This is a genomic window from Paludisphaera mucosa, assembly GCF_029589435.1.
Lineage (GTDB): Bacteria > Planctomycetota > Planctomycetia > Isosphaerales > Isosphaeraceae > Paludisphaera > Paludisphaera mucosa.
Genome location: NZ_JARRAG010000002.1, coordinates 973,221 through 1,203,906, shown reverse-complemented (window position 1 = coordinate 1,203,906; position 230,686 = coordinate 973,221). Strand labels below are relative to the sequence as shown.

The following is a 230,686-nucleotide window of genomic DNA, read 5'->3' as shown; positions in this document are numbered from 1 at the left end:
GTCGACTGGAACACGACGTCCGAGATCGTCTCGCCGACGGCACCGGTGGCGCCCGTGGCACCCGGATCACCCTGAGTTCCGGTGGCGCCCGTCGAGCCGGTGGCCCCGGTGGCGCCCGTCGCGCCGGTAGCCCCCGTCGCACCCTGGTCGCCCGTGGCACCGGTGGCCCCGGTGGCACCTGTGGCTCCGGTGGCCCCCGTCGCGCCAGTCGACCCCGTGGCTCCGAAGTCCCCGGTGGCCCCCGTGGCTCCCGTCGCGCCCGTGGCTCCCGTCGCCCCGACGTCCCCGGTCGCGCCCGTGGCTCCGGTGGCGCCCGTGGCTCCGGTGGCGCCCAGGCCGCCGATGTCGCCCGTGGCTCCGGTCGCACCAGTCGCGCCCGTGGCTCCGGTCGCTCCGATGCCGATTCCGGTGGCTCCCGTGGCTCCGGTGGCTCCCGGGTCGCCCGGACTCCCGGTGGCACCCGTCGCGCCGGTGGCGCCCGTGGCCCCGGTGGCTCCCATGGCCCCGGTGGCCCCCGTCGCGCCGTTAAGCCCGCTGGAGCCGTTCAGGCCGTTCGCCCCGTTGGGCCCGGTGGCTCCCGTCGCGCCGGTGGCCCCCGTCGCGCCGGTCGCGCCGGGGAGGTTCACGTACGTCAGGCCGACCGGTTGGAGTCGACCGGTGCCGCTGATCCGCGAGGAGCCTTCGCGGGTGTAGCTCACGAATCGGGCCGCGCCGCTGGCGTAGACGCTGGACGGGACGCCGCCCGGCGTGACGGCGCCGAGCGAGACGTTGAACGTCCGGCGGCTGACCATCACCGCCTGCGTCTCTTCGAAGAGGACGTTGGTCCGGCTGCGGTCGTAGACCCGGAACGTCAGCGTGACCTGGCCGTCGGCCACGCCCGTGATCCGGCCCCGGAACGCGACGACCGGGGTGGCCGTCGAACCCGGGGACGCGCTCAGGGCGGCCATCGAGACGCCAGGCTGCGCCGAGTCGCTCAGCAGGCCCTGGATCTGGACACGCCGCACCGCCCACGGCCGGACCTCGGCCGCGAGCAGTCCCGACTCGACCAGCGGATTCGAGGCGTTCAGGACCATGCGCTGTTCCAGAACGCCCTGGAAATTCGCGCGATACTTGAGGCTGCGTCGCTTCTTCATGGTGGCAATCCTGAAAGGTGCAGTCGTGCGGCCCCTCTCCTCGGGGTGGGATCAACTGCCGAGAACCCTAGAACGTCTTCTTGCGAGTCATGATGTCGGAAGCGAACATGATCGGATTTTCATGATTGCCCGCCCCTCGGCGAGAATTCTCCGCGGCCGGTTCATCCCCGGGCGGGGACGTCGTATGCTCCCAATCGGGCGTCCGAGCGGCCCGTCGCCGCACGGGCGGGACGCGCCGCGGGCGGGCCCGAAGCAACGACCGGAGAGGACGATGAACGCCCAGGATTTGACCGTCTGCCTCGGCATGATCGTGAAGGACGAGGCCCCGGTGATCCGCCGCTGCCTGGAGTCGGTCCGCCCCTTCATCGACTCGTGGGTGATCGCCGACACCGGCTCGAGCGACGGCACCCAGGACCTGATCCGCGAGGCGCTCGGCGACCTGCCGGGGACGCTCCTCCAGCGGCCGTGGGTCGACTTCGCCCACAATCGCAACGAGGTGCTCGCCGCCGCCCGCGACCGCGGCGCGTACACCTTCACCATCGACGCCGACGAGACCCTGGCGATCGACGACGGCTTCGCCCGGCCGAGCCTCGCGGCCGACTCGTACAACATGACGGTCCACTACGGCTCGACCTGCTACCACCGCAAGCAGCTCGTCCGCAGCGCCCTGCCGTGGAAGTATCGGGGCGTGCTCCACGAGTACCTGACCTGCCCGACCGCGCGGACCGAGGCGCACCTGCCCGGCCTCCGCACGATCGTCAGCCACGACGGCGCGCGGGCCCACGACCCGTTGACCTACCGCCGCGACGCCCTCCTGCTGGAGAAGGCCCTGCTCGACGAGCCCGACGACGCCCGCTACGTCTTCTACCTCGCCCAGAGCTACCGCGACGCCGGCGACGTCGACCTCGCCGTCCGGAACTACCAGCGCCGGCTGGCGCTGGGCGGGTGGGCCGAGGAGGTCTGGTACTCGCTCTTCCAGATCGGCGTCCTGAAGGAACGCCGGGGCGACCCCTGGCCCGAGGTGATGGCGGCCTACCTGACCGCCTTCGAGCACTCGCCCGACCGCGCCGAGCCGCTCTACCAGGTCGGGATGCACTACCAGGCCGCCCGCGAGTTCCACACGGCGCGGATGTTCTTCCGCTTCGCCCTCGACGCGCCGCGGCCCGACCCTCAGCGGCTCTTCGTCTGGCGGACCGTGTACGACTACCTGCTGGAGCTGGAATACGGCGTGTCGCTCTACTACACCGGCGGCCACGACGAGGCGATCGCCGTCGCCGACCGGCTGCTGGCGCGCGGGACCATGCCGCCCGACCTCGCCCGGCAGGTCGCGACCAACCGACGGCTCAGCGTCGAGAAGCTGGCCGCCGGCCGGGCGTGAGGCGGACTGCGGTCACGCCTCGTCCTCCTCGGCGAGGTCCCGGATGAAGGCCAGGGCCTCGTCCAGCTCGCAGACGATCGCGCCGGGCCGGCGGCCGCGCGAGTCCAGCTCGCGGAGGAGCATCAGGTCCTCGAACTCCTCGGACTGCTCCAGCCGCGATCGGGCGCGGGCTCCGAGGGTCCCCTGGCGGTAGGCCAGGGCGTCCATGTGCAGGGCGATCAGGGTCTCGGTCCGCGGGGTGATCGTCCCTTCCAGGGCTTGCAGGCCCGCGCCGACGTGGTTCGACGGGTCGATCGCCTTGCCGACGTCGTGCAGCAGCGCGGCGAGGAGGAACTCCTCGTCGTACCCGCGCTCGTCGCGGGCCAGCTCGAAGACCTGCAGGCTGTGGTAGAGCGCGTCGCCCTCGGGGTGGTGCTTGGGGTTCTGCTTCACCGCTTCGAGCGGCCGCAGCAGCAGGCGGTACAGCTCGAAGCGGTCGACGTGGTCCTCGACGCGCTCGACCTCGAAGTCCAGGTCGATCTCGGGGTCCTCGGCCTTCAGGAACGCCTCCAGCGCGGCGATCGAGGCCCGTTCGATGGGCTTGCCGGTGATGGAGCTCTTGAAGACGTAGTGGACCTTGTCCTCGGGGTAGAGCGTCAGCTCGAACGGGAAGCGGTCGTCGACGTGGATGTGCGTGAAGACGCGCTCCTCGCCGTACTTGACGATCCGCTTGTGCTGCACCTCGTAGGCCAGGCCGTGCTCGTCGAGCGCGTCGGTCACGAGCGCCTGCGAGTCGCAGAAGACGTGCAGGTCGATGTCCGACCCCTCGCGGACGTGGCCGGTCCAGACGCTGCCGATCAGCCGGGGCCGGAACCGCGCGAGCTTGCGCATCATGCGGAGCGCCTCCAGCCGCATGGCGCGGAGCTTGTCGAGCCGCTTCGGCCCCTCGTGCATCCGGGCCATGGCCTGGATCTGGTCGCGGATCTCGGCGTTGGAGGGGAGGTCGCCGGGCCGGAACCGGTACTCGACCCCGAGCTGCTTGGCGGCCTTGCGCTTGGCGGTGAAGTACTCGGACTCGGTCCTTCGGTACATCAGCTGGGCGGCGAGGAAGGCGATCTGCCGCCGGATGCGTTCGTCGGCCATGGGGGGAAGGTGCGTCGATTCAGGCCCATCAAGGCGACGCCGGGCTGAGACGCCGCGCGGCCCGAGATGGGGGCGGCGGGCGGCTCGAACGGGTGGAAACGTCCTCGCTCGAACCTACCAGCGGCCTCTCCCGGCGTCAAGCCGATGGGCCGAAGGGCTGCCGGCCCGCGATCGACCTTGATTTCCCCGGCGGGCTGCCGCATTGTGAGTGACCATTCGTGAGGAACTCGGCAGGGACGCCGACGCCGCGGGATCGATGAAGGATGACGTGATCATGGCGGACGCCGCAGAGACGACCGGAGGGCGCCCGTGGCGCGGGGACGGCTGGGGCTTCCGGATGGCGGCCTTCGCCTGGGTCGTGATGGCCGTCGCGCCCTGGTATCTGGGCTTCGTCCTGTCGTTCGCCTCGGACGGCGTCAAGGTCGACCAGGGAGGGCCCCCGAAGCCCTCGGTCGACGCGCAGAAGCTGATGTCGGTCGCGCGGGGGGGGGCGTCGGCGGCCGACTCGAACCTGCCGACGGTCGCGCGCATCTTCCTCGACTCGCAGTGGACGATCCTGGTCGTCGTCCTGGGGCTGACGGCCGTCTCGACGTGGCGGCTGTACCCGATCCTCTGGCGGGCGGTCCACACCGGCCTGGCGAACTATCTGCTGCTCCTCACCGTCGTGTTCGTGCTCTGGATGATCTACGGCGGGCTCTCCAGCATGGGGATGCCCGGCCTCTTCTGGAGCCCCGAGCGGGGCGACCAGTTCATGGCCGGCCTGGGCGTGACGCTGTTCATGTTCTGGATGCTCTACCTGCTGTTCGTCAGCGACTACGAGGCGCATCGCGAGGATCCCGAGCATCGGGCCTGGGGCCGGCTGGATCACGCGCTTCGGGCCTTCCTGCCCCCCGCGCTCGACCGGCTGGTCCCCGAGAGCCCGACGGCCAGCGTGCAGATGGGCTGGTTCGTGTTCTTCGCGGCCCAGCCGATCGTGACGATGCTGGCCCTGCCCGCGGTGCTCCCCTCGATGCGCTCGGGGGCCCTGCAGACGGTGGTGGCGAGGGGATGGATCCTGGGCGTGGCGGCGGCCGTGGCGACGGCCCTCGTGGTGGTCGCGACCCGGATCCCGACCCGGCTCAACGAGCTGAGGCGGCAGGTCCTGCACCGGCGCCTGGACTTCGGCCAGCTCTGGCGGCTGGACAACGACCGGCTCGACCCGCAGGGCAACGCCAAGAACATGCTGATCATCGTCGGGATCCTGTACCTTGTGGCCTGGGTCTTCCCGGCGGCCACGCAGCGGCTGTTCCCGCCCGCCTTCTCGCTCTGCATCCTGCTGGGCGTGCTGGCGACGTTCCTGGTCTGGCTGGGGATGCGGCAGCACTGGAAGTCGCGGGCGATCGCCGCGGCGGCGATCCTGGGCCTGGTGGCGGCCTCGGGCATGCTCGACTACGACGTGCTGGTCCGCGACCTGGCCGGCGGGTCGCCGGGAGGCCCCGACCTCTACCCGACGCCCCTGGAGCAGTACCGCTACCACCTGAGCCTCAGCGAGGCCAAGCCCCAGACCTACGCCCGGGTCGTCGACCTGGCGGCGTTCCAGAAGGAGCGCAAGCTCACCGAGGGCCGCGCCGACTTCGAGGCCCGCCAGAAGCTCCTGGACCGCTGGCAGGCCGGCATGCGCTGGGGGGGGTCGGGATCGGGCTCGGGCCCGGCCGGCGCGGGCAAGCCGATCGTGGTGGTGGTGACGACCAGCGGCGGGGCCCTCCGCGCCGGGGTCTGGACCCAGACGGTCCTCCGCAAGCTCGACGAGGCCTTCCCCGGCTTCCACCGCCACGCCCGCCTGATCACCGGGGCCTCCGGCGGCATGCTCGGCGCGGCGCGCTACGTCGCCCTGCACGCCGAGAAGGCCGGCGACCACGTCCTGCAGGAGGGGGGGCGGCAGCCCGACTTCCTCGGCCCCATCGCCTGGCAGATCGCCTTCCGCGACTTCCTCCCCAACGCCCTCACGCCGTTCGCGGTGTACAACCGGGGCGACAAGCTGGAGGACGTCTGGCGCGAGTACGCCCCCGAGCTGGGCAAGACCTTCGGCGACCTCGCCGAGAAGGAGCGGGCCGGGGCGATCCCCTCGATCGTCTTCTCGCCCATGCTCGTCGAGGACGGCCGCCGCATCCTGATCGGCAACCTGCCCATGGCCGACCTGACCGTCCACCTCAACGGCGTCCTGCTCGACGAGAGCCGCGACGAGCTGATGAGGCGCTACCTGGAAGGGAAGCCCAAGAACAAGGACGGCCGCCTCAAGACCGCGAAGGACGTCGACGACTACGACCTGGAGTACCCGGCCCTCAGCTCCTTCTCGTCGATGGAGTTCTCCAAGCTCTTCGCCGAGCACCAGGCGCTCGACCACCTGCGGCTGGCCTCGGCCGTGCGGATGAGCGCGACCTTCCCGTTCATCACCTCGGTCGTCGCCCTGCCGACCTTCCCGGCGCGGCACGTAGTCGACGCCGGCTATTACGACAACTACGGCGTGAACCTGGCCTCGGCCTGGATCAACAGCCACCGCGACTGGCTCCGCCGCAACGCCTCCGGCGTGCTGGTCGTCCAGGTCCGCGCCTTCCGCAACGAGAAGCGGCTGAAGATCCTCGACCAGGAAGTCTACGCGCCGTCCAAGCCCCAGGCCGAGGTCGAGGCCGGCGGCGTCCCGCTCTACGACTGGGTCGCCTGGGGCGTCGGCCTGATCCCCCACGTCCTCACCCTGCTCCACGACGGGGCCGCCTCGCTCGCCATCCCGGCCCAGGGGGTCGCCATGGCGCGCGAGTCGTCGATGTTCTTCCGCAACGACGAGAACCTGGAGGTCCTCCACGCCCTCTTCAAGCGCGAGACCGGCGACGACGCCTTCTTCCGGACCGTCGTCTTCACCTGCGACACCATCCAGGTCGGCCAGGCCTCGCAGAACGTCGAGACCCTGAACTGGTACATCGACCCGGTCGAGTACCGCCAGATCGAGCGCAACATGGACGGCTTCGACGCCGCCAGCCAGACCGGCCGCGAGCGCAACCACCTGCGCCTGAAACGCCTCAAGGACTGGTGGCGGTCCCGCGGCGGGGCCGTCGCGCCCGACTGACGGCCGGCCGGCCGGGGCCCCCTCAGCGGCTCTGGGTCACGCCGACCCGGCGGCACATCGCCAGCAGCGGGCAGGTCGAGCACCGGGGCGAGACGCCCGTGCAGACGAACTTGCCGAACGGGACCAGCAACTCGTTGGTCTCGATCCAGTAGCGCTCGGGGAGGGCGGCCTCCAGGGCCCTCATCGTCTGCTCGGGGGTGCGGGTCGCGACCAGCCCCCAGCGGTTGGCGATGCGGTGGACGTGGACGTCGACCGGCACGATCGGGACGCCGAAGGCCGCGGCCAGCGTCAGGGCGGCGATCTTGGGCCCGACCCCGCGGAAGGCCGTCAGCCCCTCCATCGTCGCCGGGACCTCGCCGCCGTGGCCGTCGAGGATCCGCCGCGACAGCTCGACGACGTCGCGAGCCTTGGGCTCGGGGAAGGTCGCCGGCCGGATCAGCTCGGCCAGCCGGGCCTCGCCCAGCTCGACCATCGCCGCCGGCGTCGCCGCGACCGGGAAGAGCCGCAAGCCGACCGCGAGGGTCGTCTCGTCGCGGGTCCGGGCGGAGATCAGGCTGGCGACGAGGACCTCGAACGGGCTGCCGAACCCGCGATCGCGGAGGTCGAAGACCGCCGCCTTGGGACGCCCGCGCACCGCCTCGCGCAGCCGCCGGAAGGCCTCGTCGGCGTCCCAGGGCTCGGCGCCCGCCGGGGGTGCGGCCTGGCGGCGTGCGGGCATCGGTCCTCCTCAGCCCGCGCCGAGGCGGCCCTGCATTGCGGCCCGCCAGCGGACGTATTCGCGGAGGCCCTCGGCGAAGGTCGTCTTGGGGCGGTAGCCCAGCTCGGCCTCGGCGCGCGAGACGTCGGCGAAGGTCTGGCGGACGTCGCCCGGCTGCTCGGGCTGGCGGTCGATGATCGGCTCCTTGCCCAGCGCCTCGCCGATCGCCGCGATCATGGCGTGCAGCTCGATCGGGCTGGAGTTGCCGAGGTTGTAAATCTGGTGCGAGCGGCAGCGATCGACCGCGGCGACGATCCCGGCGACGATGTCGCCGACGTAGGTGTAGTCGCGCCGGGTCGAGCCGTCGCCGAACATGGGGACGGGCCGACCTCGATCGATCAGGTCGGTGAACTTGGCGATGGCCAGGTCCGGCCGGTTGCGGGGGCCGTAGGCGGTGAAGAACCGGAGCCCGGTGACGGGCAGGCCGTGGAGGTGGTGGAAGGTGTGGGCCAGCAGCTCGCACGCCTTCTTGGTAGCGGCGTAGGGGCTCACGGGCAGGTCCACCGAGTCGGTCTCGCGGAAGGGGGCCGTGTCGCGATCGCCGTAGACGCTGGAGCTGGAGGCGTAGACGAACCTCGGCCGGGGCTCGATCCGGCAGGCGGCCTCCAGCAGGTTCACGGTGCCGACGACGTTGACGTCGGCGTAGAGGGCCGGCTGCTCGATGCTGGGCCTCACCCCGGCCCGCGCGGCGAGGTGGACGACGGCGTCGGGGGCGAACTCGCGGAACAGGCCGGCGACCGCCGAGGCGTCGCGGATGTCGGCCTCGACCAGGCGGAAGCCCGGCGATCGCGAGGCGTCCTCGAGGTTCGACCGCTTGCGGGCCTCGGGATAGTACGCGTCGAAGTTGTCCAGGACCGTCACCTCGCCGCCGTCGGCGAGCAGGCGGTCGACGAGATGCGAGCCGATGAACCCGGCGCCGCCGGTGACCAGGGTCTTCATGACGCCGCCCTCCCGCGAGCCGGGACGGCCCGCGTCGAGGGGCGACCTCGACCGGATGCGTCCGCCGATCCGCCGCCCATGCCGTCGCCCCTTGCCGTCGAGTCGCTCATACGCCGGCCTCGACCCGTCCGGCGTCGCCGACGCCGAGGTACGTCTTGATCAGTTCGCTGCGATGCCGGAAGACGGCGCGGTCCGAGTAGTGGCCCCCCAGCTCGTAGCATCGCTCCATGAGGGCGACCAGGGCCTGGCGGTCGGCGTCGAACCCCGCGACCCGCCGGGCCAGCGCGTCCGGGTCGTCGAGGGGGGTCAACGCGAGGTCGGCCGAGTCTTCGAGCAGGTCTCGGGCGAACGCGCTGTCGTAGCCGACGATCGGGCTGGCCGCGATCAGCGCCTCGATCAGGCAGCGCGGCGATTCCGGCGTCTTGTGGCAGAACAGGAAGAGGTCCGAGTCGCGCATCGCCTGCATCACCCGCCGCCGGTCGCCGACGAACCCCGGCAGGTCGACGCGATCGGCCAGGCCGTGCCGCGCGACCTCCTCGCGCATCTCGGCGAGCAGGGGGCCGTCGCCCAGCCACGTGGCGTGGAAGGCCACCCCGCGGCCGTGCAGGTCCGCCAGGACCCGGACCCAGTCGAGCGGCCCCTTCATGCCCGCGGCCCGGCCGGTGTAGACGATCCGCAGCGGTTCGCCGGCCCGCGCCCGGCGGAGCTTCTCGCGCAGCGCGGCCTCATCGATCCGGTCCTCGGGCTTCGTGTGGATGTTGTGGACGACGAAGGGTCGGCGGCTGATGGGCGCGTAGCCGTCGTAGCAGTCCCGGCCGTGGAAGAGCCCGAGGTCGGCCCGGCTGACCACGCGGCGCTCCATCGATGCCATCATGGGCGAGATGACCAGGTTGTTCTTGACCCATCGCAGGAACCGCCTGGGCCCCCGCGATTCGAGGTAGGCCTTCTTGATCACCTGATGCTCCACGCGGTCGGTCCACACCGAGAAGGGCCGCCCCTGGCGGTGCGCCTCGAGCGCGGCGACGCTCGCCCAGTCGCCGAACAGGCCGCCGATCGCAAAGCAGAGATACTGGCAGCGGGGGATGGCCGCGGCCAGCGCCGCCCGGGCGCCGCGATACGCCTTCGCGAAGGCGAGCATGCGGTAGGCCGTGGGGAGGGTGATGAACTCGATGCGGTCGCGCGAAGGCAGGTCGTCGACCGGGAGATAGATTTCGGAAGTCTCGTCGCCATCCCGGGCGACCCCCGGGGCCAGCGGGCAGGCGACCACGAGGCGCCCGAAATTCTCGGCCCAGCGTTCCAGGCCGTTGCAAGCCTGCGACTCGAACAGGAGCCGGCCCGCCTGATCGCGACGGAAGGAGACGGGCAGCACGAGCAGAAGCGAGTCGGTTTCGACGCCCATGAATCCTGACACTCCCGACGCCCGGAGCTGGACCGGGCGCCCCACGACCGAGGCGGCCGCCCGTCGCATCGCCGATTTCGAATCCGTGGAAGCCGCGGAGGAATTCGGGATGGAGTCCGAGCCGGGCCGGACGAGCCGATGCGGGGATGCAGCCGAGATCGGTCGATCGACGGCTGTGAGGCGGCCTCACAGCCGAAGAAGCCTCGCCGAATCGCGGCCGTACGACTGAACACGATTGAGGATGCGGAATGCCCCAATGCTACCCCGCAATAGGCGTCGAAAGCAACCGACGTGGCCGGCCCGAGGCGTTTTCCGCGCGGCTGTTGCGGGCCCGCCTCACTCGCGCCGGGCGGGAAACCCGAGAAGCGCGGGGGTTCGGCCGAGCACGCCGAGGTCGGCGGGACGCTCGCGGGTCGGCTCGACGGCCGGGCCGGGCGGCCGGGGAGGGCGTCGCGAAACCGGGCGACGCCCCCGGCTGGACCGTTCGCCGCGATCAGCGAGTGGCGTTCGCCGTCACGCCCGGCCAGTCGTCGGTGCGGAACGGGGTGAGGGGGAGGCCGACGCCGCTGTAGAGGTTGCAGACAGGGTTGTCGGCCCAGGCGTAGCGCACGGACTCGGGCTGGGAGACCTTGTCCGACCAGACCTCGATCTTGTCCGGGCCGACGATCTTGGCCTGGGCCCAGACGAACTTCTTGTCGGCCCCGGCGATGGCGAAGCCGCGGGGCTCGGCGACGTCGAAGGGCGCGAAGCCGCCGGCGACGTGGTCGAACGTCAGCACGACCTTGCCGTCGTGCTTCTCCATCGCCTTGTAGGTCGGGCTCTGGTAGGGGATGTTCACGCCGTAGTCGCGGGCCAGGGCCCAGCGGGCGAGCCTCTGGGCGACGTCCAGCTTGTTCTTGGGGTGGATGTCCTTGGCCTCGCCGAGGTCGATGATGACGGCCTCGCCGGTGTTGGGCAGGCGCCGGATCGTCATCGTCTGGGCCTCGCGCAGCTCGGCCCACGAGCTGTCGCCGGGCTCGGGCTTCTCGGGCAGGAAGTCGGCGAGCTGGACCCAGTAGAACGGGAAGTTGCCCTGGCCCCACAGCTCGCGCCACGCCTGGATCATCAGCGGGAAGAGGTCGCGGTACTGGTAGGCGCGGCCCGCGTTGGACTCGCCCTGGTACCAGATCGCGCCCTTGATGCCGTAGCCGATGGTGGGCAGCAGGACGCCGTTGAAGATGTTGCCGGGGCGGTGGTTCCCCTTCATCAGGCCGTCGGGGTCGTCCTGGGGCTTCGGCCCGGGCTTGCCCTCGGCCTTGGCCTGGGCCTTGGCGTCCTCATAGGCCTTCTTGGCGGCCTCGTAGCCCTTCTCGCGCTCTTCCCACGAGGCGAGCAGGTCCTTGTACTTGGGGTCGGCGGCGAGCTTCTCGCGGGGGACCCAGGCCTCGCAGGCCGAGCCGCCCCAGGCGTCGTTGATCAGGCCGACGGGGACGCCGAGCGTCTCGTAGAGCTGACGGCCGAAGAAGTAGCCGACCGCCGAGAACGGCCCAACGGTCTCGGGCGAGCAGACCTTCCACTGGCCCTTGAAGTCCTTCTGCGGCTCCTGCGTGCCGACCTGCGGCACCGAGATCAGCCGGATGTTCGGGAACTTCGCCGCCGCGATCTCCAGGTCGGCGTCGGTCGAGCCGGCCACCGACCACTGCATGTTCGACTGGCCCGAGCAGACCCAGACCTCGCCCACGAGCACGTCGTTGAACGTGACCGTGTTCTTGCCCGAGACGACCATCTCGAACGGCCCGCCGGCCGCCACCGGCTCCAGGACGACGCTCCACTTGCCGTCGCCGCCCCCCTTGGTCGTCCGCGTCTGGCCGTGGAACTTGACCGTGACGTCCTCGCCCGGCTCGGCCCAGCCCCAGACGTTCAGCGGCAGGCTGCGCTGGAGGACCATGTGGTCGCCGAAGATCGCCGGCAGCTTGACGTCCGCCCGCGCCGGCCCGGCCCAGCCGCCGACGACCGCCACGGCCGCCGCCAGCCCCGCCGCCCGGAGGTTTCTCATGCGAAGCATTTCCGGAACTCTCCCCGCATCAACACGCGTTGAAATCCTTGCACCACGCCGAGACGCCGCCGCCCCGACCCTCGGCCTGCACTATACGACGCGCCGAACCCGGAATGAAGACGCCGGCGGGCCGGCCCGGTATCGCGGACGCGAGCCCGCGACGGCCCGCCTACGCCAGCCGCCGCAGGTAATCCGCGACCTCCGAATGGCCGGCGCGCTCCGCACGGGCCAGGGGGGTGAGGCCGTCGCGGTCGGGCTGATTCGGGTCGTAGCCGCGAGAGACGAGGAGTTCGACGACGTCGAGCCCGCCCGATTCGGCGGCGGACCCGAGGAAAGTCGGGCAGCCGTAGTCATCCCATGGGGAAGGAGGGTCCGAATCCAGCAGGAGGGCGAGGATCTCCAGGTCGCCGGCCGCGACGGCCAGCTCACGACAGGCCTGGACCACGTAGAGGTCGCGCCCTTCCGGTCCATCGACCTCCGCGAGCAAGGCCGCGACGCGGGCCGCGTCCCCCAGCAGTACGGCGTCCAGGATCCCCCGCCGCGCGCCCCGTGCGATCAGCAGGCGGACGACGTCCAGCTTTCGTCTTTCGGCCGCGTGCGCCAGCGGCGTGAAACCGTGGACGTCCACATGGTCGATCTCGGCCCCGCGGTCCAGGAGCAAGGCGGCGACTTCCAGGCATCCGACGCAGGCCGCGACCCCGAGCGCCGTGAAGCCGACGTCTTCGTCGGTCGCCTCGATGGCCGCGCCGCGGTCGAGCAGGAAACGGGCCATTTCAGGGCGGCCGAACTCGGCGGCGACCATGAGAAAGGGGTAGGAATGGTACCAGTGGGCGTCGCCGGAGACGTCGATCGTCGGATCCGCGTCGAGGATCCGTCGAGCCAGGTCCACGTCTCCCAGGATCACGGCCTCGCGCAGCCCGAGTCGGCCCCCGGCGGCCAGGATCATCTCCAGCGTCCGGCGGTCGGACTCGCCGGCCGACCGCGCGACGGACCGGCGTACCGCGGCGGTCGTCGGCGTCCGCATCGACCGATCGGGAGCGTTCGGATCGGGACGCCGCGTTCGAGGCAGGCTCGAACCTTGTCGACGTCCAGGCGCCCGACGGCCGCCCACCACTCCTGGATCAGCGGAACGCGCCGCAGCGCTTCGGGTTCGAGTCGAGGGGAGACGCCCCGGAACACCTCCTCGACGTCTTTCGCCAGGGCCAGCCCGGACAGATCGTCGTCGAGCCAGAGGTCCTCCACGGCCTGACCAAGATAACCGGCCACCACGGCCTGCGGCTCGTAGAAGACGCGGCCGCGCGCGGCTCGCCCTGGATCTTCCATGGTCCTACCGTCCAGCCTCCAGGCGAGGCCCGCCAGGTCGGCGAGCAGGTCGTCGAGCGTCGCCTGGTCCGCCGCGATCCTCCGCACCGGGAACATGGCCAACGGGGAACCATCATACCACTCCAGGATCGCGACGGCGTCGGGACGCTGGCGGGCCTCCTCCAGGCTGCGGAATGCTTCGTACCGAACACGCCCTCCACTCAACTTCGCGTAAAAGCGGCGCGATTCGCTGTGGTGGGGCGGGATCAGATCCGACGGCTCATCCGTCATGAAGCAGGCCCTTAAGGGTTCCGGAACGTGCATCGATCGCGATTCATCCGTCGGGCTCGTCGATCCTCGCAGGATGCCGAGTCGTCTCGGTCATAACGACCTCACTGGCTCCCGGCGCGGCTGAAGAACAGGCTGAACTCCGAGATCGCGGGGCAGGCGGCGGCCTTGACGATGCGGAGGCGGACGCGGTCCGTCGTGGTGGGCTCGGAGAGGGCGATCAGGCGCTGGGCGCCGATGCTGGTGGCGGCGGCGAGCGGCTTCCAGGCGCGGCCGTCCCAGGCGTCGACGGCGACCTCGTCGACGCGCTGGCCGAGGGGGAGGAATTCGCGAAGGCGGACGACGTCGAAGGTGGTGGGCTTGCCCAGGTCGAGCGTCAGCTCGGCGGTGGTCGCGCCGTCGTCGGTCGACCAGTAGGTCGCGCGGTCGCCGTCGACGGCCTTGTCGGCCGCGAACGCCGGGTCGCCGCCGCGGGATTGGTCGGCGGCGGCCTTCGCGCCCTTCGCCAGGTCGGTCGCGAAGACCGCGTCGAGGCGGCGGCGCCAGTCCTTGATGGCGCGGGCGTCGGACTCGTGGATCCGGCCGCGGCGGTCGGGGGGGATGTTCAGGATCAGGTTGCAGCCCCGGCCGACGGAGTCGAAATAGAGCTTGTACAGGCGGTCGACCGACTTCACCGCCCTGTCCTCGGCCGCGTGGTGGAACCAGCCGGGACGGATGGAGACGTCGACCTCGGCCGGCAGCCAAACCGGGCCGTCGCGCATGCCGACGTTGAGGATCTCGCCCGGCGTCTTGCCGACGGCGTATCCCTTAGGGTCGAAGGTCGCCCAGCAGGTGTCGCCGGCCACGCCCGACTCGTTGCCCACCCAGCGCGTGTCCGGGCCCAGGTCGCTGAAGATGCAGGCGTCGGGCTGAAGCTCGCGGACCAGCGCGATCGTCTCGTCCCACCCGTAGTAGGTGATCGGGTCGATCTTCCGCGTCGTCCGCGCGCCGCCGTAGTAGCCGTCGCCGCCGTTGGCCCCGTCGAACCAGACCTCGAAAATCGGCCCGTACTCCGTCAGCAATTCGCGGAGCTGCTTGCGGTAGTACGCGACGTATTCGGGCTTGCCGTAATCTTGATGATTGCGGTCCCAGGGCGAGAGGTAGACGCCGAACCTCAGCCCCGCGCGCTTGCAGGCCTCGGAAAGCTCGCGGACGACGTCCCCCTTGCCGCCCTTCCACGGGCTGTTCTTGACCGAGTGCTCGGTGAACTTGCTGGGCCAGAGGCAGAAGCCGTCGTGGTGCTTGGCCGTCAGGACGAGTCCCCGCAGGCCGCCCGCCTTGAGGCTCGCGACGATCGCGTCGGCGTCGAAGTCGGTCGGCTGAAACAGGGCGGGGGACTCGTCGCCGTAGCCCCACTCCTTGTCGGTGAACGTGTTGGGCCCGAAGTGGAGGAAGGCGTAAGTCTCCAGCTCCTGCCAGCGGAGCTGCCGAGGGCTGGCGACCGGCGGTCTAGGCTCCGGCGGAGGGGCGGCCTCGATCGAGGCGGGACGGGAGGCCAGGATCAGCAGGGACGCGAGGAGAAGGCTGCGGGTGGGGTTCATCGCTCGACCGCCGTTCAAAGACTGCAGGCTCGCCGGCCGTCGCGGCCGGACGAATCCCATCCTCGCTTCCGCGTCGTCGGATCGCCACCCCCGGCCCGCGGCGGGCGGCCCGAACCTCGGGCGGCGGGATGATGTCGAGGCTCTCATAACCGGGATGGTCGTCCTTGCCGGGCGGGCCCGGGCGGGCGATCATTCGGAAGGCCACGAACCCGACCGAAGGAGGAACCGAACCATGGCGGCGCCGAAACCCGACGAGTCCATGTCGCACTTCGGGGATTACATCGCGCTCGTACCCGAGGACGACGTCCTGCCGGCGCTGCGGTCGGAACTCGCGGCGACGCTCGCCTCGCTGAGCGGGCTCGACGACGCCGAGGCGATGCGACGGCACCCGCCCTACACGTGGAGCATCAAGGAGGTGGTCGCTCACCTCATCGACGCCGAGCGGGTGTTCGGCTACCGGGCCCTCCGGTTCGCCCGTTCCGACGCGACGCCCTTGCCCGGGTTCGACGAGAACCTCTACGCCCAAACCTCCGGGGCCGACGCCCGACCCCTGGCCGACCTGCTGGACGAGTTCGAGGCGCTCCGCCGGTCGCACGTCCGATTCTTCGAAGGCCTTTCCCCGGAGGCGTGGGATCGTCGCGGCGTCGCCAGCGACGCGACCATCAGCGTCCGGGCCCTGGCCTACGTCATCGTCGGCCACGAGCGCCACCACGCGACGATCGTGCGGCGTCGGCTGGGCCCGGCCTGACGCCCGCTCGTCGCCCGGGCGGAGGGCGGTCATTGCATCGCCGGCCGGCGGGCCCTACGATGGCCCGGACCCGCCCCCCGCCTCAACGCACGGAGACATGTTCATGCCGACTCCCGCCCGCCCCACCCGCCGCGCCGCCCTCAAGGGCCTCGCCGCCGCGTTCGCGGCCCCCGCCGTCCTCCGCAGGCACGCCCTCGCCGCGCCGAGCGAGACCGTGCGCCACGCCAGCTTCGGCTGCTCGGGCATGGCGCTCGCCGACGTGCAGAGCCTGGCCGCGAGCAAGCACTTCAAGCTCGTCGCCGCGGCCGACGTCGACCTCTCCCGCACCGGCGAGATCAAGAAGCTCTTCCCCGACGTCAAGATCTACCAGGACTGGCGCGAGCTGCTCGACAAGGAGAAGGGGCTCGACTCCGTCAACGTCTCGACCCCCGACCACATGCACGCCCCGATCGCCATGAGCGCGCTGCAGCGCGGGCTGCACGTCTACGGCCAGAAGCCGCTCACGCAGACGATCTACGAGGCCCGGCGGCTCACCGAGGTCGCCGCCCGCTCGCCTAAGCTAGTCACCCAGATGGGCATCCAGATCCACTCGCACCCCGTCCACCGCCAGGTCGTCGCCGCGATCCGCTCGGGCGCGATCGGCAAGGTGAAGGAGGTCCACAGCTGGAGCGGCAAGGACTGGGGCGACCGCGACCCCCGGCCCGACCGCCAGGACCCCGTCCCGGACGGGCTGAACTGGGACGGCTGGCTGGGCGTCGCGGGCGCGCGGCCCTTCCTCGCCGGCTACTACCACCCCGGCAACTGGCGGAAGCGGCTCGACTTCGGCACCGGCACGTTCGGCGACATGGGCTGCCACATCCTCGACCCGGTGTACGAGGCCCTCGCCCTCACGGCGCCCAAATCCGTCCGCTCCGACGGCGACGTCCCCGGGGCCGACTCGTGGGGCCTGGACAACCGCGTCCACTACGTCTTCCCCGCGACCCCGCACACCGCCGAGGAGCTGTCGCTGCACTGGTACAACGGCGCGCACCGGCCGTCCGACGAGGTCAAGGCGCTGCTGGGCAAGCATGAGATGTCGGGCCAGGGCTCGGTCTACATCGGCACCGAGGGCGTCCTCTACTCGCCATACATCGACGCGCCGATCCTGCTGCCCGAGGACAAGTTCAAGGAGGTCAAGCTCCCCGAGGTCGCCGGCGCCGACCACTACGTCCAGTTCCTCGACGCCTGCCGCGGCGAGGGCGCGGCCTCGGCCCCCTTCGCCTACGCCGGCCCCCTGACCGAGATGGTCCTGCTCGGCTGCCTCGCCACCCGCTTCCCCCAGACGACCCTCGAATGGGACGCCGCGACGCTCAAGGTCGCGAACGTCCCCGAGGCCTCGGCGCTCGTCCGCAAGAAATACCGCGGCGGCTGGGAAGTCGAAGGGCTCTGACCCAGCGATCAGGCCCGCCTGGCGACGGCGTCGGCGACGATCCGGCTGCCGACGCATGAGGCGACGGTCCCCAGGCCCGGCCAGACGCCGTCGCCCGCCAGCCAGATCCCAGCGACGCCGACGTCGTGCGGGACGGCGTTCTGGTTGGCGTTCGCCAGGGTCAAGTGCGCGCCGCCGACGGCCCCCCGGGGCCGTCGGGTGTAGCGCTCGTACGTCCGGGGCGTGGCGACCTCGTAGACGAGGGCGTTTCGCCCCAGGTCGGGGTAGGCGCGGCGGGCGAGGCCGACCAGGCGATCGCCGGCCGCCCGCTTGCGCGCCTCGTAGTCCTCGGGCTTCAGCCCCTCCCACGGCGACAGCTCGCAGTGCGTCGACATCACGACCGCGCGGCAGCCCTCGGGCGCGGTGTCGAGGTCGCCCGCGGGCGACGCCGAGATGAACATGTTGTTGCCGTCGCCCAGCGGCCGGTCGTAGTCTTCCAGGACCAGGTGGTGCTGGAAGACCTGGCCGGCGACCTCGGACTCGGGGACGCCGAGGAAGACGACGATCGCCCCGCCCATCGCGGGGTCGTCGCGGCGGCGGTAGGGCGCGAGCGCCTCGGCCAGGGCGGGGGGGCCGATCCGCGAGGCCGACGCGACCGGGACGGCCAGCACGACCCGCGCCGCATCGAACGTCTCGCGGCGGGTGACGACCCGGAAGGCCCCCTCGCGGCCCTCGACCCGCTCGACCGCGCGGCCGACCCGCAGCTCGCCGCCGAGTTCCCGGTAACGGCTCACGAGCCCGTTCCAGAAGCCGCGCATGCCGCCCCGCACCCGGCTCTGGCCGGCCCCCCAGATCGTGACGCCGAGCGCGGCGTTGACCAGCGGGGCGTCTTCCACCGTGCTGTGCACCGCGTTCTCGACCAGCATCCCCAGCAGCGCGACGAGCGGCCGGTCGTCCTGCAGGCCTTCCCGCCGCAGGGCGTCGGCCAGGGTCCAGTTCAGGTAGCGGGCGAGGCCGACGTTCGCCAGGCCGAGCGATCGCACGGCCCGAAGCGCGTCGGACGGCCCGCGGATCGGCAGCTTGACGCCGCGACGGCTGGCCTGCCAGAACACGGCCGCCAGGTGGTCGAGCAGGGCCCAGAAGCGGCGGTGGGCCGGGGTCTCGCCGAACGCGCGGGCGCGCTCGGCCGCCCAGGCCGCCGGGTCGCGGTCGAGGGTCACGACGCGGTCGGGCATCCAGGCGACGTAGCCTTGCAGCTCGTCGCGGGCCAGAGGCGGCGCGCCGATCTCCTCCAGCAGCTCGCCGCCCACCCCGCCGGGGCCGAAGTCCACCAGCGTCGTCGCCCCGACGTCGAACGAGAACCCCCGCCGCCGGTAGTACCCCGCGCACCCGCCCGGCTGCCCGTGCGCCTCCAGGACGATCGTCGAGAGCCCCCGCCGCTGCAACCGCGCCGCCGTCGCCAGCCCGCCGATCCCGCCGCCCACGATCACCGCGTCGTACATTCCCGCCCCCCGCATCCCCCGGCCGCGTCGCCGGCATGAACTTCTCAACCGCATTATAGGTAGCCCGACGATACCGCGAACGGCATGCCGCCGGCTCGAACCGCGACGGGAAGCCTTCCCCCCTTGACGGCGACGGCCGATCGGTTAGATTCGACGAACCAAATTTGATTATCCAAATCACCGCGGACGAGGAGGAGCGGGGATGGCCAGGCCGCCGGCGAAGGACCTGACGGAGCGGGAGCTGGAGGTCATGCACGTCTTCTGGTCGCGGGGCGAGGCGACGGCCGCGGAGGCCCGCGACCGCCTGGAAGAGGCCGGGCTGGACCGGACGTACGCGACGATCGCGAACCTCGTCCGGGGCCTGCAGGAGAAGGGGTTCCTGGAGCAGGTGAACGCGGAGCGGCCGTTCGTCTATCGCGCGGCGAGGACGTTCGAGGACGTCTCCGGGAGGCTGCTGGGCGACCTGGTCAGCCGGGTCTTCCGGGGGTCGCGGGCGCAGCTCCTGCGGCGGCTGGTCGACGAGCGGAAGCTGACGGCCGAGGAGAAGGCCGTCCTCGAGAAGATCCTGAAGGAGGGGGGACGATGAACGACCTGGGGATCGCCCTGGCGTGGCTCGCCGTCCAGGTGGGGCTCGTGCTCGCCCCGACCCTGGCGCTGCACGCCTGGGCCTCGCGACGGGGCCCGGCGGCGGGCGCGTGGGTCGCGACGGCGGGCCTGGTGATGGTCGTCGCCCTGAGCCTCGCGTCCTGGTTCCAGGACCCCGGCCGCGGTCGGTCGGAGCCCCCGCCTCGGTCCTCGTCCGCCGCGCCGGGTCGGGTCGATGCGACGACGGACGAGGGCGAGCGCCGCCCCGTCGACGGCCCGTCCGCTCCGGGCGTGCGGTGGCGGCTTGCGAGCCTGCGGGTCGCCTGGGGGATCCTCGAACGCGGGGCCTCCGAGCCGGCGGAGCGGTGCAGGCCCTGGGGCGCCTGGCTGGCGGCCTCCGCCCTGGCCGGGGCGGGCCTGGGGCTGATCCGGCTGGCCCTGGGCCTCGCGGCCGTCCGGGCCTGCCGACGCCGCAGCCGACCCGTCGACGACCCGGCGATGCGGGCCCTGCTCGACGAGCTGGCGGCGGCGATGGGCCGCGCCCGGACGGTCGAGCTGCGGCAGGCGGACGACCTCTCGGGACCGGCCGCGGCGGGATGGCGACGCCCCGTCATCCTGCTGCCGGCCGACTGGCGGTCGTGGAGCCCCGCCGAGCGCCGGGCGGTCCTGGCGCACGAGCTGGCCCACGTCGTCCGGGGCGACTACGCGACGGCGCTGCTGGCGCGGCTGGCCGTCGCCTTGCACTTCTGCCACCCGATGGTCCGCTGGACCGCGGGCCGGCTGCTGTTGCAGCAGGAGCAGGCGGCCGACGCCCTGGGCGCCCGGTTCGCCGGCGGGCGGGCGAGCTACCTCGCGGCGCTCTCGCGCCTGGCCTTGATGCAGGACGGACGGTCCCCGGGATGGGCGGCGAGGGGGTTCCTCGCCGGCCGCGGGACCCTGATCAGGAGGATCGCCATGTTGCGTGAACAGGACGAAACCCGCGCCGACGACCGGCCGATGGTCGGGATCCGGCGAGTCGCCACGGCCCTCGCCCTCGCCTCACTGACCCTCGGAGTCGCGAGCCTCCGCGGCCCGGCGCGAGGAGATGAGCCGCCGCCCGCGTCGGCCCAAGAGGCCGGCTCGCCCATCGCGCTCCCCTACGTGGGCGACGACAAGTGCGGCCTGGTCGCCTTCCGACCGGCCGCGACCTTCCGCCGCGCCGGCATGCAGCGGTATACGTCGCTCCTCGAAACCGCCATGAGAGAAGCCCTGAGCGGCGAGTTCGCCCACGCCTACGGGGTTTTCAAGGATCGCCCCGGCCCGAGTTCCCGATTCGCCGAACTCTCCGAGGCCTTGAAGCCTGGCTCGGCCGCCACGGGGCGTCGAACGCTCAACCTGTCGGAGATCGAGTTGGTGACGGCCGGGCTGCGCTTCGGCCGCGGTCGCAACGCCGAGGAAGGAGACTTACACGCGTTCTCGCTCGGGGGGGCGACCATCCGCATGACCGCCCCGTTCGACTGGCCGGAGTTTCTCCGTCAGTGGGGATTCGAACTGAATGAGGCACACGAAGCCGGCCGCGGCTACTTCCGGGTCCGGGGTCCCTGGCGGCATATCCTGGGACCCGCCCCGTGCGTGCTCGTGTTGGACGACCGCACCATCGTCTATGACGAGGAGATGCCCATCGTCTCGGCGCTCCGGGGCGATTCGCCGACGCCGGACTACCTCCGCGGCCCGGAATGGGAGCGGGCCAGTCGTGGCCTCCTCGCGGTGGTGATCGGCAACCAGGACGGCGCCTTCGCCAAGCAATACGACCTGGGTCGGCCCAGCGATGTGGCACCGCTGTTCCAGGGGGTAGACCGGTGGGTGCTGGGCGTCGACGACGCCGATGCGCTCGCGGTCCGCGGCGTGGCCGCCTGCCGCGACGGCGAGGCCAGCCAGGCCGTCGGCCGCTTCATCGACTCGGCCATACCCGCGGCCCGCGCCGAGTGGCAGGCGGACCTCGACCGAACCCCGCCGCACACGAAGAGTCAGGCGCTCGGGATCGGGGTCCTCAGGGGCTTCCTGGACAAGATCCAAGTCCGGCGCGCCGACCGTTCGGTGGAACTCGTCGTGGACGGCTTCGCCAGCCTCGCCGACCTCGCCGCGGTCATCGAGAGTGAACTGGCCGAGAATTCCCGACGGCCCGAGGCGGAGAAGCCCGCCCCCAAGCCCTGAGCCTGCTTCAACGACTCCGCCGTTTGCAATCGCCGCCGTCGCGGCTGGAGCAGGCCTCCCCCGACGGCGGCCGGCCGGGGCCCTTCGGCGGCGAGGGCGTCTGGCTGGCGCCGGGGCAGGGGGCCCTGCTGCGGATCGTCGACCGAGGCGGCCGTCCCCTCCCGGCCGGCCGGGATTCCAGGCGGAACGGCGTGAACCCCCTTCGTCCCGGCGCGGCGGCGGAATAGGATGGACGCGTGGCGGGTCGTGTCGTTCGGGGGCGGGGAAAGGGGCGTTTCGGTGACGGTCTTCTGGATTGTGGCCGGGGTCGTGGCGCTGGCCCTGGCCTACCTGGGGTGGACGTACAATCGGCTAATCAGCCTGAGCCGGCGTGCGGACGGGGCGTGGAGCGACATCGACGTCCAGCTCAAGCGGCGCTGGGACCTCGTGCCGGCGCTCGTCGAGACGGTCAAGGGCTACGCCCGCCACGAGACGGGCACCCTCGAAGGGGTCGTCCAGGCCCGCACCCAGGCCGCGCAGGCGGCGACGGTCCCCGAGCGGGGCGCGACCGAGCTGGGGCTGTCGGGCGCCGTCGGCCGGCTGTTCGCGATCGCCGAGGCCTACCCCGAGCTGAAGGCCGGGCGGAACTTCCAGGAGCTGCACCGGTCGCTGGTCGACGTCGAGAACAACGTCCAGTACGCCCGGCGGTACTACAACGCGGTCGTCCGCGACCTGAACACGCTGATCGAGGCCTTCCCCACGTCGCTCGTGGCGTCGGCGGCCGGGTTCGCGCCCCGGCCCTTCTTCCAGATCGACGAGGCCCAGCGCGCCACGCCCCGCGTCGGGTTCGACGCCGCGGCCGGCCCCGGCGACGCGCCTCCGGCGGCGCCCCGGCAAGGGGAGGCACGGCCTTGAGGGCGTTCATGGGTCGGGCCGCCCGCCTGCTGACGGCGGCCCTGGCGCTGGCGGGGGTCGCGGCCTCGGCCCCCGCGCCGGCCCGGGCGCAGGGGGACGACGGCTGGTCGATCGCCGGCTTCGACGTCGACGTCACGATCCGGCCCGACGCGGGCCTCGACGTCGTCGAGACGGTCGACGCCGACTTCGCCTTCCCGAAGCACGGCATCCTCCGCGAGATCCCCGTCCGCTACGCCGTGGGCCTGCACCAGTACGCCCTGCGGTTCCGGCTGCTGGGGGTGGACGACGGCGCGGGCCGGGGCTATGCGACGTCGGTCTCGTACGAGTCGAACCTGGTCCGCATCCGGATCGGCGACCCCGAGCGGGTGGTCCAGGGGCGGAACCGGTACCGCATCCATTACCACGTCCAGCGCGCCATCCTCTGGGAGGGGAACCAGGCGTGGGAGGACGGCGGCCGGGCGGTCCTGCGCTGGAACGCCACGGGGACGGAGTGGCAGGTCCCCATGGAGCACACGCGGGTCACGGTCCACCTCCCCCGCGACCTCAACGATTCTCAGCTCTCGTACGACGCCTGGATGGGCCGCTACGGGGCCAGGGGCCGCGAGTTCCGCAAGCGCCGCGTCGACGCCCGCACCATCGAGTACGAGACCGGCCGGCTCGCCGCCCGCGAGGGGATCACGGTCGAGGTCGTCATGCCCGCCGACGCCGTCGCCCAGCCCGGACTCGCGCTGCGGCTGCGCTGGTGGCTGGTCGACAACTTCCCCTACGCCGTCTTCCCGATCACCGCCGCCCTCTGCTTCCTCGCCTGGTTCGTCCGGGGCCGCGACCAGCACGGCCTGGGGACGATCGTCGTCGGCTACGAGCCCCCCGACGGCCTCACGCCGGCCGAGGTCGGCACCCTGGTCGACGAGCGGGTCGACCTCAAGGACGTGTCGGCCACGATCATCGACCTCGCCGTCCGCGGCTACCTGCGGATCGAGGACGTCCCCCGCGGCGGCTGGTTCGCCTCCGGCGACGACTCCCGGTTCGTCCGCCTGCGAGGCTCCGACGGGCTGAAGCCGTTCGAGAAGCGGCTGTACGACCAGATCTTCCGCGGCGGCGAGGACTCGGTCCTCCTGAGCGACCTCCAGGAGAAGTTCTACCCGGTGCTGGCGAAGGTCAAGAACGAGCTGTACAGCACGCTCAACAAGGCCGGGTTCTTCGACGGCCACCCCGAGGTCGTGCGCTCCGGCTTCCTGGCGCTGGGGCTCATCGCGGTGGTCGCGGCGACGGGCCTGGCGGCGCTCCTGCAGCTCGCGATCCTGGACCGGATCTTCCCCCTGCCGGTGGTCGTGACCGTGATCCTCTCGGCCCTGACCGTGGTCCTGACGAGCCGCTACATGTCGCGGAAGACCCGCAAGGGGCGGATCGCCTGGGAGCGGATCGCGGGCCTGGAGGAGTACATCCGCCGGGCCGAGGTCGACGACCTCCGCGACCAGGAGCGGCGGGGGGTCTTCGAGCGGCTCCTGCCGTACGCGATCATCTTCGGCCTGTCCGACCGCTGGGGCAAGGCGTTCGCCGACCTCTACCGCCAGCCCCCCGACTGGTACCGCCCGGCGAACCCCGACGACTTCTCCACCTGGGTCCTCGTCAACGACATGGACCGCTCCATGTGGATGATGAACCGCACGTTCCCCACCCAGCCCCGCTCCACCGGCGACGGCGGATCCTCCGGCCGCGGCGGCGGCTACTCCTGGTCGTCCGGCGGATTCGGCGGCGGCGGCTCCTCGGGCGGCGGATTCGGCGGCGGCGGCGGCTCGTCGTGGTGACCCGAAAGGTGGCTTCGAATTGGCTTCATTCGTCGAATGGAGCCAATTTGAGATTCGACCCAAGTCTTGATTTTACATCATTTTGAGTCCGAAATACGAGAAGCGTTATTCCCATCGAGCGTTGTCGAATTCGTCGTCACTCTGCTTTCTCCTTCAGCCGCATGCTCGTTCAGGCGGGATCGTCCCCCATCTAGTACATTACATCCACTCGCGCAATTCGAAATCGAGATTCCGGGGGCGTTCGGCGGCGTGAGCCGAGGGCGGCGGCCGCCGGACGCCGGCGATCGATCCGCCCCCCGCCTAGCGGGAAGACGAGCACGAGATCCCTCCGAACCCTCGTGGCGCTCGCTTGCGAATCCCGCAGGTGCGTCTGCTCGTCTTCCCCCTCATCCGACCCCTGCGGGGTCTGCCTTCCCCGCGAGGGGGGAAGGCGTCGGAGGGCCCCGCCTGAACACCTTCAGGAACCGCCTCGCAGTTCGCCCGCCGCAAAAAGGGCGACGTCACAGCGAGTCGTCGACGGCGGGTCGGCCCCCCGGCGCTCCAGGAGGCTCGGGGCCCTTCGGGTCGCAGGTCGCCCCCGTGGAAGCGGCCGAACCGGTTCGCCAGCAGGAGCGCCGAGAGCAGCATGGCGAGGCCCACGACGAGGGCGTGCCTCGTCCGCCGCAGCTCGAAGCGGCCGACGCGGACCAGCAGGACGTAGGCGACGGCCAGATTGAACATCCCCCAAAGGACGTCCACCGTCGCCGACGACAGGCCCTCACCGGGCGGCGTCGCGAAGGGGCTCTGGAACGGGCTCCCCGAGATGCCGGCCGCCATGTGGGGGATCGTATTGGCGAGGACGAGCCCGCCAAGGAAGCACGAAACGTCGTGAGGCCGACGCGTCTTCAACTCCATGAGGCCTCCCGTCCTCCGGGGCCGGACGGCCGCCCCGGACGACGAGCGACGCAGCCTTCCGGCCCGATCGTCGAGCCATGTCCCAAACTCCGGGATACTTGACGGCGTCCTCAGATGAATCAAGGCTCGATCGGGCCTCGGCGTGGGGAGAGACGGCCGGCGGCGAAGACGAGGGCGCAGGGCGCCGAGATTCCGCGTCTTCTCTTCGGGGGTCGGGCCCGCGTCGGCCGCGAAGATTCGCCGCTTCCAGGGCGACCGGATCCGGGAGGACGTCGAACGTCCTGCGGCGGCGCCGGCCGTCGGCCCACGTCGACCCCGCGTGGCGCGCAATCGCGCAATTCACGGCGATGCGCTCATCGCGTGGATTCGCGGGTCATCATCCAATTCTATTCTATGATGATTATCCTGCTGCGCCCTAAGGACTAAGCGCGCATCGAGAAAAACCCGCAAACTCATTGCGTGGCGTTATTCATGGTGGTAATTGTGGCCGTCCAGCGGGCGAGAGAAGGATGAGAAGGGGTTTACGCCGCTCGATTCGGGCGGCTCGCTCGCAAGTCCGGCGGACGCGACGAAGCTCGCCCGGACGTGCGGGGAGGCGAGGTCGCCCCCCCGATCCCGGTCCTGACATGGGAGGGAATCACATGAAGAAGCATCAATTCGTTCCCGACCGCCTGGCGCCGATGGAAGAGCGCGCCCTCCTGAGCGGCTTCTCGTTCCCGGCCGCCCTGGGCGGCGCCAACACCCTGGGCCTGAAGGGGGCGTTCGTCCTCACCAGCCGGACCTACGCGACCGTGCAGCACGACGTGGACGTCGCCATCACGAGCTTCATCCGGAACGTGACGAACGTCTACAACCGCCAGCACGGCTTCACCGACGCCTTCTACGCCAAGGTCGGCCTGGGCACCTACGGCATGGGCGCCCAGAGCTACCAGTACCAGGCCGGCACGGGCCTGGCGAACCTCGACGCCCGGATGAGCGCCCTGGAAATCAAGTTGCCCTACGGCCGCGGCCTGGGCGCGACGAACCCCACCGGCGGGGTCGGCCTCTCCAACCAGACCGCCCTGACGAGCCTCAACCCCGCGCTGACCGACCCCGCGGAAGGGGCCCTCTCGGTCGCCGAGCTGATGGAGAACGCCATCGGCAACGCCACGACGCCCGCCGAACTCCAGGCGAACATGCAGGCCGTCCGCACCCAGGCCCTCGCGATCGGGTCGCACGGCGTCACGGGGATCCTGCCTTCCTACGTCGCGGCGTTCGGCCCCCTGGGCGGCGTCTTCGGCACCAGGAACACCTGACAGGGCCTCGTCCCCGCCAGGCCCGGGCTCCCGCCTCCCCCTTTCGGGATCCCGCCCGACCTGGCGCGCCGGCGGGAAGGGTCGCGCCGACGCCGCCCTTCCCGCCCCTTCGTCCCATGGCTTCGCTCGGCTCGGACCGGCCTTCGTCGAGGTCGGGTCCGGGGCGAGGCCGCCTCTCCGTCTATCGGACCCGGATGGTCCCGAAGACGGCGCGATCGTTGGTGGCGTCGCCGTCCTGGCCCTGGAAGATCGCGACGACGCGGTACTGCGACGGGGCGACGCTCGACGGCACCGTGTACGTGAGGTTCCCGGACCAGCCGGTGAAGGGCTCGAACCGTCCCCAGAAGAAGGTGCCGAGGTCGGTCGCCGCCCCCGAGCTCACCTCTTCCAAAACCAGTCGGTAGGTGGGGTTCTCGAACGGGAAGACGGAGCTGAGGTTCTCCACGCTGAAGTTCTGGATCGTCACATCCGCGCCGCGGGCGACCGTGGCGGGCGAGAGGGTGCTGTAGATCTTCGAGCCCGCGCCGTTGCGGATGGGGAAGACGCCCATGTCGTCGCGCGGGGTGGGCAGGGGGTTGAACTTCTGCGCCGCGGACCGGATCCAGCCGACCTTGTCGTTGTGATGCAGGACGTCGCTCACCGCGTTGTTCGTCGTCATGACCGAGAGGCCGCCGTCCTCGTGGTCCAGGGTCACCGCGTGGCCCAGCTCGTGGAGCGCGATCTCCTGGAAGCCCAGGCTGTAGGGCACGGTCGTCTGGGGCGTGAACAGGGTGACGGCCGGGTTGAAGAACATGTCGGATTCGAGGAACCGCCCGCATCGGCCGTCGGTCGTCGTGATGGTCCAGCCCACGCTGCCGACCCACGAGAGGCCGTACGCGCGGTTCAGGTCGGCCTCGGAGAGCCAGCCCATCACGCTCTGGCCGTCCTTGCCCACCGGGATGGTCCGGCTGAGGGTGCGGTCGATGCTGAGGACCGGATGCACGCGGTTCCACTTCTCGGCCTCGGCGACGAGCTGGTCGACCCAGAAGACCGAGTTGAAGTGGTAGGCCCGCATCTGGTACCGGCGGTCGTGGAAGCCGCAGTAGACGTAGGCGGAGGCCGTCGAGACGGCCAGCGAGCCGATCCCGAAGAGGACCGCCGCGAGGACGCGCTTGCGATTCGTCATGGAACGATCCTCCGGGATGCGGGCTATCGGCCCGCGACGATGGGGACGGCCTTGAGGAAGTCGTCGAGCCGCATCGGCGCCCCCGCCCCGTCGGCGGCCGCGCGTTCGGCCGAGACGATCGAGCCGCTGGTCTTGGGGTCGTCGGCCGTCGGGGCGGCCTTCTCGCGGGCCTGGCCCTCGCCCGGTTCCTCGGCGACCGCGTCGCCCGTCCGGGCCCGCCCCCCCTCCACGCCGACGACCGGCCGGCCCTCGTACGAATAGACGGCGCCGTCGACGATGCGGAAGACGCCCCGACGATTCCCGGTGATCGGGTTGTACGCGGTGCGCTTCAGGTCGGTGAAGACGAGGTACGTCCGGCCCGCCGCGAACGTCGGCATGCCCGACACCGTCGTCGTCTCGGCGCCCAGCGTCCCGCCCAGGGTCGTCAGGACGACGTCCTTCGTCGCCGGGTCGCCGACGACGACGCGCTCGACGGCGAACTTGTTGCGGGTGATGATCAGGCCCCGCGCATCCTTCTCGGCGGCCGCCGCGGACGCCTTGCCCACGAAGATGAAGGGCGATTCGGCGGCGAGCCCCGCCAGGTCGTCGTTCCGGCCGGCCATCGGGCGGTCTCCTCGCTCGGCCGTCGGCGGCGGGTCGGCGGACGCGGGCCCGGGCGCCTCGCGCGGCGGCTGTTCCGCGTCTTGCCGGCCGCACCCCGCGCAGGCGGACGCCGTCGCCATGATCAGGAGCCAGGTCGTCGGTCTCATTCGCGCGCCTCTCGTGAGCTGAGATCCCCGGGGCCGTCGCGGCGATCCGGATCCGCTCGGGTGATGTGAAGCGACGTGCGCTCCTGATCCTATCCGCGGCGCAGGCGGACGCCAAACGTTTTCGGCGCTTTCCGCCCGGAATGCTCGCGGCGTTTCGAGGCCGAGGCGTGCTACCGGCTCGCCGTCTGGGCCGCCGGCCATTTCCGCGCGAAGAGGCGCGACGCGCCGGACGGGATCGGCTTGCCGTGGCCGAAGCAGGCGACCTCGAACTCCAGGCCGGCGAGCTTGCTCAGGCTCCGTCGGCCCGCCTCGATGTCCTCGTACATGGGGCTGAGCGCCAGGCCGAAGACGTTCGCGGCGACGTCGGCCGCGATCAGCACGCCGCCGTGCTCGGCCCAGAGGAAGGCGACCTGGCCGGCGCAGTGGCCCGGAACGTGGATCGCCCGCAGGCCGCCGGGGAGCGCGTCGCCGTCCTCGACCTCGACCTCGATCTCGGCGGGCTCGACCGTCGTGGGGGCCGCGCCGATCAGGAACCGGCAGACCAGGGCGTTGATCAGGCCGGGCGCGGGGGTGAGCGGGCGGATCGCCCGACCTTCGCGGACCATCGCCGCGTCGACGGGGTGCATGACGGCCGGGGCGCCGGTCTCGCGCTTCAGCTCGGCCAGGCTCCCCGAGTGGTCGCTGTGGCAGTGCGTCACCAGGATGCGGCGGACGTCGTCGGGCCGCCCGCCGATCGCGCGGACGGCGTCGAGGATCTCCGGCGCGCCGCCCGGGACGCCGGCGTCGATCAGGGCCAGGCCGTCGCCGGCGTCGAGGATGAAGGCGTTGACGAAGCCGAGCTTCACCTGCCAGAGACCGGGAACCACCGGCGTCGCGTCCATCATCCGTCCCCCGGCCCGACGTTTCGACCTCTCCCCACGAGCCTCGATGCTACCGGATCCGGCCGCGCGTTCCACGGCCGCGCGCCCCGGAGCGTCGAGCTTAGCGCCCGACCCCGCTCATGTCCTCATAGCGCGCCCCGACGGCCGCGCCCTTCGGGGCCGCCTCCTCGATCCGTCTCAGGTCGTCGGCGGTGAGCGAGATGTCGGTTGCGGCCGCGTTCTCCTCCAGGTTCCGGCGCCGCTTGGTGCCGGGGATGGGGACCACGCCCTCCTGGGCGAGGAGCCAGGCCAGCGCCAGCTGGGCGGGCGTCGCGCCTTTCGACGCGGCGATCTCCTTCACCCGGTCCACGAGTTCGAGGTTCTTCTGGAAGTTCGCCCCCTGGAAGCGAGGCCTGTGCCGACGCCAGTCGTCCGGCGCCAGGTCCTCGAAGCGTCGCAGCCGGCCGGTCAGGAAGCCCCGCCCGAGGGGGCTGTAGGCGACGTAACCGATCCCCAACTCCCGGACGGTGGGGAGGACGTCGTCCTCGGGATCGCGGCTCCACAGCGAATATTCGGTCTGGAGGGCGGTGATCGGGTGGACGGCGTGCGCCCGGCGGATGGTCTCCGACGCCGCCTCGCAAAGGCCGAGATATTTGACCTTCCCCTGGCGCACCAGCTCCGCCATCGCGCCGACGGTCTCCTCGATGGGGACGTTGGGATCGACGCGGTGCTGGTAGTAGAGGTCGATGTGGTCGACCCCGAGCCGCCGGAGCGATCCCTCGCAGGCCTCGCGCACGTACTCCGGCCGGCCGTCGATGCTCCCGCCTCCCTTGCCGTCCGTGCCGCCCACGAAGCCGAACTTCGTGGCCACGCTCACCCGGTCGCGCCGGTCGCCGATCGCCTTGCCGACCAGCTCCTCGTTGGTGAACGGGCCGTAGGCGTCCGACGTGTCGAAGAGGGTGATTCCCAGCTCGATCGCCCGGTGGATGGTCGCGATCGACTCGGCCTCGTCGGCGGGCCCGTAGGCGTCGCTCATGCCCATGCAGCCGAGGCCCAGCCTGGAGACGACCAGACCCTGATTGCCAAGTCGTCGCGTCTCCATGTGCGTCCTCCTGGTGAAGGGTGACCTCTTTCCGCCGGCGTCCGCCCCGGGTTCATTCAGAGACATTACAAGTCGGCTGAATTCTCATATGCAAGGAAAATCGGCGCGACCGGCGTGATCGAGCGTCCTGGGCGCGACCGGGATCGTCGCGTCGATCCGACCGCATTCACGAGCGCGCGTCCTGCCGATTATTCCGCCGGCGAGCCCGACGGCGTCGCGGGACGGCCCGATGCGCTCACGGGCTCGGGCGGGCGGGTCGATCAGGATAGGGCGTCCGCGGGCTTCGTTCGGGGGTTTCGGCCGAGGCGTCAGGCTTATGGATGGGCTCGATCGCGGTGCCGCGACGGTTCGTGAATCCGCGGCGCGGCCGTCGCGGCGGTTCGCGGCGCGGGTCGGGGCCGCCCGGCCGCGGTCGGCCGTCGCGCTGGACGCCCTGATCTGGGCCGTCGCCCTGGCGGGGACGGCGGCCTGGCTGCGGGCGGGGACGAACGCGCGGTTCGGTCCGCTGCTCGGCCCGGTCGCGGCGGCCGCCCGATTCGCGATCAGCCCCGCGTACCGCCGCCGCGTCCGCGACTGGTCGGGCCGCGCGTGGCGCGAGGTGGAGGCGTGGGCCGAGGGCGGCGGCACGCTCCCCTGGCGGGCGGCGCTGGCGTTCGCGGCGGGTCCGTTCTTCCTGTTCGAGGCCGCGAACGGCACGCAGCTGGGGACGTTCGACACGCGGCCCGTGGTGCCGACGGCCGTCAGCCTGCTGCGCGACGGCGACGTCGACCTGGCCGAGTTCGAGGGCCTGCGGCCGCCCCTGCTGCGCGGGCCGGACGGGACCTCGTGCTACTGCTTCCAGGTGGTCGACGGCTGCATCGTCTCGACGTACCCGCCGGGGATGGTCCCGTTCGCCCTGGCGGCCGTCGCGCCGGCGTACGCGCTGGGGGCCGACCTGGATTCGACGCGGACGCTCCAGTACCTGGAGAAGGCGACCGGATCGGCCGTCGCGGCCCTGGCGCTGGGGCTCTTCTTCCTGACCGCGACCCGGCTGGGATCGACCCGGGGGGCGGTCGCGACGACCCTCTTCCTGGCGACCGGAAGCAGCCTGTTCACGACCGTCGGCCTGGGGCTCTGGCAGCACGGGGGCGTCGTCGCGTGGCTGCTCGCGGCGCTCCTCGTCGAGTTCGCCGCCCGGGGCGAGCCGGGCCGACGCGGGACGGCCTTCCAGGGGTTCGCCCTGGCGCAGATGCTCTCGTGCCGGCCGACGGCCGCGCTGCTGTTCGGCGTGTTCGGCCTGTGGGTCCTGATCCGCTCGCCGCGGCGGGGGCTGTGGCTGGGCCTCTTCGGCGTGCTCTCGCTGGCGCCCTGGCAGCTCTTCTACTGGTCGGTCTATCACAACCTGCTGGGCCCGGCGACGATCAACAACCACTCGACCGCCGCGCTCTGGTCGTTCTTCGCCCTGCGGCCGACGCTCGGCGTCCTGTTCAGCCCCGGGCGGGGGATCTTCGTGTACCAGCCCTGGGCGATCCTGGCGGTCGCCGGGGTCGTCGCCTGGATGCTGCGGGCGATCCGAGGCCGGCGCGAGGTGCTCGCGGGGCCGCCCGGCTGGCGCGCCTTCGGCCTGGCCGCCGTGACGCTCCACGTGGTCATGATCGCGGCCTGGTGGGACTGGCCCGGGGGGTATTGCTACGGCTCGAGGCTGGCGACGGACGTCGTCCCCTTGCTCGCCCTGCTGGCGACGCCCGCGGCCGCCGCGCTGGCGGCTCGCCGGCGCGGCGTCGCGCTGCTGGGCGGGCTCGCGCTGGCGGCCTTCCTGGTCCACGTCCCCTGCGTCGCCTTCGAGGCCCACCGCTGGAACCAGGTCCAGCCCCGAGACCATTGGAGCTGGTCGCACGCCCCGTTCCTCTACCGTCGTTGATCGCCGGCCGCGGGGCGGGGAGGTCCTTGTGATGGCGGCCGGGGCGGCGTAGGGTGCGAGCTGACGCTCCTCCGGAACGGGCCCGGGGCCTTCGACGTACGGCAGGCCCCGCGGGCGCGGCCGGCGACACGGGCGCTCCTCAGGATTTCCGCGGCCATGATCGTCAAGGCGACGGATCCCCCGACGGCCGATCAGGAACCGAAGGCGAAGAACTTGTGGCGGGACGGGCTCGCCGCCGCCCGACGCCGCAAGACCACGGTCATCGCGGCCTTCAGCATCCTGGCGATCCTCTTGCACCTCGCGCTCCGCTTCGCCCTCCGCGCGAGCCCGACGGCTTACCAGCTCCCGTTGCTGGCGACGCTGGTGCTGGGCGGGGTTCCCCTCCTTTATGAGCTGCTCCAGAAGGTCTGGAGGCGGGAATTCGGATCCGACCTGCTGGGGGGCGTCTCGATCATCACGTCGGTGCTCCTGGGCGAGTACCTGGCGGGCTCGATCATCGTCCTGATGCTGGCGGGGGGGGAGGCCCTCGAAGGCTACGCCTTGCGGAGCGCGTCGTCGGTCCTGGCCGCGCTGGCCAGGCGGACGCCCTCGATCGCCCACCGGAAGGAAGGCGGGCGGATCCTCGACGTGGCCCTGGCCGACGTCGCCGCCGGGGACGCGCTCGTGATCTTCCCGCACGACGTCTGTCCCGTCGACGGCGTGGTCGTCGAGGGCCGCGGCCTGATGGACGAGTCGTTCCTCACGGGCGAGCCGTTCCAGATGCGGAAGACCACCGGCTCGACGGTCATCTCGGGCGCGATCAACGGCGATTCGGCCCTGACCATCCGGGCGACCCGACGGGCCGCCGACTCGCGGTTCGCACGGATCATGGACGTCATGCGCGAGTCCGAGGAGAAGCGTCCGCGACTGCGTCGGCTCGGCGATCGCCTGGGGGCGATCTACACCCCGATCGCGATCGCGGTGGCCCTCGCGGCGTGGGCGCTGAGCGGCGACCCGGTCCGCTTCCTGGCGGTGCTGGTGATCGCCACGCCCTGCCCGCTGCTCATCGCCATCCCGATCGCCGTCATCGGCTCCATCTCCCTCTGCGCCCGGCGGGCCATCATCATCAAGAGCCCCGTCGTGCTCGAGCAGATCGCCGAGTGCCGGACCGCGATCTTCGACAAGACCGGGACCTTGACGTACGGCGAACCGAAGCTCACCGAACGCCTCGTCGCGCCCGGCTTCGACACCGACGAGGTGCTGAGCCTCGTGGCGAGTCTGGAGCGGTACTCCAAGCATCCGCTGGCGCGGGCCGTCCTCAGGGCCGCGGAGGAAGCCGGGCTCGCGCTCGCCGAGGCCGTCGAGGTGGGCGAGAAGCCGGGCCGGGGGCTGCTCGGGACCGTCTCCGGCCGCCGATTGCAGATCACGAGCCGCGGCAAGCTCATCGCCCAGGGGATCGCGGGCGTCGACCAGGTCGCTCCCGCCGCCGGGGGGCTGGAGTGCGTGGTGGCGATCGACGACCGTTACGCGGCGACCCTGCGGTTCCGCGACGCCCCGCGCGCCGAGAGCCGGTCGTTCATCAAGCACCTGGGGCCCCGGCACCAGTTCGATCGGCTGATGATCGTGTCGGGCGATCGCGAATCCGAGGTCCGCCACCTGGCCGGCCAGGTCGGCATCACCGTGATCGAGGCCGAGAAGAGCCCCGAGGAGAAGCTGGCCATCGTCCGCGACGAGACCGCGAGGGCGAAGACGCTCTACGTCGGCGACGGCGTCAACGACGCCCCGGCCATGATGGCCGCCACCGTCGGCATGGCGATCGGCCAGAACAGCGACGTGGCCGCCGAGGCGGCGGGCGTCGTCGTCATGGACGACTCCATCGCGAAGGTCGACGAGTTCATGCACATCAGCCGCCGCATGCGCGCGATCGCCCTCCAGAGCGCGGTGGGCGGCATGGCCCTGAGCCTCGTCGGCATGGCCTTCGCGGCGACCGGAAACCTGAGCCCGGTCGCCGGGGCGATCAGCCAGGAGGTCATCGACGTCCTCGCCGTGCTGAACGCCCTGAGGGCCGCCCTGCCGCCGCGGGAGATCTCGGATCTTTGACGGACCTGGAGACCATTCCCGAAGGTCGTCCCCGCCGCCGGATGAAGGCGAGGACGCGCGAGTCGGCCGCCGGCGTGACGATCGGCCTCATTTCGAATGGCGACGGCCCCCGCGCGCGACCTCCCCCTCGTCCGGCCCCTGCGGGGCCGGCCTTCCTCCCTCGCGGCATAGGTTGGTCACGACTTTTTGACGGGCGGATCGACGGCCCTCGGGGTAAGCCGGGCCGGCATGGCTGCCATCCCGGCCCCCCGGATCGTCGGCGTCGGGCCCGTCGCCCCGATGTCGCCGCGCGGCCTCGGCGGGGGCCGCGTGGTGGTCGATCGGCCCGGGAGTCGCCATAATGATCGATGGGTCGACCGCACGAATCCGCCAACCGCACAGCGAGGCGTCGGATGTCACGCAATCCCGAGCTTGATCGCATCGCCGCGTGGAACCTGGCCCGGACGCGCCGGCATTTCTTCCGCGACTGCGGCGTGGGCGTCGGCAAGATCGCCCTGGCGTCGATGCTGATGGAGGCCCAGGGGCGCTCCCTCGCGGGCGAGGCCGACGTCGCGAGGCCGGCGACGGCCGACCCGCTCGCGCCCCGGGCCCCGCATTTCGCCCCGAAGGCGAAGCGGGTGATCTTCCTGTTCATGGCCGGCGCCCCCAGCCAGCTCGACCTGTTCGACGCCAAGCCCGAGCTGACGCGGCACGACGGCAAGCCGATCCCGCCCGAGGTCGTCAAGGACCAGCGCTACGCCTTCATCCGGCCCGACGCCAGCCTGATGTCCTCGCGCTACCGCTTCGCCAGGCACGGCGCGTCGGGGGCCGAGCTGTCGGAGATGCTGCCGAACCTGGCGAAGGTCGTCGACGAGATCGCCATCGTCAAGTCGCTGCACACCGACCAGTTCAACCACGCCCCGGCGCAGATCTTCCTCAACACCGGCTCGCCGTTCCCGGGGCGGCCCAGCATCGGCGCCTGGACGGTCTACGGCCTGGGGAGCGAGTCGACCGACCTGCCGGGGTTCGTCGTCTTCTCGTCGGGCAGCGGCCTGAGCGGCGGCGCCTCGCTCTGGTCGAGCGGCTTCCTGCCCACCTCGTACCAGGGCGTCCCCTTCCGGTCCAAGGGGGATCCGATCCTCGACGTCGCCAGCCCGGCGGGGGTCGACCGCCGCTTCGACCGCGACTCGCTCGACCTGATCCGCGACCTCAACCGCGACCACCTCGGCGCCGTCGGCGACCCCGAGATCGCCACCCGCATCAGCGCGTACGAGATGGCCTTCCGCATGCAGGCCAGCGCCCCCGAATTGATGGACCTCGCCGGCGAGTCGCCCGCGACGCTCGCCCTGTACGGCGTCGAGCCGGGCAAGCCCTCGTTCGCGCTCAACTGCCTGCTCGCCCGCCGCCTGGTCGAGCGCGGGGTGCGGTTCGTCAACCTCTTCCACGAGGGCTGGGACCACCACTCCGACGTCGCCGGCGGCCTCAAGAACCAGTGCGGCCAGACCGACCGCGGGGCCGCGGCGCTCGTCATGGACCTCAAGCAGCGGGGCCTGCTGGAAGACACCCTGGTCGTCTGGGGCGGCGAGTTCGGCCGCACGCCGATGGTCGAGTCCAACGCCGCGCTCGGCCGCAGCATGGGCCGCGACCACCACCCCCAGGCGTTCACGATGTGGATGGCCGGCGGCGGGATCAAGGGGGGCCAGACCATCGGCCGGACCGACGACCTGGGCTTCCACGTCGTCGAGGACGCGGTCCACGTCCACGACCTCCAGGCGACGCTCATGCACCTCCTGGGCTTCGACCACACCCGGCTGACGTTCAAGTCGCAGGGCCGCCAGTTCCGCCTCACCGACGTCCACGGCGAGGTCGTCGAGAAGCTGCTGGCCTGACCGATGGATCGGGATGAGGCCCTGCGGGCCGAACTCCTGGCGATGGCGGCCGAGGACCAGGCCGTCCGGGCCGCCCTCGCCGCCGACGGGACGCTCTTCGACGGCTACCACCCGGCCATGCAGGCCGTGCACGACCGCAACGCCGCCCGCCTGGGCGAGATCGTCGCGCGCCTCGGCTGGCCGGGCCGCCGCCTCGCGGCCGAGGACGGCTCGCGCGCGGCCTGGCTCGTCCTCCAACACGCGATCGCCCACCCCGACCTCCAGCGGCGATGCCTGGCGCTGTTGCAGGACGCCGCGGCCCGGGGCGACGTCCCGGCCGTCGAGGCCGCGATGCTCGCGGATCGCATCTGCTTCTTCGAGGGCCGGCCCCAGGCTTACGGCACGCAGTACGACTGGGACGAGCACGGCGCGCTGAGCCCCCACCCCATCGAGGACGAGGATCGGGTCGACGAGCGGCGGCGGGCGCTCGGCCTGCCCCCGCTCGCCGAGAACACCCGACGCCTCCGCGAGGGCGTCGCCCGCGCCGGGGAGCGACGGCCGCAAGACTGGGAGGAGCGGCGGCGGACGTTCCGGGAGTGGGCCGCGGCGACCGGATGGCGGGGCGGCGGGGCGTAGGTCGCCCCACGCTCCACGATCAGGGCCGGCGACGGCCGCCGGTCAGGCCGAGGCCCACGGCCGTCCCGGCGGCGACGGCGGCGAGCAGGTGGGCCAGCAGCCGGGGCGCCCGCTCCGTCGCCAGCGCCTGGTCGGTCCCGGCCAGCGGGAAGCCGAACGCCCCGACCGCCCCGTAGATCAGGGCGCCGAGCGCGGTGCCCGCGAAGGCGAGGGTGGCGAACCGGGGGGCCGCCTTGACGCCCCCCTGCGCCACGCCGAAGGCCGCGCCGGCCGCGGCGGCGATCAGGCCCCACAGCACGGCCTGCGTGATCGTGCCGGCGACCAGCAAGTCGGGGTCGTGGCGTCGACGGAACCAGAAGGACGCCGGCAGGACCGCCGTCGGGGCGAGCCCGCCGACGATCCCGCCGAGGACCACGCCCACCACGCCCCCGACGGCCCCCCGTCGCGCGTCGCCCCGCACCAGCCCGCCGGCCAGGCCCAGGAACAGGCCCAGCAAGGCCCCCAGCCCGGCGTCGGCCAGCCTGGCGTTCTTGACCATCGCCGCGTCCTGGGTCTCGGGCGTGGGCAGGTTCGACGTCACGCCCTGGAACTGGCGGGCGACGGCCTTGGGCTCGTACGCGCCGTAGACGAACTCGCCGAACGCGAACGCCAGCAGCCCCGCCGCCAGGCCCGCCAGCAGGCCGGCGGCCAGGGGGGGGAACGCCGGCCGCGGCTCCGCGGCCGTCGCCTCGCCGATCCCGACCTTCGACTCGCCCGCGGCCTCGTGGGGCCCGCCCGACTCGGATCCCGTCGCCACGTCGTCACCTCGCCTCTCGGACGCCGCACCGGGGCATGCATCCCCCGGCGACGGCCTCGTCGCCTCGAAGGATGTGTCGATGGGCATACATCAATGAATTCCATAGGGGAGAAATCGAGTCGTCGTTCGACTTCACCTCTTGCTTCTGCCGCGACCCCGACTATACTCTGCGCTCGTGCGAGTCCACAGTCTAGAGGTCTCCGCGCCCGCTCGTCAGAAGGCGGAAGGGCGCGGGACGGCCGTCGTTTCGTCGGATCTCGACTTCGAAATCCCTGTTCAAAAGACGTTTCCAGGCTGAACGAAGCGGGTCGGCCCGTCCCCCCGAGGGGACGTTCCGTCCCTCGATCGTCTTCCTCGTCGTGCACCCGGACGCAGCCATGGCCGCCGTCGACCGAACCTTCGGTCGGCCCGCGTCGCGATGATCGCCGGGACGCCCTCGGGGACGCCGACGTCCCGCCCGCGTGCGCCGGCCGGTTTCGATCGCGTCTCTTGCCAGAAAGGTTCGTTCGACTCATGCAACCAAGACGTTTCGTGGGGCCGACGACGGCCCTCGCCGCCGTCCTCCTCGGGTCTCTCTTCCTGACGGGTTGCGGCGATTCGGGGAACACCGAGATCGCCGAGGAGAAGCCGATCACCGAGTCGATGAAGGATTCCATGAACTACATGCAGCAGAAGTATGCGAAGAAGGGCGGGGGCGGGGCCGCGGCGGCGCCGAAGAAGCCCTGACGTCCCGCCTCGCACGTCACGCAGGCCCGCGGCGATCGTATTTGTATCGCATATCCCGATCATCGATCGATCCGGCAGGCGTGGCCGACTTGCGTCGGCCTTCTCCCGGGGCCTCGCATCCTGTCGAAGTTTCGCCTCGTCGTCCTTTTTCACATCCAAGGGGTCGTAAATGCAGCAGATCCATCGTCGCGATCGGGGTTTCACCCTGATCGAGCTCCTGGTCGTGATCGCGATCATCGCGGTCCTGATCGCCCTCCTTTTGCCCGCCGTGCAGTCGGCCCGCGAGGCCGCCCGCCGCGCCCAGTGCATCAACAACCTGAAGCAGCTCGGGCTGGGGATGCACAACTACCACACGTCGAACAACTCGTTCCCCATGGGCGTGTCGTCGTCGTTCAACTCGACCAACGCGGGATGCATCGCGTGGGCCGGCTGGAGCGCGCAGGCCCTGCTGCTGGGCTACATGGAACAGCAGCAGATCTACAACGCCGCCAACTTCAACTTCGACCCGATCCTCGGCGGCGGCGACCAGCAGAACGCCACCGCGTGGCGGACCAAAGTCGCCTCGTTCCTCTGCCCGTCGGACGCGAACGCGGGCCGGCAGTATTACAACAACTACTACGCCAGCCGCGGCACGACGATCGACATCGACTGGGGCGTCCCCGGCGGCAACCCGCCGAACTGCGGCGGCAAGAAGAGCACCGGCCTCTTCTCGTACCAGATCACCTACGGGATCGCCGACATCACCGACGGCTCGTCGAACACCATCGCCTTCAGCGAAGGCCTCGTCGGCTCGGGCTCCCAGCGGGCCGCGCCGTACGTCGCGGGCGCCAACGTCGACAGCCTGGGGAGCTGGGGCAGCGGCAACAACCTGACCCTGCTCGGCGACCCTTACGGCATGCTGGCCCAGGGTGAGGTCGCCCCCGGGGCGACCATGTCCACGATCCTGCAGACGTGCAGCCAGGGCTTCCAGACCGCGACCGCCGGCAACGGCCTCTCGACCGACCGCGGCCGTCACTGGGCGTGGGGCTGCGAAACCTGGACGATGTTCAGCACGATCGTGCCGCCGAACTCGACCCAGTACAAGTGGACCGCCTGCCGGTTCGGCTGCCAGGGTTGCGGCGTGGAGTCCTCGGACCACTCGCACATCACCAACGCCAACAGCAACCACTCCGGCGGCGCCAACGTCCTCTTCGGCGACGGCTCCACCCGGTTCATGAAGAGCAGCGTCGCCATGAACATCTGGTGGTCGCTCGGCACCAAGGCCGGCGGCGAAGTCGTCAGCTCCGACTCCTACTGATCCCGACCGATCCGATCGCACGGCCTTCCGGCCCGACCGATCGTCGTCAAACCTCGCCGACCCGCCGCGGACCCGCCGTCCCCGGCGGGTCGGCCTTTTTCATGGCCTGTGGTCCCGCCGACCCCGGGCTGGTATGCTTCTTGCCCGTGATGGAATGCGTGGGCCCCGCCGACGAACCCGTCGGTCGGGCCCGTTCGAGACGGACACCCGAAAGGAGTCATCGGATGAACGGCATCAAGCGATTTGGCGCGGCGGCGGCCCTGGGGACCATGCTGGCGGTCGGCGGCCCGGCCGCCCGGGCGCAGGCGCAGCAGGAGCCGGGGGCCATCGAACGCGCCGGCGAGAAGCTCGACGAGGCCGGGCGGTCGCTCCGCCAGGGCCTGGAACGCGGCTTCAACCGGACCAAAGAGGTCGTCCGCGAGTCGTTCGAGAAGACCCGCGCCCGGGTGAACGACATGAACATCGAGGCCCGCGTCTACGGCCGCCTGCACTGGGACAAGATGCTGGAGACCAGCACCTTCGACCTCTCCTCCGAGGCCCAGGGCATCGTCACCCTGCGCGGGTCGGTCCCCACCGTCGAGGCCAGGAAGCACGCCGTCGCCCTGGCGGCCGACACCGTGGGCGTCACCCGCGTCATCGACCAGCTCGCCGTCCAGACCGGAAGCGAGACGACGACCGAGGTCGAGGTCCGCACGCCGGCCGCGGCCCCCGCGCCCAAGGTCCGCGTCCAGCCCCGGACGCCGGCCCCCGCGACCCCGGCCGACCCCCAGCGCTGACGGTCGGCGTCACGACTTGATGCGGCGACGCCCGGCCCCGCGCCGGGCGTCGTCGCGCGCCCGTCGATCAGACCCGCAGGAAGGTCTTCGTCCGGTAGAGGTGGTACAGGAACAGCCACTTGATCGCCAGCACGCCCAAGGCCCCGAGGATGAGGGCGACCGGCCGGCTCAGCATCGCGAGCGTCCCCGACAGGAAGTAGTCGCGGATCGTCGGGAACGGGATGATGCTCTGGGCCATGTAGATCGTGATCGCGTTCATGCCGATCACGACGAAGAAGAAGGCCCACCCGCGCAGCTTCCAGACGTCGATCACCGTGTAGAAGAGGCCCAGCAGGATCAGGCTGAAGCCCCCCGCGACCAGGACGAAGGAACTCGTCCAGAGGTTCTTGATGATCGGGAAGCTCTGGCCCCAGCCATAGCCCGCCGCGACGCTTAACACGCCCGCACCCACGAGCCCGACGGCCTTGATCCCGGGCCGCCGCGTCGAGAGCAGCCACTCGCCGGCCAGGACGCCGAGCAATGCGGTGGCCACGGCGGGGATGGTCGAGAGCAGGCCCTCGTTGTCGCCGGTGCCGTAATAGCCCTTGAAGATCCGACCCGGCAGGACGTGGCGGTCGACGTAGCCCGAGAGGTTCGTCGCCTTGCTGTAGTCGCCGCGGATCCCCGTCTCGGGCGCGGGGACGAGCGCCAGCAGCGCCCAGTAGCCGAGCAGGATCGCCGCGACGACGATCGCCTGCGTGCGCGCCTTCGTGAACAGGTAGATCACCGCGGCGATCCCGTAGCAGACCGCGATCCGCTGGAGCACGCCGACGTACCGCAGGTTCTTGAAGTCGAACTTGAGCACGCCGTTGTAGATGTACGCCAACGCGAGCAGGAGCGCCACCCGCCGCGCCGTCCGCCAGAGGGCCTGGGCCCGCGGATGCTCGCCGGTCTGGTACTTCTTGAGCGAGAACGGGATCACGGCCCCGACGACGAACAGGAACATCGGGAAGATCAGGTCGTAGAACCGGAACCCCTCCCACTCGACGTGCTCGAACTGCTCGCCGAGCACGGCGCTCTGGGGCGTCCCCCACCAGGCGCAGAGCGACCGCGCCAGGGCGTCGCCGCCGATGATCCAGAACATGTCGAACCCGCGCAGCGCGTCGATCGAGACCAGCCGCTCGGGCTTCGGCGGGGCCTCGACCGCGGCCTCGGCCAGGAGCGGGTCGTCGACGACGATCCCTCGGTCCTCGGGCTGCTCGTTCAGGTCGTCGCCGATCGGCGGCTCGGTCGCAATGCTCGACATAAGGCTCCCCCCATCATCGGGTGTAGATCTTCGCAGCGGACGATTTTAGCGGTTCGGGAGCCGCCGCGTCGATCGTCGCTCGCCCGGATCCTCCGGCCCCGACCCGAGGACGCGTTGAATCAATGACATCTAACGAGAAACATCATGTTATTAATTAAATTAGTTAAATAAGTTAATAACACAGGTTTGGTACGTAATTGTAGCGGCGATCGGATTCATCGCCGGAAGTATCGAACGCCCTCGATTCAACCTGGAAGGAGCGATCCCATGAGAGGCCGCCGGTGCGCCGCTTGCATTCTCTTCCTGCTCGCCCTCGGGCCCCCCGCGGAGGCCGGACCGCTCGGCTTCGCCGACGTGGTCCTCGACTATTTCGACAGCGGGGCCGGGCCCCTGGCGGGCCCCTACGGCGGGACGTTCCCGGACGGCCCGGGCTTCCCGATCCCCGTCTCCCTGGACGTGGTCCTGGGCGACGATCCGGGCCCGACCGGGTTCACCGACTTCCTCTCCCTGCCGATGGGCTCTTACATCACCGTCGGCTTCACCGACGAGGTCATCTTCGACGGGGTCGGGGACGACGTTTTCATCCGCGAGGTCGGCGCGAGCGGCGAGCGGGCCGAGGTCTACGTGAGCCCGGACGGCGTGACTTTTACGCTTCTCGGGATCGCCCAGGACGACGTGACGACCGCGCTCGACCTGGCCGCGATCGGCTACACCGATTTCGTCCGGGCGGTCAAGATCGTCGGCCTGGACAACTTCGGGGGCTCCCCCGGCTTCGACGTGGTGAGCGTCCAGGGCCTGCCCCAAAGCGTCTCGCCCAGCGTCCCCGAGCCGGGGAGCCTGGCCTTGCTGGCGATCGCGGGCCTCGGTTTCGCGGCCGTGGGCTCGGCGCGGCGGCTCCGCGAAGTGGGCCGGATCGGCGCGACCTCGCGGTGAGTGGGGCGTCGCCCCCCGGCCGCGGTGCGCGGCCGGGGGGTGGGGCGAAGGCGCTATGAGTTATTTCGCCGCCGTCGGGAAGTCGGCGGGGGGCGGCAGGGTGACGGCGCCGGTGGCGGCCCACTCGGCGGAGCGGACGATCAGGGCGCGGAAGTCGGGGGACTCGATCGCGACCAGGTCGTCGCCGGCGGTGTGGCCCATGACGTTGGTGACGACGCGGCCTTTGCCGAACGGGACGGTCCAGAGCATGGGCTCGTTCGTCCCGGTGCCCCCCTTGGCCTTGTCGGAGTAGGCCGAGGCGAGCACCTCCATGTCCTTCGCCGGCCCGCGCTGGCCGTGGTACAGCTCGTCGGTCGCGTGGGTCCACTCGTGGGGGAGGCCCTTGACGATCGGGTGGTCGGCCTTGCGGACGACGACCGTGTAGGCGTGCCGGGGGCCGTGGCCGGAGCCGGGCCCCTGCCCCTTGGGCGTGCGGACGACCTGGCCGGCGTCGTCGATCGTGATCCGGTCGCCGAAGCCCGGGTCGCGCCAGCCCAGGCCGATCATCTCGTTGTACGCCGGCCAGTCGGCGAAGGCGTTGTTCGCCGCGTGCATGACCACGAGCCCGCCGCCGCCGGCGACGAATTCCTCCAGCTCCTTGCGGATGGGGGCCGGCCAGGGATCGCCGTTGTAGTTGGTCAGGACGACGTCGTACGACTTGAACGCGGGGCGGAACGACTCCCAGGCCGACGCCGGGGCCTTGGACGGGGGCGTCGTCGCCACGGTCGCCGCGAACCGGCCCGACTTCTCCAGCTCGGCCTTCAGCAGCGGCGTCGTCGCCTTCCAGGCGTGGTTGTTCTGGCCCTCGACGATCAGGACCTTGAGCTTCTCCGCGGCCCCGGCGCTCCGCGTCGAGACCCCGAACGCCGTCCCGATCGCCGCCACGGCGACCGCCGCCTTCCACCCCATCGCTCGCGACATGCTCATCGTCCCCATCGTCGTCCCGGATTCCGATCGCTCCCGCCGAACCCCAAGATACCGCGTGGCCGGCCGAGCACAACGACCGGGGCGGCGCCGGGTCGGAAACGGACGAAGCCCCGGCCCCCCCCGACACCCGTCGCAGGCATCGCGCCGATGCCTTCAGTCATCATTTCGTACGAATAAGGACGGATTACGGCAGTTAATGATTTAAAATATTTGACACGACCGGCACCGATTGGTTGTGATTCTTAGCATGAGTGAGGGATCTTGGCGTGAGCTGGATACGACGATTCCCCTGAGAGGCACCCTGCGATGACGAATAGGACTCTGTGGACGTATCGGGGCCTGGTCCTCGCGCTCATGCTGGCCGCGACGCCCGCGGCCCGATCCGCGCCGGTCATCTGGACGGACTGGCGGAGCGGGACCGAAGGGACGAACGGGACGGCGTCCGGGGTCCTGATGATCGACGGCGAGGCGATCGACGTCACCTACACGGGCGAGATCCAGTTCCTCCAGACCGGGACCGGGACCAACTATTTCGAGCCCTCGGCACCCTATCTGAGCGCGACGGTCGACAACGCCCCGCCCGCGGCCGAGATGATCGCGCTGTCGCAGGCCTCCGTGAAGACGCTGACCTTCTCCAAGGCCGTCAGCAATCTCCTGTTCGCGGTCGTCAGCCTCAACGGCAACGGCTATCGGTTCGACAGCGATTTCGAGATCCTGAGCTACGGCCGGGGCTACTGGGGCGACGGCACGCTGGACAAGACGAATCCGTCCCCGGGCGTCTACCAGCTCAACGGCACGGGCGAGCCGCACGGCGTCATCGAGTTCCAGGGCGCGGTCACCACGATCACGTGGACCAGCCTGACCAACGAGAACTGGAACGGGTTCACCGTCGGCGTGCGGGGCCTGGCGCCGTCGGCCGTCCCCGAGCCCTCCTCGCTGGCCCTGGCGTGCCTCGGCGCGGCGGGGCTGGGCGGGGTCGTCGTGCGCCGTCGACGCGAAGACCGTTCCGCAAGGTCGTAGAGCGGGACCGTTCCGACGCCCCCCTCGCGGGGGAAGGCAGACCCCGCAGGGGTTGGATGAGGGGGAAGCTTCGACGGAATCCGCCGGCAGGCCGGATGTTATGACGACGGCATTTGTGCTCGTCTCCCCCTCATCCGGCCCTCCGGGCCACCTTCCCCCGCGAGGGGGGAAGGCCGTCGTTCGGGGACGCAGCCGACCCTTTGGAACAGCCGCTGAACGGGAAAAAAGCGCGACGCCTCGGAAACCCCCTCGCCGTCGCGGGGGTTCCGAGGCGTCTTTTTTTCATCTCATCCCGCGGTCTCGACGAGGTTCGTCGCGGGCCTCACTTCGGGGCGCGGGTCAGCTCGAAGGTGGTCGGGCCCACCTTTTCGGCGCCCTGATTGCAGTCCCATTCCGACACGATCTTGCCGTCGGGATGGAAGTTCATGACGAGGCCGCTGATGTACATGTCCTTGGACGGGTCGATGTTCGCGCCGCCGTCGAAGACGAAGACCAGGCGGTCGGCCGTCGACGCGGCCCTGTCCAGCTTCAGCCGGGGCTGGTTCTTGATGGCGCAGTAATGGGTCATCTTGAGGTCGTCGCCGTCGAGGTGGTAGACCGAGATCATCTCCATCGGGGTGTCGGGGGAGGAGGTCTCCACCAGGGCCGAGCCGGCGCCGGTGAGCTTGTACCGGACCACGTCGGAGCCCTCGCCTTCGCCGCCGTTGCAGGGCTTGGAGTTCTTCCACTCGCCCACGACCGTCTTGAGGCGGTCGAAGGCCGCCTTGGCCGTCACCGGCGAGGACTTCTTCCCCTCGTCCCCCGCGCCCAGGGCGGTGGCGACGAGGCTCGCGGACAGGACCAGGACGTTGAACGTAAAGATTCGCAGCATGAGAACCTCCCTATAATCCGTTTGGGACGCGTCTTGAATTTCGGCCGTCCGGGGCCACGCTCCGGTCGCTCCGCCACCAGGGACGCCGAAACATACATCGCTGGTGTACGGACGTCAAGTTCGCCGGGAGAATTTTCGAAAGATGGCTCAATTGAACATGTCGATCGAGCACGGCCAGCCGTGGGACGCCGCGCGGGCGAACTTCGAGACGGCGATCGAGAAGGCGCGCGAGGAGCATGCGCGGTGGATCCGGAGCGTGGAATGGTCGAATGACCGGACGTCGGCGACCCTGATCGGCCCGGCGTACGAGGTCGTGCTGAACCTCGATCCGACGCACGTCCATGCGCGCGGGAAGGTGCCCCTGGCGATCAAGCTGCTGGAGCCCTCGGTGCGGCGGTTCGTCGAGCGGACCTTGCGGAGCCAGAAGCCGGATCCGGCCTAATCCAGCGAGGGGTCGAAGGCGGCGCGGACGTGCTCGGCGACCTCGTCGGCGGACAGGACCCGGTCGTAGACGGCGACCTCGTCGAGCTTGCCTTCGAGGCTCTCGGCGTGGTCCCCCCGGTCGCCGAGGGTGAAGGTGGAGGCGGCGCCGCGCGGCAGCGGGTCGACGTCGGCGTCGGCCTCGACGTCCAGGGCCCCGTCGAGATAGACGAGCACGCGGCGGCCCTGGCGGACGAGCGCGAGGTGGTGCCACGCCTTCGGCGCGACGTCCGCCTTGCCCACGGTCGCCGGGGCGGACTTGGCGTCGCCGTGGGTGAAGACGAGGCGGTTGGGCGGAGTCCCCGCGACGGCCCCCGAGAGGTGGACCGCGTCGCCCGGCGCGGCGCTGCGGCCGCGCTCGAACAGCACGCCGGCGACGGCCCGGCCGGCGGGCTCGAGGCCGTTCCAGAACCAGAGGTCGACGGAGTAAACCTCGGGCGAGAGGGGGAGGTCGGCCGTGATCGCGCCGCCGGCCAGGTGCGAGGCCCGGTCGATCGCGCCGCCCGAGGCGCGGAAGCCCGGCAGGTCGGGTCCCGGGAGGAAGAGGGCGACCCCGCCTCGACGTCGCGCCGCGCGCTCGCGGCCGGTCGCGTCGAGGGCGTCGGCGCCGTCCATCTCGTCGAGCCGCCAGAAGGCCGCGGGCCGCGCGCCGAGGACGATCCCGGCGTACCGCGTCGCCGCGGGGCGTTCGCCGCGACGGGGCTTGCCGGCGACCCGCTCCAGCAGGCCGAGCGCGGCGTCGAGGATCTTCGGCTCGGCCTGGACCTCCAGCCCGGCGGTGCGGGCGGGCCACGTCGTGTAGCCGCCGAGGGCGTGCTGCTCGGGGGGCGGGATGTAGCCCTCGGAGCCGTTGGCCAGCTCGACGTTCATCGTCAGCGGGAGCGGGCTGCGGGCCTTGAGCTTCAGGCCGGTGAGGGCGTAGACCTCGTCGGGGATGGCGACGATCCCCAGGTCGCCGACGCGGACCGCCTGGAGCTTGAGCGTCCGCTCGGGCTCGTCGTGCAGGTGGACCGCTTCTTTAGGATAGACCTCGCCGATCGACTTGGGGGGACGGTCGCCCATGGCCGCGACGATCTTGCGGGCCCATTCCAGCCGCTCGGGGCCGGGCGTGCGGCGGCCGAGGGTGAGGGTGGTCTCGGCCATCGCCAGGGCGGGCCGGTCCTGATAGCTCTTGATGGTTTGATAGGCCCGGAAGGCCGACGCGGCGACCTGCTCGGCGTAGGCGTCGAGGCCGGGGTCGGCCTTGGGCTTGCCGTAGTCCATCCACTGCTGGTCGCCGCTGGTCCCCTGCGACATGATGCAGATCGGCGCGGGGCCGTCGGGGGCGATCTTCCTGGCCAGGGACGCGGCGAACCGGCCGTAGTAGTCGGCCGAGACGGGCGTGGCGCCGTAGTAGTGCATCGAGTAGTTCGCCAGCACGGCGATCGGCCGGCCGCCGGGCGCGCGGATCGCCAGCACGGTGAGCGCGGGGTCGGAAGGGCCCGAGGGGGCGATGGCGTCGGGGTTGACGTGGCCGGGGTGCATGTTGGCCCGGACGGTTTTGTCGCCGAACGGGTCCTCGCCGATCCGGTCGGGCCGGCGGATCCAGCGCCGGGTGTGGGTGTGCTCGGGATCGTCGACGACGCCCCAGCCGACCTCCGCCGGCGCGAGCGCGGCCGCGGCCTTCTCGATCGCCTCGGCGATCTTGCCGGGCAGGAAGGCCGCGTACGCGGGGTCGACGGGGGTCCCGAGCGCCCCCATGACCGAGGGGGCGGTGTGGGTGTGGGTCGCGGCGACGAGCATCCGGTCGACGGCGATGCCGGTCGACTTCGACGCCCGCGCCTTGGCGTCGTCGATCAGCTCGCGGGGCATCATGCAGCTGTCGACGATCACGATCGCCAGCCGGCTCGTCCCGTCGTCGAGGACGATGCAGCGAGCATGAAGGGGGTCCTCATTCGCGGTCGCCGTCGCCTGCAGGAAGCCGCCGTTGACGATCACCGGGAAGGCCGTCGGCGAGACGTCCACCGTCGCCGCCCCGGCGCGGAAGCCCGCCCCGTCCCCGGCCTGCGCCCCGGTCGCGCCCAGGATCGCCGTCGCCATCACCAACAGCCCGCGGATCGCCGTCTTCATCAAGGTGCCTCAATCATCGAGTTGTTCGCGCCAAGCTCAATCGACCGACTCGCCCAGCTCCCGAAGCCGCGCCGCGAGACGCTCGGCGCGGAGCCGTGCGGCCTCGGCGCGCCCTTCTGCGGCCTCGGCTCGCAGGCGTTCGGCCTCGGCGGCCTCCTGCATCTCCAGGGCCGTCCGGAACGGCGAGCCGTCGGGGTGGCGGATCGTGAGACTTTCCGATTCTTCGCCGGGCTCGAAGCGGACCCCCAGCCGGGGGCTGACCCAGCCTTTCAGGTCGGGAATTTCCCGGAGTCGGCCGCCCTCGTGAAGCCAGCCCTGGAGGACGCCGTCGTCGGGGTCGTAGATGTAGTATTCCTCGACGCCGCAGTCGTCATAGATGCGGAACTTGCGGTTCATCTCGAAGACCCGGTTGCCGGGCGAGAGGATCTCGAAAACGACCTGGGGCGCGATCCCGCCTTCCGCCCACTGCTTGTAGGAGCCGCGATCGCCCTTGGACCGGCCGAAGACGACCATGACGTCGGGCGCCGTGCGGGACTTGGGATCCCCTTCCTGGAAATACCACAGGAGGTCGCCGGCCACGAAGACGTCGGGGCGGTCGCGGAAGAGGAATTCGAGCCCTTCCTTGATCAGGACGATCCAGCGGAATTGCACCGTGTCGTCCGACATCGGCTGGCCATCGCTGTCCGGGTAGAGGAGCGAGTCGCTCCGGGGTGTCAGGGCCGACGTGCTCATGATCGCGTCCACCTCGGGGTCGTGGGCCTCCATCGGAGCTGCGCGACAGTATGGGCGCGAAGCCGCCGGCGGATCAAGGCGACGACGCGGGCCACTCCCCAGGCGACCGCCTTGGCTCGCCCCGTCGATCAGGGCGGATTTGCGTGCGCCGACGGCAGTTTCGATGGTCGAAACGAGAGGCCTTCCGACGCCTTCCTCCCTCGCGGCAAAGGTATCGCCACACCTCGTTCGACGGGCGGATTGACGGCCTTCGGGGTAAGCCGGGCCGGCATGGCTGCCATCTCGGCCCCCCGGATCGTCGGCGTCGGGCTCGGTCCCGGAAGCTCGCGAGCGAGCACGCGCACGCCGTCGTCGCGACGGCCGCGGGGATCTCGGCGTCGCCGGGGGCGGCGCGGGCCGGGGCCCGGTTCCTCGACCGTGACGAGATCCCCTTCCACGCCCCGATCGAGCCGGCCCGGGACGCCTCCGCCGCTCGAACGAGGCGGACCTGGGCCGCGAGCCGGGCTCGGCCCTGGTCGTCGACGCGGCCGACGGCCGGCCGACGGGGCCGATGGGGTTCCGGCTCCGCACCGCCGCCGGGATGCTCGCGACGCGCCTGCCGGGGCCCCGGATGGGGCGCGAGGTCGAGTCGACCGCCCCGGCCCCGCTCGCCGGCCCGGGGCGGCCGCCGGCGATCGACCACCTGACGCGCGCCGAGGACCTCGGCGTGATCCTCGCCCTCGCCCGCCGCGTCCTCCCCGGCCCATTCCCCCGACGCCCCGCAGGGCCGGCTCGAGAAGTCGCGCCCAAACCTATGCCGCGAAGGGGGGGGAAGGCGTCGGGCTCAGCCCGCGAAGCGGGCCTCGTGGTCGAGGAGCCAGCGCTTGCAATCGAGCCCGCCGGCGTATCCCGTGAGCGCGCCGCCCGAGCCGACGACGCGGTGGCAGGGGACGACGATCGAGATCGGGTTGCGGGCGTTGGCGTGGCCGACCGCCCGGCCGGACCCGGGCCGCCCGAGCCGCCGCGACAGCTCGCCGTAGCTGACGCGCTCGCCGAAGCGCAGGGCCCGCAGCGCGCCCCAGACGGCCTGCTGGAAGTCGGTCCCCCGGGGTGCCATCGGCAGGTCGAACAGGCGACGCTCGCCGCCGAAGTAAGCCTGGAGTTGGCCCTCGACCTGCCGGAAGGGGCCCGGATCCCGCCTCCAGGAGTCTTCGACGACCCCGCCGCGGCCGTGGTGCTCGGTGTACAGGTGCGAGAGGGCCTCGCCGTCCGACACGAGCAGCAGCTCGCCGACGGGGCTCGGCATGGTCGTGTAGTAGGTGGTCGCGGTCGTGGTCATCGCGTTCATCGCAATCGCTCCCGTTCAGCGGCCGTCGGTCGGCCTGTTCCACAAGTGCATCGCCGCGTAGGCCCGCCAGGGCCTCCAGGCTTCGGCCATCGCCAGGACCTCGCCGGCGGGCCTCCCCCCCAGGGCCTTGCGCAGGCCGAGGTCGGTGTGCGGGAAGGCGTCCGGCCACCGCCAGCCCCGCATGGCGATGTAGTGGGCCGTCCACGGCCCGACGCCCGGGATCGCCGTCAGCCGCTCCAGGCCGGCGGCCGGATCGGGCCCGGCGTCGAGCGACACGGCCCTGTCGCAAACGGCCCTCGCCAACGCCCGCACGCATTCGGCGCGGGCCGCGACCAGGCCCAGGCCGGTCAGCTCGTCGAGCCGGGCGTCGGCGACCCGCGCGGGCGAGGGGCTCAGCCGGCTCAACTGGGGGACGGGCGTCTCGACCGGCTCGCCGAAGGCCGCCGCGAGGCGGCCCGCGAGCGTCGTCGCCCCGCGCACCGAGACCTGCTGGCCCAGCACGGCGCGGACGGCCAGCTCGAAGCCGTCGAACGCCCCGGGGACGCGGAGCCCCGGGTTGCTCCGGACCTCCTCGCCCAGGTCGTCGTCACGGCCCAGATGCTCGGCGATCGCGTCGGGCCGGGCGTCGAGGTCGAAGAGGTTGCGCAGCCTCCCGAGCAGCGCGGGCAGGCCGCGCGCCGAGCCCATCGGCAGGTCGACCACCAGCGCGTGGCGGCCGGCGGCCGGCTCGACCTTGATCCAGCTCCGGACCTCGCCCAGGTCCACGGTCCGGTAGTACGAAGCGCCGACGACCGCCTCGACCCCCGCGGCGGCCCGGCCGGAGAGGAACCGGAGCAGGGCCGCCCAGTCGAGGGGCGGGCGATACGCGAGGGTCAGCCGGATCCGCCCGTCGCAGGACTTCGCGCCGCCGGACCTCCGGAAGTCGCGGGGCGTGAGGCGATACCGGGCCCGGAAGAGGGCGTTGAACCGCCGGACGCTGGCGAACCCGCTGGCGAAGGCGACGTCGATGATCGGCAGCCCCGTGTCGGTCAAAAGCTGCTTGGCGAGCAGGAGGCGGTGCGTCTGGGCCAGCTCGACCGGCGAGACTCCCAGCTCCTGCCGGAGGACTCGCCGGAGGTGCCGCGACCCGATCCCCATCTCGCCGGCCAGAGCCTCGAGGCCCCCCTCGTCGTCCATCGCCCCCGCACCGATCCGCTTCGCGGCGAGCCTCGCGGTCCGGCCGACCGCGTCCACGGGCGCATCGCCGGGGGCCAGCTCGGGGCGGCAGCGCAGGCAGGGCCGGTACCCCGCCCGCTCGGCGGCCGCTGCGCCCGGGAAGAACCGGCAGCGGTCCCGCCCCGGCGTGCGCGCCGGGCAGATCGGCCGGCAGTAGATGTGCGTCGACGTCACCCCGACGAAGAACAGCCCGTCGAATCGCGGGTCGCGGGCGGTCAACGCGCGATAGCAAAGGTCGGGTTCGATCTCCATGACCGAATCTTACGGGCTCCGCGGGCCGGAGTCTGGCCGTTTTCGGACCTGGCAAGAGAAGGTCGTTCGACCCGCCCGCGAATCCCTCATCGACCCTGGCGATAGGGCTTGTCGCCGCGTGCCGCGATCGCGGACCCGGCCTCCTCGACGGCCTTCCTCAGGCCGACGACGGTCTCGTCGAAGTAGGCGGGGCCGGCCTCGACTTCCCAACCTTCGAGCGTCCACGGCGCCGCCAGGCCCTGCGCCTGGAGCCGCTTCTCGGTGTCGTAGGCGAGGAAGGCCCCCCGAGCGACGGCCTGCGCGACGGCCCCGGTCGCGATCCGGGAATCCCCCTGGTCGCGGATCAGCGGGGCGAACGCGACCCGATCGGCGCGGAGCCGGACCGCCTCGCGGAGCGCGACCTTGCCGACCTGTTCCATCCGCTCCAGCGACAGCGAGCCCTCGTCGCCCAGGCCGATGAGCAGGAGCGATCGGGCCTTGATCGCGTCTTTCGGCGGGACGATCAGGATCGTCTCCAGCGCCTCGCCCGCGAACTCGCCCCGGTCGCGGAGCGCCGCGACGACCCCGCCGAGGTGCCTGTCCAGCTCGACCGCCGCCCCCTTCGTCACGTCGCCGGCCGGCTTGTGCCTGAAGTAGCAGACGATCTGGAGCGCGACGTCGGCCGTGTAGGGGCCCTCCATCCGGACCTTCACCGGCAGGCCGCCGGGGGCTTGCAAAGCCTCCTCGCGGACGGCGTCCTGCGCCGGGGCGGCGACGCAGGCGAATGCGAACATCGCGAGGAATGCGGGCGTGGGGCGATTCCGTCGGACGTGCGAATTCATGATGGCCTCGGCTGCCTCATCGCTGGCGGTGTGGGGTGGTGCGGCCGGCATCTCGGCGGCCGGTCCTTCGCGGGCGGTCTGGATCGTCACGATCGGCATGGTCGTCCCCCTTCGGCCTCACCAATGGCCGGCGTGCGCGCCGCCGTCGACGTGCAAGGTCTCGCCGGTGATGAACGCGGCCGACTCCAGATACAGCACCGCATCGACGATCTCCTGGACCTCGCCCAACCTCCCCAGCGGGTGCATCGCGGCGAGGGCGGCGAGCGTCTCCGGGGCGTGCATCGGCGTCTTGATGTTGCCCGGCGCCACGGCGTTCACGCGGATGCCCCTGTCCGCGTACTCGATCGCCAGCGACCTCGTCACGGCGTCCAGCCCCCCCTTGGTGAGGGAAGCCAGCGCCGACGGCGCGCCCTTCACGGGCTGGCCCACCAGCGTCGTCGTCATGTTTACGATGTGCCCGCCGCCCTGCGTGAGCATCTGCCGTAGGGCCCGTTGCGACACGTGGAAGAACCCCGCGAGGTTCACCGAGATCTTGCGGGCGAAGTCGGCCTCGGTGTAATCGGTGAACGGCTTGGAAATGAAGACGCCGGCGTTGTTGACCAGCGTATCGACCCGGCCGAACGTCTCGACGGCGCCTTCGATCACCCGGGCCGCGACTCCCGGATCGGCGATGTCGCCGGCGATCGCCAGCACGTCCGCCGAGGCGGAGTCCTCGATGGAACGCGAGTTGGCCACGACGCGGTAGCCGCGGTCGAGGAACCCGCGGACGAGCCCCGCCCCGATCCCCTGCGACGCGCCGGTGATGACGGCGACTTTGGGTGTGGAACTCACGGCGAACCTCCCACTTCGACGAGAACCGATTTCGAGCTTACTCCCCCGGGGGGGCCGGATCGCCGCTTCAGAGCACCGACGCCCGCAGCTCGGGGAAGACCTTGCCGACCTTGGCGAGCAGGTAGTCGCCGTAGGTCCCGTCGAACGCGTGGACGCTGGCGCGGTCCCAGCGCTCGTCCCGGTCGTCGTCGATCGCGCCCCGGCCCGGGACGTCGATCGGCCGGACCCGCGCCGTGAAGGCGGGGTCGAAGAAGAAGGGGAACGAGAGCCGGTCGCGGGGCGCGGGGTTGCGGACGCGGTGCGGCGTCGAGCGGTAGAGGCCGCCGGTCATGCGGTCGAGCATGTCGCCGATGTTGCAGACGAACGAGCCGGGCAGCGGCGGCGCGGGGACCCACCGCGACCGCGACTTGACCTCCAGCCCACCGGCGTCGTCCTGGAGCAAGATCGTCAGCAGGCCGTAGTCGGTGTGCTCGCCCACGCCCCAGAGGCCCGGGTCGGCGGGCGGCGGGTAGTTGAAGATGCGGAAGAGGGTCAGCGGCTCGCCAAGGATCCGCTCGGCGAAGTACGCCTCGTCGAAGCCCAGGCTCAGGGCGACGCCGGCCATCAGCCGATGGCCCAGCCCCGTGAGCGCGGCCATGTATTCGAGCACCGCCTCGCGGAAGCCGGCGGGCTCGTCCGGGAAGAGGTTGGGGCCGTGCAGCGGCGTCCCGGCCCGGACGCGAGGGTCGTCGGCCGGCAGCTCGGCGCCGAAATACACGCCCTCCTTCTGGTCCGGCTGACCGGACGTCAGCTCGTCGCCGACGCGGAAGTAGCCCCGCCAGGCGCGGCCCCCCAGGGCCATCCGGATGCGCATCTTGCGTTCCAGGTCGAGCGCGAAGAAGGCCCGGCTCAGCTCGCGCAGGCGGCCTTGCAGCCCCTCGTCGACGCCGTGGCCGACGACGTAGAAGAAGCCCGACTCGCGGCAGGCCGCGCCCAGGCGCGCCGCGATCTCGCGCCGGCCGGGCCCGCCGGCGACCAGCTCGGCCACGTCGATGATGGGGATGTGCGAGAAGTCGCCCGCCTCGTTCATGCGATCGTCCTCGGATGGTCAGAAGGCGAAGCAGTCGCAGCCCAGGCCCATGCCGCCGCGGCGGCCGGCGTCGACCGTCGCGCCCAGCCTGTGGAGCAGGGCGTGGAGCCGCGACGGCGAGGGGACGCAGCAGCTATGCGAGGACGCCTGCGCCCCGGCCGACTTCGCGGCGACGTTGTGGTAGCCGCCGTAGAGCTTCACCGGCGACCAGTCGGGCGTGACCGGGAGCGGCGGCGGGTCGAGGTCGCGGAACGGCCCCTTCGCGTAGACGGGCCGGCCGCCGAGGATCGTCAGGACGGATTCGATCCCCTTGATCCGTTCCTCGGGGACCGAGAAGTAGTCGTCCGAGAGCACGGCCAGGTCGGCGAGGTATCCGGGGGCGATAAGGCCCTTGGCGTCGTCCTCGCCCGAGAACCAGGCGCTGCCGTGGGTGTAGCGGCGGAGGGCCTCCATGCGGTCGAGGCGGGCGGACTCGGGGTAGAGCGTCGCGCCGCCGACCGTCTTGCCGGCGGTCATCCAATAGAGGGCGACCCAGGGGTTGTAGCTCGCCACCCGGGTCGCGTCGGTCCCCGCGCCGACGGGGATCCCCATCGTCAGCATCTTCCGGAACGGCGGCGAGTGCGCGGCGGCCTCGGCCCCGTAGCGGTCGACGAAGTACTCGCCCTGGTAGGCCATGCGGTGCTGGATCGCGATGCCGCCGTCGAGCGCCTTCACGCGCTCCAGGTTCCGCTCGTCGATCGTCTCGGCGTGGTCGAAGAACCAGCGCAGGCCGTCGAAGGGGACCTCGCGGTCGACGGCCTCGAAGACGTCGAGGAACCGCGTGATCGACTCGTTGTACGTCGCGTGGATCCGGAAGGGCCAGCGGTGCTCGGCCAGCAGCCTCACGACCTTGTGCAGCTCGGCCTCCATGCCGGCGGCGAGGTCGGGCCGGGGTTCGAGGAAGTCCTCGAAGTCGGCGGCCGAGAAGACGAGCATCTCGCCCGCGCCGTTCATGCGGAAGCGGTCGTCGCCGGCGCCCGGCTTCGTCATCGTCACCCACTTCGAGAAGTCGTCGAACTCCTGCTTCGGTCGCTGGGTGAAGAGATTGTAGGCGATCCGGACGGTCAGCTCGCCGCGTTTGTGCAGGGCGTCGACGACCTGGTAGTCCTCGGGGTAGTTCTGGTATCCGCCGCCGGCGTCGATGGCGCTGGTGATCCCCAGGCGGTTCATCTCGCGCATGAAGTGGCGGGTGGAGTTCTCCTGGTACTCGGGCGGCAGCTTCGGCCCCTTGGCGAGGGTCGAATAGAGGATCATGGCGTTGGGCCGGGCGATCAGCATGCCGGTGGGCTCGCCGGCCTTGTCGCGCTGGATCTCGCCGCCGGGCGGGTCGGGCGAATCTTTGGTGTAGCCGCAAGCCCGCAGCGCGGCGGCGTTGAGCAGGGCTCGGTCGTACAGGTGGAGGATGAACGCGGGCGTCTCGGGCGCGGCGGCGTTGATCTCGTCGAGGGTGGGGAGCCGACGCTCGGCGAACTGGAACTCGGTCCAGCCGCCGACCACGCGGACCCACTGCGGCGGCGGCGTGCGCCGGGCCTGCTCCTTGAGCATCCGCAGGGCGTCGGCGAGGCTCGGCACGCCGTCCCAGCGCAGTTCCAGGTTGAAGTTCAGCCCGCCGCGGATCAGGTGCAGGTGCGAGTCGTTCAGCCCGGGGATCGCCGTCCTGCCCTGCAGGTCGACGACCTTCGCGGCGGGCGTCCTGAGCTTCAGGATCTCGGCGTCGTCGCCCACGGCCACGAACCGGCCGCCGCCGATCGCCACGGCCTGCGCGAAGGGCTCGCGGGCGTCGAGCGTGGCGATCCTGCCGTTGTGGAGGATCAGGTCGATGGCCTCCGCCTTTCGCGAGTCATCCGACATGAGAGACTTCCTTGGTATCGATGTCAGCCGCGAGGATCATGCCGACGAGAGATCAGACGACCGGCCGCGTTCGTCGAGCGAGGAGCCAGTAACAACCACCGACGAGCGTGCTGACGAACCATCCGATCGCGCAAACACAGGCGATGTTGTGCCAGTTCGGGTCGGACCATCGTTCGCCGGCGAAGCACAAAAGGATAGCGAGGACCGCGCCGCTCAGGAGGATGAGGACCACATCGCCCCGTCGACGCCAGGCTGCTGCTATGGCGAGCGCGACGAAGAGGCTCCAGGCGACCCAGACGGCGAAGGTCACTTCATTGACATAGTTTAAGGCGTCGGGGTGCAGGGGATGGCCGAAGATGAAACGGAGGAGGCTCTCGACGTCCCCACGGCCGAGGACGATGAGTCCGCTCGCCGCGAGCCAGAGCGCCACGAACGGGGCGACGACCCACGGCCGCCGGTCGATTTTACGAGCGGCCGCGTCCATGTCCACCTCGTCACTCCTTGGTCACCGCCTCGTCGAGGTTCAGCAGGACGCGGGCGACGGCCGTCCAGGCGGCGAGTTCGGGGAGGTCCGTCCCTTCGGGCGTGGCGAGCAGAGGCGAGGGAGGGGTCGCGGATTTCGCGCCGGCGACGAGGGCGGCGTCGAGCTTGCCCTCGCGGAAGCGGGCGAGCTGGTCGGCGTGGTAGGCGAGGACGCGGGGCCGCTCGTCGTCGCGGGGAGGGCGGCCCAGGGCGAGGAGGAAGGCGTGGTCGAGGCGGGCGTCGGCCGCCGGCGAGGAGGACTCGCGGAGGACGCGGCGGGCGAGGGCCTGGGCGGCCTCGACGAAGACGACGTCGTTGAGCATCGCGAGCGCCTGGAGCGGCGTGTTGGACCGCTCGCGGCGGACGCAGGCGACGTCGGGCGACGGGGCGTCCATCGTGGCGAACGAGGCGTAGGGGGACGTCCGCTTCAGGAACGTGTACAGGCCCCGGCGGTAGCGGTCGGCCCCGACGCTCGGCGTCCAGCCCTCCTGGCCGTACGCCAGCGAGGTCGCGCCGTCGGGCTGCGGCGGCCGCACGCTCGGGCCGCCGATGCGCGCGTCGAGCAGGCCGGCGGACGCCAGCGCCGCGTCGCGGATCGTCTCGGCCCCGACGCGGAACCGCGGCCCCCGGGCCAGCAGCTCGTTCCTGGGGTCGCGGGCCACCTGCTCGGGCGTCGCGCGGCTGGCCTGGCGGTAGGTCGCGCTCGTGACGATCAGCCGGTGCATGGCCTTGAGGCTCCAGCCGCGGCGGGGCAGCTCGGTCGCCAGCCAGTCGAGCAGCTCGGGGTGCGTGGGCCGCGAGCCCTGGGCGCCGAAGTCCTCGGGCGTCGTCACCAGGCCCCGGCCGAAGTAAGCTTGCCAGACCTGGTTCATGACGACCCGGCCGACCAGCGGGTTCTCGGGGGCGACCAGCCAGCGGGCGAACGACAGCCGGTTCGCCGGCGCCCCCGAGGGCAGGGGGGGCAGCACCGCCGGGACGCCCGGCTGCACCGGGTCGGCCGTCTTGAGGAACTCGCCGCGCTTGTGGATGCGGGTCGTCCGGGCGTGGTCCGGGGTGCGCTCGCGCATGACCATCGTCGTCGCGAACTTCGGCTCCGAGGCCCGCAGCGCAGCGATCGGCTTGCGGGCCTCGGCCAGCTCGGGGGCGACCGCCAGATAATGCCGCGTGAGGGCTTGCACCTGTTCCGCCGACCGTTGCGAGGGCTCGACCAGCAGGATCTCCTCGATCTCGGCCGGGACGCCCGACGCCGAGACCGGCCGGGGGTCGGTCGCGACCGAGATCCGGAACCGGCCGATGGTCGTCTGGTGGATGAACTCCTGGTGGAGCGTGAGGTGCAGCTCGGTCGGCCGGCCATCGCCCAGGTCGTCGGCCAGCTCGAAGACCGCCGCGTGGGGCTTGCCCACGCCGCCGGTCACGCTCCAGCCGGTGTCCGAGACGCCGTCGACGGCCATCGCCGCCGACCGCCCCTCGGCGGTGAAGTCCTGGGTCGCGCGGGCGAACTTCAGGGGCCTCGCCGGCTCGGCCGAGCCCTCGGGCCGGGCCGTCGCCTGGAACTCGGTCAGCAAAAAGTCGCCGACCTGGAACAGGGGCGCGCGGCCGGGCCCGCCCTCGGGCAGGCTGGGGTCGGGGAGGACTTCCAGGCGGATCGCCGTGGCCTTCAGGGGGGTCTTGAGGTCGACCTCGTACACGTCGTTGTTGGGCTTGTCGCCCGAGGCCAGCACCGAGCCGTCGGGCTGGACGGTCATCGTGGCGTTCTTCCGCGAGACCACCTTCGTCGGCGTCAGGACGGTCCAGCGCGCGGGGTGCAGGGAGCGCTCCCAGGCGTCCTGCTTCGCCCCGAGCGACTCGGGGCCTTCGGCCGGATAGCGCGTCGCGAGGGCCGCTTCCATCTCTTTGGCCCGGGCCTCGACGGCCTCGCGGCGGACGGCGACGGCCGGGTCGGGGATCTCGACCTCGGGCTCGTCGGCGTTGTCGAGGAAGGCGAAGAGCTGGTAATACTCGCGCTGGGTGATCGGGTCGTATTTATGCGTGTGGCACTGCGCGCACTGGATGGTCAGCCCGAGCCAGGTCGCGCCCGTGGTGGCGACGCGGTCGACGACGGCGGCGAAGCGGAACTCCTCGACGTCGATGCCCCCTTCTTCGTTGATCATGGTGTTGCGGTGGAAGCCGGTGGCCGTGAGCTGGTCGATCGTGGGGTTCGGCAGCAGGTCGCCGGCGATCTGCTCGACGGTGAAGCGGTCGAAGGGCATGTCGGCGTTGAAGGCGCGGACGACCCAGTCGCGGTAGGGCCAGATCGAGCGTTCGCGGTCCTTCTCGTAGCCGTTGGTGTCGGCGTAGCGGGCGCGGTCGAGCCAGTGCCGGCCCCATTGCTCGCCCAGCCGGGGCGACGCCAGCAGGCGGTCGACCTGGCGTTCGTAGGCGTCGGGCCGGTCGTCGGCGAGGAAGGCGTCGACCTCGTCGGGCGTCGGCGGCAGGCCGATCAGGTCCAGGCTCAGGCGGCGGATCAGGGTTCGGCGGTCGGCCTCGGGCGCGGGCTCCAGGCCCTCCTTCTCGATCCTCGCCAGGACGAAGCGGTCGATTGGGTTCCGGGGCCATTCGCCGCGCCTCACGTCGGGCGTCGGGGCCTCTTTCGGGGGGACGAACGACCAGTGGTCGACGGCGGCCGAGGCCGGCTTCGCCGCGTCGGCCCAGGGCGCGCCCCGGTCGATCCAGGCGCGGAGGACGCCGACCTCCTCGGCGGTCAGGGGGTCGCCGCCGCCCTCGGGGGGCATGGCGGCGTCCGGGTCGGTGCGGGCGACGGCCAGGATGAGCCGGCTCTCGGCGCTCTTGCCGGGGACGATGATCGGGCCGTCGTCGCCGCCGGCCATGGCGCGGGCCTTGTCGTGCAGGGCCAGGCCCGCCTGCTGCTTCTTCGCGCCGTGGCAGCGGAGGCAGCTCCGTTCGAGGAGGGGGGCGACGTCGCGGGCGAAGTCGACCTCGCGCGCCGCCGGCGGCGGCAGGTCGGGGGCCGCGTCGTCGCGGGCGGCCGCCGTCGCGGCGAAAGTCGTCAGGAGGAAAACCCACGCCGAGCCCGATCCCCACACGCCGCGTCGCCTCATGAACGGCCTCCCCTTCTTGATGGTCGATTATCCCATCCGCGGCCGGAAAAGGCGACCCATCCGTCATCAGGCGAACGCACGACGGGATTCGGACTGGACGGCTGCGGGAATTCGTGCAGAATGTCGACCGCCAAGTCTGATCCTATCTCTCGACGATCAGGATCGTTCGACGGGGAAGGCCGAGGCAAGGACGCCCGCCGGCCCAGGACCGTCGAGACCCATCGCCCCCGGTCCGTCGACTGCACCAGGGCGGCAATTCCGACGAGCAAGGAGGTTCGCCGTGACGCCGAATCCCCCGGGACGGCCGCACTTCTCCGACGTGCGGGACCACCGATCCCCGCGTATCTGGAGGCAGGACGCGGCGACGACCGGCGACGCCTGGGAAGGCCCGCCTCCGTTCCTCTCCGTCGTGGTCCCGGCCAAGGACGAGGCCGAAAGCCTGCCGCGGCTGGTGGCCGAGATCGCCGCGGCCCTGCGCCCGCTCTGCGACGGCCGCGAGCCCCGGGCCTCGCGGCTGGGGGGCTTCGAGATCCTGATCGTCGACGACGGCTCGACCGACGCGACGCCCCGGGTCCTGCGGATCCTGGAGGTCGAACACCCCGAGCTGCGGCCGATCCGCCTGCGGGCGAACGTCGGCCAGTCGGGGGCGACGGCCGCCGGCATCCGCGCGGCCAGGGGGTCGTGGATCGCCACCCTCGACGCCGACCTCCAGAACGACCCGGCCGACCTGGAGACCCTGTGGCGCGAGCTGCCGGGCCACGACGCGGCCCTCGGCTGGCGGGTCGAGCGGCGCGACAGGTGGATCCGCCGCGTGGTCAGCCGGTGGGCCAATCGGGTCCGCAACGCGGTGCTCGGCCAGGCGATCCTCGACACCGGCTGCTCGGTCCGGATCTTCCGCCGCGACCTCGCCCTGCGGCTGCCGCTCTTCCAGGGCGTGCATCGGTTCCTCGGCCCGCTCCTGATCCGCGAGGGGGCCCGGGTGGTGCAGGTGCCGGTCAACCACCGGGCGCGGCCCCACGGGACCTCGCACTACAACTTCCGGAACCGCTCGTTCCGCGTGCTCGTCGACCTGCTGGGGGTCTCGTGGCTGATGAGCCGGCCGCTGCGTTACGAGGCGTACGAGCCCCGGGGCGTCGATCCCGACCTCGCGCCCGGCGAGGCGGCCGACAGCCGTCGCGCCCGGGACCTCGCCGCCTGACGGCGTCGGGGCCGACGCGGGCGCGGGCGGCGAAACGACGGGGACTTCGACGAGGCGGGTGGGACCATGTGGGATCCGAGATACTGGCTGGTGGTGGGCTTCGTGGGCCAGGGGCTGTTCACGGCGCGGTTCGTGGTGCAATGGCTGGCGTCCGAGCGTTCGGGCGCGGTGGTGGTGCCGGCGGCCTTCTGGTGGCTGAGCATCCTCGGGGGCTTCGCGCTGCTCTCCTACGCGATCGCCCGCCGCGACCCGGTCTTCGCCGTCGGCCAGTCGATGGGCGTCTTCGTCTACGTCCGAAATCTGATGATCCAGTCGGGCAAGGGGTCGACGCCCCCGAGGGCCGCCGGGGCGTCGACGACGCCCGCCCCCCACTTCCGCGCCGAGGCCGTCGAGCCGGCCGCCGCGCGGGCCTGAGCGTCCGTTCCCCTTGGGAGAGTCGCGCATGTTCCCGCTTTTCAGGAGACAGGTCGAAGGCGGCCCCCGACGGCGCAAGGCCGTGCGGCCGGGAGCGCCCGAGGCGCTCGAGACCCGGCTGGCGCTCAGCGTCGCCTCGCCGGTCGTGATGGACTCGGCCACGACGGTCGACTCCCACTCGGTCGCCGTCCGCTACGACGCCGACCCGACGGCCCGGACGGGCTCGCCCCTCAGCTTCGGCGTCTACCGCTCGGCCGACGCCGCGTTCGACGCCTCCGACCAGCTGCTCACCGTGTACGACGCCCCCGCGTCGGCCGCGACCCCGGGCGCGCACGACCTGACGGTCCCCGTCCCCGGCGGCCTGCCGATCGACGTCGCGCAGCCCTACGTCCTGGTCGTCGCCAACCCGAACGCCCCCGGCGCGACGACCGACCCGGCGCGCACGGCGTCGTTCCGCAAGTTCACGATCGGCGTCGTCGCCCACGGCGGCATCATCAACACGAGCTGGACCTACGGCACCCCCTGGCAGCTCCAGATCGGCCGGCTGATGGAGGACGCGGGCTACGACGCCGTGATCCCCTTCAACTGGATCGACGAGAGCCACCAGCCGGGCCACGCCGCGCCCCAGGGCGCGCGGCTGGTCAACCAGATCCAGAAGATCCTCGACCAGCTCCCGGACGACGCCGTGGTCGACCTGCACCTGATCGGCCACAGCCAGGGCTCGCTGGTCGACACCACCGCCCTCATGAAGCTCGAAGATTCCATGCCGACCCGGTTGCAGGGCGGCTGGATCAAGGACACGCTCCTGGACCCGCACGCGGCCAACAACTACGTCCCGGGCCAGATGAGCACGGCCAAGAACCCCATCGGGATCCTGGCGCGGGCGATCGTGACCGGATACCAGGCCCAGGCCAAGGATCCCACCGTCTACGTCCCCTCGATCGTGGACGAGGCGGAGGTCTTCTATCAGCACACCGACGTCCGCGACGTCACCAAGATCGAGACCAGCGGCTACAACCTCTGGGGCCAGGTGCCGGTCCCCAACCGCAGCGCCTCGCCGATCCACTACTACAACCTGACCCGCACCAACGCCACCCACAGCGGGGCGACGGGCGTGCAGTTCTGGTATCGCAACTTCATCGCCACGACCCTCGCCGAGCAGGCCCCGCTCGTGCAGGAACTCCGGCTCGAGGGGAGCCTGACGAACGCCACGCCGTCGACGTGGGCGCCGACCTCGGCGAGCGAGCAGCAGACGATCGAGAACTGGGGCCCCGACCTGGTCGTCCAGGGCGACCGCCCGACCTTCTCCGGCGCCGCCGCGCCCGGGGCGAGCGTCCGCGTCTACGTGGGCCGGACGTCCGACCTGACGAAGATCAAGGTGCTCGACGTGACGACGGCCGACGCCTCCGGCCACTGGTCGATCGCGGCCGACCAGGACTTCGCCGACGGCCGCTACCGCGCGATCGCCATGGCCTACTCGCCCGACCACCACACCCGCCCGGCCTTCGCCATCGTCTCGATGGCCCCGATGGGCCGCTTCTGGATCGGCGGCGACCCCCGGGCGTGACCCGTCACGCCTTGCCGTGCAAGGGGAGGTGCCGGGCCGGGATCGTCCGTCGGAAGGCGGGCCGGCTGTGGGCCGCCGCGACGTGCAGGCTCGACGCGAACGCCGGCGGCCGTCGGCTCGGGATGGTCTTTCGGCCGAGGGTCGGGGCGGGTCCTGCGAGCTTCGTCCGGTCGACGACGGAGACGAAGTCGCCGCCGGGCCGGCCGTCGCCGTCGCCGTCGAGCGCGTTCCCGGCCAGGTCGACGACGCCCGCCCCGACCCCGGCGCGGACGGCCAGCAGCGACCGCCCGTAGAGGTACAGCCGCTCCGTGGGGCGGAGCGTCACGCTGCGCGTGGCGGCGTCGTACACGGCGTCGCGGAGCGGGATCGGGCGGTCGTCGCGGGTGCCGAGCCGGCCGTCGCGGCCCGGGCCGAGGATCTGGTAGTTGGCGGCGTTCGACGCGGCGGCGGGGTCGAGATCCTCGTTGAACCGGAGGACCAGCGAGGTCGGCTGGTTGTGGAAGCCGTACCGCTCGACCGAGGTCACGACCGGCCCCGCGACGTCGGCCGCGGCGGCGAGGACCTGCACGGTCGAGGTCGCCGAGGCGCTGGCGGCGAAGGCGGCGTCGCCGGCGTAGCGGGCGGAGACCTGATGCGTCCCTTCCGCCAGGCCGGCGATCGTCAGGACGGCCGTCGCGCGGCCGCCGACGTTCGCCAGCGCGACCGTCGACCGGTCCACCCCGTCCACGACGAAGGTCACGCCGCCGGTCGGCAGGACGCCCCCCTCGGCCATGACGATCGCCGTCAGCTTCAACGACTGGCCGACCGTCGCCGGGCTGGGCGTCACGAGCACCTGCGTCGAGGTGAGGCCGGGGGTGGTCGGCGGGGCGACCGTGAAGGCGACGGCCGCCGACGCGCTCGGGTCGAACCCCGTCCCGCCCGAATAGACGGCCGTGACGGTGTGGGCGCCGGCCCCCGCCGTCAGGGTCAAGGTCGCCCGCGCCCGGCCGACGTCGGCCGAGAGCGCCACGGGCGCGAGGGCCTGGCCGTCCACGACGAACGTGACCTGCCCCGTGGGCACGGCCCCGCCCTGGGCCGAGACGTACGCGGTGAACGTGACGGCCTCGCCGGGGGCCGCCGGGTTGGGCGCCGCCAGGACCTGGGTCGCGGTGGCCAGCGAAGCGGCCGAGGCGCGGAGCGTGGCGGTCGCCGCGGCGGCCCGCGAGGCGTCGTTCAGCGACCGGACCTGCACGGTGAGCGCGCCCAGGCCGAAGTCGAGAAGGCGGGCCGACAGCGTGACGGCGCCGACGCCCAGGGCCGGCAGGCGGATGATCGAGAGGGCCGAGGTCGGCGACCCGTCCGGGCGGACGAGCGAGCCGGAGATCGGCCCCGAGGGGCCCATCAGGACCACCTCGAAGGCGTCCTCGGCGTTGCCCGTGTTCGTCACGATCAGGCGGAACGTCCTCGCGCCCGGGCCGGCCAGGACGGCGTCGGCGGGCTCGAACCGGGCCGACACGCCGCCCTGCGCCGCGACCGCCACGCCCACCGAGTCGGCGTCGCGCACCGCGGGGTTGGTGCGCGCCGTGGCCGTCGCCGTCAGCGGGACCGAGCCCGGCAGGGCGTAGCCGAGCGCGCCGACCGCGACCGAGACGACCTGCGAGGCCCCCGGCGCCAGCGTGACCGAGGATGCGCCCAGGGTCGCCGCGAGGCTCGCCGGCCCGGCGAGGGCGAGGTCGAACGTCTCGGCGGTCGTGCCGATGTTGGTCACGGTCACCGCCACGACGCTCCCGGGCGCGGCCGACGTCGGCTCGATCGCCACGCGGACCCCCAGCGAGACCACCCTCAGGACGCCGTCGACCCCGCCGGCCGCGGCGGTGGACGTCGAGGCGGCCGTGATGCGGAACGGGACGTCGCCCACCGCGGCGCCGTCCGGGGCCCGGATCGTGAAGGGGACGTCCACCGCGCCGCCTGCGCCCGGCGAGACGGCGACCCGGTCGCGGTCGAAGGTCGCCGTGTAGCCGGCCGGCAGGCCGGAGATGGCCAGGGCGTAGGTCTCGACCACGCTCCCCACGTTCGTCAGTCGCGCCACGAACCGCGCCGAGCCGCCCAGCCCGGCGATCGCCAGCGCCGGCAGGAGCGCCGCGACGACGCCGTGGGACTGGGGGTCGGCGGCCGCCACGACCGGGAGGCCCGAGAGCGTCAGGTCGCCGTCCACCGTGCCGACGATCGCGCCGGCGGCCGCCTCGACCGTGAAGCCGAAATCGCCCGCGGCCGCGAACGGGCTGGAGATGAGCGTCAAGGGCACGTCCATCGAGCCGTTCGCCGCCACCGTCACCTGGGGCGCGAGCGCGGACCAGCCCGCCGGCAGGCCGAGCACCCGCAGCGTGTACGTCAGCGCCGCCGCCGTCGGGTTCGAGACCCGCACCGTGTACGAGGCCGACTCGCCCGGCCGGGTCGTCTGCGCGGCGGGGTCGAGGGCCAGGATCTGGCCGGCCGCGACCACCAGGGGGGCCAGCGAGAGCCGTCCCGGGGTCGCCTGGCTCGTGAAGTCGATCGTCGTCGCCCCGGTCACGGCGCGGGCCTCGCCCGGCCGCAGGTCGCCGGTCGTCGTCCGCCAGGTGATCGTCCGCGTCGCGGAGCCGGCCGCCAGGTTGAGGTCCCATTCATAGCGGTCGAAGCCGACGCCGGCGATGATGCGCGTGGGCGCGATGCTGAACGAGCCCGGGACCGGCGCGACCCCGCCCGCGTTGGGGATCTCCACGCGGGCCGTGACGGGGATCGCGTCGGCGGCGTCCAACTGATAGATGATCAGCCCGCTGGAGCTCGCGGTGTAGATGTAGCCCCCGTCGCCGTCCAGGGCCTCGGTGAAGGCGGGGATCGTGGTGGTGCTGAACTGCAGATGCTGCGGGTCGCTCGCGTCGACGACGAAGATCTCGGGCAGGTCCGTCGCCCCGCCGGTGCTGGAGAAGGCGAAGAGACCGCCGCCGAGCGGCGTCGAATACGACGTGTACGGCCCGGACGAGGCCCGCGCCAGGGTCTCCGAATGGAGCAGCACGGGGTTGCGATGGTCGGAGACGTCCAGCGTCGCGAGGACGAGGTTGCCGGAGAGGGGGAGGTCCGTGGTGAGGTCCTGCCAGCCCCCCGTCGAGGCGGTCACCAGAGCGCGGTCGCCGTCGACCATCAGCTTGACGGCCATGACCGTCCCCGGGATCACCAGGGTCTTCACGACGGCCATGTGGGCGGGGTCGCTGACGTCGACGACGTAGACGACCCCCTGGCCCGTCTGGGTGTCGTCCCCCCTGGCCGTGCCGCCGGCGACCAGGATCGTGTTCGGGTCGAGCAGGGCGATCCCCCAGAGGTTGCCGTCGCCCCCCGAGATGTCGACGTTCAGGAATCGCTCGATGCCGTCGTTGTTCGTGCCGTAGGTGTTGCGGAGCACCCCGTCGAGGTGCGGCGCGGTCGGGTCGGAGACGTCGATGGAGAGCAGGTCGCCGGTCTGATACTTGATGTCGTTGACGCCGCCGATGAGGAAGGTGAAGCTCCAGAGCGAGACGTAGACGTGCGTGTCGGAGACCGCCATGTGCCAGCCCAGCACGTAGAAGATCGGCGGGGTCTGGCCGAGCAGCTGGGGGGCGGCCGGGTCGGCCAGCGAGTAGATCGAGAGGACCAGCGGGTCGGCGAAGCCGCCGCGGCGCATCGCGTACAGCTTGCCGTCGTGGATCTCGAGGGTGGTGGCGGTGACGCCGAACGTGGTGATCAGCTGCGGAGACGACGGGTCGACGACGTTGTAGACCCGGATCCCCGAGGCCCCGCTCACGTAGACGAAGTCGCCGTTCCGCACGACCCCGACCGCGCCGGGGACGTCGGTCTGCGAGACGACGCCGAGCGGGCCGACCAGCGTGCCCTGGGCCTGGATCTCCAGGGTGCTGGTCACGACGCTCGACCCGGGCGGCAGCTGGTCGCGGTCGAGCGTCAGGGTCGACGAGACGGGCGAGCCGATCAGCAGGCCGCCGTCGCCGACGCCCCCGGGGATCGGGTCGCCGGCGGGAGTCGTCAGCGTCACGCGGAGGGTATACGAGCCGACCGGCAGGCCCGTCGTGTCGAGCGCGCCCAGGGCCGCGGCGGTGATCGAGGTCAGCACGCCCAGCGTCAGGTCGACGGGGGTCGAGGTGCGGACGACCTGGCCGCCGGCGTCGATCACCTGGAACGAGGCGCGGGCCGCCTGCGTGCGGTTGACGGCGTTGAGCACCCGGGCCGCGACGTTCACGGCCTCGCCCGGGTTCACGAACGAGCGGTCGGGCGTCACCGAGACGACCGAGACGAACTCCCGACGGACGCCCAGCGCGCCGGCGACCGACCGGCCGATCGCCGGCGTGCTCCCCGCGATCGTCGCCGCGACGGTGAAGCCGAAGGGCGAGAGGTCGGTCGTCGAGGTCGGCGTGAGGGTCAGCGTCAGCGTCGCGAACGCGCCGGGGGCGAGCGAGACCGAAACCTGGCTCAGCAGCGCGTCGACCCCCGCCGGCAGGCCGGCGACCGAGAGCGTATACGTCGTGGCCTCCGTGCCGATGTTGTGCACGAGGACGGCGAACGTCGACGGCGTCTGGGGCTGGGCCACCTGGTTGGAGGGGAGCAGCGTCAGCTCGACGTTGCCGCGCGCCAGGGCGTCGACGGCCGCGCCGAAGTCGTCGAGGGCGGCGCCGACCGCGACGACGGCCGACTGGATCTCCGCCGGGGTCGTCGCGGCGGCGAGACGGGCCTTCGACGCCGCCACGTCGTCCGCGAAGGCCGAGTAGATCGGGTCGGCGGCGAGCAGCCCGAGGACGGCGTCGAGGCTCGCGAGCGCCTGGCCCTTGGAGACGGGGTCGGCCGGATCGCCGACGAGGTTCGTCATCGCGACGCCGACGTCTTCGAGCCGCGCCGCGAGGTCGGGCTGGCCGAGCCGGCGGGCGTCGGCCGCGGCGGTCGCCGTCGCGGCGGCGCCCGGGACGGCCACGATGACGCTGATCGAGCGAGTGTCGGGGAAGGGCGTCCCGAACTCGGTGACTAGTCGCAGGCCGAGCGTCTGGTTGAGCGCCGCGTCGGCGGCCGGCGTCAGCGTGAGGACGAGCTCGATCACCTGGCCCGGGTCCAGCACCCGTGTGGAGAGCCCGCCGACCGCGAGTCCGCTCGTGGCGAAGCTTTGGAAGTGCACCGTCTCCGCGACGTTGCCGGTCGCCTCGAGCCGCAGCTTGACCTGGACTGGCGTGCCCGGGGACGTGGAGACGTCGTCGCGGTCGGTGGTGACCTTGACGCCGTGGATCGCCGGCATGACGAACGAGGCCGACTGAGTCGTCGTGAGGGTCGGATCGGCCGGATCGGTGATCCGGACGCCGAAATCCAGCGTCGTACCCACCGCGGGGAGCGCGCCGGTCGGGAAGAGGATCAGCCCGATCTCGGCCGTCTCGCCCGGCGGGATCACGACCTCGCGGATGCTGGTCTTTCCGGTGAAGCCGGCGGGGAGGTCGACCATGGAGAGGGCGAGACGCAGGGTCGTCGACCCCAGGTTCTTGATCCCGAGCCGGAACATCGTGGGCGTCTGGGCGCCGTCGATCGGCAGGGTGTAGATCGGGTCGGGAACGATCGCCGTCGCGATTCGATCGCCGGGGGCGGCGCTTGAGCCGAGGTTCTTGAAGGCCTCCAGCGGCAGGGGGGAGAGCAGGAGATCTTCGATCGGCGGGTCGTTCGAAAGCTCGAAGGAGATCTCGATTCCCGCGAGGAACCCCAGGGCGAAGGGCACGTTCGGGCTTCCCTTGGCGAGTTGGATCGCCATGGCGATGAGCGTGCCGACCCAGTTCTTGTACGCGAGGAACTGCTGTACATCGACCGGGAAGCCGTCCTTGTTCCGCTCGACCCAGGCGCCGACCAGCCAACGGGAGATGTTGAACAGGCCGCCGACTCCGATGCCCGCGACCGCCCCGAGGTTGAACTGGATCACACCCCTGATGAACTCGATGTACAGATCCGTCGCGACGCTCTGGATCAACGACGAATGCTCGCCGTTGTCCATCACGTCGACGGCGGCGCCGGAGGTCGGGTCGAACTCGTACCAACCGATCCGGGCCTCGCCGTTGATCTGGACGCTGCTCGCCGGCGCCATGACGGTCTTCCCGGCGTCGAGGGCCTGCGAGATGAAGGCCTTGGCGGGCGCGGAGATCGGCAGGGCGTCGAGCTGATTTCGGTTCTGCGGGCTCAGGAACAGCAGGGGGATGTTCTGGGCCTGGGCGGCCTGGAATACCGTGACGACCCCGACGGGCAAGATCGGGAAGCCTGTGGACGTCTGCGGCGGCGTCCCCATCGCCAGCTGCTCGACGAACGACTCGGACATCGCCCTGACGAGCTGGAATCCGACGTCGGCGACGGCGGCCTGGCCGGGAATCGGGATCGCCCGGATCACGTCGCGCACAAGGTCCATGGAGAAACGGAAGATGACCGTGCCGTCGTCTTGGGGCACGGCCCTCGAGTCCACCGCGATCACCCTCGGGGTGGCGAAATACGTCTCGACGAGCGAGATGTCGGCCAGACGCCGCGTGAACGTGTCCGACAAGATCTGGAACTGGGCGAGCCTGGATCGCGCCATCGATAGGAAGGCGCCTCTCATCACGTCGGTGACTTCTTGCAGCAGGGCGTCCTTCGCCGGCCCGTCCGGAGTCGCGTTCACCCGCTCCATGAACGACGTGAACGCGGCTTGCCTCGCATCGAGCTGAAGCCTCAGCTTCTCCGCGGCCGCCTCGCTGTAGAGGCCCGGCTCGATGCTCAGGGTGGTGAGGTCGAGCGGCGTGATCAGCGGCTGGCCGCTGGGGTCGATCGAGACCTGGCCTCCGCCTCCCAGCCTTGCGGCCGCGCCGATCCGGTCCGCGATCGTCTTCTTCACATCGATGGACGTGCCGTCCGGCGAGGTGATGTGCAGCTTCAGGAAGACCCCGGTGAGCACCTGGCTGCCGAACGGGAAGTTCGTCAGCATCTCTTGATAGGGGGTGCCGGTCAGGATCGGGTCGTCGTTCGACGCGAGCGCCCCGTCGCCCGCCAGCAGGTACGGCGTGTAAGTGTTGACGGTCGCCGAGATCACGAACCCCGAGGTGGTGGTCGAGACCATGTGGCCCAGGGTGATCGGCCGGCCGACCAGCTCGCTGGTCGCGAACTCGTCGCTGAGCACCGTCGCGACGCTCTGGGAAGAGCCGCCGAACAGGTCGCTCTGGGTCAGCTCGCGTTCGACCGTCAGGAAGACCTTGTGCCGCAGGGCGTCGGGGACCTCGGCGAAGGTCGCGGCGGCGGCGGCGAAGGCCGTCCCGATCGTCGCCGTCGCGAAGCTGGGGTCGGCGTCCTGGAAGCCGGCCCCCGCGTCGAGCTGGATCCAGGCGTGGTCGCGGGTCTCGGCCAAAAGGGCGGGGTCGTGGGCCGGGTCGGACGCCGGGGTGCCGGGGTTGAGGAAGCCGACGACCCGCAGGGGGTCGGCGAACATCGAGAGGATCAGCTGCTGCGAGAGGGCGTCGGAGAGCGTCCCCCGGGCGTAGCGGGCCGGGACGCCCGAGGCCCGCAGCAGCGCGACGCCCAGGCTCGCCTGGTCGAGCGAGTTCCCCGCCTCGCTCCAGAGCGTCCCCCGCGCGCCGCGGAGCGAGCCGACGTACGACTCGTAGTCGACGTCCCGGGTCAGGTAGGCGAGGATCTGGGTGGGATCCTGGTCCAACTCGGCCGCCTTGGCCTGGATGTACGGGTCGGCGGGGTCCGCGTCCGGGGTCGCGGCGAGCAGCGCGGGGTCGACGCCGCCGGCGCGCAGGCTGGCCGGCGGGGCGTCGTCCGCGACCGCCCGGCCTTCGAAGACGCCGACCGCATGGGAGCCGGCGTCGATCGCCAGCGCGGCGGCGCTCGCCAGCGTGACCGTGACCTCGACGCTCGCCGACCCGAAGGGCTCGATCGTCCCCAGGTCCCACGACAGCGTCGCCCCGCCCAGGCCGGGCGACGGCGAGGCGGAGATGTAGGCGACGTCGGGCTGGAGCGTCGTGGCCAGTGCGACCCCGGTCACCGCCTCGGGCTGCTGGTTGTAGACCGTGTACTCGATCTTCAGCAGCCCGCCCTGCACGCCGTCGGCCGTCCACGACGAGAGCGTCCGCCCGACGCTGATCACGTCGTCGGCGGCCAGCATCACCCGCTCTTCCAGGGGCTCGAACGCCGCCCGCTTGGGCTTGTTCCGGTCCGGCCGGCGACGGACGGCCGGGCCCGATCGGCCCCGACCGCCGACCGGCGTGCGCGCATGATGATCCATCGCCTGGCCCCCGGGGAGAGATTGCCACGGCCCCGCAGCGGCGGTTCCGGTCCTCGATCAGCCGTCGAAGCTTCGGATTGCAACGACTATGAAAGCTGGGATGGGCAGTATAGCCCACACAAGCTTGGATTTAAGATACACCCGGAAACGGGAATGGCAAGGTGTTGATAATTCACACCCATGTTGCGAAATGTCGACGGGGGCCCGACTTCGGCGCTTCGAGGCAAGAGTGGACCGGCTCGCCGTCGGATGGCGAAACAGGTCCAGAAAGCTGGGCGCGAGCCCGACTCCCGCGTCACTCCGATGAAGGACGAAGGGGCCCTCGCGACGCCTTCCCCCGCGAGGGGGGAAGGTCGTTGAGATTCGGGTCGCGTCGCGATCGACGGCCCCTCGAGAGCGGCCTCTCGTCAGTGGTCGGTCTCGGCGGCCCTGGCCGGGAGCTTGAGCTGCGCGCCGCGGCCGGCGACGACCTGGCGGAGCCATTCCGGCGAGTAGCCGGGGGCCTTGGGCTCGCCGCGGACGTCCTTCTGGTAGCCGTCGACGTGGGTGGTCAGGACGGTTTGGGCCAGCGCCTGCCAGCGCCGGAAGACGGCGTCGGCGGTGGAGACCGAGTAGTTGGTGAGGAAGGTCTGGGCCAGCGCCGGGTCGGCGGCGGCGAGCTTGGCGGCCGTCTCCTCGATCACCGGCTGCATCTTGAGCAGCGCCTCCTCCTGCTCGACCTGGGCCTTGCGGACGTCCGGGTACACCCGCGACCAGCGGTCGTAGGCCAGGTTGGAGACCAGGTTCGTCACCCACCACGCGGAGTCCCACGAGAACTTCTGGTAGTCGCCGTCGGTGTACGAGGCGGGCAGGGCGTCGACGGCGCAGTAGAAGGGCGTGAAGCACGAGGTCGACGCCTCGTCGGGCGTGAACCAGGTCACGCCGCCGACCGCGTCGGGCAGGCTCGCCCGCATCTGGTTGACGACGACGAAGCCGGCCTGCTGCGTCGAGATCGGCCGCTCCCACATGTAGCCCTGGCCGTCGACCTTGAACGTCAGGTCGCGGGCGCGGAGGGGGCTGCCGAACGGCCCGGCGTCGACGCCCTTGGTCATGTCGTACGGGGTCCCCTCGAAGTGGTCGCGCATCAGGCCCATGAGGTCCTTGACGCCCAGGGGGGCGTCGGGCTTGATGAACAGCGGGTAGTCCTCGGAACCCTCCTCGCCGCGGAACCAGGCGTCGGAGAAGTTCGCGGCCGGGGCGGAGCGGCGGTAGACGCTCCAGACCCGCCCCGCGCAGGCGCGGCGGGCGGAGGCCGAGGTGTCGGGGTGGTAGGCGTCGCGGTAGCTGAAGGGCCTGCCCGAGTCGGTCTTGTAGTAGCCCCGGTCGGTCGCGAACTGGACGACGTCGGCCGAATACCGCCAGTTCTCGGGGTCGTCCAGCGGGAACGTCGTGATCCGGCTCATGTTCGCATGGGCCGTGATGCAGCCGTCGGGCACGCGGGCGGCGACCCACACGACGCCCTTGACGCCCGGCCCCTTGCCGATCAGCTCCATCAGCCAGACCTCGTTCTTGTCGGCGATGGAGAAGCTCTCGCCCGAGCTGGAATAGCCGTACTCGCGGCAGAGCGAGTCGACCAGCGTGATCGCCTCGCGGGCCGTCCTGGCGCGCTGGAGGACCAGCAGCATCAGGCCGTCGTAGTCGAGCTGGCCGTCCGGGTCGACCAGCTCCTTGCGGCCTCCGGTGGTGGTCTCGACGAGCGAGAGCTGGTTCTCGTTCATCAGGCCGACGACCGTGTAGGTCTTCTCGGCCTGGCGGACCTGGCCCCGGACCTCGTCGTCCTCCCACGCCTTGACGTCGACCATCGTCCCGGGCGGATGCACGCCGCCGGCGACGCGCAAAAGTTTGGGCATGAACGGCGCGTCGGCCGAGTACGTGACCATCACCGAGCCGTCGCGCGACGCGCCCCGGCTCACGAGGATGCTCGTGCAGGCCCGCGCCGACGCGACGGCCGAGGCCGCCAGCGCGCACGCGACGAGCCCGACGTGGAGAACGTGCCGATCCCGATTCATCAGACCTCCCTTTTCCTTCGCCCCCGATCCCCCGGCCTGGGATGAGCCTTCGAGGATAGGTCCTGGCGTCGCTCCGCACAATCCCCGGCGCGGGAGGCCGGTTGCATCGCGGCCCCGCGACGCTACAGTGAGCGCATCCGCCCGGGCTCCCGCCAGGAGACTTCGACCATGCCCCGCCGACCCCCCGCCGCCGTCGTGCTCGTGCTCGCCCTCCTCTCCTCGCTGGCCGCGTCGGCGGCGGCCGAGGAGCCCCGGCCGCCGCTCTCGCCCGCGGCGGCGCAGGCGCTCTTCCGCGTCGACCCCGGGCTGAAGGTGCAGCTGGTCGCCGCCGAGCCGCTGGTGATCGACCCGGTGGAGATCGCCTTCGACGAGCGGGGGCGGATGTGGGTCGTCGAGATGCGCGACTATCCCGACGGGCCCCCGGACGGCGGCCGGCCCTTGGGCTGCATCAAGATTCTGGAGGACGCCGACGGCGACGGCGTCTACGACGGGGCGACGGTCTTCGCCGACGGCCTGCCGTTCGCCAACGGCCTGATCCCCTGGCGCGACGGGGCGATCGTCACGATGGCGCCGTCGATCGAGTTCCTCCGCGACGCCGACGGCGACGGCCGGGCCGACGCCCGCGAGACGCTCTACAGAGGCTTCGCGACCGAGAACGTCCAGCTCCGCGTCAGCCACCCGTCGATCGGGCTCGACGGCTGGCTCTACGTCGGCAACGGCCTGCGCGGGGGGCTCGTGAAGGCCGAAAACGCGAAGGGCGAGCCGATCGACCTCTCGGGCAAGGACCTCCGGTTCGACCCCGCGCGCGGGCTCGCCGAGGCCGTCTCCGGCCCTGCGCAGTTCGGCCTGACCTTCGACGCCTGGGGGAACCGGTTCGTCTGCGAGAACCGCCACCACCTCCGCCACGTCGCCTTCCCCGAGCAGGCCGCCCGCCGCAACCCCCGGCTCGCCGTCGCCCAGGTCCTGCAGGACGTCCCGATCGACGGCGAAGGGGGTCGGGTCTTCCCGATCAGCCGCTACTGGGTGACCTCCTCGCTGCACGCCGGCCAGTTCACCGCATGCTGCGGCGTCCTGATCTACGGCGGCGACGCCCTGCCGGACGCCTACCGCGGCGCGGGGTTCACCTGCGAGCCCACCGGCAACCTCGTCCACGCCGAGGTCCTGGAGCCGGACGGGGCCAGCTTCCGCTCGCGGCCGATGCGCGAGGGGGTCGAGTTCCTGGCGACGACCGACCCCTGGTTCCGGCCCGTGAACCTGACCGTCGGGCCCGACGGCGCGCTCTACGTCGTCGACATGTACCGCGCCGTCATCGAGCATCCCGAATGGATGCCCGAGGAGCTGAAGAACCGCCCCGACCTGCGGCTCGGCGACGATCGGGGGCGGATCTGGAAGGTGGTTCGCGCGGACGCGAAGCCGGCCCCGCCGGAACGGCGGCGGATCGCGGCCGACGCCGACGAGATCGCGCTCCTGGGCCATCGCAACTCCTGGCATCGCGACGTCGCGCGGCGGCGGCTCAAGCAGGCCCCCGAGGCCCTCCCCGCCGATCGCCTGGCCGCCCTCGTCGCCGGCGAGGGCGAAGGCCTGGCGCGGGTGCAGGCCGCGTGGCTTCTGGAAGCCGCGGGCAAGCTGACGGACGACCTGATCGTCGTCCTGCTCGACGCCGGGGAGCCTCGCGTCCGCGAGCAGGCCGCGCTGCTGGCCGGGCCAAGGGTCGCCGCGAGCGAGCCGGTCCGCGATCGGGTCCTGCGACTCGCCGACGACGCCGACCCGCGGGTGCGGTTCCAGGCCGCGCTGGCGCTCGGGGGCTGGGACGACGCCGGCAAGGTCGAGGCCCTGGCGACGATCGCCGTGACCGGCGCGGCCGATCGCTGGACGCGGCTCGCCGTCGCCAGCGCGCTGCCGGACCACGCCGCCGTCGCCTTCGCGAAGGTGCTCGACCGCATCCAGGCCGCCCCCGCCGACCCCGACCGGCTCGCCCTGGTGGATGAGCTGGCCGCGCTCGTCGGCGCGGGCGAGGATCCGGCCGAGGCCGCGACGCTCGCCGCCGCGCTCGAAGCCCTGGCCGGCCCGGCCGCCGACGCCTGGCGGCTGGCGGCGCTCGACGGCCTCGTGGAGGGCGTCGCCCGATCCCGCACCGCGTTCGGGCCCTTCCTGGAGACGCTCCCCGGCCCGACCGCCGCCGCGATCCGCCGCATGCTCGCCCGGTCGTCGGCCCTCGCCGCGGATCCCTCGGCCGACCCGCCCGGCCGGCTCGCCGCGGTGCGGCTGCTGGCCTTCGCCGGCTTCGACGAGGCCGAGCCGGTCCTCGCGAAGCTCCTGACGGCCGACGCCGACCAGGACGTCCGCGCCGCCGCCGCGAGGTCGCTCGGGGACCTCGGCCGGCCCGAGGCGCTCGACCGCCTCATCGAGCCCTGGCGGACCTTCCTGCCGGGCGTCCGCCGGGCCGCGGCCGACGCCCTGCTGCGCGACCCCGCGCGGATCGGCCGCCTGCTCGACGCGATGGAGCGAGGGAAGGTCCTCCCCGGCGACCTCGACGCCTCCCAGTCGCAACGGCTGCTGGCCCACGCCGACCCCGCGATCCGGGCCCGCGCCGAGAAGCTGCTGAGCCGCCCCGGCGGGCGTCGCGAGGCGATCGAGGCGTACCGGCCGGCCGTGGCCGCCGCCGGCGACGCGACGCGCGGCCGGGCCGTGTTCGAGGCCAACTGCGCGACGTGCCACCGCGTCGCGGGGATCGGCGTCGACGTCGGCCCCGACATCGCCGACACCCGGGCCCGCACCCGCGAGGCCCTGCTCGCCGACATCCTCGACCCCGACCGGGCCATCGACGGCAACTACGTCGCCTACGCCGTCGCCACCACCGACGGGTCTGTCTACGACGGCGTCATCGCCGCCCAGACCTCCTCCAGCCTGACCCTCAAACGCCCCGAGGGGAAGACCGAGGTGCTGCTCCGCTCGGCCATCGACGAGGTCCGCTCCACCGGCCGTTCGCTCATGCCCGAGGGCTTCGAGGCCAAGATCCCCGTCGCCCAGATGGCCGACCTCCTGACCTTCCTGAAAGACTGGCGCTACCAGGACGGCGCCGTCCCGCTCGGGCGCTGAGCGGGACGGCGGCGAGCCCCGTCGATCACTTCCGGAGCGCGACCGCCTGCGGCCGGCCGTCGAGCGTGCGGTAGTCGGCCGCGAACTCGGTGATCTCGATCACGCGGCCGGCGGGGACGTCGCGGAAGGTCTGGGTGGTCTTGCTGGTCGGCCAGTAGACCTCGATCAGGGCGGCCCCCTCGGCGTCGGCCAGGCCGATGGTCTGTTCGAGGGCGTTGGCCCCGAAGCTGCTGCCCGAGCCGACGGTCCGGTGGACCGCCTGCGGCTTCGGTCCGGCGGACACGACCTTGATCCGCGCCCCGATCGCCGCGCGGTTCGTCTTCACGCCGACCAGCTTGATCGTCAGCGAGCGCCGGCCCTGGCCGGGGTTCTGGAACAGGACGTTGTGGTAGCGGTCGCCGTCGACGGCCCCGCCCGTCTGCGCGAAGAGGTCGACGTCGCCGTCGCGGTCGTAGTCGCCGCAGGCGACGGCGTGGCCCTTCTGGAGGTGGCCGACGCCCGCCGAGCCCGTCACTTCCGAGAACCGCCGGCCCTCGACGTTCTTGAACATCCGGTTGGGGATCAGGGTCGCCATGCTGGGCTCGCCGGTGCCCAGGTAGAAGTCGAGGAAGCCGTCGTTGTCGAAGTCGGCGAAGTTGCTCCCCATCGTCGAGAAGCACATGTCGAGCCCGGCCTTGCGGGTCTCGTCGACGAACTTGCGGCCCTCGACGTTGCGGTACAGCCGGTTCGGGTAGCGGCCGTGGGGGCGGCCCAGCAGCCCCTTGACCACGTCGCCCAGCGAGCGGTCGTAGCACGTGGCGAAGACGTCGACCCAGCCGTCGTTGTCGTAGTCGAAGGCCCAGCACGAGAAGCCGGTCATCGGCCCGCGCACGCCCATGGCCTCGGTCGCGTCGACGAACTCGCCGCCGTCGTTGCGGTAGAGCTGCGACAGGCCGTTGAGGAAGCTGGCGAACAGGTCGGGGTCGCCGTCGTTGTCGAAGTCGACCCAGCAGGCCCCCTTGCAGAAGGTCCGCGAGGGGTCCGCCAGGCCGACCTCGACCGTGGCGTCTTCGAAGGCGCCGTCGCCCTTGTTGCGGTAGAGGCGGTTGGTGCGCCGCTCCTCGCAGACGAACAGGTCGACGTCGCCGTCGTTGTCGTAGTCGGCCCAGGCGGCGGAGTTGGAGTTCATCGCCTCGGCGAGGCCCGCCCGGTCGGTCGCGTCGACGAAGACGCCGCCCCCCTGGTTCTTCAGCAGCGAGGGCCGCATGGGGGTCTTGAGCCAGGCGCCGCGGGGGATGAAGACGTCCATCAGGCCGTCGCCGTCGTAGTCGGCCTGCACGCAGTAGAGGCCGCCGTACTGGCCCGCCAGGCCGGCGGACGCGCCGCGGTCCTCGAAGGTGCCGTCGCCCTTGTTGCGGAAGAAGCCGGCGGCCTGCTTGGGGTCGAACGAGGTCATGAAGAGGTCGAGCAGGCCGTCGCCGTCGAAGTCCTCCATGATCGCGCCGCCGGCCTGGTCGTAGCGGTTCACGCCGGCCGCCTGGCCGACGTCGCGGAACCGGCCGATGTCGAACTCGGTCTTCACGTAGCGGTCGAGGTCCAGCCGGAACCGCGGGTCGACCCCGTCGGGGTACTGGCCGAGCGTCATGTGGGCGATGTTGAGCAGCCACATCGCCTCCAGGTCGTCGGGGAACTTCTCCAGCAGCTCGGTGAAGAAGCCGATCGCGGCCTTCGAGCCGGTCGGGTCCTTGTGCCGCGCCGACTTCGAGATCGGCAGGATGCAGGAGCTGTCCCCCCGGCACATGACGCAGTTGTCGTTCTCGCCCCGCCGCAGCGCCGCGACCCCCTGGAAGTAGACCAGGCTGGGCAGGAACTTCACGCCCAGGGCGTCGTCGGCCTCGGCCAGCGCGCGGGCCTTGGCCAGCACGCCGCCGGCGGCGACCGGATCCCCCTCGGCCTGGAGCAGGGTGGCCCAGGCGACGTCGTGGACGACCCGGGAGCCGAGCATGACGCGGCCCGAGGCGTCCTCGCGCTCCATCTTCTCGATCGCCCGCCTGCCGACGCCGACCCAGTGCTCGCGGATCTCCGCCAGGGTCGCCGTCGGGGCCCAGGGCTCCACCGCGGAGGTGATCATCGAGAACCCGCTGGTGTCGATCACGCCCCGCTTCTGGTACGGCAACCGCCGATCGGCCATGGCCTTGACCGCCGGCCGGGGGAGGAAGACCTTCACCCCGGCCCCGAGCGCCCCGATCGCCACCAGGCCGACGAACAGCGTCGCGCCGACGCCCTTCCTCCGGCGCCACCTCGTCTCGTGCTGCATCTCACGCCCTCCTCATCGTATCGTCGCGAAATATAATGGATCGATCATCGATGCGAATCGCCGGCGCCCGTCGGCGCGGCGCGGCCGTGCGACGTCCCGCCGCGCACGATGGCGGCGCGGGACGAACGGATCGCGGACGGCCGCGCGCCGGGGCCGTGAGCCGGGAGCCCGTCCGAAGCGGATCAGGCGTGCGCCGGCCCGGCGCCGCCGCGTTGGGACGCACGTTCCGGGGCTTCCGGCTCGGCGCGCCGGGGCGACGCCTCACGCGCGATGCGCGAGGCGGCCGGACGGCGGGCGCGGGCGAAGGTCAGGCGGCGGGGCGTCGAGGGGGGCGGTCGACGCCGGCCGGGGCGGAGGAGGGGTGGAGCGGCGCGTCCTCGAACGAGGCGAGGGAGCGCCCCGTCCGGTCGCGACGGGGGGCCGCGGCGGTGTTGCACCACAGCTCGCGCCCGAGGTCGGGCGCGACGATCGCGGGGGCCAGGGGGACGCCCGGCCCTCCCGAGCAGGAGGGCCCGGAGCAGGGGGGGACGCGGCCCGGCGGGGGCGCGTCCGACGCCGAGCCGTCCCGGGCGTCGGCGACGCCCGACAGCTCGGCGAGCGCCCCCAGCCCGAACGCCCCGGGCCGCGCGACGGCGTGGCCGCGCGACGCGCAACCGGCCTCGGCCGACCTCGGCGCAAGGGCGGCGAGCGCGAGCAGGGCGAGGAACGCCGCGGGCGCGAGGGGCGTCGAAGGTGGTCGGCGTCGTCGGGTCATGTCGGCTCGAAGCCGGGGCCGGAAGGCCGCTGGGGGAACGCACGCACGAAGGGAGACGCTATGATGATACCGTCCGATCGCCGGCATTCAAGTCGAAAGCCTCGATCGTATCGTTATGTGTTGCAGCATCGGGAGCCGTCAGTCTCATGAGCCAGGCCGAGGAAGAGCGCGTCGAGGACCGTCCGGATCCGCTCGAAGACTCCGCGCTCGAGGCGATCGCGGCCGACGCGATCGGCGATCCGGCGGGGCGGGGGGGCGAGACCGGGGCCGACGAGGACGCCGGGCCGATCGAGCCGATCGCCGCCCGCTGCGACCGCCTGGGCCTGGACGTCCCCGCGCGGCTGCGGCTGTTCCAGGCGGCCTGCCGGATGGTCCACCGGGCCCACCAGCGGGGCCGGATCTTCGGCGACCTGCGGCCGTCGCGGCTGGGGACGACCGCCGCGGGCGAGCCGGCCGAGATCGCGGCGGGCGAGGCGGACCCGGACGCGCTCGACGCCTGCACGAGCCCCGAGCAGGTGCTCGGCGAGGCCCCCACCACGGCCGCCGACGTCTACGCGCTGGGGGCCGTGCTCTACGAGCTGCTGACGGGACGGCCGCCGATCGCGGTCGACCCGGCGGACCCCTCGGCGACGGCCCTGGCGATCAGCGAGCAGGCCCCGGAACGTCCCGGCCGCGCCGCGACGGGCGAGCGCCGCCGGGAGATCGGGGCGGACCTGGACGCGATCGTGCTGGAGGCGATCCGCAAGGAGCCGGAGCGGCGCCACGCCTCGGCCGCGGCCCTGGCGGACGACCTCGACGCCTACCTCGCCGGCCTGCCGGTGCGGGCGGCCCGGACGTCCGAATGGGGGCGGGTCGTCCGGTTCGTCCGGCGCCGCCGGTGGGTCGCGGCGGCCCTGGCGGCGACGGTCGTCGGCATGCTCGCCTGGGGCGGATGGGAGGCCTTCCGGGCGCGCAGCTTGCTCCGCGAGCGCGACCGGGCCGCGGCGGCGGCCGCCTCGGCGCGTGCGGCGATGGCGACGGCCCTCGACCGCCTGGCCGACGACGAGGCCGCCGAGGGCGACGCCCGCGGCCTCCGGCGCGAGCTGCTGGAGGCCGCCCGCGGCTACTACGAAGGCGTCGTCGCCGCCGCCGGCCGGAGCCCGGAGACGCTGGCCGAGGCCGCCGACGCCCGCACCCGGGTCGCGACGATCGACGGGGCGCTGGGGCGGAAGCCCCAGGCCGCCGCCGGCTTTCGAACGGCGGCCGACCTGTGGAAGTACCTGGCCGCGCGCCACCTGGGCGACGCGGGCTTCGCCGAGCGGCTGGCCGAGTCCCGCGCGGGGCTCGGCCGCGCGCTCGACCCGGGCGGGGCGGGGCCGGCGGCCGACGCCGCCCTGGCGAGCCTGGAATCGGCCCGCGCGGGCTACCTGGCGCTCGCCGACGCCCGGCCCGACGAGCCCCGGATCCGCCGCCGCCTGGCCCGGGTGATGCACGACCAGGCCGTGATCCAGCGCCGACAGAAGCAAGGCCAGTCGGCCCTGGGCTCGATCCGGTCGGCGATCCGGCTGCTGGAGGAGCTGAGCTGGGCCGAGCCCGGCCGCCCCGAGACGCGGATCGAGCTGGCCTCGGCCTACGCCCTGCTCGCCCGGACGATGAGCGACCGCGAGGACGGCCTGCCGACCGCGGCGCTCGCCCTCGACCGCGCGATCCAGGTCCTGGACGCGACCCCGGGGCCGGCGAAGGACCTTCCGCGGATCGCCCTCGACACGGCCGCGCGGCTCGTGGACATGGCCGACCTCCAGCAGTCGGCCGGCCAGGCCAAGCCCGCCGCCGAGGCCATGACGCGCGCGACGGCCGTCCTCGAAGGCCTGGCCGCGAAGTTCCCCGCCGACCCCGCCTACCGGGCCGAATTGGCCTCAGCCTACAACCTCGACTCCGAGATGCTCCGCGGCCGCGGCCAACGCGCCGAGGCCATGGCCCGCGCCGAGAAGGCCCAGGCGCTCCTCGAACGGCTGACCGTCGAGCGGCCCGACGAGCCCCGGGACGTGACGGCGCTGGCGTTCTCGCGGCAGCTCCGGGGCCGGCTGCTCGCCCAGGAGGGCCGCCTCGCCGAGGCCCTCAAGGCCTTCCAGGGCGCCGCCGACCTGCTCGAAGGCCTGAAGGAACGCGACGCCGACGACGCCTACGCCCTGGCCTGCAACCTCTCGCTCGGCCTGACCCTGATCGGCGTCAAGGACGGCGGCAAGCCGATCGAGGACGCCGAGGATCCGGCGCTCGGCCCCCACGACCGCCTCCGCCGCAACGTCTACGCCCGACGCGCCGTGAGCGCCCTCCGCCAGGCCGTCGCCCAGGGCTTCGACCGCCTCGACGTCTACCTCCACGACCCCGCCCTCGACCCCCTGCGCCCCCGCGCCGACTTCAAAAAGCTCCTCGCCGACCTCGCCGCCAAACAGTCCCCCGCCGGCTGACCCCCCGACCCCCTCTCAACGTCCTTCCCCCCTCGCGGGGGAAGGTGGCCGAAGGCCGGATGAGGGGGAAGACGAGCACGCAGCTCGCCGGACATCGAGCCCGCCCGCTCCCCAACCAAGGCGACGGACTCCGCCCCGTCCGATCGGCTTCGATTCGGCTTCCTTCGCACCGTCGACCATCGAACCCATCGGACGCAAGAGCTTATCGATTCAGGATTACCGTCGCGAAATCGGCCCCATCCGCCGCTCCCGCCGTTTTCATTTTTTCGCCCCCGTCGAACCCCCGCCTCTCATCTCGAATCGAAACCCGATGCGTCGAGGCCGGCGGCCTCATTAAGCGACCGTGGTCCACGATCGCCGGTTGCGCACGCGGAAACCGCGGAAAATCGCCTTCCTCGCGGAAATCGAGACCTGCGCGGCGGACCGCTGCAGTAGCCTCTGAGGAGGGAGGGCGAGGCGACATGCGGCGATCGAAACGGTGGACGGGCCGGGAGGTCGAGCGGCTGCTCCGCGACGGGGTCGACCCGCCGGGAGGCGACGCGCGGCTCTTGCATCGGTACCTGGCCGAGCGCGACGAGGCCGCCTTCGAGGCGATCGTCGACCGCCACGGGCCGCTCGTGCTGGCGCTCTGCCGACGCTACCTCTACGACCCCGCCGACGTCGACGACGCCTTCCAGGCGACGTTCCTGGTCCTGCTGCGGAAGGGGGCCGGGCTCCGCGACGGCGACGCGCTGTCGAGCTGGCTCTACGGCGTGGCCCGTCGCGTGGCGGTCCGCGCCCGCTCCGACGTCCTCCGCCGCCGGGCCCGTGAGGGCGGGCCGGATAAGGTCGACGAGGCCGTCGCCGATCCCGAGCGGCCCGTCGACGACTCGCTCGAGACCCTCGATCGCGAGCTGTCGCGGCTGCCCGAGAAGTACCGCGCCCCGCTGGTGCTCTGCTACCTGCGCGGCAGGACCTACGACCAGGCGGCCGCCGAGCTGGGCTGGCCGTCGGGCACGGTGCGGAGCCGGATGGCGAAGGCCCGCACGATCCTCCATCAACGCCTGACGCGCCAGGGCGTCGACGCGTCCGCCTGCCTGGTCCTGCTGAAGGCGGACCTGGCCGCATCCCTCGTCCCGCCGTCGCTCGTCGCGGCGACGGTCGCCGCCGCCGGCCGGTTCGCGGGCCTCGGCGGCCTGGCCTGGCTCGCCTCCGCCTCTTCCCCCTGGCCGGCCGCCGCGCTGGCCCAAGGAGCGATCTCGACGATGTCCCCATCCCCGTGGAAGCTGCTCGGACTCGCCTGCACCTCGGCCGCCCTGAGCGCCGGGGCCTTCGCCGTCGCCTCCGGCGCCCTCGCCGCGCCCGGAGCCCAGGACAAGCCCCCCGAGGCGCAACAGGACGCCGTGAAGATCGAGAAGGTCGCTCCGGTCGTTGACACGAAGACGGAAGTCATGAAGACCGAGGCGCCAGAGGTCTCAGTGAAGGCCGAAGAGAAGCACGTCCCGGCCCCCGTCGACCAGCGACTGGACGCGCTGGAGGCGAAGCTCGACCGCATGGCCGCCCTGCTGGCGAGGCCCGCCCCCCTCCCGCCGACGGCCGTGGAGCCCAACGACCGCATCGCCGCCGCGGCCCCGACTCCGCCCGGCACCAGGAGCGTGCGGGAGATCGAGGCCGAGCTCGTCAACGCCTACATGAACTACCAACGCTGCCGGAAGCTGGCCGAACAGCACGTCGTCTCGCAGGAAGAGCTGGAACTCGCCGTGCAGCCGATCCGCGTCATCATGAGTCGGCTCCTGGAGATCAAGGATGAACAAGAAAACGTAGTCCGAAAACTAAAATATATGGATGAAGAATATAGGTGGCATACGGATCAACGCAACGTGTTGATGGAGAAGCTGACCAAGGCGAAGGGTGACCCTGTAACGGTCGCGCAAGTCTCAGAAGAGCTTCGAGCCGCGGAGGCGTCGATCGAAAGAAACCGGCAGGAGATCAACGCGATACAACGCGGGACCTTCTCGATCGATAATCAGTCCCGCATGGCCGAAAGATTGATCGACTGGACGAAAAAGCGTCTCCCGGACATGAAGATGTCCATCGACGACATCCGCGAGGACCCGAAGTGATCGGCCGTCCGCGCCGTCTCCCCTCGTGGCGATCTGTCGAAAGCACCGAAGCGGAGGAGGGGCGGATCGTCCTTCTCCCCTCGTGGGAGAAGGTGGCCCGCAGGGCCGGATGAGGGGGACCCAAATCGTAGGGTGCTCGGACTTCGAGGCCGAAGCGTGACCCGAGAAGAGAAAGCCGTCGTCGGATGACGAGCCCCTCATCCGGCCTGCGGCCACCTTCTCCCACGAAGGGGAGAAGGACGATCGCGCGGGCTCAGGATCGACCTTTCGGGGCGGGCCGGCGGCGGGGAGGTCATGACGGTGGGGACGATCGAGGTCGTGCGGGCGGAGGCCGACGAGCAGGCCGCGCGTTATCTTCGCGCGGCGGGGAACGTCGGGCTGGCGATCGGGCTCCTGGCCGGGGGCGAGGAGGTCGCGCTCGGCTACGGCGAGACGGACAAAGGCTCGGGCCGGGTCCCGGACGGGCGGACGGTGTTCGAGATCGGGTCGATCACGAAGGTGTTCACGGCCTTGCTGCTGGCCGACGCGGCCGGGAGCGGGGAGGTGCGGCTGGACCGGCCGGTCGGCGAGCTGCTGCCGGCGGGCGTCCGCATGCCGGCCTACCGCGGCGAGCCGATCACCCTCGCTCACCTGGCCGAGCACACCTCGGCGCTCCCCAGGCTGCCGGGCAACCTGGGGGCGACCATCAAGGACGCTAAGAACCCGTATCGCGACTACGGAGTCGAGGACCTCCACGCCTACCTGAACGCCGCGAGGGTCGGCTTCCCGCCCGGCAGCGGCGCGTCGTACTCGAACCTCGGGGCCGGGCTGCTCGGCCACGTCCTCGCCCTGCGGGCGGGGGAGCCATACGAGGACCTGCTGGCCGCGCGGGTGCTCCGCCCGCTCGGGTTGGCGGACACGGCGATCGCCCTGTCGGCCGACCAGGAGGCGCGGATGGCGCCGGGCCACGATGCGAAGGGCGAGCCGACGTCTCGCTGGGACCTGCCGACCTTCGCCGGGGCCGGGGCGCTGCGGTCCACGGTCGCCGAGATGCTTACGTTCTTACGCGCGAACCTGGATCCGGCGGCGACCCCGCTGGAGCCGGCGCTGCGGGAATGCCAGGCCCCCCGGCCGGTCGCCTGGCGGCGGCGGATCGGGGTCGGCTGGCCGCACGCCCTCGGCCTGGCGGCCGCGTCGCTGCTGGTCCAGTGGTCCGTCCCCGTGCCGCCGGGGAGCGCGACGTTCCTGGCCGCGGCCCTGCTCCCGGCGCTGGCGGCCCTGGCGTGGAAGGGCTTCTGGTCGGGGGCCTGGGCGGCGGCCGCGACCTGGGCCGGATGCATGGCGCTCTGGGGGTCGCAATTCGGCTGGCTGCCGGCCGGGACGACCCTGTTCGTCGTCGTAGGCCTCGCCGGGCTGCTAAGTGGCTACATCCCCCCGACGGGCCGGGTCCGCCTGGGCTGGCAGGAGGCGACGGTCGGGGCCGGGGCGACGGCCCTCTGGCACAACGGCGGCACGGGCGGGTATCGCAGCTTCATCGGGTTCATCCCCGGTTCGCGCGTGGGCGTCGCGGTCCTGTCGAACTCGGCGAACGACGTCGACGCGATCGGGCTCGCCTTGCTGGGCCGCCTCGCCGCCGCCGCCGGGGACGGGCCGAAGCCCTGACCCGGCGTTCGGCTGGCGCGATCCTCGACGTCGACCTCAATGCCCCACGCCCGCGCCGACCATGGCGAACTCGCCGCGGCCGAGGGCGGCGGCCTTGCGGCGCCAGGCGAACAGCAGCGTCAGGCCGGCGATGAAGAGGCCGAGGGCCAGGCCGATCCAGAGGCCGAAGACCCCCCGGCCCTCGCGGAAGCACAGAAACCAGCCCAGCGGCAGGCCGACGAACCAGTAGCAGATCAGGGTGCAGATCATCGCCGTGCGGGTGTCGCCCGCGCCCCGGAGGGCCCCGGTGGCGACCCCCTGGAGGCCGTCGAAGAGCTGGAAGGCCGCCGCCAGCAGCATCAGCCGCGAGGCGGCCGCGATCACGCCGGCGTCGTCCGTGAACAGCGCGGCCAGCGGGCGGGGGAAGGCGACCATGACCAGGCCCGACGTCGTCATGAACGCCGCGCCCAGCGCCAGGGCCGTCCACCCGGCGCGGCCGGCGGCCGACGGCTCGCCCCGGCCGATCGCCTGGCCCACGCGGATCGCGCCCGCCGTCGCCAGGCCCAGGGGGATCATGAACGTCACGCTGGCGACGTCGAGCACCACGTGGTGCGCCGCCAGCGACGTGGCGTCGAGCTTCCCCGCCAGCGTGGTCGCCAGCGCGAAGACGCCGACCTCCAGCAAGAGGTGCATCGCCGCCGGCAGGCCGATCCCGAACAGCCGGCGGATCGCCGCCAGCCTCGGCGCGAGCCGCGTCCGGATCAGCCCCGAGCCGCTCCGCGCGTCGTTCCAGAGCGCGAAGACGACCAGGAACCCGGCCATGTACCAGCGCGAGATCGTCGTCGCCCAGCCCGACCCCTCCACGCCCATCGCCGGGAAGCCCAGCTTGCCGTAGACGAACACCCAGTCCATCAGCGCGTTGACGACGTTCGCCGACAGCAGGGCCGCCATCACCGGCTTGACCAGGCCCATGCCCTGCAGGTAGCGCCGGAAGGTCGCGTAGATGAAGAGCGCGGGGGTCCCCCAGGTCATCGCGCGCAGGAACGGCTTGGCCTGCTCCAGCACCGCCGCGTTGAGCCCCATCCGGTCCGACAGCGGCTCGACGACCCACAGCAGCAGCATGGCCGGCGGGCAGAGCATCGCCGCCAGGTACATCCCCTGGACGAGCCAGTCGTGGCACTCGTGCAGGTCGCCCGCGCCGTAGGCCTGCGAGACCAGGGCGTCGAGCCCCAGCAGGAGCCCCATCCCGAAGATGGCGACCGCGAAGTAGAGCGCGTTCCCCAGGCTCACGGCCCCGATCGCCTCGGCCCCGAGCCGGCCGACGAAGATCGTGTCGACGATCCCCATCGCCATCCACCCCAGCTCCGCCGAGACCACCGGCCCGGCCAGCCGCAGCATCGGCCCCAATTCCAGCCGCATCCCCTGCCGCAACAGGTCCCTCTGAAGACGATCCATGCGTCCCTTCCGCAAACGCTTCCTCGATTCCCCGACCTCTCGACGCTAGGATAGCCTGTCAGGTTCGCCGACCGCCCGACAAGGGGCGACCCCGTGGCAGGAGCCGTGCGATGTCCGCCGCCCCCGAACCACCGCCCGATCGCCCGTGGTGGTTCCAGGACCTCGGCATCCTGTTGTGCCTCGTGGGCCTGGTGCACCGCCTGTTCTTCGGCATGCGGCCCGAGGAGACGATCGCCAGGCGTCCCGCGCTCGGCGCCCTCGACGACGTCCTGGTCGCGGTCGCCTCGATCCTGGCGACGGCCCTGCTGATCCGGTGGCCCCTCTTCCTGGGCCGCACCGCGACCGCCCCGGACGCGTCTCCCCGGGTTCGCTCGTTTGCGACGCACTACGCCGGCGTCTACGTCCTGGGCGCGATGCCGCTGACGACGGCCCTCGAACGACACACCCCGCTGGCCCTGGTGCTCGCCGCCTCGACGGCCTCGCGCCTGCTCATCACGCTCGTCTTCGCGATCCGCGAGAACGCCGCCCGCAACCGCCGCGAGGTCGAGGCCTACGTCGCCCGTCGACGTCCCGCGCCGGCGGCGCAGCCCGAACCCCTGGCGGCGGCGGGGGACGGAAGCGGGCTCCGGTCGGGCGGCCGTCCACGGCCTTCGTAGGCTCGACGGGGCCCGTCGAGGGCCCGGGCGGGACGTCGAGCCGCCACCCCGGCGTCGTCTTCCTCGGGCCCTACGGGGTGCGTATGATCGCGGGTCGGGTCGCGAGAGGCGATCCCGGACGCGTCATCCAACTTCCATGTCCCCCCAGATCAGGCGGCGCCCGACCATGGATCGACTCCCTCCCGTCATCTCCCTGATGGTCGCCGTGCCCGACGCCGCGGCGGCGGCAGCCTGGTACAAACGCGCCCTGGGCGCGGTGGAGCTGTGGAACCTGGGGGCCGTGGTCGGACTGGAGATCGCGGGGGCGGCGTTCTTCGTGGGCGAGCCCGAAAACAACGGCTGGGAGAGCCCCGCGCGACTCGGCACGACCACCGCGCGCATCGAGGTGTTCTGCGACGACCCCGACGCCCTGATCGCCCGCGCGACGGCCGCGGGGGCGGACGGCGGTCGGGACCCGATCCGGGATCACGCCGCGCCGTGGGGCGTCCATCGCCAGGGCGGATTCGTCGACCCCTTCGGGCACATCTGGCTCGTCGGCGATCGATCCCCCCTGAGTCCCCACCCCGCGAACGAGTAGGCGAGGCGGCTCGCCGCCCGTTCGAGGACGCCGCCGCGCGTCGCGGCCCCTTCCCGCGGGGTTCTTCCCGACGTTTTCCCGATTTTCCCGTCCCAAATCGCCGTTCGGATCCACGATCTATTCGGTGGCGATCGATGGCAGGAGCGGGCCGCGCCCCACGCGGGCGCGCGGCGACCGTCGGGGAGACGAAGCTTGGACATCAACTGGTGTTTGCAGATTCTGGCCGGCGTGCTGGCGATGCTGCCCGGCCTGGCGGGGATCGTGCTGATCCTCATCCTCGCGTACGGCGGCCTGAGCCTCATCCTCATGCTGGTCGCGGCGCCCCTCGCCTTGCTGGACTGGCTGCGGGGCGACGTCAAGGCGAGGGGGGCCTCGGAGCGGGGGGGCGAGCGGTCGTGCTCCCCTCATCAAGGGGGCGAGGCCGGCGGCCCGCGCCGGAAGCGCCGGCCGGCGGCCGCCCCCGGCGCGCGGTCGGGTGTGCGACCCACCGCCGACGGGGACGAGCCCGCGACCGGCGATTGAACGCGGGGCGGGGCCTCGTCGCGGCTCGGCCTCAGGTCAGATCAGCTCGGCGATCGGCTCGTTCTCGGGGGGGAGGATGGAGACGGGGCGGTCGGCCTTGTCGTAGAGCAGGGTGTGGGGGTCGAGGCCGAGGTTGTGGTAGACGGTGGCCAGGACGTCGCGGTAGTGGACGGGTCGGCTGGCGGCGTGGCCGCCGATCTTGTCGGTCGAGCCGATGACCTGGCCGACCTTCATGCCGCCGCCGGCGAGGATCGCCGAGTTGACCGGGGCCCAGTGGTCGCGGCCGGCGGTCGCGTTGATCTTGGGCGTGCGGCCGAACTCGCCCCAGACGACCAGCGTGCAGTCGCGGTCCAGGCCGCGCTGGTGGAGGTCCTCGACGAGGGCCGAGACCCCCTGGTCGAACAGCGGCATGACGTTGCGCAGGTGGCCGAAGTTGTTGCCGTGCGTGTCCCAGAAGCCGTACGAGAGCGTGACGCAGCGCGCGCCGGCCTCGACGAGCCGGCGGGCGACCAGGAACTGGTCGTTCCACATCGGCCCGCCGTCGCCCAGGTGCTTGGCCGAGCCCATCCCGTAGCGGGCGCGGAGCGCGGGGGCCTCGCGCTCGACGTCGAGGGCCCTGGCCAGGGCGTCGGACGTCAGGACGTCGAACGCCTGCTTGTAGCACGAGCCCATGCCGTCGACCGCCGCGCCGTCGACCGAGCGGCGGAAGCCGTCGAACTGGCCGAGCAGGTCGCGACGGCCCGCGAACCGCTCGGGCGCGACGTCGGCCGGGGGCCGGAGCAGGGCCAGGTCGTCCCCCTCCATCTTCGCGCCCTTGTGCGACTGCCCGACCATGCCCGCGCCCGGCGTGTTGTACGGCCGGTGCTGCATCACCGGGGCGAGGTCGACGAACGGCGGCACCACCGCGTTCACCGGCCCCTGCACCCGCGAGACGACCGACCCGAAGTGCGGCCGCCCCTCGCGGTTGGAGATCACCATCGGGAAGCCGGTCATGCTCTGGAAGCTGGAATGCTCGTCGATCTGGCCGACCAGCGAGCGGATGATCGCGACCCGGTCCATGATCGCGGCCGTGCGCGGCATCAGCTCGCTCAGGAAGACGCCCGGCAGGCTCGTGGCGATCGGCTTGAACTCGCCGCGCATGCCCTCGGGGGCGTCGGGCTTGGGGTCGACCGTGTCCTGATGGGCCAGGCCGCCCGTCAGGTAGATCATGATGACCGACTTGTGGTTGTCGCCCGTCCCGGCCTTCGCCTGGGCCGCCAGCAGCCCCGGCAGCGAGAGCCCGCCCATCGCCAGGCCGCCGACCTGCATGAACGCGCGCCGGGAGACGCCGTCGCAGTACCGCTCGCCGCCGCCCGGTCCCCAGAGTGTCAGCATGCTGATACGCCCCCGCGCGCAGTCCATCCGTACGACCAATGTTTAACAAGAGTCTAGCAGCCAGGTCGGTCCGAGGCAAGGGATTACGATCGCGCGTGGGGTGAAGGTTGCGGGGAAGCCACGGCCCTCCCATTCGATGCAACCGGCGAGGCCGCGCCGTAAGATGAGGCGTCCACCAGGGGACGTCGAGGTGCGCGCGGAAGCCGGGAGGGGTCATGAGACGGGACGAGATGCGGGTTCTGGCGTGGGCGACGGCCGCGGCGCTGATGGTCGCGGGGACCTCCCGGGGCGTCGTCGCCGACGACAAGGTCGAGACGAAGGCCGGGGTCGTCGAGGGGACGAAGGCGGCGAACGGGGTGCGGGCCTTCCTGGGGATCCCGTTCGCCGAGCCCCCCGTCGGCGACCTGCGCTGGCGGGCGCCCCGGCCGGTCCGCCGGTGGGAGGGGGTCCGCGAGGCCAGGGCGTTCGCCCCCGGGCCGATCCAGAACGCGCTCGTCGCCGCGATGACCGGGGCCCCGCCCAAATTCAGCGAGGACTGCCTGTACCTGAACGTCTGGACGCCCGCCAAGGCTCCGGACGAGCGGCTGCCGGTCATGGTCTGGATCTACGGCGGGGCCTTCGCGATGGGCTCGACGAACGTCCCGGCCTACGACGGCTCGCGACTGGCGGAGCAGGGGGTCGTAATCGTCTCGGTCGCGTACCGGGTCGGCCCGCTCGGGTTTTTGGCGCATCCGGAATTGAGCCGCGAGGGGGGCGGGGTCTCGGGCAACTACGGCCTCCGCGACCAGGTCGCCGGGCTGGAGTGGGTCCGCGAGAACGTCGCGGCGTTCGGCGGCGACCCCGGCCGGGTGACGATCTTCGGCGAGTCGGCCGGCGGGATCTCGGTGAGCATGCTGGCGGCCTCGCCGAAGGCCAAGGGGCTGTTCCACCGGGCCATCGCCCAGAGCGGCGGCTCGTTCGCGCCCCCCAAGCTGGCCGACGAGGGGGGCCAGAACGTGCGCCCGCTCAAGCTCGTCGAGGCCGAGGGCGAGCGCTTCCTGGACGACCTGGAGGTCGCCGACGTCGCCGCCGCCCGCGCCCTGCCGGCGGCCGACCTCATCAAGCTGCCGCGCTGGTGGTGGCCGACCTTCGACGGCGAGGTCCTGCCCGGCGACCAGTACGAGCTCTACCGCAAGGGCGAGTTCCACGACACGCCGGTGCTGATCGGCACCAACTCCGACGAGGGGGCCCTGTTCGTCCGCCCCGGCCGGTCGACGACCCCCGAGGCGTTCGCCGCCCTGGTCCGCGCCGGCTACGGCGAGCACGCCGAGGCGATCCTCGCCGCCTACCCGCACGCCACCCCGGACGAGGCCTTCCGGGCGACCAAGGGCCTCTTCCGCGATGCCGCGTTCGCCTGGCACGTCTGGACCTGGGCCCGGCTGCAGGCCGAGAAGGGGGCGGGCCCGGCGTTCGTCTACTACTTCGACCACCGCACGCCGCGCTCGCCCGACGGGGCCTCGCACGCGGCCGAGATCCCCTACGTCTTCCGCAACCTCGGCAACCTCGGGATCGTCGCCGACTTCCTGAGCGGCGACCCCCGTCCCGAAGACCGCGCCGCGTCCGACCTGATGAGCGCCTACTGGGTCCAGTTCGCGAAGGCCGGCGACCCCAACCGCGACGGCCTCCCCGCCTGGCCCGCCTTCACCGCCGCCGCCCCCCAGGTCATGACCTTCGACGCCGCCCCCTCCGCCCGGCCCGTCCCCAACCTGCCGCAACTTGAAGCCCTCGACGCCTACTACGCCTGGCGGCGGGAGAAGGTGAAGGGGGGCCGCCCCTGAGGCCTGAGCGGCGAGGCCTTCGACGTCGAGCGATTCCCATTTCGTGTGGTGATTCGACCCGCCACCCGATACATTAGACTTGTGTGGCGATCCGCTGTACGAGCCTGCTCCGGCGAGGGTCAATCATGGCGACAGGGTCCAGGGACGCGCGGCTCAACTTCCGGCTGCCGTCCGACCTCAAAGAGGTCATCGAGGAGGCTGCCGCGTCGCTCGGGCAGTCCGTGAGCGACTTCGCCGTCGGCACGCTCGTCGAGCACGCGCGTTCGGTCGTCGAGCGGAACCACGCCACCGTCCTGAGCGGCCGGGATCGGGACCGCTTCATGGCGATCCTCGACGACGCCGACGCCCGCCCCAACGCCGCCCTCGTGAAGGCGGCCGAGAGGTACAGGAAGCGCCTTGGCTGACCCCGGCGACGGCTGGAGCGTCGAGCGACTGGGGACGCATCACGACCGCTCGGCGTTCGACTGCGGCCGGCCCATGCTCACCGACTGGCTGAAGCAGCGCGCCGGCCAGTTCGAGAAGCGGGACCTCGCCCGGACTTACGTCGCCGCGAGGGCGGGGGAGGCGGTCGTCCTCGGCTACTACGCCCTTTCGAGTCATCGGGTCGCCTTCGAGGCCCTCCCCGCCGACCAGGCCCGGGGCCTGCCCCGCCTGGACGTGCCCGTGGTGCTGCTGGGCCGGCTGGCGGTCGACCTCACGGCCCAGGGACGAGGCCTCGGCTCGCTCTTGCTGATCGACGCCCTGAGGCGGGCGCAGCACCTCGCCGAGCACGTCGGCGTCCGCGCCGTCGAGGTCGATGCGATCGACGACGACGCCCGCGCCTTCTACAAGAAGTTCGGGGTCACGCCGTTGCTCGACGACCCGAATCACCTCTTCCTGCCGATGCAGGTCGTCCGCAAGCTCGGCCTGCCGCCGCTGGGGGGCTGATCGGGCGGGCGCGGCCGGCGGGCCCGGCGGCCGCGTCCTCAGTTCTTGATTGAAATTCCGCCGTCCGCGGCGGACAATCGGAGTTCGCGCGAATGACGACGGCGGCCGCTTTGGTTGGCGGGGCCCGGAATGGGCCCCGGCGGGCGCCTGTCGCTTGCGCGTGAAGGGGATGGGCACATGGCATTTCTCCGTCACTTCGGGGAGCGACCGCGGTCGGATGCGGGCAAGGCTTGGAGGGTCGCGGTCGGGGTGATCGCGGTCTGGGCCCTGTCGGCGTCGGCGCCGGTCGGCCTTGCCAGGGACGGACGGCTCCCCGACCCCAGCCTCGACCTCCCCAAGGGGTCGCACATCAGCGTGATCGGCAACACCCTGGCCGACCGCATGCAGCACACCGGCTGGCTCGAGTCGATCATGCACAGCCGGTTCCCGGACCACCGGCTCACGGTCCGGAACCTCGCCTTCTCGGGCGACGAGCTGACGATCCGCCTCCGCTCGGCCGGGTTCGGCACCCCCGACGAATGGCTCGCCAAGAACCGGACCGACGTCGTCTGCGCGTTCTTCGGCTACAACGAGTCGTACGGCGGCCTCGCCCAATTCCGCGGCGACCTCGACGCCTTCATCAAGCACACGCTGGCGCAGAAGTACAACGGCGAGTCGGCCCCCAAGCTCGTCCTCTTCTCGCCGATCGCCTTCGAGGACCTGCACGACCCGTCGCTGCCCGACGGCAAGGAGGTCAACCTCCGCCTCGAACGCCTCACGGCCGTCATGTCCGACCTGGCCGAGGCCCGCGGCGTCCGCTTCATCGACCTGTTCCACCCCAGCCAGAAGCTCTACGCCCAGGCCCCGAAGCCGCTGACCATCAACGGCGTCCACCTCACCTCCGAGGGCGACAAGCTGATCGCCGAGGTCGTCGAGCGGACCCTCTTCGGCGACAACAAGGTCCAGGACCCGGCGAAGTTCGAGAAGCTCCACCAGGCCGTGCTCGACAAGAGCGACGTCTGGTTCAACCGCTACCGGACCGTCGACGGCTACTCCATCTACGGCGGCCGCGCCGACCTCGCCTTCGTCGAGAACCAGACCAACCGCGTGGTCGCCCAGCGCGAGATGGAGGTCCTCGACGTCATGACCGCCAACCGCGACAAGCGGATCTGGGCGGTCGCCGAGGGGGGCGACCTGCAAGTCGACGACTCCAACACCCCGCCGTTCCTCCCGGTCGTCACCAACAAGCCGGGCGCGGGGCCCAACGGCGAGCACCTCTTCCTGGGCGGCGAGGCGGCCATCGCCAAGATGACCCCCGGCAAGGGCCTGAAGGTCAACCTGTTCGCGTCCGAGGAGAAGTTCCCGGACCTGGCCAAGCCCATGCAGATGACGTTCGACGCCAGGGGCCGGCTCTGGGTCGCCTGCTGGCCGACCTACCCCCACTGGAAGCCGAAGTCGCCCCGCAACGACAAGATCCTGATCTTCGAGGACACCGACGGCGACGGCGTCGCCGACAAGCAGACCACCTTCGCCGACGACCTGCACTGCCCGACCGGCTTCGAGATCGTCCCCCAGGGGGTGCTCGTCGCCCAGGCGCCCGACCTGATGCTGCTGAAGGACACCGACGGCGACGACCGGGCCGACGTCCGCGTCCGCCTGCTCAGCGGGCTCGACTCGGCCGACACCCACCACACCTCGAACAGCTTCCGATCCGGCCCCGGCGGCGACGTCTACTTCCAGGAGGGGACGTTCCACCACTCGCAGGTCGAGACCCCGTTCGGCCCGCCCGTCCGGCTCGCCAACGCCGGCGTCTTCCGATACGAGCCGCGGTCGCAGAAGATCGACGTCTACGTGACGTACCCGTTCGCCAACCCCCACGGCCACGTCTTCGACCGCTGGGGCCAGGACTTCGTCACCGACGGCACCGGCAACGTCAACTACTTCGCCGCCGCCTTCTCGGGCCACCTGGACTTCCCCGAGAAGCACCGCCCGATGAAGCCCTACTTCCAGCAGCGCACCCGGCCCTGCGGCGGCACCGAGATCCTCTCCAGCAAGCACTTCCCCGACGACTGGCAGGGCGACCTGCTCGTGGCCAACGTGATCGGCTTCCAGGGGATCCACCGCTACCGCTACCAGGACGAGGGCTCGGGCTTCACGGCCGTCGAGCAGGAGCCGCTGGTCTTCTCCAGCGACCCCAACTTCCGCCCGGTCGACATCGAGACCGGCCCCGACGGCGCGGTCTACTTCCTGGACTGGCAGAACCCGATCATCGGCCACATGCAGCACAACCTCCGCGACCCCAGCCGCGACGCCGCCCACGGCCGGGTCTACCGCGTGACCCACGAGGGCCGGCCGCTCTCGCCGCAGGCCGCCATCGCCGGCCGGCCCGTCGAGGAGCTGCTGGCGCTGCTGAAGTCGCCCGAGGACCGCGTACGCTACCGCGCCAAGGCCGTGCTCTGCGGCCATGACGCCGCCGAGGTCCTCCCCGCGCTGGCCGCGTGGGTCGAGAAGATCGACGCCGCCGACCCCGATCACGACCACCAGGTGCTGGAGGCCCTCTGGGTCCACCAGACCTACGACGTCGTGAACCTCGACCTCCTCAAGCGCTGCCTGACCGCCGCCGACCCGCGGGCGCGGGCCGCCGCCGTCCGGGTCCTCTGCTGCTGGCGGGATCGGACGCCCGACGCGCTCGACGTCCTCCGCAAGCTGGCCCGCGACGAGCACCCCCGCGTCCGGCTGGAGGTCGTCCGCGCCGCCAGCTTCTTCACCGAGCCCGACGCCCTGGACGTCGCCCTGAGCACGGCCGAGAGCGCGTCCGACTACTACCTCGACTACGCCCGCGGCGAGACCCTGCGGGCGCTCGAGCCCTACGTCAAGAAGGCCCTCCGCGAGGGCCGGGCGATCGAGTTCCGCAGCGACGCCGCGGCCCGCTACTTCCTCGACCGCGCGGCCCCCGACGACCTGCTCCAGATGAAGCGGGGCCGGCCCGTCCTGCGCGAGATCCTCTTCCGCAAGGGGGTCCGCGAGGAGGACCGCCGCAAGGCGCTCGCCGACCTCGCGGCGCTCGTCGGCCGGTCGCCGGCGCAGGTGCTGATCGAGGACCTCGCCGCCCGCGACGCCGAAGGGGACGCCGGCCTGGACGACGCCGTGGCGATGGAGCTGGCCCGCATGCTAGGCGAACGCGACCGGGCCGAGCTGGTGCCGATCCGTCCCCAGGCCGAGAAGCTGGCGACGTCGGCCAGGGCGCCGATCGCGCGTCGGATCGGCCTGGCGGCGATGGTCGCGGCCGACGGCTCGGCCGACGCCGCCTGGGCCCTGGCCGTCCGTTCCGTCGCCTCGCTCCGCGACTTCCTGGCGGCGACCCCGCTGATCCGCGACCCGATCGTCCGCTCGGCCCTCTACCCCAGGATCGAGCCCTTGCTCCGCGGCCTCCCCGAGGGCCTCGCGGCCGACGCCGGGGCCACGGGCAAGGGGACGCTGGGCCGGTTCGTCCGCATCGCCCTGCCGCGGCGGGGGACGCTCACCCTGGCCGAGGTCGAGGTGATCAGCGACGGCCGCAACGTCGCGACCCACGGCAAGGCCTCTCAGAAGAACACCGCCAACGGCGGCGACGCCGCGCGGGCCGTCGACGGCAACGCCTCGGGCTCGTACGGCGGCAACGGCCAGACCCACACCGAGGAGCAGACCGACGCCCCCTGGTGGGAGGTCGACCTCGGCTCCGAGGTCCCCATCGAGGCGGTCGTCGTCCACAACCGCACCGAGGGCTCGCTCGGCCGCCGGCTCCAGGGCTATGAGCTGACGATCCTCGACGGCTCGCGTCAGGTCGTCGACCGCCGCAAGGACCTCCCCGCGCCCGCGGAGAAGGCCCGCCTGGAATACGCCGGCGACGGCCGCGCGGGCCTGATCCGCCGCGCCGCGATGGACGCCCTGACCACCCTCCGCGGCCACGAGCCCGAGACCTTCCGGGCGCTCGCCAAGTTCGTCCGCGAGGGCGTCGACCGCCGCGCCGCGATCCTGGCGATCCAGAAGCTGCCGCCGGCCTCGTGGCCCGACGACGAATTGGCCCCGCTGGCCGACGTCCTGCTCGCCGAGGTCGCCAGGATCCCCGTCGCCGACCGCCGCACGCCCGCCGCGCTCGACGCCCTGCAGCTCGGCGACCTGGTCGCGGCCCGCTTGCCGGCCGACCGCGCCAGGGCCGTCCGCAAGGCCCTCGGCGACCTGGGCGTCCGCGCGATCCGCGTGGGGACGGTCCTCGAGCAGATGCGGTACGACGTCGACCGGATCGTGGTGCAGGCCGGCAAGCCCGTCGAGTTCGTCTTCGAGAACGTCGACGTCATGCCCCACAACTTCGTGGTGACCCAGGCCGGGTCGCTCGAAGAGGTCGGCCAGCTCGCCGAGAGCACCGGCCTGCAGGCCGACGCCATGAAGCGGCAGTACGTGCCGGCGTCGGGCAAGATCCTGCTGGCGAGCAAGCTGCTCCAGCCCCGCGACGTCGAGCGCCTGGCCTTCACGCCGCCGACGACCCCGGGCGTCCTGCCGTACGTCTGCACCTACCCCGGCCACTGGCGGCGGATGTACGGCGCCCTCTACGTCGTCGAGGACCTCGACGCCTACCTCGCCGCGCCCGAGGCCTACCTCGCCGCCCACCCGCTGCCCGTCGCCGACGAGCTGCTGAAGTCGACCCGGCCGCGCACCGAGTGGACCTTCGACGACCTGAAGCCGTCGATCGCCCAGCTCGACGCCGGCCGGTCGTTCCAGAACGGCCGCCAGCTCTTCCAGCTCGCCACCTGCGCCACCTGCCACCAGCTCGGCGGCGTCGGCGCGGCGTTCGGCCCGGACCTCGCCAAGCTCGACCCCAAGCAGGCCCCGGCCGACCTGCTCAAGAACGTGCTCGACCCCTCGGCGAACATCAACGAGAAGTTCGCCGGCTACGCGATCGAGCTGGAGTCCGGCCAGGTCGTCAGCGGCCTGATCGTCGAGGAGACGGCCGACGCCATCAAGGTCGTCGAGAACCCGCTGGCCAGCGTCGTCCCCCGCCAGATCCCCAAGGCCGACGTCTCCAACCGCGCCAAGTCGACCGTCTCGATCATGCCCAAGGGCCTGCTCGACAAGCTGACCCGCGAGGAGATCCTCGACCTCATCGCCTACATCGCCGCCGGCGGCAACCCCGACAACCCCCTCTTCCGCCACGACCACGCCGCCCACGGCCAGGGCCCGGCCGGCCACGCCGCCGGCGGCTCCGGCCACTGAGCCGGACCATCGATCACCGGCCTTCCCCCCCCCGCGGGGGAGGGTGGCCCGAAGGGGCCGGATGAGGGGGAAGACGAGCACCAAGGCCGTCGCCCTTCATCCGGCCCTTCCTCGTTTTCCACGGATTCGAAGGCGCGAACCGATGCGGTTGCTGGGGCCCCCCGGATAGGATGAACTTCTCGTAGACCAGGAGGACGTCCCCCCTGGGCGGAGGTCGATCATGGATCCCGAGACCCGCGAAGCCGAGGCCCGCCTCTGGTCCGCCCGCCTCTTCCGGCTCTGGCTGGGAGTGATGGGGATCCAGGCCGTCCGCCTCCTCGCGTTCGGCCGGGAGCCCCAAGCCGTGATCGCCGCCCATGCCTGGACCTGGGGATTCGAACGCGGCCTCGCCCTGGCGGTCGCCGCCGCCGTCGTGGGGCTCCTCGTCTGCGGGGCCGCCCTCGTCCGCCTCGCCCAGGGCGACGCCCGTCGCGCCCTGCTCGCCTCCTCCGGCCTGGTCGCCTGCTTCACACTCGGCGATCGTCTCAAGGGCGTCTCGATCCCGAGCCCCTGGGACGTGGTCGTCCCCGTCCTCGGCACGCTCCTGATGGTCAGCCTGACGATCGCCTTCATCGGGTACATGGCCAGGGCCGTCGGCCGCCAGACCCAGGCCGACGTCGACGCCAGGCTGGGGATCCGCCGCCCGAAGCCGACGCCGGCCGCTTCGCACACACCCCTACCGAACTCGCAAGCCTGCGAACGTCCGGTTTGAACAGGGGGCTCGGGCGACGATGTGCGGCACGCCGTGGCGTGGGACGTCCGGGTCGCGACCGACCAGCCTGAAGCCTTCAGGCTTCGCCTGAGCGAGCCCATCTCAGGGATCGGGGGGGTTCTCGATCCCCGTCGCGTGCAATCCGCTCGACGTGCTCCCACGCTCCTTCGAGGCGTCCTGAAGCCCCGATCGAAACCATGCCGTCGGCGGTGCTCGATTGCATTCCGGCCGTGAACCGGGAAGATTCATGTTCGATTCCAGGTGTTTGGAATCGAACCATGAATCGGAGGTGGTGCACCATGCTGCCCGCGGCAAAGCCGATCCTTCCCCGTATCGTCGTCGGCGTCGCCCTGGCCTGGTGGGGGGCGGGTCTCGCCCGCGCCGACGCGATCTCGAACATCCAGGCCGGGTACCTGGCCCAGGGGATCGTCACGGATTACGACGCCTACATGCTGGCGGACTTCTACGGCGTCCATTCCGGGCTGGGCCTCGCCTATTCGGCCGTGACGCAGGACTCGGGATGGTCCGGCGCCTCCGCCGGCCTCTATCGCGTGGCCGGCCGTGCGGATCGCATCCACGAGGGCATCGAGTCGCTCCCTCGCCTCGACCCTCCCCAGGGAGCGGAAGCGTTGGGTCAGGAATTGCTCCCGGAGGCCGTCGCCGCGTACACGCCTCGCGTTCCGCGACAGGTGAGCGGAGTGGGCCTCCGAGAGGGCCGAGAGCACCGACAGGTCCGCATCCGGGACCAGGAGAAGCTTGACGTGGTGCTCGAAATAGCGGCCGCTCGGCTGGGTTGCGGTCTCCCGAGATGTCCGAGGCACGCCCTCGTTCCAGGGAGCAGCCTCGATCTTCACGCGGATCACTCCGAAGCCCGCGGCGCCCAGCTCGATGCCGATTTGGGCCGCGGCTTCCCGTTCGTCGGACAGCCGCCCGCGTCCGGGTCGGGTCAACATCGGTTGCGAGGCGTATCGGCCTCGGTCGAGGACGATATGGTGGAACTTCAGGCCTCGTCCTTCCGCCCAAAGGCGGAGGGCCTCGACCCCACCATCCTCATGACATTGGACCGTGATGTGGGTCTCGAAATCCCCCGCGAACTCCATCACGTGTCTTACCCGGATGTAATTGACGACAAGTCCCTCCGGCTCGCCAGGTCGCGAATCCCATTCGAGCTGATCCGATCAGGCTACGCAAGCGTATCCCTGGCGGGATCGTTTCGCTCCAAGTGGGCGAGTCTCAAAATCGCCCCTTTCCGACAAGCCTGGGAGGAAAGCGGTTGGACACGGCTCACCAGGCCGAAGATCGTGCCGATGAGCATCTCAAAATCAACATCCCGAGACCTCGCCCTTCCAGATGAGTTAGGAAACCTCTCCTGGGTCATTTGATGACGGGGAGAGCCGTGCTCGTCGGATGGGCCCGAGTCTCGACCCAGGAATCGAAGCTGGACCTCAGCTCGACGCCTGGAAACGGGCCGGGTGCGAGGAGGTTTTTCAGACGCCGCGACCGGAGTGAAGACGGTGACCCGCCCCCGCCGGTCGTCCCGGTCGCTCGGTCCGCGATCGGACCGCCTTCGGCCTCCGGAGTCTCCCCCTTGGGGCGTCACACAGCCGCCGCCGACTCCGCGGGATGGGTGGTCGGGACGATGCGGACGACGACGGACTTGGAGGACGGGGTGAGGCTGTGGGGGTCGACGTCGTCGCAGGCGATCAGGGGGTTGGTCTCGGGGTAGTAGGCGGCGGCGCAGCCCTCGGGGATGTCATGGGCGACGACGGCGAAGCGGGGGGCGACGCGGGACTCGCCCCGGTGCTCGCCGATCAGGTCGACGACCTGGCGGTCGACCAGGCCCAGGCGGGCGACGTCGCGGGCGTTGAGGAAGACGACGCGGCGGGCGTCGTAGACGCCGCGGTAGCGGTCGTCGAAGCCGTAGATCGTGGTGTTGAACTGGTCGTGGCTGCGGATCGTCGCCAGCAGGAGCCGGCCGGGGGTGCGGGCGTCGGCGGGGATCGGGTGGGTCATGAACCGGGCCTTGCCCGTCGTCGTGACGAACCGGCGCTCGCCGGCGGGGTTGATCAGCATGAAACCTCCGGGGCGGCGGACGCGGACGTTGAAGTCGTGGAAGCCGGGGATCGTCTGCGCGATCCGCTCGCGGATGCGGTCGTAGTCGCCGACCAGCTCGTCCCAGTCGACGGTCGACGACGCGCCCAGCGCGGCCTTCGCGAGCTGCGCGACGATCCAGGGCTCGCTGCGGAGCATCGGCGAGCCCGGCTTCAAGACGCCGTGCGAGGCGTGGATGATGCTCATCGAGTCTTCCACGGTGACGAACTGCGGGCCGGCGGCCTGCTCGTCGATCTCGGTGCGGCCGAGGCAGGGGAGGATCAGGGACTCGCGGCCGGTCGTCAGGTGGCCGCGGTTCAGCTTGGTGGCGACGTAGGCCGTCAGCCGGCACCGCGACATGGCCTCGGCCGTGTAGTCGGTGTCGGGCGAGGCCACGGGGAAGTTGCCGCCCATCGCGAAGAAGACGCCGACCTTGCCCTCGTGCATCGCCTTGATCGCCTCGACCACGCTGTAGCCGGGCTCGCGCGGGGGCTCGAAGCCGAAGACCTGGCCGAGCCGGTCGAGGAAGGCGGCGGCGGGGCGTTCGAAGATCCCCATCGTCCGGTCGCCCTGGACGTTGCTGTGGCCCCGGACCGGGCAGGCCCCCGCGCCGGGGCGGCCGATGTTGCCCCGGAGCAGGAGCAGGTTCATGATCGACTGGACGTTCGCCACGCCCCAGCGGTGCTGCGTCACCCCCATGCCCCAGCAGGCGATCACGCGGTCGGACGTGATGTAGATCTCGGCCGCCTTGCGGATCGTCTCGCGGTCGATCCCGGACGAGGCGACGACGTCGTCCCACGAGGTCGCGTCCAGCTCGGCGGCGAACTCGTCGTAGCCCGACGCGTGGTCGCGGATGAACGGCAGGTCGATCACCTGGCCGGGGTTCCGGCGCTCGGCCTCGAAGACCTCCTTCATGATCCCCTTGAGCAGGGCCACGTCGCCGCCGATCTTGACCGACAGGAACATCTCGGCGATCGCCGTGCCGCCGTGGAGCATGTCCATCGGGTGCTGCGGGTGCGCGAACCGCTCCAGCCCGCGCTCGCGGAGCGGGTTGACGGCCACGATCCGGCAGCCCCGCTTGGAGGCGTTCGCCAGGGTCGTCAGCATCCGCGGGTGGTTCGTGCCCGGGTTGTGGCCGATCATGAAGATCGCGTCGGCCAGCTCGAAGTCGTCGAGCGTCACCATCCCCTTGCCGACGCCGATCTGCTCCTGCAGGCCGAAGCTCGTCGACTCGTGGCACATGTTCGAGCAGTCCGGCAGGTTGTTGGTGCCGAGCAGCCGGGCGAACAATTGGTAGAGGAAGGCCGCCTCGTTGCTCGTGCGGCCCGAGGTGTAGAAAACGGCGTCGTGGGGCGACCCCAGCGCCTTCAGCTCGCGGCCGAGGAGCGCGAAGGCGTCCTCCCACGAGATCGGCGCGAAGTGGTCGGCACCCGGGGCCAGGTGCATGGGGTGGGTCAGCCGGCCCTGGTCCTCCAGCCAGTGGTCGTTCCGCGCGCGGAGGTCGGCGACCGACCACTTGCGGAAGAACTCGGGCGCGACGCGCCGCTTGGTCGCCTCGGCGGCGACGGCCTTGACGCCGTTCTCGCAGAACTCGAAGGTCTCGCGGCGGTCCTGGCCGGCCTCGGTCCAGGCGCAGCTCGGGCAGTCGAAGCCCTCGATCTGGTTGATCTTGAGCGCCATCGAGACCGACCGGATCGGCCCCAACTGCGAGAGCGCCATCGACGTCGAGTGGATGATCGCCCCGACGCCCGCCGCCGGGTGGTGGTAGGGCTGGACCTGGACCTTCGACAGCTCGACGGGCGGGGGCGAGAGTGAGGGCGGGGTCACGGGCGACGACCCTTCCTGGTCGGCCATGGGCGATCTCCTATCGATCCCCGGCGTCGATCCGCCCGGGGTGGGTGTAGACGTTGAAGCGGTCGCCGCGGAGGAACCCGACCAGGGTGATCCCCAGGCGGTCGGCGACCGACACCGCCAGGCTCGACGGCGCGGAGACGGCGCAGACGATCGGCAGGCCCGCCACGGCCGCCTTCTGCAAGATTTCGAAGCTGGTCCGCCCGGAAACGAGCAGGATGCGGCCCGAGAGCGGCAGCTCGCCGTCGAGGAAGGCGCGGCCGACCAGCTTGTCGACGGCGTTGTGGCGGCCGACGTCCTCGCGGGCCGCCAGCAGCCGCCCTTCGGCGTCGAACAGGCCGGCGGCGTGCAGGCCCCCGGTGCGGTCGAAGGCCCGCTGGGCCTCGCGGAGGGCGTCCGGCAGGCCCAGGATCGTCGCCCGGGCGACCGTCGGCCCGGCCGCGACGGGCCCGCAGCGCACCTCGATCTGGTCGAGGGCCGCCTTGCCGCAGAGCCCGCAGCTCGACGTCGCGAAGAAGTTCCGCTTGAGCGTCGAGCCGTCGAACGGCCGCGACAGCTCGACGTTCACGACGTTGCACCCCTTCGCCGGCAGGTCGGGGGGCGGCAGGACCTCGTCCTCGGGCCCGATCAGGCCCTCGGTGCGGAGGAAGCCCACGGCCAGCTCGAAATCGCTTCCGGGCGTGCGCATCGTCACCGCGACGCTCGTCGCGGCCTGGCCCGGGCCCGCCGCGCGGATCTCCAGGGGATCTTCGACGGCCACCCAGTCGTCGCGGGCGTCGCCGCCGGCGGGGCCCACGGCCGTGACGCCCACCTTCGCGACCTGCCGCGCGGGGCGGGATGCGCCGGGACGCCGGACGTCCGTCGGGCTCGCTGACCGTTCGTCGCTCATCACCGCTCCGACGTCGCCGGGTCGACCCGTCCCGGCGAGGAAATTCCCGCGCGACCCGGGCGGATCGCGCCTTACCGCGGGCTGGCTTTCGCTTAGAATCATAGGGGGGGGAAGGCCGGCGAAACAACCGGGCTCCGCCGCTCGACGGCGGCCCGCCCCCTCACAAGCGGCGCGGCCCGCCTCTTGCATGAACGCAGGAGACGGTCCCGCCCGGCTTCGGGACGCCCGCTCCGCCTTGCCCTGAGGATCGCCCGCGATGACCAGCGACCCCCGCTCGAAGGACCCGATCCCGGACGAGACCGACCTCGACCTGGAGACCGACTCGCGCTTCCCCTCCGGGCCGTGGGTCGGCTACTTCCTCCAGGCCGAGATCCCCCCCGGCAAGCACGGGATGGAGCTGCGCCTGACGTTCAAGCGCGGCGTGATCACCGGCGAGGGCCGCGACCTCATCGGCGACTTCCTCATCCGGGGCCGCTACCAGGTCGAGGACGGCAAGTGCTGGTGGACCAAGCGGTTCATCGGCAAGCACGACGTCGCCTACCAGGGCTACAACGAGGGCAAGGGCATCTGGGGCACGTGGGAGATCCCCCCGTCCTGGAAGGGCGGCTTCTACATCTGGCCCGAGGCCATGGGCGACCCCACCAAACAGAAGCTCCGCGAGTCGATCGAGGAGCCGTTCAACGACTTCATCGACGCCGAGGCCCCCGCCCCCGAACTCTCCGTCGCCTCCGCCGACGTCGAACTCGAACCCCAGGCCGAAGAACCCCTCGCCTGATCGGGGCCGAGTCGAACTCTCATGGCCTTCCCCCCTACCGGGTGAAGGTGGCCGAAGGCCGGATGAGGGGGGCGCAGTGCGGCGTGCTTGGTGATTCGTCGGCCCCGGGGGGGGCGACGGCGAAGCCCTCGCCTAGAAGCCGACCTGCACGGCCAGGCGGACGATCAAGAGGGCCATGAGGACGGTGTAGGCGATGCACAGCAACGCTCCCGTCACGGCCAGGCTCCGCGACCAGCCCGACGCCCCCTGGGTCAGCGAAACCGCCCCGATGGCGACCATCGGGGACAACGGCAGGACCCAGAAGCCGGCGACGCTCAGGACGGCCAGCAACTTCGCCGTTCGCCCAGGCGTCGCTCCAGCGGCCGCAGTGCTCATGATCCAGGCCCCCCATGTCGAAACGGTTGTCCTCGCCTCATGATCGGCGATCCTACGACATTTGTCAATAGGGCTCGCGGTTCATGGGATCCGCGTCACCGATTCTCGTCGGTCCGGCGTCCTACCCAATCGCCATGACCGCCGATGACGACCGGTGCTTCGTCCTCCGATCGAGCGAACCGCCCCGAATCCGAAAATAACGGGATTGGTGAACCCTCGCGGTGCAGTAACCTCGCCGAGGGGAGGGACGGCGACATGTTGCGGGCGCGACGGACGGTGGTGGGGAGGGAGGTCGAGCGGCTGCTCCGCGACGGGGTCGACCCGCCGGGAGGCGACGCGCGGCTCTTGCATCGGTACCTGGCCGAGCGCGACGAGGCCGCCTTCGAGGCGATCGTCGACCGCCACGGCCCGCTCGTGCTGGCGCTCTGCCGCCGCTACTTGTTCAATCCCGCCGACGTCGAGGACGCCTTCCAGGCGACCTTCCTGATCCTGACCCGCAAGGGGCGGCGGCTCCGCGACGGCGACGCGCTGTCGAGCTGGCTCTACGGCGTGGCCTTCCGCGTCGCCGTCCGGGCCCGCGCCGACGTCCTCAAACGGAGGGCCCGCGAGGGCGACCGGCGGGACGTCGAGGAGGCCCCCGCCGCGCCCGTGCGGACGCCCGACGACTCGCTGGAGACGCTCGACCAGGAACTGGGCCGGCTGCCCGAGAAGTTCCGCGCCCCGCTGGTGCTCTGCTACCTGCGGGGCCGGACGCACGACCAGGCCGCCGCCGAGCTGGGCTGGCCCGTCGGCACGGTGCGCAGTCGGATGGCCCGGGCCCGCGTCATCCTTCAGCAACGCCTGTCGCGCCGGGGCGTCGACGCGTCCGCCTGCCTGGTCCTGGCGCGGGCGGACCTGGCCGCCGTCCCGCTCGTCCCGTCGTCGCTCGTGGCGGCGACGGTCGCCGCCGCCGGCCGGTTCGCGGGCCTCGCCGCGGGCCTCGGCGGCCTGTTCGCATCATCCCCCGCGTCGGCCCGATGGCCCGCCGCGGCCCTGGCCCAAGGAGTGCTCATGTCGACGTCCCCGCCCCTGTGGAAGCTCTTCGGATTCGCGGTCGCCGCCGTCGGCCTGACCGCCGGCGCCCTGGCGGTCGTCCCCGGCGCGCTCGAAGCGCCCGCGCCCCGGGCCGAGCAGCCGCCCGACGCGAAGGCCGCCCCCAGGTCGGTCGAAGCCCGGCTCGACGCGATGGAGAAGAAGCTCGACCGGCTCCTCGATCAATTCCCGGAGACGGTTCCCCCTCGACCTCCCTCACCTCCCTCACCGCCCGCACGGGCCGCCGCCGCGGACGCCGTGGAAGCCCCCGACGCCCCAGTCCCGCCCGATCCGCCCGCACGGGCCGCCGCCGCGGAGGCCGTGGAAGCCTCCGACGCCCCGGTCCCGCCCGATCCGCCCGATCCGCCGGCCCAGGCCGCGCGGGGCCTGCGGGAGATCGAGGCGCAGCTCCGGATCGCCCATCGGCGGATGACCCGCGCCGAGACGTTGAAGAAGAACGGCGTCGCCTCCCCCGAACGGGGGCTGGAGGAGATCCTGGAGCAGGTCCAGGTTCTGGAAGGCCGCCTCCAGGACATGAAGGACGAGGCCGAGCGGGAGGCCGAGGGCTCCGAGGCGAAGTTCGAAATCGCTAACGACACCCTCACCACGATCGTCCGCCAGTGGCGAAGGATCGCAGGCGAAGCCCCGTCCGATCCTGTGACCAAGCTCCCGCCCACGCTCCCACCCCGCGAAAACCTCTTGCTTCACCCGGGCTTGAAAGAGGTGTATGACGCGCAGATCACGGCCGAGCGGAACTACAAGGCCGCCGTGCGCGACCGCGACCGGGATCAGCGACGGCAGGAGGCGATCCAGAAGCTGCTCGTCTGGACGCACGAGCAATTCCCCATCTTCTCCACGCCCACCTCCTGAGACTGATTGAGTCGCGTGGCGGTCGACGCGGGCGGCCTCAACGGGCCCGGCCCGGGGCGAAGCGTTTCGTCAGCGTGACGACGTTCCCCCGGGCGTTGTACGCCACCTCGTCCATGAACGTGCGCATCAGGAGCAGGCCCCGGCCGCCGATGCGAGTCAGGTCCTCGGCCTCGATCGGACGGTCGGCGCGGCCGGTGTCGAAGCCGGGGCCGTCGTCGGCGATCTCGAAGTCGGCGGCCCGGCGGTCGAGGGAGGCGTGGACGCGAATCCGCCGCGACCGATAGGGCTCCTGGCGGCGGCGCTCTTCGGCCAGGCCGTAGAAGACCGCCTCGTCCTCCTGGCGGAGCGCCGAGTCGACTTCCAGGTTGCCGTGGTACAGGGCGTTGGCGAGGGCCTCTTGCAGGGCGACCTGCAGGCGGATCCGCCCCGAGCCGTCGAGCAGGTCGAGGCCGGCGACCTCCTCGGCCAGGAGGCGGGCGAGCATCTCGACCAGCTCGGGGTCGTTCTCCAGCTCGAAGGTCGAGGTCCGGCCGTGCAGCCGCCGCAAGAGGCGATTGCGGCGGCGGTCGACTGTGAACCCGTCGAGGGCGCGCCGCAGCGTGGCCGCCAGGTCCTGGCCCAGACGGGCCTTGGGTAGGTAGTCCGCCGCGCCGGCGCGGAGCGCCCGGACGGCCTCCCCCTCGCCGCCGAAGGCGGTCATCAGGATGACCGGCAGTCCCGGCCGCGAAGCATGGACCCGGCGGACCAGCTCCAGGCCGTCGACGCCGGGCATGATCAGGTCGGTCAAGATCAGGTCGGGCGGGTCGCGTTCGAGGGCCTGCAGCGCGGCGAGCCCTCCCGGCGCGTACTCGACGCGGAGGCCGTCGAAGTCGTCGAGCAGCCTGGCGATGCAACGGCGTTCGAACTCCGAATCGTCCACGACCAGGAGCCTGGGCGGGCCCGACGACTCCTCGCCGGCCGGCGCGAGCGACGTCGTCGCGGCGGCCCGCTCCATCTCGATCGGCATGGCGGCGCGTCCTCCCGCCTGAAATATCGCCCGTCGCGAGGGCGGGAGCCAACTCGCGACGCGCGAAAATCCTCGGGACGCCTTCAAAGGCGCCGCAGGTCTCGGGACTCGACGCCGACGTCGCGCCGGCCGCAGGCCCCTCGCAGGGCGGGCTCGTCGAGGAAGCCTTCGTGGAAAAGGCGGTTTTTTTATATAAGCGTATGCCAGCCCCCGACGACAGGGCGAGATCTGCGTGACAGCCGGCCGAGCCTCATCGGTCGGCATGGCTTGCGCAGTTCGTCGGCGAAGGAGCATCAGCGACCCAGCCATGCGACGGAGCCCGGAGGACTCATCGTGATGGCGGGAAGCCCGAGGTCTCGCCCACGCCCGCCTGATAAGGCCCGCCCGCGGCGACGAAGTCGCCGGTCGTGCGATCGATCGAGCACCACACCCCGCCGCGCCGGGCTCGCGCATCGGGGTCGTCGATGAGCCAGATCGTCTTCTGCTCCGCGTTCGTACGCAGGAGTGGCAGCCCCTGGTATCGAGTATTCCTGGCGATCGGGTAGGAGCGGGACCTCCCGGCGGGCGTCGTCAATTCGAGACAGGGCGTGACGTGCGCCCCCGGCCAGAAGCGGTACTGGTGGTAGAAGGACACCCCGGAGCCGTCCCTCAGAAGCCACGCGATGCGCATCCCATCCAGCGGGCAATTCAAAATCGCCAGACCACAAGCCGCCAGGCCGGCGGCGACGCCCAGCCACCGCATCGCCGCTCGTCGCCCGGTACGGCCCCCTGGCGGCGGCCTGAGAGCCAGGGCGATGGCGAAGGAAAAGGGCGAGGCGACCATCCCGGCGAGGACGGCTCTCACGGCGAAGTAACGAGCCGCCCCGCCGCTGACCCAGCGTTCCGGGATGGTCCCCGAGCGGTCGCCCAGGAATGGATCAAGGGCTCGCGGCACCAGGTTCCAGGCGGTCAGGACGACGGCCGAGATCATCACGAGGATCGTCATCGTCAGGATGCCGAATCGGAAGCGGGGCCATCGCATGGCTGCACCTACACTCCCTGGGTCCAGTCGGCGGATTCACGCCGTTGCGAAATCGACCGCTTCCCGCCCCCCCCGAGAGTAGCCGAATCCCGCCCGGAAGGCCCTGAAAAAACCGCCCCTGACGTGACGACCGCGCGGCCGCGCGTTCGCTCAGGCGAACCAGGCGCGGCGGTGGGCCTGCGGGCGTTCGCCGCGGAGCCAGCGGCGGAGGTCGGCGGCGAGGTCCTGGCACGACGCGTAGCGGCGCCCGGGCTTCTTGGCCGTCGCCTTGCGGCAGATCTCCGCCAGCGGCCGCGGGACGCGGGGGTCGACGGCGGCCGGGCAGGGGGGCTCGTGGGCGGCGGCGCGGGCCAGGACGGACGACGCCGGGCCGTCGAACGGGGGGCGGCCGCAGAGCAGCTCGTAGAGGACCGCGCCCAGGCTGTACTGGTCGCTCGCCGGCAGGGCCTCGGGCCGCTCGCCGGCGAGCTGCTCGGGGGCGAGGTAGGCGGGGGTGCCGACGATCGACCCCGGGGCCGCGGCCGAGGCCTCGGGCGAGTCCGGGCGGTGGGCGATGCCGAAGTCCATCAGGTGGACGCCGCCCCGGGCGTCGATCCGCACGTTGGCCGGCTTGACGTCGCGGTGGACGATCCCCAGGCCGTGGGCGTACTCCAGGGCCTCGGCCAGGTCGGCGACGATCTCGGCGCCCCGGCGGTGCGAGAGCCGGCCCTCGGCCAGCACGTCGGCCAGGCTGCGGCCCTCGATCAGGTCGAGCGCCAGGTAGAGCCGATCGCCATCGCGGCCGGCCTCGTAGATCGAGACGATCCCGGGGTGCTTCAGCCTCGCCAGGGCGCGGGCCTCGCCCAGGAACCGCTCCTGCGCCCGCGACGACCGGGGGGCCTCGTCGCGCATCAGCTTGAGGGCCACCTGGCGCTCCAGCGTGGGGTCGAAGGCGCGGTAGACCGTCGCGTGCCGGCCCTCGCCCAGGAGGCTCATGATCCGGAACCGGCCCAGGCCCCGCTCGTCGGCCCCGCCCTCGGCCTCGCCGTCGCTCGTCCGCCCCTCCGGCTCGGGCCGTCGCAGGGCCGCGAAGGCCCCCGTCCGCGAGCCGTCCGCCGGCCCCAGCGCGGGCACCGCGTAGGAGCTTTCGTTCCACTCGAAGCCCGAGGCGGCCTCGGCCAGGTCGTCCCAGGGCTCGTCGAAGCCGTCGCCCGGCTCGAAGGCGGCGACCCGGAACTCGCCGCTCTCGGCCGTCACGCCCGGCGCGGTCGCCGCGACGGGGCGGGCCAGCACGGCCACGCCGCCCGAGCCCGATCCGGAGCCCGTCCGGAAGGTCGAAGACGAGGCCGACGTCGAGCGGGCGACGGCCGCGCGCCGGGGGGCGGCGAGCGTCCATCCCGAGCCCGAGCCGGCCGGGTCGCCCGGCCTCAGCTTGGTCAGGCAGCGGGGGCACCGGAAGATCCGGCCCAGGGGGTCGTCCCCCAGTTGCGAGATGCGGCCGCACGAAGGATTGGGGCAGTGCGCGACGGTGGTCATCCTGATCTCCTTATCTCGCCCGCGGGCCGAGGCCTTCCGCGCAGGATGGCGGTCCCTCAAGCCCACGCTCCGGATACGTCCGTGTTTGCTGGAAACCTCGCGATTCGCTAAGCTGGCCAGCCGGCGCCGAAGGCGACGGCTCGGAAGAAGGGGAATCGTCCTGATCTCGCGGCCTCGATGTTCCGCCGACTTTAGCGGCGCTCGCGCCGGATCCGCAAGACGTCAAGCCGGAAGTTTCCCGCGGCCGCCTCATACGATCGCCAAAACCGGCCTGGAATCCAGAGCTTCGCAGGTCCGAAGCCAACCCTTTTCATCGCAAACGTGCGACCCTCGGTTTGTAACACCACCGATCTTTTCCTGACAAGACGAACCCATGACTCCGAGCATCCTCGACGAGATCGTCGCCTCGAAGCGGCGCGAAGTGGCCTCGAACCTGCGGCGGATGCCCCTGGAAGAGCTGGAGGCGCAGGCCGCCGAGGCCCCCCCCGTGCGGGACTTCCGGGCGGCCCTGGACGGCCGCGGGGCCATCTCGCTCATCGCCGAGGTGAAGAAGGCGAGCCCGTCGGTCCAGGTGATCCGCGAGGACTTCGAGCCGGTGACGATCGCCCGCGCCTACCAGGACCACGGCGCCTCGTGCATCAGCGTGCTGACCGACGTCCCCTACTTCCAGGGCCACCTGTCCTACCTGGCGCGGATCCGGGCCTCGGTGGCGATCCCGCTGCTGCGCAAAGACTTCCTGATCGACGAGTACCAGGTCGTCGAGGCCCGCGTGGCCGGAGCCGACGCGGTCCTGCTGATCGCCGAGATCCTCGACGACGCGACCATGGCCCGGCTCCTCGACCGCGCCCGCGGGCTGGGCATGGCGGCGCTCGTCGAGTTCCACGACCCGGCGAACCTCCCCCGCGTCCTCGCCGCCGGGGCCGACCTGGTCGGCGTCAACAACCGCGACCTGCACACCTTCACGACCGACCTCGACCGCACCCTGCGCGTCCGCGACGCGATCCCCGACGGCGTCCTGCTGGTCAGCGAGAGCGGCATCCACCGCCGCGCGCAGGTCGAACGCCTGGAGAAGGCGGGCGTGGCCGCGATCCTCGTCGGCGAGTCCCTCATGCGCGCCCCCGACGTCGGCCTGGCCGTCGAACGCCTGCTCGGCCTGGCCCCCGAGGCGTCGTCGCCGGCCCCGTGACGGGGCGACGGCCGGCGATTCGAAATAAAGGGGGGCGGCTCGGCGAATGCACCAGAAGCAACTCCGTCGAAAAGGCCCCGGCGCGACGCGGCCGGGACCCCGCAGAACCGCAACGATTCGCACCGACAGCCCTTGGGGAGGATGGAACATGCTCGATCGCCCGCAGGTTTCCAGGACGTTGAAGATGATGGGGGGTCTCGGCCTGCTCGGCCTGGCCTTCCTGCTCGCCCCGGTCATGGCCGCCCCGGTTTTCGAAGACGGGCCGCCCCGCGAACGCCCGGCCCCCCCCGCACCTCCGGGACCGCCGGCCCCGCCCGAAGCCCCCGTCGCGTCCGAAGCTCCCGAGGCGCCTGAGGCTCCCCAGGCCCCCGCCGCGGACGGCGACGACGACGACCAACCGAGCCCCGAGGCGACCGTCGAGGAGCTGACGAAGAAGATCCAGGAGCTGGCGGAGCGGCTGAGCGCGAAGGCCGAGCCCGTCGCCGACGAGGTCCGCAAGGCGCTCGCCGACGCCGCCTCGGCCGTCACCGAGACCCTCAAAAAAGACGACGTCTCGACGGACGACGTCAAGGCCGCCCTCGAACAGGCCCGCGACGAGCTGAAGCGCGCCTTCCAGGAAGGCGGGCCGGTCGATCGCCAGGCCCGCGACGCCTGGCGCGAGGCCCAGGAAGAGCTGAAGGAGGGCCTGGAGAAGCCCCGCCGCGAGGCCCGCGAAGCCCTCCGCAAGCGCTTCGAGTCCGAGCGCGAGCGCCTCCGCGGCGAGCTGGGCGACCTCGCACCCAAGGCCGACGCCGACAAGCCCGACGCCGACAAGCCCGACGCCGAGACCAAGCCCGAGGAGGACGACCTGTCCCAGGCCCGTCGCCAGGTCCGCGAGCTTCAACAGCAGCTCCGCGAGGCCCAGCGCAGCCTCCAGCAGTCCGAGCGTCAGAACCGCGAAGCCCGCAAGCCGAACCCGCTCCGCGGCCGCATCGGCCCTCGCCCCGGCGGCCCCGGCTTCCGTCCCGGCCCCGGCCCCGGTCGCCCCGGACCTGGCCCCGGCCCGGCCGCCCGCCCCGCCGAGAACGACGCCGACCGCCGCCTCGACGCGCTCGAGGCCAAGATGGACAGCCTCCTCGACGCCCTCAAGGACCTCAAGTCCGAGAAGCCCAAGCCCGACGGCGACGACAACGACGATCACGACAAGAAAGGCGACAAGCCCGAAGGCGAGATGAAGAAGGACGACGACGCCATGCTACGGACGTCGCCGAACGGCCTCGACGCCCGGTTCGGCTGAGATCCAGGTTGCAGCAGAGTCCTCCCATCCGGGGCGCTCGCCGCCCGCATCGCCCCGGATGGCCCTTCGGCGACGCCCTCGTCCTCAAGGCCCCGAGGCGGCCCTGCGGGTCGTAAAGCCGGGCCGCCGCGACGACGCGTGCGTCCCGCGCGCCATCTTCGGTCCTCGAACGGCGGCCCGGTCGGGCTCGGCCACGAGGCCCGCCGGGGGCTGGGGCGCGTCCACCGAACCGTCGGCCGGCGGCCTCGGGGGCGTCAATCGCACGAGCTGCCCGCGATGGTCGCACGCGAGGTTCGCGAACAGCGAGCAGGCTGCGACCCGCCAGGCGGCGTTCACCCAGACGTGGTCGATGTCGTAGACCGGCGACGGCATCGGCCAGGTGCCGCGCCAGCCGGTGGACGACGCCGAGGCCGGCTCGTACCCGCCCGCCGCGGACCGCAGGGCGTCGAACCCGATGCTGCGACTGACCGCGTTGAAGTCGCCGGCGACGACGTCGTACGGGTCGCCCGCCGCGAACGCGGCGCGGCACGCGTCGGCGACGTCGAGCAGCATCGGGGTCCGAAGTTGCGTGATCTTGCTCCGGCCGTCGACGACCAGCAGGCGGATCGGCCGCCCGGGCCGCTCCACCCGGACGTCCATCGCGGTCCCGTTGCGGATCAGGACCGTCCGCCCGCTCGCCACCGGCCACCGGGAGAGCGCCACGAGCTTGAACCAGTACGGGTCGCCCGGGTCATGCCCGACCTGAGTCCGGGACCATCCGGCCCCCAGCCGGCCTTGCAGGGATTCGAGCCGTGCATCGGGCGGCGCCTCGCTGAGGACGACGACGTCCGGCGCGTCCCGGAGGATCGCATCCTCGATCGATCTCCAGCTCGCGTCCGTGCGCGGTCGGCCTCCCCAGAGCACGTTCCAGTGAAGGAGCCGGACCTCTCCGCCCGGGGCCGCGGGGGGGGTCGACGACGACGTCGGACCTCTTCCGATCATGGTGGAGCCGGAGCCGACGATCGCCGCGAGGCCGAGCGCGGCGAGGACGTACCGCGGCCACCTCGCCGATCCGCCCCGGTGCGCGAGAGCGAACGCCGTCGCCGCGATCCCCAGGGGCAGGAGGGGCAAGTAGAGGAGCATCGCGAGGGGAGCGGAACGGTCCCGCGCCGCGAAACCGACGAGCGCCGCCGAGTTCAGACCGATGAGGCCCGGGCCGACGAGGCCGAGGGCCCGACGAAGCAGCCGTCGCGCGCGTGGCGGGCGCCCGCGCCCGGCGCCGTGGTCGGCGTCATCCGGAGTTCCCAAGGCGGCCCCTCGTCACGGCAGGAAGGTCAGCTCGACCATGGAGAGGTCGTCGGCGAAGTCGTCGTGGCCCATCAGGGCGCGGCCGTGGGCGACGAGGGCGTCCATCTTGGGCGCGGCGGGGTCGTCGAAGGGGCCCTGGCCCATGAAGGCCATGAACTCGCCGAAGGGCCAGAGGGTGCCGTCGGCGCGCTCGATCTCGTAGGCCCCGTCGCTGAAGAGGTAGACCCGCGCGAAGTCGCTCAGGGTCGTCTCGCCCGAGGCGTATTCCATGTCGGTCATCGCGCCGATCATGGGGCCCCGCGACTCCAGCATCTCGAGCTTGACCGCGTCGCGCGACGGGCCGTCGATGAGGACGGCCGGCGGGTGGCCCCCGCCCGAGTAGACCACGCGGCGGGTGGACTTGTGGAAGACCCCGTACCAGATGGTGAAGTACAGGCCGTTCTGCTGGTCCATCTGGAAGGCGTTGTTGAGCGCGTAGAGCACCTGGCTGGGGTTGCGGAAGTCGGTGTTGGGCAGGGCCTGCGACCGCAGCGCGTTCATGGCCGAGACCGACAGCAGGGCCGCGCCGACGCCGTGGCCGCTGACGTCCAGCAGGTAGAAGGCGAAGTGGTCGTCGTCGAGCCAGTGGTAGCCGAACGAGTCGCCCCCCAGCTCGGCCGAGGGGACGAACCGCCAGTCGGTCAGTATCTTCCCTTTTTTGAGCTTCTCGGGGAGCAGCGACTCGACGTAGCGCTCGGCCTGGCGGACCTCGTCGGAGAGCCGCTTCTGGCTCTCCTGCAGCGCGGTGTAGGCCTCGTTGCGCTGGAGCAGGGCGATGTAGCCGCGCGAGTGGTAGCGGATGCGGGCGATCAGCTCGAGGCGGTCGGGGAGCTTGACGACGTAGTCGTTGGCGCCCAGGGCGAAGGCCTCGGCCTTGACGGCGGGCTCTTCCTTGGTCGACAGCACGATCATCGGGACGTCGCGGGTCTGCTCCTGGGCCCGGAAGTTCTTCACCAGGGTCAGGCCGTCGATGTCGGGCATGACCAGGTCCTGGAGGATCACCGTCGGCTTGATGCGGGCGGCCTCGTCGAGGGCCCTGGTGGCGTCGCGGCAGGAGTGGAACTCGATGTCGGCCTCGCCGGCGAGCATCCGGCGCACGGCCTCGCCGATCATCGCCTGGTCGTCGATCAGCAGGACGGTGATCTTGTGCTCGGTGAAATGGGCGTCGTTGCTCATGGGGGTCTTCCGGGGCCTCGGTCGCCGCGGTCCTGTCGAGTCGTCGCGTGGGTGGGTGATCGGACGGACGAATGGACCCTATTGTTTCAGCGCCGAGGGCCCTGCGCCTGCGCCTCGGCCCGATTCAAGGCCGACAGCCCCCGCGCGACCTCGGCGGCGACGCGGTCGAGCGGCGCGACGACCTCGGCGGCGAGGATCTCGACGGCGGCGCGGGGCATGCCCCAGACGATCGAGGTCGCCTCGTCCTGCGCGATGGTGCGCCAGCCCCGGCGGCGGAGCGCCAGCAGGCCCTCGGCACCGTCGCGGCCCATGCCGGTCAGCAGGGCCGCGACGCCCAGCCCGGGCCAGTTCAGGGCGACGCTCCGGAAGAAGACGTCGACCGACGGCCGGTAGCAGGCCGACTTGGGCTCGGCCGAGTAGCCGAGCCGGCCGTCGGGGGAGAGCACCAGGTGGTCGCCGGTGGCCGCCAGCAGGAACTTGCCCGGCGCGGGGCGGTCGCCCTCGCGGATCAGCTCGACGCGGCGGCCGGAATGGTCGCTCAGCCAGCCGGCCAGGCCCGCCACGAAGAAGGCGTCGACGTGCTGGACGATCGTCGTGCAGACGTCCCAGTTTCGGGGCAGGCCCTTGAGGATCTCGGCCACCGCGAACGGCCCGCCGGTCGAGGCCCCCAGCACCAGCAGCGGCTCGCGGCTGATCGTCGTCGGCGGCGCGGGCGGGGGGGTCCACGAGGGGCATCGCGGCTGATACTTGCCGATCAGCTTGCCCACGGTCTCGATCTTCCGCAGCAGGTCGGCCCCGCCGGAGCAGTCGCCGCAGGCCCCCAGCACGGGCGTGTCCACGGCGTCGAGCGCGCCGAAGCCCATCGCCTGGTACACCTTGTCGATCTGGCCGCTGACCGTGGCCGTGACGACGAGGATGGGGCAGGGGGTCTCCTTCATGATCCGCCGGGTGGACTCGACGCCGTCCATCTTGGGCATGAAGAGGTCCATGAGGACCAGGTCCGGCATGTCGGCGCGGACCTGCTCGACCCCCTCCGCGCCGTCGCGCGCGGTCCAGGCGACCTCGAGCCCGCCCGCCGACGCCACGACGCGCCGGAGCGCCTCGCGAGCCATCATCGAATCGTTGACGATTCCGACCCGCATGCATGTCACCCCGGAGGACGTGCGACCGCCTCGACCTCGAAGCCGTGTCTTATTCTAGGCCGCAAGTCCATCCCGAGATACAGCGAAATCGGCGACGGCCCGCCCCGGCGCCGCCGATTTCGCCGCGAGGCTCACCGCCAGCCGCCCGAGACGCTGATCCGCTCGCCCGTCAGCCACGTCGATTCGTCGGACGCCAGGAAGACCGCGACCTTGGCGACGTCCTCCGGCTGGCCGAGCCGGCCCAGCGGCGTCGCGGCGACCATCTCCTGCTCCATGGGGCTGCCGATGACGCCCAGCCGGTGGACGCCCTCGGTCTCGGTGCCGCCGGGGTTGACGGCGTTGACCCGGATCTTCCGGGGCCCCAGCTCGCGCGAGAGCCCGATCGTGATCGTGTCCACCGCGCCCTTCGTCGCCGAGTAGACCACCGCGTTCGGCGGCGGGTTGAGGCCCACGACCGAGCCGACGTTGATCACGCTGCCCCCCTCGGGGCCGAACGCCCGCGCCGCCTCCTGCGTGCTCAGGAGCGTCCCCAGGACGTTGACGTCGAACTGGCGGCGGTACTCGGCCTCCGTCACCTCGTCCAGCGGCGCGAAGTCGAACACGCCGGCGTTGTTCACCAGCACGTCCAGCTTGCCGAAGGCCTTCTTCGTCTCTTCGAACAGCCGCTTGACGTCGGCCGCCCTGGCCACGTCCCCCTGGACCGCGACCGCCTTGCCCCCCTCGGCCTCGATCGCGGCGACGACCCGGTCCGCCCCCTCCTTGCTGGAGGCGTAGTTCACGACCACCGAGGCCCCCTCGGCCCCGAGCGCCTTCGCGATCCCCGCGCCGATCCCCTTCGACGCCCCCGTCACGACCGCCACCTTGCCCGTCAGCTTGCCCATGAGCCGTCTCCCTCGCCAAAGAGTCTCCATCGAAACGAGAGCCGCGGACGCCGCGCGTTCAGACCTGCGCCGTGCCGCCATCGACGAACAGCTCGCTGCCGTTGACGAAGCTGGAGTCGCTCGACGCCAGGAAGAGCGCGGCGGTGGCGATCTCCTCGGGCCGGCCCATCGTCCCCCGGGGGATCATCTTCACGAACTCGGCGAGCATGTCGGGCGGCACGCCTTCCAGGATGGGGGTGTCGATGGTCCCCGGGCTGAGGACGTTGACGCGGATGTTGCGATCTTTCAGGTCGAGGAGCCAGGTCCTCGCGAACGAGCGGAGCGCGGCCTTGCTCGCGCTGTAGACGCCGAAGTTCGCCAGGCCCATCGAGGCGGCGATGGAGCCGTTGAGGATGATCGACCCGCCGTCGCTGAACAGCGGCAGCGCCTTCTGCACGGTGAAGAGCGTCCCCCGGACGTTCAGGCCGAAGACCTTGTCGAACTGCTCCTCCGTCACCCCGCCGATGGGGGCGAACTCGCCGGTCCCCGCGCTGGCGAACAGGACGTCGATCTTCCCCTTCTCCTTCTCGACCGTCTCGTACAAGCGGTCGAGGTCGGCGAGGATCGACGCATCCCCCTGCACGCCGGTGACGTTGCGGCCGATCGCCTTCACGGCCGCGTCCAGGTTCTCCTTGCGGCGTCCCGTGATGTAGACGTACGCCCCCTCTTCCACGAACAGCTTGGCCGTCGCCAGGGCCATCCCCGACGTCGCCCCGGTGATCACCGCCACCTTGTCCTTGAGCCTCGCCATCGTCGCCTCCCTTTCTTTCGACCTCGATCGATCCACGACGGAACGTCCCACAGGGCTTCGCGGCGATCGCCGCTCGCGCCCTTCAGCGCCGGCTCATCTCTGCCCGCCCGCGGCGCGGAGCGTCTCGCCGGTGATCCAGGCCGAGTCGTCGGAGGCCAGGAACACGGCGACCTTGGCGATGTCGAGCGGCTGGCCGGCCCGGCCGAGCGGGGTCTGGGCCACGAATTGCTGGATGATCGCGTCGTCGATGCCCGTGATGGACTTCGCCCCCTCAGTCTCGGTGTAGCCGGGGCTGACGCCGTTGACGCGGATCTTCCGCGGGGCGAGTTCCCTGGCCAGGCCCAGGGTGATGGTGTCGAGGGCCCCCTTGGTCGACGAGTAGATCACGCCCCCCGGCGGCGGGCTCGTGGCGGCCACCGAGCTGACGTTGACGACGCTGCCGCCCTCGGGCCCGAAGTGCTTCAGGGCCTCGCCGACGACCAGCAACGGCCCCAGGACGTTGACGTCGTAGTGCCGGCGGAAGCTCTCCTCGGTCCCCTCCTCGAAGGGGCCGAAGCTGAACACCCCGGCGTTGTTCACGACCACCGAAGGCCGGCCGAAGGCCTCCCGCGCCGCCGCGAAGACCCGCGCCACGTCGGCCGCCTTCGACGTGTCCCCCTGGACGGCGAACGCCTTGCCGCCGCCCTTCTCGATCTCCGCGACGACCCGCTCCGCGCCCGCCCGGTCGGACGCGAAATTCACCGCGACCGCCGCCCCCTCGGCCGCGAGCGCCTTCGCGATCCCCGCGCCGATCCCCTTCGACGCGCCCGTCACCACGGCCACCTTGCCCGTCAGCTTGCCCATCGATCGTCCTCCGCTTGAGACCCGTTTACACTTCGACCGTTGGATGATTATCGAAGTGTCCCAACGGAAGTCAAGCGGGGGCGTCGGAGAGCGGGAGCGGGGTCAGATTTCGGCGAGGCGGTCGAGGTAGGCGCGGAGGACGTCGCGGCGGAAGACGAGGTTGGCGCACTTGCCCTCGCGGACGATCTCGATGAGGCCGGCCGTCTCCAGCTCTTTCATGTGATGCGAGATGGTGGCCGCGCTCACGCTGTGGGCCTCCTGCAGCGCCGCGCAGGCGGTGGGGCCCTCGGAGGATCCGAGTTGCTTGAGGATGCAGATCCGGCGCGGCTCGGCGAGCGCGCGGGCGATCTGGGCGAACTGCTTGTCGGTCAACCGAAGCTCCTCTCGCGGGCCGCGGCCAGTGGCGGCGACGCTTCGATCATTATCGAACTGGGAGCCGCCGCCGTCAAATGAAAGCCCGACATCGGAGTTCGACGGCCTCATCCTACTCCCCCCGGGAGAAGGCGGCTGGGACGGCCGGATGAGGGTCACGGCGCTTCGAGGAGGCCCTCGTGAACCGTCACTCCCGCGCCTCGCCGATCAGGTCGACGACGGTGGAGAGGAAGGTCTGGTCGTGGAAGCTGCTCTTGGTGAGGTAGAAGTTGGCGCCGGCGTCGAGGCCGCGGATGCGGTCTTCCTCGCGGTCCTTGTACGAGACGATGACGACGGGGATGGTCCGCAGGCGGGGGTCCTTCTTGATGAGCGAGACCAGCTCGATGCCGTCCATGCGGGGCATGTCGACGTCGCTGACGACGAGGTCGTAGCGGCCGGTGCGCACGGTGTTCCAGCCGTCGACGCCGTCGACCGCGACGTCGACCTGGTAGCCCTGGTTCTCCAACAGCTGGCGCTCCAGCTCGCGGACGGTGATCGAGTCGTCGACCACCAGCACACGCCGGGCCCGGCGCTCGGCGGACGCGGCGGCGAGCGACTCGACGCCCAGCCGGCCCACGCGGCGGCCCCCCAGCAGGTTGTCGATCGAGCGGATCAGGTCCTCGACGTCGACGATCAGGACGGGCCAGCCGTTCTCCAGCACGGACGAGCTGTTGAGGTTGGGCACGCGGCCCAGGCGGGCGTCGAGCGGGGCGACGCGGAGGTCGCGCTCGCCCAGGAACCGGTCGACGACCACGCCGAAGCGGTGGCTGCGGTCGCTGGCGACCACGACCGGCATCCGCCCCGGGGGCCGCGGGGTCGACTCCAGCTCGAAGATCCGCGAGGCCTCGACCAGGCCCACGGGCTGGCCGTCGATCCGCATGTGCGGCTTCCCCTCCAGCTCGATCAGCTCGTCGTCGGCGACGGTCGTGATCCGGTCGATCCGGTTGAGCGGGAAGGCGAACGGCTCGCCGGCGATCTCGACGAGCAGGGCCCGGACGATCGACATCGTCAGCGGCAATTGGAGCGTGAACCGCGTCCCCCGGCCGGGGCGGCTGGAGACCCGGACGCTGCCGCGCACCGCCTGGACCATCGTCTGGACGACGTCCAGGCCGACGCCCCGGCCCGAGATCTCGGTGACCGCGTCCTTGGTCGAGAAGCCGGGCAGGAAGAGGAAGTCGAGCAGCTCGGGCTCGGTCATGCGCGCGGCCATGGGGGGGGTGGTCAGGCCCTTCTCGACGACCTTGACGCGGAGCCGCTCGACGTCGATCCCGCGGCCGTCGTCGTCGAGGACGATCTGGAGCATGCCGGCCATGTGGCGGGCCTCCAGGCGGATCGTGCCGACCGGGTCCTTGCCGGCGGCGCGGCGGTCGTCGGGGGGCTCCAGGCCGTGGTCGAGCGCGTTGCGGATCAGGTGGTTGAGCGGGGCGTCGAGGCCGTCGAGGATGTCGCGGTCGACGCCCGTGGCCTCGCCGACGACCTCGAACCGGGCCTGCTTGCCCACCTGCCGGGCGAGGTCGCGCACCAGCCGGGGGAAGCCGCGGACGCCGTCGGCCAGGGGCCGCATCCGGCTGGCCAGGACCTCGTGGTGCAGCCGGCCCGAGATGTCCTCGCCGTTGCGCGCGAACTCCTCGATCGCGTCGAGCGAGCCCGTCAGGCCCTCCTGGCACCGCGAGGCCTCGTCGCGGGCCCGGGCCAGCAGCGCGCGCTCGACGGCCCGGCCGCCGTCGGCCCCCGCGCCGGCGGCGATCCGATCCTCCAGGCCCTGGAGCATCTCCAGCAGCCCCGTCTGCCGCTTCTTGAGGGTCAGGAGGTCGTCCAAAAAGGGCCGGAACCGCCGCGTCTGCACGAGCGACTCGCCCGCCAGCCCCATCAGCCGCGAGAGGCTCTCGGCCGTCACCCGCACCACCCGGTCGGCGGCCTCGCCCGACGCCGCCGCGGCCGCGGGCTTCGCGGGCCGGGCCGGCTCGGGGGCGGGGCCCGCGACCTCCTCGACGGGGGCGGGCTCGGGCGACGAGAGGACGACGGGGGCGGGCGCGGCCGCGGGGACCGGAGCGGCCGGCACCGGGGCGGACGCGGGAGTTGCCGCGCCGGACTCGATCGCGGCGAGCGTCTCGCAGAGCGCCTCGACCTCGTCCGCCCGCGCCGATTGCCACGCCTCCAGCTCGGGCTCGGTGACGCCCGCGACGGCGGCGAGGAAGTCCACCCCGCGCAGCAGGACGTCGATCGAGCCCGCCGGCAGCGCGAGCTTGCCTTTCTGGGCCGCGACCAGCACGTCCTCCATCGAGTGCGCCACGCGCACCGCCGCGTCCAGGCCCACGACCCGCGCGGCCCCCTTGATCGAGTGCGCCGCGCGCATCAGGGGCTCGATCGCGGCGCTCGACGAATCGGACTCCAGCCCGACGAGGCCCTGCGACAGGACCGCGAGCCGCTCCTCCGCCTCCATGCGGAAGAGGTCCATCATCGAGAAACCGCTCAGGTCGTCGGCCGGCGGCTTCATGGGGGGCGGCGCGGCCTTCGGGGCGGGCGGTGCGGCGACGGCCGCGGCGGGGGTCTTGCCGGCCTCGACGTCGGCCAGGTCGGTGCACAGCGAATCGACCTCGGCGGCGTGCTCGGCCTGCCAGGCTTCCAGGTCGGCGTCCTTGACGTCGGCGACGGCGGTGAGGAAGTCCACCCCGCGCAGCAGGACGTCGATCGAGCCCGCCGGCAGCGCGAGCTTGCCTTTCTGGGCCGCGACCAGCACGTCCTCCATCGAGTGCGCCACGCGCACCGCCGCGTCCAGGCCCACGACCCGCGCGGCCCCCTTGATGGAATGCGCCGCGCGCATCAGGGGCTCGATCGCGGCGCTCGACGCGTCCGACTCCAGCCCGACGAGGCCCTGCGACAGCACGGCCAGCCGCTCCTCCGCCTCCATGCGGAAGAGGTCCATCATCGAGAAACCGCTCAGGTCGTCGCTCATTGGCCGATGCTCCGCAGGGCGGCGAAGACGCGGGCCTCGTCGAGGAATCCCACGCTGCGGTCGCGCCAGGGGATGACGGCCTGGCTGTAGCTGACGGCCGGGTTGGCGAGCGTCGAGGGGACGCCTTGCAGGGCGTTGCGCGGGAAATGCTCGACGCCGTGGATCTCGTCGGCCGCGAACGCCCAGACCTCGGAGCGCTCGCGATCGCGGAGGACGATCAGGCGCTCGCGGGCGGCGGCCCGGGTCGGGTCGTCGCCGCCCGCGGCGTGGGACGCCTGCGGGTCGGGGACGCCGAGCAGGCCGTACAGCGAGAAGCAGAGCTGGAGCTGGCCGCGGAGGTTGACCAGGCCGCGGAGCACGGCCCCGCTGCGGTGGGGGACGCGGTGGACCGGCTTGGGCAGGGCGGCCTCGACGACGGCCTGGGTGCGGAAGGCCAGCCATTCCGAGCCCAGGCGGAAGATCAGGACGCCGACGTCGTTGCGCCGGCCCTCGGCGTCGCGGCCGGAGGCGTCGGAGTCGGCCTGCTCCTCGGCGCAGAACTCCTCGTCGCTGAGCCAGCGGGTCCACTCGTCGAGGTAGCCGGGCGGGGCGGGGCGGTCGAAGAAGGCCTTGGCGGCCGCGGCGAAGACCGGGCAGTTGCGGCAGTGGACGTGCACCTTCAGCTCGGGGCAGCTCCGGTCGCCGCCGATCCCGATCCGGTTCCAGCAGTCGTCGCGCGGGCCCCCGGCGGCGTCCCCCGGCGGCGCGGCGGCGACGTCGATCGTGCGGGGCTCATTCATGCGTCGCGCCTCCCGGCGTCGGTTTCTTGTTGGTATCGGCCTGCGGGCCGCGATTCTTCAAGGCGCGCTCGGCGCGGCGGCGGAACCCGGCCGCCGCTCCGAGGTCGCCGCGACGCTCGGCGATCAGGGCCAGCGTAAGGAGCGCCTGGTCGTGCGCGGGGTCGAGGTAGATCGCCTTGTGGAAGCAGGCCTCCGCCTCGGCGCGGCGATCGGCCGCCTGGTGGATGCTCCCCATCAGGGCGTAGACCGCCGCCGAAGGCCCCGCGCGACGGGCCTCGCGCTCGCAGCAGGCCAGCGCTTGGCCGTGCCGCCCCTGGTTCGCGTGCTCCATCGCCTGTTCGAGCAGGGGCCGCGGATCCTCAGCCGGCTCGGACGGGGGGCGGGCCGGCGTCGGGACGGGGCCGGGCGGCGACCGGCGGGCGAGGCTCGGGACCGCTGGCGCGGCCAGGCGGCGGGGCGGCTCGGCGGCGGCGCGGGGAGGGCCAGCTCCAGGGGCGGCGGCGGGATCTCGCCGGGCTTCCGCCGACGGTAGGCGAACGCGCCGCGGGCGGCGGCGAGCACGAACGCCCGGCCGGCGGCCGACGCGCCCAGGGTGTCGGCGTGGCCGATCACGACGACGCCGTCGGGGGCGAGCAGCCGTTCCAGGTTGGCCTCGGCCCGGGCGCGGGCGTCCCGCGCCAGGTAGATCAGCAGGTTGCGGCAGAAGATCACGTCGTACTTCGGGACGTCGGCCAGGAGCGCGGCGTCGAGGACGTTCCCCAGGTGGAACTGGACGCGGTCGCGGACCGGCTGGAGGATCTCGAAGTTCTCGCCGCGGATCCGGAACCAGCGGGCGACGCGGTCCGGGCCCACGCCCCGCAGGGCGTTGAGCGAGTAGAGCCCGAGGCGGGCGTGCTCGAGCCGCCGGGCGCTGACGTCGACGGCGTCGATGCAGGACCGCCCCGGCCCCAGGCCGGCCTCGTCGAGCGTCACGGCGATGGAGAAGGGCTCCTCGCCCCCCGCGCAGGGGAGGCTCAGCACCCGCAGGGGCTCGCGCGCCGGCCGGGCCGTCCAGCCCTCGCGCGCCAGGCCGTGGAGGAAGGCGAACGGCAGGACGTCTCGGAAGAACCAGCTCTCCGGGACCACGACCTCGTCGATCAGGGCCTGGAGCTCGGCCTCGGACCGCGCGACCAGCTCGGCGTAGGCGGCGGGCTCGACCAGCCCCGTCGCCCGCATCCGCGCCCTCGTCGCGCGCGGCACCAGGCCCGAGCCGATGGACGCTTGATCCAGCCCCAGCCGCTCGTTCAGGATCGCGTCGAGGACGTGCCGGCCGTCGGGCATGGTGGTCGGGACCGCGACTCCTTCAGGGGGTGGGGATTGGGGCCTCATCGGAGGCCGCGTCGGGAGTCGAGACGTCCTCCAGCATACGCCCCCGAGCCTCCGGGAAGAAGGGAAGTGCGGGGCCGGGATTCAATCACGCGAGGCCGTCCCGGCGCGAGGGGTCGCCTCCAGGATCCGGTCGACGAGCAGGAACTGGACCAGGCCGCCGCCCGTCTCGACGAGGCCGCCGAGGTAGGGGGCGTCGGGGATCGACACGGGCGAAGGGGTGAGCGCGTCGGGGTCGATGGGGGCGAGGTCGTCGACGTTCTCGGCCACCAGCCCGAGCAGGGACCGCCGGGAGGGGGCCCGGGCGCGGGCGTCGGCCCCGTCGCGGGGTCGTGCCGGGGCGGGGGGCGTGCGGTCGACGAGGATGATGCGGGTGCTCAGCCGCTCGGCCGCCGCCGGCCCGCCCAGGAGAATCCCGACGTCGACCACCGAGACGACCTCGCCGCGGTATTCGAGCACGCCCGCCAGGTGCGCCGGCGCGTGCGGCAGGGGCCGCAGCCGCACCCGGGGGACGACCTCCACGACCCGCGCCGCGTCGACCGCGTAGCGCTGGCCGGCGGCCCGGAACGTCAGGAGCAGCATGGTCGGCCTCCGGTCGGGTCGGGTCGGCTCACGACGTCCGCGACGTCGGCCCGCCGTCGAGGGCGAGCGGGCCGGGGGAGTCCAGGCCGCCGACGGCGAACCGCGAGACCTCCTCCTTCAGGCCGCCGACGGCCTCGCGGAGGTGGTCGGTGGCGCTGTTGAACTCGCGGATGGAGGTCGTGGTCTGGCCGGCGACCTCGCTGAGGCGGAGCATGGCCTCGCGGATCTGGTCGGCGCCCTGGGACTGCACCCGCATCCCCTCGGTCACCTGCTCGAAGCGCTCGTCGAGGCCCTGGACGCCGGCGATGATCGCGCCCAGCTGGCCGCCGATCTGCTGGACCTCGGACACCACGGCGCGGACCTGCTCGCTGAACTTGTCCATCTCCATCACGCCGGCCGAGACGCTGTACTGCATCTCCTTGACCATCCGCTCGATGTCGAGCGTGGCGACGGCCGTCTGGTCGGCCAGGCGGCGGATCTCGCGGGCGACCACCAGGAAGCCCAGGCCGTACTCGCCCGCCTTCTCGGCCTCGATCGCGGCGTTGATCGACAGCAGGTTGGTCTGGTCGGCGACCTTGGTGATCGTGGTCACGACCATGTTGATGTTCGCCGCCCGCTCGCTGATCACCGACAGCTTCGAGCTGATCGAGCCGGTCGACTCGGCGAGCTGGCGCATCGTCCGGTCCATGCCCGTCAGGCTGTTCCGCCCCGTCGCCGCCTGCTGCGCCGTCTGGCGGACCACGACGTTGACCTCGTTCATGGTCTTGAGCAGCTCCTGGCTCGTGGCCGAGATCTCGTTCACGGCCGCGGCGGCCTCGTTGGTCGAGGCCCCGTACTCGTAGACCGACTGCTCCTGCTGCTTGGAGGTCGCCGAGATCTCGGTGGCGGTGGAGAGCAGGGCGATGCTCGACTTCTGGATCCGGCCGATCAGCGAGCGGAGGTCGAAGGTCATCTTGCGGATCGCCGTCAGCAGCAGCCCGACCTCGCCCGGCGCGGCCTCCTGGCACGACGCGGTCAGGTCGCCGGCCGCCACGCGGTCGGCCAGCATGGCCGCCTGGCGGATCGGCCGGGTGATCGACCGCGCCAGCGTCCAGGCCGTGAAGGCGACCACGGCCGCCGTCGCCGCCAGCAGGAGCCCGACCACCCAGCGCTGCCGGTCGATCAGCGCGAACGCCTCGGCCCGGTCCTGCTTGACGTTGAGCCCCCAGCGGAAGGCGGGGATGTACGACCAGGAGGCGATCGCCGGCTCGCCCCGGTAGTCGATCACCGGGCCATAGCCGTGCATCCCCAAAACGGCCCGCTGGACCGCCTGCGAAAGGCCGCCCCCCATCTGGATCCGACGCCGGAAGGCGGCGTCGGGGTCGTGCCGCAGCGGCGCGATGAACGTGACCTCGCCCCCCTTCAGCATGCCGACGAGCGCCTCGCCGGTCTCGCCCAGGCCGCTGTAGTCCTGGAAGGTCCGGTAGATCTCCTGATTCCCCACCTGCAGCACCACCAGGCCGATGAGGACGCCCTCCTTGAGCACCGGCTGCGCCATGAACAGGGCCGGGGCGGGCAGGCCGGGGTAGGCCTGGAAGTCCGAGACCACCCCCTGCAAGAGCGTCCGGCCGCGGAGGAAGACCTGGGCCAGCTCGCTGTCGCGCAGGGGCCCGGTCAGGAGGCCCGGGCCCAGCTCCAGGCCGCCCTCCAGCCGGTGCAGGAGCCGGCCGCCGACGTCGAACATGTAGACGTTCTCGTACCCGTAGGTCTCGCAGAAGAGCCGCAGCCCCCCCTCGGCTCGCTTCGCGACGGCGGCCGCGGCCGCGGCGTCGTTCGAGTCGAGGGCGCGGGTCAGGTCCTGCACGGCGGTCTGGGTCGTGGCGATCTGGCCCAGCACCGCCAGGTTCCCCAGACGCTCGCGGATGAAGTTGTTCAGCTCCAGCGACTTCGAAGCCGAGATCGCCCTGAGCTGGCTGCGCAGGCTCCTCTCCAGCGACTGCGTCGACAGCCGGTTGGTCAGGAACGTGAGCAGGATGCAGGGGATCAGCGAGATCGCGAGGAAGCTGAGCATCAGCCGGGTCGCGATGCCGAGCCGCGAGAGGAAGGACCGGAGCTTAGTCATGGGCGGCGTTCCAGCATCAGGATCGGGCCGTGGGTTCGGGGGTCTCTTCCGCGCCGGGTCGGCGACGCTCAGCGCACGGCGGGCCGGGGCGTCGCCGCCGACCGGACGGCCGGCGGGGCCGACGATCGGACCGCGCCCCGGGGCCCCCAGACCACCGGGGGCGTCGCGGTCGGCGTCGGCCGCGCCGAGGTCGGGTTCGCGGGCGGCGCGGCCGCGGGCTCGTCGATCCCGGGCTTGCCGGTGGCCCTCCACCGGGCGAGCGCGGCCTGCCAGACGGCCCGGCTCCGGAAGACCGGGTAGGAGACGGGCCGGACCGCCTTGGGCAGATTCCAGACGACGTCGAACTGGCCGTCCTTGCGGATCTTGCCCACCTGGATCGGCCGCCAGACGTGCAACATGTCGTGATCGACCGAGAAGACCCCCACGCCCGACTGGACGCTCTGGCGGGAAAGCTGCTCCCGGACCTCCACCGACTCGACCGAGTCCGCCTCCTCCACCGCCTGGGCCCAGAGCCTGACGGCGTAGTACGCCGAGGCCGCCGGGTCGCTCACGGTCCGGTCGCTCTTGTACTTCGCCTTGAACCGCTCGACGAGCCGACGGTTCACGTCGTCGTCGACCGACTGGAAGTAGGCCCAGGCCGCGTAGTGTCCCGTCGTCTCCTCGGGGGGGAGCCGCCGCAGGTCGTCCTCGGAGACCCGCAGGCAGACCACCGGCAGCGTCTCGGCCGTCAGGCCGGCCGCCGTCATCTGGTTGAAGAACGCCTTGTTGGCGTCGCCCACGACCGAGCTGATCACCACGTCCGCCCCCGACGCCTTCGCCGCCGCGACCAGCTCGTCCATCCCCGAGCCGTCGAGCCCCACGAACGCCTCGCCGGCGACCGACCCGCCCACGGCCTTCAACTGGTCGCGGACGACCGCGTGGATCGCATACGAGGAGACGTCGGAGATCCCGGCCAGGAAGAACTTCTTCGCCTTGAGCGTCTCCAGGCACCACGACACCGCCGGCACCGCCTGCTGGTTCGGCATCGGCCCGGTGCCGATGATGTCGCTGGAGACCTCCATCCCCTCGTAGGCCGTCGCGAAGAAGACCATCCGCTTGGCGGTCGCCGCCGACTGCTCCATCGCCCGCCGGCAGGCCGCCGTGGCGCTGCCGAACAGCACGCTCGCCTTCTCGACCTCGATCAGCCGCCTGGCCTCCTGGCCGAAGACCACGGGGTCGGAGCGGCCGTCGGCGACCACCCACGTCAGCCGGCGGCCGAGCAGGCCCCCGGCCTGGTTGATCTCCTCCAGGGCCAGGATCTCCGCGTCCAGCATCGGGCCCTCGACGACCTCGAGCGGGCCGGTCCGCGAGTGGATCAGGCCCACCACGATCTGCTCCTCCACGCCCTGGATCAGCCGAGGCCCCCAGTAGACGGCCCCCGCCGCGAGCAACGCCGCGCCCAGCAACCCGAGCCCCCAACGCCCCATCGCCATGACCCCCGCAACCGGCCTCGATCCCAACGGTCGACGTCCCGGCTTCAGCCCGCGTCGCTTGGATTATAGCCCACCGCCGCCCTCACCACCTTGCCCGAAGCCGCAATCTCAACCCGTTTTCGCGTTGCAACGGATTCAGCCGGAACCCCCCAGGCTCCAAACTCGTCTTGTTCCGAAAACTCGGCCCGCCGACGGCTCCTTGATGAACCTTCTCGGCTCGACGACGATCGGAACTCCAGGGCGACCAGGGATCATCGAGATGGCACGCGGCCGACGGGGGAGGAGGCGGGGATGATCAAGACGTTGCAGGCGATCGGCGACGACTGCGGGCTGGTCCTCGACGGCCTCCTGCTGAGCCGTCTCAACCTGAGGGTCGGCTCGCTCGTCGAGATCGATGTCACCGCCGACGGAAAGGGCCTGCTGCTCACCCCCGTCGAAGGTCCCGGCGCGGAGGACGCCCACCGCGCCCGGGTCCGCGAGGCATCTTTGCGCGCCATCGAACGGCACGGGACCGCATTCAGGAGGCTGGCGGAATGAACTTCGTCTTCCTCGACGTCGACGACGGGATCCAGCTCCACGCCGATCAGGTCGCGGCCTTCGGGGGGTCGAACGGGATTCGCGACCGGAACCTGCTCGCCTCGGCCGCCGCGCAGCCGTCCGCCACCTTCGGCGGGTCCTACCTGCACGAAGACCTGTTCGCGATGGCTTCGGCTTATTTGTTCCACATGGTCATGAACCATCCGTTCGTCGACGGCAACAAGCGGGCCGGCCTGGCCGCCGCCGTCGTCTTCCTGGACCTCAACGGCGTCGTGCTGGACGCGTCGACCACCGATCGTCTCTACGAGATCACGATGGCCGTGGCCGAAGGCCGGATGTTGAAGGCCAAGCTCGCCGAAGCGCTCCACGGCCTGGCCTGCAGCCCTTCGCTGCAAGGCTGACGGGGTCCCGTCCCAGGGACGTTCGCGACGACTTCAAAAGCGAGTCGTGTCTACCGCGGCCCGGAGGCGGGCGTCGATCGCGGAAGCGTTCGCCGATAGGACCTTCACGGTCACGCTCGTCACCGGGGAGATATACGTGCTGCCGGCCCTCCCCGGACCTTCGACCACCCCGACGTTCGCAGGGTTCATCTCGACGGCCGCGGTGGCCTCCCTGACGATCTCGTCCACGGATCTCGCCCCGATGCTCGACCGGTTCGTCTCCGGCCCGACCGCCGGCGTGGTCCCGGAATCCGCTTCGATCGTGTCGGCCGTGATCGCCGCGGTGGGGATGGTCGGGACGGTCCGCCTCCGTCGTCGCCGCCCGGCCTGCAGCCGCGGCCGCGGCTCGCCGGCCACGGGATCGCGCTCGGGTCGACGCCCCCGCCGGTCCCGACGTCGGGGGTGGGCTCGATCCGCCGACCTCACCCCGCCCAGCTCGCGGGGATGATCTCGTCGCGGGTCTGGAGGTGGACGCTCAGGTCGTGCTTCTTGAGGCCGTCGCGGAGGGCGAGGAAGCCGGACTGGGCGGCGACGACGTCGGGGAAGCTGAGCCAGCCGACGAACTGGCCGTCCTCGATCCGCGAGCGCACGGCCAGGGCCGCCCCCTGCCGGGTCTCGTTGAAGGCGTCGATGACGTGGTGGAGCGTCTCGCCGAGGTTGGCGTATTCGGCCGTCCGGGCGACCAGCGAGCGGCGGGGCCACGAGACCACCATGCAGACGCTGAGCGTGGCGCCGTCGCCGTCCTCGGCCGGGGCCCGCCGCGCGGCGTCGGCCGTTTCGGCCATCTCGAAGCGGATCCAGATCAGCTCGATCTCGACCGCCTGGAAGATCCCCGGCGCGTCGGCCCGGGGGGGTTCCGGGGGGGCGGACGCCGATTCGGGGGCTTCGGCCGTCGCCGTCGCGGCGGCGCCGCCGCCGCCGAACGGGAACCGGCCCTGGTTGAAGAACCCCGAGGCCGCCGGCCGCATCCAGGGCGGGGGCTCGGTCGGGGCCGGGGCCCCTTGCGGGCCGCCGTCGGCCGTGGACTTCAGCACCTCGTAGGCGCGCACGACCATCCGGAAGGCCCACTCGTCGCCGCCGAGGTCGGGGTGGTGCTTCTTCGATTTCTCGCGGAACGCGTCGCGGACCTCGTCCGGAGACGCCTCGGCCGAGACGCCCAACACCGCGCGGGGGTCGAACGGGAAATGGTGGAGCATGAGACCCTTCATCCTGGACTCGATCCGTCGACGGACGAGCGATGCGACGTCATCGATCATCCGCAATCCCTACGCCATTCCTTCGCGGACGTGCCCCGAATCTTCTCGGGGACGTCTCCCGCCGCACCCATGATCGTCGCGCCCGGCGACGCTATCCTGCAAGTCGACGCCCACCGCTCGGGGACGTCTCACCGGGTCTTCAGGGGAGGATTTCCGCCATGTGGAGCGACCAGCAAGGCCGACGAACCGCGTATTTGGGGCCGATGCTCGCCCTCGCGATCGTCGCGCAGGCCCCCTCGTCGGCGAGGGCGGGCGTGAAGGCGGCCGACGTCGCCTCGTGGCCGATCGTCGTCGCGGCCGACGCCCCGCCCGGCGAAAAGCGGGCGGCCCGCGAGTTGGGCGACGCGTTCGCCGAGGCGGTCGGCAAGCGTCCCGAGGTCGTGGCCGACCGCCCGGCGGGGCCGGCGGTCGTGATCGGCAAGGCGTCGGGGCTGAAGACCGAGGGCCTCGGCGACGAAGGCTTCACGATCCGGGTCGGCGCCGACCGGGTCGCCATCGCCGGCGGATCCCCGCGCGGGACGCTCTACGGCGTCTATTCCTTCCTGGAGGACGAGTACGGCGTTCGCTACCTGACCGCCGACGCCACGAGCGTCCCCAGGGTCGACCCGGCCGCGACGCTGGCCGACGGCGAGCGGACGTTCCGGCCCCGGTTCGCCTGGCGCCACTCGTACTACCGGGCCAACCAGGACCATCCCGAGCTGGCCGCCCGCCTGCGCGACAACGCCGTCGTCGACGCCCCCGAGCTGGGGGGCCGGTCGCCCTGGTCGTTGATCTCGCACACGGTCTACCAGTGGGTGCCGGTCGCCAAGTTGGGCAAGACGAACCCCGAGCTGTTCAGCCTCGTCGAGGGCAGGCGGCGGGCGTTCATGGCCGACGACCAGTTCGACCAGGGGGGGACGCAGCCCTGTTTCTCCAACCCCGAGGTCCGCAGGCGGATCATCGACGGCGTCCTCGCCGAGCTGGCGAGCAAGGGCCAGACGGACGGCGTCGTCTCCATCAGCCAGAACGACAACCAGCAGTACTGCCGATGCCCCGCCTGCGCGGCGATCGACGACCGCGAAGGCTCGCACATGGGCTCGCTGCTGGCCCTGCTCAACGAGGCGGGCGAGGCCGTCGCGAAGGTCCGGCCGGGGGTCTGCGTGGGGACGCTCGCCTACCAGCACACCCGCCAGCCGACCAGGACCCTCAAGCCCGGCCCGAACGTCGCGATCCAGCTCTGCAGCATCGAGGCCTGCCAGGTCCACCCGCTCAACGACCCCGCCTGCGAGCGCAACCAGAGCTTCTGCCGCGACCTCGACGGCTGGTGCAAGATCAGCGACAAGGTCTACGTCTGGAACTACAACGTCGACTTCACCAGCTACAACCTGCCCTGCCCGAACATCGAGATCATCGGGGCGAACGTCAAATACCTGGCGTCGAACGGGGTCAGGGGCGTGTTCATGCAGGCGGCGGGCGACGGCCGCAACACCGAACTCTGCGACCTGCGCAATCATCTGATCTCGCGGCTGCTCTGGGATCCGAGCGTCGACGACCGGCGGGTGATCGACGAGTTCGCGGCCCGCTACTACGGCGCGGCGGCCGACGACGTGAAGGCGTACCTGAAGCTGATCGCCGAGACGCCCCGCAAGAAGGGCGTGCACCACCACTGCTTCGGCACCGCCGCCGACTACGGGTACGACGACTCCACCGGCCGCGAGGCGCTCGCGCTGCTCGAGCGCGGGATGGCCAGGGCTGAATCCCCCGCGATCCGCGACCGGGTCGAGAAGCTGACCGTCGGCCCCCGCACGATCCTGCTGGAGCCGTTCGCCCGCTGGGTGCGCGGCCACCAGGGCGAGATCGCCGCCGGCCGCCTCAAGGAAGCCCCGCCGGAAGCCTACCGGGGGATGGAAGCCGAACTCCGCGAGCTGTTCCGGCTCTACGAGCGCCACGGCGTCGACCGCTACTCCGAGGGCCTGCCCGCCGCGGCCCTGAAGGCGACCTTGCCGGCCTCGCTGTTCGCGACGCCGGCCCCGTGACGGGCGGGCCGGCCGGTCGGCGCGCGAGGCGACCTTGCCGGCCTCGCTGTTCGCGACGCCGGCCCCGTGACGGGCGGCCCGGCCGGTCGGCGCGCGAGGTGAACCGGGGCGGGCCAGGCGGCCCGCCCCGGTTTCGTCCGCGACTTCGCGCACGGCGGGCCGCTCAGCCGAGGAGGCGCTGGTTGAAGATCGCGGCGTTGCGGCCGTAGATGTCGGCGTCGGAGAAGTAGTGGCCCGACGACTTGTGGATGGCCGCCTCGCCGTTGAGCACCTTGGAGCTCAGGTAGCTCACCAGCGTCGAGCGGATGTCGGAGTAGAGCTGGCGGGATTCCGCCGGGCTGTAGAACTGCGTCGAATCCTGGATGTAGCTCACCAGGCCGTCCTGGCGGGCGTACGGCAGACGGCCGAGCTGCTGGGCGAGCTGGCCGTTGAGGCGGTCGTAGTTCGCCTGCACGCCCCGAGTCCGGCCGAACTGCTGCGTCGCCTTGTTGATGTTCACCAAAACGTTGTTGTAGGTCTTCGTCGTGAGGATCGCCTCGGGGGGCACATAGGTGCGGTCGCCGCCGGGCAGGTTCACCACGATCCCGCCCGCGTGGTGGGCGCCGTTCAGCACCATGCGGTCTTCCAGACGGCCGTCGAGCGCCGGGACGAAAGCGTGCTTCTTCGTCTTCATCGAAAGCAACTCCTGAGTTGTCCAACAAGTCGGCTTCGGGTGCCCGGCGGCGAGGCGTCGCACGCCCGGTCCAACACCCATGTCGCACAATTCCGCCAGACCCCCCAATGTGAATCGAGCGAAACGACGTAGAGGAAAACGGACCCAGATCGAAAACATTACAATTAAATAAATTTTATGTCACAGCGAAGGAATGTACGAATGAATTCGGAACAAACTTGCGAGAGGCGACCGGACGCGTCGCGCAACGAAAAGACCGACGCGAATCGGGCTCGCGCCGGTCTCGTGAGGGTTCCGGATCCGGTGGGATCGACTCAGCCCAGCTGGCTCTGGTTGAAGATCGCGCCGTTGGGGCCGTAGATGTCGGCGTCGGAGAAGTAATGGCCCGGCGACTTGCGGATGGCGGCCTCGCCGTTGAGCACCTTGAAGCTCAGGTAGCTGACGACCGTCGAGCGGACGTCGGAGTAGAGCTGCTTGCTCTCGTTCGTCCCGTAGAACTGCAGCGAGCTGTTGACGTAGTCGATCAGGCCGTCCTGGCGGGCGGAGGGCAGGCGGCCGAGCTGGGCGCCGATTTGCGCGCCGAGGCGGTCGTAGTTCGCCTGCGCGCCCGGCGTCCGGCTGAACTGCTGGGTCGCCTTATGGATGTTCACCAGGACGCTGTTGTAGGTGCGGGTCGTCAAGATCGCCGCCGGGGGCACGTACGTCTGCTCGCCGCCGGGGAGGGTCACCACGATCCCGGACGCATGGGCGCCGTTCAGGACGAGGCGGTCTTCGAGGCGTCCGTCGAGCGCCGGCGTGAACGCATGCTTCTTGGTCTTCATCGGATGCTGCTCCTGAGCTGTCGGACAAGGATCGGGCTGGCCGACCTGCGACCATGATCTCAAACGTCGTGTTGCGATCCTTGAGCTAGATGTACCGGACCGCCCATTCGCTAGAGTCATGCCAAGCCCGCGTAAACCCGCGATAACCCCTAGCTTAAAAGTCGCGGATCGCCCCAGAATACCACCGCCGTGGCGAAACGGAAGGACCTTGCAGCAAATCACGCAAGAACAGCGCAATCACGCCAGTCGATATCTACCGTCGACGCGATTGATCCCGAAGGACCTGAGAGCCCATCTGCGCAGTCCTGGGAAGGGCGGGGATCCAGGTCGAGCGAAGGTGATGCGGGCCGGCCGATGTCCTGAGTCGTCGACTCCTTTATAATGGAACGCTCGCGAGGACCGCCGATCGGAGAGGACCGGGACGCCGCCGAGGGCGGGGGAGCATTCGACCTTGATGGAATACTCGACCTGGTCGCGTCGGGTCGTCGACCTGGCCGCGGCGCTGTCGCGATTGGAGTCGGAGGCCGAGGCCGCGGGCGTGCCGCCGTCCGCGGACGACGCCTGGCATGCGAACCTCTATCAGAAGCTGGTGCCCCAGGCGTCCGACGCCCCCTACCTGATCGTGGCGGTGGCCGGCGGGGCGAACATGGGCAAGAGCACCCTGTTCAACCACCTGGTCGGCTTCCCCGCCAGCCGGGTCCACCACAACGCGGCCGAGACCAAGCACCCCGTCGCCATGCTCCCCCGGGGGTTCGCCGACCGCCACGACCTGGCCCGGGTCTTCCCCGGCTTCACGCTCCAGCCCTGGACGTCCGAGGACGACGCCGTCGCCGAGGGCGTCGCCGACGGCCTCGTCTACCGCGAGGATCCGTCGGGCGGGCAGCCGGCCAACCTCGTGCTGCTCGACACGCCCGACGTCGACGCCGCCCTGCCCAACAACTGGAAGCTCGCCGAGGCGATCACCCACGCCGCCGACGTGGTCGTCGCGCTCTTGACCCAGCAGAAGTACAACGACGAGAAGATCCGCCGCTTCTTCCGGATCGCCGCCGAGGCCGACAAGGCCGTGCTGGCGGTCGTCAACATGGTCGAGTGGCCCGAGGACCGCGACCACTGCCGGGGCTGGCTCGACACCTTCCGCAAGGGGACCGGCGCCAGCCCGCTGCACGCCTACGCCGTCCCCCGCGACCGCGTCGCCGCCCGCGACAACCGGCTGACGTTCCATCCCCTCTCGCCCCGCGCCACCGACCCCCGGGCCGACCTCGCCGAGCTGCAGTTCGCCGACATCAAGATCCGCTCGCTCCGCGGCGCGCTCCGCCAGGCGCTCGACCCCGACGAGGGGATCCCGGCCTACCTCCGCGACCTGGAGCGGAAGGCCGACGAAAACCGCCAGGCCCGCGCCGTGATCCACCAGAAGGTGCAGGTCAAGATCGACCTGCCGCGCCCCCCCGGCCACATCGTGGGCGACGAGATCTGGCGCTGGCTGGAGCCCCGGCGAACGTGGTTCGACCGCAAGGTCCACGGCGCCTACGGCGCGCTCGGCCGCACGGTGGCGAAGTGGCTCCCCGGGGCCGTCGAGCCGGCCGAGGACGAGGCCCGGTTCCTCGCCGAGGAGAAGACCCAGCTCAACCGGGCGCTCGAGACCATCTACAACGACCTGGAGCAGGTCCACCGCGTCGGCGCCCCGGCGCTGCGGCGGGAGCTGCAGCCCCTGATCGCCGGCGACCAGCGGCGGCGGGCCTTCGACGAGCTGCAGCGCCGCCTCGACGCCGCGCCCCTGGCCACCGAGTCGTACCGCCGGGTCATCGCCGGCCGGCTGGAGTCGTTCGAGGGCCAGCACCCCAGGACGATGCGCGCGATCGAGTGGGGCCTGGTGGCCACGGCCATCGCCCGGCCGGCCCTGACGATCGGCATGTTCGGCGCGGCCGACATCGCGGCGGGCCCGCTGTTCAACGTCGGGGCGCACTCGATCGGCCAGGTCTTCTTCGACGTCGCCGCCGGCTCCGCCCTGACCGCCGGCGGCGAGGGGGCCTTCGCGCGGATGAGCGGCCCCGCGCGGGCCCTGATCGGCGACCTCTTCGCCGCCTTCTACCGCGAGCGCGCCGCGCTGCTCGCCCGGGTCATCGACGACTGCGTCGTCGGCCGCCACCTCGACCGCATCGAACGCCTCGCCGACCTCGGCGCCGGCCCCGACTTCCAGGCCGCCTACAAGCTCGCCGCCGAGCTCTCCCGCGAGCTGGCCGCCTTCGACGAGCCGGCCGCCCTCGCCACGGCGCGCGGGGGTTGATTCCGCCCGCGGATTCGGGTCGACTCGGGGCGGGTCGATGCGCACCCCGCCCAGACCGACGCCCGCCCCGCGCGACGCCCGCGCCCCGGGCCGACGGTCGGTCGCCAGGAAGCGCAACCGAGGTCCGATCATGAGTCGAGCGATGTCACGGACGGCCGCGGCCGTCGCCGCGCTGGTGCTGGCGTTCGGGGCGGCGACCGCCCCCCGCGCCCAGGAGTCCGCCCCGCCCCCGCCGCCGATGAAGGCCGGCGACGGCCTCTTCCCGTTCGTCCTCCCCTGGGACGACGCCTCGCCCGGGGTCGTCGACGTCTCCGGCCTGCTGCCGCGCCCCGCCGGCAAGGCCGGTACGATCCGCGTCGAGGGGGGCCATTTCTACGCGGGTCGCGACCGCATCCGCTTCCTGGGCGTCAACCTCTGCTTCGGCGCCGACTTCCCGACCCACGAGGCGGCCGAGAAGGTCGCCGCCCGCATGGCCAGGTTCGGGATCAACTGCGTCCGCTTCCACCACATGGACACGTCGGTCGCGCCCGACGGCCTGGTGAAGGCCGACCGCAAGACCCTCGACCCCGAGCGGCTCGATCGCCTCGACTACCTGATCGCCCGGCTCAAGGAGCGCGGGATCTACGCGAACCTGAACCTGCACGTCGGCCGCAAGTACCCCGACCGCCCCGATTGGCCCGGGGCGCCGGGCTACTTCAAGGGCGTCGACAACTTCGACGCGGCGATGATCCGCGACCAGAAGGACTACGCCGTCGCGCTGCTGAGGCACGTCAACCCGTACACGAAGGCCGCCTACGCCGACGAGCCCGCCGTCGCGATCGTCGAGATCAACAACGAGAACGCCCTGTTCAACGAGTGGTCCGGCGACGGCCTCGAAGCCATGACCGACCCGTACTCGTCCGACCTGCAGCGGCGCTGGAACGCCTTCCTGACGAGCAAGTACAAGACCGACGCCGCCATGCGCAAGGCCTGGTCCGTCCGAGAAGTCCCGCGGGGCCGCGAGATGCTGAAGAACGGCTCGTTCGGCCGCGGCGACGAGGGCTGGGCCTTCGAGCAGCACAGCGGCAAGGCGCGGCACGAGGTCGCCGGCGGCCGGCTGACGCTGACCGTCGAGGAGCCGGCGGAGCAGTCGTGGCACATCCAGTTCAACCAGCCGGGGCTCCACCTCAAGGCCGACACGCCCTACACGCTCCGCTTCCGCGCCCGCGCGAGTGAGCCGGTGCGGCTCGCCCTCAACGCGATGCAGGCCCACGCCCCGTGGAAGCCGCTCTGGAACGTCCAGCAAGAGCTGACGACCGAGTGGAAGGACGTGGAGCTGGTCTTCCGCGCGGCCGAGGCGGACGAGAACGGGCGGGTCACGTTCTCGGGCGTCGGCGACAAGAAGGTCGCGCTGGAGGTCGACGACGTCTCGCTCGCCCCCGGCGGCGTCATGGGCCTGCGCCACGGCGAGGCGCTCGGCAAGATCCCCTGGTTCCGCCACCGCGAGTTCGGCGTCCGCACGCCCGAGGCCCAGGCCGACTGGATCCGCTTCCTCTGGGAGCTGGAGGACGAGTACTGGTCGGGGATGTCCAGGTTCGTGAAGGAAGGCCTGGGCGTGAAGTGCGTCGTCATCGGCACGCAGATGGGCTGGAGCCCGGCCCCGGTGCAGGCCAGGCTCGACGCGATCGACTCGCACTCTTACTGGCAGCACCCCCACTTCCCCCGCCGGCCCTGGGACGAGAACGACTGGACCATCGAGAACATCCCCATGGCCGGCCGGCCCGACGGCGGCACGCTGCCGCGCCTGGGCCTCTCGCGGGTCGTGGGCAAGCCGTTCCTCTGCACCGAGTACAACCACGCCGCGCCCAACACCTACGGCGCCGAGGGGGCGCTGCTGCTGGCCGCCTACGCGGCCCGGCAGGACTGGGACGCGATCTTCCTCTTCGCCTACAGCCACCGCGGCGGCGACGACTGGGGGCCCGGCAAGATCACCAGCTTCTTCGACATCGACCAGCACCCGGCCAAGATGGCGACCCTGCCGGCCGCCGCCGCGATCTTCCTCCGCGGCGACGTCCCCCGCGCCGCGAAGACGGCCATCGCTCGGCCCAAGCCCGCCGACTGGATCGAGGCCGGTCGGCTCCGGGGCGCGTGGGGCCTCGGCGGCGAGGCGTTCGGGCTGACGACGCAGCAGGCCCTGACGCACTACGTCGGGGTCGCGCTCGACGACGCCGCGCCCGCCCGATCGCCCGACCTCGACGAGCCCGGCGCGTTCGCCTGGACGCCCGGCCCCGACGCGAAGACGGGGCGGGTCACGATCGACGCCCGCCGCTCCAAGGCCCTGATCGGCTCGACGAAGGCCGGCCCGGCCCGCCTGGGCGAGGTGACCATCGACGCCAAGTCCAACCGCCAGGACTGGGCCGCGATCACCCTGACGGCGATCGACGGGCCGGACTTCCGCTCCCCCGGCCGGATCCTGCTGACCGCGACCGGCGACGCCGGCAACGTCGGCATGAAGTGGCGTGACGCCGCCCGCACGACCCTCGGCCGCGACTGGGGCGACGGCCCCTCGCTCGTCGAGGGGATCCCCGCCGACGTCACGCTCCCCGCCCCCGCCGCCAAGGTCTCGGCCTGGCCGCTCGACGAGCGGGGCCGACGCCGCGGCGACGCCCCGCTGAAAGTCGAGGCGGCCGGCGACGGCTGCCGAATCTCGATCGGCCCCGGCTCGAAGACCCTCTGGTACGAGATCGAGGTCGCCCGATAGATCCGAACCGCCCCGCCCCCGAGGAGACCCGCATGGCCGAGCGATTCACCAAGGCCGACTGGGAGCGCGAGCACCTGCTCGCCGGCTTCGACCGCCTGCACGACCGGCTGCTTGCCTGGGCGAAGACCGCGCCGGCGTGGCCGCCGTTCGACGAGGCCAAGGGGCTGGTGGAGCGGCTCGACGCCCGCCTGCGCGTGCCCGAGATCGACCTCGACCGCGCCCTCGTCGTCGGCTTCCTCGGGGGCTCGGGGACGGGCAAGAGCACCCTGTTCAACGCGCTCCTGGGCCGCCGGGTCAGCCGCGCGGGCAAGGAGTTCCGGCCGATGACCCGCCGCGCCGTGGTCGCCTGCCACCCCGACGTCGACCCGGCCTTCCTGGGCCTGGGCGACGACGAGCTGGAGATCCACCGCCTGAACGTCCCCCTGCTCGAACAGATGATCATGATCGACTGCCCCGACCCGGACACGCAGGATCCGGAGGACGGCGAGGGGGGGAGCCGGCACCTGGACATCCTGCGCTCGGTGCTGCCGCACTGCGACGTGATGGTCCACACGGTGACCTCGCAGAAGTACAAGTCGCACGTCGTCGGCCAGGAGGTGCGCCGCAACGCGCCGGGGCGGCAGATCCTGTTCGTCCAGACCCACGCCAGCATCGACCACGACAACCGCCCGGACCTCCGCCGCTACCTGGACACGCTCGGCCTGCGGGTGCCGGAGATCTACCGCCTGGACGCCGCCGAGGCCCAGGCGAAGCAGGACCTCGGCGAGCCCGTCGACGCCGAGTTCGCGAAGTTCCGCGACCTGCTGGAGCACGAGCTGGCCAGCCGCGCCCGCCACCGGATCCGCCGCGCGAACCTGCTCGGCCTCTACGGCTGGCTGCTCGCCGCGATCCGCGGGCCGATCGACGCCGGCCTGGAATCGGTGGCGAAACTGGAGTCGGCGATGGACCAGGAGCGGTCCCGGATGGCCGCCAAGATCGCCGCCAAGATGTCCGAGCGGATCGACGCCAACCGCCGGCTCTGGCGCTCGCGCGTGCTCCGGCAGCTGAACCAATCCTGGGGCGCGGGGCCGCTCGCGTCCCTCATCGGCCTGTGGTCGGCGGCCGGCAGCCTGGTCCGCTCGCTGATCCTGCTCCGCGCCCGGACGCCCACGCAGGCGATCCTCGCCGGCGGCTGGACGACCGTCTCGCTCGTGGGCGAGAAGTGGCGCGAGAGCCGCGCCGCCGCCGCGCTGACGGCCGAGGCCGACCTGGGCCTGACCGAGGGCGACCTCGCCCACGCGCGGACGATCCTGCAAGGCTACCTGAACGACGCCCAGGTCCGGCCCGCGCCCGGCGACGACGGCGGCGACTTCTCGGCCGAGCAGCTCGCGACGGTGGCCGTCGAGGTCTACCGCCGGCTCGACGCCGAGATCAACGAGGTCGTCGAGAAGCGCGTCGCCCGCCGCGCCGGCCGGGCCGTGCACCTGGCGTTCGAGGCGCTCTTCTGCGTCCTCCCCGCCTGGCTCGTCCTGCACATGGCCAAGAATTTCTTCTACGACCACATGATCCGGGACCGACCGCTGCTGGGCCTGGATTTCGTCTTCCAGGCCGCCTTCTGGTGCCTCTTGTGGGGGGCGGCCGTCGGCGGCCTGCTGCTGCACCGGCTGAATCGGGGCCTCGACCAGGACATGAAGGCCGTGGTCGACCGCCTGGCCCACGCCCCGCTCCTCGACGCGCTCTGCCGCGACGCCGCCGAGGCCTGCACCGCCGTCCGCGCCCACTCCGAATCCCTCGCCGCCGTCGAACGCGACCTCGCCGACCTCGAACGCCGCGTCGGCGGCGTCCTCGACCTGGGCCTCGGCGCGCTCCGCGTCGAGGCCCAGCCCGAATTACCCGCGCCGACCACCACGCCGGTGCAGGGGATCCCCATGAAGACCCCCGTCGCGGCGGGATGAGCCCGGCGGGCATGGCCGCGCATCATCGTCGGGGGCGGGTTACCATACGCAATGACGTCGAAGGCGCGAGCGGTTCCAACCGGGAGGACTCCAGGACGATGGACGGATTCGGCGACGAGTATCGATGGCTGCCCGCCGAGGGGTTGGCGACGGCCCTGGCGGCCGACGACGCCGGGGACCGCTTCATCGGCGGCGCGGTCGATCCGGAGGCCGGGACGGTGACGTTCGTGCGGGGCGACCGGAAGACGCTGATGCTCCCGCTCTCGTCCTTCAAGGCCGGCGAGGACGGCGTCGAGCCCGACTTCGGCGTGCTGGGGTTCGCCGACGAGGGCGACGCCGTCGCATTCGGCGGGTGCGAGTTCGCCGCAGACGTCGTCCTGTTCGAGGCCGACCCCGACTTCCGCCGCAGGCTCAACAAGGCCCGCCGCGAGGGCGCGCGGAGCTTCGGCGCGTCGCTCCGCCGGCTCCGCATCCAGAAGGGGCTGCGGCGGCGCGACTTCGCCCCCATCCCCGCGGAGACCATCGCGGGGCTCGAGCGGAACGTGCTGGGCCGGCCCCAGAAGAAGGTCCTCGCCAAGATCGCGGCCCGCCTGGGCGTCGAACCCGAGAGGATCGAGAACTACTGATCCCGGCCACGCCGCTCCTGTCCCAAATCCTGTCGGCCCCGGTCAAGCCGCGACGGCGTCGGGTCGGTATCTTCGTCCTGACCTGGGACGACGACGCGCGGACAGTCGAGGAGGACGGCCATGCCGGGATCGAGGATCGTGGTCGCGACGCTGATCGCGCTGGCGCTGCTGGGGCCGGCGGCGAGGACCGGGGCGCAGGCGCCCGTGGCGCAGGCCGAGGTCGCGGTGCGGCATCCGCTGGATCCGCTCGGGCCCGAGGAGATCGAGCTGGCCGTCGCGACGATCCGCGAGGCGCGAAAACTGCCGGAGGGCGTCCGGTTCGTCTCGGTTGCGCTGAACGAGCCCGAGAAGGCGAAGGTGCTGCACCCGACGCCCGGCGCGGCGGTCCCGCGCGAGGCGCGGGTGGTCCTGCTCGACAGGGCGACGGGGCGGGGCTACGAGGCGCTGGTCGACCTCTCGGCGCGGTCGGTGCCGAGGTACGAGGCGCTGCCGGAGGGCGTCCAGCCGCCGGTCCTGCTCGAAGAGTTCGGCGAGTGCGAGGAGACGGCCAAGAAGTCGCCGGCGTTCCGCGAGGCCCTCAAAAAGCGCGGGATCGAGGACATGAGCCTGGTCATGGTCGACGCCTGGTCGGCCGGCCATTACGGCGGCGAGCCGCCCGAGGATCGGGGGCGTCGGTACGTCCGCGCGCTGACGTGGGTCAAGGCGTCGGCGACCGACAACGGCTATGCGCACCCGGTCGAGGGCCTGATGACGATCATCGACCTCAACCGCAAGGAGGTCGTGCGGGTCGAGGACCTGGGCGTCGTGCCGGTGCCCGCCGGGCCGGGCAACTGGGGCCGGGCGGACGTGGCGAAGGTCCGCGCCGACCTGAAGCCGCTGGAGGTCGTCCAGGCCGACGGGCCGAGCTTCGAGGTCCGCGGGCGGGAAGTCCGCTGGCAGAAGTGGACCTTCCGGGTCGGCTTCACCCCGCGCGAGGGGCTGGTGCTCCACACCGTCGCGTACGACGGACGGCCGGTGCTCTACCGCGGGTCGATCGCCGAGATGGTGGTGCCGTACGGCGACCCCAAGGAGTCGGCCTATCGCAAGAACGTGTTCGACCTGGGCGAGTACGGCGTCGGGATCCTGGCCAACTCGCTGGCCCTGGGCTGCGACTGCCTGGGGACCATCCGCTACTTCGACGGCTGCTTCGCCGACAACCACGGCCGGCCCGTCGTCATCAAGAACGCCGTCTGCCTGCACGAGGAGGACGTCGGCCTGCTCTGGAAGCACACCGACTGGCGCACGGCGCAGTCGGAGGTCCGCCGGGCGCGGCGGCTGGCGGTGTCGATGATCGCCAACGTCGGCAACTACGACTACGGCTTCTACTGGTACTTCCACCAGGACGGCTCGATCCAGATGGAGATGAAGCTCACCGGGATCGTCAACACCCAGGCGCTGAAGCCTGGCGAGACGCCGAAGCACGGCACCGAGGTCGCCCCTCGCCTGAACGCGCCCAATCATCAACATTTCTTCAACGCCCGGCTCGACCTGGACGTCGACGGCGAGGCCAACGCCGCGCAGGAGGTGAACGTCCGGAGCGACCCCGAGGGCCCCGAGAACCCGCACGGCAACGCCTTCTACGCCGAGACGACGGCGCTGGAGACGGAGTCGGCGGCGCGGCGCGACGCCGACCCGGCGTCGGCCCGATTCTGGCGGGTCGTGAACGCATCGAAGACGAACGCGCTGGGCGGCCCGGTCGGCTACCGGCTCTGCCCCGGCGAGACCCTGCGGCCGTTCGCGCGGCCGTCGTTCGCCGTGCTCAAGCGCGCCCAGTTCCTGACCCACAACCTGTGGGTGACGCCCTACCGCGCCGACGAACGCTACCCGGCGGGCGAGTACCCGAACCAGAACCCGGAGGACGCGGGCCTCGGCGCCTGGACGAAGGCCGACCGCGGCCTGGCGAAGGCCGACGTCGTGCTCTGGTACAACTTCGGCCAGACGCACATCCCGCGCGTCGAGGACTGGCCGGTGATGCCGTCGGCCTCGGTGGGCTTCGCCCTCAAGCCCGACGGCTTCTTCGACGCCAACCCCGCGCTCGACGTCGCGCCGACGGCCCTTCGCTAGGCGACGGGCCGGCTCACGCGAAGTCGTCGAGGGGCTTCGGCTTGGACGCGGCGTCGTGACGACGGCCCCGCCAGGACGACCAGATGCCCAGCAGCATGGGGCTGGCCACGACGAGCAGGAGCCCGGCGAAGCCCGCGTGGCCGCTCGCCAGCAGGATGCCGAACGGGGCCAGGCTCACCACGAAGGCGGTCGCGGCGACGAACCAGTCCGGGATGGGGCGGCCGGACCAGAGTATCCTCCCGAGCCATGCGGACATCCAGACGAACGGCATGACTATCGTCATGACCAGGATGACGCTCCAGTCGCCCTTGACCAGGCCCGTCAACACCACGGCCGCAGCGGGCAGGCCCATGACGGCGGCCAGCAGGAACAGGAACGCGGCCAGGATCCGCGGCAGGGCCAGGTCCATTCGGGCGTCGCTCGCATTCGGGGAAATCATCGTCGGGTCGTCCTCCGCTCGTGGGTTCGCACCTTCGGGTCGATTCTTGAGGACGGCCCCGAATTCTCCGGCGGAGGCGATCCGGAGGGTCAGCGGATCCCCAGGGGGATGTTCCGGGGCTGGTTGTCGATCTCGACGGCGAGGACGCCGTCGAGGCCCCCCTTGGGGAAGATCGGCGGGCCGGGCGGCGTGACGAGGGCTTCGCCGTCGACTTGCAGCTCGATCTTCTTCTTGCCGACGGCCAGGGTCGCGGCCTTCGGGGCGGGCGACATCGGAGTCTCCATGTCCTTGAGGAAGTAGAAGGCCCCTTCCTTCTCGACGGGCGCCCGCGGCGAGGCGGCCTCCGTCTTGACGACTTCCAAAAAGCCGCCGCCGGGGAGCGGGATCACGCTCCCCTTGTGCGGGGCGGGCGTGCCCGGATCGTCCGTCGACGGGGCCCCGGATCCGCAGCCCGGGGTCGCGGCGAGGCCCAGGCAGACCAGGCAGCCGGCGATGAACCTTGTCATGTCGGATCTCTTCCTCGTCGCCCCTCGAAGGCCGGGACGAAAGCGGCGGCGGGACCGCGCCGGGGCGCGGTCCCGCCGAGATTCACGCGGGGGAGGGACGCTCGAGCCCGTGGATCAATACCCGTCGGCGCTGACGACCTCGCCGCCGGCCCGGGTGGCCAGCTGCTGATAGACGCCCAGCTGGGCGGGCGTGCCGGTCGAACCCACGTGGGTCAGGTAGTTGCCCGCCTTGGCGCTGCCGTTGGTCCCCTTGGGGGACGTGCCGTAGGTCGTGTTGTCGGGCAGCGAATCGCCGTAGCTCGTGGCGTTCTGCTGGCTGAAGCTCCAGCTGCTGACGCTGCTCTTGATGAACCGGACCGAGCCGTCGCAGAAGGCGAAGTTGGCCCCGCCCGGGTGCATGCTGCCGGCGGTCGTGGGGTAGTAGTACGAGGTGCTCTTGATCGCCTGGTTGTTGCCGAAGCCGAAGTTGATCGGGTAGAGGGCGGCGAAGAGGGTGTCGTACCAGCGGGCCGAGTTCCAGGCTCCGTCGGAGATCGCGTAGCCGGGGTCGATCTTGAAGAGCTGGTTCTTGCTGTGCTCGCCGAAGAGGAACGTGTTGCTCGTCCCGTCGGTGATCCCCGCGATCCGGACGCTGCTGTCGTTGTAGATGACGCCGTTGTAGTAGCCGAGGATCGAGGAGTCCATCAGCTTGGTGAAGCCGAAGGTCCACGTCCCCGCGTTGCCTCCGTAGCTCGTGAAGGCCTGCATCCAGGTCCCCGGGGGGAGCGGGTAGACCGCGCTCGGGGAGCCCGCCGTGTCGATGTAGTTGAAGCTCCAGCCGGGCGAGGTGGGGGGCGTCGAGGCCCGCGTGGCGGGGAGCGGGATCGTCTCGTTCTGGGTGTCGCTCGGGCAGATCAGCGAGCTGACCCGCACGCCGGCGATCGTCAGGTTGGCGACGTCCGAGGAGCAGAGGTTGAGGTTCAGCGAGGCGTACATGGCGCCCTGCTCGAAATAGGGGAGCATGCGCACGAAGCAGCTGAAATTCTCGGGGTAGGTCGACCAACGGGGCGGGACGTTCGGGTCGGCGCCCGAGTACGATCCGCCGGGGAAGCAGCCGTTGGTGCTCTCGTAGTTGTTCGCCGCCAGGGCGATCTGCTTGAGGTTGTTGGTGCACTGGGCGCGACGGGCCGCCTCGCGGGCCGACTGCACGGCGGGCAACAGCAGGGCGATCAGGACCGCGATGATCGCGATGACCACCAGCAGCTCGATCAGCGTGAATCCTCGATCGCGACGCGATGCGGCATTCATGAGACTGAGAACTCCGAATCCCGGGCGGAGAAGCGCGATCCCGATCGATCGTCGCCCGTCGGCTCCGGTCCTTGTGGTTGTGACGTCGTAAGCGGCGATGAGCACGGGCGGGGGGGTGGCCGACGGGCTGGAAAGCCTCGACCTTCAGGCGGTCGGAGCGCCTCGCCGGACGGCGAAATCGTCCTTCAGCCCATCCTATAGTCGGACCGCACGCTTATTGAAGAATATTTCATGAATTTTCGGTTATATGCAGACCGATGTGATCCCCGCCTCGCGGCCGAGGAAACGCGTGGCGCGGGGGAGGTCGAACGCGCGACGAGCATGGACCTGCGCAGGGCGACCGCGAAGGTCGCGCCGACGCGATCCCATAAAGATCTGCGACGAGATGGATGGGCGTGGGACCGGCGATGCGGGCGGACGGCGGCGACCCGCTCAGTAGGCGTCGGCCCCGACGACCTCGCCCCCCGCGCGGCTGGAGAGGGCCTGGTAGACGCCCAGGTCGATCGACGACTTGAGGAACCGGACCGATCCGTCGGCCAGCAGCGCGTTGATCCCGCCGGGGTGGCGGCAGGCGGCGTCCTGGTCGTTCATGTCGCGGGCGTTGGGGGCGTGGCTCGACTGGAAGAGTGTCGTGTGGGCGTGGTCGTCGTCCGGATCCTCCTTCACCGCGCCGATCCACACGGTCTCGGCGTCGAAGTGGTCGTGCGAGCCGATCTCGACCGCGAACGTCCCGTTGTGCCGCTCGGAGCCGGCGAGGGTCGTCGAGAGGCCGTCAGGCACCTCGGCGAACCGGACGCCGCCGTTGCGCTGGAACAGGCCGCGGCGATCGGTCGGGTCGAGGTCCATGTTCCCGGGGCCGAACGACGCCACATAGCTCGATTTCGCATATCGAAAACCGTCCCGCTCCAGGAACCGCCCCGGCGACGTCTCGTCGGACGGGCAGAGGAAGAAGCCGATCGGCGTCGTCGACGTCGTGGCGTTGACCGCATTCCAGAGCGGCAGGCCGAAGTTGGCCGAGTCGAACAGGGTCCGCTGCTCGACCCCCGGCAGGATCATCGCCCCCCAGCCGAACCCGCCCCGCACGTACCCCGGCGCGAAGACGTACCCCATCGGCAGCCGGCCGTGCGCGTCGTGATACCCATGGAACGCCAGGCCGATCTGCTTCAGGTTGTTCGTGCACGAAATCCGCCGCGCCGCCTCCCGCGCCGACTGCACCGCCGGCAGCAAGAGAGCGATCAGGACGGCGATGATCGCGATCACCACCAGCAGCTCGATCAGCGTGAAGGCGCGACGTCTCATCAATTCAACCTTATCGGTGGGAGGTCCGATCGGTATCACGAAATCCTCATTGGTAATACGAAACCCTCCGGGTCGAGGCAAGGTTCCAGCGGATTGCTGGCGGAATTCTCAAGCCGAACCATCATTGACAAATGTCGTCGCACATCTGTAGTTTCCAGGCATGTCGGCCCGGAGTTCGACGCGGAGAGGGGAGGGACCGATGATGCGACCGACGGCGTGGGCGGTGTTCGCGGTGGGGGCGATCGTGGGGACGGCCCTGTGCCGCGCCGAGGATCCTTCCGAGTTGGCGACGCGGCTGGAGGTCGTGTCGAAGCGGCACGAGGGGGCCCGCGAGCGGTATCACGCCGAGCTGGCCGGGCAGACGACGGAGGAGCGGCAGAAGCCGGCGATCGACCGATATCGGGGCGAGGTCCGCGCGAGCACGCTGGAGATCCTGGAAGCGGTGCGGGCCGCGCCGCGCGACCCGGCCGTCGTCTCGGCCCTGCAATTCGTGATCGACACGGCGCGGACGGGTCCGGGCGACGAATCGCGACAGGCGCTGGAGATCCTCATGGACCACGCGGCCGACCCGGGGATGGGCGTGTTGTGCGGCCGGATCTTCTACTTCGCGGTCGAGCCGGCCGCCGAAGAGCTGATCCGGGCCGTGCTCCGGCGGGCCCCCCGGCGCGAGGACCGGGGGCGTGCGTGCGCCGTCCTGGCCGACTATCTGCGCCACCAGGCGCGGATGGTCCGTCGCGTCCGCGAGGAGCCGTCGCGGCTGGGCCGTTACGTCGACGACGCCCGGCGCGAGGTCGCGCTGAAGCTCATCGAGCGAACCGACCCCGAGTCCCGGGATCGCGAGGTGGAGGGGCTGCTCGAACGGGTGATCGCGGAGTTCGCCGACCTGAAGTGGGACGGCGACGCCCGGACGCTCGGCTCGATCGCCGAGGGGGAGCTGTTCGCCATGCGGAACCTGGCGGTCGGCAAGGTCGCACCGGAGATCGTCGGCGAGGACCACGAGGGGCGGACGTTTCGCCTGAGCGACTTCCGGGGCAAGGTCGTGCTCCTGACGTTCTCAGGGAACTGGTGCGGGCCGTGCGTCGCCTACTACCCGCAGGAACGGGCGCTCATCGAGCGGCTCAAGAGCGGCGCGTTCGCCGCCGTGAGCGTGAATACGGACCAGAAGGTCGAGACGCTCCGAGAAGCCGTCGCCCGGCGAGACGTCACCTGGCGCTGCTGGTGGGACGGGCCGGACGGGACCTCAGGGCCGATCACGACGCGATGGGGCGTCTCGTCGTTCCCCTCCGCCTTCGTCCTCGACGAGGCGGGCGTCATCCGCTTCAAGGACGTCCGGGGCGAGGAGATCGACCGCGCCGTGGATTCGCTGCTGGCCGAGGCCGAGAAGCGCTGAGCGGGGGCGGGGACGTGGCGGATTCCAGGAAGACGAAGGGCGGGGCCGGGCCGCCGGAGGGGAGCGGCCTGGGCCGGGCGATGTGGGCGATCGCCGTGGTCGCGGTCGGGCTGGCCCTGGCGAGGGGCATGGAGCCGATGGTCCTCGGGGCTTACGGGCCGTTGCTGGCGTTGATGCTCTGGCTGCTCTACGAGGCGGTGATCCGCCGGCGCAGGCTGGAGGGGTTCCACTACGCCACGGCGATCGTCACGGCGCCGGCCGCGGGATTCCTGGCGCGGCAGGTCGCGATGGGGCGGTTCCGGCCGCTCGGCCCGGCCGTCCGGTTCGGGCGGTGGGCCGCCGGCGACCTGGGGAGGCATCCTCGGTTCTCGTGGATCGTGGAGGCCGCGGAGTTCGGGGCGGGGGGCTCCTGAGCGTGCTGCTGGGGCTCGCGACGGGATCGTCCGTGCGCAGGCTGGAGCGGGCGCGGGGGTGGGACCTGGTCCCGTTCTTTCGCGGGGCCGTCGTCGGCGCATTCCTCTCGATCCCCCTGCTGATCCTCCTCTTCGACATGGACCTGCCACCGGGCCGGCCGACTTACCATGACCGCCTCGCGCGGCTTGCGGTCCTGGCGGCCGGATTCCTGGCCGGCGGATTCGTCGGGGCCGCGCGGACGTAGCCGGTCCGGCGCTCAGGCGCACCAGGGGCGGTCGCGTTACTTGGGTCCGGATCTCTGGACGACGGCCCCGTCGGCGTAGACCCTCGTCGCGACGCGGCGATAGCATGGGCGGCATGGACGAGCCAGGATCGACGATCGACGACGGATCTCGCGGGGTTGGGGAGGGGCCCGGGAGGGCTCGCAGGGCCATCCCGCACGAGGAGGTCGGGCGGTGGGCTCTCGTCTGCGTCCTGTCCAGCCTGCTCTGCGCAGGGATCGTCGTCGCCTTCCATGAGGCCCGCTGGGTCCGCGGGGTCGTCGGCTCTCTGGGGTTCAACGCCGGGGCGTGGGGGCTCGGCGTCGCCTTCTGGTGCAGCGTCCGCCTCCGCGATCGCCTCTGTTACCTCGCCGCGGCCCTCTCGGTCCCGAACGTCGTCGCCTGGGCGTACGTGCTCGACCGCGTCATCCACGACTGGCGGCCCTGAGCCCGGCGCGCGCAGCGGGCGTCGGCGGCGATCCGTAGGTCCCAACCTGGAGTGGAACGATGGCGCGACGGCGTCGGCCTGGTAGGATGACCCCCATGCGCCGACTCGCGTCGATCCTCTGCATCCTCCTGATCCTGCTCTGCCCGTTCGTCTGCATGACGACGACGGCCGCGGAGGAGGCGGGCCTCGACCGCGATTGCGACGAGGTCTGCGAGGTGATCGCGGTCGGCGCCGTCGTGGGCCGTCTCGACGGCGACGCGGCGGCCCAGAACCCGTCGACCTGGCTCGACGTCCTGCCGTCGCCTTTCCTCCTCGCCTCGCCCGCCCGCCCGTCGTCCTTCGCGATCGTCGAAGGCGGCTCCGCGAGGCCGCCTTCGACGGCGATGCGGCGTCAGGCGCTGCTGCAGACCTTCCTGTTCTGAGGGCGGTCCGGACCCCACCGGATCTTCGTCTCGCGACGCGCCCTCACATTTCCAGAACAGGAGTCCCCTCATGCGCACACCGATCGCGCCGCGGCCGGCCCGCGGCTTCACGCTCATCGAATTGCTCGTCGTCATCGCGGTCATCGCCGTGCTGATCGCCCTGCTGCTGCCCGCGGTGCAGGCCGCCCGCCAGGCGGCCCGGCGGATGCAATGCTCGAACAACCTGCACCAGCTCGGGCTGGCGGCGCACAATTACCACGGCAGGTGCGACACGTTCCCGCCCGCCTTCTCGACCGTCGTCGTCGCCGATCGCGAGGAGCCGGAGACCGGCCCGGGATGGGGCTGGGGGTCGATGCTCCTGAACGACCTGGAGCAGCGGAACGCCTACAACGCGATGAACTTCTCGCTCCAGATCACGGATCCCGGATCCCGGACGGCGCGCACGTCGGTGCTTTCGGTGTTCCTCTGCCCGAGCAACGTCGGCGAGGGTCCCCTCGTCGCGAGCACCCGGGCCGGGGACGTCGCCGCCGGCGACCTCTCGGCGGGGCAGTACGTGGCGTCGGCCGGGCAGTTGGAGCCCGACGAGTTCCCCGACTCGAACAATGGCGTGTTCTACCGCAACAGCCGGATCGGCGTGCGCGACGTCACCGACGGGTCGAGCATGACCCTAATGGCCGGCGAGCGCTCGCGCAACGTGGCCGACGCCACGTGGGTCGGGGCCGTCCCCGCCTGGCGGCTCTGCACCAACCCCCGCTGGCCGATCCGGGAATGCGGGCCGTCGAGCACGATGGTGCTGAGCCACACGGGCTCCGCGGCCACCGGCTCCATCTACGTGCCCAACTCGAAGGTCTCGATGGTCGACGACTACTGGAGCCTGCACCCGGGGGGCTGCAATTTCCTCTTCTGCGACGGTTCGGTCCGATTCATCAAGGAATCGGTGAACCCCACCGTCTTCAGCAACCTTTCGACCCGCGCCGGGGGCGAAGTCGTCGGTTCCGACCAATTCTAGGGCGGCCGAGGGGCGGGGCTCACGGCTCCGCCCCCTCGGCGGGCGCTCAGGCTCACCAGGGGCGGTCGCTCAGGCGCACCAGGGGCGGTCGCGCTTCTGGGTCCGCTTGAGCGCCTTCACCGCGATGGCGACGTCGTCGGCCACCTGGAAGTCGAACATGCCGGCGATGATGAAGTCGGCCCCGTTGGCGAAGGCGTACTGGAAGCCGACCTGGGGCGTCAGCGCGCCGGCGGCCATGACCTTGAAGGCGATCCAGGGCTTGCCCGTCGCCCGCATCACCTCGATGGTGCGGGGCGGGTTCGCGCAGAAGATGTTGTCGTGATACTTGTCGTGGTCCTCGCTGTAGTCGCGATACCAGCACCACTCGTCGCGGGCCTCGGGCGGCGAGGCCGACCAGTACGTGTCGGGGTGGAACGTCTTGACGTAGTAGTCGGGGTTGAAGCCCTGCTTCTCGCTGGCGATCGTGGTCTCCAGCGAGTGGCTGCCGACCCCGGCCGGGACGCCGGCCGCCTTGATCATCTCGACGATCTTGGCGACCGTGTCGAACTTGCCGTTCATGATGCAACGGTCGGTGAACATGCCGTGCGTGTAGAGCGCGCTCACGCCCCGGCCGACCATCTCCTGGATCTGGTCCTTCACCTTGGCCAGGTCGTCGAAGTCGGCGTCCACGCAGAGGATGGCCTGCATGCGGCCGCCGTGCTCCTTGTTGTATTTCTCGATGTACGGGTAGCAGCCCGTGTTGAACTGCACCGTGTTGACGCCGCTCTTCTCGGCGAGGGCCAGGGTCTCGAAGATCTTGGCGTCGGTGTTGTACTCGCGGAGCAGGCGCGAGACGTAGAGCAGGTCGCGGCTGTGGGCGAAGCCGCCCACGAGGTTGCCGCCCATGATGAGCCGGCTGATCGCCAGCTTGCCGATCTTGCCGTGGGGCAGGGGGTCGCCCTGGTAGACCGGGTGCTCCGGCGCCTCCGCCTTGCCGTCCTCGACGGCGGCGCCCAGGATCTTCTCCTCGCGACTCAGCAGCGCGCCGGCGCCGGCCGTGCCCAGGAGGGCCGTGTTGAGAAAACGCCGCCGATCGGTTCGGTCGGCCATGGTTGTGCCTTCATGAATGAAGTAGGTGGGGGCGGGCTCGCGGCGTGATCGCGCGTCGCACGGGCCCGCAGTCTGGACCATAGCACTCGGCCGACCGTCGAACAAGGCGGAACCGATGGGTCGGAGGGGGAGTCGAGCCCGGTTTGAGGATCGGCGAAACGTGACCACGCCGGGGTCCGACCGGTCACGCGGCGCGGGCGAGCCCGACGAGCCGCTCCCCGAGCACGATCAGGACCATGCTCAGGCCCACGACGGGCAGGGCGATCGCCATCACGACGATCGCGACGAGCAGACCGCGCGGGACGTCCCTCTCGGGCCGGCGGGGGAACCCGGAGCCGCCGCGGGGACGACGCTTCAGCCACATCCAGACGCCCGTCGCCGGCAGGGCGCAGAGGACCAGGCACGTCAGGAACCAGAGGACCTTGGTCGCCGGCCCCAGGACGCTGCCGACGTGCAGCGGGTAGGCCCAGCCGTGCCACCAGTAGCGTTCGTCCTCGGCCAGCGTCGCGTGCGAGAGCAAGCCGCCGTCGAGTCGATCGAGCCGGAAGCGGGCCGACACGTAGGGGCCGTAGCTCTTGTTGTAGTCGTTGGCGGCCTGCACCTCCCAGCCGCGATCGGCCTCGCCGCCGAGCGTGAAGGCGAGGCTCCGGCCCGGATAGCGGGCGCGGGCCAGGACCTCGATCTGGTCGAGCGTCAGGGCGGGCCGCGAGGGATCCGACGGCGGGGTCGCGGCCGTTTCGGCGACGGGCCGGCGGCCCCGGTCGCGCGTGAGCAGATGGAAGGCCTCGCTCCAGACGAGCGTGTAGAAGAGGCCCGTGACGACGATCACCAGCGCCGGCGCGAGCATGTAGACGCCGCCGACGGCGTGCAGGTCGCGGAGGATCGTGTAGGGCTTCGCCCGCCATCGCGGACGCCAGACGCCCGCCGCCTGGCCGAGCTTCCGGGGCCACCAGAGATACAACCCGGTCGCCAGCAGGACGATCGTCCAGCCGACCGACAGCTCGACGACGAGGCGGCCGACGCTCCCGAGGAAGAGCTGGCGATGGATGGACAGCACGACGTCGAAGAACGCCGCCAGGCCGTCGACCTGCGCCGGGTCGGTCGAGCCCAGCACCCGGCCGCGATACGGGTCGACGTAGGCGACGGGCCCCTTGCCGAACCGGACGATCGCCGCGCGGTCGGCATCGGCCGGCAGCTCCAGGGCGGAAGGCTTCATCCCCGGGTGAGCTGACTGCGCGGCGTCGACGATCGCCCGGGCTCCAAGCCGCGAGTCGCCCGGCGCGACGAAGCGGAGCCGGGCGTGGGCGTAGTCCTCGATCTCCGCCCGGAAGACGTACGCCGCGCCCGTGGCCGCCACGACGAACAGGATCGGCGCGACGAAGAGGCCGGCGTAGAAGTGCCAGCGCCAGACGACTCGGTGCAGGCTCGCCGAAGCGGGCCGACGCGCGGCCGCCAGGCCGGGTTTCCTGGGGCCCTTCGCGTCGAGCAGGGTCGCGTCCGGCCCATCGGCCGGCTCGGCGCGCCTCAACGCTTGGCCCTTCGCGGCCTGGCCGTCGCGGTCGGCGGGGTCAGGCCGGTCGCCGGCTCGGCGAACTTCGTCTCCGTCTTCCTGTCGACGTCGACGTTCGTCAGCTCGACGGCCGGCAGGACGTTTTCGCCCTGCTTGATCGTGACGTTCCACGGCGACCTGTCCGGGCTCGAATACTTCGACCTGAGCCGGTCGACCAGGGAAGGTCGCGAGGCGTCGGGCGGCCAGGTGAGCGTGAGCTTGTAGTCGCCCGCCGGAGCGCCGGGCTCGCCGTCGTAGGTCGACAGGACGAACGAGCCGTCGTCGCCGACCAGCCCCCAGGGCCGCGACCGGCGGGCGTCGCCGCCCCCTCCGCCGGTCGGGTGGAGCTGCACGATCGCCCCCGCCGGCGCCTCGCCGTTGATCGAGACCCGGCCGGACGCCGGATAGGTGTCCGCCTGCCAGTCCTCGCGGCAGCCGGCGAACGCCAGGCACGCCGCGAGGGCGCAGGCGCCTTGAAGTCGTGTGATCATCGCTCAGTACTCCCCGACGATCTCGCCGCCGTCGCGGGAGGTCAGGCCGCTGAGCACCTCGACGGGCGTCTGTTCCTTCACGAACCGGACCGAGCCGTCGCCCATCCCGGCATTGATCCCGCCGGCGTGGAAGGCGAAGGGGGCCCCGTACCAGTTGCTGACGTTGATGACCGAGGAGCCGGCGAACCAGACGATCTTCGGCGGCCCGCCGGCGGTGTCGAGGGTCACCACGACCGGGGTCATCCAGCCGGCGGAGATCCCCGCCCAGGGCTCGATGTCCGTCCCCCAGGGGGCCGACCCGAAGTAGTCCCAGGGGGGCGTCGTCGGGTTCTTGGCCCGATACACGTACCAGTTCGCCCGGCCCGCGGACTCGTACTGCATGATCGTGTTCGACAGGCCGTCGGTCGTCGAGGCGAAGGTGCCGCACGTCCCCCACTCGAACATGGCCTTGCTGTGCTCCCAGTCCATCGCGTTGCGCAGGGGGACGTAGTCGGCCGTGGCGAATCCGCTCGCCGGCTTCTGGGCCCCGTCGGGGTTGGAAGGGCAGATGTAGGCCGCGATCGGGGTCCCCGAGACGGTGGTGTTGGCGACCGCGTTCCAGGGCAAGACGCTGTTGTAGGCGTTGAAGAGGTTGGCCTGCTCGAAGAACGGCAGGGCCGCCGTATAGGGCCCGGCCGCCCCGACGAGGTTGACCCCCGGCAGACAATTGTTGACGTCGTGATAGTTGTGCATCGCCAGCCCGAGCTGCTTCAGGTTGTTCACGCATTGGATCCGGCGGGCGGCCTCCCGCGCCGACTGCACGGCGGGCAGCAAGAGGGCGATCAGGACCGCGATGATCGCGATCACGACCAGAAGCTCGATCAGGGTGAAGGCGCGACGCCGGTTCATATCAGAGGCCTTTCGAGGACGTCCAGGGTCCGGCCGCCGCGAGGGGCTCCAGGACTGAAACAATGGGAGCCGCGACGGGGCGGTCGTCGACACATGGACAGTAAATTGTGATTAGGACTCAGTCTCAATCGATCTTCCATGAATTTCACCACGAAGATCGAGCGGCGTCAATGACCCCGAGCCTCTTCAGAGATCGCCGAATCGAGGCGAAGTTCATTTCCCAGCTTCGCTGGAACCGGCCGCGGGACGCACCACGTCGAGCGTGAATGCTTGAACAGGAACCGGTGTCGTGGATTTCCGCACACTTGACGCCGTCCGGACGTACACCTACTAGATTACTAGGGAAGAGCGAGTGCAAGAGAAGCGAAGCGACAGGGGATGTGAGGAGGCGCGAGGATGGCCGAACGACAGACGTTGCCGGTGCTGCCCTTGCGGGGCACCGTGATGTATCCCGGGCTGACGGTCCCGATCGGGGTCGGCCGGCCGGGGACGTTGCATGCGATCGAGGCGGCGCTGAAGGGGAACCGCGAGGTCTTCGCGGTCGCCCAGCGCGAGAACGTGGACGAGCCGACGACGGACCAGCTCTTCACGATGGGCGTGGTCGGCAAGATCGGCCAGGTCCAGCGCGGGCTGGGGGGCGTGCAGCTCCTGCTCCAGGGCGAGCACCGCGCGGCGGTGCTGAACTACCACGAGGGCGAAGACTACCTGACGGCCGACGTCATGCCGATCGCCGAGGTGCCGCCGCTCGACGAGAAGGACGCGGCGTTCGCCGCGCTCTACAAGGAGACCCGGGAACGGGCGATGGAGCTGGGCGAGCGCCGGGGCCTGCCCGACGAGGTCCTGCACCAGGTGCTCGACTCCGTGACCGAGCCCGGCCGGTTCGCCGACCTGGTCGCGGGGTACGTCGAGCTGCCCGTGGCCGACAAGCAGCTCTTGCTGGAGACGATGGGGGTGGAGGAGCGGCTGCGGCGGGTCCTGATCCAGGTCCAGCGCCAGATCGGGATGCTCGCGGCCCAGGCCGAGATCAAGTCGCAGGTGCAGGAGGAGCTGGGCGAGCGCCAGCGCGAGATGTTCCTGCGCGAGCAGCTCAAGGCGATCCAGAAGGAGCTGGGCGACGACGACCAGTCGCGCGAGCTGACCGAGCTGCGCGCCAAGCTCGACAAGCTGGAGCTGCCCCGCGAGGCCCGCGTGGAGGTCGAGCGCGAGCTGGGCCGGCTGGAGCGGTCGGGGCGCGAGTCGATGGAGGCGCAGGTCATCCGCACCTACCTGGAGTGGATCGCCGAGCTGCCCTGGAACACCCGGTCCGACGACGACCTGGACCTGAAGCACGCCACCGAGGTGCTCGACGAGGACCACTACGGCCTCGAAGACGTCAAGGACCGCGTGCTCGAGTTCCTGGCCGTGCGCCAGCTCCGCGCCCGCAAGATGGCCGAGGAGGTCGAGACGGCCGGCGAGTGCGCGGCGTCGAAGCTGAAGGACGCCCGGGAGACGGTCACGCCGTCGCTCGCCGGCCCCAAGCCCGACGACGACCGCGCGATCACCGACGGCAAGGAGGCGAAGGCCAAGGCGATGGCCCGGGGCCCGATCCTGCTGTTCGTCGGCCCGCCGGGCGTGGGCAAGACGTCGATCGCCAAGTCGATCGCCCGGGCCCTGGGGCGGAAGTACATCCGCGCCGCGCTGGGCGGCATCCGCGACGAGGCCGACATCCGCGGCCATCGCCGGACCTACGTCGGCGCCATGCCCGGCCGGATCGTCTCGGGCCTCAAGCAGGCCGGGACCAGGAACCCCGTCTTCCTGCTCGACGAGGTCGACAAGCTGGGCGTCTCGTTCCAGGGCGACCCGGCCAGCGCGCTCCTGGAGGTCCTCGACCCGGCGCAGAACGACACGTTCACGGACAACTACCTGAACGTCCCGTTCGACCTGAGCGAGGTCCTCTTCGTGGCGACGGCGAACTTCATCCAGAACATCCCCGGGCCGCTCCTGGACCGGATGGAGATCGTGGACTTCGCCGGCTACACCGAGCGCGAGAAGGCCGAGATCGCCAAGACGTACCTGATCCCGCGTCAGCTCGAAGAGTCGGGCCTGTCGAAGGCCGAGGTGACGTTCACCGACGAGGCCGTCGCGGCCGTCGTGAGCGAGTACACCCGCGAGAGCGGCGTGCGCCAGCTCGAACGCCAGATCGGCGCCGTGACCCGCAAGGTGGCGAGGAAGCTCGCGGCGGGGCAGGCGGTCGACCCGACGATCGGCCCCGACGACGTCCACGACCTGCTGGGCCGGCCCAAGGTCCACCCCGAGCACGCGGGCGAAGGCCCCGAGGTCGGCGTGGCGACCGGCATGTACTACACCCCGGCCGGCGGCGACATCATGTTCGTCGAGGCCGCCGTGCGCCGGCTCCAGGGGGGCCGCAAGCCCGACGAGGACGGCGACCAGTACGCCGGCCCCGGCAGCGTCTCCTTGATCCTCACCGGCCAGCTCGGCGACGTCATGAAGGAATCGGCGCGGGCCGCCGTGACCTACGCGACGGCCAACGCGCGGATCCTGAAGATCCCCGACGACCGCCTGGGCTCGATCGAACTGCACATCCACGTGCCGGCGGGCGCGATCCCCAAGGACGGCCCCTCGGCGGGCGTGGCGATGGCCTCGGCCATCGTCTCGGCCCTCACCAACCGGCCCGTCCGCAGCGACGTCGCCATGACCGGCGAGGTCACCCTGCGGGGCCGCGTCCTCCCCATCGGCGGGGTCAAGGAGAAGGTCCTCGGCGCCCACCGCGCCGGGATCCGCGAGATCATCCTGCCCAAGAAGAACGAGGCCGACCTCGACGACATCCCCGCCGACGTCCGCGAGGCCCTGGTCTTCCACTGCGTCTCCAACCTCGACGAGGCCTTCGCCGTCGCCCTCGAGCCGGCGAAAGGCCGCATCGCCGCCGAGCCGCCGATCCTCGAACCGGTGGGCTGAACAAACGCGGATATGAGCAAGGCCGGATGGGCCGGGGCGACGCTCCGGGCCCATCCGGCCTTTTTTCATTCTGTCGTCGAGGCCTCTCGCCCAGCCTCCGCCGCCGCGGCGGATGGACGATGTAATGAAGAGTGGGGGCCGCCGTATCGAATGGCATCCCATCTCTCGCGATCCGCAGCCCGGCCCGGCGTCGGGGCGGGGATCGCAGCCCGGCGGTCCGGGGACGCCTCCGCGCGCCTCGGCCCGGCGCGACGAAACCCAGGAGGCAGCGCCATGAAAACCCACCACGCGCGCGTCCGGTTCCAGCCCGAAGCCGAAGCCGTCGAGGGGCGGCTCCTGCTCTCCGTGTCGGCCGCGAGGCTCGGCCGATACCTCTTCATCGCCTCCGGGGACCTCCCGAACGCGCCCGTCCTCGTCGCCCCGAAGCGTCCGTTCGCGCCGATGCCCGGCCTGGCGCCCGCGAACTCCGCCCCCATCACGACGCCGATCAGGCCGGTCGGGTTCCCGGACGCCCCCTTCACCAGGGCCGTCCCCGGTGCGAGCCTCACCCCGATCATCGTCACGCTCGCCAGGCCCGAAAAGCTCCCCGGCGCCTTCTCGGTCAGCCTGAGGTGACCACCGCGATCACCCCCGAGCGACCGTCATAAGCCGGCTTCGATATCGGCTTCTTTCGGGTCCGTCCGCGCCGAGGCATTCGACCCGAATCCAAATCGCAAACTACTTGCTCAAAACGATTTACGATTCTGAATTTCGCCCCGAAAATTGGGTCTGTTCGTCGATTTCGACATCGCTTTTCGGTGCCCCCCCCGTCCCGCCCCACCCGTCGCGGCGCGCGACGGCCCTTAGAAAAGAGGATGCGCTCGAATCGCGGATTGCGGGCGCAGGCCGGGCCATTTCAGGCCGCCTGGGCGGACGCGTTCGCCAGGGCCGGCCCCTCGTCAATCGAGGCGTTCCAGCTCCGCCTCGGCGAGGAAGGTTTCCAGGGCGAGCGGCGAGCCGTGACCCACGACCCGTCGAAAGTCCTCCCGAGCCTCCTCACCCCGACCTTCAAAAAGGTGATCGTAACCGAGCCAGCAGGACGCCTCGGCCCGCTCGTCGCGATCGGCGGCCAGGGCGAGCAGGGCGGGCTCGTCGATCTCGCGGCGCAGGAACCGGACGATCGGGAACGGCCAGGCCGACGCGTCGGCGTGCTCCGCCGCCTCGTCGAGGAACCGCCGGCCCTCGTCGCCCATCCCGGCGCGTCGCGCCCCGAAGCCGCCGACGAGGGCGGCCCGGAGCGCGTGCTCCCCTCGCCAGCCCTCGGCCTCGATCGCCGCGCGGGCGTCGGCGACGGCCTCGGCCCGGCCCTGGACGAGGCGGACGACGGCCTTGCTCAGATAGGGCCACGCCCACGGGCCGTTGGGCGGTTTCGCCACGGAATAGTCGGCGATCACCCGATCGTACTCGGCCAGGGCCAGGCCGTATTCCCGGGCCCCTCGCCAGGCGTCGCCACGCCGGCAGGAAGTGGTGCACGAATCGGCGTTGAGGCGGACGACCTCGTCGAAATCGGCGATCGCCCGGTCGTAGAGCTTCAGAGCACTCCGGGCGACACCACGGCCCTCGTAGGCGAAGTAGTCGGTCGGCTTCCGCCGGATGGCCTCGGTGTAGTCGGCGACGGCCCGTTCGTACTCCCGCTTGGCGCTCCAGGCGTCCCCACGAGAGCGGCAGGCGGAGGGACCTTCGGGATCGAGCCACATGGCCTCGCCGAAATCCGCGATCGCACGATCATACTCTCGAAGCGCCGACCAGGCCCGACCTCGATGCTCGTAATTCGTCGCTCGCGGAGCGAGCCGGACGGCGTCGTCATAATCGCGAACCGCCCGCTCGTATTCCTCAAACCAGGACCAGACGATCCCTCTCCAGTAATAGGCGTGCTCGTACCCCGGATCCCATCGGACGGCCTCGTCGACGGCGGCGAGAGCATCGACGTATTCGCGATCGTAATATCTCCGGGAGCAGCGTCTGGTGAAGGCCTCCGCGAGGCCTCGTCGGAAGGACGGGGACGCGAGCGCAGGGTTGATCCGGATCGCCTCGTCGTAATCCGCCGCGGACTTTTCGAGGTCCGAATCGTCATACCGTGCGCGAGCGTCGCCAAGACCGCCGTACCGGGCGCGTGCGCGGCCGAAGAACGCCTCGGCGTTCGCCGGTTCGAGCCGTATGGCCTCGGTGTAGTCGGCCGCGGCCTCGTCGTACCGTTCCTCGTCGCTCCGCGCGTCGCCCCGCCGGATGAAGCCGGCGGCGTCCGTCGGGTCGTCTCGCCAGGCCTCGTCAGCTTCGGTCACGGTTATGCCTCCGTCATCCCATCAGGCCGCGCCCCGAGGCGGTCCGGCAGGCGCAGGGGTCAAGGCAGGCGGTCGTCCTGCGACGCGTTCGGCGTCCCGTCGGATCGAGGAGGGTCGAGCGAGGCGAGGTATTGCGGAAAGACCAGCTTCACGGCCGCGATCAGGCTGATCGCCTGGTGGAAGCAGCCGAGGGGCACGACGTACGGGCCCAGGAAAGCCCGGACCTCGTCGGCCGTGTATCCCCTGGCCGCAAGGACTCCCCCGAGGATGCCGCCGACGAGGAACCCGAGGAGCATCGCCAGGAGGACCGTCCGCCAGGCCAGGCCCCACCACACGGCGAGCGTCCGCTCCCACGACGGCGGCTCTGCGGCCTCTTCCCGGCCCGAGAGCCAGGTCGGGAGCTTCTTCAGGACCATCCGGACGGCCGCGATCGAGGCGATCGCGACGACGATCGCGTTGAAGGGGATGTTCAGCGGCCGCAAGGCCGCCTGGAACTCCGCGAACGAGTAACCCTTCGAGGCGAAGACGACGCCGACGAACAGGCCGGCGACGAGCGTCACGGGGACGGCCACCAGGAATCCTCGCCAGAGCAGGCCCCACCACACGGCGAGCGTCAGTCCCCGCGGGAGCGACGTCCCCGCGACCGCTGCCGCCTCGGGTTCGACGAGGCCGCCGATCTTCGCGAGGTGCTTGGGGAGGGCCAGCTTGACCGCGGCGATCGAGGCGGTCGCGACGAGGCCGTAGGCGGCGAGGGGCATGTACCGCTGGACGAGGGCCCGGATCTCCTCGGGGTCGTATCCCTTCGCGACCATGGCGGTCCCGAGGAGGAGGGCGCAGAGATACCCTCCGACGATCAGCATGAGCACGCATCGCCAGAGCAGGCTCCACCACAGCGTGAGCGTCTGGTTCCACGAGACGTCCGTCGACGGCTCGATCGCGGCCGGCCCCACGCCCGCCTCGAGGTCGACGAGCGTGGGGAGGTGCTTCTTGAGGGTCAGCTTGACGGCCAGGATCGTCGCGAGCGCGATGATCGATCCGGCGAGCGGGACGTTGTACCGGCGGATCGACGCCTGGACCTCTTCGGGGGTGTACCCCCTGGCCCCGAGGACGCCCGCGACGACGGCCCCGAGGGCCGCTCCGAAGAGGACCGCGAGGAGGGAGGTCCGCCAGGCCAGGCTCCACCACACCGGGAACGTCTTCGTCCAGGAAAGCTGCATCGCCGTCTCCATCCGGAGGGGCCGCCTCGGCTCAGCTCTCGGAGCCGATCGGCCGGACCCAGATGTTCCGGAAGCGGACGGGGTTGCCGTGGTCTTGCAGGAGGATGGGGCCCTTGGGGCCGTGCTTCTGGTAGCGGCCGAGGTCGCGGAAGGCGACGGAGCCGAGGATCTCGGCGTGGTTCTGGACGACGACGCCGTTGACCAGGATGGTCACGTAGGCCGGCGTCTCGACCTGGCCGTCGTCCTTGAATTTGGGGGCGGTGAAGAGGATGTCGTAAGACTGCCACTCGCCGGGCGGCCGCAGGGCGTTGACGAGCGGCGGGTGCTGGCCGTAGACCGCGCCGGCGTGGCCATCGGCGTAGGTCAGGTTCTTGTAGTTGTCGAGCACCTGGATCTCGTAGCGGCCGAAGATCAGGACGCCGCTGTTGCCGCGGCCCTGGTCGCTCCCCTTGGGCGGGTTGGGGGCGGTCCATTCGACGTGGATCTGAGCGTCGCCGAACTCCTCGCGGGTGACGAGCGATCCCGATCCCCCCTTGGCGACGATCGCGCCGTCGACGACGTCCCAGGTCGGGTCGCCGTGGTCGCCGCGCCACTTCGAGAGGTCCTTGCCGTCGAAGAGGACGACCGCGTCGGACGGGGCCTGGCCGACCGCCGCGCCGGGCGTGACGACCGGCGGGTGGGGGCGGTCGGCGTCGTGGACCCGCCACTTGTTCCCGGGGAGGAAGGGCGTGTCCTTGTAGCCGGGCTTGTGGCCCTCTTCGAGCGTGACGTAGTAGCCGAAGGCCGAGGCTCCCGCGAGGAGCGTGGCGGCGAGGGCGAGGAGGGGGCGGTGGGGCGTCATGAGAGGGAAAGATCCTCGGGTCGGTGGGAGAGCCCCGGGGGGCGGTGGGTCGGAATCAACATCAAGGCCGGCGGATCGGCTCAAGTATAAGCCGGGAACTTGTGGACTGCCATTTCGAGGACCCTCAGGAACTGTCGGCCCAGACCTGTGTCGGTCATTCGGCCCCAGGGGTCGAACCAGTGGCCGGCCGGATATGCCGTGGGAGCGTGGTGGGGCCAGGGGTATTCGGGATTCGGGCCGTCCTGCGCCAGCGCGGGCGCCAGGCGCTCGAGTTCGTAGGCCATCGGTAGGACGCGCCGGATCCAAGCCTGCAGTTGGCCGAAGTCGTGGAACTCGAGTGCGGCCGCGAGTTGCAGCCGTCGCTGCATCGGAACGCCCCCCAGGGACCTCATGAATTGGACGAGGCCCGCGTGATTCCTCGGGGGAGGCGTCCCGGTACGCCAGAAATAGGCTTTGGCGAGCTTCTCCGCCACCATCTGCATGTAGTGGAGTTGGTGGCAAGGAGCCGCTGAATTTCGGCGCAGGAGGATGAGGACCCCGAGGTCGGATTGGGCCTGCTCCCACCACGCCGCCTGATGCGAGTTCATCGTCCTGAATTCTCTAACTCGATGGCGTCTTCGAGCGCCCAACCGGCCGGCAAGGGGAGGTCCCCGCGATCGACGGCCTGCCATTGGGAAGGCGTCACGTCCAGGACGAACAGCTTGTGTTCCGTCTCGGACCCGGTGTCCACGCCGAAATCAATCGGTTCGAGGGCGCCGCCGTCGATCTCGGCGAGGAGATCGTTGACCTCGACGAGCCGGATCTCGCGATCGGGGGCCCCGCTGGGCAGATAATAAATTCGGCGGACCCCTGGGTCGGTCCGGAGGTGCTGAGACGCATACCATCGCGCCATGGCGTCCCGGTCGAAATGCACGACGGCCACAATCGCCTCCCTCGGAGTGTCGTCCGGATTCGTCGTGAACCTACCTCCTCGGCCGATGGGCCCGAGGCGGGGGTGTAGCTTTCTATTCGTCGCGGTGGTTGAGCACCTCTTGAATATGCGGGGTGAACAGCCGCGGTTCCAGAAGGAAGGCGTCGTGGCCCTTGTCGGAGTGGACCGTGATCCAGATCACCGGGACCTCGGCCCGCTTGAGCAGGCGGACGAGCTTCTGCTGATGCCCGCGGTTGAAGGTGTGGTCGTTGTCGATGCTGAAGACCAGGAACTCCTGGCCCCGACAGCGTTCGAAGACGTCGCGCAGGTCCCGGGCGCGGGCCTCGGCGACGAGGTTGAACCACTGCCAGGCGTCGAGGATCCGCAGGTACGTGTTGGCGTCGAACCGCCTCACGAACTTCTGGCCCTGGTGGAGCATGTACGACTCGACCGGGTGGTTCATCTCGTACCAGCCGTGGGGCGGCTTCTGGCTGACGACCTCGTCGCGGGCGCGCTTGCGCAGGGCGTCGGGCGAGATGAACGTCTTGTGGGCGATCCGCCGCGCCAGGGCGAGGCCGACGTCGGGCCGGGCGCCGGCGTAGTAGTCGCCGCCGCGGAAGTAGGGGTCGGCCTCGATGGCCGTCACCTGCTCGAAGTTCAGGAGCCGCTGGTCGATGGTCGTCTCGACGCCCGTACTGACCGGCAGGACGAAGCGGACGCGGTCGGGGTGGATCGCCGCCGTCAAGAGGGCGAGGAAGCCGCCGATCGAGGGGCCGACGACCGCGTGGAGCTTGCCGACGCCCAGGTGGTCCAGCAGCCTCATCTGCGACTCGACCACGTCGCGCATCCGCAGGACGGGGAACGTCGAGCCCCAGGGCAGGCCGGTCTCGGGGTCGATCGAGGCCGGGCCCGTCGAGCCGTAGCAGCCCCCCAGGTAGTTGGCGCAGACGACGCAGAACTTGTCGGTGTCGAGCGCCTTGCCGGGGCCGATGAAGGCGTCCCACCAGCCCTCGTGCATCTCCTCGGTCCAGCGGCCGTCGAGCCCGGGGACGTCGGGGTTCCAGCCGGCCGCGTGCTGGCTGCCGGTCATCGCGTGGTACAGCAGGATCACGTTCGAGCGGTCGGCGTTCATCCGCCCGTACGTCTCGTACGCCAGCGTGAACCGCGCCAGCGGCGGCCCGACGCACAGGGGCAGGGGATGCGCCGGGTCGTCGAACTCGAAGAACTGCGTCCGGGTCTCGGGGAGGGTCTGGATCATCATAAAGATGGGGTCGCGGAACGGGTGGCTGCGGAGCCCGGACGGTCCCGGCGGGCTCCTTATCTCGACGGCCCACCCTCGAAAGGCGGCCGAAGGCCGAATGAGGAGCGACGGCCTTCGTGGCCGTCGCAGTCGTCCCTCTCCCCCCGGGAGAAGGTGGCCCGAAGGGCCGGATGAGGGTCGTCGCGCTTCGAGGACGCCTTGGCGACCCGGCATGCATACCGAATTCCGGCGGCCCTCATCCGATCCGCGGGCTCACGGGCAGGCGACGTCGAGCGCCTGGTCGACGTCGGCGAGGATGTCGTCGATGTGCTCGATGCCGATGGACAGGCGGACGAGGTCGGGGGTGATGCCCCCCTCGCGCTGCTGGCCCTCGTCGAGCTGCGAGTGGGTGGTCGAGGCCGGGTGGATGGCCAGGCTCTTGGCGTCGCCGACGTTCGCCAGGTGCGAGAACAGCCGGAGCGACTCGATGAACTTCCGGCCCGCCTCGGCGCCGCCGCGGATGCCGAAGACGACCATCGAGCCCCCCTTGCCCCGGAGGTACTTCTTGTTGAGGTCGTACATCGGGTCGCCTTCGAGCCCGGGGAAGCGGACCCAGGTCGCCTTCGGGTGCGCGTTCAGGTGCTTTGCGACGGCCAGCGCGTTCTCGCAGTGCCGCTCCATCCGCAGGGGGAGCGTCTCGATCCCCTGCAGGAACATCCACGAGTTGTCCGGCGCGATGCACGCGCCCAGGTTCCGCAGCGGGACGGTCCGCATCCGCAGGATGTAGGCCAGCGGGGCGAGCGGCTCGGGGAGGTCGACGCCCCAGCGCAGGCCGTGGTAGCTGGTGTCGGGGATCGTGAAGAGCGGGTGCTTGCCGCCGGCCCAGTTGAACCGGCCCGAGTCGACGACCACGCCGCCGATGCCCGTCCCGTGGCCGCCGAACCACTTGGTCAGCGAGTGCACGACGACGTCCGCGCCGTGGTCGAGCGCGCGGGTCAGGTAGGGGGTCGAGAAGGTGGCGTCGACGACCAGGGGCAGGCCGTGGTCGTGGGCGACCTTGGCGACGGCCTCCAGGTCGGTGACCTCCAGGGCCGGGTTCGAGACGCTCTCGCAGAAGAGGGCCCGGGTGTTGCCGTCGATGGCCGCGGCGAAGTTGTCCGGGTCGTTGGAGTCGACGAACTTGGCGTGGATGCCCAGGGTCGGCAGGATGTCGTGGAACTGGGTGTAGGTCCCGCCGTAGAGGTTGCGGGCCGACACGATGTTGTCGCCCGCCTGGGCCAGGTTGATGATCGAGTAGAAGACCCCCGCGGTCCCCGACGAGACCGCCAGGCCGGCCGGCTCGGGCGCGCCTTCGAGCAGGGCGACCCGCTTCTCCAGCACGTCGGTCGTGGGGTTCATGAGCCGGGTGTAGATGTTGCCCAGCTCCTTGAGCGCGAACAGGTTCTGGGCGTGCTCGGCGCTCTTGAAGACGTACGAGCTGGTGCGATAGACCGGCACCCCGCGCGACATGGTGGTGGGGTCGGGTCCGGCGCCGCCGTGGAGGCAAATCGTCTCGAGTTTCATGAAGTCTCGACCGGGTGCGGGAAAGGCGCCGGGCGGCTCGCGGGTGCGCGGGCTTGCAAGGCGCGAGGACTCAAGTGGGGAGGATCGCGGCGTGGAGCGGCCCACGCCCCGGACTCGCGAAGCATGAATTAGATCCCAACCGCGCCCGCCGTGCCAGAGCGCTCCGACCGGGGACGCGGCCCCGCGAGCCGGCGGTCGGGGCTCGACCGGGACCCTCTCCGACGCATCGCATCGCGGCCCCCACGGAACGACGCATCGCCCGATGACTCCATGATCGTCGCCTCCCCGCGGCGGCCCCGGGCCCGACCATCGATGCATGAAGGCGCGGCCCAAATCTCGGCCGGGGCGGCCGCGACGCCGCGATTCGTCGCCTACTTCCGATGACTGGAACGGATTCTTCCTTGGAGGTATGAACTCATGAGGAGTTCCGAGGATCTGCCGCGCGGGTCGGACTCCGCGGCGGTTCGGGACGGCGGCCTCGACCACCGCCGCGAGCGGGTCGCGGGCTTCGACGTCCTCCGGCTGGCGGCGCTGCTGGCGATCGTCTGGTTCCACGCCGGGGCCCCCGGGGCCGAGTACACGGCCTGGCGGCTGCCCACGCTGGCGATCATCTCGGCGGCCCTGGCCGCCGGCCGCGGCGAGCCCCGGCCGCTGCCGCAGCAGATCCGCAAGTCGGGCTCGCGGCTGCTGGTCCCCTGGCTCTTCTGGTGCGGCGTCTACGGGGCCGTCGAGCTGGGCTCGCACCTGAGGCACGGGGTCTCGATCTGGGACGAGCTGGGCCCGCGCATCCTGGTGACGGGCACCTCGGTCCACCTCTGGTACCTGCCCTTCGCATTCGTGATGATCCTCTTCCTCAACGTGGCCCGCCGGCTGACCTCCGGGGTCCGGCCGTCGTACGCCTGCCTCCTCGCCGCGGGGCTGGCGGGGCTCTCGCTGGCCGTCCTGGCGGTCGACAAGTCGTACCGCGACGACGCCGGCACGCCGGGGCCGCAGTGGCTGCGCTGCGTGCCGGCGGTCTTCCTCGGCCTGGCCGTCGGCACCGCGATGCGGCACGCCGGCCTCCGTCGCCCGGGCGTGATCGCCATCGCGGCCTTCAACACCCTGGCGTGCGGGCTGATCGCGCTCTGGTTCCGCGACGAGCTGGCCGCGCGGTACGGCCTGGCGATGCTGCTGGTCGCGCCGGCGTCGGCCTGGCGGTTCGAGCCCCCGCGCTGGGTCGCCGCGGCGGTCGGCATGGCGATGGGGGTCTACCTCGTCCACATGTCGATCCACCGCATGGTCTACGCCGTCTCCAACCGGCTGCCGACCCCGGACCTGCCCCCGGCCGGACACGGGGCGCTGGTGATCGCCATCTCCTTCGCCGCGGTCTGGGCGATCTCGCAATCGCCGCTCAAGCGGTTCGTCTGATCCGAGGGCGCGGCGATCAGCCGACGGCGGCCAGCGCCTGCTCCAGGTCGGCGATCAGATCGCCGGCGTCCTCGATGCCGCAGGAGTAGCGGACGAGGGTCTCGGGGATGCCCAGGGCGGCCCGCTGGGCGGCGGTCAGCTCGACGTGCGAGCCGGTGGCCGGCGGCGCGACGACGGTCTCGACCGCCCCCAGGTTGGCCGCGCGATGGGCCCACCGCAGACGGGGGAGGAACCGCTTGACGACCTCGAAGTCGCCGTGGAGCTGGAAGCTCAGGACGCCGCCGAAGCCCCCCGGCATCTGCCGCGCCGCGACGTCGTGGTTCGGGTGGCCTTCCAGGCCGGGGTAGAAGACGTTCGCGACGAGCGGATGGGCCTTGAGCCGGCGGGCGACGGCCAGGGCGTTCGCGTTCTGGCGCTCGACCCGCAGGGCCAGCGTCTTCATCCCCCGCAGCAGCATGTAGGCGGCGTCGGGGTGGAGCGTCGCGCCGGTGATCTCGCGACGCCGGAAGATCGCCTCGACGAGCGCGGCGTCGCCCGCGACCACGCCCCCCAGCGCGTCGGCGTGGCCGCCGAGGAACTTGGTCGCGCTGTGGATCACCAGGTGCGCGCCCAGCTCCAGCGGATGCTGGTTGACGGGCGTGGCGAACGTGTTGTCGACGACGACCAGGGCCCCCTTCGCCCGCGCCCGGGCGGCCAGGCGGGCGATGTCCAGGACCTTGCACGTCGGGTTCGTCGGGCTCTCCAGGTAGAGCACGCGCGGGCCGCCGTCGATCGCCGCCTCGATCGCCTCGTGGTCGGCGGTCGGGCAGAGCACCGCCTCGACGCCGACGCGGGGGAGGAACTCGCCGAACATCCGGTTGGTGCCGCCGTAGGTGTCGACCACCGAGACGACCTTCCGGCCCGGCTCCAGCAGGGTGAACAGGGTGTCGCTGATCGCGGCCATGCCGGTCGAGAAGCTCGTCGCGGCCTCGGCCCCTTCGAGGATCCGCACCTTCTCCTCGAAGACGGCGACCGTCGGGTTGGTGTTGCGGCCGTAGATGTGACCCGGGATCTCGCCCAGGGCCGCCGCGCGCCATTCGTCCAGGTCGTCGTAGCCGAACGAGACGCTGTGGACGACCGGGACCTGCGTGGCGCGCCCCATGAAGACGCCCCCTTCGCCCGCCCAGACGGCCTGGGTGCGGACGTGCGGACGGGACTCGGCGTCGGACATCGGGGGGGCTCCAGGAGATGCGGGGCGGGGGGTGAAGGCCGGGCTCGGCGTCCCATTGTCCCCGTCCGGCCGCCGGCTTCCAACCCCGATCAGTCGCGGCCCACGCCGAGCGCGTCGGCCGCGCGGTTGATGTAGTTGAACCAGGCCGCGATCAGGGTGACCTGGAGGATCCCCCGGTCGTCGAAGCCGACGCCGCGGAGCCGGTCGTGCCAGGCGGGCGAGACCCGGGTCGCGTCCTGCGTGACCTGCACGGCGTAGTCGAGCATCGCGCGCTCGCGGTCGGCGATCGGGGCGTTCGCGTAGTCCTCGCGGAGGGCCCGGACGAGGTCGTCGTCCAGGACCACCCGGCGCAGGAACTCGGCGTGGGCCGCCGAGCAGTACCGGCAGCGGTTGGTCGTCGAGACCATCAGCGCGATCATCTCGTGGTCGCGCCGCGAGAGCGGCAGGTCGGGCGCCATCAGCGCCCCGAACGTCGCGAACGCATGGTAGAGCGCCTGCGGGATCAGCGTGTGCGACGCCACGATCCCCGGCGTCCTCTCGTCGAGCCCCCGGATCGGACCGTCGTACTCCGCCGGATAGAGCGCATGCTGCCCCTCCAGCGCGGCGGCCAGCTCGGCGGACGCCTCGTCCCGCGCGATCGTGCGAACCCAGGCCATCGGGACCTCCCCCTTGCGCGGCGCGAATTGCGGATTTCCGTGACGGTTTCAAGGATAATGCCCGTCGTCCCTGCGCGGCAGCGGGCCGCCGGATCGAGGTCCCGAACCGGGAGGCGCGGCCGTGCCGTCCATCGACGTCGAAACCTGGTCGAACGTCGAGTCCACCGCGTCGACGGCGACGTCCTCGCCGGACGACGACCCCCGGATCGTCGCGGCCGTCGAGGAGTACGTCGCCCTGGTCGAGGTGGGCCGTCCGCCCGGCTCGAGTTCCTGGCGCGGCATGGATCGATCGCCGGGCCGCTGGGCGCGTGCCTCGCCGGGATGGACCTGGTCGACGACGCCGCGCAGGGGCTACGACCGGCGACGGACGACGGCGCGGCCGCCGACGAGGCCCCCGCGCCGGTGCTGGGCGAGTTCCGGATCATCCGCGAGATCGGCCGGGGCGGGATGGGGGTGGTCTACGAGGCCGAGCAGCGGCCCCTCGGGCGGCGGGTGGCGTTGAAGGTCCTGCCCTCGGCCGCGTCGACGGATCCCCGTCGGCGCCAGCGGTTCCAGCTCGAGGCCCAGGCCGCGGCGAGGCTCCACCACGAGCACATCGTCCCGGTCTTCGGCATCGGGATCGTCCGGGGGACCCACTATGACGCGATGCAGCTCATCGAGGGGAGGCCGCTGACGCAGGTCGTCCGCGAGCTTGCGGCGGCGGATCGCGCGGCGGCCCCGGCCGACGCGGAGGCCGACGGCTCGGGCCCCGCGGCCGGGCGGGCGCAGCCGCCGAAGTCGAAGTCGCAGGGGCATTCGCACTCGTCGAGCCGAGCCCACGCCCGCGAGACGGTCCGACTCGGGCTCCAGGCGGCCGAGGCGCTCGAGCACGCGCACGCGATGGGGGTCGTCCATCGCGACGTCAAGCCGGCGAACTCCTGATCGACGACCGCGGCAACCTCTGGGTCGCCGACTTCGGCCTGGCGCGTCGGCCCCAGGAGGACCTCGACCTGACCCGGACGGGCGACCTCGTCGGCACGCTCCGCTACATGAGCCCCGAGCAGGTCCGCGCCGAGCGCGGCGGGGTCGGCCCGGCGACCGACGTCTACTCGCTGGGGGCGACCCTCTACGAGCTGCTGACGCTCCGGCCCGCCTTCGACGCCGACGACCGCCAGGAGCTGGTCCGGCGGATCCTCGACGGCGAGCCGACGCGGCCGAAGCGGCCGAAGCGGATCCGCCCGTCGATCCCGCGCGACCTGGAGACGATCGTCCTCAAGGCCATGGAGAAGGAGCCCGCGGCCCGCTACCCCTCGGCCGCGACCCGGGCGGACGACCTGCGGCGGTTCCTCGACGACCAGCCGATCCGGGCGGCCGCGCGTCGGAGGCCGCGGAGGCCTTCGCGAAATCCATGGAACGGAACGACGGCGGCGGCCCCGCCGACTGGCTCTTCCTGGCCCTCATCGACCATCAGGCCGGCGCGGAGGAACAGGCCCGTCGGCGATTCGACGCGAGCGCCGCCTGGATGGAACGCGACCCGGACCGCAGCGCCGAGCTGACGCCGATCCGGGAGGAAGTCGCCCGGGCCCTGGGAGCGAAGTGAACCGACGGATCGGGCCGCTCGCGACCTCGCAACCGACCGGCGCGATCGCCCCTTCCGCTCGCGCGGGGAGGACGGCGGCTCGGTTCGTCGCGGGCGGAGCGGCCTTCCGGCCTCAGAACATGAGGGCGAGGAGCGCCAGGAGGCCGCCCCCGATGATGCCCAGGGTGCCGAGGCGCGTCACCGCGTCGTCGGGGAAGAGCAAGACGCCGTCGATCTGACCAAACTTCATGACGTTCTTCATGACCTGTCTCCTCGCGTCCGGAATCGTCGGGCTTTACGCACGGATCGGGCTGGGAAGGGAAGCGGACGGCTTCAAACAGGCGGACGTCGAGGAGGGTGGAAGACGGCGGAGGGCGCTCGGGGCGAGTCGAACGACTCGTCGGCGGCGCGGTGGGGCCGCGACCCGGGCGGGACCGCGGGGAGGAACGCGGGCGAGGCGAGGCCCTCGCCCCGGCTCGGCATGGTCTCGAAGACGCCGGCCGGGAGCGGCGACGGATCGCGCTCCGAGCAGGAGGGCCCCGAGCAACGCGGGCCGTCGTCGGACGCCGGCTCCGGGAACGCCGAGGCCTCCGCGCCGTGGGCCGCCATGCCCAGCCCCGCCGGCGTCGCCGACCGCCACGCCATGGCCGCCGCCCGGCCGCCGCAGCGGGCCTCGGCCGCCCCCGGCGCGAGCAGGAACACGCACAGGGACGCGAGGATGAACCCCGCGCCCGGGCGGATCCCAGGCTGGATGGAAGACGGCTTCATGACGACCCCGAGACACGACGGGCGATGGCCGCCGGCGATTCGATCGGAATCGCCGCGAACGGCCGTGGGCGACGGAGAGAGGCATGACTCGCAGGGCAATATACCGATACGACGGGCGCGTCGCAAGTCGACGGCCGGCCAAACCCCGTCATAATCTTAAAAAAGATATCGGCGCGGCGATTAAGGCCGGACGTTCAGTTCCAGTTCGTCCAGGAAGACGGCCGTCGGGTGCTCCGCCGAGCTGCTGAAGCCGACCCAGTCGACCGTCTTCCAGCCGGGCGAGCAGGGGAGGTCGGCCAGTCGCAGGGGCTCCTCGCCGGGCCGCGAGACGCTCAGGCTCCAGGTGGCCGGCCGGTTCGCGTCGCCGTTCAGGCGGGACTGGATCTCGACGTGCAGCCACCGGCCGGCGGGGACGTCCATCACCACGCGGTCGCCGGCCCGGAGCTTGCCGTCGGCGAACCAGACGCTGGGCCCGACCCGGTAGGGGCTCGAAGCGTCGCGCCACTCGGTGTAGAAGACCGCGCCGGGCTCGACCCGGATGGCGAAGGAGCACGTCGCGAGCCCCTTCTCGTAGTGAGGCTGGTAGTAGAAATGCGGGTCGAAGCCGTTCTTGAGCCCGGCCGCGTCGGCGACCTTCAGGCTGCGACGGCCGCCCGCCGCGGTTTCCTCCGTGACGGCCACCAGCTCGGGCCGGCCGCCGTGCGAGACCGCCGCGAACTCCGGCGCGTATCCGGAAGGGCTCGGGGCGATCGCCTCGAAGTCCTCCGAGACCGACATCGGCGGCGGCTCGGGCGCGGGCTTCGACGGGGGCAGGGGGGCGTCGGCCTCGGCCCGCCAGGCGCCGCCGCCGCGCACGCCGGCCCGCGAGGCTTCGAACGGCTTGAACCCCATCGCGATCGCCGGGCTGTCCGACTTCAGCCGGAAGTCGTCCGCGCCGGCGTCCTCGAACAGCGGGTCGGCGACCTTCGAATGCTCGTCCTGCCCGGTCGCCTTCCGCCACGCGTCCAGGCTCAGGCCGTCGAACGTCACCGGGGCTCCGGACGCCTCGTAATAGAGGTTCGAGTCCAGCCGGACGTTCTTGCGGTCCGACCAGGCGCCCGTCAGCAGCGGACCCCCCTTCCAGTACACGATGTTGTGTTCGAATATGAACGAGAGATGATCCTCGATCCGGCTCCGCATGACCTGGCCGTATCGGCTGAACGCCAGGATGTTGTTGCGGACGACGTTCTCGCGGCCGTAGTGCTGGTGGTAGCTCCCCGTGGTGGTGTTCCAGACGAGGTTCCCCTCCAGGACGATGCCGGTCGAGCCCTCGTCGTTGTACAGGCCCCAGCCCCCCGCGCCGGTCTTGTTGTACGAGTCGACGTCGTGGACGACGTTGTGGCTGACGGTCGTCCCCTCGGAGAGCCCCAGGGTGTAGACGCCGCCCATGTCGCTCAGGACGTTGCGGCCCAGGTGGTGCAGGCGGTTGTAGTCGATCGTGTTCCGCTTGCAGTCGGTCGGGTTGTAGCCCCACGACCAGCCGACCGAGACGGTCGTGTAGAAGGCGTCGGCGATGTCGTTGTGCGTCACCGCGTTGTCGCTGGACTGGCCGATCCAGACGCCGATCGAGCCCGGGAACCAGCGGCCGACGCCGCGGATGATGCAGTCGTCGACCGTCACCTTGCCCGTCGCGTGCCCGGGCTTCGCCGGCATCGACGTCTCGCCGATCCGCACGCCCCCCGCGCCCAGGTCGACCAGGGCGCAATGCTCGACCTTGCAGTCGGTGCAGCCGCGGCGGAACCAGACGGCATAGATGCCGACGTGCTCGATCCGGCAATTCTTCAATTCGACGCGCCGGGCCCCGTCGGCCGTGACGACGGCCGGGATGCTCGCCGCGGCCTGGCCGTCGCCGTGGCCCTGAGGCGGCAGGCTGTAGGCGGTGTGCCGGAACGTTAACCCGCGGAACGCCAGGTCCTCGACGAGCGCCCCCTTGTCGGGGTCGCCCTGGATCGTCAGGAAGGCCTCGGCGACGGGCGCGACGAACCGGGACGCGGCGATCTCCTCGCCGGGGAGCGGCCTGTACGCGAGCGTGCCGTCGCGGTCCAGGAACCACTCGCCGGGCTGGTCGAGCGCCCCGCGGAGGTTCTCGAAATGGTAGCGCTGGTTGGCCCCCCACTGAAGGAAGGCCCAGGGGGCGGGCCCCGTCAGGTCGACCTGGCCCGAGCCGGCGTCGACCGAGGCGATCCGGTGCCGGGAGACCTCCCACGAGTGGTAGACGACGACGTTGACGTCGCGGAGCTGCTCGGCGGACAGGCCGGCCAGCGGCTTGAGGTCCTCGCGCCGAGCCACGAACGAGCTCTTCGGGTCCGCGGCCCCGGCTTTCTTCATATAAAGATATCCGTCGTCGGGCGTCCGCGCCCGTACGGCGCGGCGGCCGTTGACGTAGAGCTGCTCGAACGGCCGCTTGCCGGCCGAGGCGGCGGCGTCGGGGACCTTCGCGACCCACAGGCCGTCGGTCGTCTTCTGGAACCCCCGGATCTCGCGGCCGCCGTCGATGACGACCTCGGCGCCCGGCTCGGCCTCGTACGCGACCGACCCGTCCTCGGGCCCGAACGCGACGGGCTCGGTCAGCCGATACGTCCCGGCGGCGAACCGGACCGTCGCCGGCTCGCGCTTGCCCTTCGCGTCCTTGCGCAGCTCCCGGACGCGGTCGCGCGCCGCCTGGAGCGAGGCGATCGGCCCGTCGGGCGCGACGCGGACCGTCGCCCCCGGCTGCGCCCCGGCGGGCGGCACGAACAACAGGGATCCCAGGGCCAGCAGGACGGATCGGCGGAGCAGCATGGGAGAGGCCTCCATCGCGAATCGGCCGCCCCCGCGCCCTCCATCGGCGCGTCGATCGGCGGCCATCACCCCGCGACTCTAACGCGCGCCGGGCTTCATCCCTAGGCTGCACCGGCCTCCCCTCAGCGCACCGCCCCCGCCCGCCGCAGCACGTCGGCGACCTCGTCGCGACCTTCCCGGACGGCCCACTCCAGGGGCGTAAGCCCGTCGCGTCCAACCGCGTGGAAGTCCGCCCCGCGATCGATCAGCGTCTTCACCACATCGACGCGCCCGCACCGCGCGGCCTCGGCGAGGAGGGAATGGCCGTCGTATTGATCAAACAGGGACATATCTTCGACGACGAGTGTGTCGATCGGGCCTCGTCTGGCTCCCTGCGACAGCAAGACGTCGTACACGGCGCGGCGGCCTTCGAGTGCGGCGTACGCCAGGGAGCTGCGCCCGAACCAATCGACGGCGTCGATGTTCGCGCCGTATTCGAGGAGTCGGAGCACGACCTCGACCCGGCCGCAATGCGCCGCGCGCGTCAGAGGTCGCTGACCGAGGTCGTCCATCGCCTCGACGTCGGCTCCGCGAGACAGCAGCAGGTCGACCATCTCAAGAGGCCCGAACCCGGCGGCGATCATGAGCATCGGGCCGTCGTAGGAGCCTCGGCCGGCGTCGACGTCGGCCCCTTCATCGAGCCTGGCGCGGGCGAGTTCGACGTCGCCCAGCCAGACGGCGTCGCGGAAGCTACAACGTCCTCCCGCCGCGAGCAGCAGACTCAACGGCTCGGCCTCCGCGGGCGGGAGGCTTTCCCCACGTCGCTCCCGGGCCCGAGAACCGATCGCCGCATGCGTCACGGCCGTATGGCCTTTGCCGTCCTCCAGGTTCGGATCCGCGCCATGATCGAGCAGGATGCGGATCAATTCGACGTGGCCCCGACCGGCGGCCGCCATCAGGGCCGTCACGTTCAAACGGCCTCTCGCGTCGACGTCCATCCCGCGGCCCAGGCGGTCCACCACGAAGTCGACGTCGCCGCGCCTGGCGGCTTCGATCCACTCCGCGACCGGTCGAGACTCCTCCGAAGCTTCGTTCATGCGTCGTCCTCCTCGTCGCGGCCGGTCCGGGCGGCCTGGCTCCCGACAGGGTGCGAACTCCTTGCAGAGGTCGTCGGTCGAGGATATCACCTCAGTTCCGTCGCGTCAGTCCTCGTTCGCCGACCGGAGATTTCCATGAGCAGCCCCGAAGAGATCCTGGACTACAACCGACGCGCCTGGGACCGGCAGGTGGAGCGGGGCAATCGCTGGACGGTGCCGGTGGGGCCGGAGGAGGTCGCGCGGGCGCGGCGGGGGGACTGGCGGATCGTGCTGACGCCGACGAAACCCGTGCCGGCGGAGTGGTTCCCGCCGCTGGCCGGGCTGGACGTGTTATGCCTGGCGAGCGGGGGAGGGCAGCAGGGGCCGATCCTGGCCGCGGCGGGGGCGCGGGTGGTCGTCTACGACAACAGCCCCAACCAGCTCGCGCGCGACCGGGAAGTCGCCGACCGCGAAGGGCTCGACCTGGGATGCGTCCGGGGCGACATGGCCGACCTGTCGGCGTTCGACGACGGCCGCTTCGACCTGATCGTCCACCCCTGCTCGAACACCTTCGCGGCCGACGTCCGGCCGGTCTGGCGCGAGGCGTACCGCGTCCTTCGACCGGGAGGCTCGCTGCTGGCCGGATTCACCAACCCGGTCGCCTTCCTGTTCGACGAGGCCGACCTGGAGCGCGGGGAGCTTCGCATCGCGTATGCCATCCCGTACTCCGACCTGACGAGCCTCACCGACGCCGAGCGTCGGCGGTTCGCCGAGCGGGACGAGCCGCTCTGCTTCGGGCACACCCTCGACGACCAGATCGGCGGCCAGCTCGCCGCCGGGTTCGTCCTGACGGGCTTCTTCGAGGACGTCGATCCCGACTCGCCGCTCGCGCGGGTGATCCCCGCCTACATCGCCACCCGCGCCCTCAAACCGAGGGCGTGAGCGGCCTGTCCGGGCCGTCGAGGGCCGGCGGGGAGGCGGCGACCGAGGGGAGACCTCGACCCGAGTCTTCGAGAATCGGGGGCGCAGCGTCGCGCCGGGTCTCCCAGGGTCGTCCGCGGAGGGCTCAGACGGAAGCGAGGCGTCCTGCGACGGCCGGCGAGACGGCGATGGAATCGACGACCGGGTCGACGATGTCCGCGACGACGGGCTCCCCCGGGCGCTTGGGCTTCGGTCGCGGCGGATCGTCCAGGCGGACGGCGCATTGCGGGTGGATTCCGGCCCGCGAGTAGACGGACTTGTGGCAGACCGGACACTGGAGCCGGGTCGTGATCGTCGGAGGCGGGGTGTGGTAGTGTCTCGAGGACATCAATGCCTCCCTGGGGACGAGGCGGCGACGAACAGGCCGTCGCCGGGATCGTCCGAACGCGCGGTGCACATCGTGAAGGGGGTCGTGCGATCGTCCCCATGCGGGCGGGGACGCAGGAACCCTCGGTCCGTTCGCCGTTCGAACTTGCACTCGAACGATCGCGACGGATCAGGAGTCGCCGGACGAGCGACGAGGCGTTCCGGAGAGATGGGGTGCGGGACCAAAGGTTGCGTCCCGAAGGGCCGGCTCCGAGGCGGGCCGGGCAGGTGCCCGGCCGGACTCGGGATCGGCGTCGCGAAGAGCGGCGACGTCGGTCGACGGGATGCCGACCGTGTCGCCTCTCTTGACGAGGCAGGCCCCCGGCCTGGCGGCAAGGGGGCGAAGCAGGATGGGACGGCCGCCTCGCAGGGCCCGTCCCGCTCGATTTGTCGGATCCGTCGTTCGTCCGTCGTTCGACGGTGCACGGAGGGACCTACTGATCGGGATCCGATCGACGCTCGCGGCGTCGTCCCCCCTGAGGTTGCATGATCCGGCGCGAGCGGGCGTCCCGGCCCGGGAAGTCCGATGAGCCTGGAAGGTCCCGGAGCCCCGCGTACGGGGTCTCCGGTGTGGATGTCATCGCGGATGAGGCGAAGGGCGAGCGACGCCAGCCCCTCCGCGATCCGGCTCAATACCGGCGACCGCCGCCGCCGCCGCCGCCACCGTAGCCGCCGCCACCGCCGCCGCCGCCACCGTAGCCGCCGCCGCCCGTGCGGGCTTCGCGAGGCTTGGCCTCGTTGACGGTGAGGTTGCGACCGTCATAGTTGTGGCCGTTGAGGGCCTGGATGGCCGCCTGGGCCTCCGCGTCGGACGCCATCTCGACGAATCCGAATCCCTTCGAGCGATTCGTGTCGCGATCGACGACGACCTGGGCGCTCTGCACCGTACCGTACGGCGCGAAAAGCGCTTCCAGGTCCGAGTGGTTGATGTTGTAGGTGAGGTTCCCGACGTACAGCTTCTTGGACAAGATCAGCTCCGAGACGAAAGGCGACCCGCTTGCGCTTTCCGGGTCGAGAAGAAAGGTGGACCCGAGATGGGCCCGGTGGCGGGATGGCGAGGGAGTCGAGCCGCGTCGCGTTCAGAATGACTCGACAGGGCCGCTCGGTCGCCAGACCAACCAAGCTTGATTATAATCAGAAGTGGGAATTAGAGCCAGGCGAAAATGTCTCGATTCTACAGAACTCGCGGAAAATCCTTTTCTTAAGGCGAACCAGAACCGGATCCAGCGAAAACTGGGAAGGCTAGGGGATTCGGGGGGTTTCCGCGAAGAGCAGGGCCAGGCCCTCGGCCATCGTCGGATGGGCGAAGAGGCCGTCGCGCAGGGCCGTGTACGGCATCCCGCCCATCATGGCCGTCTGGACGGCGGCCAGCAGTTCGCTCGCCTCGACGCCGAAGGCCGTGAAGCCCAGGATGCGGTCGTCCGGCGCGGCGGCGACCAGGGCCTTGAGGAACCCGCGGGGGGCGGACGAGGTGACGGCGCGGAGGACCCGGGCCGTCGGGATCCGGGCGACCCGGTACGGCACGCCCTGCGCCTTCGCCTCCGACTCGGACAGCCCGACATGGGCGAGTTCGGGGTCCGTGAAAAGGCAGTAGGGCACGAGCCGCCCGGCCGTCGAGCGGGATCCGCCGAGCACGTTGTCGCGGACCACCCGATAGTCGTCGAACGAGACGTGGGTGAACTGCGGGCTCCCCGCGCACTCGCCCATCGCCCAGACGCCGTCGGCCGTCGTCTCCAGGCGGTCGTTGACGCGGACGAAGCCGCGACCGTCGAGCTCGACGCCGCCCCGATCCGCGTCGAGCGAATCCGTGTTGGGCGTCCGGCCCGCGGCGACGAGGAGGTCGGTGGCCTCGATCACCGAGCCGCCGTCGAGCGTGATCCGGAGGGCCTCGCCCGAGCGTCCCTCGACGGCGGCCGCGGCCACGTTGAGCCGGACCTCGACCCCCTCGTCGTCCATGAGCTGCAGGAGCGCCTCGGAGACGTCCGGATCCTCGCGATCGAGCAGGCGGCCGGACCGGTTGAGGATCGTGACCCGGCTCCCGAAGCGCCGGAGCGCCTGGGCGAACTCGAGCCCGACGTAGCCCCCGCCCAGGATCACCAGGTGCGCCGGCAGCCGGCCGAGGTCGAGCGCCTCGACGTGGGTCATCGGCCTCGCGTCCGCCAGGCCGGGGATCGGCGGCAGGCTCGCCCGGGTGCCGACGTCGAGGAAGACCCGGTCGCCCTGCAAGACCCGCTCGCCCCCCGCGTTCAGGGCGACCCGGATCGTCCGGGGGCCGACGAATCGGCCTTCCCCCAGGACCAGCTCGGTCCCGCCGGCGTGGAAGTTGTTCAGGTGCACGGCCTGCATGTCGTCGACCATGGCCTGCTTGCGCGCCCGCACGGCGTCCATGTCGACGGCGACCGGCCCGGTCCGCACGCCGAACCGCCCGGCCTCCCGGACCATCGCCGCGACCTTCGCCCCATAAATCACGTTCTTGGTCGGCAGGCAGGCCACGTTGGGGCACGCCCCGCCGATCTTGCCGCGCTCGACGACGGCCACGCCCTGGCCTTTCTTGCCCAGGGTCCACGCGAGGTACTTCCCCGCCTCGCCGCTGCCGATGATGACGTTCTCGAAGCGCTCGGGGGTCATGGCGGCCGCCTCCCTGTCGAACTCGATCGTCGGGAATGGGCGACGGTTCGCGGATGCAGCCGCACGGACGCGCGAAGGAATCTCGGCGTCCCGGCTGATCCGCTCGACGAACATCGAGGCGACGAACGCCGGCCCGACGCCATCTTCGCATCCGACGCGCGCCTCGTGCCAGGGGTCCGCGCGGCCCGGCTCAGGCCGGCTGGACGCCGGGCTTGCCGGCCTCGACGGCGAAGGACTTGAGGGTTTTGGCCGGGGCGCCGGGAGACTTGACCTTCTCGACGATCCGGTAGTCGCTGACCCAGGACTTCGGGGTCAGCGTGCACAGGACGTAGCCGCGCTGGCGGTTGTGGAAGCGGACGCAGGGGTTGGCGGCGAGGAGCCCGTCGAGGCCCTCGACCTGGGGCGAGCCGTCGCCGCCGCTGGTGATCGACGTGCCGACGAACTCGGCCGCCACGACGGCCCCTTCGGGCTTGCGGTCGTCGACGCGGAGGTCGTTGACCCAGTTGGAGTGGATGTCGCCGGTCAGGACCACGGGGTTGGGCACGCGGCGGTCGGCGAGGAACTCCACGAGCTTCATCCGCTCGACGGCGTAGCCCGGCCACTGGTCCATCGAGTACAGCTCCGGGCCCCCCGGGGTCCGGCTCCGATGGACCATGCCCATCATCACCTGCTGCGCCAGCACGTTCCACGTCCCGGTCGAGCGCAGGAGCGCCGCCTTGAGCCAGTCGGCCTGCTCGGCGCCGAGGATCGTGTTCTTGGGGCTCAGGGCGAGCTCGTTCAGCTCCGAGGCGCGGTCGTCGTTGGGCTGGTCGGTGCGGTACTGGCGCGTGTCGAGCACCTGGAAGGTCGCCAGGCGGCCGAACGGGACGGTCCGATAGAGCTTCATGTGGGGACCGTGCGGCAGCGACGAGGGCCGCAGCGGCATGGCCTCGTAATAGGCCTGGTAGGCCCTCGCCCGCTGCTCCAGGAACTCGACGGGGTCGACGCCGGCCTTCTCGGAGACGCCGGCGGCGTAGTTGTTCTCGAACTCGTGGTCGTCCCACGTCACCACCCACGGGCAGCGGGCGTGGGCGGCCTGCAGGTCCGGGTCGGTCTTGTACTGGGCGTGGCGGATCCGGTAGTCGGCCAGGGTCCGCAGCTTCGGCCCGGCGTGTTTGCGCACCAGGGCGTCCCGGCCGGACCCTTCGTAGATGTAGTCGCCCAGGTGGAACGCCAGGTCCAGGTCTTCCTCGGCCAGCCGTCGGTAGGCCGTGAAGTAGCCCTGCTCGTAATGCGAGCACGACGCGAACGCGAACCGCAGCCGTTCCGGGGCGGCGTCGGCCGCGGGGGCGGTGCGGGTGCGGCCGACCGGGCTGACGGCGTCGCCGGCCCTGAAGCGGTACCAGTACCATCGGTCCGGCTGCAGCCCCTCGGCCTCGACGTGGACCGAGTGCGCGAGCTGGGGCGAGGCGACGGCCTTGCCGCTCCGGACGATCTCGCGCATCCCGTCGTCGGTCGCCAGCTCCCACGCGACCTCGACCGCCTCCGGCGGCATCCCGCCGTCGGGGTCGAGCGGACTGGGCGCGAGCCGCGTCCACAGGACGACCCCACCCTCCGTCGGCTCGCCCGACGCCACGCCGAGCGAGAACGGGTCGGCGGCGAAGCTCGCACGCCGAGAGCGGGCCTCGGCCCTGGCCCCCAGGAGCGGCAGCGAGGAGAGCGCGGCCCCGTAGGCCAGGAACAGGCGACGGCTGACGCGGCCCTCGGCCCGTGCGGCGGAAAACAACTCGGAAAGGTCGCGCATGGCAAGGATCTCGCTCTGACGCCAGGTGGAGGGCGACCCGCTCCGGCCGCTCGTCGATTCGTCCGAACGCCCCCCACGATACCGCCCCTCTGCGAAGATCTCTCGGAGGAATCCGAGAAAACTCGGAGTGGCGGCCCCACAGCCACCGCGGACGTTCGATCCGGCCCGGCGGCTCGACGCGACCTCGCCTCTCCTCGACAGGATCGACCACCTCTGCTAGATTCCCGTCGAACACCATCCGCACGGCCCCCCGGACAAGGACGTCCCCCATGGCTTCCCCCGCGCGTCGAGCCGCCAGGCCGGGTCCCGCCCCGAGCGAAACGCCCGCCCCGCCCCCCTACGCCCCGCTGGACGTCCGGTCGCTCGATCGGAACCTGTTCAGCCTGGAGGTTTACGGCGATTCGGCGGACCAGGTCGACGACCTGATCGAGAGCGTCCGCGAGCACGGGATCCTGGAACCGCTCGTCGTCGCGCCGGGGCTGGCGCGAGGGCGATGGGAGGTCGTCTCGGGCCACCGACGCCTGGCCTGCGCGGCGGAGTTGGCGCTGGAGCGGGTCCCCTGCGTGATCCGGGAGTTCGCGACGGACGACGACCGCCGGACCGCCGTCCTCGAATACAACCGCCAGCGCCGCAAGACGTTCAGCCAGATGATGCGCGAGGCCGACGCCCTCGAAACCCTGCTCTCGACCGACGCCCGCGCGCGGAGCCGAGGGAACCTCCGGAATCAGGACGGGGCAGGTGTCCCGACGTCGCCGAGCCCCCGCACCATCCCCTTCGGCGACCATCCCTCCTGGAACGACGACGAGAAAGACGCCGGGCGTCGGAATTCCGACGCTCGAAGCGACGAGGGGCAGGGGGGAGCGGTTCGTCCCAGGCCCGGCCGTACCGACGCGGCCGTCGCCGAGCGGATCGGCCTGGGGGGCAAGGACTTGTATCGCCAGGCTCGGGCCGTCTGGGCCAAGGCCCGGGAGGGCGACCCGCGGGCCTTGGCCGGCGTCGCCCAACTCGACGCCGAGACGAAGACCATCCACGCCGCCTACAAGGACCTGCGCCGGCGCGACAAGTTCAGTCGCGACTTCCGCCCGACCCCGTACGACGTCTGGTCGTTCCGCCACGACCGGGCCTTCGGCGTCCCCCACCCCGGATCCATCCCCCCGAGCCTCGTCGCCCACGCGCTGCACTATTTCACCGACCCCGGCGCGCTCGTCGTCGACCCGATGGCCGGCGGCGGGACCACCCTCGACGTCGCCCTCGCCATGGGCCGACGCTGCCTCGCCTACGACCTCGAACCGGTCCGCACCGAAATCGCCCCCCTCGACGTCCGCCTCGGATTCCCCCCCGAAGCGGCCGGCTGCGACCTCGTCTTCTGCGACCCCCCCTACCACACGATGCTCGCGCGAAAATACCCGAGGGAGAGCGTCGCCGCCGCGCCCCTCGAAGCCTGGACGCGGTTCCTCGACCGGCTCGCCCAGGATGTCTTTTTAATCCTGAGGCCGGGGGGCGCATTCGCGCTTTTGTTGGCTCCTCAGACCGAGAAGGACCTACCGCGCGGCCACGGCTACATCGACCACGTCTTCCTGGGCTACCGCGCGGGCCTCGAGGCCGGCTTCCTCCCCGAGCGCCGCATCAGCTGCCCGATGAGCGGCGACTACACCCCGCAGCAGGTCCGACGCGCCCGGACCGAGGGCCGCCTCCTGGGACAGGTCCGGGATCTCCTCGTCCTCCGCAAGCCGAGGGAGAGCGACCTCCGAGCCCAGATTACCCCGTAAACGCAATTCCCGTTTACGGGACGCCCCAAAACCCTGCCTGTTACGGATTTGAGAACTGAGCGGAATCCCAGATTCGCAATCGTCAGCAGTGCCGTTTTGACAGATGCCGATATGGCAGTCGCACGGGACTGCCATTTGCGTTCCCGGGAGACCTCGGCGCAAACAAAAACGCGACCCGAGGCCGCGTCTTCGAGACGTCCCGAATCTCGCCGAAGGGGGACTTATTCCACCGGCTCGCCGCAGGCCAGTTCGTAGACCTTGCCCCGGACGAACGGATTCGACAGGGTCGGGTTTCGCCGGACGACGGGCTCCGGGAGCGAGTCCAGGGCGATCGCCGTAAGACGTTTCAGCTCATCGGGATGGAGATTTTCGAGCACATAGGAGACGGCCGCTTCCTGGGACGCCAACGAGTCGACCGCGCGGGCCTGCTTCTTCTCCTGCTCGATCTTCCGGAGCCGTTCCGCCAGCTCGCGACGACGCGTTTCGAGGCGGTTCGCCACCTGCGGGAGCAGGTCGTAGCCGTCCTCGATCCCGGCGCGGATGTAGCCGGGGCCGTTCTGCAGCTTACCTAGGCTTTGCAGGTAGAAGGCGTTGAGCAGCACCTTGGCGACGGCCTCCGGGTCCTTCTGCATAACAAGGCGGGTCGCCAGGTTCTCCGGCAGGCCCTGATTCGTCAATAATTCCTGCAAATCGACAGCAACAAGGAGCCGGCCGTCGGCGCTCAGGCGGAAGGGCGTACCGGGGATCGGGGCCGACGCTGTGTCTTCTTTCGTTCCTGTTTCTCGTTTGGGCCCATCCTCACGGCCGCCGTGGTCCAGCTTCTGGACCGGGTCGACTAAAGAAAACAGGCCGGATTTCGAGGGGTCGACTAAAGACTTTGGACCGGTTTCGCCGGGGACGTCTAAAAGATCTCGGCCGGTTTGCGGGGCCGGCTTCGTCTTCTTGGACGCGACGGGCTTGGCCCGGTCGCCGGTGGGCCGGTGGTCCGGCGCGGGCTGGCGCAGGACCCGGTACGCCGTGGACTTGCCCCGCGACTTGTTCGCGATCAGGAACCCCGCCCCGATCAGCTCCTGGATGGCGTCGATGACGGTCTGCCGGCTGAGGCCCGCCTGGCGCGCGATGGTCCGGGTGCTGGGATAGCCCCAGTCGGTGCCGAAGTCGGAGAAGAGGCCGATCACGAGATACACCTTGATCGCCGAGCCCCCCAGCGATCGGAAGGCGTCGGACCGGAGCAAGTCGTGCTCGACCCGGAAGAAATACGATGCCATGGCCGGATGCCACCTTGCCTCGGGGTCGCTCTGACAACATCCCTACCGCCAGCGGCCCGAGCCCGCGCATGGGCTCGCGTCAGGCCGATCAATCCGCCTCGAGGGCCGGGGGGTCGGCGACGTAATACGTCTTCACCTTGCCGCGAGGGCCGGTCGTCGACACCACCAGGCCCAGCTTCTCGAGCTGCACCAGGCTGTCGATCACCGTGGGCGTGGAGAGCCGCGTCCGAGCGGTGAGCTGGTTCAGGCTGATCGTCACGCTGCGGTCGGGCTCGCCCCCCACCGCCTCGATGACCACCAGGTAGACCTTGATCGCCTCGCCGCGGATCCGTGACAGGTAGCCGCGATCGAACAGCACGCTCTGGACCCAGTCGGTCCGAGTCGCCTCGTCCACGTCCGTCATCATCGCGGGGCACTCCGTTGTCTCGGGACGTTTCCGCCCGCTCCGCCCGCCGCCGACCATCCTCCGGCGTCCGACCGATCGCCATCCGCGCATCAAGGCCGTGCCGACGTCCATGGTCGATCCGCTCCCTCGGTTGTTCTGCCTTTCCCTGGCTTCTCCAACTTCGCTTATCGGACGTAGATCACCTGGATTACAAGTCGTCCAGCCAGGTTTTGAAGATCCACCCAGCCGTTCGACCGGCGTTTCGGCGAAATCGCTGTAATCGGGCCTCCTCGATAGGGAGCTTCGCCGAGAATTTCGGAGGATGTAAAGTCTTGATGGAATTTCGATTACGAGAAGATGGGCGACGATTCTTCGGTAGCCTGTTGACCTCGGAGGGGGATGCCTTTAAGATCTCCCCTGTCGAGCGAAACGTCGTCACTACGACACGGCCGGCCTGGTCGCCAACGAGCGGCAGGGTCGGCCGAAATCGTCGGAAGAACGTGTGAACTCGCGGGGCGGATCCGGCGTAGGGTTTCCTACGGCGGGTGCGCCGGCCTCGTCTTTGACAATCCGGTCGATCGTGGAAGAGAAGAAGACCGCGGGGCCTTCGTCGTCGTGCCAACGCGACGGGGGTCGAGCGGCGAGCGAGTGAGAAGGTGCGTAGTGATCCGCCGGGGGCGACGAAGGGCCGCGAGGCCCGGGATGTCGAGCCGCGGCGGACGGTGAACCCTTGAGGGGAGCCGGCGTGCGGGATCGTCCCCATCGGGACGTCGCGGGGTCCAGGTCCTGGATCCCATGCAAAAGCGACGTCGGGGCGGCCGCAAGGACCGGCGGCGGGTAGGGCTCGGCGACGACGGCGCGATCCTTTCGGGGGTCGGGTCGGGGACGACGGGCCGGAGACCGCCGCGACCAGTTTTTTTCCTCAGACCTCTTCGAGGATGGGGACCGGAGGACGGGAAGGCCTCTTCGGAGGAGCTACCGGCCCGAGGACCATTGTGAAGGGTTTGATCCTGGCTCAGAATGAACGTTGGCGGCGTGGATTAGGCATGCAAGTCGAACGGGCCCAGCAATGGGCCAGTGGCGCAAGGGTGAGTAAGGCGACGGCAACCAACCCCGAGGATGGGTATAGCCGCGGGAAACTGCGGGTAATCCCCAGCGATGCGAGGGCGTCGGCATCGACGCTTCGCCAAATGGATCCGTCCGCCTCGGGACGGGCCGTCGTGGTATTAGGTCGTTGGCGGGGTAGCGGCCCACCAAGCCTTCGATGCCTACCGGGCGTGCGAGCGCGGCCCGGCACACTGGGACTGAGACACTGCCCAGACTCCTACGGGAGGCTGCAGTCGAGAATCTTCGGCAATGGGCGCAAGCCTGACCGAGCGACGCCGCGTGGAGGACGAAGGCCTTCGGGTTGTAAACTCCTGTCGAGGGGGAGAAAGGTCCCGCGAGGGGCTTGATCGATCCCTGGAGGAAGCACGGGCTAAGTTCGTGCCAGCAGCCGCGGTAAGACGAACCGTGCGAACGTTATTCGGAATCACTGGGCTTAAAGCGCGTGTAGGCGGGTCGGTGCGTCGGCGCCTGAAATCCCCCGGCTCAACCGGGGAACGCGGCCCGAAACGACCGGCCTGGAGGGACGTAGGGGGGACTGGAACTTCCGGTGGAGCGGTGAAATGCGTTGAGATCGGAAGGAACGCCCGTGGCGAAAGCGAGTCCCTGGACGTCTGCTGACGCTGAGACGCGAAAGCTAGGGGAGCGAACGGGATTAGATACCCCGGTAGTCCTAGCCGTAAACGATGAGCACTGGGTAGGGGGCTCGCCGATGGGCTCCCTGCCGCAGGGAAACCGTGAAGTGCTCCGCCTGGGGAGTATGGTCGCAAGGCTGAAACTCAAAGGAATTGACGGGGGCTCACACAAGCGGTGGAGCATGTGGCTTAATTCGAGGCTACGCGAAAAACCTTATCCTGGGCTTGACATGCGAGGATTAGCCGGCGGAAACGTCGGTGACGCCGCAAGGTGGAACTCGTGCAGGTGCTGCATGGCTGTCGTCAGCTCGTGCCGTGAGGTGTTGGGTTAAGTCCCGTAACGAGCGAAACCCCTGTGATCAGTTGCCAGCGCGTCATGGCGGGGACTCTGATCAGACCGCCGGCGTCAAGCCGGAGGAAGGCGGGGACGACGTCAAGTCATCATGGCCCTTATGCCCAGGGCTGCACACGTGCTACAATGGGGCGGACAGAGCGTCGCCAGGCCGCGAGGCCGAGCTAATCGCAAAAACCGCCCCTCAGTTCGGATTGCGGGCTGCAACCCGCCCGCATGAAGCTGGAATCGCTAGTAATCGCGGATCAGCATCGCCGCGGTGAATGTGTTCCTGAGCCTTGTACACACCGCCCGTCAAGCCACCAAAGCGGGGGGCATCCGAAGTCGTCGGAGCCGAAAGGCAGGCGCCGAAGATGAAACCCGTGATGGGGACTAAGTCGTAACAAGGTAACCGTAGGGGAACCTGCGGTTGGATCACCTCCTTTCTAAGGATACTTAGAAAACCAAGCCGGGGACGCCGTCACATGGGGATTGCCGCCAGGCCTTCACCATGGGCGACCCACGGCTCGTCGGCGCCGCCTCGGATCCCGAGGAGACGCCCGTACGCCTGCTCCCCCCGAGGGTTTGAAGAAGAAACGCACCTCCCGCTTGCATCCGGGGCCCGCCGCGGCTAAGGTAGCCACCTTCGGCCGCGGCCGGACCCCCGGCCTCCCCGTCCCCGCCGCCCCGCGCGGCGGGCCGGGCCACGATCGACCGAGACGCGACGCCCCCCGCCCGGGATCGAACCCGGGCGGGGCGGCGTCTCCGCCTCCTCGCCTCTCGCGCACCCTGGGCGCGGGGCGGGGCCGTCCATTTGAGACGGCCTCGCCCCCCGGCCAGGCGCCGGGTCCGGCCCCTCGGGGCCGCGGATCTTTGACAATTCGGTGGTTGGTCGATACACGAATCCGACACGGTCGGGGTCGTCGAAATCCTTCGGGATCGAGGCGATTCTGGAACGGGTCGGGATTCGACACGAGCCTCGACGGAGGGGCCCGGTCATGATGCGTCCTCGGACGGATCGCGGCGGGCCACGACGGAAGAGGCGAGTGGCATACTCCACACACAGTTTCACGCCGCAAAGGCTCCGGCCGATGCGGCGACGAATACCAACACGAACCCTTTGGATCTGGAAGATTGGGCCCAGTGCCGGTCCCCGCGTCGCGAGACGGCGGGATCGAACCACGGGTCCGGCTAGGCGAGGAATCGCAGAGCGAAGCAGAGCGGCGGGACCCTCCGATGCAGGCCCGCGTCCTTCCCAGGGCGCGGGGGCCCGATCGGCGTGGTCAAGCCCCTAAGGGCGCGGGGGGGATGCCTAGGCGTCGTCAGCGAATCGGGCGTGGAAGGCTGCGATAAGTCCGGGGGAGCTGCATCACGAGCTTCGATCCCGGAATACCCGAGGAACACCCGGGGAACTGAAACATCTCAGTACCCGGAGGAAAGGAAATCAACCGAGACTCCCTGAGTAGCGGCGAGCGAAAGGGGATCAGCCCAAACCGGACGGGTCACCGTCCGGGGTCGCGGGCCCGGAATCACGAGGAACCGAAGCGAACCGAAGCCGCTTGGAAAATCGCGCCGCAGCGGGTGACAGCCCCGTAGGTGCAGCGGAAGTTCCTCATCCGGTCGCCCAAGTAGGGTCGGGCACGGGAAACCCGGCCTGAATTCGCGGGGACCATCCCGCAAGGCTAAGTACTCGACGACGACCGATAGCGAACCCAGTAGGGCGACCGAACGGTGGGAAGAACCCCGACGAGGGGAGGACACTGAACCTGAAACCCCGCGCCTACAAGCGGTGGGAGGGCTCTGGCGCAAGCCGGCCTGACCGCGTGCCTTTTGCATAATGATCCGGCGAGTTATCGTGTCCGGCCAGGTTAACCCCTTCAGGGGGGGAGCCGCAGGGAAACCGAGTCTGAACAGGGCGACTCAGTCGGGCGCGATAGACGCGAAACCAGGTGAACTACCCATGGGCAGGTTGAAGCGGCCCTAACCGGCCGTGGAGGACCGAACCCACCAGTGTTGAAAAACTGGGGGACGACCCGTGGGGAGGAGTGAAAGTCTAATCAAACCTGGAGATAGCTCGTTCTCTCCGAAATGGCTTTAGGGCCAGCCTCGGGACATAACGCGCGGGGGTAGAGCGACGGAATCCGACAGGGGGCCTCCCCGGCTACCCTTCGGAACCCAACTCCGAATACCGCGCGCCGGACCCCGGGAGTCAGAGCGTGGGGGATAAGCTTCACGCTCGAGAGGGAAACAACCCAGACCGCCGACCAAGGCCCCCAAAGCGACGCTGAGTGATAAAGGAAGTGGGATCGCCGTGACAGCCGGGATGTTGGCTTAGAAGCAGCCACCATTTCAAAAGTGCGTAACAGCTTACCGGTCGAGCCATCCCGCGCCGAAAATGACGGGGACTAAGCGTCGTGCCGCAGTCGCGGATTCGCAAGAATGGTAGGAGAGCGTCGAGACTGCATCGAAGCCGCACGGGTAACGAGCGGTGGAGCGGTCCCGAGTGCGCATGCCGGAACGAGTAACGACAAGACGGGTGGGAAGCCCGTCCGCCGAAAGCACAAGGTTTCCTGGGGAAGGTCAATCCGCCCAGGGTCAGTCGGGTCCTAAGACGAGGCCCAAGGGCGTAGTCGATGGGCAGACGGTTAATATTCCGTCACCCGGCGGGGAGGTTGATGAGGGGAGGACGCCGGAGGATTTTTGGGTCGGGGTGATAGACGCCCCCGTGCCGCAAGGCCGACAGCATTCGATCTGGAAGCCCAAGAGAATCCGGCCGCGAAAAGCCCCCCTCGGACGATCCGCCGGCCCGTACCGCAATCCGACACAGGTGTGCCAGGTGAGCATCCGAAGGCGTTCGGGAGAACCCTCGTGAAGGAACTCGGCAAAATGGCCCCGTACCCTCGGTACAAGGGGCGCTCCCTCGGCGACGGGGGAGCCGCAGAGAATCGGCACTAGCGACTGTTTATCAAAAACACAGGACTCTGCCAATTCGCAAGAAGACGTATAGAGTCTGACGCCTGCTCGGTGTCGGTAGGTTGAGGAAGCCAGTCAGCGCAAGCGAAGCCGGCGACCGAAGCCCCGATAAACGGCGGCCGTAACTATGACGGTCCTAAGGTAGCGAAATTCCTTGTCGGGTAAGTTCCGACCTGCATGAATGGCGTAACGACTGGTGCGCTGTCTCCACGAGGGACCCGGTGAAACTGTAGTCGTGGTGAAGATGCCACGTACCCGCGGTTAGACGGAAAGACCCCGTGAACCTTTACTGCAGGTTGGCACTGGTCCAATGCTCGCTCTGTGTAGGATAGGTGGGAGGCTTCGACCCGGCGGCGCCAGCCGTCGGCGAGCCATCGGTGAAATACCACCCTGAACGATCGTTGGCCCTCACCGGCGCGAAGCCCGCGTCGGGACCGTGCTCATCGGGCAGTTTGACTGGGGCGGTCTCCTCCCAAAGAGTAACGGAGGAGCGCCATGGTGCCCTCGGCCCGGTCGGCAATCGGGCAACGCGAGCGCAAACGTATAAGGGCGCCTGACTGCGAGACCCATGGGTCGAGCAGGGACGAAAGTCGGCGTTAGTGATCCGGCGGTGCTGGATGGAAAGGCCGTCGCTCAACAGATAAAAGGTACTCCGGGGATAACAGGCTGATCTCCCCCGAGCGTCCCTAGCGGCGGGGAGGTTTGGCACCTCGATGTCGGCTCATCGCATCCTGGGGCTGGAGAAGGTCCCAAGGGTTTGGCTGTTCGCCAATGAAAGCGGTACGCGAGCTGGGTTCAGACCGTCGTGAGACAGGTCGGTCCCTATCTGCCGTGGGCGTAGGAGACTTGAGGGGCTTCTCCCCTAGTACGAGAGGATTGGGGAGGACCGACCTCTGGTGTGCCGGCTGTCCCGCTCGGGGCATCGCCGGGTAGCCAGGTCGGGACGGGATAAGCGCTGAAGGCATCTAAGCGCGAAGCCCCCCCCGAGATGAGGTCTCCAGCGGGATTCATCCCGCATAGGCTCCTGGAAGACGACCAGGTCGATAGGCCGGGAGTGCAAGGCGGGCGACCGCCTCAGCCGACCGGTCCTAACAGCCGAGCGGCTTGACCACCCCGATCCGGCCCCCCCGCGAGGGCGGGCGCAGATCGAGACGGTCCCGAGCCTGCTCCGCTCCCAGAAGGCCTCGCCAGATATCTCCCGATCCAACGGAAATCGTGGACGGTGAGTGGGGTATGCGACAAGACGTATCGACCGACCCACCGAGGAATCGCGGCCGCCGGGGTTGAACCCCCCCGGCGGCCGAATTCCCGGCGACCATACCGGCGGGGCCACACCCGTTCCCATCCCGAACACGGCCGTTAAGCCCGCCGGGCCCATGATAGTGCAATCGCGCGAAAGTCGGTCATCGCCGGGATCCCACACCGAAACACGCCGCACCCCCCCGGGTGCGGCGTGTTTCCGCGCGCGCACCTCGTCCTTTCACGCCGTCGCGCACCGCCGCACCCCGACGGATCGTCGAGCCTTGCGACCCGGGCCTCCCCGCGCGGCGGCGTCCTCGAAGACGACCTCCAAATCCAGCTTCCAAGCTCCTCATGGCATCGAGAAAAGGTCTGTTTCGTGGATGTCTGCGCCATGGGTGGAATTCGGGCTGGTCCGGCCCGCGGCTTACGACGGGTCGAAGGACGTGATAGCTTGAGGTCCGCGGCCTGCGCCACGAAGACGAGAGGCGTGGGGAGCGGGGACGCATTGCCATGTATGGATCGCTGCTTGCGACGTTCTTGCCGTTGATCGTGCTCGGTTCGGCGGGGGCGGAGAGCCTGGACGACGGCGGCGCCGCCTTCGTCCGCTCGTTTGATGAGCCGAGATCGCTGGCGGGGGCCTCGGTTCCGCGAATTGGGGTGCGGGTCGAACCGGGAGCGGGTCGATCGGGCTCGACGGGGCTGCGGGTCGAACGCCCGGCCTCCGGCGGCGCGGGCTCGACGACGGTGGCTTGGACGCTCCCGGTCGAGAAGCTCCGGGGCGTCCGAGTCCGCGTCGAGGCGTTCGTCCGCGCGGAGGGCGTGGCCAGGCCGCCGAAGAGCTGGAACGGGATCAAGGTGATGCTGCATCTCGCCGGCGGAGCCGAGGAGTGGCCGCAAGCGCCCGTCGATTCCGGCTCGTTCGAGTGGGCCCGGGTCGGGTTCGTCCGCGCGATTCCGGACGACGTCAAGACGGCGGACCTGGTGCTCGGGCTTGAGGAGACGACCGGGGTCGTGGTGTTCGACGACGTCCGCGTGACCGTCGAGCCGGCTCGGCCGGCCAGGGTCGCGGCCGTCGGGCGTCCCGATCCGCGGCACGGCCCCGGCCGCCTGCGCGGGGTTATGATCGGCACGTCGGTCGACGCCGACGACCTGCGCACCCTGGCGCGCGATTGGGGGGCCAACCACGTGCGCTGGCAGCTGCTCTGGGGCGGTTTCCCCAACGGCCCGGCCGACGACGCAACGGCCGAAGAGTACGACCGGTGGCTCGACGGCGAGCTGGACTGGCTCGCCCGGCTGCTACCCGTCTGTCGTCAGGAGGGGATCACGGTTCTGATCGACCTCCACACGCCGCCGGGCGGCCGGGATTCCGCCAGCGTCCATGCGATGTTCCGCAAGGCCGAGCACCAGACGCATTTCCTGAAAGTGTGGGAGCGGATCGTCCGGCGGTTCCGCGACGACCCGGCGGTGTGGGGCTACGACCTGCTGAACGAGCCCGTCCTCGGGATGCTCCCGGAGGGTGTGCGGACGTGGCCGGAGATGGCCCTGGAGGCGGCGAAGCGGATCCGGGCGATCGACGCCGGAAAGGCCATCGTCGTCGAGCCCGCGCCCTGGGGCGGCCCCGAGGCGATCGACGACTTCGAGCCGCTGCCCGGGATCGAAGGCGTCGTCTACAGCGTTCACATGTACCTGCCGCACCAATTCACCCACCAGGGGGTGCAGGGCAACCCCAAGGGGCTGACCTATCCGGGCGTCATCGCGGGCCGCAAGTGGGACAAGGATGCGGTGCGGCTCGCCCTGGAACCCGCCCGCCGCTTCGAACGCACCTTCAACGTCCCCATCTACATCGGCGAGTTCAGCGCGATCCGGTGGGCCCCCGGCACGAGCGCCCGCGACTACCTCCGCGACGTGATCGACGTCATGGAAGAGTACGGTTGGGACTGGGCCTACCACGCCTATCGCGAGTGGAACAGCTGGAGCTTCGAGCACGGCTCGGACCCCGACGACGCGAAGCCGAGCCCGTCGCCCACCGATCGCTGCCTGCTGTTGAAGTCGTATTTCGCCCGCAATCGCGTCGCGGCGACGCCCTGAGGCGGAGGAGGCGGTTTCGAGCCTAAGGGTTCGCCGGCTCGATCGCTCCCCTCGTCCGGCCCTGGCGGACGCTTCCCTCGCGAGGGTGGGAAGCCGTCAGGGCCGGATGAAAGGGGACGCGGGCCGGGGTCAGTCCTTCTTCTCGCCGTCCTTCTTCTCGCCGACGGCTTTCTGGTACTGTTCGAGGCGATCCTTCAGGCTCGAATCGTCTTCGAGCTCGGTGCCCTTGGCGAGCTCGACGGCGCGCTTCTGGGTTTCGAGGGCCTTGGGGGCGTCGCCCGAGTCGAAATAGGCCTTGGCGAGGGTGTCGGCCAGGAACGGGCTCTTGCCGCTCTCCAGCTCGTCGCCCTTCTTGGCGGCCTCGAGGGCCAGGGCGACGAGCTTGGCGCCCGGCTTCTTCTTGACCTCGGGGTCGACGATGGCCCAGGCGATGAAGTTGAGGCCCTGGGCCTCCTTGCCGGCGTCGCCGTCCATCAGGGTCTTGCCCAGCGCGAGGGCCTTGTCCTCGTCGCCCGACTGGACGAGCGCGTTGAACTTCATGGCCGTGAGGCTCTTCTCCGCGCTGGGGATTTCCTTGATGATCTCGTCGATCGTATCGATGATCACCTTGGGGTCTTCGGACTGCATGGCCTTCTGGAGCTTGGCCTGGAGCTGCCCGCGCTTGGCCTGTTCTTCCTTGGCCTTCTTCGCCTCGTCGACGGCGGTGTTCAGGTCCCACGAGCCGTTGACGACCTTCTCCAGGGGCTCGTCGATCTCGCCGGGATGGCCGATCCAGACGACCTTGAGGTCCTTGTTCACGATGAAGGCGGTGGGGATGCCGTTCTGGTCGGCGGCCTTCATCCAGTTCTTGGCCATCGCGCCCTGGTCGGAGTCGGCCTTCTCGGGGACGGCGTCCATGGCGACGCGGTAGTCCATCTTCTCGCCCATCTTCTCGACGAACGGCTTGATCCCGGACTGGTCGTCCTCCAGGATGCTGACGCCGATGAACGTCACCTCGGGGTGCTTCTTCTGCAGCTCGGTGAGGTGGGGGATGGTGGCGATGCAGGGGCCGCACCAGGTGGCCCAGAACTCGACGACGTAGAGCTTGCCGGGCTCGAGGGCTTTGATCGGCTCTCCCTTGACGAATTCCTTGACTTCGAGCTTCGGGGCGGCGTCGCCGACGCCGAGGCCCTCGGCGCGGGCGGCGGGGAGGGCGGACAGGCCGGCCAGCAGGGCCAGGGCCGTCGTTCGGGCGAGCTTGAGCATCTTGCGGGAATCCCTTCGGGTGGTGCGAATGGGTCGAGAATACGACGGAAACGTCGACGGCGGGCCGCGACGAATCACGTCCCGATCGTATCGGCCGGCCGCGGAATGGTCACGCGAAAATTCGGCCCGCGCTCAGGCCGGGCCGGGCGTCGCGGCCGTCGCGAGGCCCGCGCCCCGGTTGCGGGCGCGGGTCCAGAAGACGTCGCGCGGGCCGAGGTCGTGGCGATCCCGGAGGCGGGCGGTCAGGGCCCGCTTCTGGTCGTCGGACGGCGTGCCGAAGGCGTAGAGCGACGGGCCCCAGGAACTCTGGCCGGCGCCGACCAGGCCGAGGCGGCCTAGCTCGGCGACGAGGGACTCGGACTCCGGGCCGGCGTAGACGCCCCCCTGGGCGGGGGCGAAGGCCGCGCCGACCTCGCGCTGGATCTCGCCGAGGGCCGCGCCGAAGGCGTCCAGGTCGCGGCCGGCCGCGGCGCTCAGGAGGTCGAGCAGGACGAGCCGGCAGAGCCGTTCGGAGGTGCGCTCGGGGACCGGCGGCAGGCCGGCGAAGGCGGCGGCCTCGTCGCCGCCGTGGCGGCCCGACGGGGCGGGGGGGCGGACGATCAGGATCGACCAGTCCTCGGGGAAGTCGAGCCGCGAGACCATCGGCGGGACGTCGCCGGGCGTCGCGTGGCCGCCGTCGACGATCAGGCCGCCGTGGAGGAAGCCGTGGAGGCCGACGCCCGAGCGCCGGCCGCGCTCGGAGAGCCTGGCGAGCTGATCCAGCGTCGGCTCCTCGACGCCCGACGCCGCCAGGACCAGCCTCGCGACGGCCAGGCTGAGCTGGGTGCCGACGCCCAGGCCGGCGTGCTCCTCGGGGGCGCGGACGACCTCGATCCGCACGGGGCGGACCGGCGTCGGCCCGGTCCAACGGTCGGGGATGCGGTCGAGCAGGGCGGCCACGCGCGGGGCCAGCGGGCCGGCGGCGTGGAATCGTTCGGCGGGCTCGGCGGCCAGCTCGAGGCCCGGTTCCTCGACCATCAGGCCGACGCCGCCGAACTGGCGGCGGACGTGGGGGCCCCAGCCCAGGAGCCCGAAATGGAGCCGGCTCGCGGTCCGGATTCGCAGCCGCGTCATGGGATGGACGCCCTCGATTCGAGCGGCGGGCGCGCCGACCGGCGGACGTGCTCGTGGAGCAGGTCGAACGCCTCATGCTCGGCCGGGCCGCCGGTCTTGTCGACGAGGATCGAGAGCTTCTGGAACTCGTCGAGGATCTCCGCCAGGGGGAGGAACGCGGTCCGCGTGGCGAGGATCGCGGCCTCGACGACGGCGTGGCGGGCGCGGTTGAAGCCGAGGAAGTCGCGGATCCGGCCCTCGGCGACGGTCTCCACAAGGACGGTCGTCCGCTCGTCGATGTCGTCGACGACGATGGGGCGGAACTCGTAGTAGCGGCAGGCGTCGGCGAGCACCCGCCCGGCGACGGCCCGCGCCGGCAGGGTGGCCGGGGGCGGGTCGAGCGGGGCCCCGATCGCGGTCCGGGCCAGGAGGCGGACGTCGTCGGTGACGTGGAAGACCCCCGCGCCGCCGGCCTTGAGGTTGCGGTAGGTCGTCGACGTCCGGTAGGGGCGGAGGACGAACGTGGCCATGCTCAGGTCGGCGGGGATCTTGGGGCCCATGGGCGCGATGTTCAGCTCGCCCTCGGGGCTCAGGGTGGTGACGAGGCCTTCGAGGATCACGCGCGGTCGTCCTCCTCGGGCGTCGGGTCGGCGGGGGGGGCCGCCCCCCCCGCGGGGGCCTCGCCGCCCACCCGTCCGCGCCGCAGGCGGTGGCTCGTCTCCGGCTCGGTGAGGAAGCCCCACGACAGCGATTGATCCTGGCGATAGGCCTTGCCCAGCGTCAAGGCGGTTCTCGCCTTCATCATCTCGTAGCCCAGATAGAAGGCGTGCGAGGCGTCGGCGACGCCCATCCGGTCGAACAGGACGAAGGGGTCGGGGCCGCTCAGCAGGTGGGCTCCGTTGAGCGCGTAGACGAGCCCGTCCTCGGCGAAGATCCGCCAGTTGGGGTCGCGGATCCGGCGCTGGAGTTCGGCGAGGTTCTCGGGCCCGAAGCGGGCGAGCTTGGGGTCGCGGAGCATGACCAGGCCGGGCTCGACGCGCTTGGGGAGGACCCGGTTGACGACGGCGTGTCGGACCAGCCGCCGCGCCAGGTCCAGCTCGCGGACCGACGATCGGGCCCAGTTGATGACGGCCGTGGTCAAAACGCTGTGGATCCGCTGCTCCTGGCAGAAGCCCATCAGGAGCGTGTTGACGCCCGCCGAGTCGACGTCGGTCAGCTCGGTGAGGTTGCCCACGCCCATCATCATCGCGGCGTCGGGATAGCGGCGGCGGACCTCCAGGTAGCGGCCGAGCGAGGCCGCGAAGCCGAAGCCGATGGGCTCCAAAATCGGGTCGATCCGGAAGCGGACGCCGGCCGCGTCGAGGGCCTCGACCGTGGCGTCGAGCCCTTCGAGCGTCCCCGGCTGGTCGGGGAGGACGACGACCTCGGCGCCCCAGCCCTTCGCCGCGTCGCGGTTGCCGGCGTTGACGCTCAGCACCAGCTCGGCGCCGGCCGCGACGGCCCGCGCGACCTCGTCCGGATCGAAGCTGTCGATCGAGACCCGCAGGCCCTCGTCCCGGAGCGCGCGGACGGCGTCGCCGACCTCGGCCCAGCAGACGCCCGGCTCGCAGCCCAGGTCGATCAGGTCGGCCCCCTGCGCGGCGAAGTCGCGGGCCTGGCGCAGCAGCTCGGCGCGGGGCAGGCGGGGGGCGAGGTTGATCTCGGCGAGGATCGCGACGTCGTACGCGCCGTAGTCGTCGGGACGCCCGCCGGCCCGCTCGTGGCCGAACCAGCGCGGCAGGTCGCGGAGGTCTTCCGGGCCGACCTCGACCGGCACGCCCGGCGCCTTCGCCTCGATCGCCGCCAGGTCCCCCCGGCAATACCCCGGGAGGATGATCCGCGCGACCCCCGGCGGCGGCTCCAGCCGCTTCGCGATCCACGCCGGCGTCATCAGCGCGGCGACGGTGATCGGCAGCACCGCCACCTCGGCCTCGATCCCCGCGCGCGGCGCGAGGTCGTCGAGCACCTGCCGCAGCGCGAACTCCGCGAGCCGGCCGGTGACGAAGAGGACGCGCGTGGGGCTGGGAGAGTCGTTCACAATGATCGTAGTCCGTCCAAAACGCCCTTTCCCCCCCCGCGGGGGAAGGTGGCCCGTAGGGCCGGATGAGGGGGGGAGCGACGGGCCGTCGGGTTTCGCTCCTGCGCCGGAGAGCCTCCGGACGCTCGGTTCAGCCAGGTTTGTCGCTCGACCGGCGACCGAATGCGATGATCGCCTCGACCACCGTCGCGACGTCCTGGATCACATCATCGTTGGACACGCGGAAGATGCAAACGTGTCGAGCCCCCAGCCATTCCTGGCGGGCGAGGTCATAGTCGGCCCGGCCGACGTGGCTGTCGCCGTCGAGTTCGATGACAAGCCTGCGGGCGGGTTCGTAGAAGTCGACGTAGAACGGCCCCATCGGCACCTGACGACGAAATTTCATCCCGAGCCGGCGAAGTTCCCGCCAGAGCGTACGCTCGGGCCCGGTCATGTTGCGACGCAGCTCCCTGGCTCGATCGAGCGAGATGGACGGATCCGGCTCGTCGTCTGCCTCGGCGTCCATGAATCGCCGCCTATCCCGGTTGAACTCCATCGGTCCTCGTGCTCGTCTCCCCCTCATCCGGCCCTTCGGGCCACCTTTCCCCGCGAGGGGGGAAGGCCGTTATGGTTCCGGACCTCACCGCACCGACCCGCCGTTCACCCGCAGGACCTGGCCCGTGAGGAAGCCGGCGGCGGGGCCGACGAGGAAGGCGGCGACGTCGGCGACGTCTTCGGGGCGGCCCCAGCGTTTCAGGGGGGTCTCGCGGAGGACGCGGTCCTGCCACTCCCGGGGGGCGGTCTCGCCCCAGGCGGTCTGGATCCAGCCGGGGGCGACGGCGTTGACGCGGACGCTCGGGGCGAGGCTCAGGGCGAGGCTCCGGGTGAACGCCGCGACGGCCCCCTTGACCGCGCCGAACATCTCGCCCGAGTCTCCCTCCATGCCCGTCTCGGCCTGGTCCCAGCCCATCGTGACGATCGAGCCGCCCCCCTCGGCGACCATCCGCCGGCCGACGTCGCGGCACAGGCGGATCGCGGCGACGACGTCGACCTCCCACAGCAGGTCGAGCTTGGCGTCGAAGGGGAGGTCCGCGTCGTCGCCGGTCAGGACGTCGGCGCCGGCGAAGTGGATCCAGGCGTCGAGGCCGTCCCAGAGCTTCCAGGCGTGGGCGACCAGCCGGTCCCCCTGCTCGCGGGAGCGGAGGTCGGCCAGGATCGAGGCCACGCGGACGCCCCGGCCCTCGATCTCCTGCACGACGCGGACGGCCGCGTCCAGCCTGCGGCCGTGGACGATCACGTCGGCCCCCGCGCGGGCGAGGGCCTTCGCCGTGGCGCGGCCGATGCCCGAGGTCGCGCCGATGACGGCGCAGCGCAGGCCGCGGAGGCTGGGATCGGCGGGGGCGTCTGGCATCGGCGGGGTCGCTCGACGGGCCGGGCGGAGGGTGGACGGAACGTCGCCGTTCGACGACACTACACGTTAGCCCGCCGGGGTTTCCTCCGACAAGCCTTTCGAGCCCGTCCATGACCCGCCCCCTCGTCGCGAACCTCCGGCGCACGCTCAAGATCCTCCGCGACGGCTGGCTGCTCGTCGGGCTTTGCCTGGGCCTGATCGTCGCCCTGGAGCTGGGGCTGCGGGGCGTCTTCGCCCTCAAGGACCGGGTCGCCGCGCCGCCCTCGCTCGACCCGCGGGTCGTCCGCGACGGCTACGCCGACGAGCCCTGGCCGAGGATCCACTATCGCGAGCTGGAGGCCCTCTCCGACCGCTGGGAGCCGTACGTCTACTTCCGCCAGCGGCCGTTCCGGGGTCGGACGATCACGATCGACGACCAGGGCCGACGCGCCGTGTGGCGGCCGCCGGCGGGGCGGGGGACGGCGATCAAGATCCTCGTGCTGGGCGGGTCGTCGCTCTGGGGCTTCGGCGCGCGCGACGACGAGACGATCCCCTCGCTGCTGGCCCGCTTCCTCGACGAGCGGGGCGTCGTCGCCGAGGTGCGCAACCTCGCCGAGATCGGCCACGTCAGCACCCAGGAGACGATCGCCCTGGCGCGCGAGCTGCAGGCCGGCTACCGACCCGACGTCGTCCTCTTCTACGACGGCGTCAACGACACGGCCTCGGCCCTGCTGGAGGGGAAGGCCGGGCTGACGACCAACGAGCGCAACCGCGTCCGCGAGTTCAACCTGCTCCAGTCCCCCGGGCGGATGGCGGCGGCGATCGCCGGCCGGGTCGCCGCCGAGTCGGCCCTGCAACGGCTGGCGAAGTCCCTCGGCCGGCGTTTCCTGGGCTCGCCCGAGTCGGCCTACCCAGCCCCCCCGGCCGCCGACCTCGACGCGCTCGCCCGCGGCGTCGTCGACGCCTACCAGGCCAACCTCGACCTCGTCGACGCCCTCGCCGCGCGTTATGGCTTCCGCGCCCTCTTCGCCTGGCAGCCGGTCGTCTTCGACAGGGCCGCTCCCACCCCCTTCGAGCGCGAGGAGGCCGCGAAGTACGCCTGGCTCGCGCCCCTCTTCGCCAAGGTCGCCGCCGAGATCGGCCGGCGCGACGCGCTCAGGACGCGGGCCGACTTCCTCGACCTGAGCGCGATCTTCCGGGACGCCCCGGAGCTGGTCTTCATCGACTACTGCCACACCACCGAACGCGCCAATGCGCGGATCGCCGAGCGGCTGACGGGGCCGGTCACGGCCCTGCTCCCCGCGCGATGATCTGCCGATGTTTTACGGAGAATCGCGATGACGAAGGACGGGTTTCGGGCGGCGCTGGTCGCGGGGCTGGCGACGATCGCAATGGCGGCCGGGGCGGGGGCGGGGGCCGACGAGAAGCTCAAGGACATCGCCTGCCGGTCGGTCCACCTCGGATACCCGGGCGAGGCGGGGACGGCCTTCTACAACGAGATCACGATCCGCGAGTCGGCCGTCGGCACGTACTTCATGGTCTGCGGCTGGGACAAGGGCTACTTCGGCCTCCAGGAGCTGGGGAACGGCAAGAAGCTCCTGATCTTCTCGGTCTGGGACTCGGAGAGCGACGACCCGAACGCCCAGAAGGCGGAGGCCCGCACCAGGCTGGTCGACAAGGACGAGAAGACCCGGGTGAAGCGGTTCGGCGGCGAGGGGAGCGGCGGGCAGTCGTTCTACGACTACGACTGGAAGCTCGACGAAACCTACAAGCTGATGGTCTCGTCCCGCGTCGACGGTCAGCGGACCGAGTACACCGGCTGGTTCTTCGTCCCCGAGGAGAAGGGTTGGAGGAAGCTCGTGACGTTCTCCACCGTCACCGGCGGCAAGGACCTGGGCGGCTATTACGCGTTCATCGAGGACTTCCGGCGCGACCGGGACTCCACGACCCACGCCCGCCGCGCCGAGTTCGCCGACGCCTGGCTGCGGACGACCTCCGGCGCGGCCGTTCCGCTGACGAGGGCCCGGTTCACCGCCGACCGCAACCCCGTCATGAACATCGACGCCTTCGCCAAAGACGGTCGGTTCACGCTCGTCACCGGCGGCGCGACCCGTAACGAAGGGGCCGAGCTGCGCGAGGTGATGGAACTGCCGACGGCCGGAGCCGCCGTCGCCCCCGAGGCCCTCAAGCTGGCGGGTCCCGCCCGGCCGTGACCAGGTCGTCGGACCGGTCGGCCCGTTCGAGCGAATAAAGTGGATTCCCGTATCGGTCGTGCCGATTTTATCAGGTGTCCTGGGGCTCGTCCCGGGGCGACGACTCGGCCGGGTGGGCCGGGATCCCATGCCGGGCGGGGCCGAAGGTACGGCCCCCCGGGCGGGACGATCCCTCGGCGCCGATCAGGGAGATTTGGCCATGGCGACAGCGGGCAGCCTTCTTGCAGAACCGGATGTCCGTTCCTCCGCGGGGCGGCCGGCCGTGGACCTGGCCAGGGATCCGGAATTCGTGCAAGGGCTCGAAGCGCGCGACCGGTGGTTCTACACGCATTACATGTGGGCCCCCCGGGTGGCCGCCGCGTATCTGGAGCGGGTGGCCCCCATCGACATGGCGTCGATCCTCGACTTCGGCTGCGGCGAGGGCGTGATGGCCAGCGGGCTGGCGACGCTCTGCCGCGAGGTCACGGGCATCGACATCGTCCCCACGTTCTGGCGCCTGAACGAGCAGCTCGACTCCGTCTTCGGCCCCGGCCATTCGGTCCCGCGGGTCGACCTGCGGCTGGTCGAGCCCGACGAGCCGCTCCCCTTTCCCGACGGCCGCTTCGACGCCGCCTACGCCTGGTCGGCCTTCGAGCACGTCGCCGACACGCCCCGCGCGCTCCGGGAGATTCGCCGCGTCCTGCGGCCGGGCGGGGCCTTCTTCCTGATCATCACCCCGCTCTACTACTCGGCCCACGGCAACCACCTGTGGAACGTCGTCGACGAGCCCTGGGTGCACCTGAAGCTCAACCGCGAGCAGCTCTTCCGGCGCGTGCAGGACGCCGTGCTGAAGGCCGAGGTCGACGAGGGGCGGACCGACGTCTTCCAGGGGAATTCGGCCGAGGCCTACCGCGACAGCCTCTACGGCTGCCTCGACAGCCTCAACGGCCTCACGGCCAACCAGCTGAAGGAGCACCTCCGGGTCGCCGGCTTCGTGATCGACCACGAGGAGACCCGGTGCAACCACCCCTCCTACGAGCCCCCCGCCGAGCTCCTGGCGCGCTACCCGCGCGAAGACCTCATGATCGACGAGATCCGCCTCGTGATGCACGTGTGATCGGACGGGCCGACGCGTCCCCCCGGGCGGGAGGAGGCGTCGGCCGCTCCGCCGATCAGGCGAAGACGTCGGTGACGACCTCGCCCGCGACGTCGGTGAGGCGGAAGTCGCGGCCGGCGTAGCGGTAGGTGAGCCGGGTGTGGTCGAGGCCCATCAGGGCCAGCAGCGTGGCGTGCAGGTCGTTGGTGTGCATCCGGCCCTCGACGGCGTTGAGGCCGTACTCGTCGGTCGCGCCGTAGGAGAAGCCTTTTTTGACCCCCGCGCCGGCCAGCCACATCGGGTAGCCGGTGATGTTGTGGTCGCGGCCGTCGGCCCCCTGGCTCGTCGGCTGGCGGCCGAACTCGCTGCCGAAGAGGACGAGCGTCTCCTCCAGCAGCCCGCGCCGCTCCAGGTCGGCCAGCAGGGCGGCGGTGGACTGGTCGGTGGCCCTGGCGTTGTTGATCAGGCCGTTGTGCAGGTTGGTGTGGTGGTCCCAGCCCGGCTGGGCGATCTCCACGAACCGCACGCCGGCCTCGTTGAGCCGGCGGGCCATGAGGCACTGGCGGGCGAAGCTGCCGGCCGGGCCCGGCTTCACGCCGTAGGCGTCGAGCACCGCCGGCGGCTCCTTCGAGATGTCGAGCAGCTCGGGCACCTTCCCCTGCATCTTGAACGCCAGCTCGTACGAGGCGATGACGCCGTCGAGCTGGTCGGGCGCGCCCGGCGCGGCGCCGAGGTCCCGGTTCATCGCCTGCACCAGGTCGATCTGCCGGCGCTGGAGCGGCGAGGCCGCGTGGGCCTTGATGTTCGGCAGGTAGCCGACGTCGCTGATCCGGGTCCCCTGGAAGTGGGCCGGCAGGAAGGCGCTGCCGTAGTTCACCGCGCCGCCGAAGTTCGCCGGCGGGTTGATCGTGACGTAGCCCGGGACGTCCTGGTTCTCCGTCCCCAGGCCGTACATCAGCCAGGCGCCGAGCGAGGGCCGCGTCAGCGACGCCAGGGCCGCGCCCGTGTGGAGCTGGATGACGGCCTCGGGGTGCGCGGGGGTGTCGGTGTGCAGGCCCCGGATGAAGCAGAGCTTGTCGACGTGCCGCGCGACGTTGGGATACAGCTCGGAGACCCACGTCCCCGTCTCGCCGTGCTGAGCGAACTTGAACTTGGACGCCGTCAGCGCGCCGCCCCCGGGGCCGACCTTGCCGTCGTCCTTCTGGAGCTGGGGCTTGTAGTCGAACGTGTCCATCTGCGACATCGCCCCGTTCATGAACAGGAAGATGATCCGCTTGGCCTTCGTCGGGAAGTGCGGGACCTTGGGCGCGAGCGGCCCGGGGGCCGCCGCGTCGGCCGCCAGGGCCCGGCCCGCGCCCTCGCCGAGCATCCCGGCCAGGGCCAGCAGCCCGAAACCGGTCCCGGCGCTCTTGAGGACCTGCCGACGCGAGAGGCCGTCGACGATGGGGAGGTCGGGGAATCGGGGCATGTGTTCTGATCCTTGAAATCGATGTATGGTTTAGTGTGGCTTTATGAATGCTCTGAGGGCCGGCCTCGCGGCGCGGCCTATCGCACGTAGCGGAACTCCGCCGAGCCGATCAGGGCCTGGCAGAATCCGGCCCAGGCGGCGGCGCGGGGGGAGGAGGCGCGGATGGCTTCCTCCTTCACGGGGGCGTCGACGGGGATGACCTGGTCGGGGTCGATGACCTGCGCCGGGGGCTTGGGGGCCCCGTCGGCGGCCGCGACGGCCGGCGCGGGCGCGGGCGTCGGGGTCGGTTCGGGCTCCGGCTCCGGCTGGGCGGCGGCCGCCGACTCGTACTCGGCGAGGAAGGCCCGGCCGCGGTCGGACTCGGCGGCGGTGGGCGAGCGGCCCAGCGCCAGGCGGTAGGCCAGGTCGAGGCGGCCGGCGTCGTCCAGCTCGGCGCGGGCGAGCAGGCGTTCGGCCAGGCGGAGCGACTGGCGGCGGACCAGCGGGTCGTTCAGGAAGTAGAGCGCCTGGGTCGCGACCGTGGTCGTCTCGCGGTCGCCCGTGACGTTCCCCTGCTCGGCGAAGTCGAAGACCTCCAGCGAGGTCGGCGTCAGGCCGCGGAGCAGCGGCAGGTACACGCTGCGGTGGGGGCTGGCGAGGGCCTGGTCGAGGATCCCCCGGGCGAGCGGGCTGTTGTTGGGCAGCTCGACCACCTTGAGGGCCTTCGTCGGCGACGCCGGGGGCCGCGACGGGTCGAGCGAGCCGGCGGCGGCGAGCGTCGCGTCGCGGATCTCCTCGCCGGTCAGCCGCCGCGGCGAGTGCCGCCAGACCAGGCGGTTCGCCGGGTCGGCCTGGACGTTCGCGTCCCGCGTCTCGGACGACAGGGCGTAGGCCCGCGTCAGGACGAGGCTGCGCACCAGCTTCTTGACCGACCAGCCGTCGGCGACGAACTTCGCCGCCAGGTGGTCGAGCAGCTCGGGGTGCGACGGCGCGTCGCCGTTGAGGCCGAAGTTGTCGACCGTCTTGACGATCCCCCGGCCGAACAGGTGCCGCCACGCGCGGTTGGCGAAGACCCGCGACGTGAGCGGGTTCGCGGGGTCGGTGAGCCACCGCGCCAGCTCCAGCCGGCCGCTCTGGTTCGAGGGGACCTCCGGGGCCTTCACGGGCACGGCGCTCAGGAACCCGCGGGGGACGACCGGGCCGAGCTTCTCGGCCTCGCCGCGGATCCGGACCTCGGTGTCGGCGATCTCCTTGGCGTCGCGGACGCCCAGGGCGACCTGGCCCGTGACCGCCGGGTCGGTCAGCTCCAGCAGCTCGTTCTGGCGCTGGTTCATCTTCATGCGGAACTGGAACTGATAGGGGCGGCCGTTGGCCTGGACCTTCAGCCCCTCGGGCGTGCCGCGGATCTTCTGGAACTCGGCGCGGGCTTCTTCGTACGCCTTCGTCGCCGCGGCGATCTTCGCCGTCAGCGCGGGGTCGTCCTTCTTCGCGGCGGCCTCGCCCAGGACGACGAGCATCGCGTTGTCGTAGTAGTCGAGCCCGCCGCCGCCCATCTTGTTGCGGACCCCGGCGCAGAGGTCGGTGCTGCGGAAGACGCCGGCCAGGGCGTAGTAGTCCTTGGTCGGGATCGGGTCGAACTTGTGGTCGTGGCAGCGGGCGCAGCTCGCGGTGACGCCGAGGATCCCGCGGCTGACGGCGTCGATCTGCTCGTCGACGTTGTCCATCACGAACCGGACCTTGAACCGCTGGTTCACGTCCTTCTGGCCGATCGCCAGGAAGCCGGTCGCGACGGCGTGCTCGTCCTTCTCGGCCTGCGAGGCGGCCGGCAGCAGGTCGCCGGCGACCTGCTCGCGGACGAACCGGTCGAACGGCTTGTCGCGGTTGAAGGCGTCGACGACGTAGTCGCGATACCGCCAGGCGTGGGGGTAAGGGACGTTCCGCGACCCCCCGGTCGAGTCGGCGTAGCGGGCGACGTCCAGCCAGTGGCGGCCCCAGCGCTCGCCGAAGGCCGGCGAGGCGAGCAGGCGGTCGACGACCTTCGCGAACGCGTCGGCCGCCTCGTCGGCGACGAACGCCGAGGTCTCCTCGGGCGTCGGCGGCAGGCCCGTCAGGTCGAACGTCGCGCGGCGGATCAGCGCCGTGCGGTCGGCGTCGCCCACCGGCGCGAGGCCCGCGCCTTCCAGCTTCGCGAGGATGAAACGGTCGACGTCGCCGCGAGGCCACGACGCGTCGCGGACCTCGGGGACGGCGGCCGCCTTCAACGGCTGCCAGGCCCAGTGCTCGGCGCGGAGCCTGGCGTACTTCGCGTCGTCGGTGATCTGGGTGGCCGCGACCTTGGCCACCGGCCAGGCGGCGCCCTCGGCGACCCAGCGCGCGAGGTCGGCGACCTGCTCGTCGCCCAGCTTCTTCTTGGGCGGCATCTTGGGCGCGTCGTCGAGGTGCCCGACCGACTGCAGCAGCAGGCTCTCCTCGGGCTTGCCCGGCACGACCGCCGCCCCGCGATCGCCGCCGTCGACCAGCCCCTTGCGGTCGTCGACCCGCAGGCCGCTCGCCGCCTTGGTGTTCGCCGAGTGGCAGTTGTAGCAGTTGTCGACCAGCAGGGGACGGATCTTCTTCTCGAAGAACTCGAGCTTGGCCGCGTCCGGCGCGGCGGCCGGGTCGGCCCCCTCGCCGACGGCCGCCGCCGCGACGGGGACCGCGAGCGCGACGGCGAGGGTCAGGAACGAACGCTGGATCATGGAAAGACGTCCTCGGGATTCGTCGATTGCGGCGGGGTGTAGAAGGGGCGGGAGGGAGCCGGCCCGCCCGCCGGGGTCAATAGCTGTCGGCCGTGACGATCTCGCCCTGTGCGACCGAGCCGAGGGCCCAGACGGTCGGCTTGGAGACCGAGTCCTTGAGGAAGCGGACGGAGCCGTCGAGCAGCAGGATGTTGGCGCCGCCGGGGTGGAACGAGCTGAGGCCGAAGACGCCGGGGCTCATGATGGTCCCGCCGCCGTTGGTGTTGCAGTTGGGGTACTTGGAGTTGGGCCCGAGCAGGACGTTGCCCAGCGTGTAGCCGCACAGCCCCAGCGGCCAGGCCTCGCCCAGCGTGGTCGTCTTGCCCTGCCGGCCGCCGCCGCTCGCCCAGGTGCTCGCGCAGTCGTTGAGCCAGGTCTGGAAGCTGTTGACCAGCGCGGGGTGGGCCATGTTCAGCGTCCCGTCGTTGCGCCGGGTGCCGGCGGGGAACGTGCCGACGAAGACCACGTCCTGGATCGACTTCTGGGCGGGCGTCCCGGTGCCGATCTTCCACTCGCCGAAGGCGATGGTGTTGCTCAGGCCGTCGCTCACGCCGCTGATCGTCGTGACCTTGCCCTTGGTCCCCACGTACTGGAAGGGCCCGTTCGGAGGCCCGCCCGACTGCTGGCCGGCGAACTCCAGCGAGGAGCCCGTCGAGGCGAAGTAGCTGTTGCCCGGCGCCTTGACCGTCAGCAGCGGCCCGCTCGTCCCCTGGAAGTTCCAGCTCGGCGCCGTCGACGACGGGCAGAGGTACGTCGTCAGGACCGTCCGGCTCACCGTCAGGTTCATCGCGTCCTCGTCCGGCGCGTTGAAGATGCTGACGGCGAAGTTCAGGGCGTTGTGCAGCGGGGCCTGCTCGACGTAGTTGAGGATCCGGGCGTGGACGCTGGGCCCGTGGTTGTTGTAGAACGTCGGCGAATAGATGTTGCCGTTCAGGAAGTACGCCAGCGCCCCCGGCGGGAACGATCCGTTGGCGCTCTCGTAATTGAGCAGTCCCAGCCCGACCTGCTTCAGGTTGTTCGTGCAAGAGATCCGCCGCGCCGCCTCCCGCGCCGACTGCACCGCGGGGAGCAAGAGCGCGATCAGGACCGCGATGATCGCGATCACCACCAGCAATTCGATCAGCGTGAAGCCCCGCCGCGCGGGGCGAGTCGACGCGGCCCGGACGAGCCCGCCCTGGCGTTCGGAAAGAAGCATGCCATCCTCCGGTATCCCGCGGGACGCCTCCGGTCGCTCCGGTCGTCGGCCCGCATCATTCGGGGAAGATTCGACACGCCTCTCGTGGTCGAGTCGGCGAGGAAGAAAGGGGGGGCGGCCTCAGCGGAAGCGCTGCTTCTCCAGCCGCTCGATCTGCACGATCAGGCCGTCCTGGATGATCACGCGGACCTCGCCGTAGCGGATGCCGCGCACGGCCGCACGGACCTGCTCCAGCTCCAGCTCGCTCGCCGGGGCGGGCGGCTTCGCTCGATCGCCGTTCCCGTTCGAGAGTACGCGGTCGCCCATCATCACCTCGTCCAGAACGCCCGGTCGTCCCGCCATCCGAGGGCGGGAGGCCGCGGGACCAGCCCGCCGCCGCATTATGCGAGACGACGGGAATGTCATCAAGGTCAATATCGACTTAATCTATAGACTTTATCGACAAATTCTCCAAACGAAATCCGGGCCAGGCTTTGGGACGACTGTTTCGTTAGGCTCAAATAGGTCTCGCAAAGGATTCCGTCGAAGGAGGACACGCGCATGGCCGCTTACGGCAGGCACGAAGTCGAGCGCAGGGCGTGGGCGACGTCGGCGGAGATCCGCGATCGGTTCCCCGAGTCGCGGGCGCGGGAGTTCCTGCTGCGGGCGGTCGCGAACGCCCGCAGGGCGGGGATCGAGGAGCGGACGGGCTTCCCGTTCGGCGCGGTGATCGTGGACCGTGACGGGGCCGTCGTGGCCGACGGCCGGAATCACGTCTTCGCGAACTTCGACCCGACGGCGCACGCCGAGGTGCAGGCGATCCGCGCCGCGTGCGCGGCGCTCAAAGTCGTCGAACTGAAGGGCTGCATCCTCTATTCGTCGTCGGAGCCCTGCCCGATGTGCCTGGCCGCGGCCTACTGGGCGGGGGTCGACGGCGTCGTCTTCGGCGCGAGCGCGGCCGACGCCGCGGAGATCAACGGCTTCGACGACGCCTTCCTGTACGGGCAGCTCGCCGAGCCGGCCTCGGCCCGCCGGCTGCCGACGATCGGCCTGTCGCGCGACGAGGCCGTCGCGGTCCTGAAGGCGTACGACGAACAGGCCCGCGAGGAGTCCTGACGAGGCGGCCCGCGGCGGATCGGCCGGGCGGGGGGGGCGAGTTGACGTTGACGGCTCGCGCGCTTTGGCCTAGATTCCCGCGCGACTCGACGCGGAAGCTCAAGACCACACCCCCGGACGATGGATCGAAAGGAGCCGACCGTGGCCCGGCGATGGACTGCCTGGAAACTGGCGATCTCGGCCTTCGTGCTGTTCCACATGGCGGGGACGCTCGCCTGGGTGATGCCGGCGTCGCCGATGCGCCAGGCGATGGTCCCGTGGTTCAGCGCCTACATGATCCCGCTGGGCCTCTGGCAGGCCTGGGGCATGTTCGCGCCCGACCCGCTGCAGAGCATGATCACGCTGGAGGCCGAGGTGAGCGACGCCCGGGGCCACGGGCGGATCCACGAGTTCACCAAGGTCGCCGACCTCCCCTGGTGGCGGAAGCTGCCGAAGTTCCGGCACCCCAAGTTCGCGGCGAACCTGGGGCTCGACGAGTACGCCCCCCAGCGCGAGATGGCGGCGCGGCACGTGGTGCGGACGCTCGGCATCGCGCCCGAGGCGTTCCCGGTCTACGTCCGCCTCTACTATCAGGTCGCCCAGTCGCCGCCGCTCGGGTCGTCGCAGGCCGACCCGATGGTCCCCAAGACGATCGAGAACCTGGCCGCCTTCCAATTCGACACCTGGGACGAGGTGCACCGCCGATGAACCCGCTGCACGCCTGGAACCGCTTCTGGTTCGCCCCGATCTCGGCCCGGCCGCTGGGGGTCTTCCGGATCCTGTTCGGCCTGTTCGTCCTGGGCCACCTGGCCCTGATCTCGGTCGACCTCGACTACTGGTACACCGACGCCGGCCTGCTCCGGGGCGACGAGGCGGCCGTCACCGCCGGCCCGCTGCGGCCCACGCCGCTCGCCTATTTCCAGGACCCGACGTCGGTCCGCGTCGCGCTGGCGATCACGATCGGGGTCGCCGTCGCGTTCACGCTGGGCTGGCGCACGCGGGTCGCGGGCGTCTTGCTGTACCTGGCCCAGATGTCCTTCTACAACCGCAACCTGCTGACGAACTGCGGGCCCGACCAGGTGATGATGATCACCACCTTCTACATGATGCTCGCCCCCTGCGGCGCGGCCTTCTCGCTCGACGCCCGCCGCGCGGCGGCCCGCCGCGGGACGCTCGCGGAGCCGCTGATCTACCCGTGGGCGCAGCGGCTGATGCAGCTCCAGCTCTGCCTGATCTACTTCGTCACCGGCTTCCTGAAGTGCAACGGCCGGGCCTGGCTGGGCGGCACGGCCGTGCATTACGTGCTCTTCAACCACGAGGTCGGCCAGTTCAACCTGGAATGGGTGGCGGGCTACCCGCTGGTCGTGAACTTCATGACCTTCGCCGCCCTGGCCGTCGAGTTCGCGCTGGTGTTCCTGCTCTGGTTCCGCCCCACGCGGCGGTGGGTCGCGCTTTTGGGCGTCGCGCTGCACGTCGGGATCTGGCCGATGGTGAACGTCCCCCTGTTCGGCGAGCAGATGACCGCGCTCTACCTGCTGTTCCTCGACCCCGACGAGCTGGCCGCGCTCGGGTCCTTCTTCCGCCCCTCGCGCTGGCTCGGCGGCCGCAGCCGGGCCGCCGCCTCCGACCGCGCCGGCGCCTCGCCGCGGGGCTGGCGTCAGCTCGAATTGGCCTTCGCGCCGGCCGCCGGGAACTCCTGAACGGGGACGCGCCCCGGGCGGGAAATCCGCGCGCCCGGGGCGGTGGAGCGTTCCCAGGCGTGCGGGCCGGCGCCAGAATCGCCGTTCCGTTCGATCCCGCACGCACGCCCCGCGAGACCTCACCCATGACGCCTCGGAGACTTCGCCTCGGAGCGGCCTTCGCGCTGGCCTTCTCGACGATCGCCGTCCCGGCCGGATCGGCGCGGGCCGCCGCGCCGCCGAACGTGGTGGTCATCCTGGCCGACGACCTCGGCTTCTCGGACCTCGGCTGCTACGGCGGCGAGATCGCCACGCCGAACCTCGACCGCCTGGCGGCCGGCGGGCTGCGGTTCACGCAGTTCTACAACACCGCACGCTGCTGGCCCTCGCGCGCGGCGCTGATGACCGGCTACTACGCGCAGCAGGTCAACCGCGACCCGGCCGGGTCACGACCGACGTGGGCCGCGCTGCTGCCCGACCTCCTCAGGCCGGCCGGCTACCGCTCCTACCATTCGGGCAAGTGGCACGTCGACGGCCCGGTGCTCGAAGCGGGCTTCCTCCGCTCGTACTCCGGGGATGACTCGGGCGATTACTTCACGCCCGCCTTCCAGAGGCTGGACGACAAGCCCTTGCCCCGGCCGAAGCCCGAGGACGGGCACTACTCGACGGTCGCCATCGCCTCGCACGCGGTCGAATGGCTCGACGGCCACCATCGCGAGCATCCCGGCGACCCGTTCTTCCTCTACGTCGCCTTCACCGCCCCCCACTTCCCGCTCCAGGCGCTCCCCGAGGACATCGAGCGCTATCGGGGCCGCTACGCCGAGGGCTGGGACGTGATCCGCGCCCGCCGCTGGGCCCGCCAGCGCGAGCTGGGGGTCTACGACGGCCCGCTCTCGCCCCTCGACCCGACGACGGTCCCGTCCTGGAACCTCGCCGAGGAAGAGCTGAAGCGCCGGGTCGGCCCCGGCGAGGTGGGACGCGCCGTCCCCTGGGCGTCGTTGACGGCCGAGCAGAAGGCGTTCCAGGCGGCCAAGATGGCGATCCACGCGGCGATGGTCGACCGGATGGATCGCGAGATCGGCCGGATCCTCGAGCGCCTGGAGGCGATCGGGGCGAAGGACGATACCCTGATCCTGTTCGCGTCCGACAACGGCGCCAGCGCCGAGCAGCTCATCCGCTCGACCGGCCACGACCCGGCCGCCCCCCTGGGCTCGGCGATGACGTACCTGGGCGTCGGGCCGGGCTGGTCGACGGCCGCCAACACGCCCTTCCGACTTCACAAGTACTGGACGTACGAAGGGGGCGTCTCTACCCCGCTGATCGTCCACTGGCCGGCCGGCGTCAAGGCCCGGGGCGAGCTGCGGCACACGCCCGGCCACCTGATCGACGTCGCACCCACGCTGATGGAGGTGGCCGGCGTCACCCCTCCGGAGACCTGGAACGGCGCGACCCGCCCCGCGCCTCCCGGCCGCAGCCTCCTCCCGGCCTTCGCGCAGGACGCGGCGGTCGAGCGGCCCTTCCTCTACTTCAACCACGAGGGGAACCGCGGCCTGCGGGTCGGCGACTGGAAGATCGTCGCCCCCGCGCCGGCCGCCGCCGAGGGCCGCTGGCAGCTCTACGACCTGGCGAAAGACCGCGCCGAGGTCCACGACCTCGCCGCCCGGCACCCCGAGAAGGTCCGCGAGATGGCCGACCTCTGGAAGCGGAACGACGAGGAATACCGCCGCCAGGCCGCCACCAGCCCCCGCCCGCCGCGCCCCGGCGAGCCCGCACGCTAGGGGCCGATCTTACGGGTCGGAAACCAAGGACCACGATCCGGGATTGCGGACGGCTCCAACGGCATTGCGCTATTCGCAACCTCATGCATCCGGGTGCCCGGCTTGCGCCAGCAAGAGATCAGCCGTCGGCCGATCCCGGGAATTGCTCAAAATACCTCGACTCCCCGTGCATCACGGTCGACGCCCCCGTACCGCGGACGGTCAGGAACTCGCCACCGCATGTGACCGCGGTGAGCGTCACAGCGCCCGTGACGGCCAGGGGCAGGGGAATGCTGTTGTCCCAAAGAACCTCGCCGACCGAGAAGGACCCGTCGCTCAGGTCGACGGGGAACTCGGAGGGCAAGGTATCGACCATGGCTTCAAAGATGACCAGGTCGACGTCCTGGAGCCACCCGGATCCCGGATCGACGCCGGGCCGCCCCGTCGAGCGATGGACATAGGCGGGCGACAGGCGCAAGACGAGATCGCGACCGTCGTGGGTCATGCCGGCGAGCGTCGAGTCGTGGAGTTCGACCGCGGTGTTCATGGGTGCTCTCGGTCAGGCCCGTGCCAGGGCTTCGGACGCCGAGTCTCCCGCCGGGCTCCAGCCCGAACGCCGAGGATCGATCGTCAAGATCTTCGCGGCCGGACCATCATGGCGCGATCGCCCTGGGGGCGACGTCTGTGCGATCGGCAGGATCGGAGCCCGATGCAAAATCGTCGAATGCGGCATAAATGACATATTGTTATATCTATTGCATGCCATCATTTCCTCTTTAGTGCAACAACATCTCAGGCCGAACTAGAGGTCGGCGTCTCCGGTGGCGTTCGGTCCAATCCTGTAGGGTTCGTTTAACATGGCTACGGTTGCGCTCGTTTACCTTGCTTATGCAGTCACTTTCCTCACACTACCCCTGGTCGTGATCTTCATGCGCAGGCGGTAATAAGCATGTGGATATAATAAGATTCTCCATCAGACGCGGAGTCGGATCTCGATCGACTCGTTCTTGAGCAGGCCGAGGCCCGCGCGGCGGCCGACGCAGGGGGGCGGGGTCGTCCAGGCCCGTGCGGATGCGGCGACGGCCCTCGCCGAGGGTTACGTCGGGCTTGCCTTCGGACATCCACGGCGGGCTGAGTTGCTCGTCCTGCTCGGCATCGGGCTGGCGGGGACGTCGGCCTGGAGCCGCGATCGACCCCGAAGCCGCTTTCAGCGCCGAATCGTCGGTAAGGCCGTCGTCCGGAGGGCGGCCGGCCCTCGGATCGCGGCCTTCAAACGCGCGTCAGCCTGCGGAGCATCTCGGCGGAGCGGGGGAAGCGGGCGACGAGGTCGGCGCGCTTGCCCTGCTCGTAGTCGGCGTAGTCGAAACCGGGAGCCATCGTCGCGCCGACCAGGATGAAGTCGACGCCCGGCTCCAGGAGCGTCCCCTGCCAGACGTCGGGCGGGACGACCACCTGCGGGGACTGGCCGGCGAGCACGTCCGAGCCCAGGAGGATCTCGCGATGGGTCCCGTCGGGATCGATCTGGAGCATCCGCGCGGGGCCGCCGAGGTAGACGTGGAAGACCTCCTCGGTGGGGAGCCGGTGCATCTCGGAGAAGGTCTCGGACGTCAGCAGGTAGTAGATCGACGTCCCGAGCGAGCGTACGCCCCGGCCGCGATAGCCGGGGGGCAGGTCGGCGTCGGGGACCGTCCCGGCCGAGCGGTAGGTCTCGCGGAAGAATCCCCCCTCGATCGGGTGGGGCTGGAGCTTCAGGGCGTCGATGAGCTCTTGGGCCGTGGGCATGGACCTCTCCGAGGCGGGCCGTCGCACTGTCCGAGGACGCGAAATCCAGGATACCCGAACCCCGGCGTTTCGAGAAAAACGCATGCCCGGCCCGGCCCGAGTCCGATCTTTGAAACGATAGACTTCAGTCTCTCCCGGGCGGCCCGTTCACGAAGGCGGGGCAAGCATGGCACGAAGAATCGTCGTCGCGGCCCTGAGCGTCCTCGCCCTGGGGGCGGGCCGGGCCGACGCGCAGGAGCCGCCGGCGCTGGAACCTCCGATCGAGGCCACGGCCGACGCGCCCCCGACGCCCCCCCCGGCCGAGCCCGTCAAGACGCCCGAGCCGGCTCCGAGCCGCCCCTTGCTGGTGATCCCCGGCGTCACGGCCCCGCTCGCCACCCGCGCCGCACGCAAGCCGACGGCCGACGTCGCCGCCCCGCCGGCGCCCCCCGCGCTCGACGGCCCCTCGACCGATCCCGAGCCCGCGCCGAACATCCCGCTGAGGCTCGAACCGATCGCCCCCGGCGCGAGCGACGAGCGGCAGGCCGCGCCGTCCGGTCCACGAGCGACCGGCCCGGGCCGCGAGGCGTCCTCGCGCCCCATGCCCGAAGGCCGGGAGCCGGCCGCGACCGCGCCCCCCGCCGCTCGCCGGCCCGCGGGGCTGGGACGGCTCCTCGGCGCGAACGGAAGCGGCCCGGCGGCGCGGGACGGCCTCACGATCGAGTCCCACGGCGACCCGGCCGTCGAGGCGGCCGTCAAGCGGCGGATCGAGAAGCAGATCCAGGAGACGCTCGGCGAACGCGTGAAGGACGTGGACGTCCGGGTCTCGGGCCGCAGCGTCCTCGTCCGCGCCCGGGCCTCGCGTTTCTGGTACCGCTGGAGCGCCCGCCGGGCCCTGGACGCCCTGCCCATGCCCTCGGGCTACCGCGGCCGCGCCGAGATGCTCGATTGAGGCGACGAGACGCGTTCGAAACGAAAACGGCCCGCCGACGCATGCCGTCGGCGGGCCGTCCGCGTTAGAGCGATCTCACTGGGGCTTGGTGGCGCCGCCCAGCCCGCGGCGCTCGCGGAGGCTGCCGCCTCGGGTGGTCGCGGCCGCCTTGGGCGTCGCGGCCTTCGTGTCGCTGCTCGCCGCCGGGGTCGCCGCGGTGGCGGGGGCCGCTGCGGCGGCTGGGGTGGCGGCCGCGGCCGGTGCGGTCGCAACCGGGCCGGGACCGCCGGGACGACCCGGGCCGCCAGGTCCACCCGGACCGCCGGGCCCGCCCGGCCCGCCGAACATCCCACGCATCATCGAATCGGTGTCGAACTTGTCGCCGAGCAGCTTCTTGTAATTGGACGCCTGGCGACGGTCGAGGGCCTTGAAGACCTGGGAGAAGTTCTGGTCGCGGAGGGCCAGCTCGTTCTCACGCATCTTGTCGATCTGGGCCTTGTTCTCGGGCAGCTCCATGAACTTGCGCATCGCCTCGAAGTCGAAGTTCGGGCGTCCCCCCCGACCGCCGCGGCCGCCGCCGTTGTTGTCGGCGGCCGGATCCTGGGGCTGCTGCGGCTGGGTGGCGCGGAACTTCTCCATGATGTCCCGCATCGGGTTGCCGGCGGACCGGCGCTTCTCGTTGGCCGCCTGCTCGATCTCCTGGATCTCGGCGTACTGGTCCTCGGTGACGTCGAGCTTCTGGGCGAGTTCCTCGTTGCGAAGGATGGCGAACGGCCCTTCGAGCTGGAGCGAGATCTCACGGACCCGCTTCATCTGCTTGGCGTCCAGGATCTTGGCGAGCGCCGCGTCGTCGTCCTTGCGGAGCTTCTGCATCGCCTGGCCCATGCGCTGCATGGCCTCCATGCGCTGCTCATTCTGCATCTGCCGCTGTTGTTCTCGGAGCATCTGCTGCTCGGCGGCGGGGTCGACGCCCTGGCCCTGCTGGGGGACGTAGGGCGAATCGGAATAGCCGCCGACGCCCTGGCCGAAGCCGCCGAAGCCGCCGCCGTCCTGGGGCTGATACGAGGCGCGACGGATCACGCCGGCCGTGGTCGTCCCCCGCGAGGGGAGATTGGAACCCTGCTGGTCGTTGCGTCGTCCGCGCTCGCGCAGATCTTGCATGACCTTCTCGCGCTTGGCGCGGGAGTCGGCGGCGAGCTTCTGGATCTTGGCCTTCTGGTCGTCGGTGACCTTCAGCTCGGCCTGGACCGCCTCGCGGCTCGCGAGGTCGACGAGGGAGCCGCCACCGAACATCCCGAAGCCGCCGGGGCCGCCCGGTCCGCCGAATCCACCTCGTCCGCCGGGCCCACCCGGGCCCCCGGGGCCGCCGCCGCCGGGCCCGCCCGGACCTCCGGGCCCACCCTGACCTCGGAAGCCGCCGGGGCCGCCCCCGCCTCGGTTCCTGCGGCCGCCCTGGCCCTGCCCCTGGTCCTGCGCCAGCACGGACACGGAAGCGAACGCGAGTGCGACAGCGATCCCCCCCGCGATCACGGCGAGACGACGTCGCGTCATGTGGATGCTCCTTCAAAGGATGCGAACGAGGCTACGTCCGGCGACCCGGGGCGGACCATCGCCGTCCCGGGTCCGGAGCCACTTCCTCATGATAGCGGCTTCCGGCGTGGATGTGGCCGCAGTTCTTGAGGGAGCTTTTCGGAATCATCCGCTCCCGTACGCGCCCGGGCGTCGGGAGTCAAGGCCGGGTCGACCAGAGCCAGGCGGCCAGGCCGATCATGGCCGAGAGGGTGCTCAGCCGGACCATGGCGCGGTAGAGGACGAACCGTCGGGGGGCCAGCTCGGGGCCCGCGCCGGCGACGACCGCGCCCGCGTCGCCCTCGATGGCCAGGTCCATCGCCGCGGCCTGGCGTTCGAAGCCGGCCAGGGCGGACATGCCGACGAGGTGGACGAGCCAGAGGATCAGGAAGCCGACCCCATTGTCGAGCCAGGCCCGCCAGGGGACGGGGGGGATGCCGGGCTTCCACCACACGGGCGTGCTCAGGGGGACGTCGCTCTGGTAGACGACCAGCCGCAGCGGCCCGGCCGCGAGCGCCTCGCCGTCGGTGACGCGCAGGGCCAGGTGGAGCGGCTGCGGCGTCCCCTTCGCGGGCGTCCCCTTCAGCAGGCCGGTCGCCGCGTCGAACGTCAGGCCGGGCGGCAACGCGCCGTCGAGCGACCAGCGCAGCGGGCCCCGGCCGCCGTCGGCGGCCGCCGCGACGGCGTAGGGCCGGCCGGCGATCGCCTCGGGGAGGTCCGGGGGCGTGACGATCCGCAGCGGCCGGGCCTCGGCCGCCGCCTTCGAGGCCCCCGGGGCCGCCAGGTCGACGGCCTTGGGCAGCAGGGCCATGATCACCATCGTGAGCAGCAGGATGAACAGCAGGGCGCCCGTGAGCTTGGTCACGACGACGGCGACGAACGAGTCCTCGCCCGAGCCGCCGAACTCCTGGTGGCCGCCCCCTCGCCGATTCCGTCGCATGGCTTCCGAACCTCCTCGAGATCGATCCACGGGACCTCGCGACCGCGATCTCCCGGCTCAGGCCGCGCGGGACGAGTCGCCGCCCGAACGGCCGCGCTCGTCGAACATCCGCTTGACGATGTTGCGATACAGCGAGTTGGCCTGCTCGATGCTGACGTTGATCAGGTCCAGGGCGTCCTTCAGGTTGTTCATCGTCTTGGCGAGCTGCTCCTGGGTCGTCCGGCTCGACTTCTCGTAGGCCGACGACCACGACGCGGCCATGCCCTCGACGGCCGCCGTGTTGCGGTCGAGCGCCCGCTTGATCTCCTGGAGCTGGGGGTCGGGCTCGTCCGTGCGGGCCAGCGCGTCCTCGATCCGCGAGAGCGACGACGCCGACCGCCGCGAGGCCTCGCCGAACGCCTCCAGCACCTCGAACTCGCCGCCGACCCGGCCGATGGCCTCGGCGCCCTGCTGGAAGGCCGAGAGCGAGGCCGGCAGCTTGTCGACGGCCGTCGCCAGCAGCTCCACGGGGGCGTTCAGGCTGCGGCCGATCTTCTCGGCCTCGCCCTGCAAGGCCCGCGCGGCCGGCTCCAGGATCGACGCCAGGTCGTTGCGGAGCCGCTCGACGTGGGGGCCGATCAGGTCCTCCAGGCGGTCGCCCATCGGGTCGCGCGAGCCCACGCCCGGCAGCACGTGCTCCACCACCCAGCGATCCACCCGCGCCAGGTGGCGTTCGGCCAGGCGGAAGACCAGGGTCTGCACCAGCATGAGCGAGGCGCTCAGGAAGAGGGCGAGCAGGGTGCTGTCGAAGGCGATCTGCAGCGCCGAGGTCACCCCGGTCAGGTTGCCCAGGAACGCGTCCAGGTCCTTCACCATGGGGAGGACCTCGCTGATCTTCATGAGGGCCTTCGAGATGCCCTCGACCGTGCCGATGAAGCCGATGACCGGCAGCAGGTAGAGGATGTACCGGGTGAGCGTGAACCGCCCGGCCGCGTGCTCCTGGTCGAGCCCCGAGGCCTCGCGGTTGACCTCCATGAGCTGCTCCGCCGGGGCCGAGCGGGCCTCGCGGGCGAACACGGCGAGCTGGCGGACCCGCATCGGCAGGACCCGGCCGTCGACCGCGACCGCCTTCGCCTCGGCCGGGGCCGCGTTGCTTTTCAGCATCGCGCCCAGGCCTTTCAGCAACGCCGGGGCGTCGTCGAACGCCTGCTCGTCGCGCCAGAGCCGGCGCAGCTCGGCGGCGAGGGTCAGCACGGCCCAGAAATAGATGCCGGTCCCGACGTACTGCTCCCAGCCTCGCTCAAACATCAGGGTGGGGTCGAAGACCATCAGGCTGATGGGGAACAGGAACGCCAGCGCAAGCAGCGCCGACGCCGCGAGATACGCCGCCTTGGGTGAATCGGACGCGCCCTTCGCCATCCTCGGACGTCCCCTTTCCATCGGGAGGCCGACCGTCCCGCCCGCGTCGCAAGACGACGCCGGGCCAGGACGTTCCGACGAGGACGGCGGTTTCCGCCGCGACGCCCCGCGAATCGTCGTCATCCCTATCTCCCTTTTCATCGACGCGATCGGACCCGAGGCTTGAGGTTTCGTCGGCCGCCCTTCCACGATCTCCGAAATATTTAGGAGTTAGGCATAAGAAATGGCATGTCATGTCGGCATGTCATTGACAGTGCCTTGCCATCTCTGTTAGTTTTCCGCATGTGCGAGGTTTCATGGCGAGCCCATCGCGGCGCGCCCCTTGTCGGCTGCAAGAATTCGTTCACAAAGACGTGTCAGCATCGTCGAGCGGTCGGATCCGCCGACAGGGTTGCAGTATCACCTCGCCCAGAATCAGCCCTTGTCGAATCGCCTCCTCAGTTCGGATCCATCATCCATGATCATTTCGCGAATCGCGCGTGCGCCCCGTCGGCTTGCGGGGACGCTCCTCGTCGGCCTGTTCGCCCCCCTCTACCTCGCCGGCTGCGACGGCGGCCCCCCCGCCGCCCCGGTGGAGACCGAGGCCGACATCCAGAAGCGGCAGGCCGACGAGCTGGCGGCCCGGCAGAAGGCCTACGGCGGCCGCGGCATCCCCATCGGCCGGAACCCCGGCAAGGCCGCGGCCAAGGCCGACACGCCGGCCCCGGCCGAGGCCGCTCCCGCCGAGAAGAAGGCGCCCTGATCCTCGAGGCCGCGTCGGGCCTCCGTCGCGAGCCTCGAATCCGCAGCCTTCGGCGCGAAAGCTGCGGATCCATCAAATACGTTTCGCCGTTTGCGGCGAGGCGCATCTCGGTCGATCTCGTCCTTTCCTTTCTTCCTCTGATTCGGAGTCGTGCCTAATGAAATTGCGCAAGCGGTCGGGGTTCACGTTGATCGAACTCCTCGTCGTCATCGCCATCATCGCGGTCTTGATCGCCCTCCTGCTGCCGGCCGTCCAGTCGGCCCGCGAAGCGGCCCGTCGCTCGCAGTGCGTCAACAACCTGAAGCAGATCGGGTTGGGCCTGCACAACTACCACCAGGCCATCGGCTCGTTCCCGCAGGGCCAGAGCCAGGCGACCAACCTGGAAAACTACCCGGGCTACGCCGGGTGGACCGAGTGGAGCGCCCAGTCCTTGATGCTCCCGTACATGGAGCAGACCCCGCTCTACAACTCGATCAACTTCGCCTTCTGCGGCGGCTACGACGCCGGCGCCAACATCAACGGCACCGCCTGGACGAGCCTCGTCGCCGGCTTCCTCTGCCCCTCCGACGGCAACGCCGGTCGCGGCGCCATCCCCCGCGGGACCGGCCCCGGCAACTCCAACAGCTATCGCGGCAGCATCGGCACCACCACCGCCCGCTGGGAGCAGTGGCCCGGCTACTCCAGCTGCCGGCCCGACCCGTTCAACAAGACCGGCGGCCCGCCGAACTGCAACCCGTACTCCACGGGCGTCTTCGTCTACTACGCCGTCAACGGCCTGCGCGACATCACCGACGGCAGCTCGAACACGATCGCCTTCTCCGAGTCGCTCGTCGGCGACCCCGCCGGCGTCTCGGTCGCCCGGCCCAACAACTCCATCACCGGCTCCGGCTCGACCAACCTCGTCCAGGACGCCTCGACGCTGTCGGACCAGATTCTGGCCCAGTCGCTCCAGGCCTGCACGACGGCCTACAAGGCCGGCGCCACCAACGGCAACACCAACATCAGCAACGCCAACGGGTCGCGCTGGGGCTGGGGCGCCACGACGATGACGCTCTTCCACACGATCGTCCCGCCCAACTCGAAGCAGTACCCCTGGAACTCCTGCCGCCCCGACTGCGGCGGCTGCGGCCCGGACGATGCGGCCTACTCGAACGCCCAGAGCAACCACTCGGGCGGCGTCAACGTCCTCATGTCCGACGGCTCGGTCAAGTTCATCAAGGACTCCGTCAACATGCGGACCTGGATGGCCCTCGGCACCAAGGCCGGCGGCGAAGTCGTCGGCTCCGACTCCTACTGAGCCCGAGCCCGTCGAGCCCCACGGCTTGACCTCGTCGACCTGAATCCGAAGACCCGGCCCGGCGTCCGCGCCCGGCCGGGTCTTCGCGTTTCCCCCCGCCCCCGCCTCGGCCCACCCCGACACCCTTCCCGCCGCATCTCGTCGGACGCGACGCACCTCGGCCCCCGCACCCCTCCATCACGCGTGATCTTACGTATGGACGTTTGATGCGAGCCATTCTTGATGCGTTCCCCGCGCCCCGCGGCGGGCGATCGATCTCGCCCCGTCGCGGGTCGGGCACGGCCGGCGCGAATCCGCGGCGTCGCGTCGCGAAACCGCGCGCCAAATCTCCTAAGGAAATCGTCTTGGCGCGAAAATCGCGCGTAAATAGTAGTTGCATCGAAGGAATCAACTCCGTAAGAATACTGACTAGGCAGGTCGTGCCTGGAAGTTCGCCTCGGTTTCGGAGCGGCTTCGATTCTTCATCCTCTCTCATGCAGGAGCTCCCATCACGGGAGATGTCACCTGTGGATGATCGCTCACGGTTCCACCGCGTGATCCCGCTCCTCGCCGCGACGGCCCTGGTCGCCGTCGCCCCCCTGGTCGTCGGCTGCGACGGCGGCGCGCCGGCCGCCCCGGTCCCGACCGAGGCGGAGATCCAGAAGCGTCAGGACGACGAGATCGCCGCCCGGCAGAAGGCCTACGGCAAGGCGGGCATCCCGATCGGCCGGCACCCCGAGAAGGCGGCGAAGAAGGGGTAAGGGGCCCGCAAGGGCTCGCGGACCGTCCCGCGGCCTCCGGGTCGTCGCGCCGGACGGCTTCCCGATCAATCCGAGCAGGCACCCGCCCCCGACGTCCGCGCCGGGGGGACGTCCGGGATCCGTCCCGGCGCGCCTGCGATCCGCGTCATCGTTCGTTCATCGTCCCCGTTTTTTCAGGAAGGTCGCCATGAAATCGAATGATCGGAGAGGGTTCACGCTGATCGAGCTTCTGGTCGTGATCGCCATCATCGCGGTCCTGATCGCGCTCCTGCTGCCGGCCGTCCAGGCCGCCCGCGAGGCCGCCAGGCGTTCGCAGTGCGTGAACAACCTGAAGCAGATCGGCCTGGCGCTGCACAACTACCACTCCTCGGTCGGCTCGTTCCCCCAGGGCCAGGCCCAGTCGTCGGCCAGCCTCGGCTACGCGGGCTACGCCGGGTGGACCGAGTGGGGCCCCCAGGCCATGATGCTCCCCAACATGGAGCAGACCCCGATCTACAATTCCATCAACTTCATGTACTGCGGCGGCCAGGGCGACGGCCAGAACATCAACGGCACCGCCTGGACGACCCTCATCAGCGGCTTCCTCTGCCCCTCCGACGGCAACGCCGGCAAGGGGAGCGTCCCCCGCGGCAACGGCCCGGGCAACACCAACAGCTACAAGGGCAGCGTCGGCACCACCACCGCCCGCTGGGAGCAGTACCCCGGCTACGCGAGCTGCCGGCCCGACCCGTACAACAAGACGGGCGGCGACCCCGGCTGCAGCGCCTATTCCACGGGCGTCTTCGCGTACTGGGTCGTCAACGGCCTGCGCGACATCACCGACGGCAGCTCGAACACGATCGCCTTCTCCGAGTCGCTCGTCGGCGACCCCGCCGGCATCTCGGTGAATCGGCCCAACAACTCGGTCACGGGCGTCACCGGCGCGACGAACCTCGTGCAGGACGCCTCGACGCTGGCCGACGCCGTCCTCGTGCAGTCGCTCCAGGCCTGCACCACGGCCTACAAGTCCAACACCAACATCAGCAACTCCAACGGGGCCCGCTGGGGCTGGGGCGCCACGACGATCACCCTCTTCCACACGATCGTCCCGCCCAACTCGAAGCAGTACCCCTGGAACTCCTGCCGCCCCGACTGCGGCGGCTGCGGCCCGGACGACTCGGCGTACTCGAACGCCCAGAGCAACCACTCGGGCGGCGTCAACGCCCTGATGGCCGACGGCTCCGTGAAGTTCATCAAGGACTCGGTCAACCTTCGCACCTGGATGGCGCTGGGGACCAAGGCCGGCGGCGAAGTGATCAGCTCCGACTCCTACTGAGCCTGAGCGAGCCGGTCGAGCCCGACGGCGAGATGCGGTAAGATCGAAGACCCGTCCCGGCGTCCGCGCCCGGCCGGGTCTTCGCATTTCCCGGCCGCCCGCACCCCGAGTCGACCCCCCAATCATGCGTCGCCGCCTGAGCCTGATCGTCTGCGTCCTGGGGGCCCTCGCCGCCCTCGGCTGGTTCGTCCTCCGCCTGGTCGACGAGGGGCGGGTCGACGAGGCCCTCCGCGCCGCGCGCGAGGAGCTGCAGTCGGGCCGGCCCGCCGAGGCTCGCGCGCGGCTGGCCCCGCTGGCGGCGGGCCGTCCCGGCCGGGGCGACCTCGCCTACTGGCTGGGCGTCGCCTCGTGGGGGGCCGGCGACCGCGAGGCTGCCGCCGCATCGCTCCGGCGCGTCGCCGACGCGGACCCGCTGGCGCGCGAGGCCGCGCTGGCGCTGGGCCGGGTCGAGATCGAGGCCGGCCGCTACCGACCGGCCGAGGAGGCCCTCGATCGCGCCGCGCGGGGCGGCGGGACGATCGCCGACCAGGCCGGGGACGTCCTCGGCCGGCTCTACGCCCTGACGGGCCGCGTCCGCGACCAGCGCCGGCTCCTGCTCCGCCAGGCCGAGCGCACCAACGATCCGGTCGAGCCCCTGCGGGCGCTCTGGGCGTTGGAGGGCGCCGCCTACCCCGTCGACGGCATCCGCCAGGTGCTCGACGAGGCGTACGAGCTGGCCCCCGACGACGACCGCCTGGAACTCGCCCTGGCGAACCTGGACCTCCGCGCGGGGAGGCTCGACGAGGCCGGCCGACGGCTCTCGAAGTGCGAGGCCGCCGCGCCCGGCGACCCGCTCGTCGCGCGGACGCGGCTGCTCTGGAGCAAGGCCGCCGACCGCCCCGAGTCCGCCGTGGCGGCCGCCCGGCTCGTCCCGACCGACGCCCTGTCGCCGTCCGAGCGCCACGCCCTCCGCGCCTGGCTCGCCGCCCGCTCCGGCGACCGCGAAGGCGAGCGCGCCGCCCTGGAGGGCTGGCTCGAACGCCAGCCCGCCGCCCTGCCGGCGCTGGAGCGGCTGGCCGACCTGGAGGCGGAAGCGGGCCGCGGCGACCGCGCCGCCGCCCTCCGCCGCCGCAAGGCCGAGGTCGAGGCCGCCGTCGAGCGTCGCCGCGCCCTGCTGGCCGGGCCCGACCCGGCGGCCCGCGCGGCCGAGATCGCCCGCGCCTCGGAAGTCGCCGGCGTCCCGGACGAGGCCCGGCTCTGGTGGCGGCTGGCCGCGCTCAAGGCGGCCGACGCGGCCGCGCGCGTCGAGGCGGACGAGAAGTCCCGCGCCCTCGCGGCGAAGCCCGACGCCGACGACTCGGCCCGCCCCTTCGCCGAATGGCTGGGCCCGATCCTCGCCAAGGCCGCCGCCGCGAAGGCCGAGCCCGGGGCCGGGCCCGTCCCGACCTACGTCGACGACGCCGAGGCGCGCGGCCTGCGGTTCACGTTCGACAACGGCCGCAGCGACGCCCGCCAGCTCCCCGAGACGATGAGCGGCGGCCTGGCCGTGCTCGACTACGACGGCGACGGCCGGCTCGACGTCTACGCGGTGCAGGGGGGGACCTTCCCGCCGCCCCCGTCGGCCCCCTTCGGCGACCGCCTCTTCCGCAACCGCGGCGACGGCGCGTTCGAGGACGCCACCGACGCCGCCGGCCTGGCGAAGCTCCCCGGCGGCTACGGCCACGGCGTCGCGGTCGGCGACTACGACGGCGACGGCCGCGCCGACCTCTTCGTCACCCGTTGGCGGCGCTACGCCCTCTACCGCAACCGCGGCGACGGCACGTTCGAAGAGGCCACCGAGCCCGCCGGCCTGGGCGGCGACCGCGACTGGCCGACCTCCGCCGCCTTCGCCGACCTCGACGGCGACGGCGACCTGGACCTCTACGTCTGCCACTACGTCCGCTGGGACGAGACGAACCCCCAGCGCTGCCCCGACGCGTCCGGCCAGGGGCTCTCGTACTGCGACCCCCGCCTCTTCCCGGCGATCGGCGACCGCCTCTACCGCAACGACGGCGGCCGGTTCGTCGACGTCACCGCCGAGGCCGGCATCGTCGACCCCGACGGCCGCGGCCTCGGGGTCGTCGCCGTGGACCTCGACGACGACGGCCTCGTCGACCTCTTCGTCGCCAACGACACGACGTCGAACCTGTACTTCCGCAATCAGGGGGGCCTGAAGTTCGTCGAGCAGGCGATGGAGTCGGGCCTGGCGGCGTCGGCCGGCGGCGGCTACCTGGCGGGGATGGGGATCGCCTGCGGCGACCTCGACGGCGACGGCCGCATCGACCTGGCCGTGACCAACTTCTTCGGCGAGTCGACCACGCTCTACCACAACCACGGCGCCGGCCTGTTCAGCGACCGCTCGGCCGCCGCCGGCCTGGCCGCGGCCACCCGCTACGTCCTGGGCTTCGGCCTGGCCGCGCTCGACGCCGACTGCGACGGCCGGCTCGACCTGGCGCAGGCCAACGGCCACGTCAACGACTACAGCCCGGCGACCCGCTACGCCATGCCCGCGCAGCTCTTCCTGGGCGACGACCGGGGCCGGCTCCGCGACGCGTCCGCCGAGGCCGGCGCGCCCTGGTCGGCCCCCCGCGTCGGCCGGGGGCTCGCGGTCGGCGACCTCGACGGCGACGGCCGGCCGGAAGTCCTGATCGTCGCCGACGGCCAGCCCCTCGCCTGCTTCCACCAGGCGTCGTCCCCCGGCCGCTCCGTCGCCTTCCAACTCGTCGGGACCAGATCCAACCGCGACGGCGTCGGCGCGAAGCTGACGATCCAGGCCGGCGGCCGTCGCCAGGTCGGCGTCCGCTTCGGCGGCGGCAGCTACCAGTCGGCCGTCTCGCCCCGCGTCCATTTCGGACTCGGCGCCGCCCCGAGGGTCGACCGCGTCGAGGTCGCCTGGCCCTCCGGCGGCCGCGACGTGTTCGAGAACCTCGAACCCGACCGCGTCTACCGGATCGTCGAGGGCGACCCGGAGCCGAAGCCCCTCCCCGCGCCGACCGCCCCGAAATGAGCGCCCGCCCCGGGGTTCTTTAAACCCTTTCAGGGACGGCATCGAATCGTGTTCATGACGGGGCGCTTCTGGTACTTTGACCGGGTGCGAGGTTGGACGACCGGGATGCGGCGGCTGGCCGGAGGTCCTGGCGATGACGACGTATATCGGCGATCGCGACTCCGCGGGGTCGGAAGAGGCCGAGCCGAGGCTCGACGACGGCGGCCCCTGCAACCTCGTCGGCTTCGAGGCCGAGGACGGCCGCTGGAAGTTCAGGGACGTCTTCCTGACCTTCCTGGTCCTGGCGGCCCTGGCCCTCGGCCTGTTCGGGGCCGCGCGCTACTGGCGCTGAGGGCCGCTCACTTCGCGCCCACGGCGGCCGTCTCGACGCCGTCGAGCCGGAAGGCGATCGTCTCGCCCTCGGCCCCGAAATAGCCGCCCCAGCCGACGCGGATCTCGGCGACCCGCGAGCGGTCCAGGGCCTCGTCGCCCTCGTGGGACCAGCCCGCCTTGGCGAAGCTCGACCAGGGGACGAAGGCGCGGGCGGTCCCCGCCGTGCCCAGCGACCGCGACGTCGAGGCCAGGAACTCCCCGCCGTCCGCCTCGCGCACGACCACCAGCAATCGGGTCGGCGTCCGCTGGCCGGGCGCGACGGCCGCGTCGACGACCAGGGCGTCGACCCCGGAGAGGTCGAGCGCCGGCGCGAAGGGGAAGGACGCGAACAGGTGCGTGTCGACGGCCCCCTTCGTCAGGGTCGCGCGGAACGTCCAGGAGCCGTCGCGCGGTTCGGTCGCCTCGCGGACGAATTCGCCGCGGCCGACGACCGGCTCGGGGAGCTTGAGCCTCGTCAGCCTCACGTTGGGCAGGGCCCCGGTCGCGAGCGGACGCCGGCCGCGGGGCTCGACGCCGGTCGCGCGGACGAGCGCGGCCCCGTAAGGCCCGAGCGCGATCGGGACCTCGCCGCGGCCGACGACGGCCAGCGGCCGGACGGCGCCCGTCGCCGGCTCCCAGATCTCGGCCGTCGCGCCCGGGGCGAGGGGGAGGCGGACGGCCTCGGAGACGGCCGCGTCGCCGTCGTTGGCGATGAGGTACAGGTCGTGGCCGTCGATCCGCCGGTGCGTGGCGCGCAGGGGCGAATCGGGACGGGTGGCGGCGACGTCGGGGTCGAGCACGGCGTCGAGCACCGCCGGCAGGAGCGAGGCGGAGCCGTCGGGCAGGAAGACGCCGCCCCCGCCGGCCGCGTCGGCGACGACCCGCGGCTCGGCGACCGTCGCCTCGGCGCCGAGCAGCCGCGCGGCGATCGCCCGCACGTCCGGGTCCGGGAACCGCGAGGCGCTGTTCTCGGGCCGAGCCCCGATCGCCACGACCACCCCGCCGGACGCGGCGAAGCGGTCGAGCGTCTCCCAGGCCGCCGTCGGCAGCGTGTCCACGCCCGGCAGCACTACGACCCGCCATCGCAGCTCGCCGTGGACCAGGGCGTCGCCCTCGACCCTCGCCTCGGCCAGCGCGCGGGCGTCGACGATCGTCGGGTCGCGACGGGCCGCGAAGAGCCGGTCGAGCGCCTCGCGGTAGATCGTCTCGACCCGGTTCGCCTCGACGGCGTCGGCGGTCATGTGCCGCGAGGGCTCGAACCGCGCCCAGAGCGATTCGATCGGGTACACGACGGCGACGTCGGCGACCTGCGCGCCGCCCCGGATCATCATCCCGGCGCGGCCGACGTGGGCGTTGAGCCGGCGGAGCGCGTCGTCGTCCAGGCCGTCGAAGCTGTAATAGCTGGTGATGCAGTTGACGCCGCCGAGCATCAGGCGGTGGATCGTGCCGCGGATCTCGGCCTCGCTCACCTTGCGGATGGGCCGAGCGTCCCCCTGCGAACGATACCGCTGGACATGGTCCGACGTCTCCGACATCACCAGCGCGTGTCCTTCCAGCTCCGCCGCGCTCGCGGCCAGCCGGGCGACGAACCAGGGAGCCTCGGACGGGATGCTCGTCAGGCAGTCGATGCTCGGGGCGTCCATCCGCCGCAGGCAGCGGAAGAGGTCGCCGTAGTCGGCGACGTGCGACGCGATCGGCTCCTCCAGCAGCAGGTGTCCGCCCGAGGGGACGCCCTGGGACCGTCCCCACGCCTGGATCTGGCCGAAGTAGTTCTCCGAGACCAGCTCGCCGACCGTCAGCCAGAAGTCGTGGCGATGCTTCGAGCCCTCCGGGCCGGCGTCGACGATCAGGTCGGCGACGAACGGCGACAGGTCGTACCCCCGACGCTCGCGGAACTCGATCGGCAGGCCGGGGGCCCAGGGGAGGACCTTGTACGTCATCGGCTTGAGGAAGAAGCTCATCAGCGACGGCTCGTCGGTGAACGTCGCCTGGAAAGTCGCGGCGAGGTCGGAGCTCAGGCGGCCGGCGTACGCCCGGTGCGTCAGCTCCAGGAACTTCCGCGTCGGCTCGGGCATGAGCAGGTTCGGATACGGGACGTGGCTGAACAGGTTGGAGTCGGCGTGGGTGCCGTCGAACAGCCGGCTCCGCGTCGCCAGCACCACCCGCCAGGCGCCGGCGGCCGGGGGCGTCCAGGCGAGCTTGCCGTCGCGCACCGAGGCGGCCAGGTCGACCCGCGCGTCGCGGTCGATGCGGCCGTCGCGCTCGGGGAAGGCGGCGGCGAGGAACACCTCGCCCGGCGGCGCGACGAGCGCGACGGCCGGGCCCTCGGTGCGGGCGTCGGCGATCAAAAGTCCGCTCGCCTCCCATTCGGGATGATCGCGCAGCACCAGGCCGCCGGCGTTGCCCGAGGGATAGCCCTTCTCGTCGTAGAGCCACTGCGTGAAGCCCGCCTTGCGAGCCTCGCCGATCCCGCGCCGGAAGGCGGCCCACTTCGGCTCGCTCTCCAGGTACTGGTCGAACGCCACGTTCGAGACGACCCCCCCGAAGCCCTGGCCGTCGAGCCGCTGGACGAGCGCGTCCTGGGCCTCGGGAGCGTCGGGCCAGTTGTGGATGATCTTGAGGATGCGGGTCGACCGGGAAGGCTCCGCGAACCGCTTCGCCAGAGACTCCTCGGCGCGGGCGACCGCGATCGAGGAGGTCGTCGCGACGAGCAGGGACGCGAACAGCCGCGCGTGACGTTGAGGGCTCATGAGATCGGCTCCTGCCGGGGAGGCTGCAAGCGGGTGCGGGGCGGGTTCCCGGCGCGGGCGGGCCGTCGGGAAGGGGACGCGGGGGGCGGGCGTGCCGCTCGTCCCGGATCATAACCGCGCCCGGGGCCGCGACCAAGGCCCGGCCGACGGAGCCCCGGAGGGGAGGTATGGGCCCGAAATCCGGCCGGACGTCGTAGGCTTTCTCCAGGGACCTCGCGCGCCCCGCGCGGGCCGTCCAGGAGTCGTCGAGCCGATCCGGTAAGGAGCCCTCCATGTTCGTTCGCACGCGGGTCGCACTGTCGATCGTCATCGTCCTCCTGGCGGCGGACGCCGCGCGGCTGAAGGCCGCCGAGGCGCCCCCGGACGGCTACACGCCGGTCGCCGGCGGCGTCCGGTATCGCGAGATCGGGACCTACGACGTGGCCCGCCTCGATCGGATCCTCACGACGGAGCGCCGCGAGTTCTCGAAGTTCGAGGCCGAGTTCCCGCCCGCGCGCTACCCGGTGAGGCTCTACCGGGTGCTCTACGAGTCGGTGATCCCGGAGCGGGGCAACCGGCCCACGACGGCCTCCGGGCTGGTCGCCGTGCCGGACGCGGGCCGCGAGACGATGCCCGTCGTGTCGTACCAGCACGGGACGGTCTTCACCAAGACCGCGGTGCCGAGCCATCCCGACGAGTCGATGGAGACCCGCCTGATGCTCGCCCAGTTCGCAGGGCAGGGGTATGTGGTCATCGGCGCGGACTACTTCGGCAAGGGGGAGTCGGCCGAGCCCGACGGCTACCTCGTCAAGGCGAGCACCCAGCAGGCCTGCCTCGACATGCTGCGGGCGTCGCGCCCCGTCTGCGACGCGCTCAAGGTCCGGCAGGGGCCGCTGTTCGTCAGCGGCTGGTCGCAGGGCGCCTGGAGCACGATGGCCTTCCTCGAGAAGCTCGAAAGCGTGGGCGTCCCCGTGGCGGCGGCCGCCGTGGCAAGCACCCCGAACGACCTCTTCGCGATCGTCAACCGCTGGATCCACGCGCCCCGCGACCTCGACGCGGTCTACCTGCCGGCGCTTCTGGCCCTCCAGCTGAACGCCTACGCCGAGTACCACGACCTGCCCGGCCTGGCGGCCTCGGCGATCGAGCCGGCCTATCAGCAGGCGGCGAGCGACCTGTACGACGGCCGGATCACCTGGGAGGAATTCCGGAGCAAGACGCCGGCCTCGCTGAACGAGTTCCTGCGCGAGGAGTTCCGGTCGGCCAGCTCGGTCGGCGAGGGGCGGTTCTGGCGGATCCTCC

At 71.3% G+C, this 230,686-nt stretch carries 176 protein-coding genes, 3 rRNA genes and 1 pseudogene (2 of these 180 only partly in view); 79 read left to right on the top strand and 101 right to left on the bottom strand.

Annotated elements, in window-relative coordinates; genetic code table 11:
- A protein-coding gene (locus tag PZE19_RS14385; RefSeq protein WP_277861322.1) for a hypothetical protein crosses the window boundary here: on the bottom strand, window positions 1-1,133 show its 5' portion. It extends 367 nt beyond the left edge of the window; only the first 1,133 of its 1,500 coding nucleotides appear in the window; its start codon is at window positions 1,131-1,133; its stop codon lies beyond the left edge, outside the window.
- Between the two features lie 271 nt (window positions 1,134-1,404).
- On the opposite strand from PZE19_RS14385, the gene PZE19_RS14380 reads away from it, so the two are divergent.
- Complete coding sequence (locus PZE19_RS14380; RefSeq protein ID WP_277861321.1) at window positions 1,405-2,511, top strand: tetratricopeptide repeat-containing glycosyltransferase; 1,107 nt, start codon at window positions 1,405-1,407, stop codon at window positions 2,509-2,511.
- Between the two features lie 12 nt (window positions 2,512-2,523).
- Here PZE19_RS14380 and PZE19_RS14375 read toward each other — a convergent pair whose 3' ends face one another.
- Window positions 2,524-3,633, bottom strand: coding sequence for a tRNA adenylyltransferase (locus PZE19_RS14375; RefSeq protein WP_277861320.1), 1,110 nt, complete (start codon window positions 3,631-3,633; stop codon window positions 2,524-2,526).
- Between the two features lie 274 nt (window positions 3,634-3,907).
- Here PZE19_RS14375 and PZE19_RS14370 point away from each other — a divergent pair, with 274 nt between their 5' ends.
- Window positions 3,908-6,733: a patatin-like phospholipase domain-containing protein gene (locus tag PZE19_RS14370; RefSeq protein WP_277861319.1), complete on the top strand. Its 2,826-nt coding sequence runs from the start codon at window positions 3,908-3,910 to the stop codon at window positions 6,731-6,733.
- 22 nt (window positions 6,734-6,755) lie between these two features.
- Here PZE19_RS14370 and PZE19_RS14365 read toward each other — a convergent pair whose 3' ends face one another.
- From PZE19_RS14365 to PZE19_RS14335, 7 genes are all read right to left on the bottom strand, one after another.
- Window positions 6,756-7,451: an endonuclease III domain-containing protein gene (locus PZE19_RS14365; RefSeq protein WP_277861318.1), complete on the bottom strand. Its 696-nt coding sequence runs from the start codon at window positions 7,449-7,451 to the stop codon at window positions 6,756-6,758.
- Between the two features lie 9 nt (window positions 7,452-7,460).
- Window positions 7,461-8,429, bottom strand: coding sequence for a GDP-mannose 4,6-dehydratase (locus tag PZE19_RS14360; protein WP_277861317.1), 969 nt, complete (start codon window positions 8,427-8,429; stop codon window positions 7,461-7,463).
- Between the two features lie 106 nt (window positions 8,430-8,535).
- Window positions 8,536-9,828, bottom strand: a complete 1,293-nt coding sequence (locus PZE19_RS14355; RefSeq protein ID WP_277861316.1) for a glycosyltransferase — start codon at window positions 9,826-9,828, stop codon at window positions 8,536-8,538.
- A 493-nt stretch (window positions 9,829-10,321) separates the two neighbouring features.
- A complete protein-coding gene (locus PZE19_RS14350) occupies window positions 10,322-11,872 on the bottom strand; it encodes a sialate O-acetylesterase (RefSeq protein ID WP_368411299.1) in 1,551 nt (516 codons plus the stop codon).
- Between the two features lie 160 nt (window positions 11,873-12,032).
- Window positions 12,033-12,887 (bottom strand): ankyrin repeat domain-containing protein, encoded by an 855-nt coding sequence (locus tag PZE19_RS14345; protein ID WP_277861314.1) that lies wholly within the window; start codon window positions 12,885-12,887, stop codon window positions 12,033-12,035.
- Window positions 12,806-13,456 carry a hypothetical protein gene (locus PZE19_RS14340; protein ID WP_277861313.1) on the bottom strand — a complete coding sequence of 217 codons (651 nt, stop codon included), beginning with the start codon at window positions 13,454-13,456 and terminating at the stop codon, window positions 12,806-12,808. Before PZE19_RS14340 ends, PZE19_RS14345 begins: the two co-directional genes overlap by 82 nt.
- Before the next feature lie 101 nt (window positions 13,457-13,557).
- The gene (locus PZE19_RS14335) at window positions 13,558-15,033 is read right to left on the bottom strand and encodes an alpha-L-fucosidase (protein WP_277861312.1); all 1,476 of its coding nucleotides are present in this window, start codon (window positions 15,031-15,033) and stop codon (window positions 13,558-13,560) included.
- 232 nt (window positions 15,034-15,265) lie between these two features.
- On the opposite strand from PZE19_RS14335, the gene PZE19_RS14330 reads away from it, so the two are divergent.
- Both PZE19_RS14330 and PZE19_RS14325 read left to right on the top strand, forming a co-directional pair.
- The gene (locus tag PZE19_RS14330; RefSeq protein WP_277861311.1) at window positions 15,266-15,781 is read left to right on the top strand and encodes a DinB family protein; all 516 of its coding nucleotides are present in this window, start codon (window positions 15,266-15,268) and stop codon (window positions 15,779-15,781) included.
- A gap of 103 nt (window positions 15,782-15,884) precedes the next feature.
- Window positions 15,885-17,210 (top strand): Gfo/Idh/MocA family protein, encoded by a 1,326-nt coding sequence (locus tag PZE19_RS14325; protein WP_277861310.1) that lies wholly within the window; start codon window positions 15,885-15,887, stop codon window positions 17,208-17,210.
- An 8-nt stretch (window positions 17,211-17,218) separates the two neighbouring features.
- On the opposite strand, the gene PZE19_RS14320 is transcribed toward PZE19_RS14325, so the two are convergent.
- Window positions 17,219-18,691 carry a phytoene desaturase family protein gene (locus tag PZE19_RS14320; RefSeq protein ID WP_277861309.1) on the bottom strand — a complete coding sequence of 491 codons (1,473 nt, stop codon included), beginning with the start codon at window positions 18,689-18,691 and terminating at the stop codon, window positions 17,219-17,221.
- A 202-nt stretch (window positions 18,692-18,893) separates the two neighbouring features.
- Between PZE19_RS14320 and PZE19_RS14315 the strand changes: the two genes are divergently transcribed.
- From PZE19_RS14315 to PZE19_RS14290, 6 genes are all read left to right on the top strand, one after another.
- Window positions 18,894-19,277, top strand: a complete 384-nt coding sequence (locus tag PZE19_RS14315) for a BlaI/MecI/CopY family transcriptional regulator (protein WP_368411298.1) — start codon at window positions 18,894-18,896, stop codon at window positions 19,275-19,277.
- Window positions 19,274-21,469 (top strand): M56 family metallopeptidase, encoded by a 2,196-nt coding sequence (locus PZE19_RS14310; protein ID WP_277861308.1) that lies wholly within the window; start codon window positions 19,274-19,276, stop codon window positions 21,467-21,469. Before PZE19_RS14315 ends, PZE19_RS14310 begins: the two co-directional genes overlap by 4 nt.
- A 23-nt stretch (window positions 21,470-21,492) precedes the next feature.
- Window positions 21,493-21,696 carry a hypothetical protein gene (locus PZE19_RS14305; RefSeq protein ID WP_277861307.1) on the top strand — a complete coding sequence of 68 codons (204 nt, stop codon included), beginning with the start codon at window positions 21,493-21,495 and terminating at the stop codon, window positions 21,694-21,696.
- Between the two features lie 52 nt (window positions 21,697-21,748).
- Entirely contained in the window at window positions 21,749-22,363 is a 615-nt protein-coding gene (locus tag PZE19_RS14300) for a LemA family protein (RefSeq protein ID WP_277861306.1), read from the top strand.
- Window positions 22,360-24,171 (top strand): DUF2207 domain-containing protein, encoded by a 1,812-nt coding sequence (locus PZE19_RS14295; RefSeq protein WP_277861305.1) that lies wholly within the window; start codon window positions 22,360-22,362, stop codon window positions 24,169-24,171. The genes PZE19_RS14300 and PZE19_RS14295 overlap by 4 nt, the downstream gene beginning before the upstream one ends.
- A gap of 1,535 nt (window positions 24,172-25,706) precedes the next feature.
- Window positions 25,707-26,360, top strand: a complete 654-nt coding sequence (locus tag PZE19_RS14290; RefSeq protein WP_277861304.1) for a hypothetical protein — start codon at window positions 25,707-25,709, stop codon at window positions 26,358-26,360.
- A 181-nt stretch (window positions 26,361-26,541) separates the two neighbouring features.
- Here PZE19_RS14290 and PZE19_RS14285 read toward each other — a convergent pair whose 3' ends face one another.
- The 4 genes from PZE19_RS14285 to PZE19_RS14270 form a co-directional block, all read right to left on the bottom strand.
- Complete coding sequence (locus PZE19_RS14285) at window positions 26,542-27,525, bottom strand: zinc metalloprotease (RefSeq protein ID WP_277861303.1); 984 nt, start codon at window positions 27,523-27,525, stop codon at window positions 26,542-26,544.
- Between the two features lie 23 nt (window positions 27,526-27,548).
- Window positions 27,549-28,274 carry a hypothetical protein gene (locus PZE19_RS14280; RefSeq protein WP_277861302.1) on the bottom strand — a complete coding sequence of 242 codons (726 nt, stop codon included), beginning with the start codon at window positions 28,272-28,274 and terminating at the stop codon, window positions 27,549-27,551.
- Between the two features lie 170 nt (window positions 28,275-28,444).
- The gene (locus PZE19_RS14275; RefSeq protein WP_277861301.1) at window positions 28,445-29,155 is read right to left on the bottom strand and encodes an MBL fold metallo-hydrolase; all 711 of its coding nucleotides are present in this window, start codon (window positions 29,153-29,155) and stop codon (window positions 28,445-28,447) included.
- A gap of 100 nt (window positions 29,156-29,255) precedes the next feature.
- Entirely contained in the window at window positions 29,256-30,236 is a 981-nt protein-coding gene (locus PZE19_RS14270; RefSeq protein WP_277861300.1) for an aldo/keto reductase, read from the bottom strand.
- Window positions 30,237-30,552: 316 nt separating this feature from the next.
- Between PZE19_RS14270 and PZE19_RS14265 the strand changes: the two genes are divergently transcribed.
- From PZE19_RS14265 to PZE19_RS14250, 4 genes are all read left to right on the top strand, one after another.
- Window positions 30,553-32,136, top strand: a complete 1,584-nt coding sequence (locus PZE19_RS14265; RefSeq protein ID WP_277861299.1) for a hypothetical protein — start codon at window positions 30,553-30,555, stop codon at window positions 32,134-32,136.
- 156 nt (window positions 32,137-32,292) lie between these two features.
- Window positions 32,293-34,215, top strand: a complete 1,923-nt coding sequence (locus PZE19_RS14260) for a heavy metal translocating P-type ATPase (RefSeq protein ID WP_277861298.1) — start codon at window positions 32,293-32,295, stop codon at window positions 34,213-34,215.
- Between the two features lie 392 nt (window positions 34,216-34,607).
- Window positions 34,608-36,083, top strand: coding sequence for a DUF1501 domain-containing protein (locus PZE19_RS14255; RefSeq protein WP_277861297.1), 1,476 nt, complete (start codon window positions 34,608-34,610; stop codon window positions 36,081-36,083).
- A gap of 3 nt (window positions 36,084-36,086) precedes the next feature.
- The gene (locus tag PZE19_RS14250) at window positions 36,087-36,698 is read left to right on the top strand and encodes a DUF6624 domain-containing protein (protein WP_277861296.1); all 612 of its coding nucleotides are present in this window, start codon (window positions 36,087-36,089) and stop codon (window positions 36,696-36,698) included.
- A 19-nt stretch (window positions 36,699-36,717) separates the two neighbouring features.
- Here the strand turns inward: PZE19_RS14250 and PZE19_RS14245 are convergent, their stop codons facing one another.
- Window positions 36,718-37,494, bottom strand: a complete 777-nt coding sequence (locus tag PZE19_RS14245) for a hypothetical protein (protein WP_277861295.1) — start codon at window positions 37,492-37,494, stop codon at window positions 36,718-36,720.
- Window positions 37,495-38,007: 513 nt separating this feature from the next.
- Here PZE19_RS14245 and PZE19_RS14240 point away from each other — a divergent pair.
- The 3 genes from PZE19_RS14240 (at window position 38,008) to PZE19_RS14230 (ending at window position 40,293) form a co-directional block, all read left to right on the top strand.
- Window positions 38,008-38,220: a hypothetical protein gene (locus PZE19_RS14240; protein WP_277861294.1), complete on the top strand. Its 213-nt coding sequence runs from the start codon at window positions 38,008-38,010 to the stop codon at window positions 38,218-38,220.
- Window positions 38,221-38,389: 169 nt separating this feature from the next.
- Window positions 38,390-39,517, top strand: a complete 1,128-nt coding sequence (locus tag PZE19_RS14235; RefSeq protein WP_277861293.1) for a DUF1559 domain-containing protein — start codon at window positions 38,390-38,392, stop codon at window positions 39,515-39,517.
- A gap of 224 nt (window positions 39,518-39,741) precedes the next feature.
- On the top strand, window positions 39,742-40,293 hold the full coding sequence (locus PZE19_RS14230; RefSeq protein WP_277861292.1) for a BON domain-containing protein: 552 nt from the start codon (window positions 39,742-39,744) through the stop codon (window positions 40,291-40,293).
- A 67-nt stretch (window positions 40,294-40,360) separates the two neighbouring features.
- Here PZE19_RS14230 and PZE19_RS14225 read toward each other — a convergent pair whose 3' ends face one another.
- Window positions 40,361-41,578 (bottom strand): acyltransferase family protein, encoded by a 1,218-nt coding sequence (locus tag PZE19_RS14225; protein WP_277861291.1) that lies wholly within the window; start codon window positions 41,576-41,578, stop codon window positions 40,361-40,363.
- Window positions 41,579-41,845: 267 nt separating this feature from the next.
- On the opposite strand from PZE19_RS14225, the gene PZE19_RS14220 reads away from it, so the two are divergent.
- Window positions 41,846-42,511, top strand: coding sequence for a PEP-CTERM sorting domain-containing protein (locus tag PZE19_RS14220; RefSeq protein ID WP_277861290.1), 666 nt, complete (start codon window positions 41,846-41,848; stop codon window positions 42,509-42,511).
- Window positions 42,512-42,571: 60 nt separating this feature from the next.
- Here PZE19_RS14220 and PZE19_RS14215 read toward each other — a convergent pair whose 3' ends face one another.
- Window positions 42,572-43,477 carry a ThuA domain-containing protein gene (locus tag PZE19_RS14215; RefSeq protein ID WP_277861289.1) on the bottom strand — a complete coding sequence of 302 codons (906 nt, stop codon included), beginning with the start codon at window positions 43,475-43,477 and terminating at the stop codon, window positions 42,572-42,574.
- Window positions 43,478-43,783: 306 nt separating this feature from the next.
- Here PZE19_RS14215 and PZE19_RS14210 point away from each other — a divergent pair, with 306 nt between their 5' ends.
- Entirely contained in the window at window positions 43,784-44,497 is a 714-nt protein-coding gene (locus tag PZE19_RS14210; protein ID WP_277861288.1) for a PEP-CTERM sorting domain-containing protein, read from the top strand.
- A gap of 322 nt (window positions 44,498-44,819) precedes the next feature.
- Here the strand turns inward: PZE19_RS14210 and PZE19_RS14205 are convergent, their stop codons facing one another.
- Window positions 44,820-45,368 carry a hypothetical protein gene (locus PZE19_RS14205; protein WP_277861287.1) on the bottom strand — a complete coding sequence of 183 codons (549 nt, stop codon included), beginning with the start codon at window positions 45,366-45,368 and terminating at the stop codon, window positions 44,820-44,822.
- Window positions 45,369-45,510: 142 nt separating this feature from the next.
- On the opposite strand from PZE19_RS14205, the gene PZE19_RS14200 reads away from it, so the two are divergent.
- On the top strand, window positions 45,511-45,810 hold the full coding sequence (locus tag PZE19_RS14200) for a hypothetical protein (RefSeq protein WP_277861286.1): 300 nt from the start codon (window positions 45,511-45,513) through the stop codon (window positions 45,808-45,810).
- On the opposite strand, the gene PZE19_RS14195 is transcribed toward PZE19_RS14200, so the two are convergent.
- The 10 genes from PZE19_RS14195 to PZE19_RS14150 all read right to left on the bottom strand — a co-directional run bounded on the left by PZE19_RS14195 (window position 45,807) and on the right by PZE19_RS14150 (window position 59,714).
- Complete coding sequence (locus PZE19_RS14195) at window positions 45,807-47,957, bottom strand: LamG domain-containing protein (protein ID WP_277861285.1); 2,151 nt, start codon at window positions 47,955-47,957, stop codon at window positions 45,807-45,809. The two genes, PZE19_RS14200 and PZE19_RS14195, sit on opposite strands and share 4 nt — an antisense overlap.
- Before the next feature lie 36 nt (window positions 47,958-47,993).
- The gene (locus tag PZE19_RS14190; protein ID WP_277861284.1) at window positions 47,994-48,689 is read right to left on the bottom strand and encodes a Uma2 family endonuclease; all 696 of its coding nucleotides are present in this window, start codon (window positions 48,687-48,689) and stop codon (window positions 47,994-47,996) included.
- Between the two features lie 823 nt (window positions 48,690-49,512).
- The gene (locus tag PZE19_RS14185) at window positions 49,513-50,016 is read right to left on the bottom strand and encodes a methylated-DNA--[protein]-cysteine S-methyltransferase (protein WP_277861283.1); all 504 of its coding nucleotides are present in this window, start codon (window positions 50,014-50,016) and stop codon (window positions 49,513-49,515) included.
- Window positions 50,017-50,031: 15 nt separating this feature from the next.
- Complete coding sequence (locus tag PZE19_RS14180; RefSeq protein WP_277861282.1) at window positions 50,032-51,483, bottom strand: DNA-3-methyladenine glycosylase 2 family protein; 1,452 nt, start codon at window positions 51,481-51,483, stop codon at window positions 50,032-50,034.
- A gap of 86 nt (window positions 51,484-51,569) precedes the next feature.
- Complete coding sequence (locus PZE19_RS14175) at window positions 51,570-52,403, bottom strand: M17 family peptidase N-terminal domain-containing protein (protein WP_277861281.1); 834 nt, start codon at window positions 52,401-52,403, stop codon at window positions 51,570-51,572.
- 18 nt (window positions 52,404-52,421) lie between these two features.
- Window positions 52,422-53,135: an SDR family NAD(P)-dependent oxidoreductase gene (locus tag PZE19_RS14170; RefSeq protein ID WP_277861280.1), complete on the bottom strand. Its 714-nt coding sequence runs from the start codon at window positions 53,133-53,135 to the stop codon at window positions 52,422-52,424.
- A 67-nt stretch (window positions 53,136-53,202) separates the two neighbouring features.
- The gene (locus PZE19_RS14165) at window positions 53,203-54,204 is read right to left on the bottom strand and encodes an isopenicillin N synthase family dioxygenase (RefSeq protein WP_277861279.1); all 1,002 of its coding nucleotides are present in this window, start codon (window positions 54,202-54,204) and stop codon (window positions 53,203-53,205) included.
- Between the two features lie 18 nt (window positions 54,205-54,222).
- Complete coding sequence (locus tag PZE19_RS14160) at window positions 54,223-56,094, bottom strand: amidohydrolase (RefSeq protein ID WP_277861278.1); 1,872 nt, start codon at window positions 56,092-56,094, stop codon at window positions 54,223-54,225.
- 52 nt (window positions 56,095-56,146) lie between these two features.
- Window positions 56,147-56,584, bottom strand: a complete 438-nt coding sequence (locus tag PZE19_RS14155) for a hypothetical protein (protein WP_277861277.1) — start codon at window positions 56,582-56,584, stop codon at window positions 56,147-56,149.
- Between the two features lie 4 nt (window positions 56,585-56,588).
- A complete protein-coding gene (locus tag PZE19_RS14150) occupies window positions 56,589-59,714 on the bottom strand; it encodes a PSD1 and planctomycete cytochrome C domain-containing protein (RefSeq protein ID WP_277861276.1) in 3,126 nt (1,041 codons plus the stop codon).
- 280 nt (window positions 59,715-59,994) lie between these two features.
- Here PZE19_RS14150 and PZE19_RS14145 point away from each other — a divergent pair, with 280 nt between their 5' ends.
- From PZE19_RS14145 to PZE19_RS14135, 3 genes are all read left to right on the top strand, one after another.
- The gene (locus PZE19_RS14145) at window positions 59,995-60,912 is read left to right on the top strand and encodes a glycosyltransferase family 2 protein (protein ID WP_277861275.1); all 918 of its coding nucleotides are present in this window, start codon (window positions 59,995-59,997) and stop codon (window positions 60,910-60,912) included.
- A gap of 66 nt (window positions 60,913-60,978) precedes the next feature.
- Entirely contained in the window at window positions 60,979-61,326 is a 348-nt protein-coding gene (locus tag PZE19_RS14140) for a lipid-A-disaccharide synthase N-terminal domain-containing protein (protein WP_277861274.1), read from the top strand.
- A 28-nt stretch (window positions 61,327-61,354) separates the two neighbouring features.
- On the top strand, window positions 61,355-62,893 hold the full coding sequence (locus PZE19_RS14135) for an Ig-like domain-containing protein (RefSeq protein WP_277861273.1): 1,539 nt from the start codon (window positions 61,355-61,357) through the stop codon (window positions 62,891-62,893).
- Window positions 62,894-62,897: 4 nt separating this feature from the next.
- Here PZE19_RS14135 and PZE19_RS14130 read toward each other — a convergent pair whose 3' ends face one another.
- Window positions 62,898-71,171: an Ig-like domain repeat protein gene (locus PZE19_RS14130; RefSeq protein ID WP_277861272.1), complete on the bottom strand. Its 8,274-nt coding sequence runs from the start codon at window positions 71,169-71,171 to the stop codon at window positions 62,898-62,900.
- Between the two features lie 407 nt (window positions 71,172-71,578).
- On the bottom strand, window positions 71,579-73,219 hold the full coding sequence (locus PZE19_RS14125; RefSeq protein WP_277861271.1) for a dipeptidase: 1,641 nt from the start codon (window positions 73,217-73,219) through the stop codon (window positions 71,579-71,581).
- Window positions 73,220-73,387: 168 nt separating this feature from the next.
- Between PZE19_RS14125 and PZE19_RS14120 the strand changes: the two genes are divergently transcribed.
- The gene (locus PZE19_RS14120; protein WP_277861270.1) at window positions 73,388-76,318 is read left to right on the top strand and encodes a PVC-type heme-binding CxxCH protein; all 2,931 of its coding nucleotides are present in this window, start codon (window positions 73,388-73,390) and stop codon (window positions 76,316-76,318) included.
- A gap of 25 nt (window positions 76,319-76,343) precedes the next feature.
- Here PZE19_RS14120 and PZE19_RS14115 read toward each other — a convergent pair whose 3' ends face one another.
- Window positions 76,344-78,614 (bottom strand): CRTAC1 family protein, encoded by a 2,271-nt coding sequence (locus PZE19_RS14115; protein ID WP_277861269.1) that lies wholly within the window; start codon window positions 78,612-78,614, stop codon window positions 76,344-76,346.
- 307 nt (window positions 78,615-78,921) lie between these two features.
- Window positions 78,922-79,368 carry a hypothetical protein gene (locus tag PZE19_RS14110; protein ID WP_277861268.1) on the bottom strand — a complete coding sequence of 149 codons (447 nt, stop codon included), beginning with the start codon at window positions 79,366-79,368 and terminating at the stop codon, window positions 78,922-78,924.
- Between the two features lie 146 nt (window positions 79,369-79,514).
- Here PZE19_RS14110 and PZE19_RS14105 point away from each other — a divergent pair, with 146 nt between their 5' ends.
- The 3 genes from PZE19_RS14105 (at window position 79,515) to PZE19_RS14095 (ending at window position 85,558) form a co-directional block, all read left to right on the top strand.
- Complete coding sequence (locus PZE19_RS14105) at window positions 79,515-81,815, top strand: protein kinase family protein (RefSeq protein ID WP_277861267.1); 2,301 nt, start codon at window positions 79,515-79,517, stop codon at window positions 81,813-81,815.
- A 461-nt stretch (window positions 81,816-82,276) separates the two neighbouring features.
- Window positions 82,277-83,917, top strand: a complete 1,641-nt coding sequence (locus tag PZE19_RS14100; RefSeq protein WP_277861266.1) for a sigma-70 family RNA polymerase sigma factor — start codon at window positions 82,277-82,279, stop codon at window positions 83,915-83,917.
- A 300-nt stretch (window positions 83,918-84,217) separates the two neighbouring features.
- A complete protein-coding gene (locus tag PZE19_RS14095) occupies window positions 84,218-85,558 on the top strand; it encodes a serine hydrolase domain-containing protein (RefSeq protein WP_277861265.1) in 1,341 nt (446 codons plus the stop codon).
- Between the two features lie 36 nt (window positions 85,559-85,594).
- Here the strand turns inward: PZE19_RS14095 and PZE19_RS14090 are convergent, their stop codons facing one another.
- Window positions 85,595-86,992, bottom strand: a complete 1,398-nt coding sequence (locus PZE19_RS14090; RefSeq protein ID WP_277861264.1) for an MATE family efflux transporter — start codon at window positions 86,990-86,992, stop codon at window positions 85,595-85,597.
- A 110-nt stretch (window positions 86,993-87,102) separates the two neighbouring features.
- On the opposite strand from PZE19_RS14090, the gene PZE19_RS14085 reads away from it, so the two are divergent.
- From PZE19_RS14085 to PZE19_RS14075, 3 genes are all read left to right on the top strand, one after another.
- Complete coding sequence (locus PZE19_RS14085; protein WP_277861263.1) at window positions 87,103-87,648, top strand: hypothetical protein; 546 nt, start codon at window positions 87,103-87,105, stop codon at window positions 87,646-87,648.
- A 166-nt stretch (window positions 87,649-87,814) separates the two neighbouring features.
- Complete coding sequence (locus PZE19_RS14080; protein ID WP_277861262.1) at window positions 87,815-88,225, top strand: VOC family protein; 411 nt, start codon at window positions 87,815-87,817, stop codon at window positions 88,223-88,225.
- Between the two features lie 192 nt (window positions 88,226-88,417).
- Window positions 88,418-88,747 (top strand): hypothetical protein, encoded by a 330-nt coding sequence (locus tag PZE19_RS14075; RefSeq protein WP_277861261.1) that lies wholly within the window; start codon window positions 88,418-88,420, stop codon window positions 88,745-88,747.
- Between the two features lie 36 nt (window positions 88,748-88,783).
- Here PZE19_RS14075 and PZE19_RS14070 read toward each other — a convergent pair whose 3' ends face one another.
- On the bottom strand, window positions 88,784-90,121 hold the full coding sequence (locus tag PZE19_RS14070; protein ID WP_277861260.1) for a DUF1501 domain-containing protein: 1,338 nt from the start codon (window positions 90,119-90,121) through the stop codon (window positions 88,784-88,786).
- A gap of 215 nt (window positions 90,122-90,336) precedes the next feature.
- Here PZE19_RS14070 and PZE19_RS14065 point away from each other — a divergent pair, with 215 nt between their 5' ends.
- From PZE19_RS14065 to PZE19_RS14040, 6 genes are all read left to right on the top strand, one after another.
- Window positions 90,337-91,938, top strand: coding sequence for a carboxylesterase/lipase family protein (locus tag PZE19_RS14065; protein WP_277861259.1), 1,602 nt, complete (start codon window positions 90,337-90,339; stop codon window positions 91,936-91,938).
- Between the two features lie 125 nt (window positions 91,939-92,063).
- Entirely contained in the window at window positions 92,064-92,342 is a 279-nt protein-coding gene (locus PZE19_RS14060) for a type II toxin-antitoxin system TacA family antitoxin (protein WP_277861258.1), read from the top strand.
- Complete coding sequence (locus PZE19_RS14055) at window positions 92,335-92,865, top strand: GNAT family N-acetyltransferase (RefSeq protein WP_277861257.1); 531 nt, start codon at window positions 92,335-92,337, stop codon at window positions 92,863-92,865. The genes PZE19_RS14060 and PZE19_RS14055 overlap by 8 nt, the downstream gene beginning before the upstream one ends.
- A gap of 177 nt (window positions 92,866-93,042) precedes the next feature.
- A complete protein-coding gene (locus PZE19_RS14050) occupies window positions 93,043-98,094 on the top strand; it encodes a PVC-type heme-binding CxxCH protein (RefSeq protein WP_277861256.1) in 5,052 nt (1,683 codons plus the stop codon).
- Window positions 98,095-98,314: 220 nt separating this feature from the next.
- Window positions 98,315-98,845 carry a hypothetical protein gene (locus tag PZE19_RS14045; protein ID WP_277861255.1) on the top strand — a complete coding sequence of 177 codons (531 nt, stop codon included), beginning with the start codon at window positions 98,315-98,317 and terminating at the stop codon, window positions 98,843-98,845.
- A gap of 299 nt (window positions 98,846-99,144) precedes the next feature.
- Window positions 99,145-100,227 carry a hypothetical protein gene (locus tag PZE19_RS14040; protein ID WP_277861254.1) on the top strand — a complete coding sequence of 361 codons (1,083 nt, stop codon included), beginning with the start codon at window positions 99,145-99,147 and terminating at the stop codon, window positions 100,225-100,227.
- Window positions 100,228-100,441: 214 nt separating this feature from the next.
- Here the strand turns inward: PZE19_RS14040 and PZE19_RS14035 are convergent, their stop codons facing one another.
- Both PZE19_RS14035 and fdhD read right to left on the bottom strand, forming a co-directional pair.
- Complete coding sequence (locus PZE19_RS14035; RefSeq protein ID WP_277861253.1) at window positions 100,442-102,790, bottom strand: FdhF/YdeP family oxidoreductase; 2,349 nt, start codon at window positions 102,788-102,790, stop codon at window positions 100,442-100,444.
- Between the two features lie 10 nt (window positions 102,791-102,800).
- Complete coding sequence (fdhD, locus tag PZE19_RS14030) at window positions 102,801-103,676, bottom strand: formate dehydrogenase accessory sulfurtransferase FdhD (protein WP_277861252.1); 876 nt, start codon at window positions 103,674-103,676, stop codon at window positions 102,801-102,803.
- 256 nt (window positions 103,677-103,932) lie between these two features.
- Between fdhD and PZE19_RS14025 the strand changes: the two genes are divergently transcribed.
- Window positions 103,933-104,451: a hypothetical protein gene (locus PZE19_RS14025; RefSeq protein WP_277861251.1), complete on the top strand. Its 519-nt coding sequence runs from the start codon at window positions 103,933-103,935 to the stop codon at window positions 104,449-104,451.
- A 132-nt stretch (window positions 104,452-104,583) separates the two neighbouring features.
- On the opposite strand, the gene PZE19_RS14020 is transcribed toward PZE19_RS14025, so the two are convergent.
- A complete protein-coding gene (locus PZE19_RS14020; RefSeq protein WP_277861250.1) occupies window positions 104,584-104,826 on the bottom strand; it encodes a hypothetical protein in 243 nt (80 codons plus the stop codon).
- 255 nt (window positions 104,827-105,081) lie between these two features.
- On the opposite strand from PZE19_RS14020, the gene PZE19_RS14015 reads away from it, so the two are divergent.
- Complete coding sequence (locus PZE19_RS14015) at window positions 105,082-106,767, top strand: RNA polymerase sigma factor (protein ID WP_277861249.1); 1,686 nt, start codon at window positions 105,082-105,084, stop codon at window positions 106,765-106,767.
- Between the two features lie 37 nt (window positions 106,768-106,804).
- On the opposite strand, the gene PZE19_RS14010 is transcribed toward PZE19_RS14015, so the two are convergent.
- The 3 genes from PZE19_RS14010 to PZE19_RS14000 all read right to left on the bottom strand — a co-directional run bounded on the left by PZE19_RS14010 (window position 106,805) and on the right by PZE19_RS14000 (window position 110,309).
- On the bottom strand, window positions 106,805-107,773 hold the full coding sequence (locus PZE19_RS14010) for a response regulator (RefSeq protein WP_277861248.1): 969 nt from the start codon (window positions 107,771-107,773) through the stop codon (window positions 106,805-106,807).
- 328 nt (window positions 107,774-108,101) lie between these two features.
- Window positions 108,102-108,794: a hypothetical protein gene (locus PZE19_RS14005; RefSeq protein WP_277861247.1), complete on the bottom strand. Its 693-nt coding sequence runs from the start codon at window positions 108,792-108,794 to the stop codon at window positions 108,102-108,104.
- Between the two features lie 150 nt (window positions 108,795-108,944).
- A complete protein-coding gene (locus tag PZE19_RS14000) occupies window positions 108,945-110,309 on the bottom strand; it encodes a serine/threonine-protein kinase (RefSeq protein WP_277861246.1) in 1,365 nt (454 codons plus the stop codon).
- Window positions 110,310-110,682: 373 nt separating this feature from the next.
- Here PZE19_RS14000 and trpC point away from each other — a divergent pair, with 373 nt between their 5' ends.
- On the top strand, window positions 110,683-111,495 hold the full coding sequence (trpC, locus tag PZE19_RS13995; protein WP_277861245.1) for an indole-3-glycerol phosphate synthase TrpC: 813 nt from the start codon (window positions 110,683-110,685) through the stop codon (window positions 111,493-111,495).
- Window positions 111,496-111,643: 148 nt separating this feature from the next.
- Window positions 111,644-112,771, top strand: coding sequence for a hypothetical protein (locus tag PZE19_RS13990; protein WP_277861244.1), 1,128 nt, complete (start codon window positions 111,644-111,646; stop codon window positions 112,769-112,771).
- 84 nt (window positions 112,772-112,855) lie between these two features.
- On the opposite strand, the gene PZE19_RS13985 is transcribed toward PZE19_RS13990, so the two are convergent.
- The 14 genes from PZE19_RS13985 to PZE19_RS13920 form a co-directional block, all read right to left on the bottom strand.
- Window positions 112,856-113,881, bottom strand: a complete 1,026-nt coding sequence (locus tag PZE19_RS13985) for an endonuclease/exonuclease/phosphatase family protein (protein ID WP_277861243.1) — start codon at window positions 113,879-113,881, stop codon at window positions 112,856-112,858.
- A gap of 189 nt (window positions 113,882-114,070) precedes the next feature.
- Window positions 114,071-115,273: a SpoIIE family protein phosphatase gene (locus PZE19_RS13980; protein WP_277861242.1), complete on the bottom strand. Its 1,203-nt coding sequence runs from the start codon at window positions 115,271-115,273 to the stop codon at window positions 114,071-114,073.
- 86 nt (window positions 115,274-115,359) lie between these two features.
- Window positions 115,360-116,415: a chemotaxis-specific protein-glutamate methyltransferase CheB gene (gene cheB / locus PZE19_RS13975; protein ID WP_277861241.1), complete on the bottom strand. Its 1,056-nt coding sequence runs from the start codon at window positions 116,413-116,415 to the stop codon at window positions 115,360-115,362.
- Window positions 116,416-116,546: 131 nt separating this feature from the next.
- A complete protein-coding gene (locus PZE19_RS13970) occupies window positions 116,547-117,296 on the bottom strand; it encodes an SDR family NAD(P)-dependent oxidoreductase (protein ID WP_277861240.1) in 750 nt (249 codons plus the stop codon).
- Window positions 117,297-117,354: 58 nt separating this feature from the next.
- On the bottom strand, window positions 117,355-118,086 hold the full coding sequence (locus PZE19_RS13965; RefSeq protein WP_277861239.1) for an SDR family NAD(P)-dependent oxidoreductase: 732 nt from the start codon (window positions 118,084-118,086) through the stop codon (window positions 117,355-117,357).
- Between the two features lie 93 nt (window positions 118,087-118,179).
- Window positions 118,180-118,929 (bottom strand): SDR family NAD(P)-dependent oxidoreductase, encoded by a 750-nt coding sequence (locus PZE19_RS13960; RefSeq protein WP_277861238.1) that lies wholly within the window; start codon window positions 118,927-118,929, stop codon window positions 118,180-118,182.
- A 102-nt stretch (window positions 118,930-119,031) separates the two neighbouring features.
- Window positions 119,032-119,301: an ArsR/SmtB family transcription factor gene (locus tag PZE19_RS13955; protein ID WP_277861237.1), complete on the bottom strand. Its 270-nt coding sequence runs from the start codon at window positions 119,299-119,301 to the stop codon at window positions 119,032-119,034.
- A 187-nt stretch (window positions 119,302-119,488) separates the two neighbouring features.
- Window positions 119,489-122,296 (bottom strand): hybrid sensor histidine kinase/response regulator, encoded by a 2,808-nt coding sequence (locus PZE19_RS13950; RefSeq protein WP_277861236.1) that lies wholly within the window; start codon window positions 122,294-122,296, stop codon window positions 119,489-119,491.
- Window positions 122,293-123,075, bottom strand: coding sequence for a chemotaxis protein CheW (locus PZE19_RS13945; RefSeq protein WP_277861235.1), 783 nt, complete (start codon window positions 123,073-123,075; stop codon window positions 122,293-122,295). Before PZE19_RS13945 ends, PZE19_RS13950 begins: the two co-directional genes overlap by 4 nt.
- Complete coding sequence (locus tag PZE19_RS13940) at window positions 123,068-123,310, bottom strand: hypothetical protein (protein ID WP_277861234.1); 243 nt, start codon at window positions 123,308-123,310, stop codon at window positions 123,068-123,070. The genes PZE19_RS13945 and PZE19_RS13940 overlap by 8 nt, the downstream gene beginning before the upstream one ends.
- Entirely contained in the window at window positions 123,310-124,395 is a 1,086-nt protein-coding gene (locus PZE19_RS13935; RefSeq protein WP_277861233.1) for a CheR family methyltransferase, read from the bottom strand. The genes PZE19_RS13940 and PZE19_RS13935 overlap by 1 nt, the downstream gene beginning before the upstream one ends.
- 129 nt (window positions 124,396-124,524) lie before the next feature.
- Entirely contained in the window at window positions 124,525-125,022 is a 498-nt protein-coding gene (locus PZE19_RS13930; RefSeq protein ID WP_277861232.1) for a chemotaxis protein CheW, read from the bottom strand.
- A gap of 28 nt (window positions 125,023-125,050) precedes the next feature.
- Entirely contained in the window at window positions 125,051-127,123 is a 2,073-nt protein-coding gene (locus tag PZE19_RS13925) for a methyl-accepting chemotaxis protein (protein WP_277861231.1), read from the bottom strand.
- Between the two features lie 68 nt (window positions 127,124-127,191).
- Window positions 127,192-128,595: a transporter substrate-binding protein gene (locus PZE19_RS13920; protein ID WP_277861230.1), complete on the bottom strand. Its 1,404-nt coding sequence runs from the start codon at window positions 128,593-128,595 to the stop codon at window positions 127,192-127,194.
- 291 nt (window positions 128,596-128,886) lie between these two features.
- On the opposite strand from PZE19_RS13920, the gene PZE19_RS13915 reads away from it, so the two are divergent.
- Window positions 128,887-129,132, top strand: a complete 246-nt coding sequence (locus PZE19_RS13915) for a hypothetical protein (RefSeq protein WP_277861229.1) — start codon at window positions 128,887-128,889, stop codon at window positions 129,130-129,132.
- Window positions 129,129-129,533: a type II toxin-antitoxin system death-on-curing family toxin gene (locus tag PZE19_RS13910; protein ID WP_277861228.1), complete on the top strand. Its 405-nt coding sequence runs from the start codon at window positions 129,129-129,131 to the stop codon at window positions 129,531-129,533. The genes PZE19_RS13915 and PZE19_RS13910 overlap by 4 nt, the downstream gene beginning before the upstream one ends.
- 33 nt (window positions 129,534-129,566) lie before the next feature.
- Here the strand turns inward: PZE19_RS13910 and PZE19_RS13905 are convergent, their stop codons facing one another.
- Window positions 129,567-129,761: a hypothetical protein gene (locus PZE19_RS13905; protein WP_277861227.1), complete on the bottom strand. Its 195-nt coding sequence runs from the start codon at window positions 129,759-129,761 to the stop codon at window positions 129,567-129,569.
- Between the two features lie 233 nt (window positions 129,762-129,994).
- Entirely contained in the window at window positions 129,995-130,768 is a 774-nt protein-coding gene (locus tag PZE19_RS13900; protein ID WP_277861226.1) for a J domain-containing protein, read from the bottom strand.
- Between the two features lie 218 nt (window positions 130,769-130,986).
- Here PZE19_RS13900 and PZE19_RS13895 point away from each other — a divergent pair, with 218 nt between their 5' ends.
- On the top strand, window positions 130,987-132,843 hold the full coding sequence (locus tag PZE19_RS13895; protein WP_277861225.1) for a glycoside hydrolase family 20 protein: 1,857 nt from the start codon (window positions 130,987-130,989) through the stop codon (window positions 132,841-132,843).
- A 163-nt stretch (window positions 132,844-133,006) separates the two neighbouring features.
- Here PZE19_RS13895 and PZE19_RS13890 read toward each other — a convergent pair whose 3' ends face one another.
- Complete coding sequence (locus PZE19_RS13890) at window positions 133,007-133,516, bottom strand: hypothetical protein (RefSeq protein ID WP_277861224.1); 510 nt, start codon at window positions 133,514-133,516, stop codon at window positions 133,007-133,009.
- Between the two features lie 314 nt (window positions 133,517-133,830).
- Window positions 133,831-134,337, bottom strand: a complete 507-nt coding sequence (locus PZE19_RS13885) for a hypothetical protein (protein ID WP_277861223.1) — start codon at window positions 134,335-134,337, stop codon at window positions 133,831-133,833.
- A 454-nt stretch (window positions 134,338-134,791) separates the two neighbouring features.
- Between PZE19_RS13885 and PZE19_RS13880 the strand changes: the two genes are divergently transcribed.
- The 5 genes from PZE19_RS13880 (at window position 134,792) to PZE19_RS13860 (ending at window position 144,024) form a co-directional block, all read left to right on the top strand.
- Complete coding sequence (locus PZE19_RS13880; RefSeq protein WP_277861222.1) at window positions 134,792-136,621, top strand: GTPase; 1,830 nt, start codon at window positions 134,792-134,794, stop codon at window positions 136,619-136,621.
- A 130-nt stretch (window positions 136,622-136,751) separates the two neighbouring features.
- Window positions 136,752-139,361 (top strand): carbohydrate binding domain-containing protein, encoded by a 2,610-nt coding sequence (locus PZE19_RS13875; protein ID WP_277861221.1) that lies wholly within the window; start codon window positions 136,752-136,754, stop codon window positions 139,359-139,361.
- Window positions 139,362-139,393: 32 nt separating this feature from the next.
- Window positions 139,394-141,295 carry a GTPase family protein gene (locus PZE19_RS13870; RefSeq protein WP_277861220.1) on the top strand — a complete coding sequence of 634 codons (1,902 nt, stop codon included), beginning with the start codon at window positions 139,394-139,396 and terminating at the stop codon, window positions 141,293-141,295.
- Between the two features lie 98 nt (window positions 141,296-141,393).
- Complete coding sequence (locus tag PZE19_RS13865; protein WP_277861219.1) at window positions 141,394-141,921, top strand: helix-turn-helix domain-containing protein; 528 nt, start codon at window positions 141,394-141,396, stop codon at window positions 141,919-141,921.
- A 120-nt stretch (window positions 141,922-142,041) separates the two neighbouring features.
- A complete protein-coding gene (locus PZE19_RS13860) occupies window positions 142,042-144,024 on the top strand; it encodes a primary-amine oxidase (RefSeq protein ID WP_277861218.1) in 1,983 nt (660 codons plus the stop codon).
- Between the two features lie 13 nt (window positions 144,025-144,037).
- On the opposite strand, the gene PZE19_RS13855 is transcribed toward PZE19_RS13860, so the two are convergent.
- From PZE19_RS13855 to PZE19_RS13840, 4 genes are all read right to left on the bottom strand, one after another.
- Window positions 144,038-144,463 (bottom strand): hypothetical protein, encoded by a 426-nt coding sequence (locus tag PZE19_RS13855; protein ID WP_277861217.1) that lies wholly within the window; start codon window positions 144,461-144,463, stop codon window positions 144,038-144,040.
- Window positions 144,464-144,552: 89 nt separating this feature from the next.
- Window positions 144,553-144,969 (bottom strand): hypothetical protein, encoded by a 417-nt coding sequence (locus PZE19_RS13850; protein ID WP_277861216.1) that lies wholly within the window; start codon window positions 144,967-144,969, stop codon window positions 144,553-144,555.
- 114 nt (window positions 144,970-145,083) lie between these two features.
- Window positions 145,084-146,256 (bottom strand): DUF1559 domain-containing protein, encoded by a 1,173-nt coding sequence (locus PZE19_RS13845; protein ID WP_277861215.1) that lies wholly within the window; start codon window positions 146,254-146,256, stop codon window positions 145,084-145,086.
- Window positions 146,257-146,688: 432 nt separating this feature from the next.
- Window positions 146,689-147,555 carry a DUF1559 family PulG-like putative transporter gene (locus PZE19_RS13840; RefSeq protein ID WP_277861214.1) on the bottom strand — a complete coding sequence of 289 codons (867 nt, stop codon included), beginning with the start codon at window positions 147,553-147,555 and terminating at the stop codon, window positions 146,689-146,691.
- Between the two features lie 199 nt (window positions 147,556-147,754).
- On the opposite strand from PZE19_RS13840, the gene PZE19_RS13835 reads away from it, so the two are divergent.
- The 6 genes from PZE19_RS13835 to PZE19_RS13810 all read left to right on the top strand — a co-directional run bounded on the left by PZE19_RS13835 (window position 147,755) and on the right by PZE19_RS13810 (window position 151,498).
- Window positions 147,755-148,945: a peroxiredoxin family protein gene (locus tag PZE19_RS13835; RefSeq protein ID WP_277861213.1), complete on the top strand. Its 1,191-nt coding sequence runs from the start codon at window positions 147,755-147,757 to the stop codon at window positions 148,943-148,945.
- 14 nt (window positions 148,946-148,959) lie between these two features.
- Window positions 148,960-149,358, top strand: a complete 399-nt coding sequence (locus PZE19_RS13830) for a hypothetical protein (protein ID WP_277861212.1) — start codon at window positions 148,960-148,962, stop codon at window positions 149,356-149,358.
- Window positions 149,359-149,360: 2 nt separating this feature from the next.
- Window positions 149,361-149,603, top strand: coding sequence for a hypothetical protein (locus tag PZE19_RS13825; RefSeq protein WP_277861211.1), 243 nt, complete (start codon window positions 149,361-149,363; stop codon window positions 149,601-149,603).
- A 113-nt stretch (window positions 149,604-149,716) separates the two neighbouring features.
- Window positions 149,717-150,067, top strand: coding sequence for a hypothetical protein (locus PZE19_RS13820; protein ID WP_277861210.1), 351 nt, complete (start codon window positions 149,717-149,719; stop codon window positions 150,065-150,067).
- 95 nt (window positions 150,068-150,162) lie between these two features.
- Window positions 150,163-150,489 (top strand): hypothetical protein, encoded by a 327-nt coding sequence (locus PZE19_RS13815; protein ID WP_277861209.1) that lies wholly within the window; start codon window positions 150,163-150,165, stop codon window positions 150,487-150,489.
- A 70-nt stretch (window positions 150,490-150,559) separates the two neighbouring features.
- Window positions 150,560-151,498: a DUF1559 domain-containing protein gene (locus tag PZE19_RS13810; RefSeq protein ID WP_277861208.1), complete on the top strand. Its 939-nt coding sequence runs from the start codon at window positions 150,560-150,562 to the stop codon at window positions 151,496-151,498.
- A gap of 69 nt (window positions 151,499-151,567) precedes the next feature.
- Here PZE19_RS13810 and PZE19_RS13805 read toward each other — a convergent pair whose 3' ends face one another.
- From PZE19_RS13805 to PZE19_RS13790, 4 genes are all read right to left on the bottom strand, one after another.
- Window positions 151,568-152,587, bottom strand: coding sequence for a hypothetical protein (locus PZE19_RS13805; RefSeq protein ID WP_277861207.1), 1,020 nt, complete (start codon window positions 152,585-152,587; stop codon window positions 151,568-151,570).
- A 184-nt stretch (window positions 152,588-152,771) separates the two neighbouring features.
- On the bottom strand, window positions 152,772-154,115 hold the full coding sequence (locus PZE19_RS13800; RefSeq protein ID WP_277861206.1) for a PepSY-associated TM helix domain-containing protein: 1,344 nt from the start codon (window positions 154,113-154,115) through the stop codon (window positions 152,772-152,774).
- Window positions 154,112-154,627 (bottom strand): hypothetical protein, encoded by a 516-nt coding sequence (locus PZE19_RS13795; RefSeq protein ID WP_277861205.1) that lies wholly within the window; start codon window positions 154,625-154,627, stop codon window positions 154,112-154,114. The genes PZE19_RS13800 and PZE19_RS13795 overlap by 4 nt, the downstream gene beginning before the upstream one ends.
- A 3-nt stretch (window positions 154,628-154,630) precedes the next feature.
- On the bottom strand, window positions 154,631-155,515 hold the full coding sequence (locus PZE19_RS13790) for a DUF1559 family PulG-like putative transporter (RefSeq protein ID WP_277861204.1): 885 nt from the start codon (window positions 155,513-155,515) through the stop codon (window positions 154,631-154,633).
- Window positions 155,516-155,911: 396 nt separating this feature from the next.
- Here PZE19_RS13790 and lon point away from each other — a divergent pair, with 396 nt between their 5' ends.
- Together lon and PZE19_RS13780 are read left to right on the top strand one after the other, a co-directional pair.
- The gene (gene lon / locus PZE19_RS13785) at window positions 155,912-158,470 is read left to right on the top strand and encodes an endopeptidase La (protein WP_277861203.1); all 2,559 of its coding nucleotides are present in this window, start codon (window positions 155,912-155,914) and stop codon (window positions 158,468-158,470) included.
- Window positions 158,471-158,743: 273 nt separating this feature from the next.
- Entirely contained in the window at window positions 158,744-159,085 is a 342-nt protein-coding gene (locus PZE19_RS13780) for a hypothetical protein (RefSeq protein ID WP_277861202.1), read from the top strand.
- A gap of 323 nt (window positions 159,086-159,408) precedes the next feature.
- On the opposite strand, the gene PZE19_RS32980 is transcribed toward PZE19_RS13780, so the two are convergent.
- The 7 genes from PZE19_RS32980 to PZE19_RS13745 form a co-directional block, all read right to left on the bottom strand.
- Window positions 159,409-160,791 (bottom strand): tetratricopeptide repeat protein, encoded by a 1,383-nt coding sequence (locus PZE19_RS32980; protein ID WP_277861201.1) that lies wholly within the window; start codon window positions 160,789-160,791, stop codon window positions 159,409-159,411.
- A 59-nt stretch (window positions 160,792-160,850) separates the two neighbouring features.
- Entirely contained in the window at window positions 160,851-162,008 is a 1,158-nt protein-coding gene (locus PZE19_RS13770; RefSeq protein ID WP_277861200.1) for a hypothetical protein, read from the bottom strand.
- Between the two features lie 31 nt (window positions 162,009-162,039).
- Window positions 162,040-162,849 carry a 3-keto-disaccharide hydrolase gene (locus tag PZE19_RS13765; protein WP_277861199.1) on the bottom strand — a complete coding sequence of 270 codons (810 nt, stop codon included), beginning with the start codon at window positions 162,847-162,849 and terminating at the stop codon, window positions 162,040-162,042.
- 80 nt (window positions 162,850-162,929) lie between these two features.
- Window positions 162,930-163,436, bottom strand: coding sequence for a hypothetical protein (locus tag PZE19_RS13760; RefSeq protein ID WP_277861198.1), 507 nt, complete (start codon window positions 163,434-163,436; stop codon window positions 162,930-162,932).
- Entirely contained in the window at window positions 163,433-163,771 is a 339-nt protein-coding gene (locus tag PZE19_RS13755; RefSeq protein ID WP_277861197.1) for a hypothetical protein, read from the bottom strand. Before PZE19_RS13755 ends, PZE19_RS13760 begins: the two co-directional genes overlap by 4 nt.
- An 82-nt stretch (window positions 163,772-163,853) precedes the next feature.
- On the bottom strand, window positions 163,854-165,020 hold the full coding sequence (gene metX, locus PZE19_RS13750; protein WP_277861196.1) for a homoserine O-acetyltransferase MetX: 1,167 nt from the start codon (window positions 165,018-165,020) through the stop codon (window positions 163,854-163,856).
- Between the two features lie 252 nt (window positions 165,021-165,272).
- On the bottom strand, window positions 165,273-166,562 hold the full coding sequence (locus PZE19_RS13745) for an O-acetylhomoserine aminocarboxypropyltransferase/cysteine synthase family protein (RefSeq protein ID WP_277861195.1): 1,290 nt from the start codon (window positions 166,560-166,562) through the stop codon (window positions 165,273-165,275).
- A gap of 417 nt (window positions 166,563-166,979) precedes the next feature.
- Here PZE19_RS13745 and PZE19_RS13740 point away from each other — a divergent pair, with 417 nt between their 5' ends.
- Window positions 166,980-167,969 carry an acyltransferase family protein gene (locus PZE19_RS13740; RefSeq protein WP_277861194.1) on the top strand — a complete coding sequence of 330 codons (990 nt, stop codon included), beginning with the start codon at window positions 166,980-166,982 and terminating at the stop codon, window positions 167,967-167,969.
- A 16-nt stretch (window positions 167,970-167,985) separates the two neighbouring features.
- Here PZE19_RS13740 and PZE19_RS13735 read toward each other — a convergent pair whose 3' ends face one another.
- Together PZE19_RS13735 and PZE19_RS13730 are read right to left on the bottom strand one after the other, a co-directional pair.
- Window positions 167,986-169,179 carry a cystathionine gamma-synthase family protein gene (locus PZE19_RS13735; protein ID WP_277861193.1) on the bottom strand — a complete coding sequence of 398 codons (1,194 nt, stop codon included), beginning with the start codon at window positions 169,177-169,179 and terminating at the stop codon, window positions 167,986-167,988.
- Window positions 169,180-169,268: 89 nt separating this feature from the next.
- Window positions 169,269-169,835, bottom strand: a complete 567-nt coding sequence (locus tag PZE19_RS13730; protein WP_277861192.1) for a carboxymuconolactone decarboxylase family protein — start codon at window positions 169,833-169,835, stop codon at window positions 169,269-169,271.
- Here PZE19_RS13730 and PZE19_RS32975 point away from each other — a divergent pair.
- A pseudogene (locus tag PZE19_RS32975) lies at window positions 169,764-171,370 on the top strand (serine/threonine-protein kinase). The gene PZE19_RS13730 and the pseudogene PZE19_RS32975 overlap by 72 nt on opposite strands.
- 156 nt (window positions 171,371-171,526) lie before the next feature.
- On the opposite strand, the gene PZE19_RS13715 reads toward PZE19_RS32975, so the two are convergent.
- From PZE19_RS13715 to PZE19_RS13700, 4 genes are all read right to left on the bottom strand, one after another.
- On the bottom strand, window positions 171,527-171,655 hold the full coding sequence (locus PZE19_RS13715) for a hypothetical protein (RefSeq protein ID WP_277861190.1): 129 nt from the start codon (window positions 171,653-171,655) through the stop codon (window positions 171,527-171,529).
- 71 nt (window positions 171,656-171,726) lie between these two features.
- Entirely contained in the window at window positions 171,727-172,161 is a 435-nt protein-coding gene (locus tag PZE19_RS13710) for a hypothetical protein (protein WP_277861189.1), read from the bottom strand.
- 180 nt (window positions 172,162-172,341) lie between these two features.
- Window positions 172,342-174,981 carry a right-handed parallel beta-helix repeat-containing protein gene (locus PZE19_RS13705; protein WP_277861188.1) on the bottom strand — a complete coding sequence of 880 codons (2,640 nt, stop codon included), beginning with the start codon at window positions 174,979-174,981 and terminating at the stop codon, window positions 172,342-172,344.
- A gap of 122 nt (window positions 174,982-175,103) precedes the next feature.
- A complete protein-coding gene (locus tag PZE19_RS13700; protein WP_277861187.1) occupies window positions 175,104-176,057 on the bottom strand; it encodes an ankyrin repeat domain-containing protein in 954 nt (317 codons plus the stop codon).
- 135 nt (window positions 176,058-176,192) lie between these two features.
- Between PZE19_RS13700 and PZE19_RS13695 the strand changes: the two genes are divergently transcribed.
- Complete coding sequence (locus PZE19_RS13695) at window positions 176,193-176,978, top strand: class I SAM-dependent methyltransferase (protein WP_277861186.1); 786 nt, start codon at window positions 176,193-176,195, stop codon at window positions 176,976-176,978.
- A 124-nt stretch (window positions 176,979-177,102) separates the two neighbouring features.
- Here PZE19_RS13695 and PZE19_RS13690 read toward each other — a convergent pair whose 3' ends face one another.
- The 4 genes from PZE19_RS13690 to PZE19_RS13675 form a co-directional block, all read right to left on the bottom strand.
- Window positions 177,103-177,345, bottom strand: coding sequence for a hypothetical protein (locus tag PZE19_RS13690; protein WP_277861185.1), 243 nt, complete (start codon window positions 177,343-177,345; stop codon window positions 177,103-177,105).
- Window positions 177,346-178,012: 667 nt separating this feature from the next.
- Window positions 178,013-178,351, bottom strand: a complete 339-nt coding sequence (gene rbp / locus PZE19_RS13685) for an RNA-binding regulator (RefSeq protein ID WP_277861184.1) — start codon at window positions 178,349-178,351, stop codon at window positions 178,013-178,015.
- Between the two features lie 274 nt (window positions 178,352-178,625).
- Complete coding sequence (locus PZE19_RS13680) at window positions 178,626-180,011, bottom strand: FAD-dependent oxidoreductase (protein WP_277861183.1); 1,386 nt, start codon at window positions 180,009-180,011, stop codon at window positions 178,626-178,628.
- 190 nt (window positions 180,012-180,201) lie between these two features.
- Window positions 180,202-181,794: an alkaline phosphatase D family protein gene (locus tag PZE19_RS13675; RefSeq protein WP_277861182.1), complete on the bottom strand. Its 1,593-nt coding sequence runs from the start codon at window positions 181,792-181,794 to the stop codon at window positions 180,202-180,204.
- Window positions 181,795-182,063: 269 nt separating this feature from the next.
- Here PZE19_RS13675 and PZE19_RS13670 point away from each other — a divergent pair, with 269 nt between their 5' ends.
- Window positions 182,064-183,563: a DNA methyltransferase gene (locus PZE19_RS13670; protein WP_277861181.1), complete on the top strand. Its 1,500-nt coding sequence runs from the start codon at window positions 182,064-182,066 to the stop codon at window positions 183,561-183,563.
- A 221-nt stretch (window positions 183,564-183,784) separates the two neighbouring features.
- Here PZE19_RS13670 and PZE19_RS13665 read toward each other — a convergent pair whose 3' ends face one another.
- Window positions 183,785-184,831, bottom strand: coding sequence for a helix-turn-helix domain-containing protein (locus tag PZE19_RS13665; RefSeq protein WP_277861180.1), 1,047 nt, complete (start codon window positions 184,829-184,831; stop codon window positions 183,785-183,787).
- A gap of 88 nt (window positions 184,832-184,919) precedes the next feature.
- Window positions 184,920-185,237, bottom strand: a complete 318-nt coding sequence (locus PZE19_RS13660) for a helix-turn-helix domain-containing protein (protein WP_277861179.1) — start codon at window positions 185,235-185,237, stop codon at window positions 184,920-184,922.
- A gap of 971 nt (window positions 185,238-186,208) precedes the next feature.
- Here PZE19_RS13660 and PZE19_RS13655 point away from each other — a divergent pair.
- From PZE19_RS13655 to PZE19_RS13640, 4 genes are all read left to right on the top strand, one after another.
- Window positions 186,209-187,732 (top strand): 16S ribosomal RNA (locus PZE19_RS13655).
- 835 nt (window positions 187,733-188,567) lie between these two features.
- Window positions 188,568-191,371, top strand: a 23S ribosomal RNA gene (locus tag PZE19_RS13650).
- A gap of 195 nt (window positions 191,372-191,566) precedes the next feature.
- A 5S ribosomal RNA gene (gene rrf, locus PZE19_RS13645) occupies window positions 191,567-191,674 on the top strand.
- The 16S, 23S and 5S rRNA genes sit together here, the layout of an rRNA operon.
- A gap of 337 nt (window positions 191,675-192,011) precedes the next feature.
- Window positions 192,012-193,589, top strand: a complete 1,578-nt coding sequence (locus PZE19_RS13640; protein WP_277861178.1) for a glycoside hydrolase family 5 protein — start codon at window positions 192,012-192,014, stop codon at window positions 193,587-193,589.
- A 129-nt stretch (window positions 193,590-193,718) separates the two neighbouring features.
- Here PZE19_RS13640 and PZE19_RS13635 read toward each other — a convergent pair whose 3' ends face one another.
- The 6 genes from PZE19_RS13635 to PZE19_RS13610 all read right to left on the bottom strand — a co-directional run bounded on the left by PZE19_RS13635 (window position 193,719) and on the right by PZE19_RS13610 (window position 199,393).
- Window positions 193,719-194,834 (bottom strand): TlpA family protein disulfide reductase, encoded by a 1,116-nt coding sequence (locus tag PZE19_RS13635; RefSeq protein ID WP_277861177.1) that lies wholly within the window; start codon window positions 194,832-194,834, stop codon window positions 193,719-193,721.
- 132 nt (window positions 194,835-194,966) lie between these two features.
- On the bottom strand, window positions 194,967-195,947 hold the full coding sequence (locus PZE19_RS13630; protein WP_277861176.1) for a beta-ribofuranosylaminobenzene 5'-phosphate synthase family protein: 981 nt from the start codon (window positions 195,945-195,947) through the stop codon (window positions 194,967-194,969).
- Window positions 195,944-196,546 carry a DUF447 domain-containing protein gene (locus PZE19_RS13625; RefSeq protein ID WP_277861175.1) on the bottom strand — a complete coding sequence of 201 codons (603 nt, stop codon included), beginning with the start codon at window positions 196,544-196,546 and terminating at the stop codon, window positions 195,944-195,946. The genes PZE19_RS13630 and PZE19_RS13625 overlap by 4 nt, the downstream gene beginning before the upstream one ends.
- On the bottom strand, window positions 196,543-198,003 hold the full coding sequence (locus tag PZE19_RS32970; protein ID WP_277861174.1) for a DUF6513 domain-containing protein: 1,461 nt from the start codon (window positions 198,001-198,003) through the stop codon (window positions 196,543-196,545). The genes PZE19_RS13625 and PZE19_RS32970 overlap by 4 nt, the downstream gene beginning before the upstream one ends.
- 130 nt (window positions 198,004-198,133) lie before the next feature.
- A complete protein-coding gene (locus PZE19_RS13615) occupies window positions 198,134-198,508 on the bottom strand; it encodes an endonuclease domain-containing protein (RefSeq protein WP_277861173.1) in 375 nt (124 codons plus the stop codon).
- Window positions 198,509-198,622: 114 nt separating this feature from the next.
- Window positions 198,623-199,393 (bottom strand): SDR family NAD(P)-dependent oxidoreductase, encoded by a 771-nt coding sequence (locus PZE19_RS13610; protein WP_277861172.1) that lies wholly within the window; start codon window positions 199,391-199,393, stop codon window positions 198,623-198,625.
- A gap of 110 nt (window positions 199,394-199,503) precedes the next feature.
- Between PZE19_RS13610 and PZE19_RS13605 the strand changes: the two genes are divergently transcribed.
- From PZE19_RS13605 to PZE19_RS13595, 3 genes are all read left to right on the top strand, one after another.
- Window positions 199,504-200,682 (top strand): SGNH/GDSL hydrolase family protein, encoded by a 1,179-nt coding sequence (locus tag PZE19_RS13605; protein ID WP_277861171.1) that lies wholly within the window; start codon window positions 199,504-199,506, stop codon window positions 200,680-200,682.
- Between the two features lie 27 nt (window positions 200,683-200,709).
- Window positions 200,710-201,585 (top strand): DUF3472 domain-containing protein, encoded by an 876-nt coding sequence (locus tag PZE19_RS13600; RefSeq protein WP_277861170.1) that lies wholly within the window; start codon window positions 200,710-200,712, stop codon window positions 201,583-201,585.
- A gap of 289 nt (window positions 201,586-201,874) precedes the next feature.
- Window positions 201,875-202,681 carry a class I SAM-dependent methyltransferase gene (locus PZE19_RS13595; protein WP_277861169.1) on the top strand — a complete coding sequence of 269 codons (807 nt, stop codon included), beginning with the start codon at window positions 201,875-201,877 and terminating at the stop codon, window positions 202,679-202,681.
- Between the two features lie 55 nt (window positions 202,682-202,736).
- Here PZE19_RS13595 and PZE19_RS13590 read toward each other — a convergent pair whose 3' ends face one another.
- The 4 genes from PZE19_RS13590 to PZE19_RS13575 all read right to left on the bottom strand — a co-directional run bounded on the left by PZE19_RS13590 (window position 202,737) and on the right by PZE19_RS13575 (window position 208,385).
- On the bottom strand, window positions 202,737-204,128 hold the full coding sequence (locus tag PZE19_RS13590; protein ID WP_277861168.1) for a DUF1501 domain-containing protein: 1,392 nt from the start codon (window positions 204,126-204,128) through the stop codon (window positions 202,737-202,739).
- Between the two features lie 77 nt (window positions 204,129-204,205).
- Window positions 204,206-206,845: a PSD1 and planctomycete cytochrome C domain-containing protein gene (locus PZE19_RS13585; RefSeq protein ID WP_277861167.1), complete on the bottom strand. Its 2,640-nt coding sequence runs from the start codon at window positions 206,843-206,845 to the stop codon at window positions 204,206-204,208.
- 76 nt (window positions 206,846-206,921) lie between these two features.
- The gene (locus PZE19_RS13580) at window positions 206,922-208,079 is read right to left on the bottom strand and encodes a DUF1559 family PulG-like putative transporter (protein WP_277861166.1); all 1,158 of its coding nucleotides are present in this window, start codon (window positions 208,077-208,079) and stop codon (window positions 206,922-206,924) included.
- A 120-nt stretch (window positions 208,080-208,199) separates the two neighbouring features.
- The gene (locus PZE19_RS13575) at window positions 208,200-208,385 is read right to left on the bottom strand and encodes a YezD family protein (RefSeq protein ID WP_277861165.1); all 186 of its coding nucleotides are present in this window, start codon (window positions 208,383-208,385) and stop codon (window positions 208,200-208,202) included.
- 234 nt (window positions 208,386-208,619) lie between these two features.
- On the opposite strand from PZE19_RS13575, the gene PZE19_RS13570 reads away from it, so the two are divergent.
- From PZE19_RS13570 to PZE19_RS13555, 4 genes are all read left to right on the top strand, one after another.
- Window positions 208,620-209,174: a nucleoside deaminase gene (locus tag PZE19_RS13570; protein ID WP_277861164.1), complete on the top strand. Its 555-nt coding sequence runs from the start codon at window positions 208,620-208,622 to the stop codon at window positions 209,172-209,174.
- 141 nt (window positions 209,175-209,315) lie between these two features.
- Complete coding sequence (locus tag PZE19_RS13565) at window positions 209,316-209,861, top strand: hypothetical protein (RefSeq protein WP_277861163.1); 546 nt, start codon at window positions 209,316-209,318, stop codon at window positions 209,859-209,861.
- On the top strand, window positions 209,858-210,853 hold the full coding sequence (locus PZE19_RS13560) for an HTTM domain-containing protein (RefSeq protein WP_277861162.1): 996 nt from the start codon (window positions 209,858-209,860) through the stop codon (window positions 210,851-210,853). The genes PZE19_RS13565 and PZE19_RS13560 overlap by 4 nt, the downstream gene beginning before the upstream one ends.
- A 125-nt stretch (window positions 210,854-210,978) precedes the next feature.
- On the top strand, window positions 210,979-212,610 hold the full coding sequence (locus PZE19_RS13555; protein ID WP_277861161.1) for an arylsulfatase: 1,632 nt from the start codon (window positions 210,979-210,981) through the stop codon (window positions 212,608-212,610).
- A gap of 118 nt (window positions 212,611-212,728) precedes the next feature.
- Here the strand turns inward: PZE19_RS13555 and PZE19_RS13550 are convergent, their stop codons facing one another.
- Together PZE19_RS13550 and PZE19_RS13545 are read right to left on the bottom strand one after the other, a co-directional pair.
- Window positions 212,729-213,136, bottom strand: coding sequence for a hypothetical protein (locus tag PZE19_RS13550; RefSeq protein ID WP_277861160.1), 408 nt, complete (start codon window positions 213,134-213,136; stop codon window positions 212,729-212,731).
- Window positions 213,137-213,858: 722 nt separating this feature from the next.
- Window positions 213,859-214,371 (bottom strand): cupin domain-containing protein, encoded by a 513-nt coding sequence (locus PZE19_RS13545; protein ID WP_277861159.1) that lies wholly within the window; start codon window positions 214,369-214,371, stop codon window positions 213,859-213,861.
- Between the two features lie 166 nt (window positions 214,372-214,537).
- Here PZE19_RS13545 and PZE19_RS13540 point away from each other — a divergent pair, with 166 nt between their 5' ends.
- A complete protein-coding gene (locus PZE19_RS13540; RefSeq protein ID WP_277861158.1) occupies window positions 214,538-215,302 on the top strand; it encodes a hypothetical protein in 765 nt (254 codons plus the stop codon).
- Between the two features lie 75 nt (window positions 215,303-215,377).
- Here the strand turns inward: PZE19_RS13540 and PZE19_RS13535 are convergent, their stop codons facing one another.
- The 3 genes from PZE19_RS13535 to PZE19_RS13525 all read right to left on the bottom strand — a co-directional run bounded on the left by PZE19_RS13535 (window position 215,378) and on the right by PZE19_RS13525 (window position 219,188).
- The gene (locus tag PZE19_RS13535) at window positions 215,378-216,832 is read right to left on the bottom strand and encodes a hypothetical protein (RefSeq protein WP_277861157.1); all 1,455 of its coding nucleotides are present in this window, start codon (window positions 216,830-216,832) and stop codon (window positions 215,378-215,380) included.
- A 178-nt stretch (window positions 216,833-217,010) separates the two neighbouring features.
- Window positions 217,011-217,790 carry an Ig domain-containing protein gene (locus tag PZE19_RS13530; RefSeq protein WP_277861156.1) on the bottom strand — a complete coding sequence of 260 codons (780 nt, stop codon included), beginning with the start codon at window positions 217,788-217,790 and terminating at the stop codon, window positions 217,011-217,013.
- Window positions 217,791-217,847: 57 nt separating this feature from the next.
- The gene (locus tag PZE19_RS13525) at window positions 217,848-219,188 is read right to left on the bottom strand and encodes a MotA/TolQ/ExbB proton channel family protein (RefSeq protein ID WP_277861155.1); all 1,341 of its coding nucleotides are present in this window, start codon (window positions 219,186-219,188) and stop codon (window positions 217,848-217,850) included.
- Between the two features lie 457 nt (window positions 219,189-219,645).
- Here PZE19_RS13525 and PZE19_RS13520 point away from each other — a divergent pair, with 457 nt between their 5' ends.
- From PZE19_RS13520 to PZE19_RS13495, 6 genes are all read left to right on the top strand, one after another.
- A complete protein-coding gene (locus tag PZE19_RS13520) occupies window positions 219,646-219,930 on the top strand; it encodes a hypothetical protein (RefSeq protein WP_277861154.1) in 285 nt (94 codons plus the stop codon).
- Window positions 219,931-220,087: 157 nt separating this feature from the next.
- Window positions 220,088-221,227 (top strand): DUF1559 domain-containing protein, encoded by a 1,140-nt coding sequence (locus PZE19_RS13515; RefSeq protein ID WP_277861153.1) that lies wholly within the window; start codon window positions 220,088-220,090, stop codon window positions 221,225-221,227.
- 506 nt (window positions 221,228-221,733) lie between these two features.
- Window positions 221,734-221,967: a hypothetical protein gene (locus tag PZE19_RS13510; RefSeq protein ID WP_277861152.1), complete on the top strand. Its 234-nt coding sequence runs from the start codon at window positions 221,734-221,736 to the stop codon at window positions 221,965-221,967.
- A 187-nt stretch (window positions 221,968-222,154) separates the two neighbouring features.
- Entirely contained in the window at window positions 222,155-223,282 is a 1,128-nt protein-coding gene (locus PZE19_RS13505; RefSeq protein ID WP_277861151.1) for a DUF1559 domain-containing protein, read from the top strand.
- Window positions 223,283-223,406: 124 nt separating this feature from the next.
- A complete protein-coding gene (locus PZE19_RS13500) occupies window positions 223,407-226,307 on the top strand; it encodes a CRTAC1 family protein (protein WP_277861150.1) in 2,901 nt (966 codons plus the stop codon).
- 133 nt (window positions 226,308-226,440) lie between these two features.
- Entirely contained in the window at window positions 226,441-226,638 is a 198-nt protein-coding gene (locus PZE19_RS13495; RefSeq protein WP_277861149.1) for a hypothetical protein, read from the top strand.
- Window positions 226,639-226,645: 7 nt separating this feature from the next.
- On the opposite strand, the gene PZE19_RS13490 is transcribed toward PZE19_RS13495, so the two are convergent.
- Complete coding sequence (locus PZE19_RS13490; RefSeq protein WP_277861148.1) at window positions 226,646-229,408, bottom strand: glycosyl hydrolase; 2,763 nt, start codon at window positions 229,406-229,408, stop codon at window positions 226,646-226,648.
- Between the two features lie 272 nt (window positions 229,409-229,680).
- On the opposite strand from PZE19_RS13490, the gene PZE19_RS13485 reads away from it, so the two are divergent.
- Window positions 229,681-230,686 carry the 5' portion of an alpha/beta hydrolase family protein gene (locus PZE19_RS13485; RefSeq protein ID WP_277861147.1) on the top strand. Its footprint extends 266 nt past the window's final position, so the window shows 1,006 of its 1,272 coding nt (coding positions 1-1,006); it begins with the start codon at window positions 229,681-229,683; its stop codon lies off the right edge, out of view.

Coding starts and splice junctions, on each gene's coding strand:
- PZE19_RS14380 (WP_277861321.1), top strand. CDS start 1,405: ATGAACGCCCAGGATTTGACCGTCTGCCTCGGCATGATCGTGAAGGAC.
- PZE19_RS14375 (WP_277861320.1), bottom strand. CDS start 3,633: ATGGCCGACGAACGCATCCGGCGGCAGATCGCCTTCCTCGCCGCCCAG.
- PZE19_RS14370 (WP_277861319.1), top strand. CDS start 3,908: ATGGCGGACGCCGCAGAGACGACCGGAGGGCGCCCGTGGCGCGGGGAC.
- PZE19_RS14365 (WP_277861318.1), bottom strand. CDS start 7,451: ATGCCCGCACGCCGCCAGGCCGCACCCCCGGCGGGCGCCGAGCCCTGG.
- PZE19_RS14360 (WP_277861317.1), bottom strand. CDS start 8,429: ATGAAGACCCTGGTCACCGGCGGCGCCGGGTTCATCGGCTCGCATCTC.
- PZE19_RS14355 (WP_277861316.1), bottom strand. CDS start 9,828: ATGGGCGTCGAAACCGACTCGCTTCTGCTCGTGCTGCCCGTCTCCTTC.
- PZE19_RS14350 (WP_368411299.1), bottom strand. CDS start 11,872: ATGCTTCGCATGAGAAACCTCCGGGCGGCGGGGCTGGCGGCGGCCGTG.
- PZE19_RS14345 (WP_277861314.1), bottom strand. CDS start 12,887: ATGCGGACGCCGACGACCGCCGCGGTACGCCGGTCCGTCGCGCGGTCG.
- PZE19_RS14340 (WP_277861313.1), bottom strand. CDS start 13,456: ATGACGGATGAGCCGTCGGATCTGATCCCGCCCCACCACAGCGAATCG.
- PZE19_RS14335 (WP_277861312.1), bottom strand. CDS start 15,033: ATGAACCCCACCCGCAGCCTTCTCCTCGCGTCCCTGCTGATCCTGGCC.
- PZE19_RS14330 (WP_277861311.1), top strand. CDS start 15,266: ATGGCGGCGCCGAAACCCGACGAGTCCATGTCGCACTTCGGGGATTAC.
- PZE19_RS14325 (WP_277861310.1), top strand. CDS start 15,885: ATGCCGACTCCCGCCCGCCCCACCCGCCGCGCCGCCCTCAAGGGCCTC.
- PZE19_RS14320 (WP_277861309.1), bottom strand. CDS start 18,691: ATGTACGACGCGGTGATCGTGGGCGGCGGGATCGGCGGGCTGGCGACG.
- PZE19_RS14315 (WP_368411298.1), top strand. CDS start 18,894: ATGGCCAGGCCGCCGGCGAAGGACCTGACGGAGCGGGAGCTGGAGGTC.
- PZE19_RS14310 (WP_277861308.1), top strand. CDS start 19,274: ATGAACGACCTGGGGATCGCCCTGGCGTGGCTCGCCGTCCAGGTGGGG.
- PZE19_RS14290 (WP_277861304.1), top strand. CDS start 25,707: ATGAAGAAGCATCAATTCGTTCCCGACCGCCTGGCGCCGATGGAAGAG.
- PZE19_RS14285 (WP_277861303.1), bottom strand. CDS start 27,525: ATGACGAATCGCAAGCGCGTCCTCGCGGCGGTCCTCTTCGGGATCGGC.
- PZE19_RS14280 (WP_277861302.1), bottom strand. CDS start 28,274: ATGAGACCGACGACCTGGCTCCTGATCATGGCGACGGCGTCCGCCTGC.
- PZE19_RS14275 (WP_277861301.1), bottom strand. CDS start 29,155: ATGGACGCGACGCCGGTGGTTCCCGGTCTCTGGCAGGTGAAGCTCGGC.
- PZE19_RS14270 (WP_277861300.1), bottom strand. CDS start 30,236: ATGGAGACGCGACGACTTGGCAATCAGGGTCTGGTCGTCTCCAGGCTG.
- PZE19_RS14265 (WP_277861299.1), top strand. CDS start 30,553: ATGGATGGGCTCGATCGCGGTGCCGCGACGGTTCGTGAATCCGCGGCG.
- PZE19_RS14260 (WP_277861298.1), top strand. CDS start 32,293: ATGATCGTCAAGGCGACGGATCCCCCGACGGCCGATCAGGAACCGAAG.
- PZE19_RS14255 (WP_277861297.1), top strand. CDS start 34,608: ATGTCACGCAATCCCGAGCTTGATCGCATCGCCGCGTGGAACCTGGCC.
- PZE19_RS14250 (WP_277861296.1), top strand. CDS start 36,087: ATGGATCGGGATGAGGCCCTGCGGGCCGAACTCCTGGCGATGGCGGCC.
- PZE19_RS14240 (WP_277861294.1), top strand. CDS start 38,008: ATGCAACCAAGACGTTTCGTGGGGCCGACGACGGCCCTCGCCGCCGTC.
- PZE19_RS14235 (WP_277861293.1), top strand. CDS start 38,390: ATGCAGCAGATCCATCGTCGCGATCGGGGTTTCACCCTGATCGAGCTC.
- PZE19_RS14230 (WP_277861292.1), top strand. CDS start 39,742: ATGAACGGCATCAAGCGATTTGGCGCGGCGGCGGCCCTGGGGACCATG.
- PZE19_RS14225 (WP_277861291.1), bottom strand. CDS start 41,578: ATGTCGAGCATTGCGACCGAGCCGCCGATCGGCGACGACCTGAACGAG.
- PZE19_RS14220 (WP_277861290.1), top strand. CDS start 41,846: ATGAGAGGCCGCCGGTGCGCCGCTTGCATTCTCTTCCTGCTCGCCCTC.
- PZE19_RS14215 (WP_277861289.1), bottom strand. CDS start 43,477: ATGAGCATGTCGCGAGCGATGGGGTGGAAGGCGGCGGTCGCCGTGGCG.
- PZE19_RS14210 (WP_277861288.1), top strand. CDS start 43,784: ATGACGAATAGGACTCTGTGGACGTATCGGGGCCTGGTCCTCGCGCTC.
- PZE19_RS14205 (WP_277861287.1), bottom strand. CDS start 45,368: ATGCTGCGAATCTTTACGTTCAACGTCCTGGTCCTGTCCGCGAGCCTC.
- PZE19_RS14200 (WP_277861286.1), top strand. CDS start 45,511: ATGGCTCAATTGAACATGTCGATCGAGCACGGCCAGCCGTGGGACGCC.
- PZE19_RS14195 (WP_277861285.1), bottom strand. CDS start 47,957: ATGAAGACGGCGATCCGCGGGCTGTTGGTGATGGCGACGGCGATCCTG.
- PZE19_RS14190 (WP_277861284.1), bottom strand. CDS start 48,689: ATGAGCACGTCGGCCCTGACACCCCGGAGCGACTCGCTCCTCTACCCG.
- PZE19_RS14185 (WP_277861283.1), bottom strand. CDS start 50,016: ATGAACGCGATGACCACGACCGCGACCACCTACTACACGACCATGCCG.
- PZE19_RS14180 (WP_277861282.1), bottom strand. CDS start 51,483: ATGGAGATCGAACCCGACCTTTGCTATCGCGCGTTGACCGCCCGCGAC.
- PZE19_RS14175 (WP_277861281.1), bottom strand. CDS start 52,403: ATGCCGATCGTGACGATCCAGACCGCCCGCGAAGGACCGGCCGCCGAG.
- PZE19_RS14165 (WP_277861279.1), bottom strand. CDS start 54,204: ATGAACGAGGCGGGCGACTTCTCGCACATCCCCATCATCGACGTGGCC.
- PZE19_RS14160 (WP_277861278.1), bottom strand. CDS start 56,094: ATGTCGGATGACTCGCGAAAGGCGGAGGCCATCGACCTGATCCTCCAC.
- PZE19_RS14150 (WP_277861276.1), bottom strand. CDS start 59,714: ATGAGGCGACGCGGCGTGTGGGGATCGGGCTCGGCGTGGGTTTTCCTC.
- PZE19_RS14140 (WP_277861274.1), top strand. CDS start 60,979: ATGTGGGATCCGAGATACTGGCTGGTGGTGGGCTTCGTGGGCCAGGGG.
- PZE19_RS14135 (WP_277861273.1), top strand. CDS start 61,355: ATGTTCCCGCTTTTCAGGAGACAGGTCGAAGGCGGCCCCCGACGGCGC.
- PZE19_RS14130 (WP_277861272.1), bottom strand. CDS start 71,171: ATGGATCATCATGCGCGCACGCCGGTCGGCGGTCGGGGCCGATCGGGC.
- PZE19_RS14125 (WP_277861271.1), bottom strand. CDS start 73,219: ATGAATCGGGATCGGCACGTTCTCCACGTCGGGCTCGTCGCGTGCGCG.
- PZE19_RS14120 (WP_277861270.1), top strand. CDS start 73,388: ATGCCCCGCCGACCCCCCGCCGCCGTCGTGCTCGTGCTCGCCCTCCTC.
- PZE19_RS14115 (WP_277861269.1), bottom strand. CDS start 78,614: ATGCAGCACGAGACGAGGTGGCGCCGGAGGAAGGGCGTCGGCGCGACG.
- PZE19_RS14110 (WP_277861268.1), bottom strand. CDS start 79,368: ATGACCCGACGACGCCGACCACCTTCGACGCCCCTCGCGCCCGCGGCG.
- PZE19_RS14105 (WP_277861267.1), top strand. CDS start 79,515: ATGAGCCAGGCCGAGGAAGAGCGCGTCGAGGACCGTCCGGATCCGCTC.
- PZE19_RS14100 (WP_277861266.1), top strand. CDS start 82,277: ATGCGGCGATCGAAACGGTGGACGGGCCGGGAGGTCGAGCGGCTGCTC.
- PZE19_RS14090 (WP_277861264.1), bottom strand. CDS start 86,992: ATGGATCGTCTTCAGAGGGACCTGTTGCGGCAGGGGATGCGGCTGGAA.
- PZE19_RS14085 (WP_277861263.1), top strand. CDS start 87,103: ATGTCCGCCGCCCCCGAACCACCGCCCGATCGCCCGTGGTGGTTCCAG.
- PZE19_RS14080 (WP_277861262.1), top strand. CDS start 87,815: ATGGATCGACTCCCTCCCGTCATCTCCCTGATGGTCGCCGTGCCCGAC.
- PZE19_RS14070 (WP_277861260.1), bottom strand. CDS start 90,121: ATGCTGACACTCTGGGGACCGGGCGGCGGCGAGCGGTACTGCGACGGC.
- PZE19_RS14065 (WP_277861259.1), top strand. CDS start 90,337: ATGAGACGGGACGAGATGCGGGTTCTGGCGTGGGCGACGGCCGCGGCG.
- PZE19_RS14060 (WP_277861258.1), top strand. CDS start 92,064: ATGGCGACAGGGTCCAGGGACGCGCGGCTCAACTTCCGGCTGCCGTCC.
- PZE19_RS14050 (WP_277861256.1), top strand. CDS start 93,043: ATGGCATTTCTCCGTCACTTCGGGGAGCGACCGCGGTCGGATGCGGGC.
- PZE19_RS14045 (WP_277861255.1), top strand. CDS start 98,315: ATGGATCCCGAGACCCGCGAAGCCGAGGCCCGCCTCTGGTCCGCCCGC.
- PZE19_RS14040 (WP_277861254.1), top strand. CDS start 99,145: ATGCTGCCCGCGGCAAAGCCGATCCTTCCCCGTATCGTCGTCGGCGTC.
- PZE19_RS14035 (WP_277861253.1), bottom strand. CDS start 102,790: ATGGCCGACCAGGAAGGGTCGTCGCCCGTGACCCCGCCCTCACTCTCG.
- fdhD (WP_277861252.1), bottom strand. CDS start 103,676: ATGAGCGACGAACGGTCAGCGAGCCCGACGGACGTCCGGCGTCCCGGC.
- PZE19_RS14025 (WP_277861251.1), top strand. CDS start 103,933: ATGACCAGCGACCCCCGCTCGAAGGACCCGATCCCGGACGAGACCGAC.
- PZE19_RS14020 (WP_277861250.1), bottom strand. CDS start 104,826: ATGAGCACTGCGGCCGCTGGAGCGACGCCTGGGCGAACGGCGAAGTTG.
- PZE19_RS14015 (WP_277861249.1), top strand. CDS start 105,082: ATGTTGCGGGCGCGACGGACGGTGGTGGGGAGGGAGGTCGAGCGGCTG.
- PZE19_RS14010 (WP_277861248.1), bottom strand. CDS start 107,773: ATGCCGATCGAGATGGAGCGGGCCGCCGCGACGACGTCGCTCGCGCCG.
- PZE19_RS14005 (WP_277861247.1), bottom strand. CDS start 108,794: ATGCGATGGCCCCGCTTCCGATTCGGCATCCTGACGATGACGATCCTC.
- PZE19_RS14000 (WP_277861246.1), bottom strand. CDS start 110,309: ATGACCACCGTCGCGCACTGCCCCAATCCTTCGTGCGGCCGCATCTCG.
- trpC (WP_277861245.1), top strand. CDS start 110,683: ATGACTCCGAGCATCCTCGACGAGATCGTCGCCTCGAAGCGGCGCGAA.
- PZE19_RS13990 (WP_277861244.1), top strand. CDS start 111,644: ATGCTCGATCGCCCGCAGGTTTCCAGGACGTTGAAGATGATGGGGGGT.
- PZE19_RS13980 (WP_277861242.1), bottom strand. CDS start 115,273: ATGAGCAACGACGCCCATTTCACCGAGCACAAGATCACCGTCCTGCTG.
- cheB (WP_277861241.1), bottom strand. CDS start 116,415: ATGCGGGTCGGAATCGTCAACGATTCGATGATGGCTCGCGAGGCGCTC.
- PZE19_RS13970 (WP_277861240.1), bottom strand. CDS start 117,296: ATGGGCAAGCTGACGGGCAAGGTGGCGGTCGTGACGGGGGCGTCGAAG.
- PZE19_RS13965 (WP_277861239.1), bottom strand. CDS start 118,086: ATGGCGAGGCTCAAGGACAAGGTGGCGGTGATCACCGGGGCGACGTCG.
- PZE19_RS13960 (WP_277861238.1), bottom strand. CDS start 118,929: ATGGGCAAGCTGACGGGCAAGGTGGCCGTGGTGACGGGCGCGTCGAAG.
- PZE19_RS13950 (WP_277861236.1), bottom strand. CDS start 122,296: ATGAGCGACGACCTGAGCGGTTTCTCGATGATGGACCTCTTCCGCATG.
- PZE19_RS13945 (WP_277861235.1), bottom strand. CDS start 123,075: ATGAATGAGCCCCGCACGATCGACGTCGCCGCCGCGCCGCCGGGGGAC.
- PZE19_RS13940 (WP_277861234.1), bottom strand. CDS start 123,310: ATGGGGAGCATCCACCAGGCGGCCGATCGCCGCGCCGAGGCGGAGGCC.
- PZE19_RS13935 (WP_277861233.1), bottom strand. CDS start 124,395: ATGCCCGACGGCCGGCACGTCCTCGACGCGATCCTGAACGAGCGGCTG.
- PZE19_RS13930 (WP_277861232.1), bottom strand. CDS start 125,022: ATGCTGCTCCTGACGTTCCGGGCCGCCGGCCAGCGCTACGCGGTCGAC.
- PZE19_RS13925 (WP_277861231.1), bottom strand. CDS start 127,123: ATGACTAAGCTCCGGTCCTTCCTCTCGCGGCTCGGCATCGCGACCCGG.
- PZE19_RS13920 (WP_277861230.1), bottom strand. CDS start 128,595: ATGGCGATGGGGCGTTGGGGGCTCGGGTTGCTGGGCGCGGCGTTGCTC.
- PZE19_RS13915 (WP_277861229.1), top strand. CDS start 128,887: ATGATCAAGACGTTGCAGGCGATCGGCGACGACTGCGGGCTGGTCCTC.
- PZE19_RS13910 (WP_277861228.1), top strand. CDS start 129,129: ATGAACTTCGTCTTCCTCGACGTCGACGACGGGATCCAGCTCCACGCC.
- PZE19_RS13900 (WP_277861226.1), bottom strand. CDS start 130,768: ATGCTCCACCATTTCCCGTTCGACCCCCGCGCGGTGTTGGGCGTCTCG.
- PZE19_RS13895 (WP_277861225.1), top strand. CDS start 130,987: ATGTGGAGCGACCAGCAAGGCCGACGAACCGCGTATTTGGGGCCGATG.
- PZE19_RS13890 (WP_277861224.1), bottom strand. CDS start 133,516: ATGAAGACGAAGAAGCACGCTTTCGTCCCGGCGCTCGACGGCCGTCTG.
- PZE19_RS13885 (WP_277861223.1), bottom strand. CDS start 134,337: ATGAAGACCAAGAAGCATGCGTTCACGCCGGCGCTCGACGGACGCCTC.
- PZE19_RS13880 (WP_277861222.1), top strand. CDS start 134,792: ATGGAATACTCGACCTGGTCGCGTCGGGTCGTCGACCTGGCCGCGGCG.
- PZE19_RS13875 (WP_277861221.1), top strand. CDS start 136,752: ATGAGTCGAGCGATGTCACGGACGGCCGCGGCCGTCGCCGCGCTGGTG.
- PZE19_RS13870 (WP_277861220.1), top strand. CDS start 139,394: ATGGCCGAGCGATTCACCAAGGCCGACTGGGAGCGCGAGCACCTGCTC.
- PZE19_RS13865 (WP_277861219.1), top strand. CDS start 141,394: ATGGACGGATTCGGCGACGAGTATCGATGGCTGCCCGCCGAGGGGTTG.
- PZE19_RS13860 (WP_277861218.1), top strand. CDS start 142,042: ATGCCGGGATCGAGGATCGTGGTCGCGACGCTGATCGCGCTGGCGCTG.
- PZE19_RS13855 (WP_277861217.1), bottom strand. CDS start 144,463: ATGATTTCCCCGAATGCGAGCGACGCCCGAATGGACCTGGCCCTGCCG.
- PZE19_RS13850 (WP_277861216.1), bottom strand. CDS start 144,969: ATGACAAGGTTCATCGCCGGCTGCCTGGTCTGCCTGGGCCTCGCCGCG.
- PZE19_RS13845 (WP_277861215.1), bottom strand. CDS start 146,256: ATGAATGCCGCATCGCGTCGCGATCGAGGATTCACGCTGATCGAGCTG.
- PZE19_RS13840 (WP_277861214.1), bottom strand. CDS start 147,555: ATGAGACGTCGCGCCTTCACGCTGATCGAGCTGCTGGTGGTGATCGCG.
- PZE19_RS13835 (WP_277861213.1), top strand. CDS start 147,755: ATGATGCGACCGACGGCGTGGGCGGTGTTCGCGGTGGGGGCGATCGTG.
- PZE19_RS13820 (WP_277861210.1), top strand. CDS start 149,717: ATGGACGAGCCAGGATCGACGATCGACGACGGATCTCGCGGGGTTGGG.
- PZE19_RS13815 (WP_277861209.1), top strand. CDS start 150,163: ATGCGCCGACTCGCGTCGATCCTCTGCATCCTCCTGATCCTGCTCTGC.
- PZE19_RS13810 (WP_277861208.1), top strand. CDS start 150,560: ATGCGCACACCGATCGCGCCGCGGCCGGCCCGCGGCTTCACGCTCATC.
- PZE19_RS13805 (WP_277861207.1), bottom strand. CDS start 152,587: ATGGCCGACCGAACCGATCGGCGGCGTTTTCTCAACACGGCCCTCCTG.
- PZE19_RS13795 (WP_277861205.1), bottom strand. CDS start 154,627: ATGATCACACGACTTCAAGGCGCCTGCGCCCTCGCGGCGTGCCTGGCG.
- PZE19_RS13790 (WP_277861204.1), bottom strand. CDS start 155,515: ATGAACCGGCGTCGCGCCTTCACCCTGATCGAGCTTCTGGTCGTGATC.
- lon (WP_277861203.1), top strand. CDS start 155,912: ATGGCCGAACGACAGACGTTGCCGGTGCTGCCCTTGCGGGGCACCGTG.
- PZE19_RS13780 (WP_277861202.1), top strand. CDS start 158,744: ATGAAAACCCACCACGCGCGCGTCCGGTTCCAGCCCGAAGCCGAAGCC.
- PZE19_RS13770 (WP_277861200.1), bottom strand. CDS start 162,008: ATGCAGCTTTCCTGGACGAAGACGTTCCCGGTGTGGTGGAGCCTGGCC.
- PZE19_RS13765 (WP_277861199.1), bottom strand. CDS start 162,849: ATGACGCCCCACCGCCCCCTCCTCGCCCTCGCCGCCACGCTCCTCGCG.
- PZE19_RS13760 (WP_277861198.1), bottom strand. CDS start 163,436: ATGAACTCGCATCAGGCGGCGTGGTGGGAGCAGGCCCAATCCGACCTC.
- metX (WP_277861196.1), bottom strand. CDS start 165,020: ATGATGATCCAGACCCTCCCCGAGACCCGGACGCAGTTCTTCGAGTTC.
- PZE19_RS13745 (WP_277861195.1), bottom strand. CDS start 166,562: ATGAAACTCGAGACGATTTGCCTCCACGGCGGCGCCGGACCCGACCCC.
- PZE19_RS13740 (WP_277861194.1), top strand. CDS start 166,980: ATGAGGAGTTCCGAGGATCTGCCGCGCGGGTCGGACTCCGCGGCGGTT.
- PZE19_RS13735 (WP_277861193.1), bottom strand. CDS start 169,179: ATGTCCGACGCCGAGTCCCGTCCGCACGTCCGCACCCAGGCCGTCTGG.
- PZE19_RS13730 (WP_277861192.1), bottom strand. CDS start 169,835: ATGGCCTGGGTTCGCACGATCGCGCGGGACGAGGCGTCCGCCGAGCTG.
- PZE19_RS13715 (WP_277861190.1), bottom strand. CDS start 171,655: ATGAAGAACGTCATGAAGTTTGGTCAGATCGACGGCGTCTTGCTCTTC.
- PZE19_RS13710 (WP_277861189.1), bottom strand. CDS start 172,161: ATGAAGCCGTCTTCCATCCAGCCTGGGATCCGCCCGGGCGCGGGGTTC.
- PZE19_RS13705 (WP_277861188.1), bottom strand. CDS start 174,981: ATGCTGCTCCGCCGATCCGTCCTGCTGGCCCTGGGATCCCTGTTGTTC.
- PZE19_RS13700 (WP_277861187.1), bottom strand. CDS start 176,057: ATGAACGAAGCTTCGGAGGAGTCTCGACCGGTCGCGGAGTGGATCGAA.
- PZE19_RS13695 (WP_277861186.1), top strand. CDS start 176,193: ATGAGCAGCCCCGAAGAGATCCTGGACTACAACCGACGCGCCTGGGAC.
- PZE19_RS13690 (WP_277861185.1), bottom strand. CDS start 177,345: ATGTCCTCGAGACACTACCACACCCCGCCTCCGACGATCACGACCCGG.
- PZE19_RS13680 (WP_277861183.1), bottom strand. CDS start 180,011: ATGACCCCCGAGCGCTTCGAGAACGTCATCATCGGCAGCGGCGAGGCG.
- PZE19_RS13675 (WP_277861182.1), bottom strand. CDS start 181,794: ATGCGCGACCTTTCCGAGTTGTTTTCCGCCGCACGGGCCGAGGGCCGC.
- PZE19_RS13670 (WP_277861181.1), top strand. CDS start 182,064: ATGGCTTCCCCCGCGCGTCGAGCCGCCAGGCCGGGTCCCGCCCCGAGC.
- PZE19_RS13665 (WP_277861180.1), bottom strand. CDS start 184,831: ATGGCATCGTATTTCTTCCGGGTCGAGCACGACTTGCTCCGGTCCGAC.
- PZE19_RS13660 (WP_277861179.1), bottom strand. CDS start 185,237: ATGATGACGGACGTGGACGAGGCGACTCGGACCGACTGGGTCCAGAGC.
- PZE19_RS13640 (WP_277861178.1), top strand. CDS start 192,012: ATGTATGGATCGCTGCTTGCGACGTTCTTGCCGTTGATCGTGCTCGGT.
- PZE19_RS13635 (WP_277861177.1), bottom strand. CDS start 194,834: ATGCTCAAGCTCGCCCGAACGACGGCCCTGGCCCTGCTGGCCGGCCTG.
- PZE19_RS13630 (WP_277861176.1), bottom strand. CDS start 195,947: ATGACGCGGCTGCGAATCCGGACCGCGAGCCGGCTCCATTTCGGGCTC.
- PZE19_RS13615 (WP_277861173.1), bottom strand. CDS start 198,508: ATGGACGCCGAGGCAGACGACGAGCCGGATCCGTCCATCTCGCTCGAT.
- PZE19_RS13610 (WP_277861172.1), bottom strand. CDS start 199,393: ATGCCAGACGCCCCCGCCGATCCCAGCCTCCGCGGCCTGCGCTGCGCC.
- PZE19_RS13605 (WP_277861171.1), top strand. CDS start 199,504: ATGACCCGCCCCCTCGTCGCGAACCTCCGGCGCACGCTCAAGATCCTC.
- PZE19_RS13600 (WP_277861170.1), top strand. CDS start 200,710: ATGACGAAGGACGGGTTTCGGGCGGCGCTGGTCGCGGGGCTGGCGACG.
- PZE19_RS13590 (WP_277861168.1), bottom strand. CDS start 204,128: ATGCCCCGATTCCCCGACCTCCCCATCGTCGACGGCCTCTCGCGTCGG.
- PZE19_RS13585 (WP_277861167.1), bottom strand. CDS start 206,845: ATGATCCAGCGTTCGTTCCTGACCCTCGCCGTCGCGCTCGCGGTCCCC.
- PZE19_RS13580 (WP_277861166.1), bottom strand. CDS start 208,079: ATGCTTCTTTCCGAACGCCAGGGCGGGCTCGTCCGGGCCGCGTCGACT.
- PZE19_RS13575 (WP_277861165.1), bottom strand. CDS start 208,385: ATGGGCGACCGCGTACTCTCGAACGGGAACGGCGATCGAGCGAAGCCG.
- PZE19_RS13570 (WP_277861164.1), top strand. CDS start 208,620: ATGGCCGCTTACGGCAGGCACGAAGTCGAGCGCAGGGCGTGGGCGACG.
- PZE19_RS13560 (WP_277861162.1), top strand. CDS start 209,858: ATGAACCCGCTGCACGCCTGGAACCGCTTCTGGTTCGCCCCGATCTCG.
- PZE19_RS13555 (WP_277861161.1), top strand. CDS start 210,979: ATGACGCCTCGGAGACTTCGCCTCGGAGCGGCCTTCGCGCTGGCCTTC.
- PZE19_RS13550 (WP_277861160.1), bottom strand. CDS start 213,136: ATGAACACCGCGGTCGAACTCCACGACTCGACGCTCGCCGGCATGACC.
- PZE19_RS13545 (WP_277861159.1), bottom strand. CDS start 214,371: ATGCCCACGGCCCAAGAGCTCATCGACGCCCTGAAGCTCCAGCCCCAC.
- PZE19_RS13540 (WP_277861158.1), top strand. CDS start 214,538: ATGGCACGAAGAATCGTCGTCGCGGCCCTGAGCGTCCTCGCCCTGGGG.
- PZE19_RS13535 (WP_277861157.1), bottom strand. CDS start 216,832: ATGACGCGACGTCGTCTCGCCGTGATCGCGGGGGGGATCGCTGTCGCA.
- PZE19_RS13530 (WP_277861156.1), bottom strand. CDS start 217,790: ATGCGACGGAATCGGCGAGGGGGCGGCCACCAGGAGTTCGGCGGCTCG.
- PZE19_RS13525 (WP_277861155.1), bottom strand. CDS start 219,188: ATGGCGAAGGGCGCGTCCGATTCACCCAAGGCGGCGTATCTCGCGGCG.
- PZE19_RS13520 (WP_277861154.1), top strand. CDS start 219,646: ATGATCATTTCGCGAATCGCGCGTGCGCCCCGTCGGCTTGCGGGGACG.
- PZE19_RS13515 (WP_277861153.1), top strand. CDS start 220,088: ATGAAATTGCGCAAGCGGTCGGGGTTCACGTTGATCGAACTCCTCGTC.
- PZE19_RS13505 (WP_277861151.1), top strand. CDS start 222,155: ATGAAATCGAATGATCGGAGAGGGTTCACGCTGATCGAGCTTCTGGTC.
- PZE19_RS13500 (WP_277861150.1), top strand. CDS start 223,407: ATGCGTCGCCGCCTGAGCCTGATCGTCTGCGTCCTGGGGGCCCTCGCC.
- PZE19_RS13495 (WP_277861149.1), top strand. CDS start 226,441: ATGACGACGTATATCGGCGATCGCGACTCCGCGGGGTCGGAAGAGGCC.
- PZE19_RS13490 (WP_277861148.1), bottom strand. CDS start 229,408: ATGAGCCCTCAACGTCACGCGCGGCTGTTCGCGTCCCTGCTCGTCGCG.